This window comes from Erythrobacter sp. HA7-11 (assembly GCF_055693605.1).
Genome location: NZ_JBVFUF010000002.1, coordinates 336,930 through 562,772 on the forward strand (window position 1 = coordinate 336,930; position 225,843 = coordinate 562,772).

Annotated in this window: 213 protein-coding genes, 4 tRNA genes and 11 pseudogenes (2 of these 228 running past the window's edge); 138 read left to right on the forward strand and 90 right to left on the reverse strand. The window is 58.9% G+C overall.

Annotated features, from left to right (window positions below; genetic code table 11):
* On the reverse strand, positions 1-58 hold the start of the coding sequence (locus ACZ1GU_RS01840) for a hypothetical protein (protein WP_472646431.1). 392 nt of this gene lie to the left of the window's left edge; 58 of the gene's 450 nt are visible here — the first part of the coding sequence; the start codon lies at positions 56-58; its stop codon lies beyond the left edge, outside the window.
* 93 nt (positions 59-151) lie between these two features.
* Positions 152-412: a zinc-finger domain-containing protein gene (locus ACZ1GU_RS01845; protein WP_472646432.1), complete on the reverse strand. Its 261-nt coding sequence runs from the start codon at positions 410-412 to the stop codon at positions 152-154.
* Positions 413-509: 97 nt separating this feature from the next.
* Between ACZ1GU_RS01845 and ACZ1GU_RS01850 the strand changes: the two genes are divergently transcribed.
* The 14 genes and pseudogenes from ACZ1GU_RS01850 (at position 510) to ACZ1GU_RS01915 (ending at position 13,590) form a co-directional block, all read left to right on the forward strand.
* Positions 510-1,463, forward strand: a complete 954-nt coding sequence (locus ACZ1GU_RS01850) for an ABC transporter ATP-binding protein (protein WP_472648679.1) — start codon at positions 510-512, stop codon at positions 1,461-1,463.
* Between the two features lie 15 nt (positions 1,464-1,478).
* Positions 1,479-2,474: an MBL fold metallo-hydrolase gene (locus tag ACZ1GU_RS01855; RefSeq protein ID WP_472646433.1), complete on the forward strand. Its 996-nt coding sequence runs from the start codon at positions 1,479-1,481 to the stop codon at positions 2,472-2,474.
* Positions 2,475-2,845: 371 nt separating this feature from the next.
* Entirely contained in the window at positions 2,846-4,441 is a 1,596-nt protein-coding gene (gene nadB, locus ACZ1GU_RS01860; protein WP_472646434.1) for an L-aspartate oxidase, read from the forward strand.
* A gap of 47 nt (positions 4,442-4,488) precedes the next feature.
* Positions 4,489-5,202 (forward strand): hypothetical protein, encoded by a 714-nt coding sequence (locus tag ACZ1GU_RS01865; RefSeq protein ID WP_472646435.1) that lies wholly within the window; start codon positions 4,489-4,491, stop codon positions 5,200-5,202.
* A gap of 381 nt (positions 5,203-5,583) precedes the next feature.
* Positions 5,584-5,964: a hypothetical protein gene (locus ACZ1GU_RS01870; protein ID WP_472646436.1), complete on the forward strand. Its 381-nt coding sequence runs from the start codon at positions 5,584-5,586 to the stop codon at positions 5,962-5,964.
* Between the two features lie 153 nt (positions 5,965-6,117).
* Positions 6,118-7,032, forward strand: coding sequence for an alpha/beta fold hydrolase (locus tag ACZ1GU_RS01875; RefSeq protein WP_472646437.1), 915 nt, complete (start codon positions 6,118-6,120; stop codon positions 7,030-7,032).
* Positions 7,033-7,545: 513 nt separating this feature from the next.
* Positions 7,546-9,607: pseudogene (locus ACZ1GU_RS01880) on the forward strand (ribonucleoside-diphosphate reductase subunit alpha).
* Positions 9,608-9,700: 93 nt separating this feature from the next.
* Entirely contained in the window at positions 9,701-10,042 is a 342-nt protein-coding gene (locus tag ACZ1GU_RS01885; RefSeq protein ID WP_472646438.1) for a PilZ domain-containing protein, read from the forward strand.
* Between the two features lie 19 nt (positions 10,043-10,061).
* Positions 10,062-10,265 (forward strand): hypothetical protein, encoded by a 204-nt coding sequence (locus tag ACZ1GU_RS01890; protein WP_472646439.1) that lies wholly within the window; start codon positions 10,062-10,064, stop codon positions 10,263-10,265.
* A gap of 3 nt (positions 10,266-10,268) precedes the next feature.
* A complete protein-coding gene (locus tag ACZ1GU_RS01895; protein ID WP_472646440.1) occupies positions 10,269-10,454 on the forward strand; it encodes a hypothetical protein in 186 nt (61 codons plus the stop codon).
* Positions 10,455-10,600: 146 nt separating this feature from the next.
* Positions 10,601-10,924 carry a hypothetical protein gene (locus tag ACZ1GU_RS01900; RefSeq protein ID WP_472646441.1) on the forward strand — a complete coding sequence of 108 codons (324 nt, stop codon included), beginning with the start codon at positions 10,601-10,603 and terminating at the stop codon, positions 10,922-10,924.
* A gap of 300 nt (positions 10,925-11,224) precedes the next feature.
* Positions 11,225-12,280, forward strand: a complete 1,056-nt coding sequence (locus ACZ1GU_RS01905; protein ID WP_472646442.1) for a ribonucleotide-diphosphate reductase subunit beta — start codon at positions 11,225-11,227, stop codon at positions 12,278-12,280.
* A 37-nt stretch (positions 12,281-12,317) separates the two neighbouring features.
* Positions 12,318-12,740, forward strand: coding sequence for a hypothetical protein (locus tag ACZ1GU_RS01910; protein ID WP_472646443.1), 423 nt, complete (start codon positions 12,318-12,320; stop codon positions 12,738-12,740).
* A complete protein-coding gene (locus ACZ1GU_RS01915; RefSeq protein WP_472646444.1) occupies positions 12,700-13,590 on the forward strand; it encodes a hypothetical protein in 891 nt (296 codons plus the stop codon). The genes ACZ1GU_RS01910 and ACZ1GU_RS01915 overlap by 41 nt, the downstream gene beginning before the upstream one ends.
* Positions 13,591-13,718: 128 nt before the next feature.
* Here ACZ1GU_RS01915 and ACZ1GU_RS01920 read toward each other — a convergent pair whose 3' ends face one another.
* A complete protein-coding gene (locus ACZ1GU_RS01920) occupies positions 13,719-14,225 on the reverse strand; it encodes a hypothetical protein (protein ID WP_472646445.1) in 507 nt (168 codons plus the stop codon).
* 305 nt (positions 14,226-14,530) lie between these two features.
* Between ACZ1GU_RS01920 and ACZ1GU_RS01925 the strand changes: the two genes are divergently transcribed.
* Positions 14,531-14,830 (forward strand): hypothetical protein, encoded by a 300-nt coding sequence (locus ACZ1GU_RS01925; protein WP_472646446.1) that lies wholly within the window; start codon positions 14,531-14,533, stop codon positions 14,828-14,830.
* A 220-nt stretch (positions 14,831-15,050) separates the two neighbouring features.
* On the opposite strand, the gene ACZ1GU_RS01930 is transcribed toward ACZ1GU_RS01925, so the two are convergent.
* Positions 15,051-15,431 (reverse strand): hypothetical protein, encoded by a 381-nt coding sequence (locus ACZ1GU_RS01930; RefSeq protein WP_472646447.1) that lies wholly within the window; start codon positions 15,429-15,431, stop codon positions 15,051-15,053.
* A gap of 158 nt (positions 15,432-15,589) precedes the next feature.
* Between ACZ1GU_RS01930 and ACZ1GU_RS01935 the strand changes: the two genes are divergently transcribed.
* The 3 genes from ACZ1GU_RS01935 to ACZ1GU_RS01945 all read left to right on the forward strand — a co-directional run bounded on the left by ACZ1GU_RS01935 (position 15,590) and on the right by ACZ1GU_RS01945 (position 16,918).
* On the forward strand, positions 15,590-16,123 hold the full coding sequence (locus ACZ1GU_RS01935; RefSeq protein WP_472646448.1) for a nuclear transport factor 2 family protein: 534 nt from the start codon (positions 15,590-15,592) through the stop codon (positions 16,121-16,123).
* 126 nt (positions 16,124-16,249) lie between these two features.
* Entirely contained in the window at positions 16,250-16,504 is a 255-nt protein-coding gene (locus tag ACZ1GU_RS01940; RefSeq protein WP_472646449.1) for a YdcH family protein, read from the forward strand.
* A gap of 135 nt (positions 16,505-16,639) precedes the next feature.
* The gene (locus ACZ1GU_RS01945) at positions 16,640-16,918 is read left to right on the forward strand and encodes a hypothetical protein (RefSeq protein ID WP_472646450.1); all 279 of its coding nucleotides are present in this window, start codon (positions 16,640-16,642) and stop codon (positions 16,916-16,918) included.
* Between the two features lie 15 nt (positions 16,919-16,933).
* On the opposite strand, the gene ACZ1GU_RS01950 is transcribed toward ACZ1GU_RS01945, so the two are convergent.
* A complete protein-coding gene (locus ACZ1GU_RS01950) occupies positions 16,934-17,590 on the reverse strand; it encodes a hypothetical protein (RefSeq protein ID WP_472646451.1) in 657 nt (218 codons plus the stop codon).
* A gap of 88 nt (positions 17,591-17,678) precedes the next feature.
* Between ACZ1GU_RS01950 and ACZ1GU_RS01955 the strand changes: the two genes are divergently transcribed.
* Positions 17,679-18,209: a DsrE family protein gene (locus tag ACZ1GU_RS01955; RefSeq protein ID WP_472646452.1), complete on the forward strand. Its 531-nt coding sequence runs from the start codon at positions 17,679-17,681 to the stop codon at positions 18,207-18,209.
* A gap of 21 nt (positions 18,210-18,230) precedes the next feature.
* Positions 18,231-18,743, forward strand: a complete 513-nt coding sequence (locus tag ACZ1GU_RS01960; protein WP_472646453.1) for a hypothetical protein — start codon at positions 18,231-18,233, stop codon at positions 18,741-18,743.
* A 25-nt stretch (positions 18,744-18,768) separates the two neighbouring features.
* Here ACZ1GU_RS01960 and ACZ1GU_RS01965 read toward each other — a convergent pair whose 3' ends face one another.
* The 4 genes from ACZ1GU_RS01965 to ACZ1GU_RS01980 form a co-directional block, all read right to left on the reverse strand.
* The gene (locus ACZ1GU_RS01965) at positions 18,769-18,972 is read right to left on the reverse strand and encodes a DUF4870 family protein (RefSeq protein WP_472646454.1); all 204 of its coding nucleotides are present in this window, start codon (positions 18,970-18,972) and stop codon (positions 18,769-18,771) included.
* A gap of 275 nt (positions 18,973-19,247) precedes the next feature.
* Positions 19,248-19,793 carry a thermonuclease family protein gene (locus ACZ1GU_RS01970; protein WP_472646455.1) on the reverse strand — a complete coding sequence of 182 codons (546 nt, stop codon included), beginning with the start codon at positions 19,791-19,793 and terminating at the stop codon, positions 19,248-19,250.
* A 56-nt stretch (positions 19,794-19,849) separates the two neighbouring features.
* Positions 19,850-19,993, reverse strand: coding sequence for a hypothetical protein (locus ACZ1GU_RS01975; protein ID WP_472646456.1), 144 nt, complete (start codon positions 19,991-19,993; stop codon positions 19,850-19,852).
* Positions 19,994-20,158: 165 nt separating this feature from the next.
* Positions 20,159-20,479 carry a BufA1 family periplasmic bufferin-type metallophore gene (locus ACZ1GU_RS01980; RefSeq protein ID WP_472646457.1) on the reverse strand — a complete coding sequence of 107 codons (321 nt, stop codon included), beginning with the start codon at positions 20,477-20,479 and terminating at the stop codon, positions 20,159-20,161.
* A 217-nt stretch (positions 20,480-20,696) separates the two neighbouring features.
* On the opposite strand from ACZ1GU_RS01980, the gene argB reads away from it, so the two are divergent.
* The 5 genes and pseudogenes from argB to ACZ1GU_RS02005 all read left to right on the forward strand — a co-directional run bounded on the left by argB (position 20,697) and on the right by ACZ1GU_RS02005 (position 24,281).
* Positions 20,697-21,611 carry an acetylglutamate kinase gene (gene argB / locus ACZ1GU_RS01985; protein WP_472646458.1) on the forward strand — a complete coding sequence of 305 codons (915 nt, stop codon included), beginning with the start codon at positions 20,697-20,699 and terminating at the stop codon, positions 21,609-21,611.
* A 100-nt stretch (positions 21,612-21,711) separates the two neighbouring features.
* On the forward strand, positions 21,712-21,996 hold the full coding sequence (locus tag ACZ1GU_RS01990) for a YggT family protein (RefSeq protein ID WP_472646459.1): 285 nt from the start codon (positions 21,712-21,714) through the stop codon (positions 21,994-21,996).
* Positions 21,997-22,002: 6 nt separating this feature from the next.
* A complete protein-coding gene (gene folD / locus ACZ1GU_RS01995; protein WP_472646460.1) occupies positions 22,003-22,896 on the forward strand; it encodes a bifunctional methylenetetrahydrofolate dehydrogenase/methenyltetrahydrofolate cyclohydrolase FolD in 894 nt (297 codons plus the stop codon).
* Positions 22,893-23,651, forward strand: coding sequence for a hypothetical protein (locus ACZ1GU_RS02000; protein WP_472646461.1), 759 nt, complete (start codon positions 22,893-22,895; stop codon positions 23,649-23,651). Before folD ends, ACZ1GU_RS02000 begins: the two co-directional genes overlap by 4 nt.
* Positions 23,652-23,656: 5 nt before the next feature.
* Positions 23,657-24,281 (forward strand): annotated as a pseudogene (locus tag ACZ1GU_RS02005) (MarC family protein).
* 157 nt (positions 24,282-24,438) lie between these two features.
* Here the strand turns inward: ACZ1GU_RS02005 and ACZ1GU_RS02010 are convergent.
* Together ACZ1GU_RS02010 and ACZ1GU_RS02015 are read right to left on the reverse strand one after the other, a co-directional pair.
* Positions 24,439-24,870, reverse strand: coding sequence for an MAPEG family protein (locus ACZ1GU_RS02010; RefSeq protein ID WP_472646462.1), 432 nt, complete (start codon positions 24,868-24,870; stop codon positions 24,439-24,441).
* A 2-nt stretch (positions 24,871-24,872) separates the two neighbouring features.
* Positions 24,873-25,514, reverse strand: coding sequence for a TetR/AcrR family transcriptional regulator (locus tag ACZ1GU_RS02015; protein WP_472646463.1), 642 nt, complete (start codon positions 25,512-25,514; stop codon positions 24,873-24,875).
* A 159-nt stretch (positions 25,515-25,673) separates the two neighbouring features.
* Between ACZ1GU_RS02015 and ACZ1GU_RS02020 the strand changes: the two genes are divergently transcribed.
* Entirely contained in the window at positions 25,674-26,735 is a 1,062-nt protein-coding gene (locus tag ACZ1GU_RS02020; RefSeq protein ID WP_472646464.1) for a serine hydrolase domain-containing protein, read from the forward strand.
* A 17-nt stretch (positions 26,736-26,752) separates the two neighbouring features.
* On the opposite strand, the gene ACZ1GU_RS02025 is transcribed toward ACZ1GU_RS02020, so the two are convergent.
* Complete coding sequence (locus ACZ1GU_RS02025) at positions 26,753-27,358, reverse strand: LON peptidase substrate-binding domain-containing protein (protein WP_472646465.1); 606 nt, start codon at positions 27,356-27,358, stop codon at positions 26,753-26,755.
* Positions 27,359-27,363: 5 nt separating this feature from the next.
* The gene (locus tag ACZ1GU_RS02030) at positions 27,364-28,290 is read right to left on the reverse strand and encodes a tetratricopeptide repeat protein (RefSeq protein WP_472648680.1); all 927 of its coding nucleotides are present in this window, start codon (positions 28,288-28,290) and stop codon (positions 27,364-27,366) included.
* 212 nt (positions 28,291-28,502) lie between these two features.
* On the opposite strand from ACZ1GU_RS02030, the gene ACZ1GU_RS02035 reads away from it, so the two are divergent.
* From ACZ1GU_RS02035 to ACZ1GU_RS02045, 3 genes are all read left to right on the forward strand, one after another.
* A tRNA-Gly gene (locus ACZ1GU_RS02035) sits at positions 28,503-28,577 on the forward strand.
* Between the two features lie 107 nt (positions 28,578-28,684).
* Positions 28,685-29,434 carry a MauE/DoxX family redox-associated membrane protein gene (locus ACZ1GU_RS02040; RefSeq protein ID WP_472646466.1) on the forward strand — a complete coding sequence of 250 codons (750 nt, stop codon included), beginning with the start codon at positions 28,685-28,687 and terminating at the stop codon, positions 29,432-29,434.
* A 157-nt stretch (positions 29,435-29,591) separates the two neighbouring features.
* Positions 29,592-31,796 carry a TonB-dependent receptor gene (locus ACZ1GU_RS02045; RefSeq protein ID WP_472646467.1) on the forward strand — a complete coding sequence of 735 codons (2,205 nt, stop codon included), beginning with the start codon at positions 29,592-29,594 and terminating at the stop codon, positions 31,794-31,796.
* Positions 31,797-31,882: 86 nt separating this feature from the next.
* Here ACZ1GU_RS02045 and ACZ1GU_RS02050 read toward each other — a convergent pair whose 3' ends face one another.
* Together ACZ1GU_RS02050 and dcd are read right to left on the reverse strand one after the other, a co-directional pair.
* Positions 31,883-33,073: a saccharopine dehydrogenase family protein gene (locus ACZ1GU_RS02050; protein ID WP_472646468.1), complete on the reverse strand. Its 1,191-nt coding sequence runs from the start codon at positions 33,071-33,073 to the stop codon at positions 31,883-31,885.
* Between the two features lie 129 nt (positions 33,074-33,202).
* Entirely contained in the window at positions 33,203-33,757 is a 555-nt protein-coding gene (gene dcd / locus ACZ1GU_RS02055; RefSeq protein WP_472646469.1) for a dCTP deaminase, read from the reverse strand.
* A 154-nt stretch (positions 33,758-33,911) separates the two neighbouring features.
* Between dcd and ACZ1GU_RS02060 the strand changes: the two genes are divergently transcribed.
* A complete protein-coding gene (locus tag ACZ1GU_RS02060) occupies positions 33,912-34,559 on the forward strand; it encodes a hypothetical protein (protein WP_472646470.1) in 648 nt (215 codons plus the stop codon).
* Complete coding sequence (locus tag ACZ1GU_RS02065; protein WP_472646471.1) at positions 34,507-35,292, forward strand: right-handed parallel beta-helix repeat-containing protein; 786 nt, start codon at positions 34,507-34,509, stop codon at positions 35,290-35,292. The genes ACZ1GU_RS02060 and ACZ1GU_RS02065 overlap by 53 nt, the downstream gene beginning before the upstream one ends.
* Here ACZ1GU_RS02065 and ACZ1GU_RS02070 read toward each other — a convergent pair.
* Positions 35,285-35,812: a hypothetical protein gene (locus ACZ1GU_RS02070; protein WP_472646472.1), complete on the reverse strand. Its 528-nt coding sequence runs from the start codon at positions 35,810-35,812 to the stop codon at positions 35,285-35,287. The two genes, ACZ1GU_RS02065 and ACZ1GU_RS02070, sit on opposite strands and share 8 nt — an antisense overlap.
* A gap of 27 nt (positions 35,813-35,839) precedes the next feature.
* Positions 35,840-39,004 (reverse strand): bifunctional proline dehydrogenase/L-glutamate gamma-semialdehyde dehydrogenase PutA, encoded by a 3,165-nt coding sequence (gene putA / locus ACZ1GU_RS02075; protein WP_472646473.1) that lies wholly within the window; start codon positions 39,002-39,004, stop codon positions 35,840-35,842.
* A gap of 141 nt (positions 39,005-39,145) precedes the next feature.
* On the opposite strand from putA, the gene ACZ1GU_RS02080 reads away from it, so the two are divergent.
* On the forward strand, positions 39,146-39,460 hold the full coding sequence (locus ACZ1GU_RS02080; protein ID WP_472646474.1) for a YciI family protein: 315 nt from the start codon (positions 39,146-39,148) through the stop codon (positions 39,458-39,460).
* Here ACZ1GU_RS02080 and mtnP read toward each other — a convergent pair whose 3' ends face one another.
* On the reverse strand, positions 39,461-40,333 hold the full coding sequence (gene mtnP, locus ACZ1GU_RS02085; RefSeq protein WP_472646475.1) for an S-methyl-5'-thioadenosine phosphorylase: 873 nt from the start codon (positions 40,331-40,333) through the stop codon (positions 39,461-39,463). It lies immediately after the preceding gene.
* Positions 40,334-40,523: 190 nt separating this feature from the next.
* On the opposite strand from mtnP, the gene ACZ1GU_RS02090 reads away from it, so the two are divergent.
* Together ACZ1GU_RS02090 and ACZ1GU_RS02095 are read left to right on the forward strand one after the other, a co-directional pair.
* Positions 40,524-41,951 carry an aldehyde dehydrogenase family protein gene (locus ACZ1GU_RS02090; RefSeq protein ID WP_472646476.1) on the forward strand — a complete coding sequence of 476 codons (1,428 nt, stop codon included), beginning with the start codon at positions 40,524-40,526 and terminating at the stop codon, positions 41,949-41,951.
* A 53-nt stretch (positions 41,952-42,004) separates the two neighbouring features.
* The gene (locus tag ACZ1GU_RS02095) at positions 42,005-42,778 is read left to right on the forward strand and encodes a M48 family metallopeptidase (RefSeq protein WP_472646477.1); all 774 of its coding nucleotides are present in this window, start codon (positions 42,005-42,007) and stop codon (positions 42,776-42,778) included.
* Between the two features lie 167 nt (positions 42,779-42,945).
* Here the strand turns inward: ACZ1GU_RS02095 and ACZ1GU_RS02100 are convergent, their stop codons facing one another.
* Positions 42,946-44,292 carry an alpha/beta hydrolase family protein gene (locus ACZ1GU_RS02100; protein ID WP_472646478.1) on the reverse strand — a complete coding sequence of 449 codons (1,347 nt, stop codon included), beginning with the start codon at positions 44,290-44,292 and terminating at the stop codon, positions 42,946-42,948.
* 74 nt (positions 44,293-44,366) lie between these two features.
* Between ACZ1GU_RS02100 and ACZ1GU_RS02105 the strand changes: the two genes are divergently transcribed.
* The 3 genes from ACZ1GU_RS02105 to ACZ1GU_RS02115 all read left to right on the forward strand — a co-directional run bounded on the left by ACZ1GU_RS02105 (position 44,367) and on the right by ACZ1GU_RS02115 (position 50,900).
* A complete protein-coding gene (locus tag ACZ1GU_RS02105; protein WP_472646479.1) occupies positions 44,367-45,728 on the forward strand; it encodes a phosphotransferase in 1,362 nt (453 codons plus the stop codon).
* A 135-nt stretch (positions 45,729-45,863) separates the two neighbouring features.
* On the forward strand, positions 45,864-47,150 hold the full coding sequence (locus ACZ1GU_RS02110; RefSeq protein WP_472646480.1) for an acyl-CoA dehydrogenase family protein: 1,287 nt from the start codon (positions 45,864-45,866) through the stop codon (positions 47,148-47,150).
* Positions 47,151-47,576: 426 nt separating this feature from the next.
* Positions 47,577-50,900: an amidohydrolase family protein gene (locus tag ACZ1GU_RS02115; protein ID WP_472646481.1), complete on the forward strand. Its 3,324-nt coding sequence runs from the start codon at positions 47,577-47,579 to the stop codon at positions 50,898-50,900.
* Positions 50,901-50,903: 3 nt separating this feature from the next.
* Here ACZ1GU_RS02115 and ACZ1GU_RS02120 read toward each other — a convergent pair whose 3' ends face one another.
* The 6 genes from ACZ1GU_RS02120 to ACZ1GU_RS02145 form a co-directional block, all read right to left on the reverse strand.
* Entirely contained in the window at positions 50,904-51,626 is a 723-nt protein-coding gene (locus ACZ1GU_RS02120) for a sigma-70 family RNA polymerase sigma factor (RefSeq protein WP_472646482.1), read from the reverse strand.
* Positions 51,623-53,737 (reverse strand): flagellar biosynthesis protein FlhA, encoded by a 2,115-nt coding sequence (locus ACZ1GU_RS02125; RefSeq protein ID WP_472646483.1) that lies wholly within the window; start codon positions 53,735-53,737, stop codon positions 51,623-51,625. The genes ACZ1GU_RS02120 and ACZ1GU_RS02125 overlap by 4 nt, the downstream gene beginning before the upstream one ends.
* 11 nt (positions 53,738-53,748) lie before the next feature.
* Positions 53,749-54,657: a transglycosylase SLT domain-containing protein gene (locus ACZ1GU_RS02130; protein WP_472646484.1), complete on the reverse strand. Its 909-nt coding sequence runs from the start codon at positions 54,655-54,657 to the stop codon at positions 53,749-53,751.
* 118 nt (positions 54,658-54,775) lie between these two features.
* Positions 54,776-55,093, reverse strand: a complete 318-nt coding sequence (locus tag ACZ1GU_RS02135; protein ID WP_472648682.1) for a flagellar protein FlgN — start codon at positions 55,091-55,093, stop codon at positions 54,776-54,778.
* 5 nt (positions 55,094-55,098) lie between these two features.
* Positions 55,099-55,413, reverse strand: a complete 315-nt coding sequence (locus ACZ1GU_RS02140) for a flagellar biosynthesis anti-sigma factor FlgM (RefSeq protein ID WP_472646485.1) — start codon at positions 55,411-55,413, stop codon at positions 55,099-55,101.
* A gap of 89 nt (positions 55,414-55,502) precedes the next feature.
* Entirely contained in the window at positions 55,503-56,042 is a 540-nt protein-coding gene (locus ACZ1GU_RS02145; RefSeq protein WP_472646486.1) for a flagella basal body P-ring formation protein FlgA, read from the reverse strand.
* Between the two features lie 180 nt (positions 56,043-56,222).
* On the opposite strand from ACZ1GU_RS02145, the gene ACZ1GU_RS02150 reads away from it, so the two are divergent.
* Positions 56,223-57,320 (forward strand): GGDEF domain-containing protein, encoded by a 1,098-nt coding sequence (locus ACZ1GU_RS02150; RefSeq protein WP_472646487.1) that lies wholly within the window; start codon positions 56,223-56,225, stop codon positions 57,318-57,320.
* Between the two features lie 12 nt (positions 57,321-57,332).
* On the opposite strand, the gene ACZ1GU_RS02155 is transcribed toward ACZ1GU_RS02150, so the two are convergent.
* Complete coding sequence (locus ACZ1GU_RS02155; RefSeq protein WP_472646488.1) at positions 57,333-57,728, reverse strand: hypothetical protein; 396 nt, start codon at positions 57,726-57,728, stop codon at positions 57,333-57,335.
* Positions 57,725-58,393, reverse strand: a complete 669-nt coding sequence (locus ACZ1GU_RS02160; RefSeq protein WP_472646489.1) for a MotA/TolQ/ExbB proton channel family protein — start codon at positions 58,391-58,393, stop codon at positions 57,725-57,727. The genes ACZ1GU_RS02155 and ACZ1GU_RS02160 overlap by 4 nt, the downstream gene beginning before the upstream one ends.
* Before the next feature lie 257 nt (positions 58,394-58,650).
* On the opposite strand from ACZ1GU_RS02160, the gene flgB reads away from it, so the two are divergent.
* The 16 genes from flgB to ACZ1GU_RS02240 all read left to right on the forward strand — a co-directional run bounded on the left by flgB (position 58,651) and on the right by ACZ1GU_RS02240 (position 69,722).
* Positions 58,651-58,998, forward strand: a complete 348-nt coding sequence (gene flgB / locus ACZ1GU_RS02165; protein ID WP_472646490.1) for a flagellar basal body rod protein FlgB — start codon at positions 58,651-58,653, stop codon at positions 58,996-58,998.
* Between the two features lie 2 nt (positions 58,999-59,000).
* Entirely contained in the window at positions 59,001-59,411 is a 411-nt protein-coding gene (flgC, locus tag ACZ1GU_RS02170; protein WP_472646491.1) for a flagellar basal body rod protein FlgC, read from the forward strand.
* A 2-nt stretch (positions 59,412-59,413) separates the two neighbouring features.
* Positions 59,414-59,680 carry a flagellar hook capping FlgD N-terminal domain-containing protein gene (locus tag ACZ1GU_RS02175; RefSeq protein ID WP_472646492.1) on the forward strand — a complete coding sequence of 89 codons (267 nt, stop codon included), beginning with the start codon at positions 59,414-59,416 and terminating at the stop codon, positions 59,678-59,680.
* Positions 59,599-59,805 (forward strand): hypothetical protein, encoded by a 207-nt coding sequence (locus ACZ1GU_RS02180; protein ID WP_472648796.1) that lies wholly within the window; start codon positions 59,599-59,601, stop codon positions 59,803-59,805. Before ACZ1GU_RS02175 ends, ACZ1GU_RS02180 begins: the two co-directional genes overlap by 82 nt.
* 27 nt (positions 59,806-59,832) lie before the next feature.
* Positions 59,833-60,648, forward strand: a complete 816-nt coding sequence (locus ACZ1GU_RS02185; RefSeq protein ID WP_472646493.1) for a flagellar hook-basal body protein — start codon at positions 59,833-59,835, stop codon at positions 60,646-60,648.
* A gap of 14 nt (positions 60,649-60,662) precedes the next feature.
* Positions 60,663-61,403 carry a flagellar basal body rod protein FlgF gene (locus ACZ1GU_RS02190; RefSeq protein WP_472646494.1) on the forward strand — a complete coding sequence of 247 codons (741 nt, stop codon included), beginning with the start codon at positions 60,663-60,665 and terminating at the stop codon, positions 61,401-61,403.
* A gap of 27 nt (positions 61,404-61,430) precedes the next feature.
* On the forward strand, positions 61,431-62,219 hold the full coding sequence (gene flgG / locus ACZ1GU_RS02195; RefSeq protein ID WP_472646495.1) for a flagellar basal-body rod protein FlgG: 789 nt from the start codon (positions 61,431-61,433) through the stop codon (positions 62,217-62,219).
* Positions 62,220-62,224: 5 nt separating this feature from the next.
* Positions 62,225-62,899, forward strand: coding sequence for a flagellar basal body L-ring protein FlgH (locus ACZ1GU_RS02200; protein WP_472646496.1), 675 nt, complete (start codon positions 62,225-62,227; stop codon positions 62,897-62,899).
* Positions 62,900-62,913: 14 nt separating this feature from the next.
* Positions 62,914-64,023, forward strand: a complete 1,110-nt coding sequence (locus ACZ1GU_RS02205) for a flagellar basal body P-ring protein FlgI (protein ID WP_472646497.1) — start codon at positions 62,914-62,916, stop codon at positions 64,021-64,023.
* Positions 64,023-64,349 carry a rod-binding protein gene (locus ACZ1GU_RS02210; RefSeq protein WP_472646498.1) on the forward strand — a complete coding sequence of 109 codons (327 nt, stop codon included), beginning with the start codon at positions 64,023-64,025 and terminating at the stop codon, positions 64,347-64,349. Before ACZ1GU_RS02205 ends, ACZ1GU_RS02210 begins: the two co-directional genes overlap by 1 nt.
* Before the next feature lie 18 nt (positions 64,350-64,367).
* Entirely contained in the window at positions 64,368-65,687 is a 1,320-nt protein-coding gene (gene flgK / locus ACZ1GU_RS02215) for a flagellar hook-associated protein FlgK (protein ID WP_472648683.1), read from the forward strand.
* Positions 65,687-66,604 carry a flagellin N-terminal helical domain-containing protein gene (locus ACZ1GU_RS02220; RefSeq protein WP_472646499.1) on the forward strand — a complete coding sequence of 306 codons (918 nt, stop codon included), beginning with the start codon at positions 65,687-65,689 and terminating at the stop codon, positions 66,602-66,604. The genes flgK and ACZ1GU_RS02220 overlap by 1 nt, the downstream gene beginning before the upstream one ends.
* Positions 66,605-66,642: 38 nt before the next feature.
* Positions 66,643-67,506, forward strand: a complete 864-nt coding sequence (gene motA / locus ACZ1GU_RS02225) for a flagellar motor stator protein MotA (RefSeq protein WP_472646500.1) — start codon at positions 66,643-66,645, stop codon at positions 67,504-67,506.
* Position 67,507: 1 nt separating this feature from the next.
* Positions 67,508-68,437 carry a flagellar motor protein MotB gene (locus tag ACZ1GU_RS02230; RefSeq protein WP_472646501.1) on the forward strand — a complete coding sequence of 310 codons (930 nt, stop codon included), beginning with the start codon at positions 67,508-67,510 and terminating at the stop codon, positions 68,435-68,437.
* Positions 68,438-68,536: 99 nt separating this feature from the next.
* Complete coding sequence (locus tag ACZ1GU_RS02235; protein ID WP_472648684.1) at positions 68,537-69,088, forward strand: P-loop nucleotide/nucleoside kinase family protein; 552 nt, start codon at positions 68,537-68,539, stop codon at positions 69,086-69,088.
* 76 nt (positions 69,089-69,164) lie between these two features.
* Positions 69,165-69,722 (forward strand): nucleotidyltransferase family protein, encoded by a 558-nt coding sequence (locus ACZ1GU_RS02240; protein ID WP_472646502.1) that lies wholly within the window; start codon positions 69,165-69,167, stop codon positions 69,720-69,722.
* A 193-nt stretch (positions 69,723-69,915) separates the two neighbouring features.
* Here ACZ1GU_RS02240 and ACZ1GU_RS02245 read toward each other — a convergent pair whose 3' ends face one another.
* Positions 69,916-70,734, reverse strand: a complete 819-nt coding sequence (locus tag ACZ1GU_RS02245) for a flagellin N-terminal helical domain-containing protein (RefSeq protein WP_472646503.1) — start codon at positions 70,732-70,734, stop codon at positions 69,916-69,918.
* 327 nt (positions 70,735-71,061) lie between these two features.
* Here ACZ1GU_RS02245 and ACZ1GU_RS02250 point away from each other — a divergent pair, with 327 nt between their 5' ends.
* The 18 genes from ACZ1GU_RS02250 (at position 71,062) to ACZ1GU_RS02335 (ending at position 86,325) form a co-directional block, all read left to right on the forward strand.
* Positions 71,062-72,387 (forward strand): sigma-54 interaction domain-containing protein, encoded by a 1,326-nt coding sequence (locus ACZ1GU_RS02250; RefSeq protein ID WP_472646504.1) that lies wholly within the window; start codon positions 71,062-71,064, stop codon positions 72,385-72,387.
* The gene (fliE, locus tag ACZ1GU_RS02255) at positions 72,384-72,755 is read left to right on the forward strand and encodes a flagellar hook-basal body complex protein FliE (RefSeq protein WP_472646505.1); all 372 of its coding nucleotides are present in this window, start codon (positions 72,384-72,386) and stop codon (positions 72,753-72,755) included. The genes ACZ1GU_RS02250 and fliE overlap by 4 nt, the downstream gene beginning before the upstream one ends.
* A 102-nt stretch (positions 72,756-72,857) precedes the next feature.
* Positions 72,858-74,423 carry a flagellar basal-body MS-ring/collar protein FliF gene (fliF, locus tag ACZ1GU_RS02260; protein ID WP_472646506.1) on the forward strand — a complete coding sequence of 522 codons (1,566 nt, stop codon included), beginning with the start codon at positions 72,858-72,860 and terminating at the stop codon, positions 74,421-74,423.
* A complete protein-coding gene (fliG, locus tag ACZ1GU_RS02265) occupies positions 74,420-75,427 on the forward strand; it encodes a flagellar motor switch protein FliG (protein ID WP_472646507.1) in 1,008 nt (335 codons plus the stop codon). The genes fliF and fliG overlap by 4 nt, the downstream gene beginning before the upstream one ends.
* Positions 75,411-76,055 carry a FliH/SctL family protein gene (locus ACZ1GU_RS02270; RefSeq protein WP_472646508.1) on the forward strand — a complete coding sequence of 215 codons (645 nt, stop codon included), beginning with the start codon at positions 75,411-75,413 and terminating at the stop codon, positions 76,053-76,055. The genes fliG and ACZ1GU_RS02270 overlap by 17 nt, the downstream gene beginning before the upstream one ends.
* A 7-nt stretch (positions 76,056-76,062) precedes the next feature.
* Positions 76,063-77,397, forward strand: a complete 1,335-nt coding sequence (locus ACZ1GU_RS02275) for a FliI/YscN family ATPase (RefSeq protein WP_472648686.1) — start codon at positions 76,063-76,065, stop codon at positions 77,395-77,397.
* Positions 77,387-77,836, forward strand: a complete 450-nt coding sequence (locus ACZ1GU_RS02280; protein WP_472646509.1) for a hypothetical protein — start codon at positions 77,387-77,389, stop codon at positions 77,834-77,836. The genes ACZ1GU_RS02275 and ACZ1GU_RS02280 overlap by 11 nt, the downstream gene beginning before the upstream one ends.
* 23 nt (positions 77,837-77,859) lie before the next feature.
* Positions 77,860-79,287, forward strand: coding sequence for a hypothetical protein (locus ACZ1GU_RS02285; protein WP_472646510.1), 1,428 nt, complete (start codon positions 77,860-77,862; stop codon positions 79,285-79,287).
* 32 nt (positions 79,288-79,319) lie between these two features.
* Complete coding sequence (locus ACZ1GU_RS02290) at positions 79,320-79,901, forward strand: flagellar basal body-associated FliL family protein (RefSeq protein ID WP_472646511.1); 582 nt, start codon at positions 79,320-79,322, stop codon at positions 79,899-79,901.
* Positions 79,898-80,827 carry a FliM/FliN family flagellar motor switch protein gene (locus tag ACZ1GU_RS02295; protein WP_472646512.1) on the forward strand — a complete coding sequence of 310 codons (930 nt, stop codon included), beginning with the start codon at positions 79,898-79,900 and terminating at the stop codon, positions 80,825-80,827. Before ACZ1GU_RS02290 ends, ACZ1GU_RS02295 begins: the two co-directional genes overlap by 4 nt.
* Positions 80,824-81,156, forward strand: a complete 333-nt coding sequence (locus tag ACZ1GU_RS02300; protein WP_472646513.1) for a FliM/FliN family flagellar motor switch protein — start codon at positions 80,824-80,826, stop codon at positions 81,154-81,156. The genes ACZ1GU_RS02295 and ACZ1GU_RS02300 overlap by 4 nt, the downstream gene beginning before the upstream one ends.
* A complete protein-coding gene (locus tag ACZ1GU_RS02305) occupies positions 81,153-81,458 on the forward strand; it encodes a flagellar biosynthetic protein FliO (RefSeq protein ID WP_472646514.1) in 306 nt (101 codons plus the stop codon). Before ACZ1GU_RS02300 ends, ACZ1GU_RS02305 begins: the two co-directional genes overlap by 4 nt.
* A gap of 2 nt (positions 81,459-81,460) precedes the next feature.
* A complete protein-coding gene (gene fliP / locus ACZ1GU_RS02310) occupies positions 81,461-82,258 on the forward strand; it encodes a flagellar type III secretion system pore protein FliP (protein WP_472646515.1) in 798 nt (265 codons plus the stop codon).
* 8 nt (positions 82,259-82,266) lie between these two features.
* On the forward strand, positions 82,267-82,539 hold the full coding sequence (fliQ, locus tag ACZ1GU_RS02315; protein WP_472646516.1) for a flagellar biosynthesis protein FliQ: 273 nt from the start codon (positions 82,267-82,269) through the stop codon (positions 82,537-82,539).
* 10 nt (positions 82,540-82,549) lie between these two features.
* Positions 82,550-83,350, forward strand: a complete 801-nt coding sequence (locus ACZ1GU_RS02320) for a flagellar biosynthetic protein FliR (protein ID WP_472646517.1) — start codon at positions 82,550-82,552, stop codon at positions 83,348-83,350.
* Positions 83,347-84,492, forward strand: coding sequence for an EscU/YscU/HrcU family type III secretion system export apparatus switch protein (locus ACZ1GU_RS02325; protein ID WP_472646518.1), 1,146 nt, complete (start codon positions 83,347-83,349; stop codon positions 84,490-84,492). Before ACZ1GU_RS02320 ends, ACZ1GU_RS02325 begins: the two co-directional genes overlap by 4 nt.
* Positions 84,493-84,522: 30 nt before the next feature.
* A complete protein-coding gene (fliD, locus tag ACZ1GU_RS02330; RefSeq protein ID WP_472646519.1) occupies positions 84,523-85,956 on the forward strand; it encodes a flagellar filament capping protein FliD in 1,434 nt (477 codons plus the stop codon).
* A gap of 6 nt (positions 85,957-85,962) precedes the next feature.
* Positions 85,963-86,325: a hypothetical protein gene (locus ACZ1GU_RS02335; RefSeq protein WP_472646520.1), complete on the forward strand. Its 363-nt coding sequence runs from the start codon at positions 85,963-85,965 to the stop codon at positions 86,323-86,325.
* On the opposite strand, the gene ACZ1GU_RS02340 is transcribed toward ACZ1GU_RS02335, so the two are convergent.
* The 13 genes from ACZ1GU_RS02340 to ACZ1GU_RS02400 all read right to left on the reverse strand — a co-directional run bounded on the left by ACZ1GU_RS02340 (position 86,322) and on the right by ACZ1GU_RS02400 (position 101,116).
* Entirely contained in the window at positions 86,322-87,194 is an 873-nt protein-coding gene (locus ACZ1GU_RS02340; RefSeq protein ID WP_472646521.1) for an alpha/beta fold hydrolase, read from the reverse strand. The two genes, ACZ1GU_RS02335 and ACZ1GU_RS02340, sit on opposite strands and share 4 nt — an antisense overlap.
* Positions 87,195-87,217: 23 nt before the next feature.
* Positions 87,218-88,429, reverse strand: a complete 1,212-nt coding sequence (gene nhaA, locus ACZ1GU_RS02345; protein WP_472646522.1) for a Na+/H+ antiporter NhaA — start codon at positions 88,427-88,429, stop codon at positions 87,218-87,220.
* Positions 88,430-88,551: 122 nt separating this feature from the next.
* Complete coding sequence (locus ACZ1GU_RS02350; protein ID WP_472646523.1) at positions 88,552-89,226, reverse strand: cytochrome b/b6 domain-containing protein; 675 nt, start codon at positions 89,224-89,226, stop codon at positions 88,552-88,554.
* A 33-nt stretch (positions 89,227-89,259) separates the two neighbouring features.
* Positions 89,260-89,769, reverse strand: a complete 510-nt coding sequence (locus tag ACZ1GU_RS02355; protein WP_472646524.1) for a c-type cytochrome — start codon at positions 89,767-89,769, stop codon at positions 89,260-89,262.
* Between the two features lie 104 nt (positions 89,770-89,873).
* Complete coding sequence (locus ACZ1GU_RS02360) at positions 89,874-92,039, reverse strand: hypothetical protein (protein WP_472646525.1); 2,166 nt, start codon at positions 92,037-92,039, stop codon at positions 89,874-89,876.
* Positions 92,036-92,608 carry a hypothetical protein gene (locus ACZ1GU_RS02365; RefSeq protein WP_472646526.1) on the reverse strand — a complete coding sequence of 191 codons (573 nt, stop codon included), beginning with the start codon at positions 92,606-92,608 and terminating at the stop codon, positions 92,036-92,038. The genes ACZ1GU_RS02360 and ACZ1GU_RS02365 overlap by 4 nt, the downstream gene beginning before the upstream one ends.
* Complete coding sequence (locus ACZ1GU_RS02370) at positions 92,586-94,052, reverse strand: hypothetical protein (RefSeq protein ID WP_472646527.1); 1,467 nt, start codon at positions 94,050-94,052, stop codon at positions 92,586-92,588. The genes ACZ1GU_RS02365 and ACZ1GU_RS02370 overlap by 23 nt, the downstream gene beginning before the upstream one ends.
* Positions 94,049-94,324, reverse strand: a complete 276-nt coding sequence (locus tag ACZ1GU_RS02375; RefSeq protein ID WP_472646528.1) for a hypothetical protein — start codon at positions 94,322-94,324, stop codon at positions 94,049-94,051. The genes ACZ1GU_RS02370 and ACZ1GU_RS02375 overlap by 4 nt, the downstream gene beginning before the upstream one ends.
* Positions 94,325-94,604: 280 nt before the next feature.
* Positions 94,605-94,913: a hypothetical protein gene (locus ACZ1GU_RS02380; protein WP_472646529.1), complete on the reverse strand. Its 309-nt coding sequence runs from the start codon at positions 94,911-94,913 to the stop codon at positions 94,605-94,607.
* Positions 94,910-95,692 carry a hypothetical protein gene (locus tag ACZ1GU_RS02385; protein WP_472646530.1) on the reverse strand — a complete coding sequence of 261 codons (783 nt, stop codon included), beginning with the start codon at positions 95,690-95,692 and terminating at the stop codon, positions 94,910-94,912. Before ACZ1GU_RS02385 ends, ACZ1GU_RS02380 begins: the two co-directional genes overlap by 4 nt.
* On the reverse strand, positions 95,689-98,268 hold the full coding sequence (locus ACZ1GU_RS02390) for a poly-gamma-glutamate biosynthesis protein PgsC/CapC (protein ID WP_472646531.1): 2,580 nt from the start codon (positions 98,266-98,268) through the stop codon (positions 95,689-95,691). The genes ACZ1GU_RS02385 and ACZ1GU_RS02390 overlap by 4 nt, the downstream gene beginning before the upstream one ends.
* Positions 98,265-98,687 (reverse strand): response regulator transcription factor, encoded by a 423-nt coding sequence (locus ACZ1GU_RS02395; RefSeq protein ID WP_472646532.1) that lies wholly within the window; start codon positions 98,685-98,687, stop codon positions 98,265-98,267. The genes ACZ1GU_RS02390 and ACZ1GU_RS02395 overlap by 4 nt, the downstream gene beginning before the upstream one ends.
* Positions 98,687-101,116 (reverse strand): sensor histidine kinase, encoded by a 2,430-nt coding sequence (locus tag ACZ1GU_RS02400; protein ID WP_472646533.1) that lies wholly within the window; start codon positions 101,114-101,116, stop codon positions 98,687-98,689. The genes ACZ1GU_RS02395 and ACZ1GU_RS02400 overlap by 1 nt, the downstream gene beginning before the upstream one ends.
* Before the next feature lie 543 nt (positions 101,117-101,659).
* Here ACZ1GU_RS02400 and ACZ1GU_RS02405 point away from each other — a divergent pair.
* Together ACZ1GU_RS02405 and ACZ1GU_RS02410 are read left to right on the forward strand one after the other, a co-directional pair.
* Entirely contained in the window at positions 101,660-102,358 is a 699-nt protein-coding gene (locus ACZ1GU_RS02405; protein WP_472648687.1) for a response regulator, read from the forward strand.
* Complete coding sequence (locus ACZ1GU_RS02410; RefSeq protein WP_472646534.1) at positions 102,355-103,299, forward strand: hypothetical protein; 945 nt, start codon at positions 102,355-102,357, stop codon at positions 103,297-103,299. Before ACZ1GU_RS02405 ends, ACZ1GU_RS02410 begins: the two co-directional genes overlap by 4 nt.
* Before the next feature lie 296 nt (positions 103,300-103,595).
* Here ACZ1GU_RS02410 and ACZ1GU_RS02415 read toward each other — a convergent pair whose 3' ends face one another.
* The 11 genes from ACZ1GU_RS02415 to ACZ1GU_RS02465 all read right to left on the reverse strand — a co-directional run bounded on the left by ACZ1GU_RS02415 (position 103,596) and on the right by ACZ1GU_RS02465 (position 118,967).
* A complete protein-coding gene (locus ACZ1GU_RS02415; protein ID WP_472648688.1) occupies positions 103,596-105,845 on the reverse strand; it encodes a TonB-dependent receptor in 2,250 nt (749 codons plus the stop codon).
* Positions 105,766-106,128: a hypothetical protein gene (locus ACZ1GU_RS02420; protein ID WP_472646535.1), complete on the reverse strand. Its 363-nt coding sequence runs from the start codon at positions 106,126-106,128 to the stop codon at positions 105,766-105,768. Before ACZ1GU_RS02420 ends, ACZ1GU_RS02415 begins: the two co-directional genes overlap by 80 nt.
* Positions 106,091-106,639, reverse strand: coding sequence for a TonB-dependent receptor plug domain-containing protein (locus ACZ1GU_RS02425; protein WP_472646536.1), 549 nt, complete (start codon positions 106,637-106,639; stop codon positions 106,091-106,093). Before ACZ1GU_RS02425 ends, ACZ1GU_RS02420 begins: the two co-directional genes overlap by 38 nt.
* Positions 106,640-106,885: 246 nt before the next feature.
* Positions 106,886-107,917: a PfkB family carbohydrate kinase gene (locus ACZ1GU_RS02430; protein ID WP_472646537.1), complete on the reverse strand. Its 1,032-nt coding sequence runs from the start codon at positions 107,915-107,917 to the stop codon at positions 106,886-106,888.
* 30 nt (positions 107,918-107,947) lie between these two features.
* Entirely contained in the window at positions 107,948-108,700 is a 753-nt protein-coding gene (locus tag ACZ1GU_RS02435; RefSeq protein ID WP_472646538.1) for an SDR family NAD(P)-dependent oxidoreductase, read from the reverse strand.
* A 31-nt stretch (positions 108,701-108,731) separates the two neighbouring features.
* The gene (locus ACZ1GU_RS02440) at positions 108,732-110,033 is read right to left on the reverse strand and encodes an MFS transporter (RefSeq protein WP_472646539.1); all 1,302 of its coding nucleotides are present in this window, start codon (positions 110,031-110,033) and stop codon (positions 108,732-108,734) included.
* Positions 110,034-110,036: 3 nt separating this feature from the next.
* Positions 110,037-110,399 (reverse strand): cupin domain-containing protein, encoded by a 363-nt coding sequence (locus tag ACZ1GU_RS02445; protein ID WP_472646540.1) that lies wholly within the window; start codon positions 110,397-110,399, stop codon positions 110,037-110,039.
* A gap of 1 nt (position 110,400) precedes the next feature.
* Positions 110,401-112,596 carry an alginate lyase family protein gene (locus tag ACZ1GU_RS02450; RefSeq protein ID WP_472646541.1) on the reverse strand — a complete coding sequence of 732 codons (2,196 nt, stop codon included), beginning with the start codon at positions 112,594-112,596 and terminating at the stop codon, positions 110,401-110,403.
* On the reverse strand, positions 112,593-114,866 hold the full coding sequence (locus ACZ1GU_RS02455; RefSeq protein WP_472646542.1) for a polysaccharide lyase 6 family protein: 2,274 nt from the start codon (positions 114,864-114,866) through the stop codon (positions 112,593-112,595). The genes ACZ1GU_RS02450 and ACZ1GU_RS02455 overlap by 4 nt, the downstream gene beginning before the upstream one ends.
* 107 nt (positions 114,867-114,973) lie before the next feature.
* Entirely contained in the window at positions 114,974-115,714 is a 741-nt protein-coding gene (locus tag ACZ1GU_RS02460) for a FadR/GntR family transcriptional regulator (protein WP_472646543.1), read from the reverse strand.
* A 127-nt stretch (positions 115,715-115,841) separates the two neighbouring features.
* Positions 115,842-118,967, reverse strand: coding sequence for a TonB-dependent receptor (locus ACZ1GU_RS02465; protein ID WP_472646544.1), 3,126 nt, complete (start codon positions 118,965-118,967; stop codon positions 115,842-115,844).
* Between the two features lie 417 nt (positions 118,968-119,384).
* On the opposite strand from ACZ1GU_RS02465, the gene ACZ1GU_RS02470 reads away from it, so the two are divergent.
* Together ACZ1GU_RS02470 and ACZ1GU_RS02475 are read left to right on the forward strand one after the other, a co-directional pair.
* Positions 119,385-120,011, forward strand: a complete 627-nt coding sequence (locus ACZ1GU_RS02470; protein WP_472646545.1) for a polysaccharide lyase family 7 protein — start codon at positions 119,385-119,387, stop codon at positions 120,009-120,011.
* Positions 119,987-120,370 (forward strand): polysaccharide lyase family 7 protein, encoded by a 384-nt coding sequence (locus ACZ1GU_RS02475; RefSeq protein WP_472646546.1) that lies wholly within the window; start codon positions 119,987-119,989, stop codon positions 120,368-120,370. The genes ACZ1GU_RS02470 and ACZ1GU_RS02475 overlap by 25 nt, the downstream gene beginning before the upstream one ends.
* Positions 120,371-120,540: 170 nt before the next feature.
* Here the strand turns inward: ACZ1GU_RS02475 and ACZ1GU_RS02480 are convergent.
* The 3 genes and pseudogenes from ACZ1GU_RS02480 to ACZ1GU_RS02490 form a co-directional block, all read right to left on the reverse strand.
* Positions 120,541-120,627 (reverse strand) — tRNA-Leu (locus tag ACZ1GU_RS02480).
* Between the two features lie 115 nt (positions 120,628-120,742).
* Positions 120,743-121,660, reverse strand: coding sequence for a thioredoxin (locus ACZ1GU_RS02485; protein ID WP_472648797.1), 918 nt, complete (start codon positions 121,658-121,660; stop codon positions 120,743-120,745).
* Positions 121,661-121,667: 7 nt separating this feature from the next.
* A pseudogene (locus ACZ1GU_RS02490) lies at positions 121,668-121,724 on the reverse strand (MJ0042-type zinc finger domain-containing protein); the annotation flags it as partial.
* 154 nt (positions 121,725-121,878) lie between these two features.
* Between ACZ1GU_RS02490 and ftsE the strand changes: the two are divergent.
* The 4 genes from ftsE to ACZ1GU_RS02510 are packed head-to-tail and all read left to right on the forward strand — an operon-like array spanning position 121,879 to position 124,811.
* A complete protein-coding gene (ftsE, locus tag ACZ1GU_RS02495) occupies positions 121,879-122,625 on the forward strand; it encodes a cell division ATP-binding protein FtsE (RefSeq protein WP_472646547.1) in 747 nt (248 codons plus the stop codon).
* Positions 122,622-123,566: a cell division protein FtsX gene (locus ACZ1GU_RS02500; protein ID WP_472646548.1), complete on the forward strand. Its 945-nt coding sequence runs from the start codon at positions 122,622-122,624 to the stop codon at positions 123,564-123,566. The genes ftsE and ACZ1GU_RS02500 overlap by 4 nt, the downstream gene beginning before the upstream one ends.
* Positions 123,563-124,108: a YdcF family protein gene (locus ACZ1GU_RS02505; RefSeq protein WP_472646549.1), complete on the forward strand. Its 546-nt coding sequence runs from the start codon at positions 123,563-123,565 to the stop codon at positions 124,106-124,108. Before ACZ1GU_RS02500 ends, ACZ1GU_RS02505 begins: the two co-directional genes overlap by 4 nt.
* A gap of 7 nt (positions 124,109-124,115) precedes the next feature.
* Positions 124,116-124,811 carry a lysophospholipid acyltransferase family protein gene (locus tag ACZ1GU_RS02510; RefSeq protein ID WP_472646550.1) on the forward strand — a complete coding sequence of 232 codons (696 nt, stop codon included), beginning with the start codon at positions 124,116-124,118 and terminating at the stop codon, positions 124,809-124,811.
* A gap of 4 nt (positions 124,812-124,815) precedes the next feature.
* Here ACZ1GU_RS02510 and ACZ1GU_RS02515 read toward each other — a convergent pair.
* Positions 124,816-125,722, reverse strand: a pseudogene (locus tag ACZ1GU_RS02515) (prephenate/arogenate dehydrogenase family protein).
* Entirely contained in the window at positions 125,719-126,831 is a 1,113-nt protein-coding gene (gene hisC, locus ACZ1GU_RS02520; RefSeq protein WP_472646551.1) for a histidinol-phosphate transaminase, read from the reverse strand. The pseudogene ACZ1GU_RS02515 and the gene hisC overlap by 4 nt, the downstream one beginning before the upstream one ends.
* Before the next feature lie 94 nt (positions 126,832-126,925).
* On the opposite strand from hisC, the gene metX reads away from it, so the two are divergent.
* On the forward strand, positions 126,926-128,023 hold the full coding sequence (gene metX, locus ACZ1GU_RS02525) for a homoserine O-acetyltransferase MetX (protein ID WP_472646552.1): 1,098 nt from the start codon (positions 126,926-126,928) through the stop codon (positions 128,021-128,023).
* Positions 128,020-128,610 carry a methionine biosynthesis protein MetW gene (gene metW / locus ACZ1GU_RS02530; RefSeq protein ID WP_472646553.1) on the forward strand — a complete coding sequence of 197 codons (591 nt, stop codon included), beginning with the start codon at positions 128,020-128,022 and terminating at the stop codon, positions 128,608-128,610. Before metX ends, metW begins: the two co-directional genes overlap by 4 nt.
* 111 nt (positions 128,611-128,721) lie before the next feature.
* Here metW and ACZ1GU_RS02535 read toward each other — a convergent pair whose 3' ends face one another.
* Positions 128,722-129,111 carry a VOC family protein gene (locus ACZ1GU_RS02535; protein WP_472646554.1) on the reverse strand — a complete coding sequence of 130 codons (390 nt, stop codon included), beginning with the start codon at positions 129,109-129,111 and terminating at the stop codon, positions 128,722-128,724.
* Positions 129,112-129,188: 77 nt separating this feature from the next.
* Between ACZ1GU_RS02535 and ACZ1GU_RS02540 the strand changes: the two genes are divergently transcribed.
* The 6 genes and pseudogenes from ACZ1GU_RS02540 to ACZ1GU_RS02565 all read left to right on the forward strand — a co-directional run bounded on the left by ACZ1GU_RS02540 (position 129,189) and on the right by ACZ1GU_RS02565 (position 136,181).
* On the forward strand, positions 129,189-129,572 hold the full coding sequence (locus ACZ1GU_RS02540) for a hypothetical protein (RefSeq protein WP_472646555.1): 384 nt from the start codon (positions 129,189-129,191) through the stop codon (positions 129,570-129,572).
* An 82-nt stretch (positions 129,573-129,654) separates the two neighbouring features.
* A complete protein-coding gene (locus tag ACZ1GU_RS02545; RefSeq protein ID WP_472646556.1) occupies positions 129,655-130,095 on the forward strand; it encodes a hypothetical protein in 441 nt (146 codons plus the stop codon).
* A gap of 76 nt (positions 130,096-130,171) precedes the next feature.
* Positions 130,172-130,845: pseudogene (locus ACZ1GU_RS02550) on the forward strand (glutathione S-transferase family protein).
* Positions 130,846-131,080: 235 nt separating this feature from the next.
* Positions 131,081-133,303, forward strand: coding sequence for an SGNH/GDSL hydrolase family protein (locus tag ACZ1GU_RS02555; protein ID WP_472646557.1), 2,223 nt, complete (start codon positions 131,081-131,083; stop codon positions 133,301-133,303).
* 101 nt (positions 133,304-133,404) lie between these two features.
* Positions 133,405-133,812, forward strand: coding sequence for a peptide-methionine (R)-S-oxide reductase MsrB (gene msrB, locus ACZ1GU_RS02560; RefSeq protein ID WP_472646558.1), 408 nt, complete (start codon positions 133,405-133,407; stop codon positions 133,810-133,812).
* Between the two features lie 125 nt (positions 133,813-133,937).
* Positions 133,938-136,181 (forward strand): PBP1A family penicillin-binding protein, encoded by a 2,244-nt coding sequence (locus ACZ1GU_RS02565; RefSeq protein WP_472646559.1) that lies wholly within the window; start codon positions 133,938-133,940, stop codon positions 136,179-136,181.
* Positions 136,182-136,270: 89 nt separating this feature from the next.
* Here ACZ1GU_RS02565 and ACZ1GU_RS02570 read toward each other — a convergent pair whose 3' ends face one another.
* From ACZ1GU_RS02570 to hflK, 3 genes are all read right to left on the reverse strand, one after another.
* Entirely contained in the window at positions 136,271-137,806 is a 1,536-nt protein-coding gene (locus ACZ1GU_RS02570) for a Do family serine endopeptidase (protein ID WP_472646560.1), read from the reverse strand.
* Positions 137,807-138,008: 202 nt separating this feature from the next.
* On the reverse strand, positions 138,009-138,854 hold the full coding sequence (gene hflC, locus ACZ1GU_RS02575; RefSeq protein ID WP_472646561.1) for a protease modulator HflC: 846 nt from the start codon (positions 138,852-138,854) through the stop codon (positions 138,009-138,011).
* Between the two features lie 3 nt (positions 138,855-138,857).
* Positions 138,858-140,012: a protease modulator HflK gene (gene hflK, locus ACZ1GU_RS02580; protein ID WP_472646562.1), complete on the reverse strand. Its 1,155-nt coding sequence runs from the start codon at positions 140,010-140,012 to the stop codon at positions 138,858-138,860.
* Positions 140,013-140,242: 230 nt separating this feature from the next.
* Between hflK and ACZ1GU_RS02585 the strand changes: the two genes are divergently transcribed.
* From ACZ1GU_RS02585 to ACZ1GU_RS02600, 4 genes are all read left to right on the forward strand, one after another.
* Positions 140,243-141,118 carry an Mrp/NBP35 family ATP-binding protein gene (locus ACZ1GU_RS02585; protein WP_472646563.1) on the forward strand — a complete coding sequence of 292 codons (876 nt, stop codon included), beginning with the start codon at positions 140,243-140,245 and terminating at the stop codon, positions 141,116-141,118.
* Between the two features lie 3 nt (positions 141,119-141,121).
* Complete coding sequence (locus ACZ1GU_RS02590) at positions 141,122-143,413, forward strand: xanthine dehydrogenase family protein molybdopterin-binding subunit (RefSeq protein ID WP_472646564.1); 2,292 nt, start codon at positions 141,122-141,124, stop codon at positions 143,411-143,413.
* A 34-nt stretch (positions 143,414-143,447) separates the two neighbouring features.
* On the forward strand, positions 143,448-144,482 hold the full coding sequence (gene hemH, locus ACZ1GU_RS02595; protein WP_472646565.1) for a ferrochelatase: 1,035 nt from the start codon (positions 143,448-143,450) through the stop codon (positions 144,480-144,482).
* A gap of 93 nt (positions 144,483-144,575) precedes the next feature.
* Complete coding sequence (locus tag ACZ1GU_RS02600) at positions 144,576-145,991, forward strand: cytochrome P450 (protein ID WP_472646566.1); 1,416 nt, start codon at positions 144,576-144,578, stop codon at positions 145,989-145,991.
* Here ACZ1GU_RS02600 and ACZ1GU_RS02605 read toward each other — a convergent pair.
* Complete coding sequence (locus ACZ1GU_RS02605) at positions 145,988-146,158, reverse strand: DUF1674 domain-containing protein (protein ID WP_472646567.1); 171 nt, start codon at positions 146,156-146,158, stop codon at positions 145,988-145,990. The two genes, ACZ1GU_RS02600 and ACZ1GU_RS02605, sit on opposite strands and share 4 nt — an antisense overlap.
* Positions 146,159-146,219: 61 nt before the next feature.
* Between ACZ1GU_RS02605 and ACZ1GU_RS02610 the strand changes: the two genes are divergently transcribed.
* The gene (locus tag ACZ1GU_RS02610; protein WP_472646568.1) at positions 146,220-147,479 is read left to right on the forward strand and encodes an RsmB/NOP family class I SAM-dependent RNA methyltransferase; all 1,260 of its coding nucleotides are present in this window, start codon (positions 146,220-146,222) and stop codon (positions 147,477-147,479) included.
* On the opposite strand, the gene ACZ1GU_RS02615 is transcribed toward ACZ1GU_RS02610, so the two are convergent.
* Together ACZ1GU_RS02615 and msrA are read right to left on the reverse strand one after the other, a co-directional pair.
* A complete protein-coding gene (locus tag ACZ1GU_RS02615; protein WP_472646569.1) occupies positions 147,476-148,306 on the reverse strand; it encodes a hypothetical protein in 831 nt (276 codons plus the stop codon). The two genes, ACZ1GU_RS02610 and ACZ1GU_RS02615, sit on opposite strands and share 4 nt — an antisense overlap.
* Before the next feature lie 15 nt (positions 148,307-148,321).
* A complete protein-coding gene (gene msrA / locus ACZ1GU_RS02620) occupies positions 148,322-148,867 on the reverse strand; it encodes a peptide-methionine (S)-S-oxide reductase MsrA (protein WP_472646570.1) in 546 nt (181 codons plus the stop codon).
* A gap of 167 nt (positions 148,868-149,034) precedes the next feature.
* Between msrA and ACZ1GU_RS02625 the strand changes: the two genes are divergently transcribed.
* The 14 genes and pseudogenes from ACZ1GU_RS02625 (at position 149,035) to ACZ1GU_RS02690 (ending at position 162,332) form a co-directional block, all read left to right on the forward strand.
* Positions 149,035-149,844 carry a class I SAM-dependent methyltransferase gene (locus tag ACZ1GU_RS02625; RefSeq protein WP_472646571.1) on the forward strand — a complete coding sequence of 270 codons (810 nt, stop codon included), beginning with the start codon at positions 149,035-149,037 and terminating at the stop codon, positions 149,842-149,844.
* A gap of 18 nt (positions 149,845-149,862) precedes the next feature.
* Positions 149,863-150,724 (forward strand): annotated as a pseudogene (aguB, locus tag ACZ1GU_RS02630) (N-carbamoylputrescine amidase).
* A 35-nt stretch (positions 150,725-150,759) separates the two neighbouring features.
* Positions 150,760-151,215 (forward strand): 2-amino-4-hydroxy-6-hydroxymethyldihydropteridine diphosphokinase, encoded by a 456-nt coding sequence (gene folK / locus ACZ1GU_RS02635; RefSeq protein WP_472648689.1) that lies wholly within the window; start codon positions 150,760-150,762, stop codon positions 151,213-151,215.
* 43 nt (positions 151,216-151,258) lie between these two features.
* Positions 151,259-151,334, forward strand: a tRNA-Lys gene (locus tag ACZ1GU_RS02640).
* Between the two features lie 312 nt (positions 151,335-151,646).
* Positions 151,647-152,195 carry a hypothetical protein gene (locus ACZ1GU_RS02645; protein WP_472646572.1) on the forward strand — a complete coding sequence of 183 codons (549 nt, stop codon included), beginning with the start codon at positions 151,647-151,649 and terminating at the stop codon, positions 152,193-152,195.
* A 270-nt stretch (positions 152,196-152,465) separates the two neighbouring features.
* Entirely contained in the window at positions 152,466-152,993 is a 528-nt protein-coding gene (locus tag ACZ1GU_RS02650) for a hypothetical protein (protein WP_472646573.1), read from the forward strand.
* A 155-nt stretch (positions 152,994-153,148) separates the two neighbouring features.
* Positions 153,149-154,969 (forward strand): type I restriction-modification system subunit M, encoded by a 1,821-nt coding sequence (locus tag ACZ1GU_RS02655; protein ID WP_472646574.1) that lies wholly within the window; start codon positions 153,149-153,151, stop codon positions 154,967-154,969.
* Positions 154,966-155,334 carry a hypothetical protein gene (locus ACZ1GU_RS02660; protein ID WP_472646575.1) on the forward strand — a complete coding sequence of 123 codons (369 nt, stop codon included), beginning with the start codon at positions 154,966-154,968 and terminating at the stop codon, positions 155,332-155,334. Before ACZ1GU_RS02655 ends, ACZ1GU_RS02660 begins: the two co-directional genes overlap by 4 nt.
* Entirely contained in the window at positions 155,331-156,653 is a 1,323-nt protein-coding gene (locus tag ACZ1GU_RS02665) for a restriction endonuclease subunit S (protein WP_472646576.1), read from the forward strand. Before ACZ1GU_RS02660 ends, ACZ1GU_RS02665 begins: the two co-directional genes overlap by 4 nt.
* On the forward strand, positions 156,650-157,009 hold the full coding sequence (locus ACZ1GU_RS02670; protein WP_472646577.1) for a hypothetical protein: 360 nt from the start codon (positions 156,650-156,652) through the stop codon (positions 157,007-157,009). Before ACZ1GU_RS02665 ends, ACZ1GU_RS02670 begins: the two co-directional genes overlap by 4 nt.
* A gap of 90 nt (positions 157,010-157,099) precedes the next feature.
* Entirely contained in the window at positions 157,100-157,543 is a 444-nt protein-coding gene (locus tag ACZ1GU_RS02675; protein WP_472646578.1) for a winged helix-turn-helix domain-containing protein, read from the forward strand.
* Entirely contained in the window at positions 157,540-158,487 is a 948-nt protein-coding gene (locus ACZ1GU_RS02680) for a DUF4268 domain-containing protein (protein WP_472646579.1), read from the forward strand. The genes ACZ1GU_RS02675 and ACZ1GU_RS02680 overlap by 4 nt, the downstream gene beginning before the upstream one ends.
* On the forward strand, positions 158,484-161,579 hold the full coding sequence (locus ACZ1GU_RS02685) for a type I restriction endonuclease subunit R (protein WP_472646580.1): 3,096 nt from the start codon (positions 158,484-158,486) through the stop codon (positions 161,577-161,579). Before ACZ1GU_RS02680 ends, ACZ1GU_RS02685 begins: the two co-directional genes overlap by 4 nt.
* Before the next feature lie 189 nt (positions 161,580-161,768).
* Entirely contained in the window at positions 161,769-162,332 is a 564-nt protein-coding gene (locus ACZ1GU_RS02690) for a recombinase family protein (protein WP_472646581.1), read from the forward strand.
* A gap of 249 nt (positions 162,333-162,581) precedes the next feature.
* Here the strand turns inward: ACZ1GU_RS02690 and ACZ1GU_RS02695 are convergent, their stop codons facing one another.
* Positions 162,582-163,433 carry a site-specific integrase gene (locus ACZ1GU_RS02695; protein WP_472646582.1) on the reverse strand — a complete coding sequence of 284 codons (852 nt, stop codon included), beginning with the start codon at positions 163,431-163,433 and terminating at the stop codon, positions 162,582-162,584.
* Entirely contained in the window at positions 163,369-164,328 is a 960-nt protein-coding gene (locus ACZ1GU_RS02700; RefSeq protein WP_472646583.1) for a DUF6538 domain-containing protein, read from the reverse strand. The genes ACZ1GU_RS02695 and ACZ1GU_RS02700 overlap by 65 nt, the downstream gene beginning before the upstream one ends.
* A gap of 320 nt (positions 164,329-164,648) precedes the next feature.
* Here ACZ1GU_RS02700 and ACZ1GU_RS02705 point away from each other — a divergent pair, with 320 nt between their 5' ends.
* The 5 genes from ACZ1GU_RS02705 (at position 164,649) to ACZ1GU_RS02725 (ending at position 171,164) form a co-directional block, all read left to right on the forward strand.
* A complete protein-coding gene (locus tag ACZ1GU_RS02705; protein WP_472646584.1) occupies positions 164,649-165,935 on the forward strand; it encodes a Xaa-Pro dipeptidase in 1,287 nt (428 codons plus the stop codon).
* 215 nt (positions 165,936-166,150) lie between these two features.
* Positions 166,151-167,470 (forward strand): TonB-dependent receptor plug domain-containing protein, encoded by a 1,320-nt coding sequence (locus ACZ1GU_RS02710; RefSeq protein WP_472646585.1) that lies wholly within the window; start codon positions 166,151-166,153, stop codon positions 167,468-167,470.
* Positions 167,421-169,136, forward strand: a complete 1,716-nt coding sequence (locus ACZ1GU_RS02715; RefSeq protein WP_472646586.1) for a TonB-dependent receptor domain-containing protein — start codon at positions 167,421-167,423, stop codon at positions 169,134-169,136. The genes ACZ1GU_RS02710 and ACZ1GU_RS02715 overlap by 50 nt, the downstream gene beginning before the upstream one ends.
* A 22-nt stretch (positions 169,137-169,158) precedes the next feature.
* Positions 169,159-169,437 (forward strand): hypothetical protein, encoded by a 279-nt coding sequence (locus ACZ1GU_RS02720; RefSeq protein ID WP_472646587.1) that lies wholly within the window; start codon positions 169,159-169,161, stop codon positions 169,435-169,437.
* A gap of 95 nt (positions 169,438-169,532) precedes the next feature.
* Positions 169,533-171,164 carry an amidase gene (locus ACZ1GU_RS02725; RefSeq protein WP_472646588.1) on the forward strand — a complete coding sequence of 544 codons (1,632 nt, stop codon included), beginning with the start codon at positions 169,533-169,535 and terminating at the stop codon, positions 171,162-171,164.
* A 5-nt stretch (positions 171,165-171,169) separates the two neighbouring features.
* On the opposite strand, the gene ACZ1GU_RS02730 is transcribed toward ACZ1GU_RS02725, so the two are convergent.
* Positions 171,170-171,883 (reverse strand): queuosine precursor transporter, encoded by a 714-nt coding sequence (locus ACZ1GU_RS02730; RefSeq protein WP_472646589.1) that lies wholly within the window; start codon positions 171,881-171,883, stop codon positions 171,170-171,172.
* 183 nt (positions 171,884-172,066) lie between these two features.
* Here ACZ1GU_RS02730 and ACZ1GU_RS02735 point away from each other — a divergent pair.
* The 3 genes and pseudogenes from ACZ1GU_RS02735 (at position 172,067) to ACZ1GU_RS02745 (ending at position 178,062) form a co-directional block, all read left to right on the forward strand.
* A pseudogene (locus tag ACZ1GU_RS02735) lies at positions 172,067-173,321 on the forward strand (NupC/NupG family nucleoside CNT transporter).
* 41 nt (positions 173,322-173,362) lie between these two features.
* Positions 173,363-174,316, forward strand: coding sequence for an isopenicillin N synthase family dioxygenase (locus ACZ1GU_RS02740; RefSeq protein ID WP_472646590.1), 954 nt, complete (start codon positions 173,363-173,365; stop codon positions 174,314-174,316).
* 263 nt (positions 174,317-174,579) lie between these two features.
* Complete coding sequence (locus ACZ1GU_RS02745) at positions 174,580-178,062, forward strand: TonB-dependent receptor (protein ID WP_472646591.1); 3,483 nt, start codon at positions 174,580-174,582, stop codon at positions 178,060-178,062.
* Between the two features lie 258 nt (positions 178,063-178,320).
* Here ACZ1GU_RS02745 and ACZ1GU_RS02750 read toward each other — a convergent pair whose 3' ends face one another.
* Positions 178,321-181,317, reverse strand: coding sequence for an ATP-binding protein (locus tag ACZ1GU_RS02750; RefSeq protein ID WP_472646592.1), 2,997 nt, complete (start codon positions 181,315-181,317; stop codon positions 178,321-178,323).
* A 148-nt stretch (positions 181,318-181,465) separates the two neighbouring features.
* On the opposite strand from ACZ1GU_RS02750, the gene ACZ1GU_RS02755 reads away from it, so the two are divergent.
* From ACZ1GU_RS02755 to ACZ1GU_RS02765, 3 genes are all read left to right on the forward strand, one after another.
* Positions 181,466-182,131: a hypothetical protein gene (locus ACZ1GU_RS02755; protein WP_472646593.1), complete on the forward strand. Its 666-nt coding sequence runs from the start codon at positions 181,466-181,468 to the stop codon at positions 182,129-182,131.
* A 78-nt stretch (positions 182,132-182,209) separates the two neighbouring features.
* Positions 182,210-183,253 carry a mannose-1-phosphate guanylyltransferase gene (locus ACZ1GU_RS02760; RefSeq protein ID WP_472646594.1) on the forward strand — a complete coding sequence of 348 codons (1,044 nt, stop codon included), beginning with the start codon at positions 182,210-182,212 and terminating at the stop codon, positions 183,251-183,253.
* Positions 183,250-184,104, forward strand: a complete 855-nt coding sequence (locus ACZ1GU_RS02765; protein WP_472646595.1) for a class I mannose-6-phosphate isomerase — start codon at positions 183,250-183,252, stop codon at positions 184,102-184,104. Before ACZ1GU_RS02760 ends, ACZ1GU_RS02765 begins: the two co-directional genes overlap by 4 nt.
* A gap of 7 nt (positions 184,105-184,111) precedes the next feature.
* Here the strand turns inward: ACZ1GU_RS02765 and ACZ1GU_RS02770 are convergent, their stop codons facing one another.
* From ACZ1GU_RS02770 to ACZ1GU_RS02790, 5 genes are all read right to left on the reverse strand, one after another.
* The gene (locus ACZ1GU_RS02770; RefSeq protein ID WP_472646596.1) at positions 184,112-186,661 is read right to left on the reverse strand and encodes an HWE histidine kinase domain-containing protein; all 2,550 of its coding nucleotides are present in this window, start codon (positions 186,659-186,661) and stop codon (positions 184,112-184,114) included.
* A complete protein-coding gene (locus ACZ1GU_RS02775; RefSeq protein ID WP_472646597.1) occupies positions 186,658-187,314 on the reverse strand; it encodes a biliverdin-producing heme oxygenase in 657 nt (218 codons plus the stop codon). Before ACZ1GU_RS02775 ends, ACZ1GU_RS02770 begins: the two co-directional genes overlap by 4 nt.
* Positions 187,315-187,532: 218 nt before the next feature.
* On the reverse strand, positions 187,533-187,835 hold the full coding sequence (locus tag ACZ1GU_RS02780; RefSeq protein WP_472646598.1) for a polyhydroxyalkanoic acid system family protein: 303 nt from the start codon (positions 187,833-187,835) through the stop codon (positions 187,533-187,535).
* The gene (locus tag ACZ1GU_RS02785; protein WP_472646599.1) at positions 187,832-188,596 is read right to left on the reverse strand and encodes a hypothetical protein; all 765 of its coding nucleotides are present in this window, start codon (positions 188,594-188,596) and stop codon (positions 187,832-187,834) included. Before ACZ1GU_RS02785 ends, ACZ1GU_RS02780 begins: the two co-directional genes overlap by 4 nt.
* A 12-nt stretch (positions 188,597-188,608) precedes the next feature.
* Positions 188,609-189,829: a toxic anion resistance protein gene (locus ACZ1GU_RS02790; RefSeq protein ID WP_472646600.1), complete on the reverse strand. Its 1,221-nt coding sequence runs from the start codon at positions 189,827-189,829 to the stop codon at positions 188,609-188,611.
* A gap of 219 nt (positions 189,830-190,048) precedes the next feature.
* Here ACZ1GU_RS02790 and ACZ1GU_RS02795 point away from each other — a divergent pair, with 219 nt between their 5' ends.
* Positions 190,049-191,653, forward strand: coding sequence for a DUF389 domain-containing protein (locus ACZ1GU_RS02795; RefSeq protein ID WP_472646601.1), 1,605 nt, complete (start codon positions 190,049-190,051; stop codon positions 191,651-191,653).
* 120 nt (positions 191,654-191,773) lie between these two features.
* Here ACZ1GU_RS02795 and ACZ1GU_RS02800 read toward each other — a convergent pair.
* Positions 191,774-193,523: pseudogene (locus ACZ1GU_RS02800) on the reverse strand (fatty acyl-AMP ligase).
* 154 nt (positions 193,524-193,677) lie between these two features.
* Between ACZ1GU_RS02800 and ACZ1GU_RS02805 the strand changes: the two are divergent.
* From ACZ1GU_RS02805 to ACZ1GU_RS02820, 4 genes are all read left to right on the forward strand, one after another.
* Positions 193,678-194,304 (forward strand): regulatory protein RecX, encoded by a 627-nt coding sequence (locus ACZ1GU_RS02805; protein ID WP_472646602.1) that lies wholly within the window; start codon positions 193,678-193,680, stop codon positions 194,302-194,304.
* Entirely contained in the window at positions 194,298-194,822 is a 525-nt protein-coding gene (locus ACZ1GU_RS02810; protein ID WP_472646603.1) for a DUF192 domain-containing protein, read from the forward strand. Before ACZ1GU_RS02805 ends, ACZ1GU_RS02810 begins: the two co-directional genes overlap by 7 nt.
* A 168-nt stretch (positions 194,823-194,990) precedes the next feature.
* Entirely contained in the window at positions 194,991-195,413 is a 423-nt protein-coding gene (locus ACZ1GU_RS02815) for an NADH:ubiquinone oxidoreductase subunit NDUFA12 (RefSeq protein ID WP_472646604.1), read from the forward strand.
* A 4-nt stretch (positions 195,414-195,417) separates the two neighbouring features.
* Complete coding sequence (locus tag ACZ1GU_RS02820) at positions 195,418-195,903, forward strand: DUF2155 domain-containing protein (protein WP_472646605.1); 486 nt, start codon at positions 195,418-195,420, stop codon at positions 195,901-195,903.
* Here the strand turns inward: ACZ1GU_RS02820 and aat are convergent.
* Positions 195,852-196,559, reverse strand: a complete 708-nt coding sequence (gene aat / locus ACZ1GU_RS02825) for a leucyl/phenylalanyl-tRNA--protein transferase (RefSeq protein ID WP_472646606.1) — start codon at positions 196,557-196,559, stop codon at positions 195,852-195,854. The genes ACZ1GU_RS02820 and aat overlap by 52 nt on opposite strands.
* Before the next feature lie 129 nt (positions 196,560-196,688).
* Between aat and ACZ1GU_RS02830 the strand changes: the two genes are divergently transcribed.
* Both ACZ1GU_RS02830 and ACZ1GU_RS02835 read left to right on the forward strand, forming a co-directional pair.
* Positions 196,689-196,764: transfer RNA gene (locus tag ACZ1GU_RS02830), tRNA-Trp, on the forward strand.
* 334 nt (positions 196,765-197,098) lie between these two features.
* The gene (locus tag ACZ1GU_RS02835) at positions 197,099-197,248 is read left to right on the forward strand and encodes a hypothetical protein (protein WP_472646607.1); all 150 of its coding nucleotides are present in this window, start codon (positions 197,099-197,101) and stop codon (positions 197,246-197,248) included.
* Between the two features lie 126 nt (positions 197,249-197,374).
* On the opposite strand, the gene ACZ1GU_RS02840 is transcribed toward ACZ1GU_RS02835, so the two are convergent.
* Positions 197,375-198,922, reverse strand: a complete 1,548-nt coding sequence (locus tag ACZ1GU_RS02840) for an alanine/glycine:cation symporter family protein (protein WP_472646608.1) — start codon at positions 198,920-198,922, stop codon at positions 197,375-197,377.
* Positions 198,923-199,270: 348 nt separating this feature from the next.
* Between ACZ1GU_RS02840 and secE the strand changes: the two genes are divergently transcribed.
* From secE to rplA, 5 genes are all read left to right on the forward strand, one after another.
* Positions 199,271-199,480 (forward strand): preprotein translocase subunit SecE, encoded by a 210-nt coding sequence (gene secE / locus ACZ1GU_RS02845; protein ID WP_472646609.1) that lies wholly within the window; start codon positions 199,271-199,273, stop codon positions 199,478-199,480.
* 81 nt (positions 199,481-199,561) lie between these two features.
* Positions 199,562-200,098, forward strand: coding sequence for a transcription termination/antitermination protein NusG (gene nusG / locus ACZ1GU_RS02850; RefSeq protein WP_472646610.1), 537 nt, complete (start codon positions 199,562-199,564; stop codon positions 200,096-200,098).
* Positions 200,099-200,228: 130 nt separating this feature from the next.
* Positions 200,229-200,417: a hypothetical protein gene (locus ACZ1GU_RS02855; RefSeq protein ID WP_472646611.1), complete on the forward strand. Its 189-nt coding sequence runs from the start codon at positions 200,229-200,231 to the stop codon at positions 200,415-200,417.
* Between the two features lie 454 nt (positions 200,418-200,871).
* Complete coding sequence (gene rplK / locus ACZ1GU_RS02860) at positions 200,872-201,300, forward strand: 50S ribosomal protein L11 (protein WP_472646612.1); 429 nt, start codon at positions 200,872-200,874, stop codon at positions 201,298-201,300.
* A gap of 2 nt (positions 201,301-201,302) precedes the next feature.
* On the forward strand, positions 201,303-201,995 hold the full coding sequence (rplA, locus tag ACZ1GU_RS02865) for a 50S ribosomal protein L1 (RefSeq protein WP_472646613.1): 693 nt from the start codon (positions 201,303-201,305) through the stop codon (positions 201,993-201,995).
* Positions 201,996-202,059: 64 nt separating this feature from the next.
* On the opposite strand, the gene ACZ1GU_RS02870 is transcribed toward rplA, so the two are convergent.
* The 6 genes and pseudogenes from ACZ1GU_RS02870 to ACZ1GU_RS02895 form a co-directional block, all read right to left on the reverse strand.
* Entirely contained in the window at positions 202,060-202,986 is a 927-nt protein-coding gene (locus ACZ1GU_RS02870) for a GNAT family N-acetyltransferase (RefSeq protein WP_472646614.1), read from the reverse strand.
* Complete coding sequence (locus ACZ1GU_RS02875; protein WP_472646615.1) at positions 202,986-203,954, reverse strand: polysaccharide deacetylase family protein; 969 nt, start codon at positions 203,952-203,954, stop codon at positions 202,986-202,988. Before ACZ1GU_RS02875 ends, ACZ1GU_RS02870 begins: the two co-directional genes overlap by 1 nt.
* Before the next feature lie 63 nt (positions 203,955-204,017).
* Positions 204,018-204,347, reverse strand: a complete 330-nt coding sequence (locus tag ACZ1GU_RS02880; protein ID WP_472646616.1) for a GMC oxidoreductase — start codon at positions 204,345-204,347, stop codon at positions 204,018-204,020.
* A complete protein-coding gene (locus tag ACZ1GU_RS02885) occupies positions 204,304-206,163 on the reverse strand; it encodes a GMC family oxidoreductase N-terminal domain-containing protein (protein ID WP_472646617.1) in 1,860 nt (619 codons plus the stop codon). Before ACZ1GU_RS02885 ends, ACZ1GU_RS02880 begins: the two co-directional genes overlap by 44 nt.
* A gap of 114 nt (positions 206,164-206,277) precedes the next feature.
* A pseudogene (locus ACZ1GU_RS02890) lies at positions 206,278-207,037 on the reverse strand (competence/damage-inducible protein A).
* A 53-nt stretch (positions 207,038-207,090) separates the two neighbouring features.
* Positions 207,091-208,599 (reverse strand): flavin-containing monooxygenase, encoded by a 1,509-nt coding sequence (locus tag ACZ1GU_RS02895; RefSeq protein WP_472646618.1) that lies wholly within the window; start codon positions 208,597-208,599, stop codon positions 207,091-207,093.
* A gap of 113 nt (positions 208,600-208,712) precedes the next feature.
* Here ACZ1GU_RS02895 and ACZ1GU_RS02900 point away from each other — a divergent pair, with 113 nt between their 5' ends.
* The 3 genes from ACZ1GU_RS02900 (at position 208,713) to ACZ1GU_RS02910 (ending at position 213,523) form a co-directional block, all read left to right on the forward strand.
* The gene (locus ACZ1GU_RS02900) at positions 208,713-210,752 is read left to right on the forward strand and encodes a TonB-dependent receptor plug domain-containing protein (protein ID WP_472646619.1); all 2,040 of its coding nucleotides are present in this window, start codon (positions 208,713-208,715) and stop codon (positions 210,750-210,752) included.
* Between the two features lie 202 nt (positions 210,753-210,954).
* Positions 210,955-213,048, forward strand: a complete 2,094-nt coding sequence (locus ACZ1GU_RS02905) for a TonB-dependent receptor (protein WP_472646620.1) — start codon at positions 210,955-210,957, stop codon at positions 213,046-213,048.
* Positions 213,011-213,523: a hypothetical protein gene (locus ACZ1GU_RS02910; protein WP_472646621.1), complete on the forward strand. Its 513-nt coding sequence runs from the start codon at positions 213,011-213,013 to the stop codon at positions 213,521-213,523. Before ACZ1GU_RS02905 ends, ACZ1GU_RS02910 begins: the two co-directional genes overlap by 38 nt.
* Positions 213,524-213,629: 106 nt before the next feature.
* Here ACZ1GU_RS02910 and ACZ1GU_RS02915 read toward each other — a convergent pair whose 3' ends face one another.
* Together ACZ1GU_RS02915 and ACZ1GU_RS02920 are read right to left on the reverse strand one after the other, a co-directional pair.
* Entirely contained in the window at positions 213,630-214,793 is a 1,164-nt protein-coding gene (locus ACZ1GU_RS02915; protein WP_472646622.1) for an acyl-CoA dehydrogenase family protein, read from the reverse strand.
* A 1-nt stretch (position 214,794) separates the two neighbouring features.
* A pseudogene (locus ACZ1GU_RS02920) lies at positions 214,795-215,558 on the reverse strand (crotonase/enoyl-CoA hydratase family protein).
* A 106-nt stretch (positions 215,559-215,664) separates the two neighbouring features.
* Here ACZ1GU_RS02920 and ACZ1GU_RS02925 point away from each other — a divergent pair.
* Positions 215,665-216,933 (forward strand): acetyl-CoA C-acetyltransferase, encoded by a 1,269-nt coding sequence (locus ACZ1GU_RS02925; RefSeq protein ID WP_472646623.1) that lies wholly within the window; start codon positions 215,665-215,667, stop codon positions 216,931-216,933.
* A complete protein-coding gene (locus tag ACZ1GU_RS02930; RefSeq protein ID WP_472646624.1) occupies positions 216,923-218,470 on the forward strand; it encodes an acetyl-CoA acetyltransferase in 1,548 nt (515 codons plus the stop codon). Before ACZ1GU_RS02925 ends, ACZ1GU_RS02930 begins: the two co-directional genes overlap by 11 nt.
* Here ACZ1GU_RS02930 and ACZ1GU_RS02935 read toward each other — a convergent pair.
* Entirely contained in the window at positions 218,467-219,111 is a 645-nt protein-coding gene (locus ACZ1GU_RS02935; RefSeq protein ID WP_472646625.1) for a carboxymuconolactone decarboxylase family protein, read from the reverse strand. The two genes, ACZ1GU_RS02930 and ACZ1GU_RS02935, sit on opposite strands and share 4 nt — an antisense overlap.
* A 3-nt stretch (positions 219,112-219,114) precedes the next feature.
* Positions 219,115-219,648 carry a VOC family protein gene (locus ACZ1GU_RS02940; protein WP_472646626.1) on the reverse strand — a complete coding sequence of 178 codons (534 nt, stop codon included), beginning with the start codon at positions 219,646-219,648 and terminating at the stop codon, positions 219,115-219,117.
* A gap of 141 nt (positions 219,649-219,789) precedes the next feature.
* On the opposite strand from ACZ1GU_RS02940, the pseudogene hppD reads away from it, so the two are divergent.
* The 3 genes and pseudogenes from hppD (at position 219,790) to ACZ1GU_RS02955 (ending at position 223,502) form a co-directional block, all read left to right on the forward strand.
* Positions 219,790-220,915: pseudogene (gene hppD, locus ACZ1GU_RS02945) on the forward strand (4-hydroxyphenylpyruvate dioxygenase).
* Entirely contained in the window at positions 220,915-221,472 is a 558-nt protein-coding gene (locus ACZ1GU_RS02950; RefSeq protein WP_472646627.1) for a VOC family protein, read from the forward strand. Before hppD ends, ACZ1GU_RS02950 begins: the two are co-directional and overlap by 1 nt.
* A gap of 101 nt (positions 221,473-221,573) precedes the next feature.
* Entirely contained in the window at positions 221,574-223,502 is a 1,929-nt protein-coding gene (locus ACZ1GU_RS02955) for a putative bifunctional diguanylate cyclase/phosphodiesterase (protein ID WP_472646628.1), read from the forward strand.
* Positions 223,503-223,510: 8 nt separating this feature from the next.
* Here the strand turns inward: ACZ1GU_RS02955 and ACZ1GU_RS02960 are convergent, their stop codons facing one another.
* From ACZ1GU_RS02960 to ACZ1GU_RS02975, 4 genes are all read right to left on the reverse strand, one after another.
* The gene (locus ACZ1GU_RS02960) at positions 223,511-223,816 is read right to left on the reverse strand and encodes a kynureninase/PvdN C-terminal domain-containing protein (protein WP_472646629.1); all 306 of its coding nucleotides are present in this window, start codon (positions 223,814-223,816) and stop codon (positions 223,511-223,513) included.
* Positions 223,810-224,280, reverse strand: a complete 471-nt coding sequence (locus tag ACZ1GU_RS02965; protein WP_472646630.1) for an aminotransferase class V-fold PLP-dependent enzyme — start codon at positions 224,278-224,280, stop codon at positions 223,810-223,812. The genes ACZ1GU_RS02960 and ACZ1GU_RS02965 overlap by 7 nt, the downstream gene beginning before the upstream one ends.
* Positions 224,281-224,745: 465 nt before the next feature.
* A complete protein-coding gene (gene kynB / locus ACZ1GU_RS02970) occupies positions 224,746-225,378 on the reverse strand; it encodes an arylformamidase (RefSeq protein WP_472646631.1) in 633 nt (210 codons plus the stop codon).
* On the reverse strand, positions 225,375-225,843 hold the 3' portion of the coding sequence (locus ACZ1GU_RS02975; RefSeq protein WP_472646632.1) for a tryptophan 2,3-dioxygenase. 446 nt of this gene lie beyond the right edge of the window; the window shows 469 of its 915 coding nt (coding positions 447-915); the start codon falls outside the window, past its right edge; its stop codon occupies positions 225,375-225,377. Before ACZ1GU_RS02975 ends, kynB begins: the two co-directional genes overlap by 4 nt.

The following is a 225,843-nucleotide window of genomic DNA, read 5'->3' on the forward strand; positions in this document are numbered from 1 at the left end:
GCGCGAGGCCGGTTGCACCGGCAGCGGCGAGAGCGAGTGATTTAAGCGAGCGAACCATGAGGCAGTTCTCCTTTGGTAAGACCCTTCAAATGCACACTACGGGCGATGAAGTGAATAATCGCTGACTCAGCCGCTCATGCCGAACACGCGTTTAGCGATGGCCAGGATCGCCGCCTTCCGAAATATCGGGCAGGGTCGATTGATCGACGCCGTCGGCAGGCCCGCCCTTCAAGACAAAGCGCCGGTCGCAATAGCCGCAATCGACATATCCGTGCTCGTCAATCTCCAGATAGATGCGCGGATGGCCAAGCGCTGCGGGGCGATAGTTCTTGCCGCCACGAATATCGCTGGCGCCGTCACAGCTGACGCGGCGCGTTTCGACTAGCAGCACTTCGGGTGGAGCGATGTTCATGGCTTACGCCGATAATCGCGCAGCCACGCGAATTCAATCTCTGTTTGAACCGCTGCGCTCACTTGCGCACATCGCGCGCATCTCTATGGCGGAGCGCATGAGCACAGAGCCAGCAATCTCGATCCAGAGCCTTACGAAACGCTATGCCGCGCCCAAGGGTGCGAAGGGCGATGACGCTGAGGGTAAGCTGGCGTTGAACGATGTCAGCTTCGATGTGCCGCAAGGGTCGATCTTTGGCCTTCTCGGCCCCAATGGCGCGGGTAAATCGACGCTGATCAACATTCTTGCCGGGCTGGTCAACAAGACCGGCGGCACAGCCAATATCTGGGGCTTTGACATCGACCAGCAGCGCCGCAATGCGAGCCGCGCGATCGGGATCGTCCCGCAGGAGATCGTCTTCGATCCGTTCTTCACGCCTTATGAAGTGCTGGAAAACCAAGGCGGGTTTTACGGCATCGGCAAAGCCGACCGGCGCAGCGAAGAGCTGCTCGAAGCGGTGCGGCTGGCGGATAAGCGCGATGCCTATGCCCGGACGCTGTCGGGCGGGATGAAGCGCCGCTTGTTGGTTGCGAAGGCCATGGTGCATTCGCCGCCAATTCTCGTTCTGGATGAGCCGACGGCAGGCGTTGACGTCGAGCTGCGACGCCAGCTGTGGGAGCTCGTGACGCAGCTTAATAATGATGGCGTCACCGTGGTTCTGACCACGCATTATCTCGAAGAGGCCGAGGAGCTGTGCGACGAGATTGCGATCATCAATCACGGAGAGCTGATCGCGAAAAAACCGACGCGTGAGCTGATCGACATGGCGCGTGAAAAGATTGTCGCGGTCACGGTTGAAAATGATCTGACAGCCGCCCCTCAGCACGAAGCCTTCGCCAAGGTCGAACTGGCTGGCGAGCGCGGGGTCGAGGTGACCTATGACAAGGACAAGCTCAATGCAGGCCAAGTGCTCGCGATTTTGCAGGAGCAGGGACTGAAAATCGAAGATGTGACGACGCGCGAAGCGGACCTGGAAGATGTCTTCGTTTCGCTGACGGGGACCGGCAACTAAGCGAGGGGGAAAGAGATGCGCGCGATTTGGCTATTGGGCATTGCAATAGCGGGTTTGACTGCTTGCGGTTCCCTCGATGGGAATGCCGATGCAAATGCCTCGGCGCAAAACGCCGCACCTCAACATGACTTGCCGCGCGGCGAACAGCCTGCGGAGTGCCCCAGCGAAGGCGCAGCCTTGCAAGTGCTTGGATCAGGCGGACCGATCGCTGAAAATGACCGTGCAGGCACGAGCTATCTCCTATGGATAAACGGCGAAGCCAAGCTGCTGATCGATGCCGGACCGGGCGCATTTGTGCGCTTTGCCGAGGCGGGCGGGAAAGTCGCAACGCTCGATGCAATCGTCCTGACCCATCTCCATGGCGATCACGCGGGCGGACTGCCGGGCATTCTCAACACTGGCGGTTTCGAGGGCGGCACCGAGCCGCTGATGGTGGCTGGCCCTGACGGTGCCGAACGCTTCCCCGGCACTGGCGAGTTTTTGGATCGTCTGTTGAGCAAGCAAGGCGGCGCATTCGCGTATCTGGGCGGCTACGGCGATGGCAGCGAGGACAAACGCGAATTGCTTGTGACCGATGTGCCCACTGCTGGCGGCGAGGGCGCGCCGCTTGGCCTTGATGTCTCGAATGCCTTTTCGATCATCGCGCACCCCGTCAATCACGGGCCGGCTCCCGCGCTCGGCTATTCGGTTCAGGTTGGCGACGCGAGCTTCGTCATCACTGGCGATCAAAGCGGGTTTAGCGAGCGGTTCGCCAGCGATCTTGCTGGCGCAAAGCCGACCATCCTGTTTGCGCACCACGTCATCAATGGCGAGCAAGGCCAGCCGCGCGGCCTACACCGCACGCCTGCGCAGATTGGCGAGCTTGCCAGCGTGCTGGAGCCGGAGCGGGTGGTGCTGACGCATAATATGGAGCGCTCGTTAAGCCGGATCGACGACAGTCTGCGTGCGATTGGGGAGAGCTATTCCGGCACCGTTATGGTTGCCGACGATCTGGATTGCTTCGCTCTTTAGGACAGGCGGCGGGACCCCAGTTCATCGCCGCCATTGACGCTGCGCGTTGCGTTTGATTTCGGCACCGCACCTTCGACAATGACCGGTATAGCTTCGACCGTTCCAATGGACGCGAGTGGCCACTGGCCGGTGCAGACCTACCCAGCATAAAGCACGCAAAACCACGCTCATCAAACTTGCGCCCCCACCTTGCACGAATTGGATGATGTTATGCTGTTATTGTTTCATCCGCGGACCCATTCCCACCAAGATCGAAAAGGCTAAGAGCGGGCTATTGATTGAGCCAATTAAAATTGTGCAACGCGCCCGGCCAAGCGGTGCGATCTGAGCCAAGGCTTGCCCCTTCTTGCGTGCTTCGCCATGAGACTGCCATGACTGACGCAGCGCATTCCCCATACGACGTTATCATCATTGGCTCGGGCGCAGCCGGGCTGACAGCAGCTTTGGCGCTCGCCGAAACCAAGCGCGTGCTGGTGCTCGCCAAGGGAACGCTGACGGGCGGATCAACCGCTTGGGCGCAGGGCGGGATCGCCGCCGTGCTCGATGCGGGCGATACGTTTGAAAACCATGTGCGCGATACGATGGTCGCAGGCGCAGGCCTCAACGACCGCGAAACGGTTGAGTTCGTAATCGAGCGTGCGCCGGAGAGCATCGCTCGGCTGGTAGACCTCGGCGTGCCGTTCAACCAGGATTCGGGCGATTTGCACCTCACCCGCGAAGGCGGCCATTCGCACCGCCGGATCGTGCATGTGAACGATGCAACCGGTTGGGCGGTGCAAGAGGCTTTGCTCAACGCCGCAAACGCCAATCCCAATATTACCATGCTCGCAGGGCGCACGGCGATTGACTTCATCACCGATCGCCACCGCCAGACCTATTCCGGCGCAGGCCATGTCTGGGGCGTCTACGCGCTCAACGAGGAAACGGGCGAGGTCGAAAGCCATATCGCCCGCGCCACCGTTCTCGCAGCTGGCGGAGCGGGGCGCTGTTACCTGTTCTCGACCGCGCCGAGAGGTGCGACAGGTGATGGCATTGCGATGGCGTGGCGAGCGGGCGCGCGCGTCTCCAACATGGAGATGATGCAGTTCCACCCGACCTGCCTCTACAATCTGGAGGTCAAGAACTTCCTCATCACCGAGGCCGTGCGCGGCGAAGGCGGACACCTGCTTCACCCGGAAACCGGCCACCGCTTCATGGCGGATTACGATCCTGAGCGGATGGAGCTCGCCCCGCGCGATGTCGTCGCCCGCGCGATTGATGATCAGATCAAGCGCTATGGCCTCGACTACGTGCATCTCGATATCAGCCATCAGCCCGCCGATTTCGTGCGCGATCATTTTCCGACCATTGATGAAAAGCTTTCGGGCCTCGGCATCGATATGACCAAAGAGCCGATTCCGGTCGTGCCCGCGCAGCGTTACACCTGTGGCGGTGTAGTGGTGGACCTTGCCGCGCGCACCGATCTGCCCGGCCTGTGGGCGGCGGGCGAATGCACCGAAAGCGGCCTTCACGGCGCGAACCGGCTCGCGTCCAACTCGCTGCTCGAATGCTTTGTCTATGGCGAGGCGGCGGCGAGCGATATCCTCGCGCGTTGGGACGAACTGCCCGAACCGCCCGCGATCCGTGAATGGGACGCGACCCGCGTCTCTGATTCAGATGAGCAGGTTGTAATCAAGCAGAACTGGACCGAGATCCGCCGCTTCATGTGGAACTATGTCGGGATCGTGCGCACCACCAAGAGGTTGCAGCGCGCCGCCAACCGGATTGATCTGCTCAGCAAGGAGGTCGAGGATTACTACGGCAGCTTTGTCGTCACGACCGACCTTATTGAACTGCGCAATCTGCTGATGGCGGCGAAGCTGATCGTGAAAAGCGCGCTAGCGCGGCACGAAAGCCGCGGGCTGCACTACACGCTCGATTATCCCGAAATGGACGAGGTGCCGCAGGATACGGTGTTGGTGCCTTGAGCTTAATCCGTGCGTCAATAACGTTTGCAGCGTTGGCGACTGCTTGTTTGCCAATTGCCGCGCTTGCGACCCCGCCCGACGTCATCGACATTCGCGAAGAGCCTTTCGGGCTCAGCGAAACGCATCTGTTTGTGCTGCGCAGTTCGAGCGACAATCTCGGTCTTTATGAGAGCCTGCGATCCGAGACCTTCCTCGTGGCGATCAATGCCGAGACGGGTGAGGAAGAGCACTGGCTGATCGACCGCACGACCAGGTCCAGCCAATATAGCGACGATGGCGAGATGCTCGGCTATGCGGTCAAACGCGACGAGGGGTTCGACAGCATCAATCCCTTTGCGATCCTGAGTGAACGCAACGCCATGCCGTGGAGCGCGGTTTCGCAAACCGGCTGGTACGAAGTGAAGGCGGAGTTTGTGCGCGCGGCTCACGTTGGCTGGCGGGCGAGCTATCCCAGCGGGCAAGTTTTTGAAATCTCCGATGCGGCTATAACTCAGGCACTCGCCAAGCGACGCGTTTTCATGGCTGACAGCGTTGCCGATTATCCGCGCATGTCGATGATGAGCACGCGCCAATTGTTCGCCGAGCGAACTGTTCCGCTCGAAAGCTGCGCTCCAAGTGCAGTCTTCACGCATTATGCCTTGCGCAGGCCGGGTACGGAATTGCTGGTGCGGATGGATTGTTCGGACAGCGATGAGGTGGGTGTTACTTCAATTGCCGTGCGGATGACCGAAGTAGGCGGGCCCGATGTGTCTACAGACTAGCCGCTCGTCGAGCACCATTTGCAGTTTATCTGCTTCATGAGACGCCTTGGCGAAATTCCATGTCGCCGAGCGATCCTAGATTGGAATAATCCTACGTTCTGGCATTGTGCAACCAGATGCGAGGCTGCCCCCCTTTTTGAACAATAGCCCGCGTCTGATCGACCATAGATGCCGCTGCACGAGTGTTGGGACTGGTGCTCGCCGCATCCGGTTTGACGGTACCGATCATCCGATATCTTTGAAAGGATGATCCGATGAACACATTTGCAAAACTCACCTCCGGCGCAGCTTTGGCAGCCGCGCTCGTCCTGCCTCTCGCCACCCCGGTTGCGGCTGGCGAAAAATCTCAAGATCTGGTTGTGCGCCCTTCGAGCGCCATGGATGCATGGAAAGCGGAAGCCAACCGCGATCTCGACCGCACGCTCCAAACTCAGCCGCACTCGGGCAAATTTCAGATCGCCAGCGGGATCGTGCAAATCACTTTCACGCTGGGAGAGGACGTACCGAGCGGACAATATCAAGCTTCACAACAGCACGTCCAACTTCTGGGGCGAGCGGCTGGCGAGACGTGCCGTGCGCAAGCTCGACAATCTGGACGAGGTGCCGGTACGCAATCCCGCCAAGGCCAGGTTTATTGCGAACCTGATCTTCGCTGACGGCTATGCAAGCAAGGAAAAGCTGATGGCGGAGCTCGATAGAACAGAGGCCACTCGCCTCGCCTCGGCCAAGCCCGAAAGCCAGTATATCGCGCTGGGGATGTAGGCGCCGCCTACGGGGAGTCCCAGCACAAGCCGCGCTCGCCATTTGCTCCCCTGCAGATGGCGGGTTGCGGTGTGCGCTCGCTTGCGTCATTCATCGCGCTTGATCGCCGCGCCTGTGAGCGTGGCTGCGAATGCCAAGGAAAGAGCGCGAAACATGCCCACCGTCACAACACCCAACACCGGCCTCGAACTGTTTTACGACGAGCATGGCGATCCCTCGCATCCGCCGGTGCTGTTGGTGATGGGTCTGGGTGCGCAGATGACGCTCTGGCCGCAGGAGTTTGTCGAAGCGCTAGCGGGTAGGGGCTACCGCGTGATCCGCTTCGACAATCGCGACATCGGCCTCAGCCAAAAGTTCGATGGCGCGCGGGCTCCGGGCCTGAAATGGCAGGTGCTGCGCAAGGTCATCGGCTGGCCTGCAAAAGTGCCGTATACGCTCAAGGACATGGCCGATGATGGCGCCGGCGTGCTCGATGCGCTCGGCATTGAGCGGGCGCATGTTGTGGGCGCAAGCATGGGCGGCATGATCGCACAGCTGATGGCGATCCACCACAGCGACAGGCTTCACTCGCTCACTTCGATTTTTTCCACCACCGGCAATCCGAAACTGCCGCAGGCGGAAAAGCACGCGATTGAGGCGCTGACTGCCCCGATCCCCTCGATGGAGGAGGATGCCTTGCTCGAGCACGGGCTCAAGGTCATCAATGCGATTGGCTCACCCAGATATCGCCCAGATCCGGAGCGCGCGAAGGAACGCGTGCTCGTCGGGATTCGCCGCAGCGTCTATCCCGCTGGCCTGCCGCGCCAGCTCGCGGCGATCATCGACGATGGCGACCGCACCGGGCGGCTGGCCAAAGTAAAAACGCCAACGCTTGTTTTACACGGCGAAGATGATCCGCTGGTCAAACTCGACGGGGGCAAGGCGACCGCTGCCGCGATTCCCGGCGCAAGGCTGGTGACGATTCCCGGATGGGGTCACGATTTGCCAATGGAACTGGTCGATCCGATTGTCAGCGAGATTCACTCTCATGTCAGCGGCGTTGAAGCGAAAACGGTGGCAGCCGCGTAAGTTAAATCGCGGCTTTCCAGCGCGCACCTTGATTCAAAAATTGCGCAGCACGATTCGAAAGATTCACAAGCCGTTTTGACTCGTTTTGCCCGCAAAAATTTTTTCGCAGATTCATTTTAGGGCTTGCGCGATCCGCGACCCTAGGATTTCCCACGCGTCGCTGCGTTGCAGCAGCATAATACACCGGCTCAAAAAACCGAAACTTTCGTTAATTCGGTATTTACCCTCTTGCGTCTGATGCGTCTCTGATTCAGTATTTAGTGGTTCCTGACGCGGGGGCACCCACAAGACCTAGTTAATTCCGGGCGCAGACACCATATCTGCGAACAGGGGAAGAGTCGGTCTTTCAGCGGTGAAAAAGCGCCTAGGGACTGTGGGTAGCGGGGATAAGTAATCCGCGCAGGGGAGCCCATAAAATGCTAGGTGGGACCATCCCGCCGAGTCGAACACAGGTAGAACATCGCGCTGGCAAGGGTGGAGCGAGCGCACGGCAAAGACGGGGCTAAAAATATAATGGATTTTCGGAACGGAGATGACGCGGCCATGGGTCTCGATCAGCAGCAAGACACTGCCCTTGATGACAACCGCACTGAAGATGCGAAGCCGTCATCAGACACAAAAAAAGCGAAGCAGGCGATCAAAATGCAAGCAGACGATAGAGGGTCAGAAGAACTGGTCGCAGCCAAGGCCGGTGAAGCGCTCGCCAATGCTGTTGGCGAAGCGGCCAAAGCGGCTACCAAGACCGAAGAGAAGAAGGTCAATGATCGCCGTTTCGATGTGCAGATCGATGAAAGCCGCGATGCGAACCTGACCGAGTTCGGCAAGGAGACGCTGACCGATCGCTATCTGCTCCCCGGTGAAAAATATCAGGATCTGTTTGCGCGCGTCGCGGATGCCTATGCTGACGATGCCGAGCATGCGCAGCGTCTTTACGACTACATTTCGAACCTTTGGTTTATGCCGGCAACGCCAGTCCTCTCGAATGGCGGCACGTCGCGCGGCCTGCCGATCTCTTGCTACCTCAATTCGGTTTCCGACAGCCTCGATGGCATCGTCGGCACTTGGAACGAGAACGTATGGCTCGCGTCCAAAGGCGGCGGCATCGGCACCTATTGGGGCAATGTTCGCGGTATTGGCGAGCCGGTTGGCCTTAACGGCAAGACCAGCGGCATCATTCCATTCGTGCGCGTGATGGACTCGCTGACTCTGGCGATTTCGCAAGGTTCGCTGCGTCGTGGTTCGTACCGCATGCTATCTCGATGTCTCGCACCCCGAGATCGAAGAATTCCTCGAAATTCGTAAGCCATCGGGTGACTTCAACCGCAAGGCCTTGAACCTGCACCACGGCGTGCTGCTGACCGACGAGTTCATGGAAGCGGTCCGCAATGGCGACGAGTTTGAGCTGAAATCACCCAAGACCGGCGAAGTGCGCGGCAAGGTTGATGCGCGTTCGCTGTTCCAGAAGCTGGTCGAAACCCGCCTTGCAACGGGTGAGCCCTACATCGTGTTCAACGATACGGTGAACCGCATGATGCCAAAGCATCACCGCGATCTGGGCCTCAAGGTTTCGACCTCCAACCTATGCAGCGAAATCACCCTGCCGACCGGCATCGACCACCTGGGCAACGACCGCACGGCGGTGTGCTGCTTGTCTTCACTCAACCTTGAAAAGTGGGACGAGTGGAACGGTGACAAGCAGTTCATCGAAGATGTGATGCGCATGCTCGACAATGTGCTGCAGGATTACATCGACCGCGCGCCTGACGAGATGGCCCGCGCGAAATATTCCGCCGAGCGGGAACGTTCGGTTGGCCTGGGCGTGATGGGCTTCCACTCCTTCCTGCAGTCGAAGGGGCTGGGCTTTGAAAGCGCGATGGCGAAAGCGCTGAACCTCAAAATGTTCAAGCACATTCAGGCCAAGGCATCTGAAGCCAGCATGTTGCTCGCGCAAGAGCGCGGACCGTGCCCCGATGCCGCTGAAATGGGCGCGATGGAGCGCTTCAGCTGCAAGATGGCGATCGCGCCGACCGCGTCGATCTCGATCATTTGCGGCGGCACCAGCGCCTGCATCGAGCCGATCCCGGCCAACATCTACACGCACAAGACCCTGTCGGGCAGCTTCATCGTGAAGAACCCCTATCTGGAAGAAATCCTGCGCGAGAAATCGAAGGATTCGACCAATGTGTGGAACTCGATCCTTGAGCGTGGTGGCTCGGTCCAGCATCTCGACTTCCTGTCGGACGAAGAAAAGGCAGCGTTCAAGACCAGCTTTGAAATTGACCAGCGCTGGCTGCTCGAATTCGCGGCTGACCGCGCGCCTTACATTGATCAGGCGCAGTCGCTGAACCTGTTCATCCCGGTAGACGTCGATAAGTGGGACTTGATGATGCTGCACTTCCAGGCGTGGGAGAAAGGCATCAAGTCGCTCTACTATCTCCGCTCGAAATCGGTTCAGCGCGCAGGCTTTGCCGGCGGGGTCGAGGCGGACAATACCGCCGACGCTCCCGAGATCGAGCTGAAAGCCGAACTGGGCGAGCAGCAAACCGACTATGAGGAATGCCTCAGCTGTCAGTAAGTTGATGCGCAACGCAATCCGAATAGCCCCTGTAAGCGAAATGCTTGCGGGGGCTTTTCATTGCGCGAAAAGCATGGTTGATTGCGCAACGCTATGAAAGCACGCACAACTTCTCGTGTTCCGATCGACGCCACTGGCTCTTATCGCACGGGCCGTGGGATGCAGTGGGACATCAAACTCGCTGACCTGTCCGAAGGCGGTTGCCGCATTTTCGATCCGCGCGGACGGGTCGATGTCGGCGAATATCTGCGCGTCTATATCGCCGGGACCGGTCCGCATCTGGGCGAGGTTGCCTGGCGCCATGGCGATCACGCCGGCATAGCTTTTGCCCGGCCTTTGCCCGAGCGGGTATTTGCCTCGCTCGCCGCTGCGGATTGGAATGGCGCTGCCAGTGCTCTCAAGGAGACCGGCGGGACCATGCGCCGGTTCGTATGATCGCAAAAAGGGGGCAAACATGACATTAGAGATCGCCATCCCGCTGTTCTTCCTGATCGTTGCGACCGGCGAATTGTTCGTGTTTCGCATGCTTCGCGACAATGGCACGATCGCTCCGGCAGCGGCCAACACCATGATGATCGCCTCGTTCTCGCTTCCGATCATTTCCTATGTCATACTCGCCTTTATCGTGCCGGATGTCGGCGCGACGGAGGTGTTTTGAGATATGGCAGCGGAATATTGGATCGGCATTGGCGGCACGCTGTTCGCGCTGGCATTCATCTTCAATGGCTGGCGTGCGAGCCGCGGTGATGCATCGGGCCACGCCGCCAATGCAGGCCGATTGCACATCGTTATCGCCCTGATATTCCTGCCATTCCTGTGGGTCGCCGTGATCGCTGCGGCACAGTAAGACCGTCGAAAAATCTCTCAAACGCGATGCTCGCCAACAGTTGAGTTAACGCGCTTGCGCCCCGTATTTTTACGTGCCAACGCTCTCGCACCGGCGATCGGGCTCAGTGTCCGCGCCGGTTTTTCAATTAGGATGGGGTTATCACAATGAAGAAGTTTACTCTGGTTGCTGCGGCTAGCAGCGCTCTGCTTTTGGCTGCATGTGGCGGCGGCGCTGAAGAAGCGACGACCGAAGAAGTCGCTGCAACCACCGAAGAAGCAACCGAAGCGGCTTGCGACCAGGAAGGCATGATGGCCAAGGCGGAAGAACTCGCCACCAAGATGCAAGGCATGGCCAGCGATCCGGCAGCGATGCAGGAAATGGCTGCCAAGCTGACCGAGATTCAGGAAAAAGTCACCGCTGGCACAGCCGACGGCAGCTACTCGATCGCAGACGCATGCGCTGCTTATGACGAGCTGCTTGCCAGCTAAGCCTTTGCCGTGACCCTAACCGGGTCGGCGGACGAAACACGGTGAAGCCCCGGTGCCTTTTGCGGCGCTGGGGTTTTGTCATTTTTGATGTCTTTTGGGATGACCAATGCGGCGTGCTATCATCTCATTTGCGCGCGGCTCATCTTTGTATGTTGAGCCCCATGCAAGGGTGGTCCGATCACGCTCCATCCGACTCAAATTTTGCACGGTTTATCCCCGCCGAATCATACACTCTTGCCTGTCGCATCGTAGTTTGATTCCCTATATAGGTTAGCCAACACGCGAATAAGGAAACACAACATGTCGTTGCTCGAAGCCAGAAAGACCTACAAGCCCTTCGAATATCCGTGGGCCTATGATTTCTGGAAACGCCAGCAACAGATCCACTGGATGCCAGAGGAAGTGCCTTTGGGTGAGGATTGCCGCGACTGGGCGCAAAAAATCACCGAGCATGAGCGTAATCTGCTCACGCAAATCTTCCGCTTCTTCACCCAGGCCGATGTCGAAGTGCAGGATTGCTATCACGACAAATATGGCCGCGTGTTCAAGCCGACCGAGATCAAGATGATGCTCACCGCGTTTTCCAATATGGAGACGGTGCACATCGCGGCCTACAGCCACCTGCTCGACACGATCGGCATGCCCGAAAGCGAATACAGCGCCTTCCTGGAATATGAGGAAATGGCCGACAAGCACGATTACATGCAGCAATTCAGCGTCGACAATGACGAGGATATTGCCCGCACGCTCGCCATGTTCGGCGGCTTTACCGAAGGGCTACAGCTGTTCGCGAGCTTCGCCATGCTGATGAACTTCCCGCGCTTCAACAAGATGAAGGGCATGGGCCAGATCGTCAGCTGGTCGGTGCGCGATGAGAGCCTGCATTGCGAAGGCATCATCAAGATGTTCCACACCTTCTGTGAGGAACGCGACTGCCTGACCAAAGCGGTGAAGGAAGATATCATCGATATCTGCCAGAAGACCGTGCGGCTGGAAGACGCCTTTATCGATCTCGCCTTCGAGATGGGCCCGGTTAACGGGATGACGGCGAAGGAAATCAAGAAGTACATTCGTTACATCGCCGATTGGCGCCTCAACCAGCTGGGCCTGCAGCCGATCTATATGGTCGATGAGCACCCGCTGCCGTGGCTCGCGCCGCTGCTCAACGGGGTCGAGCACGCGAACTTCTTTGAAACCCGCGCGACCGAGTATTCGAAAGGCGCGACGACCGGCAATTGGAACGATGTCTGGTCGAGCTTTGACAAGCGCCAAAAGGCGAAGGCGGTCAACGAAGACGAAGCGGTCGACGGCGGCCCGGATATGTTCGGTGAAAGCGCGGTTGAGGCTGCGGAGTAGGGGGCATCGACGCTTGAAAAAGATGTTTGGCTAACTGATGTCACAAGTTTCTGTCGGTCGGGTTTTTGTTCCGGGTGGTATGCCCGATCTGACCTATGTCCCAAGAACTGAACGCCACTTAGAGGCTTCTCTTGCTGAGGTTCAGGACAACCTTTGCAAGCTTGTTGTCGTGACTGGTGCGACCAAGACAGGCAAGACCGTTTTGGTCAAGAAAGTATTGGAGGGGCAGGCAGGCGCGGTCTGGCTTGACGGCGGGAACATTCAATCCTTGGACGGTTTTTTAGACGACTGTCTACACAATCTCGGTGTAGATCTCGTCACCGAGCGGGAAGACACGCAGTCACACGGAACCACCGGCAAGAGTGGCGGAAATATTGGAGGGAAGCTCTTCGGCTTGGGCGCTGAAGCTAGCGCGGAGATTGGCGATTCGTACCGATCAGACGAAACGAATCCTTGTTAAGCCTTCCGGAACGAAACAGAGTCTTGTTCTTGATGCTCTAATGCAGACGCAAACCGTTCTGGTGATAGATGATTTTCACTACATAGAAAGAAATTTGCAAGGGCAGCTAGTGCGCGCTTTGAAAGGGCGCATTTTTGATGGGCTACCGGTCGTTTTGATTGCAATACCTCACCGGCGCTATGACGCAGTGCGCGTCGAGCGCGAAATGAATGGCCGAATTCATGGCATAAACGTTCCTGATTGGTCGGTCGAAGAGCTCAAGCAAATCGCATCAACAGGTTTTCCATTGCTTGACGTCGGCGTCTCGGACTCACTTACGGATCGGTTGGCTGAGGAAGCCTACGGAAGTCCCCATTTGATGCAGGAGTTCTGTCGGCTTCTTGCGAAAAATGCCGTTCGAGAAGGAATTGATGCCGATCAGGCATTCTCGGAGGATTTATTCAGACGGATCGCCACCGATACTGGAAAGGTGATTTTCGATAAGCTCGCATCTGGACCTCGCCAACGGTCTGATAGAAAGGCTAGGAGGCTTGTCGCGGGTGGGCGGGCAGACATCTATCGGGTTGTTTTGATGGCGCTTTCGAGGTTGGAACCTGGTATGCGTCGCGTTGACTATGAATCGTTGAGAGCTTCGCTTCGTGACGTCGTTGAACAAGAGGATATGCCTCAGGCAAACGAGGTAACGCGAGTTCTTGAAAAAATGGCTGAAATTGCCTCGAAGGAGGAAATGTCAGTAAAGGTGCTAGACTGGGACCGAGACGAGCAAGTGCTTCATGTCACTGATCCATTCTTCGCCTTCTTTCTGAAGTGGGCAAAAAACTACGTGGACGATTTAGCGCCGCCAGAGTGAGCTGTGGTGAGCGTCACCTCGCCTTTGATCCCGTCGCCCTACACTTGATGTAGGCCTAGGCTACCTTCTGTCCGACCTAGCCAATAGAAAGCCTTATTCTGGATCGGGGTCCGGGATGACGAAGACTTTCAGCGGGACCGCCGAGCGATCTCCCCCCACTCACAACAAAACCCCCGGCAGGCCCATCGCCACGAGCGTGACAACAGACCCGCCGGGGGCGAGAGGCTCCGGCAGAGTTCGAGCCGAGGGCCGTCGGGCTTGGCAACAACCTGCCAGTCATCCCGGTAGAGAATCTGGCCGGGATTGCGCGACTTGATCCGGTCGATCCGCACTCCGCAATCCTCGATCAAGCTGGCGAGGATATAGCCATGGCGCAGGACTTCGCCCGCGCCATCGCGGAACCAGCAGACCCCGTCGCTCCACCAGCGCCCCTTGGACTTAACGCCAAGGCGGCTTGGTGCGGGCAAGTTGGCGTTGAACCAATCCAGCTCGCGGCGGATGCCGATCAGGGCCGGGGTCAATTCGCCGCGCTGCCACCACAGATCATAGGCCGGGCCGAACAGACCCGGAGCGACGTTGGACCGCGTCACGGTGTAGCCTCCGGGCCTTGCCGGAGCGATGAAGCGCAAATACATTTTGCCTGTCCTTCAGGAATGGGCGCGGCGGCGCCCTCCCGATGGATCAGGCGCGCGGCGCGGATGAGAAAAGGGTGATGAGCGTCAGCGCGCGTTTCGCGCCAATAGTCTCGGGTCTGCCCGGGGGCAGCAATGTCGTAAACATACTCTGCCTCCTTAAGGCTCTTCGCAGCGGGCCGATCCCGGTGCGGGAGCGCGCCTCTAATACGGTGGAATGCAACGCGCAAGAGGGCATGCTCAATCTCCCCTCCTGGAACCCATCACCCATCCGCTTCGTTGATCCAGCAACACACAGGAGCGAACATATGAAAACCCGCACCCCAATCACCCGCCTGCCCGTCATCGCTGCCCTTGGCGCATCGCTCGCGCTCGCGGCGTGCTCCGGCGAAGCCGAAACCGGCGCGACGACCGAAGATGGCGAAAGCCTCGGCGAAATCGACGAAGCGATGATTGCCGACAACCCCGATGCCGTCAGCGGCGAGCAGATCGAAGAGGCCGTGCCCGGCGTTGAAGAGGCTGCCCCCGAAGGCGAAACCCCCAACACCGCAGACCTTGGCGAACAGGAAAACCTCGAAGTCACCGACGACGCCGACGGTTATGAGTAACGCAGGGCGAGTCTTGTTTTGCGCACGCTATCCAGCGTGCGACATCCTCGCTCCTTATCAGTCGCTGCGGGCGCCCGTGCGGGCTTGCGGACCCTTCGGGTCCGTGCTCCGCGACCCTTTATAAGAACTGTGTGCGCGTAGCCTTTAGACGGCTCCGAGCAGCACCTTCGAATAGACTTTGTGAAACGGCATGAACGCGCGGACGATCGCGCGATCCGGTCTAGCCGACCCAGCTTCCAAATAAGAGGCGCGTTTTGCTGTCGCTTATCGGCACGACCGAGAGCCAGCTCGCCGTTGCGCCCTGAAAATCGCGCAGGAGTATCTCGGTGGGAGAGCGCGAGACAATTGTCCACGCAGCAAATTCATCGATTTCGCCGCGCGCGAGCCGAGCCGCATCCTCGCTGCTTGCTCCGCGCCGGATCAGGCCCAGCGCCAATCGCTCGGGCCGGAACGCCCAGCTGCAATAGAACCGCTCGATAAAGTTCGGCAAACTGACCTCGCCCGCCACTTCGCGCGCAAAGCAATCGCGATAGTCGCTTTCGACCCCGAATTCCGCGAGCATGCTGCCCGCTGGCACATCGACTGGTTTCACGTCGCTCATATCAAGAGCTCCTTTGCGTGAGATCTATGCAACCTAGGCCGGTTGCATGCCCACGACCAACGCATTCCACACACCATGTGTTGCGCCCTCTTTCTCCTTGATCGGCTTACGACGCTGTGTATTATTCGCGTAATACACCATCGAAGGACACCTTCCCCATGTTCGCACCTCTCGCGCTATTGCTCGCTCAACCCGCCATTGCTGAAAACCCGGTGCCAATCCCGCCGCTCGAAGAGGCGCAAAAGCAGATTATCGCAAACGATGCGGCTTTGTTTTGGGCGGCGTTTGAGGGATGCGATCCGCAGGCGCTCGAGCCGCTGCTGACCGAGGATTTTCGCATGCTGCACGATCTCGGCGGATTGGCGTTAGACGGGCGCGAGGCGTTTATCGCCAGCATGGAAGAGCAGTGCGCAGCCCGCGGACCCGGCGGACAATATGAAGGGTACAAGAACCGCCGCCTATCCGTGCCGGGCAGCCGCACAGTGACGCCCTTGGGCGAGTGGGGCGTGCTGGAGCGCGGGATGCACACGTTCCATGAATGGCGCGGCGAGGAGCGCGGCTGGGAGCAGACCGGCGGCGCGCGCTACATCCATGTGTGGCAATGGATGCCGGACGAGGGTCGCTTTCGCCTGGACGAAAGCCTGAGCGTGGATCACGGCGCGGCAGTCGCCTATCCGCCCGGTCAGGATTGATTGCTGGCGCGGCGCAGCTCAATCCACAAAACGAAGCGAAAGCTGGCCCCTTTGACCCACATCAAAGCGCGCCTCGCAGTTCGCTCTAATGTCCCTCCATCACCCAAGAGAAGGAAGGGGCAATTCATGTCACAACACACACCCAACGAGCTGACCGAAATCTTCAAGCGCGACCGCGATCTGCTCACCCAGCTAAAGCGCGATGATGCGCATTTTGCGCGGCTTGCGCGGCAGTATCACACGGTCAATCGCGAAGTGCACCGGATCGAGGCGGAGACCGAAGCGGCCTCGGACGAGCGGTATGAAACGCTCAAGAAGCAGCGCCTTGCTCTGCTCGATGAGATTACGGGGATTGTGACCAGTCAGCGCGCGGCGGCCTGATCCGCATTGCGCTGGCCCGAGAGGCACGCGCGGTGAGCGGTCGGGCTGATCTCGCGTGCGTCTCAGCCGTCCACCTGTCGCGCGGCTCCATGCGCACTGTTAGGCTCCGCAATCGCAGCATTTGAGGAGTGGAACATGACTAAGACGCGGATCCTGATCCTGGCAATCGCGGCGCTGGCCCTGGCGGCCTGCGGCGGCGACACAGAGGATCGCAGCTATGACACGGACGTCGTCGACGAAGGCGGCGGGGAGTTGATCGTGAGCGAACCCGATCCCGATGCGGTGCCGGTTGACCTGCCCGAAACTCCGATGACGAATGTGCCGCCTGAAGGCTCCGCCGAAGCGGACTTGGCCATTCCTGACGAGGTCAAGGAGCAGGTCCAAGAGGGCGAACCGGTCGAACCAACCGAATAGGCTTGGTTTAGGGCGCTAGTCCCAGCCCCATGCGGGCGGGGGTGCCTCAACCTCTCGCGATAGGTCGAATTCGACGCGGAAGAAGCGATCCTCGGGCGCGCCGGCATCTTTTGTGCGTTGCAGCTGGTACACAAACGCGCCTTCCGGCGTGCCCTTTGGCGCGACTTCGACTGTCCAGACATTGGTGACCGATTCATTAAGCCCCTCGCGCTCGAACAGCGCGATGCTCTCAACATCGACCGGGAAAGCCTGCGCGCTCATTGAGCCTTCGTCCGCCGTATCGCCGCCATACATGGTGACCGCATCGCTCTCCCCATCCTTGTGGCGGTGATCGTGCTTGAGCCGCAATCCGCCCGCTTCGTTGCGGGTGATGAGCCAGGTACGCGAGCGGTCCCACTCGCCATCTTCGCCTTGCACGTGGAAGGGAATTGCGATCCGCTCATCTGAGCATTCGCGCACATGCATGAGCATGTCTCGTCCGGCGAAATCGGCATCGGCGGCGTCATCGCTCACCAGCTTTCCGGCATAGGCGCTGCCGCAATGCGTCGACAGCGCATCCCAGAATGCGCTTTGCGGGTCGCGCACGGCATCTGGTGTCGGATCAGAATTGAGGTTCGGCGCTTCGCAGGCGGTTAGCGAGAGGGCTAGCGCTAGAGTCATTGTGCGTGTCATGCTGCTTCGTATCAGCGCCGCGCGGCGCTGGCTATTGCCGTTCTGCGCGGCGCTTGGCACAGTCGCGGTCAAAGCAGGAGGACAGCCCATGACAACCCATTCAACATTCGCAGCGATTGTGCTTTCGATTGGCCTCGTAAGTATGCCACTCACACCCGCATTGGCCGACGACCACACCGGCGGGGACGAGGTCGAGATCACCAATCAGATGACCTTCCCCACCGATGCGGAGTGGAAGCACAGCTTTGACGCTTACAAAGGACAAGCGGGCGAAGTGAATGCGGCTCTGCGCCGTGCGCTTGCCTTCTCCAAGGCAATGGAGGCCGAGGGCGTTTCGCCTGACCGGGTAAAGATCGGTATCGTGGTGCACGGCCCATCGGTGTTCGATGTCGCGCGCGATGATCGCTATGGTGAGAAGTATTACGGGCTCGACAATCCCAACGCGGAAGTGGTGGCCGAGCTGGTCGAACGCGGGGCGGAAATCTGGGTCTGCGGCGTCGCGGCGAAGTATCACAAGGTCGGCAATGTGCACCTGCTCGACGGGGTGAAGATGGCACCAAGCGGAACAGTCGCGCATGCAGAGTTGCAACGGCGCGGATTTGGTATCAACGCCTATTGATAGAGGACTAAAAGGGGGGGCATGATGAAATTGGGATCGGCAAAGCGGCTCATGGGCCGCGTGAGCGGGCTACCTATTGCCGCAGCGATACTGGTGAGCGGGTGCTCGACCACCGGACAATCGGGAGAGACCGCTTCGGCATCCGACGCAGATATGTCTGCGATTTTGACGCAGATGATGGCGGGGGAATCGCAGATGCAGGGCGAGGAGTTGGACGCGCGCGTGCAAGAGGCTTCGGCGTCGCCTTTGGGTAGCGCGGAAAACCCTGTGCGTGCGCATATGCCGCCCGGCCAGCGCGCCTATCTCTCGCGGCTGCGCTGCGCTGACCTATCCCGCCCGGAGTTCTACCGAGCGGGCAGCGCGGGCATGTCGCCCTATGGCAATATCGTCGATGTCTACATCGTGACTTGCGCTGACAGCGAGCCTGCAAAGAGCGAAATTTACATCGACATGTACCACCGGGGCTATGTCGAGGAAGAGGCCGTACCAGGCTTTGGCATTGTTGGCGGCAAGACGGCTGGGCCAGCGCAATGACCCGAGCCGTTTACCGGGTGCACGCTTAAAAGGCGAGCGTTTCAGGGTCTGGCATAGGCTCGCGGCGCTGCGCCTTAAGAAGGCTCATCACGCTGCGAACGCCGACCCAAACGGCGGTTGCGAGCAGAATGGGAATTCCGATCAGCACGAAAGTGAGGATCGTGCCGATGATCGACACAACAAAGCCGATCCAGAAGGTGCGAATAAGATATGTGTAGTGCGAAGCCATCCATGGCTCTTGATCTTCGCCACTCCAGACATGTGCGAGCACAATGCCGACCAGTCCAGTGATTCCGGTTACGAAGCTGGCAAGATAGAGCAGGCTGATGACAGTCGTACCGGTTAGCGTCGAAGCCTTGGCCAGACTGAACAGGCTGGCGGTTGCCAGAACTCAGGTCGGTTTGGTTGGTAGTTTGTTTGTCGTCCATCGCTCGATCCCCTTCAGCGCGTATACGGGAAGTGTAACGCTCTGTGCATTTGATGCAACTTAGCTTTCCAGCAGGCTTACTCACACCAATCGCGAGCGCTAAAGCCCCAGCCGCTTTCCGCGCCCAGATCGGCCTCGATCATGCGGTCGGCCAGATATTCGTAGCGACCTCCGGATAGCGGGCGGCGCAGCGCGCGCAGCTCACGCCCGTATTGATCATAGGGTGGATCATCCGCCCCGCTCCACTCGATCCCGCCATGCGACATCCAGCTGTGCAGGGCATCGCGCGCCCGGATCGCCTGGGCGCTTTCAGCCTCGCACGCGCCCTTCAGCTCCGGCGCGTCAAAGCCAGTTATGCGAATGCGGCGGGCGTTGTCGCCAAATCCGATGGCGAGCGTATCGCCATCAATCACGCAGCCTTGAGTTGGCCTGCTGGAGCGCTCCCCGCAAACGCCAAAGCTCCGCTCGATAGGGGTCCAATCGTCGGGGTTAGGGGCCATGATCGACCGGAAACCGAACCACCACACCGCCATCACGGCCAAAGCGAACAGCGGCACGCGCCACATGAACAGCCATCGGGATAGCCCGCTGCGCTTGCGGTTCGGACGGCGACGCTTGAACATCGCCCCATTCTAGCAGGGCAAGGCGAGCTTGCTAGGCCTGCATGCTCACGTTCCTATCAGGATCGATCATCCTTGCGACGATCTTTGCCAGAGCGCCGGTCCCCTTTGCGGCGATCATCACCGTCGAACGGTTGGTCCTTTTCACGTCGATCACCCGAACGACGGCCATCTGCTGCCTTGTCTGGTTTGGTATCTGTCATGATTTGTGCCCTTCCAGTCCCCCGCTTGGGAGCATCAAACTCGTGCGTTATAGCACAGTGAGCCGCGGCTGCGATGTAAACTTCTGCATCCTCGGCGCTAAAAGAAAAGGCCGCCAGAAGCGTGTGCTCCCGACGGCCTTCAAAGCTGATGATCTGCTTAGCCGATCAGGCCTTTTTTTCCTCGAGCGAACCATTGCCGTTTGGCGTTTCGATAGTCTCGCAAGTGCCGGCATCGACATAGGTCCAGGCGTTGCCCTGATAGTCTTCGGTGCTGGTGCCGGCACAGCTGGTGCCTGGTCCGGCTGCACAATCATTCTCGCCAGCGAGTGAGACGCCGTAGCATTTCTCTTTCTCGCCGCCGCCTGCTGCTGCGAGTGCTTCTGATTCGGTGCCGCCCGCGCTTTCAGACGCGCCGCCCGAACACGCTGCCGCAAGACCTGCAGCAACAGCGAGAGTGAGTGAGCCTTTGATACCAGTGGTGTTCATATTGTCCTCCAATAAATCCGTTTCGTGGCAGCCAATGCATGCGCCACACATACGACGATTCGCTCCGGCCAAGTAAAAGGTTACGCGTGGATGAATTATTTTGGCAAGACTGCACAATTTGCATCATAACGGCTCATCACTCCTACGATGCTTCCCACCGGCTCGCTATGCCGCTAAGCGCTCGCTTTGCAGAACGCGATCAGAGAAGAACCCTGCCATGACTGCTCCTCCCAGCAATTCAAATCGCACGCATGATCTCGCCAAGGCCGAAGTCCTGATCGAGGCGCTGCCCTATTTTCAGCGCTATGCCGGGCGCACCTTCGTGGTGAAATATGGCGGGCATGCAATGGGCAACCCCCAGGCCGCGCGCGACTTTGCCGAAGATATTGTGCTGTTGAAAGCGGTTGGGATCAATCCGGTCGTGGTCCACGGGGGCGGCCCGCAAATCGGTGAGATGCTGGAAAAGCTCGGGGTGGAAAGCACATTCGTCGATGGCCTGCGCGTCACCGACGAAGCCACGGCCAAGGTCGCCGAGATGGTGCTGTCGGGTGCGATCAACAAACAATTGGTCGGCTGGATAAGCGAAGCGGGCGGCAAGGCGATCGGTATTTCGGGCAAAGATGGCGGGCTGGTGCGCGCGCGCAAGGTGGAGCGCACCACGCGCGATCCGGAAAGTCTGATTGAGCAAGCCCTGGACCTCGGCTTTGTCGGCGAACCGGCAGAGGTCGACACCAATGTGATCGACACGGCGGTCGCTGCGGGGATGATCCCGATCATCGCGCCGATCGCAGCGGGTGACGATGGCGCGACCTACAATATCAACGCCGACACGATGGCGGGCGCGATTGCCGCGGCATTGGGCGCGGCCCGGCTGTTCCTGCTGACCGATGTGGCGGGAGTGCTTGATGCCGACGGAGAGCTGCTCAGCGATTTAAGCCCTGCCGACATCGGCAAATTGCGCGAGAGCGGCGTGATCAAAGGCGGCATGGTGCCGAAGCTTGAAACCTGCGTCACGGCGGTGGAATCCGGCTGCGAGGCGGCGGTAGTGCTCGACGGGCGGGTGGCGCATGCGATGCTGCTCGAATTCTTCACAGCGCGCGGGGCAGGAACGCTGGTGCGGGCTGGGGCGTAGTGTTAGGACTGGAACGAGGCGTGTTACTCGTATAACACGGCAAACGGGACGGTAATCGCGGTGCTCGATTGGCGCTGCTAACCAATGGAATAGAAATACAATGAACGGACTTTTCGCGCTGCAACAGATCATAGGCCTGCTCGTGCAGGTGCTGGTCATGCTGATCATCATTCAGTTCGTGATCGGACTGCTTTTCGCTTTCAACGTGGTCAGCCCTTCGAACCAGTTCCTCACCGCGCTTTACAGCTCGATCAATAAGCTGCTCGATCCAGTGCTGCGCCCGATCAGGCGCTTTATGCCCGATACCGGCATGGTCGATTTCTCGCCGCTCGTGCTGATCCTGCTGCTGCAGATCGTGATGATTGTCATCGGAAGCATCGGATAAGCCAGCATGACCGCATCACGGATTGACGGAAAGGCGTTTGCCGCAAGGCTGCGAGAGCGCGTGGGTGAGGCGGCGCTTGGCTTTGCGGGTAAGGCCGGACGCAAGCCGGGCCTCGCGGTGGTGCTCGTTGGCGAAGACCCGGCCAGCAATGTCTATGTCCGTTCCAAAGGCAAGGCGACCGTCGCCGCCAATATGGAGAGCTTTGAGTATCGCTTGCCCGCTGACACCAGCGAGGCGGATCTGCTCGCACTCGTCGATCAGCTCAACAAAGATAACGCGGTCGATGGCATTCTCGTGCAATTGCCGCTGCCCGATCATCTGGACGAGCAATCGATCATCGCTTCGATCAGCCCGGATAAGGACGTCGATGGCTTTCACGTCATCAATGCCGGGCGCCTGAGCGTCGGGCAAAGCGGGTTTGTACCGTGCACGCCGCTTGGCTGTATGATGCTCCTGACCGACAGGCTGGGCGATCTGTCCGGTCTCGAAGCGGTCGTCATCGGACGGTCCAACATTGTAGGTAAACCGATGGCGCAATTGCTGCTCGATGCGAACGCGACCGTCACCATCGCGCACAGCCGTACCAAGGATCTCGCCAGCGTCGTTAAGCGCGCGGACATCGTGGTTGCCGCAGTTGGTCGGCCAGAGATGATCGGCAAGGACTGGCTGAAGGAAGGGGCGACCGTGATCGATGTAGGAATCAACCGCCTGCCGCCTGAACCGGGAGCGGACAAAGGAAAGCTAGTAGGCGATGTTGCGTTTGACGAAGCGAGCGAAGTCGCGGGCGCGATCACCCCTGTTCCCGGCGGCGTTGGTCCGATGACCATCGCGGTCCTGCTGCGCAACACACTGGTGGCGGCGTATCGCAACGCCGGTCTTGCCGCGCCGGAGGGGCTGTGAGGCTCGCCGCGATCGTTATTCTGGCAGGCGCTCTATCAGCGTGCGCTGCTCCGCAACGTGGTCCCTCGAACGATGTTATCGCGCGGGTACTGAAAGGTGCTCCGGGCGAAGCGCAGCCGAGTGTCATCGTCGCCAAAGAAATCGCTTTTTCGCGCACAGGCAAGGAACGCGGCCTGGCGGTTTCGATGCCCACTTTCGCCGCGCCCGGCGCACAGATTCATGTCGGCAATACCGTGATAGACGTCGACGGCTACGATTCCTTTTTCCGCGATCCGGCTGATGCTCCCGAAAAGGGCACGCGCAGCGTCTGGATGAGCTGCGATGGCGGTACGGCGGTCACGCAAGGGCGCTTTCGTGACAAGGATGACATCGTCGGTGATTATGTCATGGTGTGGGAGCGGCAGCCCGATCTCGACTATCGCTTCACTTTCTTGATGGCGGCGCCAGATAATCCGCAACCTCCCCCGCCCGAGGTTCCGGGCGAAAACGAGATCGTCGTTAGGGCGCTCGACGCGGTAAATGCAGACGTCGCCGACTGTGCGCGTCGCGGTGAGACTTTGCCGTCTCCTCCGGTTGCGCTGACTGTTCCGAATATCACCGAGGGTGGCGGGGTGTCGAAAGACCGCACCCTGACTTGGCGCTGGATTCAACAGGGCACAGGGCCTCGGCAGTTTTACGTCGACTATATCAGCAATGGCGCATGGAAGACGGCATATGACGAGTCTTTCGAGACGACGCTCGAGACGAGCGACTAGTCGCCATGCTTCCCGAGCTGTTCGTTTCTGCCTTTATCACTCTGTTCGTCGTGATCGATCCGCCCGGATGCGCACCGATCTATGCCGGCCTCACCAAAGGCGCGAGCCCCGCCCAGGCCCGCAATATGGCCTTGCGGGCGAGCGCGATTGCGTACCGTGATCCTCGTGATCTTTGCATTGTTTGGCGAGGGGCTGCTCGCCGCGCTTCATATTGAGCTCAACTCGTTTCGCATTGCGGGCGGGTTGATGCTGTTCTGGATCGCATTCGAAATGGTTTTCGAAAAGCGCACGCAGCGCCGGACCGAACGCGCGGATAAAGTCAGCGCCGCCGAGGTCGAGGACGTCTCGGTTTTCCCGATGGCGATGCCGATGCTCGCCGGACCCGGGGCCATCGCAGCGGTCATGCTGCTGATGAATGAAGCCGATGGGATGACGGAGTCGATTGAGGTGTTCGCCGCGCTCGGCCTCGTGCTGGTCATCACCGCGCTGGCTCTCGTCGCGGCTGGACCCTTGATGCGCATTTTTGGCGATAAGGTGGAGGCTGTGATCACCCGCCTCCTGGGTGTTTTGCTTGCCGCGCTTGCCGCGCAATACGTTATCGACGGACTGCGCGGCGCGTTTTCTGCTTAGCCTCAGGCGCCGACGCTCACATCCGTTCGCTTGGCTATCCTCGCTTACGCGATCATTTTTCGCCACACCGCTTCGCTACATGAGGGCGATGCTCGGGTCGCTGCGGGCGGCCACTTGGCCTTGCGGTCAGCTGCGCGACCGATATGAGCGCGGGGGCTTAGGCCATGGCAGGCAGGTTCGTGGCGATACCGTAGGCTGAGCCGAGCGCCGTTGCGAGTGTGCCGAAAGCGCCCAGAGCGCGCATTCCAGCAAACGCTTTTCGCGCGCCGGTCAGGTCTTCGCCATGCGATCCGGCGAGCGAAGCAAAGCCAAGCGCGTGCAGCACACGCGCGCCTGCAAACAGGAAGCACAGCACCATTACGAAGGTCGTCTGGCCGACAAGGATTTCGAACAGCGCGATCACCACCAAGAACAGCCCGGAGTTTTCAGCGAGGTTGCCATGACGGCGGACCTTGCGCTCCAAATGCTTGTCATCGCCAATGCCAAGGAACTGACCCTTGCTGCGATGCAGACCCACGCTGAGCATCAGTGCGACCTGAAGGACTATCAGAAATGCGCCGAGCGCTGCGGAGTAGATGGGAAGGTTCATAATCACTTTGTCTCCCGTTCAGTGATCGGTGTGTCTGGATATCCAATGAGCGTCAGGCAGGCTCGCCCGGCATCGAGCACCCGGCTTGGGTCGGCTGAAACTCGGGCCGAAGCGAAGGCGCCGTGGAGCAATTGCGTGAGCGTGCGCGCCAGGACGGCGGCGTCTCCAGAGGCCTTGCCCGCAGCAATTGCCTCTTGCGCGATCACCTGAAGGTGCGACTCAATCTGGTCGAAGATCTTCTGCGCTTCCTCGCGGATCTCGGGCATGTCCTGCCCAAGCTCCAGCGCGAGGCCGACGATCGGGCAGCCGTAAACGTCTGATTCTTCGTCCTGCGTGCTCACATGGACGCAATAGATGTGGTTGAAGATCGCTGCGAGCCGCGCGTCAGGGGAGTGATGCTGATTATAGATCGGCGCGAAAATGTTCTCGAGCGTCATTGCCCCGTGCTGGCGAACCACCGCTAGGGCGAGGTCGCGCTTGTCCGCGAAATAGCGATAGATCGTCGCCTTGTTGACCGCGGCTGCGGCAGCAACTTCGTCTACCGCAACGCCGTGGAAATTCCGCCGCCAGAACAGGCTGGCTGCAGTTTCGATGATGTGAGCGCGGGTTCGCTCTCCGCGCGTGGGGAAGGCCGGGACATTCATAACCAACTGGTTAGTTACATTTACGGTCTGCGCATAGCTCTATGCTGCGACGCAAGGTTGCATCATCGGTCGCGCGGCCTTTTGGGAGACTGTTATCGCGCGGTTAAGTCGGGCAAATCTAACTGTCGTTTCGGGCACGCGATAATAGGAGCGGAGCGAATGAGACAATCGCGCAAGATGGCGGCGGCTTTGCTCTTGGCATTATCGATGATGCTGTTCCAGACCGCTGCGGCTCAGTCCCCCGGCGATCCACTGCCTGAGCTGTCGCTCAGCGAGCTCGAAGCGCAGATTCAAGCGGGAGAACTTGGTAGGATCCGCGCGCTCGCGATCGAGCAGGGCGGCAAGACCATCTATCGCAAGCGCTTCGGCAAAGGCGAAATGGGCGATCGGGTCGATATCAAATCGGCTGGTAAATCGATTACGGCCATCGCGGTGGCTATGGCGATAGCCGACGGCGCGCTGGCAGGAACGGATGTGAAGGTCTGGCCCTATCTCGGGGCGGCACGCGGCGCGCCTTTCGATGACATCACAGTGCGCGATCTTCTCACCATGTCCTCTGCACTCGATTGCAACGACTGGGAGCCCAAATCTCCGGGGCAAGAAGAGAAGATGTACCGCAAGCGTGTTTGGCGCGACTTTGCGCTGGCGCTTCCCGCGCGCGCATATGAGCGCGACGAAGACGGGAGCGGTCCGTTCTCTTACTGCACGGCAGGGGTCTTCCTTCTGGGACAGGTTGTGCAACACGCGACAGGCGAGCGCTTCGATCACTATCTTCAGCGACGTTTGTTCGATCCGCTTGGGATTGAGGGGGCGGATTGGCGCCGTTCGCGCAGCGGTGAAGTCCAATCCGGCGGACAGCTCACCATATCGGACAGAGCTCTGCTCAAGATTGGCCGCATGGTTCTGAATCAAGGCCGATGGAATGGCGAGCAGGTCATCCCAGCTGAGCAGGTGAAGGACATGCTGACGCCGCGCCACCAGCTTGGCCAGCATGTTCACTATGCGCAGCTTTGGTGGCTGGAGCCGGTGCGCACTTGGCGCGGATATGAGGCTGCGTGGATGATGAAAGGCAATGGCGGCAATATGGTCGTGCTCGTGCCGACGCTTGATGCGGTGCTGGTGGTGCAAGCCGAGAATTACAACAAGCGTAAGGCGACATTTAATGCCCACACTGCGCTTAGGGCGATGACATTGAGCCTAGAGGTGCCGACGGACAATTAGCCTGTCGCGGACCAGACCTATTGCAAGGTCATGATCTCCTCGCCGCCATCGCCGCGGCCAAAGAACTGCATCAGCTGGATCAGCAATTCGCAGCGGGCGTGGATGTTCTCCGCCTCCAGCAAAGCCTGCTTTGAGGCCGGATCGAAGGGCGCGATCTGTGACACACCGTTGATCAGCGACAAGTCATCGAGCCGCTCGACCGAATCCCAATCGACGCTGTAGCCCTGCCGGTCGGCAAAACGGCGGGCTTCCTGTTCGAACCCGGCGCGTTCGACCGCAGCGAGCACGTCGTCCTCATCGTCTTCGATCAGCTCGCCTTCGACCTGACGGAAAGCGGTTGCGACATCGAGCTCGCGGATCAGGCGAAAGCGCGATTGCCCTTCAAGGATCAGATTGTAGCGGCCATCATCCATCGCCTCGACTTCGCCAATTCGTCCGACGCAGCCGACCGAGTAAAGCGGTGCGCCATCAATGGGCTTTTGCGGCTGGATCATCGCGATCTGACGGTCGCGCACCAACGCGTCACCGACGAGCGCGCGATAGCGCGGCTCAAACATGTGCAGCGGCAATTGCAGGCCGGGAAACAGGATCGCGCCGGGTAGGGGAAAGATCGAAAGCCGCATGTCCTTTAGCCGAACAAGATCTTTGACAGGCGGCGACGGGTCGCGACGACCCATTCGTCTTCTAGACCAATGGCTTCGAAGATCTGCAGCAGCTTCGCCTTGGCCGCGCCATCGTTCCATTCGCGGTCAGCGGTGATCATCGCAAGCAACGTGTCCGCAGCGCCATCGCGTTCACCGCCGGCAAAGGCAGCCTCGGCATAGGCGAATTGCGCATCCATATCATCTGGCGCAGCGGCGGCAGCCGATTTGAGGCTTGCCAGCTCGCTATCATCGACCTGCGTTCCGGCCAGCTCCAGCGCGCTTTTCGCGGCGGCGATGGCGGGATCCTTGGCGAGCGTTTCGTCCGCTTCGATGGCAGTGAGCACCTGGCCCGCTTCTTCGGTCTGCCCCATTTGCACGAGCGCCCGCACAAGCCCCGCATTGGCGGCAGGGTTCTTGGGATCGAATTCGGTGATCTGAGTGAAGATACCGGCGGCGCGCTGCGCATCGCCCTCGGTCAGCGCTTGCTCACCCAGCAAAACAAACTGTGCGATCTCTTCAGCCGATGGACCTTGCGGCGCGCCATCGGCTGCGCCCGCCTGAACCGGAAGCTGGCCGAGCAGTTGGTCGAGCGCGGCCTTAAGCTGCGATTCGCTGCGCGCGCTGGTGAGGTCAGCCACGGGCTGGCCTTGGAACATCGCATAGACAGTCGGGATCGACTTCACTTGAAACTGGCCGGCGATGAATTGCTCTTCATCGACATTGATCTTCGCTAGCACCACGCCCTTATCGGCATATTCAGTGGCGACTTTCTCCAGCACCGGGGTCAGCGCCTTGCACGGCCCGCACCATTCCGCCCAGAAATCGACGATGACCAGCTTCGTCTGCGAAGGTTCGACCACCGTGGTGCGGAACCGATCAACTGCCTTTTGTTCGTCGAGGTTGAGACCCATGCTGGCCAAGATGCTACTCCTGATTGATTGGTGGCCCGATGGCCGCTTGCGTGACTGCAATGTGGGGGCAGTAGACGCGCATGTGAAGGGTGCAATATTGCTGAAGGTTTGGCGAATGGGGCGCAAGTGATATTTAGGCTTGCGGGGACTCAGAACCGCTGCTAACTGCCCCGCTCCCCACCCGAACTGATGGTTCGGGCGAGCGTCAGTGAGCGGGCGTAGCTCAGGGGTAGAGCACAACCTTGCCAAGGTTGGGGTCGGGCGTTCGAATCGCCTCGCCCGCTCCATTTTCTCCATTCTGGTAAATGATTGCTTGGGCGCGTTCATGCGCTCGCGGCTGCCCTTCCCTACGCGCGGTATCGGAACGCAAAGACTGGCGAGCCATTAAATACATATGAAGCAGCCAAGAATCGCCAAGCTTTATCGGATGGTCATGGAGGACCACACCTGTCCATATGGAATCAAATCCAAATGGCTGTTGGAGCGGCGCGGCTACACGGTTGAGGATCATCATCTCACCACCCGCGAAGAAACCGACGCGTTCAAAGAAAAACACGGTGTGGAGACCACTCCGCAAACGTGGATCGGCGATGAGCGGATCGGCGGCTACACCGATCTCGCGGCGCATTTCGGCGCGCCGGTGAAGAAGGAAGGCACGAGCTACCAGCCGGTGGCCGCCTTGTTCGCGCTGATGGCGCTGATGGCGGTTGGCGCTTCCTATGTCGCAAATGGGCAGATAATTTCCGTGCTCTCCGCCGAATGGTTCGTAAACTTTTCGATGTGCGGCCTTGCCTATTTGAAGCTGCGCGATGTCGAAAGTTTCTCGACCATGTTTCTCAATTACGACCTGCTGGCGAAAAGGTGGGTGCCCTACGGCTATATCTACCCCTTTGCAGAGGGGCTCGCCGGCGTGTTGATGACCGCACACGTGCTAAACTTCATCTCGATTCCAATCGCGCTGTTCATTGGAACTATCGGGGCAGCAAGCGTCATCAAGGCTGTCTATATCGACAAGCGAGAGCTCAAATGCGCCTGCGTTGGCGGGGATAGCGACGTGCCGCTGGGCTTCATTTCACTGACCGAAAACCTCTTCATGGTCGGCATGGCGATCTGGATGCTGGTCAAACCGACGGTGATCGGCTGAGGCGGTCGCCCAGCGCGCCGGGCGCACCTGTCACTCATCGGTCATTCATCGCATTTCGTCGAACCAAGGCCTTTGACCCTTGCATGATCAGATTCATTCGCTAGGGAAATGATACGTTATTACATAATTCACAAATCCAGATCAAATCAGGGAAAGTATGGCACTCTACATTTCTCAGGGCGCGGCATCGCGCATGGCAATCGCCGCATCGCTCGCATTCGGTGTGGCGGCAGTTCCCGCCGCTGCTCAGGACCAGGCGGGTTCGGATACGAGCGGCGCTGGTCAGCAAGACCGCGTCGAAGACGATCTGCACTCGCGCCGGGTTGATACCGACGGGACGATTGTCGTCAGCGCAGCGGGTCTGAAGCAGCTCGACGTTCTCGCCGGTACATCGGTGTTTGAAGCCGAAGACATTCAGCGTAATCTAGATGGTCAGATCGGCGAGGTGCTCGCAAAATTGCCGGGAGTTTCTGCCACCAGCTTCTCTCCCGGTGCCTCGCGCCCGGTCTTGCGCGGTTTCCAAGGCGAGCGCGTCCGCGTGCTGATCGACGGTTTGAGCACTTCTGACGTTTCGAACACGTCGGTCGATCACGCGACCACGATTGACCCGCTGACTGCCGAGCGGATCGAAGTGCTGCGCGGCCCCGCCGTACTTCTCTACGGTAGCCAGGCGATTGGCGGCGCGGTCAATGTGATCGACAAGCGGATCCCGACCCGCATGCCCGACGAGACGATCCATTTGGATGCACTGGCGGCGTGGAATTCAGCCTATGATCTGCGCCAAGGCGGAGCCTCGCTTGATTTCGGCATTGGCGACAAGCTCGTCCTCCATGTCGATGGCTCCTACCGCGAAACCGATGATTTCGAGATCGGCGGGTTTCAGATTGCACCGGGCCTTCGCGCCGATATCCTCGAGCTTGCGGCTGAAGAAGAAGCAGAAGGCGAAGTCGAAGAGGCCGAAGAGCTGCGCGAAGCCGCTGAACAGCGCGGCGTGGTTCCGAACAGTGCAACGCAGACCTGGACGATCAACACCGGCTTCGGCGTGATCCTTGGCGACAGCACCTTTGGCGCGTCGGTCGGCTGGTATGACACCGAATATGGCGTCCCCGGTCGCCCCGGCACCGAGCACGCTCACGAAGAGGGTGAAGAAGGCGAAGGCGAAGAGGAAGAAGAGGGCGAAGAAATCGTCACCATCGGCCTTGAGCAATTCCGCGCCGATTTCCGCGGCGACATTGCGCTGGGCGACGGGTTTTTCCAACGCCTCAAGGTGCGGCTTGGCTATTCCGACTACACCCACACCGAGTTTGAAGGCGACGAGATCGGCACGACCTTCGACACCGAGGCTCTCGAAGCGCGCGTTGAACTGACGCAAAAGGAAACGGGCCCGCTGCGTGGTTCGCTCGGGCTACAATACACCTATCGCGACTTTTTCGCCGAGGGAGCCGAAGCCTACGTCCCGCCGAACGTGACCGACCAATTCGCCGTGTTCGCGCTGCAAGAATACGGCGCTGGCCCGATCCAGATCGAAGCGGCTGGACGGATCGAGTTCACCGACGTTGAATCGCAGGAGATTGGCATCGCCCGCGACTTCACGACCTTCTCCGGCGCGCTCGGCCTCGTGTGGGAAAGCGAGCAGGCGCTACGTGCCGGCGTCAACCTCTCGCGCGTTGAGCGTGCACCAAGCGCGGAAGAGCTGTTCTCCGACGGCCCGCATATCGCGACGCAAGCGTTCGAAATCGGTGATCCGACATTCGACACCGAAAGCGCATGGGGCGTCGAGGCGTTTGCTCGCGGCACCATCGGCACCGCGCAATTCAGCGTCGCCGTCTTCCAACAATGGTTCGACAATTACATCTTCCTCGAAGGCACCGCCGATGAAGAAGATGGTCTGCCGGTCTTCCTCTATCGCCAGGATGACGCGGATTACTTCGGTATCGAAGGCGAGGTGACCTTCCCGTTCTACAACGATGGCAACCTCACATTGCTGACCGATCTGCGTGGTTCTTACATCAATGCAGAGCTCGACGATGGTTCATCCATACCGCGCATTCCGCCGGTAGAATTGCTCGGCGCGATCGAAGCGCAAACGCCCGCCTTCGATGTGCGCGCAGAAGTGCAATGGTTCGGCGAGCAGGACGATGTCGCAGCCTTCGAGACCGAGACGGACTCGTTCACTCTGGTCAATGCTTCGGTCGCCTGGCGTCCGCTGCCAAGCCGTGAGAACGTGACGGTGCTTGTCGGTGTCGACAATATCTTCGACGTGGTCGTACCGCCGCCATGCGAGCTTTACCAAGGATTTTGTGCCGCTTGCCGGACGCAACGCGAAAGCCAGCGTCCGCGTGAGTTTCTAGACCCTCACTAGATCCTCATCGGGGCACAACAATAGGGCGGGGCTGGCATATGCCGACCCCGCCCCTTTTTTTACGCTTTGGTCCTATGGCTGGCTGCTCAGCTTTCGGCAGTGAAAGTCAGATCGGCGTGCTCTTCAAGCCGCTTGACCAAGTCCTCACCGAGGAATGAGCCGGGCGTGCCGATGCCGCCGGGCGCATCGCTTTCTGTGAGAGCAATGCCGGTTTCCGCGATCATGCGGCTGGTCGAGCCATAGCCGGGATCGTACTTGCCTTTAACGCCGTAGTGGAAGCTCTCGCCGTCTTCCATCTCGGCGACGAACAACACGTCGTAAAAGCCGTTCTCGCGCTCTTCTTTTGATGGACCTTCACCCGGCTTGGGCGGTTTGGCGCCGAACGGGTTCTTCATCATCTCGGTGGCGGCTTCGGCCATCTTCTTTCCGGCTTCGCCCGGGCTGGTGAGCATCATCTCGTCATAGACGAAGTCCTCGCCATAGGGATGGCCGAGCAGGAAGTTGGTGCGGTGCACGTTCTTGGTGTTGATCGGTGCCATCACGAACGGCGCGGCCCACTTATCGAGATCTTTCTCGTAGGACGGGATCATCCCCGAAGGCTGGCTTGGCCCCTCAAAGCCCGGTGTCAGCGCAAAGGGATCGCGCAGCACGCCAATGATCTTGGGGTTCTTGGCAGCGGCCTTCATCGTCGCCCCAAGGCTCGCAGCGGTTCCGCCGGAGAATGTGCCAGCCATCGCGCGAACACGGCCACGAATGCGCTGTGCTGGCTTGCCATAGCGTTCCTTCGCGGTCTTTTGCGCCATCAGCACGCCGAGGTCGAACGGGATGGAATCGAAGCCGCTGGAAAAGCAGATGCGTGCGCCCGATTTCTTGGCGTCTTCTTCGTGCTGGGCGATCTTCTCCGCCATCCATGCCGGTTCGCCGGAAAGGTCGGCATAGTCGGTGCCGGTTTTCACGCAGGCCGCGACCAGATTGTCGCCATAGAGCTGGTATGGGCCGACCGTGGTGATCACGACCTTTGTGCGGCGGCACATGGCTTCGAGATCGGCGGGGTCATCAGCATTGGCGACCACCAGCGGGGTTTCGGCAGGCGCGCCGATTTCATCACGCACGGCTTCGAGCTTTTCCAAGCTGCGTCCGGCCATCGCACATTTCGGGCCGTCGTCTCGGTCGCCATAATGCTGGTCGAGATATTCCGCGACAAGCCGCCCGGTATATCCGGTCGCGCCGAAGATGATGATGTCGAATTCGTGGTTTTCGTTTGTTGGGGCTGCCATTTTAAAACTCTCCTTTGGCGCGTGTGATGGGCGCGCACAGTCAGAGAGTCAAAGCCGTTACGTCAGGGGAAGTTCCCGGGCGCTGGATGGTCAGGGAAAGGCCAACCCGGACGGGATGGCCGCATCCCATCAAAGCCGGGGAAGCGTTACCCCCCGCTGGCCCATATATTTGCCCGCGCGGTCAGCATAGGTGACCTCGGGCCGCTCATTACCTTTCAGGAACAGGAACTGGCACGCGCCTTCATTAGCGTAAATCTTGGCGGGAAGCGGCGTGGTGTTGGAGAATTCCAGCGTGACGTGACCCTCCCAGCCCGGCTCTAGCGGGGTCACGTTCACGATGATCCCGCAGCGCGCATAGGTGCTTTTGCCAAGGCAGATGACCAGCACATCATCGGGAATGCGGAAATATTCGACCGTTCGTGCCAGCGCAAAGGAGTTGGGCGGGATGATGCAGACATCGGTTTCGCGGTCGACCAGACTGTCCGCGTCAAAACTCTTGGGATCGACGGTCGCTGAGTTCACATTGGTGAAAATCTTGAATTCGGGCGCGACGCGCGCGTCATAGCCGAAGGAAGATACACCGTAGGAAATCACCCCTTCGCGCCGCTGCGCCTCGACAAACGGCTCAATCATGCCGTTGGTCTGTGCTTGCTCGCGAATCCATTTGTCTGAAAGAATAGCCATGCGTCAGTGATTCCTGATGCAGCGCGCGGGGGCAAGCGGGCGGCGATTGTTTTCCGGATGACTCTCGTTCAGGCAACGGCCAATTTCCCTAGCTAAAGTCAACTTGCAAGGCTGGAAACAGCAAGACCACTGACGAAAGGAACAAGACGGCGCAATGCATTCCCGGCGCAGATTTTTGCAAGACGGCTTGTTCGGGTTTGGTGCGGTCCATTTCCTCAACGGTCCGCTGGTTGCGGCTTTGTTGGGCCGCGTTAGCGGCCAAGCGACTGTCGCATCGCGAGATGAGCTGGCTTTGGTCGATGTCGCCGTCACAAGCCGCGCGATACTCGCCGACGAGCAGATTGGCGGCCCCTTCGGATTCCGCAGCGGTGATTTCTCACGCGAAGTCGACAGCGACCCTGCGCGCGGAATCTTCGTCGCGCCTGCCAGCGACCCATCCGGCGCGAGCGGGGCTTGGGTGCGGGAATTGGATGGCGGCATCCTGCTGGAATGGTTCGACCAGAGCAAGGGGCGTGATTTTTCGCTGGCGTTTGATCATGCCGCCGCGCTTGGCATCATGTTGGAACGCGAAATTGAGCTGCGCGCCAGCATCTATCCGTTCAAAAAGAATGCTCAATGGCCAGCGGGCCTGACGGTGCGCGGGCTTGGCGAAAGATCCGTACTGCGCAGCGAAGGCGCACACTTCCTGCTCGCTTCTGGTATTTCGATCGTCGGTGCGACGTTCGATCTCAACAACCGAGCCGCGCCAGGTGATTGCCACCGGTGCCGAGAACATCCGCCTGATCGATTGTCAGGCCAATAGAGGCGAACACAACGGTTTCTTTTTCCAAAGCGGATGTCGCGATATCACATTCGAGCGATGCGTGGCAGCTGGCAACGCCAAAAGCGGCTTTGTTGTTGCAGGTGACGCGGAGCGCAATCCGCGAAACATTTTGATCCGCGAGTGCAAGGCGCATGGCAACAAACGTCATGGAATTAGCGTGAGCGGTATCGGAGAGACGGTTTCACGCGCCGCAAACTATGCGCGCGGCGTCAGGATCATCGCCAACCATTGTCATGACAACGGCAGCACAGCCTTCAGCGGCATTGTTTTCCCTTACTGCCGCGAAGCCTTTGTCGCTGACAATTTGTGTCATGATAACCGCGAACACGGCATCAGCTGTCAGGAAAGTTCGAATTTCACCATCACGCGCAACACCTGCCACGGCAATGGCGAGGCCGGTGTGAATATGCAATCGGGCTACCGCCCGTTCCGCCCGGCTGCCGAGGGCGTCGTACGTGACAACAGGCTCTATCAGAATAAGCAGGGCATCGCCCTGAAAGAGAATTGCCGCGATATCACGATCACCCGCAACAAGATCTCCGACAATTCCGAGTTCGGGATTGAGCTGATTGATCTGGGTGGCAGCCGCTTGAAATCGGACCGGATCGTGATCGAGGAAAACGACGTGAAGCGGTCTGGCTGGCGCGGCTTTGCCAATCGCAATCGCAGCACCAATGTGCGCTACAGCCGGGGTGCTGACGGCTCTACTTAATCGCCTTTGCTCCCAGGCTCGGGTTGAGGGCCGTCACATGGTTCAGCCACTTCTTCGGGCGGCGCAGCATGTTCTTAGGATACTCGACCTTAAGGCCAACGATCTGCGCCATCGCGCCGACAAAGTGGATACAATTGCGCGTGTCGAGGCTGTAATATTTGCCCGGGGCATCGCGCCATGCGACCACTTCGCGCTTGATCTGCGCATATTGCGCATCGGTCAGAACCACTGAAAAATGCCGGTTGGTCTTTTTTATCATCTTAGGCTTTTCAGCGAGGATCATGTGCTCGACCGGCCCGCTCAGAATCGCAGGCGTCACCTTGCGCGCGGAAAAACCGTAATTCTCGTTCACCGCGGTTCCGTTCGACAATGTGCCTTCCAGAACGATGAAGGTGTGCGGATATCGCCCCACCAGAACCGATCCGTTGAAGCTGTGAAAATGCATGGTAACCGCAGCGAAGGCGGGACCGCTCCAGACAATCGCGATCAGGGTCACGACGAGGGTAAGAACACGTTTCATGGGCGCGAGACTTATGGCAATTGCGCGTCAGTCTGCAAGCACTTGTCCGAGCAGGCTCGCATTCCCGCCAGCCGCTGTTGTATCGACGCACGTCACCCGCTCGGTCGCGAAGCGCGCGAGGTAGTGCGGTCCGCCTGCTTTGGGGCCAGTGCCCGAAAGACCTTCGCCGCCGAAGGGCTGGCTTTCGACCACCGCGCCGATCTGGTTGCGATTGACGTAGAAATTGCCGACCGTTGCGCGGCGCTCGACCAGTTCGCGGGTCGCGGCGATCCGGCTGTGAAGGCCGAGCGTCAGCCCGAACCCGGTCGCGTTGATGTCGTCGATCACTTGGGCGAGGTCGCTCGCCGCAAAGCGCGCGACATGCAGAACGGGTCCGAAATTCTCGCGCTTCAAATCAAGGATCGAGTCGACTTCGATAATGGTCGGCGCGACAAAACAGCCCTTTGCGGTGTCATCCGCGAGCTCGCTGCGCCGGACGCTGCGTCCGTTCTGCTCGCGGCGGGCCACGTGACGTTCGAGCGCGGCCTGCGCATCAGGGTCGATCACCGGGCCAACATCGGTCGAAAGCAGTGCCGGATCGCCGACGGAGAGCGCATCGAACGCGCCCTCGATCATCTCCAGCATCGTGTCGGCGATATCGTCCTGCAGATAGAGCACGCGCAAGGCGGAGCAGCGCTGACCCGCGCTCTGGAAGGCGCTGGCGACGACGTCGCGCACCACCTGTTCGGGTAGGGCGCTGGAATCGACGATCATTGCGTTCTGCCCGCCGGTCTCTGCGATTAGCGTTGCAATCGGTCCTTCGCGCGCGGCGAGCGCTTGGTTGATCGCGCGGGCAGTCTCGGTCGAACCGGTGAAGGCGACCCCGGCGATGCGCGGGTCGGAGGTTATCATCTGTCCAACATCACCTGCGCCAGGCAGCAATTGCAGCGCCTCTTGCGGGATACCCGCTTGGTGGCAAAGCCTGACCGCAAGCGCAGCGATCAGCGGGGTCTGCTCGGCCGGTTTGGCGATGACCGAATTGCCAGCGGCGAGCGCGGCAGAGGCCATGCCGATGAAGATGGCGAGCGGGAAGTTCCACGGCGATATGGTCGCGAACACTCCGCGTCCGTGCATCCGCAGTGTGTTCTCCTCGCCTGTCGGGCCGGGCAGGGTGATCGGCTCGCTGAACTGGCGGCGCGCTTCGGCGGCATAATAGCGCAGGAAGTCGACCGCTTCGCGCAGCTCCAGAACGCCGTCGAGCAGGGTCTTGCCCGCCTCGCGCTGGCACAGCGATAGGAATTCGGCGCTGTGCTGCTCAAACAGATTGGCCGCTTCTTCGAGCAGGAGCGCGCGCTTCTCACCGCCCAGCGCGTCCCAACCTGGCTGGATCGCGATGGCGGATGTGATGGCATGTTCGACTTCCTCGGCGGTCGAATCGCGGCGCGTGCCGACTTGGGCAGTGAGGTCGTGCGGCATGGTGATCGGTGCGATCTCGCCCGGCTCTGCGGCAGGGAAGGTCGGCTCGGCATGCCACTCGGCTGAAGCCAGCTCAGCAAGCTGATTTTGAAGCGGGCTAAGCACGCTAGGATCGGATAGGTCGATCCCGGCGCTGTTCTGCCGCTCTCCGAAAATGTCAGCGGGCAGCGGGATGGCCGGGTTGCGGTAGGGGGTGAGCGCGGCGAGGTCAGCCACCGGGTCGGTCGCCAGCTCCTCGGCGGGCACATCGGCATCGCCCATGCGGTTGACGAAGCTGGTGTTCGCGCCGTTTTCGAGCAGACGGCGCACGAGATAGGCGAGCAATTCCTTGTGCCCGCCAACAGGCGCATAGATGCGCACCGGCGTGCGGTTGTTGCCCTCGATTGTGCCGAGCGCGTCATAGACCTCTTCGCCCATGCCGTGGAGTCTTTGGAACTCGAACTTTCGATCTACCGCTTCGCTACTTGAGATCGAAAATTCATTGGCGAGAGCCTTGATCGCCGCAATCGTATAGGCGTTGTGCGTCGCGAAGGCCGGCCTGATCACATCGCTATGCTCGAACAGGCGCGCGGCGCAGGCGAGGTAGCTGACATCGGTGGCGAGCTTGCGGGTGAAGACCGGATAATCGCTGTAGCCGCCCACCTGCGACAACTTGATCTCGCTGTCCCAGTAAGCGCCCTTAACCAGCCGCACGAACAGTTTGCGCCCGTGCCGCCGCGCCAGTTTTGCCGCCCAATCGCAGAGCGGAACGCCGCGCTTCTGATAGGCCTGCAGCGCCAGACCAAAGCCTTGCCATTGCGTCCCGTCCGCGCGCAAAAACAGACTGTCATCGCTCACCAAAGCTTCGATAATGTCCATCGACAGCTCGAGCCGCTCGGCCTCTTCGGCATCGATGGTAAAGTGAATGTCGGCGTCGCGCGCTTTCTCTGCCAAGGCGCGCACGATCGGCACGATGTCTTCGCGGGCCTGCTCGGCGTGGAAGAAATCATATTTCGGATGCAGCGCGGAAAGCTTCACCGAAATGCCAGGCGACGGACCTACGCCGCCTTTCGCTTCTTGGGCGAGGCGATCGAGCGCGCCCTCATAGGCTTCGCGGTATCGCGCCGCGTCGGCATAGGTCATCGCCGCTTCGCCGAGCATGTCGAAGCTGTGGGTGAGGCCACGCGCGCGTTCCGGCTTCGCGCGGTCGAGCGCTTCGTCGATGCTGCGTCCGAATACAAACTGCCCGCCGAGAATACGCATGGCCTGCAAGGTTGCCTTGCGCACCACCGGCTCGCCAAGGCGGTTGACCGTGCGGCGCAGGGTGGAGCCCATGCCGCGCTGGTGCTCTTCGGGCGGGTCGATGACTTCGCCGGTCAGCATCAGCGAGAATGTCGCCGCATTGACGAAGGTGGAGGAGCTTTCGCCCAGATGCTCCGACCAGTCGATCGAGCCAATCTTGTCCTTGATCAGCGCATCGGCGGTTTCGGCATCGGGCACGCGCAGCAACGCCTCGGCCATGCACATCAGCGCAATGCCTTCCTCGGTGTCCAAGCCATATTGCTGCAGGAAGGCGTCGATCCCGCTCGCCTTTTGCTTACGCGCGCCTTCGATCAATTGCGTTGCCAGCGCGGCAGCGTCATCATGCAGCCGCGATGCGGGCGCCGCCTGTTCAAGCCGCTCTGCAATGCAGGCGTTCTCTTCCGCGCGATAGGCGCGGCGTAGTTCGGATCGGTCAAGCGGCAGGGTCGTGGTCAAAGCGGTCGATTCGCACTGGATTGTTGCAACTAGGAGCGCGGTCTGAACCCGGTTTCATTTGCAATCAAGTCTTGCGGCATTGCGAGGTTGAAGCGCGCCGCCTGCCCGCGCTATGCCATGGCCAATCATGGAGTTTCAAACATGCCGCTTTATGCCTTTTACTGCCGCGATGGAGAGAACAGCGAGAAGCTGCGTGAGGTCCATTTGGAAGCGCAGCGCGAATGGATGGCCGAGCATGATGAAAATTACCTCACCGCCGGACCGCTCCTGAACCGCAAGGGCGAATTTGTCGGGTCGCTGCTGATAATCGAGGCCGATGACGAAGCAACCGCGCGCGAGACAGTGAATGACGATCCCTACCTTGTGGGCGGGGTTTGGCAGTCGATCCGCGTCGACAAGTTCGAGCCGGTCAAAGGGCGCTGGAAAGACAACAGCCGCGACCAGCCAAACGACTGATCAGCCGCCTTCGAACAGGCGTCCCGCCACCGCATCGAGCTTCGCTATCAGCTCCGGGTCATGCTCATCGGGCGCGGTAATCACCGCATCATCCAGCGCGAAATCTATCGGCGAGGCCTCGCGCTTCTTGGGCAGCGCCTCAATGAATTTGACCACGGCATCGCGCGCCAACTCGCTGTTTTCCTGCATCTGCGCGACCACCTGGGCGACGTCGACTTCATCACCGTCGCGCCAGCAATCATAGTCGGTGACCATGCCGACCAGCGCGTAGGGCAGCTCGGCTTCGCGGGCGAGCTTTGCCTCTGGCATGGCAGTCATGCCGATCACATCCGCACCCCATTCGCGGTACATCCGACTTTCAGCGCGGGTGGAGAATTGCGGGCCTTCCATCGCGAGATACGTCGCGCCTTCGGCAATTTTGCCGCCTGCTGCGTTTACGGCGGCCTTGGCCATATCTGACAGGCGCGGGCAAACCGGATCGGCCATCGAGACATGGGTGACGAAGCCCGATCCGAAATAGGTCGAGCGGCGGCCCATCGTGCGGTCGATGAACTGATCGACCATGGCAAAGCGGCCCGGTTCGATCTCTTCGCGCAGACTACCGACCGCCGAAATTGCGAGGATATCGGTGCATCCAGCGCGCTTTAACGCATCCACATTGGCGCGCGAATTAAGGTCGCTGGGCGAGATCGGGTGGCCTCTGCCGTGGCGCGGCAAGAAACGCACGCGCACATCGCCGATCCGCCCGCACAGGATTGCGTCGGACGGATCGCCCCAAGGGGTTTCGATCGGAATCCACTGCTGCTCTTCCAACCCTTCGATCGCATACAGCCCTGATCCGCCGATAATGCCGATTGTCCAAGGGCTTGCCATTTGCTGTGTTCCTTACGCTCGAGACGATGTGTCGGTGTGTCGTCCAGCCGCCTAAGTCAGAATGCCACCTGCGGGCAAGGTCTCATGCGAGCGCTGCCGAGGGCCAAGGCCAATCTTCAATTGAAACTTTCCTCTCAAAGGTCCACCTTGCCCAGCAACAAAACCAAACAGATTCGAGAGAGGCAGTCCCATGGTCACCCAGTACAAAAATCTCATCAATGGCGAGCTGATTGAAACCGGCGAGTGGCTCGATGTGGTCAACCCCGCCAATGAAGAAGTGATCGGCCAGGTCCCGGCCTGCGGCAAGGAAGAGCTCGACACAGCTGTTGCCGCCGCGCGCGCCGCATTCAAAACCTGGAAGAAGACGCCGATTGAAGAGCGCCGCGCCGCGATCATGGCGATTTCCGGCGCAATCAAGGAAAACGCCGATGAGTTGTTCCGCCTGCTGACGAGTGAACAGGGCAAACCGCATCAGCAAGCCAAGGGCGAGATTTTCGGCGCGGCAGCGATTTCGGCGGCGCAATCGACGCTCGAACTCGAAGACGAGATCAACGAAGACTCCGATCAGCGGTTGAGTCGCACGCGCCGCGTGCCCGTCGGCGTGGTAGGCGGCATCGTACCGTGGAACTTCCCGGTCATGATGGCGATCCAGAAGATCGTGCCCGCCATGCTTTCGGGCTGCACCATCGTGCTTAAAACCTCGCCCTTCACCCCGCTCACCACGCTCCGCATTGCAGAGCTGATCGCGGACAAGGTGCCAGCGGGCGTCGTCAACATCATCACCGGCGACGATGCGCTCGGTCCGATGATCACGCAGCACCCGGATATCGACAAGATCACTTTCACCGGATCAACCGCCACGGGTAAGAAGATCATGGAAGGCGCGAGCGCGGACCTCAAACGCATCACGCTCGAACTGGGCGGCAATGATGCCTCAATCGTCATGCCGGATGCCGATCCGAAGAAGGTTGCCGAGCAGCTGTTCTGGTCTAGCTTTCAAAATGCAGGTCAGGTCTGCATAGCGGCGAAGCGCATCTACATCCACGAGGATATTTACGACGAGCTGTCCGCCGCGATTGCCGAATATGCCAAGCAGGTCAAAGTCGGCGATGGCGCGCAGCAGGGAACCGGCGTCGGTCCGATCCAGAACAAGAAGCAGTTCGACCGCGTCGTTGAGCTGATCGAGGATGCCAAGGACAATGGCTACAAATTCCTCGTCGGCGGCGAGACCGATCCATCCGGTTCAGGCTATTACGTGCCGATCACCATTCTCGACAATCCGCCGGAAGATGCGCGGATCGTCGCTGAAGAACAGTTCGGTCCGGTTATGCCGCTGATGAAGTTCTCAACCGAAGAAGAAGTGATCGAGCGCGCCAATAACTCCGAATATGGCCTTGCAGGTGCCGTGTGGACCTCCAACCCTGAAAAGGGTGTCGAGATTGCCGAACAGCTCGAAACAGGCACGGTTTGGGTCAATGAATTCATGCACTTGTCGCCATTCGCACCCTTTGGAGGCCACAAGCAATCGGGCTTTGGCGCCGAGTACGGCAAAGAAGGCCTCAAAGAATTTACCTATCCGCAGGTAATTACTGTAAAGAAAGACAATGTTCCGGCCTGATTCATCTCGGGCCGGTCACGTGAGTGTTTTTTACCGAAGAGCGGGGTCGAAATATGATGGGACTTAAATTCACCAAAGCGCGCGCAGCGATGCTCGCAGCTGTGGCCTGTGTTGCGGGCGGCGCGGTTGCCGTGCCGAGCTATGCGCAATTCAACGTCGGCAATGCGATCAAGTCGGCCAAGAAAGTCGCCGAAGCGGCAAGCTACACCGATGAGGAAATCGTTGTGTTCTTCAGCCAGATCTCGGCTGACATGGACAGCAAGAACCCGATCGCCACGATGGACGATCCCTATGGTCAGCGCCTTGCTGCCTTGACCGAAGGTCTCGACAATTACGACGGCCTCGACCTCGATATCAAAGCCTATCTCGTCAAGGACGTGAATGCATTTGCGATGGGTGACGGCACGGTGCGGATCATGGCTGGCCTGATGGACCAGTTCAACGATGACGAAGTGCGCTGTGTGATCGGCCACGAAATTGGCCACGTAAAGCTGGAGCATGGCAAGAAGCGCATGAAGCGCAGCCTGCAACAGGATGCGGCGCTGAGCGTGGCGAGCACCGCCAGCAGCGATGTTCGCCGTCTGGCGAATTCTGAATTGGGCAAACTGTTCGGTGATGTCGTCACCGCGCAGCACTCGCAAAAGGCCGAGCGCAAGTCAGACGATTACGCGATCGAGTTTATGAAGGCCAACAATTACAACCCTGAAGGCTGCGTGACCGCGATGGAAAAGCTCGCCACGTTGAGTTCTGGCGGCGGCATTGATCTGCTCAAGACGCATCCGAGCCCCGCGAGCCGGGCGAAGCGGATGAAGAAGCAGATCAGCTGATCGCGGAATAATTCTCGGACAACAAGACGACCGTTTGGGGAAACTCAGGCGGCCGTTTTTGTTGGGGCTGTGATGATCCGGCTTCAGCCCTCAATCAGCGAAGCGGTAAGGCAGAAAAGAGCAGGGTAGAGGGTGCGGGCTGGCATAGCTTCGATAACAACGCCCAACTACTCGCCCACCGCCTTCCGCTCCATCGTTAGGCCAGCCGCCCAGCGCTTTTGTAAACCGCGCCAATGGTCTGCTTCGTCGGGTCCGGCGAATTTGCCATTCAATTGCTCGCCAAAACCGGTCGGCCATTTGCCGTCATTGGAATTGGCGGCGGGCACATTGAGATAGCTCGACTTGTCCGCATCACCCTTCAAGTGAAGGTCGAGGAAAGCGGCAACGAAATGCTGGTTGATGCCGTTTATCCGGTCCTGCCGCCACACCGGTTCGGTGAGGAACTCAGCGACCTGAAACGGCGCATTTCCCGGCACATCGAAAGCATTGCCGACGATGTTGTGCCGTGCCTCGCGGAATGTCAGCATGTGGCGCGCAGTCCCGGTCAGTTGGTCGAATATCCAGCTCACCCCCTCAGCATGGTTGGAGACGTCATCCTCACCACCAGATACGAGCAGCACGGGCGCGGTGATTGTCGCGAGGCTCTCGCTGCTCCAAACGCGGTTGTCCGGCTGACCGCCCCACGGAGCGAACAACACCAGTGCATCGACGCCAGCATCCTGGCTAACGATGGTGCGCGTAATGTCGGAAGCCGCATCGGGCACGGTGTCGAACGTGCCGCTTTCATAATTGTAGTCGCCGCCTGCGGTCGCCAGCGCGCCATAGCCGCCCATCGAATAGCCGATCACCGCGACCTGCTCCGGGTCGATCAGCGAGTAGATCCCGTCCGCTCCGGCCTCACTGCCGCTGACCATTTCTGACAGGACAGCACGCTGATCGATGGTGCGGTTGGTCAGCACCAGACTGAACGAATGGACGAAATCTGTGACGCCCTCGATTGGCATATCGGCGTGGTCAATCGAGGCGACAACATAGCCGCGCGAAGCGATGTGTTCGGCAAGATTACTGAACTGCGTGCTCCATCCGTTGAACCCGTGGCTCATGATGACGAGCGGGAATTTCCCTTGGCCAAGAGCGGGCGCATCGGGATGTGCGCGCCCCTTGAATTCGAGCGTGAACGGCTCCTGCGCGGCCAGCGTGATCGTGTGCGTATAGGTGATGCGCGGCTCCACCGATCGCGCCTCCGCCGGATAGTAAACGCGCACTTGCAGGGCTGGCATTTCCTCTTCTTCGAAGATCTGCCCCGTCGCCATTCCGGCTTTCGAGAAACTCACCCGGTCGGGAATGCCGATCAGCAGCTCCTGCGTGCCGACCGAATACTCGCCATAGCGGCCCAGCTCGGGCGCCTCGCCCAGATTGCCTTCATGGATAGTCGGGCTGGCGACATAGGCGGCTGTTCCCGCTCCAACGGTAGCCAGAGCGAGACCGGCGAGGGCGATGTGGCGTTTCTTCATTGCGGGCATTCTCGTTTGTGACATTATGCGTGCGTGGGACCATTCATGGCAGCGAGTGGCAGCAAGGGGAAGGCATGACCGGACACGCGGACGAATTGATCGAGGGCTTGAGCCGCGTGATGGCGCGGGCAGGGCTTGATGCGCCCCGTGATCTGACGCGGCTGACTGGCGGCGCGACCATGGAGAGCTGGCGGTTCGCAGCTGGTGACGCGGAATATGTTCTGCGCCGCGCGCCTTCCAGCGAATTTATGAAGGACCGCCCGTTCGGACATGACATTGAAGCGGCGGTGATCCGCGCCGCAAAGGCTGCGGGTGTGACCGCGCCGGAAGTGATCGCCGAATTGCAGCCGGAGGACGGCATCGGATCAGGTTTTGTGATGGAGGCGCTGCCCGGCACGCCCAATCCCAAACAGATTCTCGAAACGGATGAAGCAGATCGTCTGGTTTCCGAATGCGCCGCGAACCTCGCCAGCATTCACACGCTGAGGCCCGGCGATCTGCCCGAAGCCGTGCCCGTGATGGATTATCGCGCGGCGATTGCGGACCTCAAGCAGCAATTTGAGGAAGCGGGCGGCGACCGCCCGATCATCGCGCTGGGCCTGAGATGGATGGAGGACAATTGTCCCGAGCCGCTCGAGCCGGTCCTCGTGCACGGCGATTACCGCATGGGTAACCTGCTGGTTACCGAGGATGGCTGGCTTACCGGGGTGCTCGATTGGGAGCTGGCGCATTTTGGTGATTACCATGAGGACTTGGCGTTTGGCTGCATGGCCGTGTGGCGGTTCCACCGATATGACCGACCCGCGCTTGGGTTGGGATCGCTGGAGGATTACTTCGCTGCCTACGAGGCCGCGGCGGATGTGAAAGTGGACCGCAAACGCTTCCGCTACTGGCTGATCCATCGCACGGTGTGGTGGGCGCTCGGCTGTCTGCGTATGGCGAAGATCTGGCGCAGCGGCGAGGATCGGATGCTGGAGCGGGTGGTGATCTCACGAAGGACGAGCGAGCAGGAACTCGACCTCTTGATGCTGCTGGAGGAGGATGCGCCCGAGGAGGAGCGGGTGCGGCCCGCAACAGATTGGGACTACTTTGACGAGGAGCAGGGAGGTGCATCAGGAGCGGAGCTCGCTCTGGCAATCTCTGAATGGCTATCGAGCATCAAATCGAAGCTCGAAGGACATGATCGGTTTCAGTTGGCAGTCGCTAGAAATGCCCTTGGCATGATAGCTCGTGAAGAACGGGCGGCATGGCCGATGGTCGGTCAAACCAAATTGACGGACGAGCTGCTCGGGGGTGAGAAGACTCTTGCTACCCTAGGGCTGCTTGCCAAACTTCGAGCGACGGCGCTTATCGAAGCTGACGTTAATTCCCCAAAGTATCCCGCACTGGCGTTTGCTCGTTCGATATGGCCCCTCAAGTATGATGACAATGAATGAGCTGTGTTTCTACTTTGATCCGGCTTGCTGCACCCGCAGCGAGCCCGCGCCCGCCCACCGCATGGCGGGTGCGCTTCGCTTCCCACCTGGGCGGGCGCTTTGAAATGAAGCACTGATACTGACGAGGACTGACTGATGGACTTCGCAATTCCCGCCGACTTGCAATCATATCTCGATGAGCTTGACGCCTTCATCGAGGCCGAGATCAAGCCGCTTGAAGAGCAGGACGACAATATCCGCTTCTTCGACCACCGGCGCGAATATGCGCGGACCGATTTCGAAGCGGGCGGTTTGCCGCGCGAGGAATGGGAAGACCTCCTCAAAGAAGCCACCCGCCGCGCTGACAAGGCTGGACACTGGCGTTTCTCCGCGCCCAAGCAATATGGCGGCAAAGACGGATCGAACCTCTGGATGGCGGTCATCCGCGAGCACTTTGCGCGGATGGGCCTTGGCCTCCACAACGACCTGCAGAACGAGCACTCCATCGTCGGCAATTTCCCCTTCGTCGCTATGTTCGATCAGTGGGGTACCGAAGAGCAGAAGCAGGAATTCATCACCGGCGGCTTCGAGCGCAAACGCCGCGTTGCTTTTGGCCTCACCGAACCTGATCACGGCTCTGACGCCACCCATATGGAAACTACAGCTGTCAAGCAGACCCGCGACGGCCAAGACGGCTGGCTGATCAATGGTGAGAAGATGTGGATCACCGGCATGCATGTCGCGACCCACTGCGCGATGTTTGCGCGCACCAGCGGCGAAGCGGGGGATGCGAGCGGGATCACCTGTTTCCTCGTCCCCAATCCCACCGAAGGCCTCGAAATCGAGGAGTGGATGTGGACCTTCAACATGCCCACCGACCACCCGCGCCTCAGCGTCAAGGACGTGTGGGTTCCCGATTCAGCGATCCTCGGTGTCGAAGGGCGCGGGCTCGCACTCGCGCAAAGCTTCGTCCACCAGAACCGCATCCGGCAGGCCGCATCCTCGCTCGGCGCGGCGCAATATTGCGTCGATGAGAGCGTGAAATATGCCCGCGCGCGCAAACCCTTTGGCGAGGCGCTCTCCAAAAACCAGGCGATCCAGTTCCCGCTGGTCGAGCTGGCGACCCAATGCGAGATGCTCCGCCTGCTGATCTTCAAGACCGCTTGGGAGATGGACAATATGCCGCATGAGGAGATTGAACGGACGATCTCCGACAAGGTCTCGATGTGCAATTACTGGGCGAACCGGCTGGTGTGCGAGGCCGCCGACCGGGCGATGCAGGTGCATGGCGGGATCGGCTATTCGCGCCACAAGCCGTTCGAGCATATCTATCGCCACCACCGCCGCTATCGCATCACCGAAGGCAGCGAGGAGATCCAGATGAGGAAGGTCGCGGCGTATCTGTTCGGATATCTGGGGCCGAAGAGGGGGACGATGGGTTGAGCGAGCCTTCCAAGAATACTCTTTGGCGACGGCATTGGTCGCTGACCGCGCTGCTTGTTATTTGGTTCTCAACTGCGTGGCTGCTGCAATCAATCAGACTGAGCTCGGCAGTTGGTTTCGGGATTGCAGCTGCCGCACTCGTAGGTCTTCACTACTGGAATCGGCATCAGCCACCTGATCGATTCTACGGCATGTCCGCACCAACCTCAATTCTCGCTGTAGTGTTTGGGCTGATGGCGTTGGCTGACGAAGGCACAGGTCCCGTTTTTGAAGGCCTCCGCGCCATTGGGGTCATTTGTCTCATCGGAGCGTTAGGATTTCTCCTTTGGCGCTACGTTCCGCTCGGGGGACCCCCTAAGACAGGCTAACCCCTAGCAATATCGTTGCGCGCCTCTATGACTCTCTTCCAACACAGGGAGAGACTTCATGCGCCGCTTCGCACCTCACTTCACTGCCACCCTTCTCGCAGGCTCCATGCTCGCCGCGCCCCACGCCGCCTTCGCGCAAGACGACAAGGAAGAGTGGAACGTCGAAGCACCGCGCGGTGCCAAGATCGAACAGGTGCCGATCGAGACCGACGAAGGCACCTGGATGGATGTCGATGTCTCGCCCGATGGCCGCACGCTCGCCTTCACCATGCTCGGCGACATCTACACCCTGCCAATCACCGGCGGCACGCCCAAGCGGATCGCCGAGGGGCTGAGCTGGGAAGTGCATCCGCGCTTTTCGCCCGATGGCACGCGCATCGCCTTCACGAGCGATCGGGGCGGGGGCAACAATATCTGGCTGATGAATGCCGATGGCTCTGACAAGCGGCAATTGACCAAGGAAGAGTTCCGCCTGCTCAACCAACCGGCATGGTCACCTGATGGCCAGTTCATCGCGGCCAAGAAGCATTTCACGACGCAGCGCTCGCTCGGCACGGGCGAGATCTGGATGTATCACGTGTCGGGCGGCGGCGGCGTCCAGGTGGTTGAGCGCGCCAATGAGGCTTTGCAGAAAGAGCTGGGCGAGCCGGTCTTCGCGCCCGATGGCAGCGCGATTTACTACACCCGCAACACGACGCCGGGGAACACCTTTATCTACGCGCAGGATTCCAATGCGGGGATCTTCGCAATTGAGCGGCACGACCTTGAGACGGGCGAGGTTACCACTGCGGTCGACGGCTATGGCGGGGCGGTGCGCCCAGCCCCTTCGCCTGACGGCAAAGAGATCGCCTTCGTTCGGCGGGACAAAGACACCTCGCAATTGTGGATCAAGGAGATCGCCAGCGGGCGCGAGCGGATGATCTATGACGCGCTTGATCTTGACGTGCAGGAGACCTGGGCGGTGACCGGGGTCTATCCCAATATGGATTGGACGCCGGACAGCGCCTCAATCGTGTTCTGGGCGGGCGGTAAGCTCAACCGCGTCAACCGTGACGGGTCGGGCCATGCGGTGATCCCGTTCCGGATCAGCGACACGCGCGGCATTGCCGATGCGCCGCATCCCGAAATCGAGGTGTCGCCCGATCGCTTTGCCACCAAGATGGCGAAGTTCGGCACACTTTCACCTGACGGAACGCAGCTGGTTTTTGAAAGCCTTGGGCGACTTTACACCAAGTCTGCGCGGGGCCGCGATGCGCCGCGCCCGCTGACCGAAGCGCCGAGCGGAACGGTCGAGGCCTATCCTTCGTTCAGCCGCGATGGCTCGCAAATCGCCTATGTCCAGTGGACCGATGAGGGGCTGGGCCGGATTTTGGTTTCTGACACGACCGGCGCAAACAACCGCGTCGCGCTGAGCGAGCCGGGGCACTACGCCAATCCGGTGTTCTCGCCCGATGGCACGAAAATCGTCTATGAGAAGCGCACGGGCGGCTATCTGACCGCGCCGGAGCATTCCGAAAACCCAGGCATTTACACGGTCGATGCGGCGGGTGGAGAGCCGGTCTTGGTCAGCCGCGAGGGCTCAAACCCTCAATTTGGCAGCGATAATGATCGTCTGTTCATGATCGGGCGCGATGGCAGCAAGCTGGCGCTAATGTCGTCTGACCTGGATGGCGAGAAGAAGCGCACCCATGCGACCGGAACCTTGGTGAATGACTTCCGCGTCTCGCCCGATGGCAAGACAATCGCGTTTCGCCAGAATTACGAAGTGTTCGCCATGCCGGTAATTCCGGGCGGCAAGCCGGTCGATGTGAACGAGGCCAAGGGGCCGGTTCCGATCACCAAAGTCTCCAGCGGAGGCGCGGATTACCTCGGCTGGGCGCGCGGGGGCGAGACGCTGTTCTGGTCGATCGGTCCGACGCTGAAGCAAGCGCAGGTGAGTGAGTTTTTCCGCAATGCGCCCAAGGGGAAGGGCAAGGATAAGGGCTTTGCCCCGCCGACCAGCGGAATCTCGATGGCGGTCACCGTCGATGCGCAAAAGCCGAGCGGCACGGTCGTCATCACCGGCGCGAAGCTGCTCACAATGGCGGCTGGGCTCGGCAGCGAAGACGCAGGCGTGATCGAGAACGGCGTGATCGTGATCGAAGGGGACCGGATCGCGGCGATTGGCGCGGCGGGTGACGTTAACGTGCCCAGCGGTGCGACCACGGTCGATGCCAGCGGGAAGGTCATCATGCCCGGTTTTGTCGACGCGCACCATCACGGGCCGCACGGCACGGGCGATCTCGTGCCGCAGCAGAACTGGAGCCTCGTGCAGGATCTCGCGCTCGGAACCACGACCACGCATAACCCGTCGAGCAATTCTAGCCTGATCTTCGCTTCGGCAGAGCGGCAGATGGCGGGCACTTTGCTCGCCCCGCGCATCTTCTCGACCGGAGAGATCATCTATGGGGCGAAGGCGCCGAGCGTCTACGCCCGGATCGACAGCTATGACGATGCGCTGGCGCATGTCCGCCGGATCAAGGCGCAGGGCGGGATTTCGGTCAAGAACTACAACCAGCCCCGGCGCGAACAACGCCAGATGGTGGCGCGCGCCGCGGCAGCGGAGAACATGCTCAACGTCGCCGAAGGCGGTTCGCTGTTCGGCATGGATATGAACCTGATCGCCGATGGCAATTCGACCATTGAGCACAATGTGCCCGGCGATGTGTTTTACGAGGACGTGCTGCAATTCTTCGGCCAGTCGAACTCGAACTACACACCGACGCTCAACGTGACCTATGGCGGGCTTGCCGGCGATCCGTATTGGCGTCAGGCGACCGACGTGTTCGACCATCCGCTGATGATCCACACTCCGCCCAAGGTGTTGCTCGCCGCAACGGCGCGGCGCACCAAGGCTCCTGAATGGGCCTTCGTCGATGACAATGCGGCGCGCGAGGCGAAGAAGATTGCGGACCGCGGCGTGAAGGTCTCGATCGGAGCGCACGGGCAGCAACCTGGCATTGGCGCGCACTGGGAAATCTGGACCTTTGCGCGCGGCGGGATGAGCCCGGTCGAAGCGCTCAAAACCGCGACGATCTGGCCGGCGGAATCGCTCGGAATGCAGAAAGATGTCGGCAGCCTTGAAGTCGGCAAGCTCGCTGATTTGCTGGTGCTGACCGCCGATCCGACCGCCAATATCCGCGACAGCGACAAGATCGAAAGTGTGATGATCGGTGGGCGGATGTATGACACCGCGACCATGCAGGAAGTCGCGACCGGCAATGGCGGACGGCGCGCCTATTGGTGGGAGAGCGGCCAAGGTGGCAATGCTGGCGGCTCCGAGGCGGCGACCCATGCGGGCGGCGGCCACAATCACGGCGATGGTGACGGAGGTCGTCAGTAACGCCTAGCCGGCTTCGATCAGCGCCCGCAAATCCTTCAGAGCCTTGGCGCGCAATTGATGGACACGCGGGACGCTGACTTCGAGCACTTCGGCGATTTCGGTGAGGTTCAACTCCTCAACGAAGAACAATTGCAGCACCAGTTTGAGGCGGTCGGGCAGCTGCGTCATCGCTGCGACCATCCGCTCGCGATCCTCCATGTCGGAAAGCACCTCGAACGGGTCAGGATCGTCGCTGGCAAAGGCGGTGCTGGTCTCGTCATATTCGTCGGCGATCGAGGTGAGCGTGATGTTTGAGGCTTCGATTTCGAGCAGCTCGGCATCGCTTATGCCCATGCGTGCGGCGATTTCCGTGCGGGCGGGATCACGGTGCAATTCCTCGCGCAATGCGCCCACGGCGGCTTCATAGGCGGCGCGCTTCTTGCGCGCGGTGCGGGTGTTATTGAGCTGTTTGCGCACTGCATCGAGCATCGCTCCACGCACGCGGATCTTGGCGTAGGCAGCAAAGCCATCTTCAGTCGGGCCGGAGTGTTTTTGCGCGCATTCGGTGAGCGCGATGACGCCGATGGAAATCAGGTCTTCGACCTCGATCCCATCGCGGCCCATGCCGTTGATGTGCCACGCCGCGCGGCGGACGAGCGGCATGAAGCGGCGGACGCGGTCGGCGACTTCATCGCGATTGGCTGCCCCATAACCGCTGGCGCTGAAGGGGGTTTGATCGTGCTTCATGCGGCGATGGCCTCAGTGGATGGGTCGTCAGGAAGCGCAGGCGCTGCGGCCTCTTCGCCGCCGATGACTTTGACGACCTCGACCGGCTGTGTTGCGGGCAATTCATTGATCGACAGGACGAGACAGCGCTGCACGCGCTGACGCAGCAGATTGGCAAGCGGGCGGCGCGCAGGCGGTTGAACGATGAGCGCAATCGGGCCATCCTCTGCCTCGATCGCGGCATTGAGGGCTGCGGTGATCATGCTGCCGCATTCCGGCTCCACCATTGGCTGACCGGTGCTGGGGTCCGGCACGCTGCCGAGGATCGAGGCTTCGAGATTGGCGTCGAGCGTTGCGACTTTCAGCCGCGCTCCCGGCTCGCAAATCCGCCCGATCAGCTTCGCGCCCATATCCGCGCGCACCGCATCGACCAATGCGTCAAATTCCTGCGTGCGTTGCAGCGCGAGGGCGAGGCTGGTGAGCACGGTTTGCGGGTGGCTAAGCCCGATCCCGTCCGCGATCAATGCGCGGAAAATCCGGGTGATCGCCGCAAGCGAAAGCGGTTCGGGGTGAACAGTTTCAACCAGGCTCGGCGCGCTTTCCTTGAGCGCATCGAGCAGCTCGCGCACTTCCTGCGGGCCGAGCAGGTCAGCGGCATGGGCTAGGAGCACCTGATTGGCGTGCGTCGCGATCACCGTACTCGGGTCAACCGCCAGAAACCCTTCGGCAATGGCATGATCGCGGTCGCGCGGAGCGATCCACAGAGCGGGACAGTCAAAGCTAGGATCGCGCGTTGCTTCACCCGTTAGAGTGTGCCCGGCCCGCACATCGCCCGCATCAATCGCCAGCAATTTGCCCGGCTGCACAGCCCCTTGCGCGAGCGTCACCCCGCCGAGCATAACGGCATAATCCTGAGCCTCGCGGTCGAGGGAATCCCGAATGCGGAATTGCGGCAGGACAAAGCCGAACTCGCGGCTAAGCTGCTTGCGAATGCCGGTGATGCGCGTGAGCAGCGGGGCATCTTTCGCCTTGTCGACCAGATGGACGAGGCCATAGCCAAGCTCGATGGTGACGAGCGTTTGGTCGCTGACATCTTCCATCGCGATGTGATCAGCCGGGGTCTCTTCGACCTTTACCTCTTCGATCACGGGCGCATTGGCTTTGCCGCGTAAATGCCACCAGATCGCGCCCGCTATTCCGGCGGCGGGGAGGAAAATCAACTGAGGCATCGCCGGGACCAGCCCAATCGCGCCGAGGATCAGCGCCACCGGCAACCACCCGCGCGGATCGGAAAACTGCCCGCCAATCTGTCCGGCGAGATCGCGCTTGTCGGAGACCCGCGTGACAATGGCGGCGGCGGCGATGGAGAGTAGCAGCGCTGGCACTTGCGCAACCAAAGCGTCTCCCACCGCGAGGGTGATGTAAAGCTCTCCCGCCTCGCCAGCGGACAGGCCATGGCTCACCATGCCCAGCGCGAACCCAGCGATGACATTGACGCCAAGGATCAGCAGCGCGGCAATCGCATCGCCTTTGACGAATTTCGATGCGCCATCCATTGAGCCGTAGAAATCGGCTTCGACAGTGACTTCGGCGCGGCGGGCCTTGGCCTCTTCTGAGGTGACAAGCCCAGCGGCGATATCGGCGTCAATCGCCATCTGTTTGCCGGGCAGGGCATCAAGCACAAAGCGCGCCGAGACTTCCGACACGCGGCCCGCGCCTTTAGTGATCACGATCATGTTGATGATCAGCAGGATGGTGAAGACGAACAGGCCGACTGCGAAATTGCCGCCGACCAGAAACTCGCCAAAGCTCTCGATAATCTCGCCTGCTGCTGCGCCGCCTTCATGCCCGTTGACCAGCACGATCCGGGTCGAAGCAACATTGAGCGCGAGCCGCAGCAAAGTCGCGAACAACAGAACGCTGGGGAACGAGGAGAAATCGAGCGGTTGGCGCGCGTTGAGCGCGACCATCAGCACCGCAACCGCAACCGCGATGTTGAGCACGAAAAACATGTCGAGCAGCATGGTCGGGATCGGCAGCACCATCAGCACGAACAGCGCGAAAATGCCGACCGGCAGCGCCATTGCGGCGGACATGCCGCCAATACGCGCTGCGAGCGGGGAGGAAGTCATGCCAGCGCCGCTCACAATCCGAACGCCTTCAACTGATCATAGGCACGTTTGACCTGAGCGCCGCTTTCGCCCGCCAAGCCAGGAGCGAAGGTTGATTGCAACACTTGCGACATGGGCATTGGCGCAGGCGGTGCAGGGCGCGATTCCGCCGCTGCGCCGTGCGACGAGTTGTACGTCAGCGCAGGCGGGCGCATCGGCCCGAAGGCGGCTTCATCCGCGATCAGATAGGGGGCAAACGGCGTGCTTTCGCGCATATGGCCGGGAACAGCTTCAAGCGCGCGCTCCATTCGCCCGCGGACGGTGTCCATCACCTCGCCAAGGCTGCGCGCGGACCCATTGCGCTCATAGAAGACCGGGCGGTTGGCGGCGGCTGGGCGCGGGAACAGCGCAGCGGCGGATTGATGGGGATCTTTTTGTAGGGCGGTGAGGAACTTCGATGCACCGCCCGCGCCAAGGAAGTGCGCGAGATATAGCTCGCTGTGGTCCGGCTCGCGGCCCAGCACGGGGAGCAGGCGTTCCCGATTGTCCTCGGCCAGGCTGGCAGCCATGTAGGATGCGATCTGCGGATCATTGCGAAGTGCGAGAATGGCATTGCGCTGCGCCGGATCGCTGACGAAGGCCGCGCCGCTGCGACCGACACCGATCTGCGCGGCAACGTCTCCGAGGCCGAAGCGCTCGCCGTGCTTTCTGACCGTCGCCAGCCAAGTGCTCTCGATGAACTGATAGAGACCGGTCGCGCTCGATGTGCGCGCTTTGGCACTCGGGTTCATCGAGGATTCGACCTGCGCCTGCGCCAGCAGATAGTCGAAATCGACCACGGAGCGCTCGGCGGCTCCAGCAATCGCCTGCTGCACATTGGGCCGCTGTGAGGAGACGGCGAGCGCACGCGCTCCGTTTGTTGGTGATGTGATGTCGTTCACGCCGATCTCGCTCTGGCCTCGCTGTTGCGCCCTTGATCCGATGGCGCGCAGAGCCAGTCCGCGCGCGGGTTCACAGCAAGGTCAGCAAGGCTCGTGCCAATTGCGCGGTCAGCGCGCCTTACGCATGGGCGGTGTTCGACGGAGTGTAGGTGGGTCGCGGGCCGCCCAGCGCATCGAGGCGCGCGGCGACATTGGCGGCGAGCAGGTTGCGCACCCGGCGGTTCACCTCGTTCAACTGGCTCGCCGTGGTGGCGAGCGCGCGTGTGTCAGGATCGAGCATGTCCGGCCCGACCGGGGCGAGCATATCGCACAATTGCTCTTTCTCGCGGGTCGAGGCGACCAGCTCGTCACGGTCGAGCGAGGCAAGCGCTTGCCGCTCGCGCTCCAGGACGGCAATCATCTGCCGTAGCGCATTGGTCAGTTCGCCAGCTTTCATGCCGCTCACGACTGCGAGCTTTGCGGGATGGACGGGCTGACGCGCGCAGCGATCATCGCATCGACGATTTTTGCGGGCACGAGCGGGTAGCTCCCATCGCGCAGCGCGTTGCGGATTTCGTTGACGCGCTCGCTATCAACCGGCGCATCGCTGGCCGCAGCGCTTTGGCTGACTTCGACCGAGATGCCCGATTTCGCCGCGCTCGGCGAAGCGGCGCTTTGCGTGTCATTGGCGCGCGCCTTCAGCAGCGAGCGGTCGCTTTCACTGAGCGCGCGAGCGGGGCTAACCCCTTGTAATTTGTTCAGTTCAAAAGACGGCATGGCTCCGTTCCTATTTATTTCTATGCCCTAAGGACGGTCGCAGGCGAGGCTATTTAAGCGCTGCCTTGCGATATCTTTATCGAGCGGATTTACTGCACTGGGATCACGGCAAAGCCGGGTCGGACAATACGCGCACGGATTGGTTCGCCCCGGCGCACCATGCGCACCGCAATCCAGTCGCCGACCGCACCGCTGTCCATCGCCTCGCCCGATTGCTGCACCGCAAAGCCGCGCCCGCGCACGGCCACGGTTACTGGATCGCCGCGTTTCACGACGTTTACCGGCTTGGCGGCTTTCGCTGCTTGCGGCGCGGCTCTGATCGCTACGAATATGCGCCAACCGTCCGCCTTAGGACATTCGACCCGCACTGTCTGGCCCGGTTGCCCGTGCCAACTGGTCATCAAAGGCGCGGGGCAATGGGCCAGCCTCAGCCGCCGGTCCGCCGGCATTCGCGCTCCGCCAATCATCCCGGTAGGTGCGCCGGTAAAGCGCATCACAGCGCGGTCGATTTCAGACGGGTCGGTAAAGGCTTGACGAAGCGGTGTCTGGCCGAAAACCGGCGACAAGACCGGCGTCAGCATAAGCAGAGCCGCCGGAGCGAAATACCAATAAGTTATTGTGGAGCGCATCCTGCGACCTCCCTTTCAAATGACAGTTTCACGAGGGATTGTAGCAAGGCCCGTGCCAATTGCTTACGTATTTGCGCGCAGGGGCGTTGCAGCGCAGAATACATCAAAGCTGCGTTATGCAGCCGACCATAGAACAGGCGCGCTTCACACTGATGAGGCGCGTGGAAAGCAAGGTCGTTTATGTCTTACCCCAATCCCTTTGGTCGCCGGAAAAGAGATCGCAAGGCAGCCGCAACAGAGCCTGCGGCAACCGAGAAGAAACTGACGCTTGCCGAAATTGCGCGGCGGGATCTGCTGACCGAGATCAGCGAGTTCATTATGCGCCACGATCTCGATGTGACGGGCGCAAATCTCAGCTTGATTTGCGCGGCATTGTCTGGCGCGAACCGGCGGCTGGCACAGGAGTTCGTCAAGCGTGAAACCCGCCGGGAGCCGATTGACCAACGTTATCTCGACACCATGATGCGTCTTAACCCGGGCACGCATGATCGCATCGCCGAGCTTGAGCGTCTGATGGACAAAATGGAATATTCGCTGATGCGGTTCGCTCAGACCGCGAGGTCGGCGCAGGATGAAAGTAGCCAGCACCGCGGCGCGATCGGTCGGCAGATTGAAGAAATGGAAAGCGATGCCGCCGCGCGAAGCGAGCAAATCCGGGTCGAGCGGGTTATCGAGCTTTCGCACTCAATGCTCGAACGGCTCGATATGGTCGAGCGCGCGATGGATCGCAGCCAGAACGAAACGCAGCAATTGCGCAGCTCGCTTGCGCAGGCCCGGCACGAGGCGGACGTCGATCATCTGACCCGTCTGCCCAATCGCCGCGCTTTCGAGAGACGGCTGAAGTCCGCCACCGATGAAGCAAAGGCAGACGGTGTGCCGCTGAGCATTGCGTTTTGCGATGTCGACCATTTCAAGCAGGTCAATGACACGCATGGGCACGAAGCGGGAGACCGCATCTTGTGTGCAATTGCCGACACGTTGAGTGCGATTGCCAATGATGAATGCTTTATCGCCCGCCACGGCGGCGAGGAATTTGTCATGCTGTTCTACGGTCTCGACAAGAATGACGCCTGGCGCGAGCTCGAACGCGTGCGGCGCATGATGGCGAGCAAGCAATTGATGAACCGGGAAACCGGTAAGCCGTTTGGCAAGATCACCTTTTCCGGCGGGATCGCCGAAGTGACCGAGACAGACGACCCCCGAAGCGCGCTCGAGCGCGCAGATGCAGCGCTCTATGAAGCCAAACAAGGCGGGCGCAACATGATCATCGCGAACTAGGCCGCGGGTCCTCTATCGCTGCGCGTCGAACGCGAGGCTCGCATAGAGGTCAGTGCTGTCCGCAGGGGTCATCACCACTCGCACCGGCACGCCGCGCGATCGTGCAGCATCGGCGAGCCGCCGCGCTTCGGCCCAGCTTTCGGCCTCGTCCTCCGCACGATAGCGCGCAAACACGCTCAAGGTTGCGCGCGGGTCAACTGCCTGATCATCAAGCCAGTCACCGATCTCCGGCACATTGTTCGAGGGGCGATAAAGCGCTTGAGCCGGCGCGACGGCGACAGAGGTGGGCGGCTCGGCGACAGGGTTTGCACTGCGCATTCCTGCCAGCGCGGCGAGCGAGACCAGAAACAGGATCAGCGCCAGATCAGCCAGGATCAGCTGCCACGGCATGGCTTGGCGGCTGGTCATGCGATGTCACGCAATTCAGTCGTCTGGGTAGATAGCGACTGCATCCGGCCAAGCTGATCTTCCAGCCATTCGATCAAGATATCGCGCTGCGTTTCTTCATATTCTCCTTCGCGCTCGATGGCGCGGGCGAGCGGGATCCACAGCATGTGAGCGGTCAGCACCCCGTACAAAGTCGACACGGCGGCGCTCGCTACGGACGCCATTGTGTCGTCGAGCGCGCCGGTGCTTCCCGGTGAAAGCTGAGTGATGGCGAATAAAGTACCCACCAGTCCGAAGACCGGGGCCAGTTCGCCAGCATGCTCCATCGTTCGCACCGCCTGCATGCGCGCGATGTCGCGCTTCGCCCGGCCCGCGCGGTGTGCGCTGTGCATGGCGGGGAGCGAGCGCTGGGTCAGATAGATATCGACCATCTTCGCGATCAGGCGATCAGGGGGATCAGAAGCATCCGCGCGATACGGACCGTCCCGCTTAATTGCGCTCACAATCCGAGCAAGCGCAGTGCGGTTGGCATCGACATCGAAGCTGTGGCGATGAAGACGGATGAGGCCGCGCATGGTCTCTTGCACATCGTGCCGACCGCTGCGCGCCGCTGTCGCGATTAATGTGCCGACAATCACGACGACGAGAGCAGCAGGATCGAACAGGATGGCAAGGTCATTCGGCATGGTCTTGCTGAGGACGGTCAGCGGACGCTTGGCTTAAGCGCTCTGGCGCTGCCCGCGTGCGAGCTGCGCTCTGCGTATTTCACCTGCAAACCTTTGGAAACCATGGCGGCTGCAAGTCGCTGCCAATCGGGCGGCAAGCGCTTGCCGAAATGCGGCTTATCCTGCGCAAAAGCGCGTATTTCCCGCCCCAAACGCGCTTTTGGCACGGACTCTGCAAAGTCCTTCGCACACTCATGTGAGCATTGCGGAGAGCAGATATGAACTCGCAGATTTTTGGCATTCACGGCGCTGCGCTGGAATTGCGTTCGCAGCGTATGGGAATGATCGCGTCGAACATCGCGAACGCGGCGACGCCCGGATACAAGGCGCGCGATATCGACTTTGCCGCCGCGCTTGATGATCGTCTCGGCGGGATCGGCGCGGATGCCAGCGCTTCTGCCAACACGATGTTCCGCCAGTCGGTCATGCCCTCGCTTGATGGCAATACGGTCGAGCTCGGCAATGAGCAGGTTGCCTTCACCGAAAACGCCGTAGCGTACAGCGCGACGCTGTCTTTTGTGCAGGGCAAGGTCAACACCATCACTCGCGCGCTGAAGGGTGAATAGGCATGGCTGACAACAACCGTCTCACCCTGTTTTCGATGACGCAAAAGGCGATGTCGGCCCAGATGGTGCGCATGAACGCAGCCACATCGAACCTTGCCAATGCAGGGTCGGTCGCGCGCAGCGAGGAGGAGGCCTATCGCCCGATCCGCCCGGTTTTCCAGACTGAGCTCGACCGCGCATCTGGCCTCGCCACCGTTCGCAATGAAGGCCTGATGCGTTCGGACGCCGCGCCGGCAAAACGCCACGACCCCAACCATCCGCTCGCCGATGATGACGGCAATGTCTGGGAAAGCCCGGTCGATGAGAGCGCCGAGATGATCGAGATCATGGAGAGCGCGCGCCAATACCAGAACATGGTTCAGGCGCTCCAGACCGCCAAGCAATTAATGCTCGAAACCCTGAGGAGCAATTGACGATGAACACCATTACGACACCATCCGCGCAGGACGCGATTGATCGCCTGAATGCGCCTTCGACGCTGCCCGCGCAAAATGCCTTTGCGAGCCTTGACCAAGGCGATTTCCTGCGCCTGCTCACGACGCAATTGACGCTGCAAGACCCGCTCGAGCCGGTACCGATAACGAAGAGATGCTGGCGCAGATGGCGCAGTTTTCCAGCCTTGCCGCGAGCACGGAATCGAGCAGCACTCTGGCTGAGATTTCGGCCAAGCTCGATGATCTGATCGCCGCTCAAACCGCCTCTGCCGAAGCAGCCAGCGCGGCTGCCAATGCAGCGCTGATCGCGGCGGAAGCTGCCAGCAATGCAGCCAATCGCCCCGCCACCGGCGGCGCGGCGATCACCCCCTGATTCTGACCCTTACCAAGGACCACCACCATGACTGCATTCTACACCTCGCTTAATGGCCTGCGAAACGCCGAGACCGACCTCGCCGTTATCGCCAACAATATCGCCAATGCCGAAACCGCTGGTTTCAAGAAATCCTCGGCGCAATTCGCCGATATTGTATCGAGCGGTTCGAGTGCCGATCCGCGCCTGACCATCGGCCTTGGCGCGACTGTTTCGGCGATCAATCAGGATTTCTCGCTCGGCTCTATTGAGCAAACCGGGCGCAGCCTGGACCTTGCGATTGATGGCGACGGGTTCTTCGCGATCCGCGATATCGAGACCAATGAGACGGTCTTTACCCGCAACGGCAACCTGCAGATTGATGGTGCCGGCAATATTCAGGATGCGCCGGGCAAGCGCGTGCAAGCCTTCCCGGTTGATGCCACGGGCACCCCGACCAGCACTGTGCCGATCGATGCCATCGCTCCGGTGACGAATGGGGGAGGCTTCGCGCTATCCAGCATTACGATCCAGAATAATGGCGTTATCCAGGCCTCTTACTCGGACGGTTCGACCGAGCCGGTCGGACGCCTGGCGCTGGCGACCTTCGCTGCGCCAGACGGGCTGCGCGCTATCGGCCAGACCAATTGGGAGGCGACCGGCATTTCCGGCGCGCCCGATTATGGCAATCCGGGGGCTGACAATCGCGGTGCTATCCTGAGCGGCGCGCTGGAACGCTCCAATGTCGATCTCGCTGAAGAAATGGTCGCGTTGATCACAGCGCAACGGAATTTCCAGGCGAATGCGCGGGCGATCGACACCTCCACCCAGATCACCCAGACCATCATCAACCTGCGTTCGTAAGCCGGTAAGCCGCTATGGACCGTCTGATCTACACCGCGCTCACCGGCATGAACGCTGCGATGGACCGTCAGCGGGTGGTGGCGAACAATCTCGCCAACGCCTCGACGCCCGGTTTTCGCCAAGAGGCGTTCGCCGTTACCCCCGCGACCTTGCGCAATGGCTCCGTGGAAGCGCGCGCCATGGCGCAAGGCGTGGTGCGCGGGGTCGACATGCAGCAGGGGCGGGTGATCCCGACCGGCAAAGCGCTCGACATCGCGGTGAAGGGCGAGGCGCTGATCGCCTATCAGGCGGCAGATGGTGGCGAGATCTACTCGCGCCGTGGCGATTTACGGGTCGCGCCCACAGGCGTGCTCGAAAATGGCGAAGGTCTGCCCGTGATGGGAGAGGCTGGCCCGATCACCATTCCGGCAGGCGGCACAATCGCGCTCGGCAGTGATGGCAGCGTGCTTCTGAACGATCCGGCCGATCCCGGCGCGCCGCCACAGGCTATCGCGCGGATCAAGCTCGTCTCACCCGAAGGCAGCGCGATTGCCAAAGGGATCGACAGTTTCCTCAAAGTCCCGGGCGGCGGTGTTCTTCCCGCTGATCCGACTGCAGAGATCACCACCGGCGCGCTCGAAGCGTCGAACGTCAACACCGCTGCCACTCTGGTCGACATGATCGAAGCGCAGCGCGCTTTTGAACAGCGCGCCAAGGTCATCTCCACCGCCGGCGAGCTTGATGAGGCCGGCTCGCGGCTGATGTCGCTGCGCTGATCCCGTTTCACGAAAAGGATGTAAATTATGCCCAGTTCCGCCCTTCACGTCGCCCGCACCGGGCTCGAAGCGCAAGATGCGCGGATGCGCGTGATCGCCAACAACCTCGCCAATGTCGGCACTACCGGGTTCAAGCGCGACCGCGCCGATTTCGCGACGCTCGCCTACCAGCAACAGCGGGTCGCAGGCCAGAACTCCAATGGCGATACGCAATACGCGATCGGCCTCAACCTCGGCACAGGGGTGCAGGTGGCCGGGACCAGCCGGATCGAGACGCAGGGCACGCTCAACACCACCGGCAACAGCCTCGATGTGGCGCTTGACGGGCCGGGCTTTTTCGAAGTGCAATTGCCCGGCGGGCAGCTCGGCTACACCCGCGCGGGATCCTTTTCGCTGACGGCTGATGGAGAGATCGTCACTGCGCAAGGATACACCGTGCAGCCGGGGCTGAGCGTGCCGCAAGGCGTCACCTCGATCAGCATAGCGCCTGATGGCACAGTCAGCGCCAGCACCGCCGATGGTGCCGCGCCGGCCGCTATCGGCCAGCTCAATATCGCAAGCTTCGTCAATCCCGCCGGGCTTGCCCCGCGCGGCGACAATTTCCTGACCGAGACCGCCGCGAGCGGCGCGGCTGAAATCGGTCCCGGCGGCGAAGAGGGCCGCGGGCAGGTGCGCCAGGGCATGCTCGAAGCCTCGAACGTCAATGTCGTTGAGGAGCTGGTCGAGATGATCGAGGCGCAGCGCGCCTATGAGATCAATTCCAAGATGGTGAGCGCGGTCGACGAGATGCTGCGCAACGCCAACCAAACGCTGTGATGATTATGCCTCGCCGCGCCCTCACCGCCAGCCTCGCGCTTGCGCTCTCCGCCTGTATGGGAGGAGGAGAACGTGCGCCCGGCTTCATCGCTCCGCCACCGCCTCCGGTCGCGCAGCCAATCTCCGGCAGCGATGCCGCGTCCAGCAGCGGCGCGATCTTCAACGCTGCGCAAGGCTATGCCGGGCTGCATGTCGGCACGCGCGCGCGCAGTCTTGGCGACATGGTCACCATCGTGCTGACCGAGAACACCCGCACATCGAAGAGCAGCAGCTCGGCAACCGATCGCGATGGCAGCTTCTCGCTCACCCCGCCCACTGCAGGGCCGCTCAGCCTTTTAAATCCGAACGCCCTTAATGCTGGCGGGCAGGGGTCGTTCTCAGGTTCGGGCAACGCTGCCCAGCAAAGCCAGCTCACCGGGGCCATCGCGGTCACAATTGCCGCGATCTACCCCAATGGAACCGCCGAAGTCGTCGGAGAGAAACAGATGTCGCTTAGTCAGGGGGAAGAGTGGATCCAGTTTGCTGGTCGTATCCGCCTGATCGATATTGACGCGCAAAACCGCTTGGCATCTTCGCAGGTCGCCAATGCCCGGATCATCTATTCGGGCAAAGGCTCGGTCCAGCGGGCGAGCAGGCCGGGCTGGCTGTCGCGCTTCTTCAGCATGATAACGCCGTTTTGAGGAGGATGGGTCTGATGCATATCTCCCCACCGAAATGGTTCGCGCTCATCCTCGCGCTATTCGCCGCGCTGCTGCCAGCGCACGCTTCGGCTGAGCGCATTCGCGATCTTGGCCAGTTTGACGGCCTGCGCGCCAACCAGATCACCGGATACGGAATTGTCGTCGGCCTGCCCGGTACGGGCGATGGCAATCTCGAATATCTGACTGAAGCAATGCGCGGCGTCTCGGGCCGCTTGGGCCTGCAATTGCCGCCTGGTGTGAACCCCACGCTCGACAATGCCGCTGCGGTTATCGTGACGGCAGAGCTGCCTGTGTTTGCCAAGCCGGGTCAGCGCATCGACATTACCGTTTCCACCATTGGCCGGGCGGAGAGCCTGCGCGGCGGCGCGCTGATCATGACGCCGCTCTATGGCGCGGACGGCCAGATTTACGCCATGGCGCAGGGCAATGTCGCGGTTGGTGGTCTCGGCGTCTCTGGCGCAGACGGATCGCAATTGCTGGTCAATGTGCCGACCGTGGGCCGGATCGCCGATGGAGCCACCGTCGAACGCGCGGTTGCCACCGGCTTCGAACGCGAAGACACCTTGCGGTTCAATCTGCATCAGGCCGATTTCCTCACCGCCGCCCGCGTGCGCGATGCAATCAACATGTATTATCCCGGTATTGCGCGGATTGCCGACGGAGTTAGCATCGAGCTGACCCTGCCATTCGGCAATGATGCGCGCGCCGCGATGCTCGCAAATATCGAAATGCTCGATGTGGAACCGGCGGAAACGCCTGCGCGCGTGATCGTCAACAGCCGCACCGGCACGGTCGTCATCAATCAGGCCGTGCGGCTCGCCCCGGCAGCGATCAGCCACGGAAAGCTGGTCATCCGGATTGATGAGAACCCGCAGATTGTCCAGCCGGAGCCGTTCGCGGGTGGCGAAACTGCATTGGAGCAGGCGACGGATATTTCGGTTGAGGAGCAGTCCTCGACCATCGCGACGGTCCCGCAGACCGCGACGCTGAATGAATTGGTCGATGCGCTCAACCTTTTGGGTGTGGGCGCAGCTGACCTTGTCGTGATCCTTGAGAGCCTCAAACAAGCGGGCGCTCTCAAGGCGGAAATGGTGGTGCTGTGATGGAGATGTTTCCTCTGCCGGTTTCCACGCAGCACCCCATTTCTGCAAAACCATCCGCCGCTGGCGAGCATGTCGATCCGGAGCGCGCGGCCCTGCGCGAAGCGGCGCAGGGGTTCGAGGCGATCATGGTGCGGCGCATGCTCGAAAGCGCGCGCGCCAGCAGCTTTGTCGAAGAAACGCCGCTGACCGGCGGCGGCCTCAATGAATTCCAGGCGATGCGCGACGAGCAGCTTGCCGAGATAACATCGCAAACCGGAACCTTAGGGTTAGCCCGTAGTATCGAAGCGCAGCTTTCTCAGCACCTGCCCGGTAAGGCGGACGGGTAATGTCCAGCGTTCTCATCAATATCGTACCGCAGCGGGGCGGCAGCTTCGCGCACCGCGCTGGAGCTGACGGCGCAGAACATCGCCAACGCCAATAACCCCGATTATGCCCGGCGCACTTTGGGTCAGACCGAGGTGGTGAGTACCGCGACCGTCGGCCTGTTTACCAGCACCGCGCTGAGCGGCGTGCGGCTCGATGGAGTGCGCCGTTCGGATAACCTCCTGTTGCAAACGCAGGCGCGCAATGCGGCGAGCGATCTGGCCCGCGCTGATGCCGAGATTTCCGGGCTTCGTTCAGCGGAAACGGCGGTCGAACAGGCGAGCATTTTTAGCAATATCGTCGAATTTGAAGCGAGCCTTGCGCGGCTGCAAAACGATCCAACCGATCCATCCTTGCGGGCGGTTGCGCTGGAAAGCGCGCGGGCGGTGGCGGGCAGCCTAAATCTGGCTGACACGGCGCTGGGTCAGGCGCGCGGCACTGTGCAGGTCGAAGCCAGCACCGGTGTCGATGTAATCAACGAACAGGCAGGCCTGCTAGCCAAGATTAACGCCGAAATCATCCGCGCGTTGCCGGGGACGGCAGGGCAAGCCGCCTTGTTCGACCAGCGCGACGCGGCGCTGGCTGACATTACCGAGCGCTTCGGAGCCTCGGTTGTTATCGAGCCGAACGGCGTCGCCAATGTGCGGCTGGGCGATGCCTCCGGGCCTGACCTGGTCGATGGCACAATTGCGCAATCGCTTGATCTGACATTTGCCGCCGATGGAACAGTGTCTTTTGCGGTGACCGGAACGGCAGTGTCCCCATCCAGCGGATCGCTGGCGGGCAATGCTGCGGCGCTCGAGGCGAAGCGCGACCTGCAAATCGAGCTTGATGATCTTGCCGCACTTACGATCACCATCGTCAATGATGCGCAAGCGAATGGCACGGCGCCCGACGGGACAGCGGGACAACCTTTGTTCTCCGGCACCAGTGCGGGCGATATCGGCATTGCGCTGGCGAGCGGCGCGGGGATTGCGACCGCGCCCGCTGGGTCTCCGCCGCAAAGCCGCGATATTGGCAACCTTACCGCCTTGCGCGATGCGTTGGCGAATAATGGCCCGGCGGCGCAAACCGATGCGTTACTGCTGGGTCTGTCGAGCCGCATTTCAGGGGAGGAAATCACCCGTACGGCGCTGTCGACCATCGCTGAAAGCGCGCAGACTTCGCTCGCAGCGGAAACGGGCGTTGATCTTGATGCAGAGGCGACCAATCTGATCCGATACCAGCAGGCATTTCAGGCCTCGGGCCGGATCATCCAAGTCGCCAACGATATCTTCAATTCGATTCTGGCGATCCGATAATGCCGACGCCAATCAACACCCAAAGCAGCTTTTACAACCGCTCGCTCGCGCAATTTGATGGCTTGCGAAGCCAGTTGAACACGCTGCAATCGCAGATCGCGACCGGCGTTAAATTTGAACGCTCGTCAGACGATCCGGCGGCAGCATCACGGCTGCGCATCCTGTCGCGCGAAGGGCGGCTGGAAGAGGTGTTCCGCGAAAATGCCGATCTGTTGGAGCTGGATCTGAGCTCTGCATCCGACGAACTCACCGGCATCAACAATCTGCTGATCCGGGCGCGCGAGCTGGCGCTGGCGGCGGGCAATGAAACGCTCGATGACACCGCGCGCGGAGCGATTGCGACCGAACTTGCCGAGCTGCGCGAAGAATTGTTCAACCGTGCCAATGCAACCGGTCTGGATGGCGAAGCGCTGTTTTCAGGCGAAGCCGGTGGGCCGGCGTATGTCCGCGATGCGGCTGGCAACATCAATTATGTCGGCAGCGCCCAGAGCGGATCGCTGATCGTCGGTGCGGGCGCAGAGATCGAGCGCGGGATCACCGGACCTGAATTCCTCCAGTTCGATACCGGCGCAGGGCCAACCGATGCCTTTGCCTTGATCGGCGGTCTGGTCACAGCACTGCAAGGCGGCTCGGCCGATCCGAGCGCCGCTGCGCGCGATGCTCTCGCCGGATTTGACGCTGCGCTTGATAGCGGCACGCGCGGGCAGACCATCCTTGGCGCTCGTCTCGCCTGGATTGACGGGCTGCAGCAATCGCAGCTCGAACGCTCGCTCAATCGCGCCGAGCAACAGGCCGGTGTTGGCGGGGTCGAGCTGACCGATGCGATCACGCAATTGCAACAGACATTGACCGTTCTCGAAGCCAGTCAGGCGAGCTTTGCCCGGCTTAGCTCACTGACCCTGTTCGACGCGATTTAACCCTCGCTTAAAGCACGCGATTAGAAGGATCAAAGACCATGTTTGCCGCCATCGGTATCGTCGTGCTGATCATCATGGTGTTTGGCGGCTATACGCTGGCAGGCGGCTCTATGGGGCCGATCCTCGCTGCGCTTCCGCTTGAAATGATGATGATCGGCGGGGCGGCCATCGGCGCGGTCCTGATCGGCAACACCATGCACGAGATCAAGCTGCTTGGCGGCGGCATCGGCAAGGTCTTCAAAGGACCGAAATACTCCGATCAGGATCATATTGACGCGATCGCGCTCAGCAGCAAGCTGATGAAATTGCTGCGCGCAGAAGGTGCAGTCGCGCTTGAAAGCCATGTGACCGAGCCGGAAAACTCACCGATCTTCGCCGAATACCCCAACCTTCTCAAAGACGATGCGGTGCGCAATATGATCTGCGATCCGCTCACCCTGATGGTCGTTTCCAGCGGCACGCTCGATACCCATGCGGTCGAGGATGTAATCGACAGCGCGATCAAGACCCAGCTGCACGAGCTTGAAGAGCCGCAGCACGCGATCCAGTCGCTCGCCGATGCCTTCCCCGCGCTCGGGATCGTCGCCGCCGTGCTTGGCGTGATCAAGACGATGGCCTCGATCGACCAGCCGCCCGAAATCCTCGGCAAGATGATCGGCGGCGCGCTGGTCGGAACGTTCCTCGGCGTGCTGCTCGCCTATGGTTTTGCCGGCCCGATGGCGACCCGGTTGAAGCAGGTCAACACGCACGACCAGACGATATTCTACTCGATCAAGCAGGTCATCATCGCCTCTCTGCATGGCTATCCGCAGCCCATGGTGCTTGAGGCTGCGCGCGCCGGCCTGCCGCCTGCCCACCGCCCGAAGCTCACCGATCTGCTCGACATGATGCGGGGCAGCTAAAATGGCGGAGGGTGACAGCAGCGCCGAACCTCTCGCGCCGATCATCGTCAAGAAGATCACGATTGAGGAAGGGGGGCACCACGGCGGCGCGTGGAAGGTCGCCTATGCCGATTTCGTCACCGCGATGATGGCGTTCTTCCTGCTGCTGTGGCTGCTCGGTGCAACGACCGAAGACCAACGCAAAGGCCTCGCCGATTACTTCACCCCGACGCTGGTCAAAATGAAGCAGGAAAGCGCCGGGGCTGACGGTTTGCTGGGCGGAAGCTCGCTGACCGATGTCGACAATTACCCGCACGCAATGGGGCAGACCGGCACGCAGGCAATCACCATTCCGCGCGATGCCGCTGGCGGCCCCATGGAGGCCTCCGGCTCGGAAAAGGCCGATGGTGACCGGATGCGTGCATTGCGCGAGGAGATCGAGCGGCGGCTTCAGGCCAAACGCAAGATCCGCCATCTGGCCAAGCAGGTGCGTGTCATGCGCTCGCCCGAAGGCATACGCATCGACCTGGTTGATGATGCCGATTTTTCGATGTTCGCGCTTGGCACAACTGTTTTGACCAATGACGCGCGCGAGCTGCTGGAGATCATCGCAGGGGCGCTGTCAGGCTATGACACGCTGCTGATCGTGCGCGGCCACACCGATGCGCTGCCCTGGCGCGCCGGGATCACCGCGAACAATTGGTCGCTGTCGACGGGACGGGCGGAGGCGACGCGGCAGGCCTTGATGCAAAAGGGTCTTGCCGAGAACAGCTTCGCCCGGATCGAGGGTGTTGCTGACCGCGAGCCTTTGATCGCGGACAATCCCGCCGATCCGCGCAATCGCCGGATTTCGGTGCTGCTGCTGGATGACAGAGCCGCGCCGCCTGTGCCACAGAGGTTTGCGAGTGCACCGGAAGCGTTGAGCTCTGAGGCAGAGGGTGAAGCGCCATAGGCACGAATCTTGCCGAGCAACGCCTACACGAAGCCGACATTCTGCAATCGACCCAATTGCGGCCTTCGCAAATGGACCTGCGTCGTCCATATCTATTCAATGAAGCCGAAAGGATTTGCGCTGGTCTCGGGCTTACCTGCATCAGGTAAGACAGCAATTGGTCGGAGGCTAGCCGAAGCACTCAGCTGGCCATTCCTAGACAAAGACGACTTTCTTGAAGCAGAGTTTCAGAAGTTTGACGAAATTGATATGGCTCGCAGGCAACATTTAAGCCGAAAGAGTGACCTAGAATTCGAACGGCACGCAAAAGCCCAATCATGCGGTGTGCTTGTCTCATTTTGGCGACCAACGGACCAGCAAGTCTCGTACGGGACTGCGACCAACTGGATTACCGAGTTGCAAGCCCCCGTCGTCGAGCTTCATTGCCGATGCGATCCTAAGGTGGCTCAAGAGAGGTTTTTGAGACGGAGACGGCATCCGGGCCACAACGATGCTTCAAGATTTGACAATCTGACGCAGCAGTTCAACGAGCTTACTTTTTTGGGACCACTTGGGACTTTGCCTTGTATCACTATAGAGACAAGCGACCTTACTGACATTGACGTTTTAGTCGAGCGAGCGGAAGAAGCAGTTCGACGGCTTTTCATTTAATGCGTGACTAGGGGGAGATCATCTTTCTCTCGACGCACTATGTATCAACACCGCACAATTCCAAGAGGCTCGTCTTATGGACCACGCCGATCAAGTTGCAACAATCCTTCGCGACGATGCACTTCGTTGGCGTTTGCTGGGAGTAGTTGCGGAGCTAGAGCTTCCTGACTGTTGGATTGCTGCTGGGTTTATCAGGAATGCAGTCTGGGATTCACTTCACGATCGCTCTGAAAGTCCACTGCGGGGCGATGTGGACGTGATCTGGTTCGATCGCAATTGTTCCGACTCTACTCTTGATCGAGCCATCGAACAAAGGCTCCGCATTACCGAACCGTCGATTGATTGGTCGGTGAAAAACCAGGCTAGAATGCACGTCCGCAACGGTGACGCACGCTACAAGTCTGCAACTGATGCAATGCGCCACTGGCCAGAGACGGCGACAGCAGTTGCGGCGAGACGCATCCTCCCAGACAAATGTGACATTGCTTCCCCACTGGGCCTAGACGACTTGCTCGGCTTAGTTCTTCGTCCAACCACAAAGTTCGCCATTCAAAAGCGATCCATATTTGAAGAAAGGATTAGCAACAAAGCATGGCTTCGGAATTGGCCGGAGCTGAGATGCTTAGCGTCGTAGGTCCGCTTTCACCCCCAATCTTGGTCATGAATCTAAGTGTCCTGCTGTCCCGAAACCGGACTGCCGAGCCAGTTTTTGTGGTAGCTTTGTGTCTATCACCCCAACCACACACCCCACAAAAATGCCCGAGGTCTTTCGACCCCGGGCTTTAGGTGCCGGGCCTCGATGAAAAGCCCGGAACTGCTGCGCTCTCTTATCGGAGCAGCGACAGAACGTTCTGCTGCGACTGGTTCGCCTGAGCCAGCATCGCGGTCGATGCCTGGCTGAGGATCTGTGCCTTCGCCAGCGCGGTCGATTCCGCTGCAAAATCTGTATCCATGATCCGCGAACGCGCATCGGTCAGGTTGGTGGCGTTGGTGGTCAGGTTGGCGATCGTCGATTCCAGACGGTTCTGACCTGCACCTAACGAGGCCCGCGTGCCGTTCACGTCGTTCAATGCGTTATCGACGTTGGTGATTGTGGTCGCGGCGAGCGCATCGGTGCTGACATCAAGTGCAGCGGCAGCGATATTGGTGCCGTCGATGGCCGAGCTTGTCAGCGTGACTGTTTGTGTCGCGTCAACCGCGATATCGACGGTCACGTCTGTGCCAGCCGTGGTCGAGAACAGGGTGACACCGTTAAAGTCTGTGTTGGTCAGGATGTCGTCGATCTGTTCTTGCAGCTCGGTTACCTCGGCGTCCATGAAGCCGCGGCTGTCCGCATCATAAGTGCCGCTGCGCGACTGTACGGCGAGTTCACGGACACGCTGGAGCATGTTAGACACTTCATCGAGCGCGCCTTCCGCAGTCTGAGCCAGCGCAATACCGTCATTGGCGTTACGAATACCCTGGTTGATACCGCGAATTTCAGCGGTGAAATTGGTCGAAATCGCGAGGCCTGCCGCATCGTCTTTCGCGCCATTTACGCGCTGACCGGTCGAAAGGCGCTCAAGCGACGTGTTGAGCATCTTATTGGCTTCCATGCTCGAATTCTGAGCCCGCAGAGCACCGATATTTGTATTGATTACAGACATTTATAAAACTCCTGGTTGTGCAGTTGAGGGCGAGAGTGTTCGCCGCTGCTGAGACTAAGAGCGGTCATGTCGTTTGGGGTTTAAGGGTGGGCTGCCAGATAATGATCGAGAGCCCGAAAGACCGAAGCGCTCGCTCGCTTGGCGAATAGCACCACTATTCTGCGGCGCTCGCTGTGCGTCCCGAACAATTCTGACCCAAGCCGTGCCTATCGCTTCAATGAGTTCGGGGCCTGCACTCTAGGTAGGAATACGAGGGCTTAAATTCGTTCTATGTTGGACGTCTGCGCGCCATTTGTCTGCCAACGAACAGGGGCAGGTATTTAACAAATGCGTTCAGTCAGCGATAATTTCAGCGTTTCGGAACAGAATACTGCAAGCGGGAATGGCAGCGACCCGGCGGTGCTGCGGCTGCATGCGGCATTGCTCGACCAGAGTTTGCCGTTGCTTGCGAAGAACTGGCAACAGGAACGCTTGCGGATAAGCGACGGGTGCTCATCGGATGGCCGCTTGGCGCAGCCGCGCGGGCGCAAGGCTGGCATGCTCGATCTGGTGCTGCGGCACAGCGAAGATGTGAGCGTGCGGCGGCTGGGCGAGACACGCTTTGCGCTTTCCTACAATGGCCGGGCTTTGGCGGGCGCGCGGGCGGCGGTGCTGGCGATTGCGGCCTATGGCGGTTTTCCGATTGCGGGCGATGAGCAGAGCCTTGCGCTGCTGACTTTGGCGGAGCGCGTGGCGCAGAGCGACATTCCCGTGCTGCTCGAAGGTCCGACCGGAACCGGCAAGGAAGTGCTGGCGCGGTTCGTCCATTCCTCTTCGGCGCGGCGCGATGGGCCGTTTGTGGCGGTGAATTGCGCGGCGATGCCCGAGTCGATGCTCGAAGGTCTGCTGTTCGGTCACCGCAAGGGCGCTTTTACCGGCGCTGGCGAAGCGCGCGAGGGGCTGTTCGCAGCCGCCGATGGCGGGACCTTGCTGCTAGACGAGATTGGCGAGCTGCCGCTGGCGCTTCAGGCGAAACTGCTGCGTGCGCTTCAGGAAGGCGAGGTATTGCCGCTTGGCGCGACGACCCCGCGCAAGGTCGATATTCGCGTGGTGGCTTGCACCAATCGGACTCTGGCTGCCGAGGTGGAGGCCGGGCGTTTCCGCGAGGACCTGCTTTACCGGCTTAATGTGTTTCCCTTGGCGCTGTCTGCTCTGCGCGAGCGGCGCGGCGATATAGCCCCGCTCGCCTTTGGCATGTTGCTGCGCCATGCGGGCGGCGAAGGCGAGGCGCGCTGGCTCACGGGTCAGGCGTTGGCGCTGCTCGAAGGGCATAGCTGGCCGGGCAATGTCCGCGAACTGGAAAATGTGATCCGCCGTGCGCTGCTGCTCGCTGGCGATGCTGCGCAGATCGGTTCTGAGCATATTGTGTTTGACCAGCCGGTGCGCTCTGTCGTGGATGCGCCCGCGCCGATAGCGCCGATACCGCAAAGCGACGGATCGCTGTCCGACATTGCTTTTGCCTCCGAAGCGCAGGCGATACTCGATGCGCTCGACCGCTGCGATGGCCACCGCGCCCGCACCGCGCGCAGCCTCGGCATATCGGAGCGCACCTTGCGTTACCGCCTCGCCTCGATGCGCGAATCCGGCCTTCTCGCTGCGGGAGCTGAAGCATGAACCCGATCCGCCCCGCCGCTGGCATTCAGGATATCATGGCGCTGCGTCAGGAAGTGCTCGCGCGCAGCCAGGCGCTCAAGGAAGTGCGCACCGCCTCGACCACGCCTAGCACCGCGCCGAGCCCGCCAGACACGACTAAACTGCCCGCGGGCGACTTTGCCGACACGCTCTCCGAAGCGCTGCAAAATGTCAGCGCCACCCAGCGCAGATCGAGCGATATGCAGGCCGCTTATGAGCGCGGCGAAATCACCGATATCGCGCAAGTCATGCTCGCGCGGCAGGAGGCGGGCGTTGCCTTCGAAGCCACTTTGCAGACCCGCAACCGGCTGATGACTGCCTATCAAGAAATCATGCGAATGGGGAATTGATAGGTGGCCGAAGCTACTCTCCCCCTGGCGCCTGAAGTGGCGCCCTCTGCGACGCTGCCGCCCCCCGTGGGCGGCAGCGATTGGCGTGCGCGCCTAACAAACATGATGCAGCAGCCCGCTTTGCGCCGCAGCCTGCCCGCGCTGATCGGCGTTGGCTCCATCGCTGCCATCGCCGCACTCTATCTTGCGATTGCCCAAGGCCCGCAGCGCGTCCTCTACAGCAACCTCACCGATGGCGAGCGCGCCCAAGTGGTCCAAACGCTCGAGCAAGGCGGCATTGCCTACAGCATCGACAGCGCCACCGGCATGCTCTCCGTCTCCGAAGACGATCTTTACCGCGCGCGCATGTTGGTCGCGAGCGACGCGGGTCTTGCCGCCCCGCAAAGCTCGGCTGAATTGCTCGATTCCATCCCACTTGGGTCCAGCCGCACGCTCGAAGGCGAACGGCTGAAGCTGGCGCGCGAGCGCGAGTTGACGCTCACCATTCAGGAAATTGACGGGATCGAAACCGCCCGCGTCCACCTCGCCACGCCTGAACGCTCGGTCTTTGTACGCGATACCAACGCGCCCAGCGCCTCGGTCATGGTCCGGCTCGCAGGCGGGCGCACATTGGCGCAAAGCCAGGTCGAGGCGATCGTCAATCTCGTCTCCGGCTCAGTCCCCGGCATGTCACCCGATGATGTGCGCGTTGCTGACCAAAACGGGCGGCTGCTTTCGACCGAACGGGACACAGCGCTCGACGGGCTGGTGCTCCAGCGCGAGTTTGAAAGCAAATTGCGCGAGCAAGTGAATGCGCTGCTGATGCCGCTGCTCGGCGATGGCAATTTTTCCGCTCAAGTGCAGGTCGAGCTCGATCAGAACGAGGTCACCTCGGCACGCGAAAGCTACGAGCCTGATGGCGTGATCCGCACCGAAAGCGAGAGCAATTCGGTCCGCACCGGCGGCGCGGGCGCGGGCGGCGTCCCAGGCGTGCTCGCCAACACCCCGCCACCGCCCACCGAAGTGGTTGAAGGTGCACCCGATCCGCAAGCCGCTGCCGAAGGCGCCGAAACGCCGCCGACAGATACCGAGAGCTCGGCCAGCCGCGCCTATGAAGTGGGCCGCGAAGTTGCCGTGACCAACACTCGTCCGGGCGGTTTGCTCAAACTCTCGGTCGCGGTCGCGGTCAGCGAAGAAGCGCTCGCTGCCGCCGCCCCGCTCACCGCTGAAGAGCTGGACAATCTCGTAACCGCAGCGGTGGGCGCGAGCGAGGACCGCGGCGATCAAGTCGCGGTGGTCGTGAGCAAGTTTGAAAGCACCGAAATAGAGCCGCTTGCTTTCTACGAAGCGCCGTGGTTCGCGACGATCGCACGGATCGTCGGTGCGCTGCTCGCGGTGCTGCTCGTTCTATTGATGGCCGTTCGCCCGATCCTCAAACGCATGCGCGGCGGCGATCACACCGCCAAAGGTGGCGCGGGTAGCGATGATGAAGAGCAGGAATCGGAGACGCAATCCGGTCCCGACAATACTGACGTCGGCAAAGCGGCTCTGCCCTCCCAATCAGACGCAGGCAGCGATCTGACGCAACAGGTTGAATTAGCGCGGCAATTGGCTGTCGACCAGCCTCAGCGCGCGGTCGCAACCCTGCAACGGATGCTGCAATCGCCCGATCAGGAAGGGGCGCGATGAACACGCCTGCCCAAACCATGAAACGCGCAGACCGAGCGGCGGTGTTTCTGACGCTGCTGGGCGATGAGGAAGCGGCCAAGCTGCTTGCACTGCTCGAGCCGGAGGATCTTGAGCAGCTGGGCAGCGCCATGTGCGCGCTGGGTGAAATTGGCCGTGAGGGTATCGCCGAAAGCCTTGCCGATTTCGTGACCGAGGCTGACCGCGAAGTGCTGCCAAAGCAAGATCGCAGCGCGCAGGTTCGCGAGCTTTTTGAACGCTCGCTTGGCCCGGTGAAGGCGCAAAGCATGATGCAGCGGATCGAACCGGAACAACGCCCGCGCAGCATCGAAATGGCGCGCTGGCTCGCTCCGCCGATTATCGTCAAACTGGTTGAGGGCGAACACCCGCAGGTGATCGCCGCGCTGCTGTTGATGCTGGAACCCGAGCCTGCAGCCCGTGTGCTGTCCGAATTGCCCGAAGAGATTCAGACCCCCGTCGTGACCCGCGTCGCCCGGATCGGCCCGATTTCCGATCATGCAGTTGATATGATTGACCGCTTGCTGACCCAGCAGATTGGCCAGAATTTCGGCCCGAGCGCGCTAAAATTGGGCGGTGCGCGCGAAGCGGCCAATCTGATCAACCTCGCCGCCGGCAATGTGTCGCAAACGGTCTTGCCTGCGATTGCCCTGGAAGATGCCGATCTCGCAGCCGCGATCGAAGAGCAGATGTTCACCTTTGAAATGCTGTTTGAACTCGATCCGCAAGGCATGGGCCGCCTGCTGCGTGATGTCGACAACGAAGCCCTGGTCGATGCGCTCAAGGGTCTGGACGAGGAAACCCGCGAGCTGTTCTTTGCCGGCATGTCGAGCCGCGCGGCGGACGGCGTCAAGGACGAGATCGAGCTGCGCGGACGCCTCTCAGTGGCCGAGGTCAGAGAGGCGCAGCGCAAGATCGTCGAAGTGGCGCGCGAGTTGAAGGAGCAGGGCGAAATCGTGCTGGGGGCCGACGATGGCGAATTCGTCTGACTGGATCGCTGCGGCCTCTGCTCTCGGTGATCCATCTCGATCAGGTCCGGCATGGCTGGATCAGTTGCGTGAGAAGACAGGCGATACCGGAGGGTTTGTCGAAGGCTTTCCGGGGCTGGGTGGCCACAATGTCGCTGTAACCCAAGCTGAAGCCAAGCCTGCCGATGACGACGCCGACCGCATCGCCGCAGCCTTTGCCGAAGGTGAGGCAGCTGGAAGAGCAGCCTTGCGGACCGAAATCGAGATTGCTGACGAACAGGCACGCAGCTTGAAACTGGCGTTTCGCACCCTCGACGCTGAAGCGCGCGATGCTTTGGCCAGCGAATTGTCGCACACGGTGCTCGCGCTGTGCGAACAGGTGTTGGGCGAGCATGCGGTCGACCGGAAGGCGCTGATCGAGCGTTGCGAAGGCGCGGCCCAGCGGATCGGACAGGCGGCAGGCGAACTGACGTTGAATCTGCATCCGGATGATCTGGCGCTGTTGGGCGCAGACTTTGCCGCTGACTGGAACTGTGAACCAGATGCGGACCTTGCGCGCGGGGATGTGCGACTGGTCGGAGAAGATGGCGCGGTCAGCGATGGCCCGCGCGAATGGCGCCGCGCTATCGCCGCAGCCTTGGCCGGGTGACGCGCAGATGCTGGCCGAAATGCAGATCGAGCTGAAGCGGATGCGCGAGGCGACGATTGACGCAGGGCCGGTGCTGACCGGGCGGGTCGTCGCGTGCGATGGCGGGTTGGTCGAGGTATCCGGCCTGCCGCTGCCGATCGGTTCGCTGGGTGCGATTGAAAGCGAGACCGACGGGGCTCGAAGCCTTGCCGAAGTGATCGGGTTTCGCGCGGGACATTCCCTGATGATGCTATTGGGCGATACGGTGTTGCTGCGCCCGAACGCCGCCGTGCGCGCGCTGGGTGCGCCGGGCAGCGTGCGAGTGGGTGAAGCTTTGTTGGGCCGCGCGGTCGACGGGCTTGGCGCGCCGATTGATGGCGGGCCGCCGCTCGATCTTAGGGCCCAATGGCCGCTTGCCGGGCAGCGCGAGGGCGCGTTGGAGCGTTCTCCCGTCGTTGAACCGTTCGATTGCGGTATTCGCGCGATCAACGCGCTGGCGACTATGGGCGTCGGGCAACGGTTGGGTGTGATCGCAGGCTCTGGCGTGGGCAAATCGGTGCTCATTGATATGATCGCTTCGAATGCGGTCGCGGATGTGACCGTCGTTGCGCTGATCGGGGAGCGGGCGCGCGAAGTTTCTGACTTTGTCGCGCGGCATATGTCGGGCGCGGCGCGGGGGCGGATCGTGGTGGTTGCAGTTCCTGCTGATCATGCGCCCAATTTGCGGCTGCGCGCGGCGCAATATGCGAGCGCAATTGCGGAGTATTTTCGCGGCCAAGGCAAGCGGGTGATGCTGATCCTCGATAGTCTGACGCGAATGGCGCATGCGGCACGCGAGCTGGCTCTGTTGCTCGGTGAGCCGGGGGCCGCGCGCGGCTATCCGCCTTCAGCTTTGGCGGCGGTGACCAAGTTGGTCGAGCGGGCGGGCAATTCCGCTTCGAGCGGCGGGGCGGTGACCGGGCTTTATACGGTGCTGGCAGACGGCGATGACGCCTCTGACCCGGTGGTGGATAGCGCGCGGGCGATCCTCGACGGGCACATCGTGCTGTCGCGCGATCTGGCGCAGCGCGGGCATTATCCGGCGATTGACGTGCCCGCTTCGTTGAGCCGCGTGATGGCTGATCTGGTCGATGCGGATCTGGCGGAATGGGCGCGGCGGCTGCGCGCTTTGGTCGCTGTGCGGGAGGACAACCGCGATCTGGTGATGATGGGGGCGTATCGGGCGGGCTCTGATGCGCGGCTGGATGAGGCTTTGGCGCGGGCAGGCGCGATAGATAATTTCCTACAACAGGGGCGGGGAGAGCGTGTGTCCTTGGCCGATGCCTTCGCGCAGCTCGATCTGCTTTTAAGCGATGGCGAATAAGTCAAAACGCCGCCGTTTTCTGGAGCTGCAAAAGCGCGTCGCCGAAGCACGCAAGCGCGAAACTCTGCAAGCTCTGGCCGAGGTGCAGGCAAACGAGAAACGCGCGCGGAATCTGGCTGATCGCACCAGCGCGATGGCGAGCGATTACTCGTCCGGCAGTGAGGCTGTTTCGGCCCTTGAGTTTCGCAATCGTGGGCGGTTCGCAGCCTCGCTCGCGGCGATAGCGGGCGATGCACGAGCGGCCATCAAGCGCTCCCAAGAAGAGCGCCAGATGGCTGGTGCCCAATTGGCTTCGCGCGATCAGCAGCTTGAACGGATCGAAGAGCACCTGCGTAGCGAAAAGCGTGAAGCGGATCGCAAGGCGCAGCTACGCGAGACTACTCAGAGCGCTGCACTGGCACGCAAATTGCTCAACCATCCGCGTAACCGATCACACTGATTCAGTCCTGAAAGTCTCTCACTATGAACTTGGCAACCAATCTGCCTGTATCAAACATTTCGTCTGATCCACTAGGTAAAGGCAGCGAGGCGACTGCAGTCGATCTCTCAGGAAGCAAATTGGCTCTTCCGGCCCCTGAAAACATCGATCAGTTTGCGCTGGCAGTGCAGCGTTTCTCCGATACGCTTTCCGGAAGCATTGCGCAGCTTTCGGCTGAGCCAAGCGGTCAGCCGGATGGCGAAACTGTGGCGAGCAATTCAGTCCTACAGGAACCAAGTCCCGAAGGATCGCCACAGGTCCAGCTAAGTGACGAAGGCCTCTTTGGGTCCGAAGCTATCTTCGGCAAAGTCCTGCCGGACGGCAAGGAATTGCCGCTTGTGGTCACATCGTCGCAGAGCCAAGCCGGTCCGCCGAAGCAACCAAGTGCAGAAGCTGCTCCAGTGGTGGCGACCCCAGTGAAGCCAACTGCTCTCCCACCTGGAGACGCCGTGTCACTTGCCCAAACGAGTGAAGCGCCGCAGCAAGCGAGCCCTTTGCACTCTTTGGCTGAGCCCGAGCCGGATCCAGCTCGGGCTGTTCCCTCAGTGCATTTGGTCGCCGCTACGCTTCGACTGACTGCGTCTGGCCCTGACCCGGCAAATCAACTCCCCGCGGGTGAACGCATCCAGATGAATGGTCCGATCCTGCCTCAGCACATCGAAACCTCTGCAGCGCAACCGCTTGTACCAAAAGTGGTAGCCGAGCCACAGTCACACCGGCAAGCCACAGGTGTGTCCGATCCAGTGTTGCGCATCGAAATGGTGCCAGCCGCGGCCAAGCTCTCTTCACCATCTTTTCTCGCGTCACCAAAGAAGGCCTCGCCTAGCGTAGAAAATGGCCCTTCATCGTTGTTGGCCTCTTCGATCCAAAGTGCCTCAACAGTCGCCGCGAATATCACTCAGCCCGCTCCAGCGACACAATCAGGAACGCTTCAAAGTGCGTTCGGCAGCCCTTCCATCGCAGGGATCGAGCAAGCGGTCGAGCATATCTCACAAGCCCGCGAAAGCGCCCGCACCGCGAGGCCCGAGGTGCTGCTAAAGCACGCTGAGTTTGGCCTTATTGCAATGCGTGTGGACGTGGCAGCGGGCGACATGAGAGCGACACTGTCAGCGCGAGATCCCGGTTTCGTGCCTGCGGTCCAAGCGATGCTTGCCGAACGCACTGTGGCACCTGTCGATGAGACTGCCAGCAATCCGCAGCGCGGCTCTGAGCAAAGCCAAAGTCAGTCATCACAGACCAATTCTCAAGCACAGAACAGCCATTCTCAAAACGGCCATACAAAACACGGCTTCAGCGATCTGCCACAGCCGTACAATCCAGAAAGAGCCGACGGACCTCGGCGCGAACAGGCCCTCACGGAGGACGGGTCGCGCCGCGCAGACATGGCGAACAATCCAGGGCTGTTCGCCTAACCACCTCTCTTGCATTCTGAAGGATTCATTCAATGAGCAAGAAAAAAGACGCCGATAGTGAGGCAAAACCCAAAGGCGGAATGATAAAGATCATTCTGGGTGCCGTGCTGCTCCTCGCCGCTGGTGCAGGCGGCGCCTATGGGGCTTTCGCAGCGGGGCTGTTCGGCACTGACGCTAGCGCAAACGAGCCGGACGTGCCCAAGATGGTGCGCAAAGGCACCGAAGATCCCTATGCGTTCATTCCGGATGGCAAAGATAACGCGATCACGGTGATCCACGGTGAAGGAGGCAGCGAGTACCGCACTGCCTATTACAGTTTCGAAGACACCTTTACCTCGAATCTCAGCAATTCTCCCGCCCTGATCCAAACCGATTTGGCGGTGTCCACGCAATATGATGGGCGCATCCTGCAATGGGTAAAGCAGCATGAATTGGCGATCCGTTCAGTCGTGTTGGCTGAGCTCGCCGCGACGCCGGAAGAAGACGTCTTTTCCGTCGACGGGAAAGAAAGACTCTCGAAACGCCTGACCGACGCGATCAATTCCGTGCTCGAGGAACAGGAAGGGTTTGGCGGTGTCGATGCTGTGCACTTCAGGGGGCTGCTGGTCCAATGAACATGCAGCAATCTTTTGCCCCGGAACGGGCTATCGCGCAGCATTGCGCCGAGCTGGCCGAACGCGGCCCCAGGCCAGAGGAGCGTGCAGCGTTACTTTCATTGTGGCGCCGCGAGGTTGCACGCCATGTCGAAGCAGACATAGCACCGCTCTTTCTAGGCGCGAAGCTCAAAGCCGCTGTAGGCGAACCGGAACGGATGCGAGCTAGCGCCGTATTCGACAAGATTGGCCCGATCGCTGTCAATTGCCTGCTGCGCTGCGGCCACGATGGCCAGACGGCGCTGTTGTCGCTCGATTTTGCTACGGCTTTGGCTTTGACGGACCGTTCATTCGGGGGAGAAGGTGCGGTCCCAGACAACCCTGATGACACATTGCCCAGCTCGGCTGGGATCCTGATCGATCGCTTCGCTCAAGCCATTGCCAACGCCGTGTCTCGCGCAAGCAATCGCGCGGCTTCCGAGGCTGCTTGTCGCCTTGGTGAAGTCGTCCAGATCAGCGAAAGCATCAGCCGCTTGAAACCCTTCGGATCGACGAGCGATTGCGTGGCGTTGAAGCTGTCAGTTGGCGAAGCAAGCGAGAAACAATGGTCAATGCTTCTCGTTTTGCTCGAAGATCAGCTCGATAACACGCTCTCGAGCCATGGTGTGGCAAAGGCAAGCGAGAGCACGCGGCAAGGCCTGGCTGATCCATTTGCGGCGCCGTTTGCCGACATGCCGATGCCGCTCGATGCGATCTTAACCGAAGTCGACTTGTCTCTGGATCGCCTCGAGGCACTCAAAGTGGGTGATGAAATCCCGCTAGCCATTCCGCGCGATGTGCCGCTGCGGATCGATGCGCGCGCCGTTGCGAGCGGATCATTGGGCGTGCTCGACGATCGCATGGCGGTGCGCATAACCCGCTTGCACCCTGGAGGGCTGAATTCATGACTGAGATGACCAATTCCTTGCGCCGCTTTGGCGAAGTAAAGGTGCGCCTGTCTGTCGAACTGGGACGGGCAGAACTGCCATTGCGCGATGTGCTGTCATTGGGCGAAGGTAGTGTGGTTGCGCTCAATCGTATGACCGATGAATTGCTGGACGTGACCGCCAACGGGCGCGAGATCGCCAAGGGCGAGGTGATTGCGCAAGATGGCAAGTTCGCATTGCGGATTGTCAGCCTTGCCGGCGACGAACCAAAGGCGCCCGCGATGGCGGGCGAAGGCGCAACAGCTGATGCTCCGGTGCCCGATGATACTTTGCCGGATGCCCCGTCATGATGGCCGAATATTTTCTGCGGCTGGCGCTGCTCCTACCGCTGCTCGCGCTTCTGATCTGGGGTAGCCTGAAGCTCAGCCGCTATCTGCAAAGTCGCCTCAACCATGCGGGCGGGCAGGGTCGAACAGTGCAACTGGTCGAAACCAGCTTGATAGCGCCGGGAATGCGGCTTGCCGTAGTGCGGTTCCGCGACCGTGAGGTGCTGATCGGATGCACGCGGCAAGGCATGGTCCGTCTTAGCGAAATGGATGGCGCCGCCCAGCATGATGATGGTCCCAGACCAGCAGAATTGGCGGCTAAATAGTCATGCCAAGGGTATTTTCTTTGATTTGGCCGCTCGCTTTGGGGCTAGCCGCTTTGCACGTGCCGATAGAGGCGCTTGCGGCGGCGACACCCAGCCTGCCGACGCCTGACACGCCCGGCCTCGGCACTGCGATTGAACGCGCATTGGATGGCGGTGAAAACAATCAGGACGAGCCGCTGAGCTTCTCGCTGCAATTGCTCATATTGATGAGCTTGCTCACGATCCTGCCAGCGCTGGTTTTGATGATGACGAGCTTTCTGCGGATCATGGTTGTGCTGGCCATTCTACGCCAGGCTTTGGGCCTCCAGGGGAGTCCGCCGACGCAGGTGCTGGTGGGTCTGTCGCTGTTTCTTTCCCTTTTCGTGATGGCTCCGACGCTGGACGTTGTGAACGCAACCGCGATTGAGCCTTATGCGGCAGGCACGCTCGGCGCGGATGCGGCGATCTCCGCTGCGGGGGAGGCGTTCCATGACTTCATGATGCGCCAAACGCGCGAGACCAATCTGGTGATGTTTGCCGACATCGCTGGTGTGCAGGCGTTCGAAAGCAGCGAAGACGTGCCGTTCTCGATCCTGCTTCCAGCCTTTGTAACGAGCGAGCTGGAGACTGCATTTCAGATAGGCTTTATGCTGTTTCTACCGTTTTTGGTCATCGATCTGGTGGTGGCCAGCGTGCTAATGAGCCTGGGCATGATGATGCTTTCACCCACGATTGTGTCACTGCCGTTCAAGCTGCTCTTGTTCGTGCTGGTGGATGGCTGGGCACTGTTGATGGGCAGCCTCGCCATGAGCTTCGGGTAGCAGCGAAGATGCAAGAAGATGCACAGCTGCTTTCGCTCGCCGATCAGACCCTCTGGGTGACCGCTCTGATCGCGGCGCCGGTTCTGATGGCTGCGCTCGCAGTCGGGCTGATCGTTGGCATAATTCAGGCTGCGACTTCGGTGAATGAGCAAACTCTGACATTCGTGCCCAAACTGGCGATTACGGCATTGGTTTTCGTATTTCTCGGCAGCACAATGATGGCTTTGCTGGGCGATTTCATGCGCGAAATTTTCGCTCAGATCGCAGTGATCGCGAGCTAGGCGGCGCGCCGTGCAAATACTCGATCCCGGGTTTGGCTCGCTCGAAGAGCAATTATGGGCGCTGTTGTTCCTTTCGATCCGCGTCGGAGCGGCCTTGCTGGCGGCGCCAATGGTCGGAGGCATCGCTGTGCCCACGCAGGTGCGGGTGATGCTGGCAATAGTCCTGGCGTTTTTTGTGGCCACGTGGGTCCCACTGCCTGCTCCCCCTGACATGCTCTCGTTTCAGGCTGTGCTCGCAATTTTGCAGGAAGTTCTGCTGGGCGTTGCCTTGGGCTTCGTTTTGCAGCTGGCTTTTGCCATACCACTGATCGCGGCAGAGCAAATCGCTGGCACAATGGGTCTGGCGATTGCGACCTCGATTGACCCGAGCAGCGGCGCGCAATCAGGCGCGCTGGGCCTCTATTTCATGTTGATTTTGAACTTGTTGTTCTTCGTGACCGGCGCGCATCTGCTGTGGTTCGAGTTGCTGATCGAAAGCTACCGCGTGTTGCCCGCAGGCGAGTTCGCGATTGGCGCGGCGAGCGACCGCGACATGGCGATGTTTGCAGGGTACGGCTTTGCCACCGCCGCGGCGATTGCTCTGCCTGTCGTGCTGGTGCTGTTGGTGGTGCAAATTGTCACCGGCGTCATTTCGCGCTCCGCCCCTTCGCTGAATCTCTTCGCGCTCGGCCTGCCGGCAGGCGTGCTCGCCGGGATCGCCGCGCTCATTATCGTCATGCCGATTGTGATCGAGCAGTTCACTAGTCTGCTTGATGTCTCGCTCGGCGAGGCATCGCAAATGGTCACAAGCTTGTCGCGTGACGTTCCATGAGCGAAGAGTCCTCCGGCGAGAAGCAGTTTGAGCCAACCGATAAGAAGAAGCGGGACGCTGCGCAAAAGGGCGACGTGCTTCGTTCCCGCGAAGTTGCGACTGCCGCTGGCGTGGCGGGCGGCGGGTTCACGCTTTTGCTTGTCGGCCCGTGGTTGCTCGACGGCCTCTATGCCGTCGCCCGCGCGGCATTTCGTTTCGATCACGGCACACTGGAGGCAGAGGCGCCGATTGCACTGATGAGCTTTGCACTGGGCCAGCTTTTGCCGCCGATTATCGTCATCGGGATCGTGGTGGTCGTCATCACCGCTGCCTCGCAGCTCTTGCTAGGCGATGGACGGTTTGTGGCCAAAAACATGACGTTCAAGGGATCACGCATCAATCCCCTGTCAGGACTGAAACGGATGTTTGGCACCCAGGGCCTGATCGAACTCGGCAAGAGTATCCTCAAGCTGGTGTTGCTGGTCGGGATCGCCTGGGTTTGGGTCAGCTCCAATCTGAGCAGCCTTCTGGGCTTGGGCCGAGGAGAGCTGGAAGCGCAGCTCGGCTATGCGTGGGACTCGATGGTCGTTATGCTCAGCCTGTTGGCGCTCGGGCTGCTGGTGATCGCTATGGTCGACTATCCGATCCAACTGGTTAGACGGCTGAGCAAGCTCAAGATGTCGCATAAGGAAATGCGCGATGAGACCAAGCAGGCGGAAGGCTCGCCTGAAATGCGCCAGGCGCGCAGGCAACGGCAACGTGATTTCGCTCGCGGAGGGGTCGCAAAAGCGATGGCCGACGCGCAATTTGTCATTGTCAATCCGCAGCACTTTTCTGTCGCGCTAACTTATGATCCGGCTCTCGCGCCTGCCCCAGTTGTGCTGGCCAAAGGGCGCGACGAGACGGCGCTGGCGATGCGAGACATAGCGGCTGAGCGCGACTTGCCGGTGCTGCACTATCCGCAGCTCGCCCGAGCGGTGTACTTCACCACCCGCGCCAATCAGATGGTTCGCGAAGAGCTCTACATCGCCATTGCCAGTCTGGTTGCGTTTGTGATGTCTCTGAAGCGCGGCGAGCAGCCCAAGCGACCCGACATTGAAGTCCCCAAAGACCTGCGATTTGATGCAGAAGGACGGGCAGAAAGACGCACGATCGGGGCTTAATGGTTTGCCGAACATGCCGTTCTTCAAGGCATGGAAAACCCCGGATCCTCAATCATCTCCGCGCTGGGCGTGGGCAATGGCATCAATTTTTCGCAGCTGGCTGGCAATTTGGCCGAAGCGAGCTTTGGCTTTCGCCGCGAGCAGCTAGAGGCGCGCAATGAGACGCTCGAAGCCCGCATTTCAGCCGCCTCTCTGCTGCGCAGCTCGCTCACCAACCTCGCAAGCTCGCTCGGCGATCGCATCCGCAATGGCGAGCTGGCGCCCAGATCACAAATCGGCAACAGCTCTGTCGCGGATGTGTCGATCCTGCCCGGCACCAATCCTGATGGCGCATATTCGCTTGAGGTAAGCCAGTTGGCGCGTGAGCAATTGCTGATCTCGCCAACCTATTCGAATTCCGATAATCTCGTCGGCGAAGGCACGTTCCGGGTCCGGTTCGGCACAGTCGATGGCGCGACTTTTGCGGAGGATACAGCGCGCGCGCCGCTCGAAATTGCTGTCGATGCGAGCGACACGCTGGAGACATTGGCCGCAAAGGTTTCGAGCGAGAGTGGAGGCTCGCTCGACGCCTATGTCGCGCAAGGCCAGAACGGTGCGCAGCTGGTGATCAAGGGGCAGGATGGCGCCGCCAATGGATTCGTGATCGAAGGCGAGAGCACGGCCGCCAGTCCCACCTCCGCTCCAGGCGATCTCAGCTATCTGTCCTGGCAACCGGCGACCAATAGCGGACAACTGCGTCAGACCTCACAAGATGCGGTGTTCGAGTTTGATACCGTCTCTTACACCAGCGCAAGCAACACGGTTTCTAACTTACCCGAAGGGATCACTCTCGACCTGAAGGCGACCAATGTCGGTGAGCCGACCCAGATCGGTTTTTCGAATGATACATCTTCAATTCGCGCGGTGATGGGTGACTTCGCTGCCGCCCTCAACGAAGTGGCAGCATTGCTCAACGAAAGCGCCAATGCGCTCAATGGCACGCTCGGTTCGGATAGCGGTGCGCGCGAGTTGAAACGCGACCTTGCCCGATTGACCAATGAGATTGTGATCCCGAACGCGGCGGGTAGTGAACCACGTACGCTCGCTGATCTTGGCCTTTCGTTCCGAACCGACGGGACCTTCAGCCTTGATAACGAACGATTGAATGCCACGCTCACCAACAATCCAGAGGCCGCTGCCGCAATGTTCACAACCGGGCCATTCGGGGTGTTTGCCACGATCGACAATCTGGCTCGTGAGAACACACGAATTGGCGATCCTGGCTCATTGGGCGGCTCAGTTGATCGGTATGAAAGCCAGATCGAGCGCAATGACGAACGGCTTGAGCGGATCGCCGATCAACAGGAGCGCCTGCGCGAGCGGCTCGCTGCAAGCCTGTTCGCCGCTGAACAGCGGGTTGCCAGTTCCCAATCCACCTTGAGCTTTTTGCAGGCTCAGGCGGACGCAAACAATGCTGGCGGGTAATGAATCATGTATCCGTTTTCCAACAATGCTTCTGCCGTTTATCGCCGGATTGATCTTGACGCGCGGATTGAAGCCTCTGGCGGCGAGGAATTGACACGCATTTGCCTGGAGGAAGCAGTAAGCGCGTTGCGTCGCGCCGAACGGATTGCCGATCTTGGCGGCGCCCGCGAACCGCTCTCACGGGCTCACGCAATCGCTCTTTGGCTCTGCCGCGGTGTTGATGAGAAAAATCCCCTGCGCGATGCCTTGATCAAGTTTTATGGCGGGCTCGCAGCAATTATCCGTCGCAACATGGCTCAGCCGAATATCCCGGAAATCGCTCAGGTTCGCGCGGACTTTGACGATTTGCTGCAAGCAGTTAGAGGTTAGTTTGCCATAGCCTCGCCAATAATCCGGGCGGCGTCATCCGGGTCTTCAAGAGGGTGAAAATGCGTGCGGTCGGGCCGATGCATATCGGTCGCGTTTGGCATTGTCTCGGCAAGCTCTGGCCAAGTCGGTGAGGACTTGAAATTTCCCGGGCCGATCTGTTTTGCTCGCACAATGAGAAGCGGAATGTCCAGGGCACCCGCTGCCCTCAAAATATTCTTATTGCTGCGGCTGCTGGCGTAAATGCCAGCTTCGAATTCCGGAGTGCACGCGAGCTGCATGCCTTGTCCGCTTGAAGCAGGGATCAGTCCATGCTCGCAGTAATCGGCGAAAACGCGGCGGTCGAAAAGGCTGTACGGTTCGCGGTCTTCAAACCGATCCATCATCTCTGCAACGGAGGCGAAGTGCCGCTTGCGCTTGATCGCGGGATGTGGGTTCTCAGCAGTGAATAGCGGCGCATCAGGCTCGTAGAACTCCGGCGCAAATATAGTCGGATCGAACAGGACCAACTGACGGAATATGCCAGTGTGATCATACGCAGCCTGGAGCAATGCGTGCGCGCCCATCGAATGACCGACACCGACAGCGTCAGCGACATTCAGATGCTTCAATAATGCGGCGATATCGACCGCGACGGTTGCCCAATTGGCAATCGGCTCCCCCGAGGAGAGTCCGTGCCCGCGAAGATCAAGCGCAATAACCCGATGGTCCGGGAAGTGTTCGATGATGGCATCGAAAACTCGTGCGTGGAATCCAGTTGCATGGGCAAAGACCATAGGCGGCATGGCTTTGCCCGAAGATGCGGGCCAATCCCAGAAGGAGAGGCTCGCCCCGTCGACCTCGATGCTGCTTTGGGTCGGTTTCTTTCGCATGCCGCCGATGTCGGGCAGTCTCGTCAGGAGGCAGCCGTTGCGGGTTCATTCGCAGAGCCGGCAGCTTGCTGAGGCAACGCGGCCTTGAGCATGAAGAACCCGGCCAGCGCGGATACGAGCGAGCCTGAGAGGACCCCGAGCTTAACAGCATCGACCTGCGCAGCGCTGTCTGGGAAAGCGAGATTCCCGATGAACAGGCTCATGGTGAAGCCGATCGCTGCGAGCAAGGAGAGGCCGTGGATTTGCCGCCAGTTGACCTCTTCGGGCAGTTTCGCAAACCCGGCTTTCACCGCAAGAAAAGCGAAACCGAAAATGCCAATCTGCTTTCCGATAAGGAGGCCGAGCGCGATGCCCAAAGGCAGCGGGGCTGCGAGGTCGGCGGGGGAGATACCCACCAGGCTAACGCCAGCGTTGGCAAAACCGAAGATCGGGATGATCAGGAAGGCGACCCATTTGTGCAGCGCGTGCTCCATATGTTCGAGCAAGCGCACTTCCCCGCGTGCGACAAGCGGAACGGTAACAGCCGCTGCAACGCCTGCCAAAGTTGCGTGCACGCCTGACTTCAGAACGAACACCCACATGATCACGGTCAGCAATACGTAAGGGATGGTCGAAGCCACGCGCATCCGATTGACAGCGACTAGGGCTACGAAAGCGAAAGCCGCGCCTACGAGCATATCCGTGTCGAGCTGACCGGAGTAAAACAGTGCGATAATCGCGATTGCACCAATGTCGTCGATCACTGCGACAGCGAGCAGCAGCGCTTTGAGCGCGACTGGCACGCGAGGTCCGAGCAGCGAGAGAATACCCAGCGCGAAGGCGATATCGGTTGCTGCTGGGATCGCCCAGCCTGCCTGATTGGCTGGCTCGCCTGAATTTATGCCGAGGAAGATCAGCGCAGGAATTGCCATGCCGCCAATTGCGGCGACGAGCGGCAGCGATGCTTTGTCCCAGCTCGACAGTTGGCCTTCGATGATCTCGCGCTTCACCTCGAGTCCAATAAGGAAGAAGAACACTGCCATCAGGCCATCATTGATCCACAGCAGCAGTGGCTTGTTGATCGCAAAGTCGCCGAAGGAGAGATTGAGATAGGTCCCTAGCGTCCCGAAATAGCCGCTCGCCAGCGGGCTGTTTGCCACCAGCAGGGCGAGGGCCGCCGCAAAAATCAGAACGATGCCTCCAGCGCTCTCCTGTTTGAGGAAATCGCGCAGGGCTAGGCTTACTTTATCGATCACGGGTCAGACTCTCACATGCAAAAAACGAAACTGGTTTCACATTCAACGAACAAGGGCGCTCGGGTTTCCCGAAAATCGGAGCGAAAGGATCGTATTTCTTCAAGCCACTGAATTTGCTAGTCTTAAGACAGCCATTGTGCGACCATCCCGCTGCCAATTAGGCCTGAGACACCGCCTGAAACGATAGCGCAAAAAAGCAAGGCCAAGATAGACCCGCCCCTATTTCCAGGCTTGGGAGCGTCAACCGGGCGCGACCCGGTAATCATCGGTTCGATCAGCTTTCGTCGGTCAACGAACTGATAATAGAGGACCGCCAACAAATGGAGCGCGATCAGCCCGACCAAAACCCAGAAGAACGTCTCATGCCATTCTGTGAGCATATCCGCCGTAAGCACCCCAACCGTTTCATTGAGCGGTCCGGTTGCACCGTCGAAAGGGTCGCCTGCGAACAGACCCATGACGGCTTGCACGAGCATGGCTGTGAGCAAGGCTAGGACGCTCCAGGCACCTGAGGGGCTGTGCCCGATTGCATCTCTGTTATTGTCGCTACGCCCCAGTAGGTGTGCCATGGCGACGAGAGGAGAGCGGACGAAGTTCCCAAACCGCGCGGTCTCACTTCCGAAAAGACCCCAGAAAATGCGGAACAGGACCAGCGCAAGCAGCACCAAGCCCAGGCGCATATGCCAACCCATCTCGCCGTTTTCAGCCGTCCACCACATGGCGGGAATGAGCAGCACAAAGCCCCAGTGGGTTAGCCGGACTGGCCAATCCCACACCGCGACTTTGTGTCCGCTCATCGGCTCAGTTCCAGCTGAAATAGATGCCTTCGATCAATCCTTGTCGAGGCGGAAATTGTCATGACAAGCTTTGCATGATCCGCCCATCGCTTTGACCGCTTCACCAACGGCTGCGGCATCACCGCTTCCCGCAACAGCTGCCAACGAGGCACTGGTGTCGACCAGTTTTTGCGCGGCGGCGGCAAATTCTTCCGGTTTTTCCCAGATCGTCTCAAGTGCCTCTGTGTCCGCACCAGAGTCAACGCCCGTTCCCTCGGGGAAATAGCCAGAAATTTTCTGCGCATTGGTGTTGATCGAATTGGCGCTCGCTTCAATTACACCAAAGTCGGCTTCGCTCGTTTCAAGTTGTCCGCGAATGGCTTTGAAATCATCACCGATTGACTCGAAATTGGCTTGCCGGGTTTCGATGACCGAGCCTTCTTCCGCTACTGTTTCTCCGCCGTTGGCTTCGTCCGCTGGAGCGTCTGCGCCGCCTCCGCAGGCGACAAGCGCGGTGGCCAATGCGAGGGGTAAAACTGGGCGAGTGTAGCGGGAATTGATCATGCAGCAGCTCCGTAGATTACGAGTAACGCGCTGCCCTGTAACACGATTTTGCTGAACTCGCTTGGGAATCTTTCGTCCCGAAGCCACTGTCTTACAGGCGAGCCTTAGGCAGCCTTGCGGAACGACAGCAGTTTCTCGCGGCGCTTCTTGAGCGATTTCGCCAGCCAACCGCCTTTCTGTCGTGAAGTGATCTCCTTCAATTCGGCCGCTGCCTTTTGCAGAGAAATTTGCTCCGCGATGAGCGCTTTGTAGATTTTGTCAGAGGTTGCCCGGCGGGTCATCGCATCGCTGGGATCGACAAAGCCCTCCGTTGCCGAAATTGCCGTGTCCGCCCAATTGGCAAGCCAGTTGTTCGTTTCAGATGTCGAAGCTTCACCCGAGTCCGACACATCCTGCGCTGCGATTTGCTGCGCAAGTCGCGCTTCGAGCGCATCGAGCTGCGCGCCGGAAATGGTCGGGATTTGCCGGAGCACTGCGCGCGCCGCAGCGACACTTTCACGCACCTCTTTATCGCTGAGAACACCGAACTCCTGAAAGCTGGCGAGCGCACGGTATCCGCGCTCGATCTCGACCGGATCATCGGAGCACAATTGTTGGCACGCCTTCCAAACGGTCTCCCACGCTTGCCAGCGATAGACCCAGTCGAGGCCCGTCCCCTTGATGTTCTGCATTCCCATGATGCGATTGGTTAGGCCGGGCGGGGTGCTGTCAGCCACTAGGCGAACAATCGTTTCACCCTTGGTGTAGACGTCCAGAACGGGCAGCAGTTTGGCCTTGAACGCTGAGCCAAGCAGATCGCGCATTTGGGTGTCGAGCGCGGCGTTATCGCCGCCGCTTGCGACCGCCTCGCGCAACTCGGTGTAAAGACGCATCGTCTCTGCTTTGGAGGCATAATATTCGACAATCGCCGCGCTATTCTCAACGTCAGCCTCTGCAAGCGCGCTGTCCAACTTGCCATCGTGTGCCGCATTGATCGCATCGCCTGCTGAAATCTTGTCTGCTTGTGGTTTCAGCATCGCGGCCAGCAAGCCGTCGAGGCTCTCCTGATCGAGCGTGATACGCTGATGCTTCGCCAGCTTCTCCAAAATGAGGAGCGGATCTTCACCATCCTCAAACAGGGTCAGGTTCGCCGCGTAGGCATCCCATTCTTCATTAATGAAGCCGATCAACCCCTCGACGTTCGATCCGATCAGTACGTGCCGGTCGGCTGCGACGTCGTGCACCAACATGCGCGCAAACACGCGGCTGCGCGGCACGCGGTCGGCGCGGTTGTTGACAACCGTGCTTACGAAGATCTCCGGGTCTTTGGACAGATCATGCTGGTCGAAGCCCATGCGGGTCCAATTGCCCATCGCGCCGAAGCGTTCATTGGCCGACATGCCCATCACGAATTCGAGCGTACGGCCATTGATCGTTGATCGCGGATAGGTCTTGAGCACGCCAAGGTCGGCGACCACGCGGTCAGACATCTCGCGCACGCAATAATCGTGATCCAGGCCGAGTTCATCGCCCATCGCTGTGACCAGAGCGATGTTGTAAGGGTGCTCCTCATAGGGGAAACGGTCGAGCAGGTCCTTGTGAATCAGGCCGGCTTCCTTCCAGCCAACCGTGCGCATTTCGGTCCGACCTTTTGCCGCCCCTTCTTGCAGGATGGGAAGCATTTCCTCTTCGGTGGTCAACAGCTGCGAACCATTCGGGATGAACTCGCACATGACCTCAGGGATATTGCGCCCGGCTGGCCCTTGTATGTCCTCATGGTCGGGATAGGTATTGGTGATCGTGCCGATGTCATCGCGCATCCAGTCCTGTTGGAGGACACGGACATATGCAGGGTTAAGCCCCATGCATTCCCATAGGAAGACACGGGTTTTCAGGCCCTTGGACGTCTTCATCAGGTTGAACTGTTCCCAGATAGTGGCCTTGTCGTATGGGCGGAACAGGAACATCTCGGTCAGCCCGCCAAACGGCGTGCCGATCAGGAACATCGCCTCGCAGCCGGTGGTTTTCGAGACGATTGAAGGGCCGACCGCGTTCATCAAGCCCGCTTTCAATCGCTCCGTGCCAGACTTGCCGCGTGTGCCCCATCCGCCGAGCACGAGCTTAAGAGATTTGCGCAGGCGCCGCGCGTACCAACCGAGGATCACGTGGCGGCCAAAGAACCAAATGCTGGCCAATGCCAGAAAGATCGCCAGCTCTATCAAGCTGTTTTGATACACCGAGGATGCGTAGGCCAGCGCCGTATCGGTGAGTTCGTTGAAGGAGGCGATCATGTCTCGTCCTCCGTCACGAATGTGGCGGCGATTTCAGGATTGGCCGGGTCGCATCCATCATATCCGCGGAAGCTGACTGCGATCCCTTGCGCTCGCAATGAAGCGAGAAATTCATCCGGTTCGCGATTGCGCAGACCAGCAAGCTCAGCGAAATTCCGCGAGATTTTCAGGAAAGCGCGCACGCGTTTCCAAGTGTCTGGCGGCGGCGCAATCTCGGTAATGCCAGCACTGGTGAACAGCTGGATCGAGCGGCCATGGTCAAGCGCCGAGAGCACCTGATCGATCAGCGGCAGGTAATTGCGCCAACCGCCTTCTTTGCTTTCGAACAGTGGTTCGCCCGGCACTTTAGTAGGGGCCAGTTCAGCCATACGCGCGCTAGGGGCCAACATAGTGCCGTGATAATGGCGACCCGTGGTGTGGGCATGGGCTTGGCGTTTGTCTGTCGCGGAATTGCGCCCTTCGAACAGGAAACGCCATAGTCGGCGTTTGATCCACTCGCCGCGCTGAATGCTCGGGCGGCGTCCCGACCGCAGCGAGAGACCAAAGTCATTTTGTGCCAGGACTGCCATAACGCGGCCAGACCTTTTCGCGATTGTCGGGAAGCCACGCCGCCAGCGCCTTTGCAGGGCGAATGTCCGCCTCAAACTGATCGTGCGTTATCTCGCGGAGCGTCGCGGCTATTTCCAGCGCTTCGTGGTCGGAAACCAGCCAAACGCGCTCGTTCGCCTCATCCGCCCAGCGCAGAAATTTAAGTGAAAGCTTGCGGGCTTTGAAGGTCCGGATTGATTCGGCGGTCTGATCAATAACCGGCTCGAATTCCGCTCCACCTTGGCGGCAGCACGCCGCAAGGCCGCAGGCCGCATCAAGCGCGATACGAAGCACGAATTCATCCTCGTCCTGTGACAAGATGTGGTCGAGGTGGCCGGCGAAGTCCCAAGGGGGAATGACTTCGAGGAAGCGCGGCACATCGGCGAAGATCGCAGCGCGCACTTGAGGATCGCTGTCATCGCGCAACGCGGCGATGCGCTCGGCGGCAATGGTCCGAGGCAACACCTTAACCACATCGGCGACAGACTGACGCACCGCACCATTATCATCGTCTGCGAGCGCCTTCAGAATGCCAGGGAAGCTATTGTCTCGGGACAGGTTTGCACTGATGAGACGCACCAAATGCCTGCGCAGGAACAATTCATTGTCCGCCACCTGCGGCTTCTTCTCAGCTATCGGCAGCTTGATGCGAGCGCGGGCAGCAGTGGCGATCGACTGAGGTGAAAGCGCCATCAGCGCATCAAAAGCCGCGCACTGCACCCAAACGTCTTCGCTTTCGTCAAGGCAAACACGGCGCGTGGCGCTGAGCACATCTTCAAACCAATAGCCGAACGGCCAATGGTCGATTTGTGCTGCAATATTGGCAAGACAGCTGTGTGTGGCGAGGCGGACGCGCGCATCACCGCGCCAATGGCGCATCCGGTTGAGCAAGCCGTCCGACAGATCGACGAAAAATGCGGTATCCGACATCATAGGATCGGTTGCTGCCGCGTCGGCGGCAATCAAACCGAGCCGCTCGATGGCATGGGCGAGCGCGCGTTCGCGTTCTCCGACCCGCTTCTGAAACCGCTCGACTATCGCATCAGCGTCAAACCATGCATCGAACGCCTTTCGGTCGCTTTGCAATTGTTTGCGATCAGCACCTAGCGCGCGCGCAAAGTCTAGAATGGCGGCTCGCTGTTCGGCTTGATCGACCGCGTTTGCATAGCGTGTTTGGAATTGCTGCTCGGCGACCGTAAGGCTCGCGATCAAATCGGCCTGATCGACGCAGAATTGCGCTAGGGTTTCCGCATGGCTGCGAGCGCTTGCGACCTGACCATGCGTATCAAGCGCGGCGAGGATTTCGGCGTGAATGTCCTCGAATACGGGCAGCATTTTGGGCGCCAAACCTTGTGCAAGACGCTCCGCAAGAGGGCGTTCGAGCGGCACTGCGACGCCGGTGTCGATCTTTGCGAGAACGCTCATGCTGCATTCTCCATCAGGCAAGCCGCGAATTTTGCACGCAAGTCGTGATCGCTAATCAATTTTGCGCGTAGATGGGCTGCTATTTCGATATGGGCAAATCCATCGAAGCCCGCGTGGTTCAGCAATTGACCTTGCGCATTGGTGAGGGCGCCAAGTTCATCAGTGTCTCCGGGATAAAGGAGAACAGGTGTGGGCGCGAAAGCAAGACTGAGGCAATCAGTGAGGTCGAGCAGTTTCGCACTGGGATTTTCCGTCCCGTTGCTGACGATCATACCTGCTTCTTGCGCCTCTAGCGTTTTGCGCCGCTCACGATCGAAGCCGTGTAATTGCACCACCAGTCCAGTCGGCTGCGCTTCGGCAAAGGCCAGGGTGAACGCGCTAAACAGATGGTCTCTCTCGCGAGCCAGATCGATCCCGTGCTCGCATTGCGGGGTGGGCCGGCGCGGCGCCGAATTCCACGCGGCTGCGTGCGCAGCAGTCTCTTCGAAAAGCGCAGCGGCAAGCTGGCCGGTATACCGGTCTGAGCCCCGGTGAGGCGCTGTGATTGCAAGCTTATTGGAAGCGCCCTTGCGCAGCCAATAGACACCGCGTCCCGAACAATGACCGGTACGTTTCTCTCAGCAGAACGGTGTGCTGCGAACCGTCAATCGGGCTGGAGGTGAAGCCAATTTGCTCCAGCGCACCAAGCCTGTTCGAAGGATCTCGCATAATTGCTTCAAACGCGCTTTTGCCAACGGAAAATTCCTCGCTTGATGGCAAGGCGATCTGCTCTGTCTCCCCGAACCGGGGGAACAGCTGCGAAGCACCAGCCAAGACGACCGCAGCAGCCCCGCCGACCAATATGGGCCTGGCGCGCGTCATTGAGTTTCACCCGCTTCTTCGGCGAGAACGTCTTCTCGCAAGGCCTCGTAAAGCACAAGCATTGTGAAATCGCGCCCATCAAGGCCGAGAGGCCCAACCGCGCGCCAATGATTGCGGCCCAGCTCACTCTTTTCTTGCAGCGTCAACATGTCTGCGGGAAATGCATTTGCTGCCGACATCCGCATCTTCGCGTCTTCGCTCAGACGGCGATAGGCGGCCAGAGACTGATTGCCCAAATACACTCGCTGCTCGAAAACCCGAACATCAACACCGACTATCCCGCGGTCAATGTCAAAGACCTCCAGCTCAAGCCTTGAGGCGGGCGACGGGCTTTCGATCAACAATTGATCCTGCTCTGCTACCAATTCGGGCCGGGTGCGGAAGAACCGAAAAACCTGACCTGAAGAGAACACTTCATCGGGCGAGTCTGCTTGCAGATAGGCGTCGTGAACTGAAAGAACGTTCCCGCCAGCGTCACGCCACCTCACCCGAATGCCATAGACAAAGCCTTGTTCGCGCCCGCGAACCTCCTCGCGCACGGATGGATGGACGAGCACCTTTGCTTTGGTGACCGGTTGAGAGAAAACGAACGTCATCCCTTTGTTCCCAGGGATCCGATAGGCGATTGACCGCTTTGAAATGCGGGCATCGCGCGCGGTGATATCGCGAACGTCGGTCAGATAGGAGGCGAGCGGAATGGCATACTCGCGTCCGGCCCAACCAGAAGCGAGCGCAAGCAAAGCGAACATTGCGGTTTTGACCATGAATGAGAGGCTCATTTGGCAGCCTCCGTCTCGGCAGCAGCCTGTTCACCGAGCCCTTCGAACATCAGCCAGCCAAAGGCATAGCGCCGCTCACCCATGCCATCGAGAAAGCGCATGGACATGCCCGGGCGAGCTTCCATTCCGGCTTGCTCATACGAATTGGTCACAGTCTCGGCCCGCAATCCCGCCTGACGGAGTGAGGAGATCAGTTCGCCAAATTCCTCCCGTTCAGGCCCGATACGATCTTTCGCGACCAACACGTCGACGCCATCGCGATATCCCTTCGCTTCGCGCGGTCGCGCTCTCAGTTGGAAGATGACCGGATTGTCGAGTCCCCTTTGACTTCGCACCCATTCCTGCCAAGTGACATCAAAGATTGTGTTAGGGTCGCGCAAAAAGCTGTCACTGCGCGTGGCCACGAACAAGCCATTGGATCCCCATTTGCCGTGGACTGCTGCACCAATTTTCGCCGGCAGCGCACCGCGCGCATTTTCGAACGTCAGAACGGTTTTTTGCGGCGCTTCGCCTTCGACCAGGAATATGTTGCCCTCGTCGCGCTGCGACGAAGAAAGGCTCCAATGCGCCTTTGAACCGAAGCGACACCGGCGCACCTCCATCCCCGCGAGCTGGGCAGATGCGCCGGCGGTGTATGGCACGTCTGCGGCGCGAACGCCTTCGACAAATGGCGCTGCGATTTCGAACCGGGCAAATGCCAGTTGCCGCAGACTATCCCAGCGACCTGTGCGTTCAGAGTGGCGCGCCAAACCGCATGCGCCAGGGCTGATCAATCCAGAAAAGCGTGCAGTACGATTGGCGATTTGCTTGATGGAATTGGCACTCAATGCGAGCTTAGCCGTCGCTCCGCGCCCGCTTATCACTTCATTTGAAAGGCTTACCGAAAGGTCGGAAACGAGTTCGCGCAGCAATCGAACATCAATCGCAGACGCAGCTGTTCCCGATGCAGCCAGGCCGGAATTCGTGTCCCGAGCCGCCGCCGAGACAATGACGTGAGCTGTCTCGGTCGCGTTGATGAAGGTGTCAGCCACATCATCTTCGGCAACGCGTGAGTCGGGCTTGGGCGAACCGAAGACCAGCCATCGAGCTCTCTGATTCTGGTGAATGGCAAGTGCGGCGTTGGCAAGACCGGGAAGCACTGTGGGATCGGGCAGGATAACGGCTTCATCGCGCGTGGCGCTTGGGTCGAAAACGAGCAGCTCGGCGCCTTTGTCATCATCGCGAATGATCGCAAGACGACCCTGCTCGATCTGCCGCACGCGCCAGCCATTGGCTTGTTGGTCAAAGCCTTGAACAGCGGAAGGCACGCCTTCTTCCAACAGCTCAACAAGGCGCGCCAAGGCCGTGCGGCTTTCCGCTGACATTGATTGTTCGGTGCCGCGCATCTTGCGGACATGAGCATCGCCCACTGCGTCGACGATCAGGCCATTTAGCTGCGGTGTATTTTTCGACGCTGAATTGTCCGATTGAGCATTGCTGGCGTTCCAAGGCGCTCTTGCGGTCGCCGCGGACAGGCTAAAGCCGACAAAGTTGCCCAGAACCGCACCGGCCAGACTGACCTGCAAAGTTGAACGGGCGACGCGTGGGAAAATGTCTTTATCGTGCGCCTTGATAGCGATTAGCGTCGAAAGCAAATAGCCAAAGCCGAAGAAATCAGTCGTCTTTACATCCACCCCCTGCCAGATGATGAACCACCCTAGGGCCATCTTCCAGGCAAAGCTGATATTGAAAAAGAGCAGCAATTTGCGCCCGCCTTCGAGCGTGACGTTGGCCATGAATGGCAATTTCAGGATGAGGCGCGCCGCGCAGTAAATGATGATCGCTTCACCGAAAGAGGTGAGGATCTTGGTCGGCTGATACCATTGCAAAGCGATCAATGCCGGGATTAAAATCCCAGAGAAATCCCAACCGTATTTGACGTTGTAATGGCTCGCGATCAGCGCCGTCAGCGTTAGGATAATATAGGCTTTGGGGCTGGCGAGGATTGAGCTTGATAGCCCTTCATAAAGGTGGTGGACCCCAGACATTCTGAAATTGGTGAGCTCCATCAGACCAAACCGGATGATCAGATATGTGAGGCCAATCGTGACGGCTGCCATCACGATCCCTCGGCCCAGACCAGGCTTCCAAAACTGGTTTGCCATTAGGGAAATGACCACCAATCCAAAGCTCTGCAAATTGCTTTCCCAGTCGATCCGGCGATCAAAATTGTCTTCGAGCCAGACCGAAAACTCGGGCAATAAATAGCCGTCGAATGCGAGCCGCACTGCGATGCTTGCCAAGATCAATCCCATGAACCGGTCGCGTCCGAACAGGCTGGGAAAGCGCCCTGGTGCGAGCTTTTCCGAGAACAGGTAGACAATCAGATAGGCCAGCACCGCCTCTACACTGATGACCAATGCGGCAAATGGCTTCACGATCAGTAATGGCACGAGATAGCCCGGCACAACCAATCCCGACAGCACCCAGCCAAATCGCAAATTGAAGAAGCACATTACGAACACGCCGATCCACACCGTCGTGATGATCGAGCCTGCCAGGCCTTCCGGGAATATGGTGAGCGGGAGAAAGGTCACGGATGTGAGCTCTGCCCCGCTGCATTTGTGGCTGGAGTTGCCATCGTGCTTGCGCCCTTGGCCAAGGCACGGGATGCGCGAGCGACCAGCTCATCCGGCTCGACCGGCTTGCGCGCGATGTCAACGACGCCCAATGCGCGATGCTGGTCAGTCAGTTCTTCGTTGATCGCCGATGACACGATCATCACTGGCGGGCGGGCGTCACCCTTTTCGGCGAGTAGTCGCAGAAACTTTATCCCGTCGATCTTGGGCATGACAAGGTCGAGCAGGATCAAGTCAAAATGTTCAGAATTGACCAAATCCAGCCCTGCTGCACCATCTTCGGCGGTGGCCACTTGATGCCCATCAAGCTCGAGCGTGAGCTGGAGTAGCCCGGCCAGAATGGGGTCATCGTCGATTATGAGAATGCGGGAGCCCATCAGCCAATCCCCCTAAGATCAATGTTGAAGCCAAATCCATTCGCCTCGCTACCCCAGTAGGAGACGCTCGCCGACCAGCGCGTAACTTTGGACATGCCTTCTCCGATCACGCGATATTCGCCGACGGCGCCTTCTTCGTAATTGGCGATCAGCCAGAGCAAGCGATCGAATCCGATCCCAAACCCGCCAGAAATGCGGATCAAGGTGCGCCCCTGAAGCTCTTGCAGTTTGAGCGAAACCTCGCCGCCATGAGGCGTGTCAGCAATCACCACGCGCAGCATTGCGACGAGCATTTCGGTAAGCGCGACGGGTTCGGCGAGGGTGAAGCCGCTCACCCCAGGATGCTCGGCGGCTATGGAAACGCCCAATTCTTCAGCCAGCCCTGAAGCGCGGGCAACCGCGTCCTTGACCACTGCCGTCGCATCGACAGGGTAGCACGCTTCGGCAAGGTCGCTTGAGTCGGAGCGGACGAGGCTGGCAACTTCATCAAGTCGGCCCGTTGCTCGGCGAGCTGTTTCGCCTATCCGGTCGACAACTCCGCGCAGTTGATCGTCACCCAACCTTGGATTGTTTGCCAATTGAGCGCCGAGCAGGATTGCCTCGAAGTCATTGCGCAGTTGCAGGTCGATGAACTTGGCAACGGCCTTTCGCAGGTCGGCAGCGCGATTGGCGTCAGCCATATCAATTGCCTCTAGGACAAGCACACGGTCTGCACCGTTGGCGTTGCGAGCCGGAGCTGCCACTCGCAACATGCGCTCGTTTTTGCGCTCCTGATCTCCCAAGTCGCGCATCGGCAGCCGCATCTCGGAGCCGTTGAGCATCAAATCTTCGATCAATGCTTGAACGCGGTTCGGTCCAAGGTGCGTTAGCGCGAGCAAAACATCCGAAAGCGATGTGTCATATAGGTTCAATCCAGCTTCGTCATAGATCGCGTGCATCGCTTCGTTTGCATGCAGAGGTGAACCGATTAGGTGAAAAATGACAACCGCTGTATCGATCGTGTCAAACCCGCGGCGAACTTGCTCAGATTCGTTGGCGACTAGTGAAATGGCGCTCGCGACACGATCATCGATAGGCTGATTGCGATTTTCATGGCTCCCGCGCGCGTTGAGATCGCTGCGCCAGCGGAACAGTTCACGAAAACTCGTAGCAATCGCGCGGACCAGATGTGCTGACTTACCCGGTGTGGCTGTCGTAGGGCGAGTGTGCAGCCAATACATTTGCTGATTGCCAGCGCCTACCCAGCCAATGCGCGCTTCGCCTGGCCAATTCGGCACTATTTCGGAGGCATCACGAACGCCAAAGCTATCGCGAACATCCTTGAGTAAGGTCTGCAGGCGCTTTGGCTCGATTTGAATGTCGTCAATTGTCGCATTGTTCGCTGCGACAGCTTCGATTTCACCACCGGCGTTCATCTCCACCAGCAGGCTTTTTTCGACCCCCGCATACTCAGCTGCTGAGCCGAGGAATTGCGGCAATCTAGCGCCTTCGCGCAAAGGAGAGCGGTTGAAAGAGGTCTGGACGGCGCGTGATGCCGTGCGCTCCAATCGACGGTCTTGCGAAGTTTCGCGTTCGATCACTCGTTGAAACGTGATGATCCACGGCGCCAGCAAGAGCGCCGAGACGGGGAGGAGTTTCCCTGTGAATAGCAAAACGGCCCAGCAGGCCGATAGGATCAACAGGCTGAAACTTAGCGGGATTATGATCGCAAGCCGCTTTGGATCGGTTTCCCTGTACAGCAACGCGAGGATCGCACCCAAGGCAATGAGCAAGACCCACACTTCCCAGGCCTTGGCCTTGTAGCTGAATTGTCCCGAGCGAAGCGCGTTGACAGCATGCGCCCTGAACATCGCTTCGCTGGTGGTCTGTTGGTGCGGGTTAAGCGGCGTCGTCAGGCTGGCCTGCATGGCTTCCGGGCGAACCACCATCGCAACCAAGCCCTCTAGCTCGCCGGCGCGAAATTGCTGATCAAGCAATTGACTGGCTCTGAGGACTGGAATGCTCTGGCGGCGAGACATCGGGATCAAGAATTCGCCGTCTTTTGGGTAAACATCGGCCAAGGCGGCGTCGAAGACGGGTATCGGTGTTGCATCTGCGGCCAAGGCTGCGGACTGGCTCCGATTGATCCCGTATTCCGGGCCAGCGATCCATCTCGCTGCCAGAATTGCCTCGCTGCCCGAGGGTGGCTCGTTTTTGAATGTCCAGCGCTGGTTCGCCGGTAAAGCCTGGACCGGAAGGCCCACTACAATCGGAATGGCTGACTTGGCTGGCAGTGGGCGCGTTCCGTCCAGATAACCAATCCGCTCGGCGCCCATTTGGGCCAAAGCGTTGTCGAGCCGCTGAAACTTGGTCTCTTCACCCGCCTCAAACGCAGCGTCGCGCTCAATCAGCACAACGGTGGGTGCATTCGCGGATTGATTGACGGTCACCTCATCAAAAAAGCGGTACCGTCGCTTTGGGCGAAAACTCCGAGCGCATGAGCGATCGCCAAAGTGGCCACGATCAATAGCGGTCCAAGCCAATGGGCTAGCAACTCGCGGCGCACCGCTCTCGTGCGGGCGCTTGTACGCGTGCGAGCGCGCGCGGGTGCTGCATCAGCCGGCCTAGTTTCTGTGAGCGCAGTCACGACGTTCTTGGGTTTGGTACGGAGCGCTTTGGCTGGCTGTCGCTGATGATCACGGAAAACCGTGTCTTCATTTGCCGAAGCCAAATTCTTAATTGCACGCCGATCTTTCCCGACCCCCTGTTTTGCCGAAACTGGCAAAAGACCTAGGTAATTAACCCTAATTATCGGTTAAGAATTGCGGGCTTGCAGAGCGCTTTCACACGATTGTTAATGCCATGCCACCGCGCTCTAAGGGCATGTCGTTAGCTTGGAATTAATCATATTCTCACATAGCGGCGCGGTGAAAGAGGCACCAAACACCCAATTCGAAGCAGCCATTACCGGAGCGTCAGCTTCCGGACTTCGTGTGTTGCTGGCGGAAGACACGCCCATCAACGCTGAGGCGATGAGGGCGATGGCCGCGCATTTGTCAGTCGAGATGGACGTTGTCTCCAATGGGCTTGATGCCATCGAAATGATCGAAGCGGCGGCGGCGAAAGACCGCCCGTATTCCTTGCTGCTCGTAGACGTCATGATGCCAATTCTGGACGGGATCGAGACGACCAAACGTCTGCGCGAAAGAGGTTTCGCTGCTAGGCAATTGCCAATTGTCGCGGTGACAGCAGCGACGAGTTTCGACGAAATTCGGACTTATAAGGCGTGCGGCATGCAAGCCTTCATAGCCAAGCCAGTGGCGCTTGCGGATCTGCGCGCCACTTTTGATGCCTGGGGCCACGAGAGCCAATCTAAGAGGGGCAAACGCAGCTCGAGGATTGAGCCCGCCCTCATGGACGCGCTGACGCAGCAATTTCTGGACCGCAACAAGCGTACTTTTGTACTCATCGAAGATGCGTTGGCAAGCAAGACGATAAACCCTGACGCTGTCGAAGAAATACGCCACCTGCTCCATCAGATCGCTGGTACCGCCTCGACGTTTGGCGACGCGAAATTGAGCGAAGCTGCCAAGGCTCTCGAAACTTCTTTGATTGAAGCGGAAGCGTGCGACGACGATGTGCGTCCAATTCTGGAAGAAGCGGCCACCATTCTCAAGAAGAGGATCAAATGACGATGTTTTCTCTATCCTCCCTCGTGCCGAAACGGATGAGGTGGCTGGCTCCCACGATCGCGTTGGCTGCCTTTGGTAGTCCGACGCTGGCGCAGGAAGAAACACCAGACCGCCTTCAATTCGATGGCCTGGTGGAGATCCGGGGCGTAGAATCCGACCTTGATTTCGATCAGGGCGAGGGGATCGACAGCTCAGGCGTAGGCGCTCGCGCACGCATTGGCGTCAACTACGACTTAAGTGCCAAAACGACTGTCCGTTCTGAGGCGGAGACGCGCATTTTCGAGTTCCGAGATGACAATCGAGACGGGCTCGAGACCTTCGTTGGCCGCTTGCATGTGACGCATCAGGTCTCCGATAAGATCCAGGTTCGCGCGCATGCCCGCCGTTTCGAGAATATTGCGGTGCTCGAGGCTTTTAGCGCCGATCAAACCAGTCTTGGTGCGCGCCTCCAATGGCAGCGCGGAAATGACCGCGTCCGAGTGACAGGTGAGTATCGCGAGCGCGATTATGACACGACCTTGGCCGGGAACAGCGACGGGTTCAGCGCAAGTGTGCAATACAATCGCCGGCTGGGATCCTACCACTGGGTTCGCTTCGACCTTCGCGCGGATCAGAACAACAGCGCGGATGAACCGCGGCGTAGCTATGATCGCCGTGTGGCCCGCGTCAAATATAGTGTGCCCATTGCTAAACGGCTGCGGTTCCGCCCTTCACTCGAATATCGCGAATGGGACTATGATGCGCGGGTTGCGCGCGGTGACCCGAATGGCGATTTGCGTCGGGACAGCTTTGTAGTACCTGCAGTTGAACTGGCTTGGGGGCGCTCAAACCGGGGATTGTATGCTACTGCCAGCGCGCAATATCGCTTCAAAACATCGAATGATGAGCGGTTCGATGATGATGCGTTCAGAGTCGGCGTCAGAATTGGCTACCGGTTCTGATCAAACCGGGCGTAATTGCAATAACGGGCAGCGGGTATTCAGCTGCCAGCAGCATCATACCGGCACTTCTGCGAGAAAGTCCCAACCAGCACGGCCCTCTTGTGGGTGCTTGCCTGACTTGATTGCTCACGCTCGCCGTTCGCACAACTCACGGGCCTGGCCACATCTCCTGCAAGCGTGCCGCACTCAAACACCGACACGTCAAAATGACAAAAAGCCCGCCGGTTCAGGGAGAGATCCAGAACCGACGGGCCCAGCGTTAGACTACGCGGGACGATTGAACCCGCGCCTGTCCGTCACATCTTCAAAGTAGCGCCAAATGTGATCCTGCGATCTGGCAAACCTTGGAAGCAGAACAGCGCGCCTTCGTTCACACACGATTGCGTGATGTCCGATTTGGTAAGGTTTACGCCCTCGACACCCACCACAAGGTAGTCAGTCACATCATAAGTGACACTCGCATTCAGCTGCCCCCGAGCTTCGGTCACGACCGGGAAGCCAAAGGTACTGTTGAGCGACGCGCCGCCTGCCGTATCGAGCGTACGGAAGGCATCCCGCCAAGTGTAGCGCGCACGTGCCGACAGGCCATACTTCTCGTAGAAAAGCGTGACGTTGTACGAATGCGGCGAGAAGTCGAGCAGACCCTGAACCCTCGTGACCGGCACGAAGTTTGCATCGTCATATATGCCATTGATGGCGTTGAAGACATCCGTACCGCGCGATGCTGAGGTCTGGACTGCCTCGCCCCCTCCAAAGTCCTGGAAGGTGTAGTTGGCGAGAATGCCAAAGCCCGATGCGAAGCCGAGCGTGTCTTCGAACTGCGAGAGGTCATACTGGAAGGCAACCTCAACGCCGGTCTGGGTTGTGCTCGCGCTGTCATTGATGGTCGTAACAACATCAACGCAAATACCATCGCCCGGAATGTTCGAAGAGATATTGCGATCCGCAATCGGGTTGAAGATGCCACCACCTTCACAAGGCGGCGTGATATCACCGAAACCGTTGCCATCGCGGAAAGCTTCTTCAAGCTGTGCGACGAATAGGTTGCTGCGGTCCTTATGGAAGAAGGCTACGCTGAGAAGCGCCGATGGGGCAAAATACCAATCAAGCGATACGTCGTAAGACTGGACCGTTTCCGGTGCGAGATTGGGGTTGCCGACCGCCACCGAAGCCTGCGAACTCGTGCCAAAAACAATCGACGTCGACAGAGTGTTGAAGTCGGGCCGGTTGATGTCTTCGGTGTAGCTCGCCCGAAGAATCAGATCGTCGGTCAAGTTCGCAGCCAAGTTCACCCTTGGCAGCCACTCTCTGTATGCACCTTTGGTCGTAGTCTGCGTCACATCAGCGCCAGTGACGCTGTTACCAATCGACTCAATGACGGTGTCGACATAACGCAATCCTGCATTTCCGCGGACTGGCCCGAATTCGAAGCTCACCTGTCCATAGGCAGCGATCGTCTTCTCGGTGATGTCGTAGAAGCCCAAGGGATTTGGTGTTGGATCACTGATCGTGCGCATTCCGGGCACAGTCAGCAGTGCAGCCTGCAGGATATCCAAGGTGCCTTCTGGATCATTGAAGGCACGGTCAGGATCAGTCAGCAGGAAGTTCGCAAAGAACAACTCGCGTCCATCGCCATCTCCATAATTGTCCGGACCTGGAACAAGAAGATCTGCAAACACTGTTCCACGAGGACTGTCGTCGAGCGCGCTCAGGCCGAGATTGGAGCCAATATCTTGAAACTCACTCGAGCGAACATTGTATCTGACGCCTGCATCGATCGAGGTGATGAATGATGGCAGGCCGTCATCCTCGTAAGACAGATCAAGGCGCACCGCGTCTTCAGAGTTCTTGGTCTCATCCGCCCCGACCCGAATGGCATCAAGCACAACGTTGGCCGGATCGAGCAATTGCTCAACAGTAGGCGCAAAAGGCGAATTAAAGTCGATGCCAAAGGCCAGACCGTCACTCAAATCATAACGGAACGGCACCGCGTTATCGTTGCCGCCCCCGCCATCAAGCGGGGTGTTTGGGTTAATGAAGTTGAGTGTAGTGCTCAGCTCTGGATTGACGGTGTCTGCGCTCGTCGTCGAAGCCTCAAAGCGGATAGACATACCGCCAAGCTGCCACTCGGTTCCAAGCCGGTATAACTGACTTTCCGTGACACGCGCACCAGTATCGCTTGAGAAACGGAGGTTTGGATCGTCGTCGTCGTTTGCAAGGAACGGCTGGATCGTACCAGTGAGAGCCGCCTCAATGCTTCCCAATTCAACGCCATTGAGTGAGCCGAAATTGACGGTTTCGAATGTCTCTGGGACGTTGAAATCGCGAACCGAACTCACGCCTGAGCCTTGGACGCGGGAGCTATCCTGCCGCCGTTCTTGGTCGTTGTAGAAGGCGTCGAAATAGAACTTCAGATTGTCACTTGGTGCCCATTCGAGGGAGCCAGCGAAATTGATGGTCTGAAATTCAAAGTTTTCGAGCTCCTGGTTGAGGAACTGAATGCCAAGGAAGTCGAATGCTTGCGCAGCCGGTACGGGCCGCTGGATCCTGAAGGTTTCCGTTGCGAATGACCTGTGCGTTTACATTCTCAACAAGACCACCGTCGCGATCGACACGTGGTCGGAACGAAGTGGCTTCTTGTTCGGTGTAGCTGCCGGCAAGAACGATGCCGATCTCACCCATTTCGGTTGACCAGTTGTTGCCAAAACTCGCCGCGATCCGCGGTGTGACGCTGTCGGAAAGCTCGCTGTATTCGCCTTGTACGCGAAGTGTCGCAATGCGCTCGGTGAGATCAAGCGGTACGAATGGTGCGCAGATTGATTGTGCCACCCACAGAACCTTCGATCGTATTGGCTTCCGGCGCCTTGATAACCTCCACCGACGCAATAATTGCCGCGTTGACGTCTTCAAAACTAATACCGCCACGGCCACGGCCGGAGGCGACAGTGCCAACGCCGTTGATCTCGGTGCGATTATCGTTGGTGCCGCGGATCTGCACCCCGGTTCCGACGCCTGCGGTCCGCGTAATCTGCACGCCAGGGATATTTTCAAGCACCTCAGCGAGGTTCTGGTCGGGAAGCTTACCGATGTCTTCCGCCTGGATCACTTCGATAAGGCTGTCAGCGTTGCGCTCTTCATTGAGCGCGCTTTGAAGCGCGCCACGGATGCCCGAGACGACAATCACATTGCCATCATCAGCCGGCTCGGCGACTTCTTCCTCAGCATCTTGCGCTAGTGCAGCGCTTGGCAATGCAAGTGCAGTTAGAGCGGCGCCTGCAAGCAGACCTGCGGCCCGATTTCGTCTGCTCGAAGCCCTCCTGGCAATCTCAATATGTCTCATCGTTATCTCCTTCCCAAGTTTTTCTCTTATATTCTGACGCACGCGGGGGCAGCGAAGCACCCTGGATTAACTGCCGAGCAAACCAAGCGACCTCTGATGTGAGGACACGCTTGGATATTCCAGCTGCCGAAGGCGCAAAAGACCGTCCCGTTCACTCCATAATTACCTCTAAGGTAACCGGTATCATTTTCCAGTGAGTAAAATCAATCTTCAGCGAAAAATACTGGCGCCGACCCTTCATGCCGGTCATCTTTGCACGCGGCCTGAGCCGTCACCGGACATGAGTTTCTCGACCTCTGGCACGGTGACGCGGTTGAAGTCGCCCATGATCGTGTGCTTGAGCGCGCTGGCAGCAACCGCGAACTCGAGGCTCTGCTGTCGATCCTCGTAAGCGTTGAGGCCGTAGATCAGCGCCGAGGCAAAGCTGTCGCCGCCGCCGACGCGGTCAACGATATCGGTCAGTTCGTACTTCTTCGACAGCATAAAACCGTCGTCTCTTGTGCGCAGGCAGGCCGACCAGTTGTTGCGGTCCGCGCTCAGGCTTTCGCGCAAAGTGATCGCGATGGTGTGCATGTCGGGATAGATGTCGAGCACCTTCTGGCCGAGTGCCTCATACTTCTTCGTGTCGAGCTCACCGCTTTCAACATCGACATCAACCGATATATCGAGCGACTTCTGGCAGTCTTCCTCGTTCGCAATGCCGACATCGACATATTTCACCAGCTCGCGCATGACCTCGGGCGCGCTCTTGCCGTATTTCCACAGCTTGCCGCGGAAGTTGAAGTCGCAAGAGACAGTCAGCCCTGCTTCCTTCGCCGCCTTCACGCAGGCCATCGACAGGTCCGCTGCCGACTGGCTCAGCGCTGGCGTAATTCCGGTGATGTGCAGCCATTTGGCTCCGGCAAAGATCGCCGGCCAGTCAAACTCGTCCAGCTGCGCATTGCAGATCGAGGAGTTCGCGCGGTCATAGACGACTTTGGAGGGCCGCTGGTTTGAGCCGGTTTCCAGAAAGTAGATACCCACGCGCTCACCCGAGCGGCTGATATGCGCGGTATCGACCCCGAACTTGCGCAGCTCCATAATCGCGTTTTCGCCGATGTCGTTATCCGGAAGCGCGGTCACAAAGCCTGCATCCAGCCCGTAATTGCTGAGCGCAACTGCGACATTGGCCTCGCCCCCGCCAAAGGTCGCCTCAAACGAAGGCGACTGGAAAAAGCGCTCATGCCCAGGCGTCTTCAGCCGCAACATGATCTCACCAAACGAAAGAAACTGGGTCACTGAGAAAGAATCTCCGAAAAGCTGTTGGCCCTATGAAAAGGCGAGGCCGCCATTGATGTCGATATTGGTTCCGGTAAGGTACGAAGCTTCATCTGACGCTAGAAAGGCAACCAGATCGGCGGTCTCTTCGGCGCGACCCTGACGCTTCAGTGCCGTGGCATTCGCGACATTTTCGCGCGCTGCATCCGGCGTGAAGGTGTCATGAAACGTGGTGGCGATCATCCCAGGGCACAATGCGTTGACGCGGATACCCTTAGGTCCCAATTCCTTTGCAAGGCCCCGCGTCATCGTCATCACCGCGCCCTTTGACGTTGCATAGGCGATTGCTCCGCCACCGCCGCCATCGCGGCCTGCGAGAGAAGCAAGGTTCACGATCGCAGAACCTTCTCCCATGAACGGCACTGCCGCTTTGCAGGCAAGAAAGGTCGACGTGGCGTTAAGCTGCATGACAAAGTTGAAGAACTCTTCATCCATCTCAAGCAGTGTCTTGCGCGCGACAAGGCCGCCCGCATTATTGACGAGGACGTGAATTTCGTCCCCGAATGCTTCGCGGGTTGACGCAACAAGAGCCTCGACTTCGGCAGGTTTGGTCACGTCTGCTTTGACCTTGATCGCTTTGCCGCCCGCTGCCTCGACTGCCGCAACGGTGGCATCGGCATCGCTTTCGTTGCTGTTGTAATTCACAACAACGCTCGCGCCCTCACTGCCGAGCTTCACGCACACGGCCCGTCCGATGTCTCGGCTGCCGCCGGTTACGACCGCTACCTTACCTGCAAATTTCATACTTTAGTCCCCTCTAGGAATGCGATTGGCCTCAGGCCGATTTCGGTCTCAACGGCTTGATCTCGCCACAAAGCAGCCAGACGCTTGCGATGGCTGTCAGCGCCAAAGCGGCACCAAGCACGAAGACCGAATAGTAATTCGCGCCCATCGTCATGATTGGAACGAGATAAGTGAGGGCCGCCGCGCTCAGCTTTGCTGCCATTCCGGCAATCCCGGACAAAGTCCCTACGGTCCCTTTGCCGAACAAATCACTTGGCAAAGTCTGCACGTTACCAATCGCGGTTTGAAAGCCGAACAGGATGGTGAACATCAGCCACAGAGCGGTCCATGGCGTTGTTGCAGCCGACAATGCGATGAGGGCGGGCAGCATGATAATGCAACCAAGGGTGATCGTGAGCTTGCGCGTCGCGTTAACGCTCCACCCCGCCTTCAAACGGTTTTGCGCCAGCAGTCCGCCGAACCATGCGCCAAACATCGCGCCAACAAACGGCAGCCAGCCGGACGCAGCCACATCCTTTACATTGAAGTTGTGAACTTCGACCAGATAGGTCGGGATCCAGACGATGAAGAGCCACCAGATCGGATCGATGGCAGCTGATGCAATTATGACGCCCCAGCTTTCCTTGCGTTTCAAGAGCTCTGACGTCGAAGGATTGTAGCCATCGTCATCGTCACTTGCAGCATCGGGAGCCTTCTGCCCCGTGAGGATGTATTCGCGCTCCTCATCGCTCAGCCAGTCATGGGTTTGAGGTGGAGCCTTTACGATGAACCACCAAGGGACAAGCCAGATAAGCCCAACCAGTCCGACAAGGACAAAGATGATTTTCCAGTCCATGAACACGGCCATATAGCCGATGAGGGGGATCGAGATGATGCCGCCGATGGCCGCACCAGAGTTAAAGATGCCCTGCGCAAGGGCGCGCTCTTTAGTCGGAAACCATTCCGCATTTGCCTTGGTTGCGCCAGGCCAGTTTCCGGCCTCGGCCACACCTAGGATCGCGCGAAATATGCTGAAACTCAAAATGCCTTGAGCAAGCGCATGAGCTGCGGTCGCGAGCGACCAAACACCGATGGAAAGCACGAAGCCGAGCCGCGTGCCGATCCAGTCGAAAACCTTGCCAAAAATTGCCTGACCAGCGGCGTAGGCGAAAATGAACACCGTGCTAATGACACCAAGGATGTACTTGTGTCCGTCTGCATCCATATCGGGGAACAGATCGGGTGCGATATTTTCCGGCCAGAGAACGTTGATCGTTTGCCGGTCGATATAGTTTATGATGGTCGCAATTGCGACGAGGCAGACTACCCACCAGCGGAGACCTTGCATCTTCATCGCTCAGTTCCCCTCGCCCAGAAAGTCTTCGCGAAGCGGGCTGAACGTGTCGATTAATACGCCCGTTTCGAGGCAAACAGCGCCATGCTCCACATGTGGCGGGACGTAGAAGCTGTCACCTGCTTGCAGGATCCGCTTTTCGCCATCGATGAAAACCTCAAAACTGCCACTCTCGACATAAGCGCACTGGGTGTGGCGATGCGAATGCACCTGCCCGACAGCCCCTTTTTCAAACCAGACCCGAACGATCATAATTTCAGGGCCGTATCCGAGGATCTGGCGCGAGATACCATCGCCCATATCCTCTTTCTCGATATCCTTTGCCACCACGAAGGGCGCGCTTGAAGCATTTGCCAGCGTTGCCATTTTATTCTTCTCCTCCCGTGAGAGCGACCACGCTGGCAAACCCTGTCCAGGTGATGCTTTCACCATCAAGCGTCACGTTGTGCGCTTGGTTTGCATCGGGGTTGTGCGACACAGCGATCGCAAAGCGCTGCCCGTTCTTAAGGGTCAGACGCACGATGTCCTTATTGTCGGTATTGATGTGCGATAGGTCCGCGATATGGCTGCTGCTGGCGACGGTCTGCTCTGCCGCTCCGTCATACTTGCCATGCGCCTCTAAAAGGGTTGCAAAATGCGCTGCGCCTTGCCGGTCTGCGCGCAGGATCATCAAAGGCTCGCGGCGCAGATTAAAGTTCGGATCGCTCGCTCCGGTTTCACCCAGGATGACATCGAGCGCACCATTCCCGTCAAACCGGAAGGTGTAGAAGCGCCCATCTAGGATCGCGGTAAGGGCGCCTTTGCCGTCCGCCCCATTGGCAACAGCATCGACCCAGATGTGCTGATATCCATTGTTGTCGCCCAGAACAGGCCGAGCGCCAGTATTCACAGCCGCAGCGAAGTCAATTTCGATGATGTGACCATTATAGTGGAGCGGCAGATCGTACCGGTGCGGTTGCTCAGAGCGGGCGGTTACAAGATCGAGAACAAGCGGGGCCTCGAGACCTTCGATCTCAGGCATCACGAGCGTACGCGTGATCTCGACCCCTGGATATGCGCTATCGATCCGGCTGCTGGACACTTGCAGGCCCTCTTCAGGCGAGAAGTAAAGCTGCTCAGGCCAGCTGTCGCTTGCCCGCCGCACGTCAGCGTCGAAGTGGCTTTTCTCGTCCACGACGAGCGTGTTGTGCGCGATGGACGATTTGGCCCAGGTCGTGTTTTCGGGAAGGTAACGCCCGCCTTCCTTTGCCTCGATATTAAGGAAGCGCGCAGCGCCATAATCGCGCACGATCTCATTTCCATTGTCGTAGAGCTGCCACGCGAGCTTGTCGAAATGCCCGTGCCCCATGCCTTGCGATGAGTTCTTCGCCACGAGCACAGTCGATTGCTCGCCAAAGGTGTTGGTCGCGCCCTGCCGCAGGATAGCAACTGCCCCCTGATCACCATCTGGCCCATCACTGAGCAAGACTGACCGGAACGGGAAGCCAGTGGCCTTCCCGTCGGCCAAATCGGTCGCAACCAGTAATCCGTTCGCGTCGAGAACAGTCCGCCCTTGGAATTCGGCAACGGAAAGAAGCGAAGGATCGCGGGTTTGCGCATAGGCGATGGCGACGCCTTCATAGAGCTCGGACGTGCGCAGCGTCTTGTCGCGAATGGCATCGTTGAACGGGAAGAAGTAGCCTCTGTAAGACAGTTGAACCGTCGTGCGCAGCGCCTTCAGCAAAATTCCGTCGCGAAACTCAAAGATCCGCCGATCCGGATCGTTCTGCTCTATCGCTTTGGCGAAGACCAAAAACGGTAAGAGAGCGAACCGCTGATAATAGGGCCCTTCGGTGTAGTAGCCGTCAGGTGAAAACAGCAGTTCCGCCTGCCTCAGAAAACCGGCCTTTCCGCTCTTGTCGGAACCCTTCAAGGCACGCTCGACCATGTCGGCGTCGCCGAGCAGATAGCCGGTCATCCCGACGCCTGCGGTCGCCCACGTCGCATGGTTGTGAATGCGGTCGAATGTCGGTTGGGAATCGACCGAAAGGAATTTGGCTGCCGGGCGGAAGACATTGTTATCGATCCGCTGAGTATCTTCGGCTGACAAGGTGTCGCGAATATCGGCATATCCCTGCACCGAGTGGACAAGCCACATGGCGTCATTCAGGACTTGCCAAAACAGCCGTCCGACGTTCTGGTTCGCCTTGGCTGGATGATCGCCAAGGGTCGGATAAAGCTCCGCATAGGCGAGCAGCACGTCGCGCACGAAATCGCGATATCGCGTGTCACCGGTTACCCTAAAAAGTTGCCCACCAAGGTGGATTGCGCGGAAATTGCGCTTGTGCTGTTCGTGCGTGTAGCCGCCACCTGGGTCTTTCGGCACCGGAACGACCACTCCATCGGCCATCATGCCGTCGACGAAGCTTTTGGCATGCTGTAGCTCGGCGGCATAGAGAGGCGGAAACTGCGTCTCGCCGATCGTAACAGGCGCCGTTTCAACGCTTTGGGATGCAGATGCTTCGGCAGTCAGCGGAGAGACGCCTGCCGCAAGACCAATCGCGAGAGCCTGTAAACGGTTCATTCTTTATCATCCGAAGCGAAAGTATTGCCGGAAATGTTCGCGCGATGCTCACCATCGTAATTCAGCTCTTTCAGCAACAAAGTGGGTGTACCGGCAAAACTGTTTGCTGTGATTGCAGTGTCCGGCGTGCCCACTGTGTGAACCACACGGAACGACGCGGAATCGGAAACTGCGTTTCGATCGAGTCGCGCCTTCTGGACCCCGTGCAAGTTTACCGAGGCATTTGTGCCGTTTGTGGAAGCGAGCCCAACATTCGCAAGCGAATTGCCTGTGAAGGTGACAATTGGCCCAAATGTGCTCTCGTCGCGGCCACCGCGATAAATGTTCAGGATAGGACCGCCGACATTTGCAAATTCGTTGTCGAGGACATCGAGATATTCGACATTGTACTGGCCGAAATCTTCGGTCTCGGCAGCGGCCGAGACAACGGCGCCCGTGATGTCCTCGAACCGGCTGTTTCGAATGACCACCCGGTCCGCCAGAGTGCTCTTGCCGAGCGTCAGGACATTGAACGACCTGTTCACGACCAGCCCGCGAATGGTGACCGAATCCATCTCAACAATCATGTTCGACTTGATCGGAAAAGTGGTCGTACGGATAGCCGAGTTGCCGACTGAGTCTGGCGCCAGAGCGCCGTCAATGACGAGATTGGCCAATTGAAGATGGCCACCCTCTTCGAGGACGATCAGCGAAGGTCTTGTGAATTTGATGACGGGCTTGCTGGCAGTCTCGTTCTCGGCCCCCTTTATCGTCAGAGCCTTGTCGAGCGGAATGGCGCGGTTGGCGACATATTCTCCGGCCTCGAGCAAAAGCACGTCGCCGCTCCGTGCAGAAAGAACGGCATCGACCAGAGTATCCTCACCTGGTTCCACTTTGGTCACAGAGCCAGATGAGCCAAATGCGCTTTCATCACTCGGTTTGGCATACCAGTCGACACCAACCTGATCGAGCGAGACAGGATCAAGATCGCGTGGTGCACCGACCATCGATAGCGCGGTGTCGGTTGGATAGAGCAGGCCATTCTCGGCACGCTCGAAAACTAAAGTGGCCGAGGTCAGCTTGCCTGCGAGACCGGGCTCGATAGTCCCTAGCCCTGCCACATTGCCTGCAAATTGAATGCCGGAAATATCGTCATAGGCCTCCAAAAAGGACTCGCCTTCGAGACCGCTGAGCAGATTGCTAGTAAAAGTGGAATTGCTTGGAGCTGCCGATCGCTCTTCGTCCGCACCCACGTTGAAAGCAACGCGCAAACTGTCAACGATGGTGTTGTTTTCGATTGTTGCGCCTTCAACCTCGACATAGCGATTGACGGGGGAATTCGGCACGCCGTTCATCACCGCCAAAGCGCTGGAGAAGTCAAATCCGCGCAATCCTTCCATGTAGTTGCCACGCACCGTTTGGCCGCGGTTGATTACACGAATGCCGCCCGTGAAATCCTTTCCGCCGCCGAGAAAGACATTGCGCTCGACAAGATTGTCATCGCCATGCCGAAGTGTCAGCGTGCCGCGCGAGCGCAGGAAAACATTCCCGCGAAAGACATTACCTCCGGATTTCGAAGATATGATTTCGACTTCGCCATCCGTGCGGTCAAAAATGTTGTTTTCGACGATCGTCTCAGACCGAAACATCGAATAGCGGCTTGTACCGATTCTGAGAGTTTCGCCGCCGTTAGAACCAAGTACCGGTCGCGGTCCGAAGTAGTTGTGATCAATCCGGTGCCCGTTTTGTCTGCTTTCCTCGCTATCGAGGCGAACAGCAAGCGTGACACCCTTATTGGTTTTGCCGACCAAATGGTTGTGATCAAACCGATTGTTTTTTCCATAGATGCCAACCCAGTAATCGCTTTCGTAGCGGTCGGGTTTGCTGAAATTATCGATCACAATCTGAGTGACGCGGGAATTCTTCGCGACGTCCTGCTTTGATCGGCGAAAAGAAATCACTTCGCCGCGCGGGCTAAAGCCGTCTTTGAACACCAGGCCGCTGACAATGATGTGCTCGCCGCCGATGCGGAGGCTGGATTGCCCTGTGAGCAAGACCTTCCCGGGATCCTGCGATGTCACAGTGATAGGGCTGTTCGCCCGGCCCATGCCAGTGATCACCAGCTCAAAATCGCGCCATTCGCCATTCGCAAGGACGATTGTGTCCCCTGCTTCAACATCTTCAGCCGCTGTTTGGTATTCGGATTGATTTGAAACCAGAATGCGTTCTGCGAGCGCAGGAGAGGCGCTGAGAATTGCACCGAGTAAAATCAGGCAGCGGCTCGCCAGCATTTCCACAATCCCCTCATCCCGTCTGAGTGTACCAAACTATAAGGGCGCACGCAGCCTGTCAATCAATCTGGCATATTATTATGTCAGTTTTGGTATGGCTTAATTGTCTAACCAATTTTGGCAGAAGCGGTGAAGCGCTTGCGGCTTTGAGACACTTTTTCCTGCACTTCCTCAAGGGCCATACGCTCCGTAGCATCAAGCATCGCTTCGATAAGGCGCTGGAAATGTTCGCGCATAGCGCTTCGAGCGGCTGCCGGATCACGATTTCGCAGCGCAAAGAAGATCGCTTCGTGTTCCGCCGTTCGCGACGCTGCATCGTGAACACAGACAGCCTCGTAGGTCGACTTCACCTCGGGTAATTCTTGGCGCATCCGCCACAGCGTCGTGACCGTATGGATCATCGCTGCATTGTTCGACGCCTCTGCTATCGTACGGTGGAACAGCTCGTCAGCTTCATTCGCCAGCTCTTCATCACCAGTGCGCATGTGCTCAACCAATTCTTCGAGCTTAGCGATACCTTCATCGGTGATGTTGTGCGCGGCGAGAGCTGCCGCCTCCGACTCCACCAAAAGGCGCGCCTCGGTCACTTCAAAGGCACTGGCGTTTGGCAATGCGCCAAGTGCCTCAGGCTGCTTCTCGCTCACATAAACACCGGATCCGGTCTTAATCTCAAGGCAGCCGATTGCCTGGAGCGCAATCTCAGCCTCTCGAATGGTGACCCGACTTACTCCAAGGCGTTCCGCCAATTCGCGCTCTCCAGGCAAACGGGTTCCAGGAGGGAAAGCACCTTCGTTGATCAGATCCTTGATCTGTTCCGCTACAGACTGGAAAAGTCGCTTACCGTTCATTCCTTACCTCTGCTGCCATGACCGATCTACCAATTCGCTAGCCACCCACATAATTGCGGCGCGTTATACAGTCAAAGCGGATGGCTGCTCTCGCGATCCCCCGAAGGCGAGAGCAGCCAAACTCAACTCAGAACTTGACGCGAGCCCCCACGAAGTAGCGCGGGCCATAGACCTGGATTGCACCAAAATCGTCTGGAGCGCCGCGGAAGTTGGTCCGCGGCTCATTAAACAAGTTGATGCCTTCCGCCGTGATGCGCACATTTTCGTTCAATTGGAACGAAACGCGGGCCTCAAAAACGTTTACGTCGTCGACATATCGAATACGCCCAGGCGTCGAAACGAACTGTTGGAAGTAGTTGCTGCGATATTTGTAAACGCCCTGGAAATCGAACGGGCCGATTTCGTAATAGGCCTGAGCCGAAAGCACGTGCTCTGAAAAACCAAACAGGTTTGACGGAACAATCAGACCGTTGCTGGTTGATGTGGTGCCATCATCGTTGACCGTGGTAATTGCGCCAAGCGTGTCATCTTCGAACTCGAAGTCCGAGTCTGCGTAGTTATAGCTGAGCTTGAATCCCAACCCATCGAGTGGCGCCGGCAAATAGCTGAAGCGGTGGGCTGCAGTGATTTCAAACCCGACAATCTTGCTTGAGTCTTCATTGGTCTGCACCTGGTTCACAAGCAGGTCGACCGATTGACCACCGATTATGAATTCTTCCAGCTGTCCAACTGTCTCAAAGCCGCCGCTGAAGCTTTTGTAGTATGCGTTGACGGCAAGAATAGTGTCGTCATTGGGGTACCATTCGAGCCCAGCATCAACATTCCAAGACAAGAGCGGTTCGGTCGCCGGATTGCCAGTGGCCGTAACCTGGTCGATGCCTCCTGAAAGAGCCTCAATCGGGGTTGCAAACTCATCGTTGTTAGTGCTGAAAAATCTGCCGTTGCCTAGGCTCGACGGATCAGGCCGCGAAAGCGCGCGATACACTGCCAGGCGTCCTTGAATGTCGTCCGTGAATTCGGCGACAAGGTTCACGCTCGGAAGGAACTCAGTATACGAGCTTTCGAACACGTTCGAAACCAGCGTCGAATTGTCCTGCACTAGAACAAATTCACCGGTGTCGGCGGGGTCAAGGGGGTCACCCGGTGTAAACTCTACATCGAGCGCCGCCCGGAAACCGCGCGAGATAACAGCGGTATCGACGACGCGTACGCCTAGATTGCCACGTATCGGAAGCGCACCAAGATTGCCCTCAAAGTCCGCCTGAACATAACCGGCCCAAGAGCGTTCGGTCACATCAGTGTTCTGGATCGAATCAAATTCTCCGGTCGGAAAGATGATGTTTCCGTCTGCATCGAATTCAAGGCCTGACGGATCCTCGCGCTCCAAAACGCGTGCGATACACAAGGCATCAAATGTCGCGAATGTATTGGAGGTCCCTACAACAGCACCGCTCGAGTCCACGCGAGTGAAGAGCGGATTGCCGCCCGAAATGGACGACAGGAAGCCCGACGTGGGGAAATTGGTCCGGCATTCCTGGTTCGCCTGAGCCAAGGCGCCTGTCGTTGATGTATCGTTGTAGGTGTTCTGAAACCGGCTCGTGCCGTTTTGCGCACCCGGAACGTCACGGTATCGCAACTGCTGATAACGCGTACCGACTTGGAAGAGCTTGAAAAACCCGTCAGCTTCGTAGGCGAGATCGCCGCGCATAGCCCAGATGCTATTGAAACGGTCTTGCTCTAGATCGGCACGCAAGCGCGGATCATTCGCGAACAAAGTGTAGTCGTTCACGTCGAAATCCTGCACCACAAAATTCAGACCCTGGGAGCCATTCTGTCTGATCTGGATAACGTTTTCGACCCGGTCATCCTGAGTGCTACCGTCATTCTCGACGCTCGGTGTGAAGGCACCGGTGTTGCCGAAAATGTCTTCATCATCCTCGGTGCGAAAGCGGATCTGCACTGCTTCTTCGACGCGCTGGGTCTGCGAATAAGACGCATCAAGCGAAAGCGACAAGCGATCGCTCAGATTGACATCAAGCGATAGCCCGCCGCCGTAGTATTCTTCGTCGCGCTCGAGATACTCGCTCGTTGCCTCGATCCGCTGTTCACTGGTGAATTGGCGAAGCGCGCCTGTTTCGGTGAAGATAAGATCAAACCCTGGGATCGAGTTGGCTGCGCCCTGTTCGTCAATCCGGCGGCCTTCGACAAATCCGAGGTCAGACCGCTGCTCGCGGAAGAGGCGCTTCGAATATTGGAAATCCGCGTTGATATCGACATCCGGCGAAGGTTTGAACTGCACTGCAGCAAAGACTGCGTCGCGCGTGTCGTCAGTGATATTCGAACGAAGGCTATAGCTATTGCGCGCAATTACGAAGGGCAAATTCACGCTGCCGTCACGCAAGCCAGCTATTGTGCTTCCGCTCGTGTCGCAGTTGCCATCGTCGAAAACGCCATCGCTGGTCGTACTCGGATCGACGACGCACGCCCGAATGGTGTTCGAGACGTTCGCCTCCTGCTCCGGGTTGGTTGTGCTGTTCCGCTGATACCCGATTGAAATACCGAGTTCGCCATCACCGACATTGAACTGATCAATATAGCTGATCGTGCCGCGATAACCGATGTCCTGGAAGCGCTGATCATCATCAATATCGAGATTGTCAGGGTTGATTGCCGCTTTTAACTCACCCTGGATGCGTCTCTTGCCGTAATCGATTGGGCGCACGGTCTCGAGTACGATCTGACCAGCTACGCCGCCCTCGACGTAACTGGCGGCCTGTGTCTTGTAGATGCCCACCTTCTGGAAGAGTTCTGAAGGAAACTGGCTGAAGTTGACCGAACGGTCGCCACTGCCATTGGTTGCGACCCGACCGTTAATGACAGTCGAGCTAAGAAATGGACCAAGGCCGCGAATCGAGATTTCGGTCGCACCACCTTGCTCGCGGTGGGAGCCGGCGCCGGTTAGCGTTTCCAGAGCCTCACCAATCGAGAGCGCTGGAATATCTCCGACCTCGTCAGCGGTAAGTGCATCAAACACTTCGGTAGACTGACGCTTTTCCTCAATCGAATTCTGAATAACGCCGCGGAAGCCGGTGACGACGATCTCGTTACCCTGTTCGTCTTGCGCAACGGTTGTTTCTTCTTCCTCAGCATCCTGCGCAGCTGCTGGCGTCGCGATGCAGGCCACGCCTGCGAGTAATGTGGCCATCTTTGAAATGCGTGCGAGTGAATTCCCACGCGAAGCGATCGAAGTCATAGTTCCCTCCCTCGAGTTCTGTTTTGCCCGAACTTGTTCGGCAAGCGTCGGTTTGTCAACCAATATAGCATGCCAATCAGGGATTCATAATTATACCAAATGCTCATACAACTTAGGATTGGACGCAAAACCTCTCAGACAGCGCTCTGAGCTGGAGGAAGGGGCGGATTTGGAGTATTGATTATTCGGTATACATATTGGTATGATAGAAATTGGGCGGCAAATGTTTGATTTGGCCCGCACAATGCACTGTCTCTGCCCGCCGGGCCGGCGTTCAGGCTGCATTGTAGGTTCAGACCACAAAGCGTGCATGATTTGCGAAGGAGGCACTAGAGAATGGGAAGAGCGCAGGTTTGGAAGCGCAATGGAGCGATAGGGCTCGTCACGATTCTTGCCGCCGCCACGACGACCATCTCGGTGGTTGCGAAGGAAAATGCTGTCCTTCCCTCGAGCGAGTTCGATTTGAGCCATTGGAAGATTACGCTTCCGACCGACCGAAACAGTGACAAGAAGCCTGACGAGGTCTCTGTCCGGGAGCTTCAAAAGTTTTCCGACCCCGACTTTTTCTATCTCGATGAAGAGGGGCGTCTGGTTTTTGCAGCACCGAACGCAGCCCCGACTACGGCCAATTCGACCAATACGCGAAGCGAACTGCGCCAGATGCTGAGAGGCACGAACAGGGAAATTGGCACACACGATCCTGGTAACAACTTTGCTGTCGAGGCGCGCAAAGGCTCGGATCAATTCGGTTCAGTAGGCGGGAGGCTGGAGGCTACCCTGCGGGTTGACCACGTATCACTTAATGCCGGCGACCCGACAAAGCGCCCAGCCTATTCAGCGGTCGTTGGTCAAATCCACGCGACGAAATATGACAACACCAGTAGCGGTTTTGGCTACGGAAACGAACCGATCAAAATTTATTATAAAAAGTTTCCTGACCACCAATCCGGATCAGTTTTTGGACTTATGAGCGCAATCTGGCGAAAGACGATCCCAATCGGACCGACCTGGCCGTCCCTGTGTTTGGCTACGATTGGGAGATGACTGATGATCCTGGTGAAGCAGGAATAAAGCTTGGCGAAGATTTCAGCTATTCGATCAACGTTCATCGCAATACGATGTACCTCACCTTCCACAACGAACGTCTCGGAACGGTTCGGCAATCACGTAGTCTAGTTCGAGGTGCTGATGCTAAGGATAATCCGCTTTCTTACGGCGGGGACACACTCTACTTCAAGGCAGGCATTTACAACCAATGCAGCACCCGAACGGGCAAATCAGATTGGTACGCAGGCTGTCCTGGAACGGGGCATTGGGAAACTGACAAAGCAAACGGCAATTACGCGAAGGCCAGTTTTTCAAGACTCGTTGTTGGCCCGTCAATCGATCCAAGCACAGAATAGTCAATCGACGCATGAGCCAAATCGCAGTCGATCAAGAGAAAAAGTAAAAGGGGCGAGCAAGCCAAGGATAAAGCGCTCTGTTTGCAACAGGAATGACGCTGGGCGCCGCGCGCGCTTCGTGGACGCAAGGCACGCCAAGGCGCGCTTTTTCCGGCTTGTTGGAAACTGTTTGGTGCGGTCGAGAAGACTCGAACTTCCACGGGCGTTAGCCCACAACGACCTCAACGTTGCGCGTCTACCAGTTCCGCCACGACCGCACACAGTCTGCAAGACAAGCGCTGCTCGTCTTCGGTAGGAGCGCGCCACTAGCAAGGGGTGTTGGACACCGCAAGCACTTTACAGTGTCTGGCAGTCACGAATTTTTCGGCGAGCTCAGTTCGGCGACCAGCCTATCTCTGCAAACCGCGCCGAACGGGGGATATCGGTCTTCGCCTCGGTGATATTCATGCTTTCGCCCGGGGCGAGAGTCGATTGCGGAGGAGTCACGATCCAGTCGAACACGATCCGCTCACGCTCGTCTTTCAGAACAATGCGTAGTGGAGGGACGGTCGCGGTCTCTCGTCCCTGATTCGTGACGGTGCCCCGCGCCCTGAAAATCTCGGTCCCGCTAGGCAGAGTTTCGGTACGTTGCTGATCTTCAGGAAAATCAAGCACGAGGTCCGACTGGCCGATCCCGAACACAGGTTGGCTGAACGGCGCCCAAGCCGGCAGGCGCACAAGGTTGAAGTTGATTGCGGCGATGGTTCCGACAGCGAGCAGGGCAAAAATAGCTGCTGCCGCCGTCCACATTTTTAGCGGGTTGCGGCGACCTGTGAACGGTGGACGATAACCGAAGCGCGACGTTTTGTCTTCATCATAGCTATCATCATAGTCATCATCGTAGTCGTCAGCATGGTCTTCGACATATGGTCCGGAGTCGTCTTCCTGACTGTCATCATGCTGGTTTTCATCGAAGCCGGTGACCGGGCCGGTGTCGGCATCTTCCGCAGGCTGGCTTGCGGTACCTCCGCTGACCGGCTCCTGCTCTTGTTCGGAAACAGCGGCACGAACCCGACGCTTTGGATTGATCTCCGGTTCGCCAGCGGTTGATCGAGGGTCCGTCGGTCTCTTCTTGCACCTTTGCGGCGGGTGAAGGCGTTGGCTCAGGCTCAGGCGACGGCGCTGCTCGTGGCGCTTCCGTAGCCTTCCCTGGGTCACCCTTCGCCGATGGCTCATCGCGCGGCGGCAGATCGAACTCTGGTTCCTGAAACCAGCTATGCTTGCATTTCGCGCAGCGAACCGTGCGGCCATTATCGCCAATGGCATTCTCCGGCACGACATAGCGCGTGTTGCAGGCGGGGCAGGCGATGATCATCGTTAATCAGGCATTACGCGCCCGCATCCTATGCACAAGTGTGACACGCTGCAAACGGCCCGATTGTTGGCTTTTTTCCACATTGGAGAGCTTGTCTGCGCCTTAGCGCACTCTTGGGCTTTTCCCTCTTGCATGCTTGGGATAGGGCCGCGCCATGACCGAACGGGTGGGTGACATCGTTAATTTCGACAATGTCGGGCTGCGCTATGGCACCGAGCCTGAGGTGCTGAGCGACCTCAGCTTCACCCTTTTTCCCGGAAGCTTCTACTTCCTCACCGGCGCAAGCGGCGCAGGAAAAACGAGCCTGTTAAAGCTGCTCTATCTCGCGCAGCGGCCATCTCGCGGTGCGATCCGCATGTTTGGAAAGGACATGATCACTCTCCCGCGTGAGGATCTGCCCAATTATCGGCGCCGTTTGGGCGTCGTCTTTCAGGACTTCCGATTGGTGAAGCACCTTACCGCGTTCGACAATGTTGCGCTTCCACTGCGGCTTGCGGGCGTAAAAGAGGCAAATTTGCATAAGCCGGTTGCTGACATGCTTGAGTGGGTCGGCTTGAGCGAACGTGCCGAAGCACGTCCCGCCACAATGTCGGGTGGTGAACAGCAGCGTGTTGCGATTGCCCGCGCGGTTATCGGACGGCCAGACATGCTGATCGCGGATGAGCCGACGGGCAATGTTGACCCTGAAATGGCGCTTAAATTGCTGCGCCTGTTCGAAGCGCTCAACCGCCTGGGCACGACGGTTGTCGTCGCGACCCACGATGTGCATTTGCTCAAGAAAGTCCCGGATTCGTTAATAATGCGCCTCAACAAAGGGCACTTACATGACCCGACCGGCGCGCTGAAATTCCCGCCGAGACCGTCAGGTTCTCAGGCGAGCGGTAGGGGCGCTTCATCATGAGCAAGCCGCCGCTGACAAAACGCCTAGCTGAACGCGAATCTGGAAGTGCGCCGGGTCACTTGCAGGGGCAGATCGCGACCGCACTTGTCCCACAAACGCGCTTTTCTGGGCCAATACCCTGGGTCATCGCAATCATGATCGCGCTGGTCGTGATTGCGGCTGCGGGAGGTCTTGCGCTCAGCAATATGGCCGAAAATGCGCGTGCTGATTTGTCGGGGGCGGTGACCGTTCAGATTGTAGAAGCCGATCCCGAAGCGCGCGCTCAAAAGGCGCAGGACGCTGCCGAAGTTCTCGCCAATCACAGCCTTGTGTCCTCTCTGCGCGTCGTGCCTGACGAAGAGCTGGGTGCGATGCTGGAGCCTTGGTTGGGGACAGGTGCGGGCAGTGAAGACTTGCCGATTCCTGCGTTGATCGACGTGCAGTTGAAGGGCGCAAGCGGTGAGGCTGAATTGTCCCAATTGCAGGCTGATCTTGATGCGGCGGTCTCCGGGAGCCGCGTCGACGCACAATCAGAGTGGCTCCAACCGGTTTACACGGCGCTGACCTCGCTCCAATTTCTTGCGATCGCGCTAATTGTTTTGCTCGGTTTCGCTTGCGCTGCAGCGGTCTGGCTCGCCTCGCGCAGTGCCTTTGCGAACCACCGCGATACTGTTGAGATCATTCATCTGCTTGGAGGCACGGACGCCCAAGTCACGCGCATCTTCCAGCGGTCGGTAGTTCGCGATGCGGCTTTCGGTGGAATCGTTGGATTGGTGATTGGTGTTGCGGTCGTTTGGGTCATCGGCAGCCAGTTTGCAGCGCTCGACAGCGGCATGGTGTCGGGCGGTGGGCTCGCCTTGAGCGACTGGGCGATTATCGCGCTTATTCCGTTGGTTTGCGTCGGCTTGGCGCTCTTTACCGACCGTATCACAATCCTCTCTGCATTGCGGAAAATGCTATGATCCGGCGTTTCCTTGCGGGTTTGGTGCTCTTGTGGGCGGTCGGGTTCCTAGCTTTCTCAGTGGCCTTGCCGCAGCCACTTTCCCTCCAGGGAGAGGGTATTAGCACAACCGATGCTGTCATTGTGCCTACCGGCGGTCCGGGCAGGATTGCGCGAGGATTGGCAGTGCTTGATGCAGGGGCGTCGCGCCAGATGCTGGTTTCAGGTGTCGACCGAGAGGTAAAGCCTGCCGAATTCGCTGCTCAATTCGAGGTGCCAGAACAGCAAATGGAATGCTGCATTGAGCTTGGCTTTGCGGCTGTTGATACCCGCAGCAACGCTGCTGAAATCGCGCAATGGGTCGAGGACAACGAGATCACATCGATCAGGCTGGTAACGACCGATTGGCACATGCGACGCGTTGCAGGTGAACTGGACCGTAAACTTCCCGATGATGTGACGGTTGTACGGGATGCCGTTCCCTCAGAGCCGAGCCTGTCGAGCCTGTTTCTGGAGTATCACAAGCTTATCGCTAGCTGGATCGCTGGCTTGATCGGGTATTGAGCGGGCAATGTTTGCAACGCTCCTCAGTTCGCTCAGAAGCCTGATCTTCTACCCCATTTTCTACATGGTCAGCGCGTGTCTGGTGATCTGTTCGGTCATATCGCTCGCGATCGGGCGCCAAGCGCTACGCAGCGTAGTTGGCTGGTGGACCGACTGGCATCGCTGGTGCTTGCGCGTGATCATCGGCATTCGGGTCGAGCTGGAGGGCGAACTGGCTAGCGAGCCGGTGCTTTATGTGATCAAGCATGAGAGCTTTTTCGAAGCAATCGATACACCCACTTTGCTGCGTTGGCCGGCGGTTTTTACAAAGCGGGAGCTTTTCAGCATTCCCGGCTGGGGGCAGGCGGCCCGCATCTATGGCCTGATCCCGGTCTCGCGCGATGGCGGAGCGGGTGCGCTGCGCCACATGCTGAAAGCGGCCAAGCAAATGATCGAGGATGGTCGCCCGCTGGTGATTTTTCCCGAGGGGACCCGCGTCCCTCATGGTAAATCGCCGCCCATGCGCGCAGGCTTTGCCGGTGTCTACAAATTGCTGAAATTGCCGGTTGTACCCATCGCGGTAGACAGCGGGCCGCTTTATCATGGCTGGATCAAACGTCCGGGAACGATCACTTACAAGGTCGGCGAAAAGATACCGTCGGGCTTGCCACGTGAGGAAGCCGAAAGGCGGGTTCACGCGGCCATCAACGCGCTAAACCCCTAGTCGCTCAGTGATCCTCGCGGTAGAAGTCCGGTACGCTCATCATCCTGACCTTCTTCGATGATCTTGCGGCGAATCGTGCGCGTGCGGCTGAACAGGTCTTCCAATGTCTCACCATCGCCGGAACGGATAGCGCGCTGAAGGGCAGTGAGGTCCTCGGTAAAGCGGCCCAGCATCTCCAGCACGGCGGACTTATTGTTCAGGAAGACATCGCGCCACATTACAGGATCAGACGCCGCGATCCGGGTGAAGTCGCGAAAGCCACCGGCGGAATATTTGATGACTTCCCCGCGTGTGACCTCTTCAAGATCGCTGGCGGTCCCGACAATCGTGAAGGCGATAAGGTGCGGGATGTGGCTGGTTACAGCCAGCACCAGGTCATGATGTTCGGGATCCATGATCTCGATCCGCGCGCCGAGTTGCTCCCAGAATTCTGATAAGCCTTTAACAGCGGCGGTGTTGGTGCTGTCGCGCGGTGTCAGAATACACCAGCGATTGGTGAAGAGTGTCGCAAAGCCAGCATCGGGTCCGCTTTGCTCGGTGCCAGCAACCGGGTGCGCCGGGATGATTGTGTGACCCGGCAGCGCCGCGGTCAGGTCGGCGAGTACGCTGGCCTTGGACGAGCCAACATCGCTGATGATTGCCCCAGGCTTGAGCTCATTGGAAATCTCGCTAGCGGCATCAGCCATCGCGCCAACGGGGACGCACAGGATGACCAGATCTGCATCGCGGACAGCGTCCGTTGCGCTCTCGCAAACTTTCTGAACCAATCCGCGTTCGCGCGCTTTTTTGCGCACCGATGGATCAGCGTCATAACCGAAGGTCGCAATGTGCGGAGCACGGTCCTGCACCGCCAAACCAATCGAGCCGCCGAGCAGACCAAGACCGATGATCGCGACTGATTGCACGCTCACGCATCTTCTCCGCACAGGGTGCGCAGGGTTGCAATGACGCGGGTCATATCATCGCTCTTGCCGATCGTAATGCGAAGCGCGTTCGGTAACCCTTGGCCTGGCAAATGACGCACGGCGTAACCGGCTTCACCCAAAACCTCTAGCCCGGTCTTGGCGGTAACTTGCCCTTCGAATAGCACGAGGAGGAAGTTCGCCTCGCTCGGAACAGCGGTGAGACCGTGATTGCCGAGGCTTGCAACAGCGTCCGCGAGGCGCGCGCGCTCAGCGGCATTGTGCTCGCGGCTGCGGCGCACAAAGTCCTGATCTCCAATCGCGGCAATCGCAGCAGCTTGTCCGCTGGATGTGACGTTGAAGGGCCCGCGAATTCGGTTGAGCGTGTCGATCAGATGCGGTGCACCGGTTGCCCAGCCAATGCGCTCGCCAGCCAAACCGTAAATCTTCGAGAAGGTCCGCGTGACCAGCACATTGTCGTGCTTTTCGGCGAGTTCCACCCCGCCATCATCTTCACCATCTGCGAGATACTCGCCATAGGCTTGATCGATCACGAGCAGGACGTCGGCAGATAGGCCGGTATGGAGCCGTTCGACCTCTGAGCGCGGAAGATAGGTGCCGGTCGGGTTATTGGGATTGGCCAAGAAGACCACTCGCGTGCGATCCGTCACCGCGCAGAGTAAGGCGTCAACATCGGCGGTGTAGTTAACGTCCGGCGCTTCAACCGGCGTCGCGCCGCAACGCCTCGCGGCAATGTCATAGACAGAAAAACTGAAGCGGCTGAATAGCACTTCATCGCCTTGTCCAGCAAAGCCCTGCGCAGCCAGGTTCAGAAGCTCGTCTGATCCAGTTCCGCATACGATCCGGGCAGGATTAATGCCTTGGAGATTGCCGATCGCAGCGCGTAACTCTTTCGCGTCAGGATCAGGGTAGGACGCCGTCCCGAGCTCGGTATCGAATGCTACTGCGCGGGCGTTCAGCGCCGCTTCGCTCGTGCCCAGCGGGTTTTCGTTCGCGGACAGCTTGACCAATGGACGGCCATCGCCCGAAGTCGCCTTGCCGGGAATGTAGGCGTGGATCGCGTTGATCCAGGGTTTTGGGGTCGGGCGTTGGGCCATAGCGGCGCAGCGCATAACGCATCCGGCCTGGAAATACAGCACAATTGACGCCCCGTTGACACTTGCGGCGCGCTCGCCCAATCCCCGCAGCCCGATGAATAGCTCCGCCGCCTCTCAGGCCTATGAACTTGCGCAGGATTTGCCGCTCGACAGCGGGCGAGCGCTTAGCGACGTGCAAATCGCATATGAGAGCTATGGCGAACTGGCCGCGGACAAGTCGAATGTGATCCTTGTCTGCCATGCGCTGACGGGGGACCAGTATGTTGCCAGCACGCATCCTGTCACAGGCAAGCCGGGTTGGTGGGAAAGAATGGTTGGTCCGGGCAAGCCGATCGACACCGATCGTTTTCATGTCATTTGCGCCAATGTGATCGGCAGCTGCATGGGCTCGACAGGACCGCAGAGCGAGGCGAGTGATGGCAAGCCTTATGGCATGCGCTTTCCGGTCATTACCATCCGCGACATGGTTCGAGGGCTGGTGGCGTTGCTCGATGGGTTGGGAATTGAGCGGCTGCACACTGTGGTCGGCGGGTCGATGGGCGGGATGCAGGCGCTGAGTCTTGCAGCTAATTGGCCGGACCGGGCTGAGCGTGTGCTCGTGATCGCCTCGACAGCGCGGCATTCTGCGCAGAATATCGCCTTTCACGAGGTTGGCCGGCAGGCAATCATGGCTGACCCGGCTTGGAAGGGTGGCGAATATTACGCGAGCGGCACTTCCCCCGATAACGGCTTGGCGGTGGCCCGTATGGCTGCTCACATCACCTATCTTTCAGAGGAAGGGCTGACCGAAAAGTTTGGTCGGCGATTGCAGGATCGGACATCCAAGAGCTTTGGCTTCGATGCCGACTTTCAGGTGGAGAGCTATCTGCGTTATCAGGGCAGCGGCTTTACGCAGCGCTTTGATGCCAATTCCTATCTCTATATCACTCGGGCGATGGATTATTTCGACCTTGCAGAGGAGCATGGCGGCAAACTGGCCGATGCTTTCGCGGGAACGCAATCTCGTTTTTGCCTTGTGAGCTTCGACACGGATTGGCTCTATCGGACAGCGGAGAGCCGCCACATCGTTCATGCGCTCAACGCGGCGGGAGCAAAAGTCAGCTTCGTCGAGCTATCTGCGCCCAATGGCCATGATAGCTTCCTGTTGGAGCACGCGCAGCTTAATCGGGTTGTGAGGGGATTTGTCGAATGACCTTGCGCCCTGACCTTGCAGCGATTGCAGCGCATGTAGAATCGGGCAGCCGTGTTCTTGACATAGGCTGCGGCGACGGCGCGTTGATGGCCGAGTTAGAGTTCAAGTCGGGCGTGGATGCGCGCGGTCTGGAACTCAACGCGGAACTGGTCGAACGCTGTGTCGCGCGCGGTCTTTCTGTTGTGCAGGGCGACGCCGATGGCGACCTTGCCAATTACCCGGACAAAGCGTTCGATTACGCCATTCTGAGCCAGACCTTGCAGACCGCCGCGCGTCCGGACTTGCTGCTCGATGAATTGCTGCGCGTGGGCAAAAAGGCCTTTGTCAGTTTTCCGAACTTTGCCCATTGGCGAACGCGCACGGCATTGATGCTGGGTGGGCGGATGCCGGTCACACGGGCGTTGCCGGTGAGTTGGTATGAAACGCAGAATATCCATCATGTGACAGTGGACGACTTCCGTGAGCTTGCTCGCGTGAAGGGCGCACAGATTGAGCGCAGCTGGTTTTTTGCGCGCGAAAAGGAAATCGGCGCGACAGCAGCTAACTGGCGCGCCGAATTCGCTGTGTTTCAATTGAGGCGTCTCTAGCTGTTTGCCGTAGCCACCCGCTCCCTCCGCCCTTCCACCCGGATTATCACATCGGGTTACGATCCGGGTGGAAGGGCGGAGGGAGCGGGTGGCACGGTCAATCTAATTCAATCAAGGCCGATGGATGCCGCAAACCTTGTGGCCGTCAGGATCCGTGAAATAGCACAGGTTCATCACTCCCATGCTGCCTTCGCGCGGGCCAGGAGGGTCTTCAATTGACGTGCCGCCATTGGCGACAGCGACATCATGCAATTCCTGAACCTGCTCCATCGAATTGCATTTGAAGCCGATAGTGAAGCCGTTGGAGGGAAGCGCTGGCTCGCCATTGATCGGCTCACTGATGGAGAAGGTGTCGCCGTCATGGATGTAGAATAGGCGTGTCTGCCCGGTATCGTTGACATGCGCCATCGGCTCGCCTGCGCCCAGCACGCCGAGCACAGCGTTGTAAAACTTCTTGGAACGCTCAATGTCGTTCGAACCGATCATGATATGGTTCAGCATTTCTAGGGGTATCTCCTCTTCCAGAATGTGCCTGCGTGGTAGCATGGCGTTCAGATTGATTGCTATAGGCAACCGACATGATCTCATTTTCGTTCCTGGCCGCGCTCGCTCTTGCCCAAGGCGCCACTGCTGACACCGTTGCGACTTCTCCGGAGCAAAACGCTGCTGATGTCACATTGAGCAGCCAAAATCGCGCAGTTCTGCGCTGCTCAGCGGCTTTTGCAATGGTGGCGCATGGCCAGGCAAACGGGAACGCCGAGGCAAGGAAGTGGCCAGAGCTTGGGACGAGAGGCCGCGAATTCTTCGTTCGTTCCCTCGCAGGGCTGATGGACGACACTGGCCTAAACCGCGACGGTGTGTCGCAACTTGTCTCCACCGAGGCACAAAGGCTTTGGGATGCCGGGGAAGTGGGCAAAGTCATGCCCGCTTGCCTGCTGATGCTGGAAACTTCGGGCATTTGAGTGTCCAGCGGCCCTTATTCAGCTTCGGGTCATTGAAGGTGAACTAAATCAGCACCAACCCAAAAATCTGAAAGGATCAGCTATGCGTGCTCTCTCCGTTGTTGCCGCTGCGTCACTGGCGCTCGTCTCACCCTCTATCGCATTGGCGCAGGACGCGGAGCCAGAGCCAGCCGAGTCCTCGCTGTCAGAAATGACCGAGAAACTGTCCGATCCGCTGTTTCAAGACCAGGCCGCGACAATGGCAGCGGCCTTGATGGGAGCATTTCTAGAACTCCCAATCGGCCCGATGGTGGAAGCGCTCGATCAGGCGAGTGGCGGCGAAGGTCCGGACATTGATCCCGATGCGCGCATTGTCGATCTCGCGCCTGAGGCCGAAGACTTGCCTGCCGAAGTCTCAGAGCGCTTGCCCGAGGCAATGAGCGCGATGAGCAGCATGGCGCAAGGGTTTGAGGCGATGCTGCCGGCTCTGCGTGAAATGGCCGATCGGATGAAGGCTGCGGTCGAGCAATCCGAGCTGCGCTAGCGCGCGTAAAAATTCACAAACCAACGCTCAATCTGTGTAGACGCAGACGCGCCGGTCAGGCATGGATCGAGACACGATGTTTCGCCTCCACCAATTCCCGCTGTGCCCCTTTAGCCGCAAGATACGGTTGCTCATGGGCGAGAAGAATATCGCCTATGAATTGGTGCGCGAAGACCCTTGGGCAGCATCGGATATGTTCTTCAACCTCAATCCGGTACGGACGAACGCCAGTGTTGGTGAATGAAGAGCGCGAGATTGTCATTTCGGATAGCCGCGCGATCGCGGAATATTTCGAAGAGACTGTCGACACCTCTCCGATGATCAACGGCACGGCAACGGGCCGTGCGGAGATCCGTCGCCTGGTCGCTCTGTTCGACGAGAACTTTTACACTGACGTTACAGCTCCGCTGCTCAATGAGCGTATGAAGAAGCGGATAATCCTGCGCCAGCCACCCGATAGCAAAGTGCTGCGCCAGGCCATGAAGATGGCGCATGGCCACCTCGACTACATGGACTGGCTGATCGACAATCGCCCATGGCTCGCCGGATCGACCATGAGCATGGCTGACCTGGCTGCGGCTCGCGCAAATATCCGTCGCTGACTATCTCGGCGGGATCGATTGGAATGGGCATGAGCAGACACGCGGCTGGTATGCTGTCTTCAAAAGCCGCCCAAGTTTCCGCCCACTCCTCACAGAGCGCATGGACGTGATCAAGCCGCCTGCGCATTATGCGCTGGTCGATGGCTGAGCACGGTCTGCCTTGATTTCGGGCTAAGGCGAAGAAATCGTTATTAACAGCCTTGTCAGTTAACATGTGATTGCGTAGCTCGTTGTTTACGCGACATTTCGTTGCGCATTTGGAGGGAAGCATCGGGCCTCTGCTCAGGCTCGACTGGTCAAGGCGGTGTCTGCTCATTTGTGCATACGAATGCACGCGCATCTTTGCCATCTAGCTTGACCAGCTACTTTGGAGGGAGTGAGCGATGGGAAATAGAGGGCAAAACTACAACCGGATCGTGTCTTCAGGAGCGCTTGCAGTCGCGCTTGCATTAGGGGCTGCGGGTGCAGCCACCGCTCAAGACGATGATAGCTTTGAGCCTACCGGGAACGAAGATCTCTATGTGTTTGGCGATAGTCTGTCGGATGCCGGGAATGTTCTTGGTGTCGCGAGTAGCATCGACAATGGTTTGTCGGTTTTCAACTTGTCGCTCGAGCAAGTGCTTGGATTCGTGGGGGGCGGCGAAGGCAAGAACATTGCACCCAGCAATTACTTCAAAGACCGTTTCAGTAATGGCTACATCTGGACGGACTATATCAACGCCTACATCAAAGGCGGGACACAAAAATCGAACCGCTTGCTTTTCGGCCCGTTCAGCGTTTCGGGAGATGGCTATAACCTGGCCCACGGGGGCGCGATCGTAAATGCGAGCACATTGCTGAATTCTGGCGATGTGACCTTTGGAACAGTAGCTCCAACACTGATCGGTGCGTTGCAACTGGACGACCAGTCCCGGCATTTCCGCAATCACAAGGTGCTCCGCCGCGAGGGATGGTTCAGATGGCGCTGGAGAAATGCGTTCGACGTCCGGTCCGGCGACTTCGCATCGATTTCGATCGGCGGAAATGACTATCGTTCGGGCGTTACCGACGTGAACGGGTTGGTGTTTGGAACGATCAGCGCTCTCAATGACATCAGAGATCGCGGCGTGCGTCAGCTATTTGTGCTTGCGGTCCCTGATATCACGTTGACCCCGCTCATCCGGTCCAGCCTGGCAGAAGGTGAATTGAACGGCCAGGCGTTCGGGCAGATTCAATTCAATGCGCTTTCCGCGCGGATTGGCCGACATAACGATTTGCTGAAAGCGAGCCTCGATAACTTTGCCCAGGATCGCAATGCAGAGGTCTACTTCGTGCGGGCCGACCGTCTGTTTAAGCAAGCCATCGATAACCCCGGAGCGTTCGGATTCCAGAATGTCACCACCGCCTGTTTGACAGACGGCCTAGTGCTCAACGCGTGCCCAAGCACGACGCTGTTTTACGATCCGTTCCATCCAACCCGCAACGCTCACCGAATGCTCGGTGATCTTGCGATTGTGACTATGATCGATGTGAAGCAAGGCAACGTCTCGGCATTTGCCCGCACCAGCGCACTGGGCGAGCAGGCACTGGCGAACAATCAATTGCTGCGCTTGCGCGTATCGCGCTTTCAAAATGCGTCACCATCCACATCCGGTCTTGGCGATGCAAACAGCCTCGCTCTCTCGATTAACGGCCAGCATTCGGGCCTGGGCTATCGCGACACCGGATTGCAGTTTGGCAACGGCCTTTCGCTCTCGGCTTTCAGCTACATTGATGGTCAGATCAATGGACTCCGCGGGCAAAGCTCGGTCGTCGGGTTGGACACCACTCCTGTTGGCGAGACGCTCGATTTCCAGCAGGGTGAATGGATCGCCACGGTCGGCACTGACCTTCAAATTGGCGAGAGCTTTATGGCTGGCGCTCTGATGTCCAAGGCCCGCAAGCGTGATGACCTGTTTGCTACGAGCCGTGACAACGATCTGGAAAACATCTCGATCTATGGCGCGATGCGAAACGGAAATCTCGTCACGTCTCTTGCTTTGCACGAGCAGACTGCGGATCAGCGGACCAGCAGGTTCTCAGGTGCGAGTTTCATCGGAACGGTGGAGTCCAATGCGAAGTCGAAGGCGCGAACCGTAAGGCTCGACAACACGATCGAGCTGCCCGTTGGCGGTTTCGATACGTCAGTTGTGACCAAAATGGCCTATTCACGTCAGCATCACGATGGCTTTGTATCAGGCACAGCCAATGGGCTTATCGAGAACACCATACCCGATCGGTCCTATGACGGGTTCTCGGGCTATGTCGGCGGCGTCGTATCGAAGTCAGCAAAACTCAGTGAGAAGTTGAATGCTGTGTTCTCTGTGGAGGCCGGCGCGGTTGCGACCAGCACATCCGACATCGGTTTTGTCCCGATCATGGATGATACGCTGGGCGTCGATCCGGAGCTTAATCCTGTGGGGTTTGCCGATCCGCTAGCCGGTCTCAGCGATATGGGAATGTATTCCTCTCTGAAAGCGCAACTGCACTCGGGCGAGGCTTTCTCGTTCTCGGCAGAACTCAACACTCTGTCGACATCGCGCGGTGACCAGCAGGTTGCGCGTGTCCAGGCAAGATACGCCTTCTGAAATTGGAGGCGGCATCGGATTAAGCCATTGGACGATGCCGCCTCTCCCCTTGCGGATCAGCACTTTCGTTTCGATATCAATGATTGAACGGAGACTAGACAATGGCCGATGATCCGAAGACTTTGAGTGATACAGAATGGCGCGAGAAGCTGACGCCCGAACAATTCCATGTGCTGCGCGAAGCAGGCACAGAGCGCGCCTTCACCGGAAAATACGACAAGCACTTTGAAGAGGGTAAGTACACCTGCGCTGGGTGCGGAACGGTGCTGTTTTCGAGCGATGCGAAGTACAATTCGGGTTGCGGCTGGCCTGCCTTTACGAAGCCAGCAAACGGCGAAATGGTTGAGGAAAAGCGCGACACCTCACACGGCATGATCCGCACGGAGGTGCTGTGTTCTGCTTGCGGCGGACATTTGGGGCATGTCTTTCCTGATGGTCCGCCGGAAGCCGGCGGCATGCGCTATTGCATCAACTCCGCCAGTCTCGATTTTGCTCGCGACGACGAATAACTCCAATCCACAGGCAATCCGTTGCGGCGATTGTTCACGCCGGGTTAGAACTCGCCTATGCAGGGCACAGGCGTGAACTTTCGCAAATGATGCTGATGCTACAACGGGGATAATTCGAGCCATTCATGTCGAGACGCGGCGACAATCTGCAGAACAAAGGTAAGCGTGGCAGCCGCCGGGCTGCGAGCGAACGCGCCGCTGCTTCGTCCAAGAAGCGCAAGCCTGCGAAGCGCAAAGCAGCAGACCCCAGCAAGCCCCGCTCCCGGTTTTGGCTCTGGACGAAGCGCCTTATGTTGTGGGGCGGCGGCGCAGCAGTGCTTGGCGTCTTGTTCCTCACAGTCGCGGTTGGCATGGCGGCGCGGGAGATGCCGAGCTTTTACCAGCTGAAAGCGACGCAGAACGCCCAGACCATACTGGTCCGCGCGCGTGATGGCAGCGAGATCGTAGAGCTGGGCCCAAGTTTCGGCGAGTGGCTCGCTTATGAAGACATTCCCGAAAATATGAAGAATGCGATGATCGCGGTCGAAGACCGGCGCTATTATTCGCATTACGGGATTGATCCGATCCGCCTGACTGGCGCAATCGTTGAGGGGATTACCGGTTCTCGCGCGCGGGTCGGCGGCACATCGACGATAACTCAGCAGTTGGCGCGGAACATTTTCCTCAATTCCAATCGAACCGTTGACCGCAAGGCGCGTGAAGCCGTGCTGGCGATGGCGTTGGAATGGAATTTCTCCAAGGAGCAGATCTTGGAGCTGTACCTCAACAAGGTCTATTTCGGCGGCGGCGCTTACGGCATCGACAGTGCAAGCCGCAAATTCTTCAGCCATCCGGCAACGGAATTGAGTGTCGCAGAGGCTTCGATTATCGCAGGCCTCGTCAAAGCGCCGAGCCGCTATTCGCCGACCGCTGATACGCAGGCCGCGGTGGACCGCGCGCAAACCGTGCTCCGCTTGATGAATGAGCAGGGCTTTATTTCGCGCGCGGAGGCCTCAGTCGATGTCAGTGCGGTCAATTTGCGCGAGCAAAGCGGACAGAACTCGGTGCGCTATTTCACCGATTGGGCGCTGCCGCAGCTTGACATTTTGCTACCAGAAACCAACGCGCCGATTGAGGTATGGACCACGCTTGATGTGGGTATGCAGCGCGCTGCGACGGCCTCAATCGAGGCGAATTCGCCAGAAGGCGCCCAGGGCGCTTTGGTGAGCCTTGACCGCGATGGCGCGGTGCTCGCAATGGTTGGTGGCAAGGATTACGTCGAGACCAATTACAACCGCGCAACCAATGCCATGCGGCAGCCTGGATCATCGTGGAAACTGTTCGTCTATCTTGCCGCACTGGAAGCGGGATACACACCCGATGACGGCGTGAAAGACGTGCCGGTAACTATCGACGGGTGGAGCCCGCGCAACTCCAATGGCCGCAATGTTGGCGATACGACTTTGCGGGCGAGCTTTGCCTATTCGATCAACACAGTCGCTGCGCAATTGGGCAACGAGGTCGGGTTCGGGACGGTCGCCTCAATGGCCCGCCGCTTTGGCATCACGACACCAATCTCGACCTTCCCTTCAATGGTGCTTGGTTCATCAGAAGTGCGTCTGATCGATATGACCCGTGCCTTCGCGGTCGTTTCCGCGCGCGGCAAGGCTGTCGAACCTTATGGGATCACAAAGGTCGTCACCGCCAACGGCGAGACGATCTACACCCATCAGAAGCCGCGCGATACGATGCTAGTGCCCGACTACGTAGCAGCTGGCATAACCGATCTGCTGCAAACGGCGGTCGCAACAGGCACGGGCCGCGCAGCGCAGATTGGGCGCCCGGTTGCCGGTAAGACCGGCACAACCAGCTCCAACAAGGATGGGTATTTCATCGGCTTCTCATCTGGTATTACCACGGGGGTATGGATGGGCCGCGACGATGCGAAGCGCGTGAGCGGCCTGCAAGGTGGTCGAGCCCCGGCGCAAGCCTTCGCTGCCTATATGCGCTATGCCGTAAAAGATCGCCCGATCGAGAAGTTCGACACCGAATTAAACCTGCCTGAATGGCAGCTCGAGCCGGATGACGAATTCCTGTTCGGTGATCCCGATGACTATTACTTCATCGATGAGCAAGGCAATCTGGTCGAGCCAGGGCGACGCGATCCGAATGAAGAAAGTCCATTTGGGGTTGATGGTGAGACTCCACCAGCAGGGTCAGGTCAGGAACCGCCAGCAGCGGCCAGCGACGACTTCCTTGAGCAAGCGACCGGGCAGGACTTGCCACCAGATCCTGCGCCACAAAGGCGACCGCAGAGACCGTCACAGGATGCACCACCGCCTCCTCGGCAAGATCCCGGTGTGCGCGAGATCTCGAACGGATTGGATTAGCGTCCCAGTTGACCAGACATGAGTTGAGCTAGCCAAAAAAAGGGCGCCGCGATTACGTCGCAGCGCCCATTTTTTTGCCTGTATTGAGGTCAGCGCAGCCGCACTGGAATATAGCGCGGTGGCTGACCGCGGCGTTGGATGCGCAGCAGAAGTGCATCGCGGCCTTCCGCCTCAGCTGCGGCGATCCGCGTCTGAAGGTCGGCGATAGAGGCAATCTCTTGGTAGTTGGCTGACAAGATGATGTCGCCCCGACGAAGCCCCTTGCGGCCAGCATCGGAATTGGGATCAACCACACCGATAACCACGCCGCTCGTATCAGGATCAGCGCCCAATTGGCGGGCAATGCGATCATTGAGCTCCAAGACCTGGACACCCAGTTTCTCTTCGATGATGCCGTCAGATTCCTGCGGCGCCATCTCTTCCTCAGAGTCTGGGGCGAACATTTGCTCTTGGCGCAGTTCTTCAGCGCTCGGTCGTTTGCCAACGGTCGCATTGACCGTACGACGCTCGCCATCGCGCAACAATTCGATCGGAATGCGCGTGCCCGGTGCGATATTGGCGACCAGGAAAGATAGAGTTTGGTCGCTCGTCACATCCTTACCGTCAATCTTGGTGACGATATCGCCAGGCCGGATACCTGCCTGATCGGCTGCCCGACCGTCCTGCACGCTCTGAACAAACTCGCCGCGATTGCGCGGCAGGCCGAGTGAGTCGGCAAGATCGTCATTGATCGGTTGAATGCTCACGCCAAGGAAACCGCGCTCAATTTCCTGACCAGCCCTCAATTGCTCAACAATCGGGGCTGCGATTTCTGCAGGGATGGCAAAACCAATGCCGACACTGCCGCCCGATGGCGAGAAGATCGCATTGTTCACGCCAATCACATTGCCTTGCATGTCAAACAATGGCCCGCCCGAATTGCCGCGGTTGATACTGGCATCAGTCTGGATGAAGCGATCATAGGCACCGCCTTGACCGGTGTTCCGAAGTACGGTCGAAACGATGCCGCTGGTGACCGTTCCGCCAAGGCCAAAGGGGTTGCCGATGGCAACAACCCAGTCACCCACGCGAGCTTCGCTTGAGTCGCCGAATTTCACGAAGGGGAATTCATTGTTCGACTGAATTTTGAGCACTGCGAGGTCTGAATCGGCGTCTGCACCGACCAGCTCAGCCTCGTATTCTGTGCCATCCGGCATGGTGATAGTGATTTCTTCCAGCGTCGCGCGGTCATTAGGCGCGACGACATGGTTATTGGTCACCACAAATCCGTCTGACGATATGATAAAGCCCGATCCTAGCGATTGAGCCTCGCGTGTCTGTGGCTGTGCAGGGCTGCCACCACGGCGACGGTTGAACAGATCAGCGAATGGTGTGCCCTGAAAGGGGTTTCTCGTTTGCACTTCAACCCGCTGACGCGTGGCGATGTTGACCACGGCAGGCTGCAACTGGGCCGTCAGATCTGCGAAGCTGGCTGGAGCGCCAGCGCGCGGAACCACGCGGCTCATCACACTGTCATCGTTCTGTGCGACCTGCGCGCCAGCAGGCTGGCCGGTCACCAAAGATACCGTTGCACCGCCAACCAGCAGTGCGCTTGTCAGTCCATAAACGTACCGCACTTTGTTCACGTCCTCTCGTTCCTTACTCTAATTTGCGCTCAGCCGCCCAACGTCTGGTTCGGGCAAACGGTCCAAGCAGTTACGCCTGTATCTTGGGCCGAGACGCACTGAACGCAGTTTGAACGACAAATGTAGTCGGTCAGACCGCATTGGCGCTTCGTCGGAAGCGTATTTTAATTCAGCGACTTAACCGCGCTGAAAATCCGCTTTGTCATCGCGTCCCGCGAAACTGCCGGAAATACTCGTTGTCTTCCGACAGGACCATCGAGCTTTCGCCATCGCCTTGGAGGAAGGTCTGACGATAGCTCTGCATCCCGCGATAAAAGTCATAAAACTCCGGGTCTTTGCCATAGGCTTCGGCATAGATACGCGCTGCTTCTGCCTGAGCTTCTGCACGAATGATCTGCGCGTCGCGTTGGCCTGCGGCACGGATGGTCGCTGCTTCTTCCTGACGGTCGGTTTCCATCCTCGTGAAGGCAGCATCGAGCGGACGGCCTTCGGGAAGGTCAGCCGCTTTGATCCGCACGTCGAGCACCTGCACACCATATTGACGGGTTTGCGCATCGAACGTCCGCGTGATGTTGGTCATCGCAGTGCCGCGCTCTGCATTGATCAGCGAAGCGAATGGGCGGCGACCCAGTTCCTGACGAAGGACCGAGGTCAGGATCGGCAGCAATTGAGTCTCAAGCTGCTCTTCGGTCCCTGCGCTCTCCACCATCTGCACGGGATCGATAATCCGGTAACGCGCATACGCATCGACCTGGAGCCGCTGCTGATCGTTCGACAACACCTGAGTGCGCTCCATGTCGAGATCGAGTACGCGGCGGTCGACCATCTGCACGGTTTCGACAAACGGAATGCGCAGTTCGATACCAGCACCTGTCTGTCCAAATGGCACATCTGGTTTGAACGCGTTGATTTTCCGCACCGGTTCACCCGTGCGGATCACGACAGCCTGATGCGTTTCCGGCACAATGATCACGCTGCTCAGCACGCCGACGATTGCAATGCCAAGCGCTATGAAAGCGAGTTTGTAGTTTTCCCAGAGATTTTCCATGGCTTACTGCCCTCCCCGCTGAGCCGGCGCTGGCGTTGCAGCCGGTGGTTGCGCCTGTCGGCGTTGCAGTTCGTTGAGCGGCAGGTAAGGCTGAACGCCGTCTGCGCCGATGATGGTCTTATCAGTTTTCGAAAGCACGCTTTCCATTGTCTCGTAATAGAGCCGGCGACGCGTAACCTCCGGCGCGAGGCGATATTGTTCATAAATATTATTGAACTCGGCAGCGTCACCCTGTGCACGGGCAAGCGCCTGCTCGGCGACTGCGCGCGCGCGGTTCATCGCGGCATCAGCGTCCTGTTGCGCCGAGGAAACGTCCTTGAACGCTTCTTCAACGCGGCTTGGCGGATCCGTCTTGTCGATTTCGATACCCTGCACCGCAATGCCTGATCTGTAGGCATCGAGCCGGGCTTGCATCCGCGCACGAACGTCTTGCTCGATCTCGGCTCGTCCAGCACCTGTCAAAACCGTGTCGAGATCTTGCTTGGCAACCGCAGCCCGCATCGCTGACTCGCCCACTTCTAGTAGGGTGTCACGCGGGTCTTCGAGCTGGTAATTGAACAGAGCGAGGTTCGAGATATTCCACCGAATGACGTAAGACAGATCGACAAGGTTTTGGTCGCCGGTCAAAATCAACTTTTCTCCGCTTCCATCCGGCACAGTTTCCGAACGGATCTGGCTCACATTCTCAACCTCGACCTGCTGGATCGGCCACGGAAGTGAAAAGCCCGTTCCGGGATTGAGCGTGTCAGAGTATTTTGCTCCGAACCAACTCACAATTCCTTGCTCGCGTGGTTGCACGAAGTGAACACTCGTAAGGCCGAGCCAGAGCAGGACGACGCCGCCAATAATGACCGGCATCCAGCTTTTGCCTCCGGGACGCTCGGGCAAACGAAGGCCGGGGCCGCCCGGGCCGCCGCCGCTGCGGCGCGGACCTTCGGGACCACGGTTTCTGAAGATGTCCTCGATGCTGGCCGAACGGCGCTTGTCGTCGCCTCCACCCCCGCCTGGGAGCCAAGGGTTACGCGGACCGGATTCCTTTCCGCCGTCACCGTCTCCGGTTGGCTTTCCACCGCCATTACCCCAAGGGTTCTTTTTACCCGCCATCGCAAGTGCGCCAGCGGAGCCGAAACGTTGTCTCAAACCGTCAAAAAGTCTCATGTGTCTTTTATAGGGTGCCGTTCCGCGAAAAACAGACCCCAAACCGCTGTAATTGAAAAACAGGGATTACGAGGGCGATTTTGATGCTAGAGGCGCTTGCCAATGGTTGAGGAAAAGGCAACTCCCGACGACGAAGCGCGTTTGATGGCCGCGCTACGCGAAAGCGTAGGCGAAAACATTGCTGCGCGTGTGACATCCGCTCGCATGGTTGCCGGTACCGCGCGGTCGTGGTGGTCGAAGCGACCGGCCTGTCCGCTGGCGAGCGAGCCGATGCTGAAGATAAGATCGACGGCGCTCTAAGCCCCCTTGACGGCGTCAGCGAGGTCCGCACCGCCTTCATGGGAGAGCGGGTGAAGCGCAAGGTCATCGCGATCGGTTCAGGCAAAGGCGGGGTCGGCAAATCCACCCTGACGACCAATCTTGCGATTGCGCTCGCGCGCCTTGGCCGCAAGGTTGGCGTTGTCGACGCAGATATTTACGGTCCTTCACAGCAGAAATTGCTCGCAACCGAGGGGAAGAAGCCGGTTGCGCGAGATGACAAGCTGATCCCGTTGGAAAGTCCACATGGCGTTAAGATGCTCTCGATGGGCAACCTTGCCAAACCTGCGCAGGCGCTTGCGTGGCGCGGGCCAATGGCGGGCGGTGCGCTGTCGCAACTCGTCGAGGGCGATTGGGGCGATACTGAGCTGCTGCTGATTGATTTGCCGCCGGGCACAGGCGATGTGCAAATCTCCATGTTGCAAAAGCACAAGCCCGATGGCGCGGTTCTGGTCTCGACACCGCAGGATCTTGCGCTGATCGATGCGGCGCGCGCCGGCCAGTTGTTTGAAACCGGCAAGGTGCCGATCATCGGTCTGGTAGAAAATATGGCGGGCTATGCATGCCCGCATTGCGGCGAAGTGAGCGATCCGTTCGGTAAGGGCGGATTTGAGCAGCTTGCCGAGCGGCTCGACATTCCGTTTCTTGGCCGCATTCCTCTGAGCATGCCAATCCGCGAGGCGGGCGATGCGGGTAATCCTGTTGCGACGCAGGAAGGTCCTGACGGCGAAGCCTTTCGCACCGTGGCCAAAAAGCTTGCTGTCTGGCTTGAGAACGAGGCTGGCTAGCTCATGACTTCGCCGCCCACCGCCATCTCTCGCAGGGGCTTGCTCGCAGGCGCGGCTGTCGGCGGCGGACTGGTTGCAGCGTGGTGGCTGTTCCCGCGCACGTTTCCCAATCCGCTGACCGCAGCGAAGGGTGAGCATGTTTTCGATGCTTGGCTCAAAATAGCCGAAGATGGGGTTGTTACCGTTGCCGTCCCTCAGCTTGAAATGGGGCAGGGGGTCACGACTTTGCTGCCGCAAATAATCGCTCAGGAATTGGGCGCAGACTGGCGGCAAATTGCGGTTGAACCCGCACCGGTAAGCGGCGCTTATGCCAATGTCCCATTAGCGCGCGATTGGGCGGCGCTTTGGGGCGGGTTTGGCCAAGGTTTTGCCGAAAGCAGCGACGAACTGCTCGCCACCCGCTTTGCTCAGGACAGCCGCTTTTCGATCACTGCTGACGGGACTGCGGTCGAAGCGTTTGAAGATCCGTGCCGGTTTGCCGCTGCATCAGTTCGTTCGATGTTGGCACAGGCGGCTGCCGCACGGTGGGATGTTGCATGGGAGCAATGCGAGGTCGACAGCGGCTTCGTGCGCTATGGCGACAAACGCTTCTCCTTCGGCGAACTGGCTTCCGACGCGGTCGAGCTCGATCCGGTCGATCCGCCGCCACTGCTGCCGCAAAAACCGGGTGAGCGCCCGCTTCCGGGTGAAGGTGATGCGCCGCTCGGATATCCGCGCCTTGATCTGCCTTCCAAAGTCGATGGGAGCTATCAGTTCGCTGGTGATGTGCGTCTGCCGGGCCTTGCCTATGCCGCGATCCGGCATGGACCGGTCGACAACTCAACCCTGACTGGATTTGAGCGAGGCCGCCCGCGCGGAGCGCTCAGCGTGATCGAAGGCAAGCGCTGGATTGCTGCTATCGCTGAAAACTGGTGGCAGGCAGAGCGGGCTCTGTCCGCGTTGCGCCCGCAATTCAAAACCCAGCCGCCCGTCGATAGCGACGACATTGATGCGCGGCTCAGCACCATGGCCGACGGGGGCGATTTCTTCCGTGTTGCGGAGACGGGCTTTGGCGCAGAAGCGTTCGATCGGGTCGATATTGCGCGCCGTTATGAAGTTGAACCAGCCCAGCCAGCTCCGATCGAAACTGCCTGTGCAACCGCTCGGTTCGAGGACGGTCGGTTGGAGCTTTGGATAGCCTGTCAGGCACCCGAGCGGGCAAGACTCGCCGCGGCAAAGGCCATCGATGTCGATCCAGAAGACGTGGTGCTTTATCCGATGCCAGCAGGTGGCAGTTTTGACCGGCGGCTAGAGAAAGATCATGCGATTGAAGCGGCGCTGATCGCGCGCGAATTTGCCGAAAGCCACAAGCGGCCCGTGCAGCTTATCTGGTCGCGCCGCGAAGAGATGCTCCAGTCGCGTCCGCGTACGCCAGCCTATGTGCTTATCGGAGCAAAGCTCTCTACCGATGGCGAAGGGCGGATTGATGCGCTGCGCAGCCGCATTGCGTGCCCGCCAGCCAATATCGAATTCGGTAAACGCCTGTTCGACAATCTGACGCCCAATGCCGCGATCCGCGAAAGCAACGGGGAAAAGGACGAAATGGCCTGTGTAGGCGCGGTTCCAGCCTATGCCATTCCTAGCGTGGTGGTTGACCACGTGCCGGTTGAGATCGGGCTTCCGGTTGGGCGAATGCGCGGAAACGCCCACAGTTACACCGCATTCGCAACAGAAAGCCTGATTGACGAAATCGCCGCCGAAAACTCGCGTGAGCCATTGTCTTTCCGGATGGCAATGCTGGGCGATGATGTGCGCCTTGCAGCATGCCTGCAACTCGCGGCGCAAATGGCTGAGTGGGGCGGAGGTCTCGACCAAAGTGGACAAGGCCTCGCTTGCCACCGGATTGGCGATGCGGCGACTGGCGGACGGATCGCCTGTGTGGCCACCGCCCGCCAAAGCGAGGGCGGAGTGCGCGTCACCAAACTCTCTGCCGCTGTCGACATCGGGCGGATCATCAATGTCGACATTGCCCGCCAGCAAATCGAAGGCGGCCTCGTTTTCGGGCTAAGCCTCGCGCTGGGCAATGCGGTCCGTTACCGGGGTGGCTTGCCAACCGCGCTGGATTACAGCGAGCTTGGGCTGCCGAGCTTGTCAGATTGTCCCGAGATCGAGGTTGAATTCATCGCTAATGAAGCGGCCCATGCCGACCCGGGTGAATTAGGCGTGGCGGTTGCCGCTCCCGCAATCGCCAATGCCTTATATTCCGCCACAGGCTTGAGACTGCGCCGCCTGCCCCTACTTTCAGGGGGATTATGATGGACCTTTCCCCTCTCGCGGTCGTTGAGCGGCCATGACTTGGCAAAAACAGCTCTTGCCCAACGATCATCCGCCGGTTGCGAGCGGATCGATCGGGGTGTTGCTGGTCAATCTCGGCACGCCCGATGCGCCGACGCCCGGAGCGGTTAGGACGTATCTGAAGCAGTTTCTGTCCGATCCCCGCGTCATTGAGATACCAAAGCTGATCTGGCAGCCATTGTTGCGCGGCGTCATTCTGAATACGCGGCCCAAGAAGAGCGCCGAGGCCTATTCGAAGGTCTGGACCGAACGTGGATCACCCTTGGCCGATATTACCGCTCGCCAGGCAGAGGCGATCGGCGGCGAAATGGGCGAGAATGTCGTTGTCGACTATGCGATGCGATATGGCTCTCCATCGATCGAGGAGCGCCTGACCAAGCTCACCGAAGCGGGCTGCGACCGCATTCTCATCGCGCCGCTCTATCCGCAATATTGCGCGGCCACGACGGCGACGGTGTTTGATGAAGTCGCTCGAGTGATGGGCCAGATGCGCTGGCAACCGGCTCTGCGTTTCCTGCCGCCTTACCATGACAATGCTGCCTATCTCGATGCGCTGGCGAGCGATATTTCGCGCCAGATCGATACGCTGAGTTTCAAGCCGGAATTGCTGCTGCTGTCCTTCCACGGAATGCCGCAGCGCACGCTGGAGCTAGGCGATCCCTATCACTGCCATTGTCACAAGACCGCGCGTCTGCTGCGCGAGCGGCTCGAAATCTTGCCGCAATTTGAGGGCATGCGCTTTGAAACAAGCTTTCAGTCGCGCTTTGGCCCCGCTCAATGGCTTGAGCCAGCAACCGACGACACGCTGACCAAAGAGGGCCAATCGGGCACAAAGAAGGTTGCAGTGGTGGCGCCAGGCTTCTCCGCAGATTGTGTTGAAACACTCGAAGAACTGGCGCTTGAGGGTGCGGAAATCTTCGAAGAGGCAGGCGGAACCGAGTATGCGGTGCTCGATTGTCTCAACGTAAGCGATGCGGGTGTCCAATTGCTCGAAAACCTGATCGGTCAGGAACTTTCCGGCTGGGTTTAGGGCCAAGTGTGGTTTCACACTGGATTTGGTAACCTCTGCTGCTTACAGTGATGTCAGTTGTTATTTCGAACCTGATTTGAGGTGCTAATCCCCATGGCGAGTGTCGCTACACCCACGCACGCAGCGTCTAATTCAGAACCAACGCCGCCGACCCATTGGACGGAAGGCAACCCCACACCGGCTGATCTGGCTCACATCCCCGGCGAAGGCGGCTGGCCGGTTGTTGGCAACACTTTCAAGATGCTGGCTGATCCTCACGCTTTTACCAAGCGCATGGTTGAGACCTATGGCCGGGTCTACAAGACAAAAGCCTTTGGCGGATGGAATGTCGCCATGATCGGGGCCGAAGCTAATGAGCTGGTGCTGTTCAACAAGGACAAGATCTTTTCCAGCGAGCAAGGCTGGGGCCCGGTGCTCGATCAATTGTTCCCGCGCGGGTTGATGTTGATGGATTTCGATCATCATCGGATTGACCGCCGTGCGCTCTCGATCGCGTTCAAGCCCGGGCCTATGCGGCACTATTCTGGTGCTCTCAATCGCGGCATCGCCAAAGAAGTCGCCGGTTGGGAAGGCGGGATGAAGTTTTATCCAGCGATCAAGCAGCTCACCCTCGATCTGGCTGCTGACAGCTTTATCGGCATTCCGTGGGGCTCGGAGGCGGATAAGATCAACGAAGCCTTTGTCGATATGGTGCAGGCTTCAGTCGCTCCGGTTCGCAAGCCGCTGCCCTTTACGCAGATGAAGAAGGGCGTAGATGGCCGCGCTTTTCTGGTCGACTATTTTACTGCCGAGACCCATAAGCGCCGCGAGCAAGGCGGCGGGCAGGACATGTTCAGTCAGTTCGCGACAGCGACCCGCGAGGACGGTTCGCTATTGCCGGTCGATCAAGTGGTCGACCACATGAACTTCCTGATGATGGCGGCGCACGACACGATCACCTCGAGCGCGACCTCGCTCATCTACCTGCTCGCCAAGCATCCCGAATGGCAAACCAAGATCCGCGAAGAGATTATGGCAGTGACGGGCGGTCCGGATGGCGATGGCCAGCCCCGTCCGCTTGAGTATGACGATATGGGCAAGCTTGAGCTCACTGAAATGGCGTTCAAGGAATCGCTGCGGATGGTCCCGCCTGTGCCTTCAATGCCGCGCCGCGCTCTGAAGAGCTTCGAGTTTGGCGGCTATCACATTCCGGCTGGCACGCCGTGCGGTATCAATATATATTGGACGCACCATTCAGAGGACTATTGGGATGATCCCTTCACCTTCGATCCAATGCGCTTCACGCCTGACAGGGTAAAAGCGCGCCACAAGTATGCCTGGGTGCCATTTGGCGGCGGCGCGCACATGTGCCTAGGCCTGCACTTTGCGTACATGCAGGTGAAGGTGCTGATGGCGCAGCTCCTGCAGCGCTACGAGATTGTGGTCGACGAGGGATATGATCCGGATTGGCAGGCATGGCCTATTCCGCAGCCCAAGGATGGGCTGAAGGTGAAATTCAAAGCCCTCTAGAAATCCCAGGCGATGCCTTTGCCTTCCCAGTCGCCATAGCGGGTGGGAGAGAGCTCGCGCGGCTCATCCTTGAGCGGATCGACCGCTTTCGGCTTTGGCGCTGGCTCATTCGTCCAGTGCGCAGGCTTCTGGAAATTTTTGGCGGCATCGGATTTTTGTTTTGTCATCGTGCAATAGAAATGCGCAAGCTGGCGCTTGGTTTCCAGCCGGGCTAGAGGCGCGCGAATAATGGCAGGAATTTCAGGACTTCCCGCGCGCCGTGCCGCGCTGCAAATGCTCGATGCGGTCATGCGCCGGGGCGAGACGCTTGAGCAGGTGGAAGGTGCCGCGACCCGGAAGCTTCACACAGGTGAGGACAAGGCGCTCGCTCGCGCCATAGTCAGCGAGGCCTTGCGCTGGCTTACGGATATCGATGCGCTGATCGACAGTACGACCAAAAAACGCCTGCCTGACGATGCGAAGGCGCGCAGCGTCCTGCGCCTCATGCTGGCGCAGGCTGTGCGGCTGGGCACGCCTCCGCATGCGGTAATCGCGACGGGCTTGCCGCTCCTTTCAGGAGGACCGCGTAGGCTGGCGCATGGCGTGTTTTCGGCGCTTACGAAGGGTGAGCCCACTTTTCCGGATGCACCGACGCTTCCTGAGCGCGCGGTGGAGCGATGGGGTGAAAGGGCTAAAGCCATTGCTGCTGGCTTGGCCGATCCGCCCGAACTCGATCTGCGTTTAAAGGACCCCGTAAAAACTGCGGAGCAGGCGGTGGCGCTCGGCGGCGTTTCACTCGCATCGGGTCACGTGCGCCTGCCACGCGGAACGCGGCCTGATAGGCTGGCAGGCTTTGAGGAAGGCGATTGGTGGGTGCAGGACCTCGCTGCGCAATTGCCGGCTGCGTTGCTTGGCAAGGACGAGGACGGGTGCGAAGGCAAGCACGCGCTCGATCTGTGCGCGGCGCCCGGTGGCAAAACGATGCAATTAGCCGCGACAGGCTGGAATGTGACTGCGCTCGATCTCAGCAAGAGACGACTCGGCTTGCTCAAAGAGAATTTGAAGCGGACGGGGCTAAAGGCCTCACCGGTGCGCTCAGATGCGATGACGTGGGAGCCGAAACATCAGTTTGATGCAATTCTGCTCGACGCTCCCTGCACCGCGACGGGCACCTGCCGCCGCCATCCCGATGTGCTGCACCGGATCGGCGCACGGCAAATTGCCGAGATGGTGGATTTGCAGCGCGCGTTGGTTGAGCGCGCGAGTGCATGGCTGAAACCTGGTGGAACGCTCCTCTACGCTGTGTGTTCGCTCGAACGCGAAGAGGGTGAAGATCAGGCCGCCTGGATCAACAAAGCGCTCGATGTGAAGCCAATGCCGATTACCGCATCGGAATTACCATCAGGCCTTGAACCAACAACGGAAGGATGGGTTCGTACGCATCCGGGAATGCTGGCCGATGAAGGTGGACTCGATGGTTTCTTCATCGCCCGCTGGATGAGAAACTAGGTTTCAATCCAGCGCATAGTGATCGTCGCGCAGGATCGGTCGAGCTGGCTTATGGCTAGCCGCACTTCATCATCCCGCGTTCGGTCGATCGCAATGGAGATGGGACTGCCCAGCTCGATGTAGCGGTGCATATCCATCTCGCCGTGGACAACCTGCAATTCCGCGCCCTCGCGCAGCAGACTGACCGTTTGGCGGCCCAATTCAGCAAGATGCGGCGCATTTACATGGTCGCCCGATCCGCTGAAATAGGGGTGACCCGGCACCAAGCCATTCTCTTTCGTTACGAGCGCACGTGTCGAAAGCTGTCCATCCACTTCGCGAAGCGGCGCGATCAGTGGCGGCTCTTTGTTGGAAAGCCCTAGCAGTTCGCGCGGCGCGTATTCAAAGGCTTCGGTGGGCTCGCTTTGCTGCTTCGCGTCGGACTTCGAGCCCTCGCGCCACTTCTCAAAATTGCGCGTGCGGAAGACGACACCTTTGCCTTTGATCGATGCAATCAACCGATCCTCGGAATCGAATAACTCTGTTGCGAAGGCAAGTTCGTCATCATCGCCAGAGTGGGAAAAGATGCCGTGCGTGGCCTGCCCGGCATTGTCATCGCCAAGCGTCCAATCGGTCCATGTCAACGCGCTCCATTTATCGTCATCCCGGCTGCCCAAGGCCTGCGTTGCGCCGACGCTGGTCCAGAAATTCTGCGTCTGGATTGTGAGCGGGTGCTGCGCAGGCAAGGCCAGCCACGGCCATTCAGAAACATCGCTCGAGCAGCGAAACGCCACCGAGCCATCGTTCTTGATATCGTGGTGTGACGTATAGAAGCGGGAAAGTTTCACCGTCTGGCGCTGGCCTTAGGCCTTCACTTTGTTCTGGAAGCTCTTGCGCAGCTTCATCAGCTTGGGCGGAATTGTCGCAAGGCAATAGGGATTGCGCTGGCCTTCGCCTTCCCAATATTCTTGATGATAGTCTTCGGCAGGATACCATTCAGCGGTTTGGTTCTCGCCATCGAAGCCTTCGATAGTCGTCACGGCCATCTTGCCATTTTCAGCGTTCCAGCGCCCAATCGCGGCCTCGGCTTCTTCCCGCTGCGATGCGTCGAGCGGAAAGATCGCGCTACGATATTGGGTGCCGACATCATTGCCCTGACGATTGAGCTGGGTTGGATCGTGCGTTCCGAGGAACACGTCGTAGACTTCCGGCAGGCTGATCGTGTCGGGATCGAACGTGACGCGAATGCCCTCAGCATGGCCTGTGGTCCCGGTGCAAACCTCTTTGTAGGTCGGGTTGGACTTCGTCCCGCCAATATAGCCGCTTTCCACCTCGCTCACGCCAACAACGTCGCGGAACACCGCCTCGGTGCACCAGAAGCACCCACCTGCAATAATCGCCTGTTCCATCGCTCGAATCTCCTTGCTTGCACTGGCAGATAGGAAGGCGTTTGTGGTTTGTCATCGGCCCATTGTCGAAGGCTTGCTTGTCAACTTGGCCACCTTGGTTCAGGAAGCGCGCCAGAAAACCCTGAATGAGAGGATCCTCCCGATGAAATCCCTATTCCTAGCACCCCTTGCCGCCATCGCTCTTGCCGTTCCAGCGGTACGCAGACGATCACACGCCAAGCCTTGCAGAGGTGCTCGCCGATGAGCGCCGCGATGATGACCGCGCGCGCGACCAATACCGCAACCCTGCTGAAACGCTTTCATTCTTTGGCGTCGAGCCGACCATGACGGTGGCCGAATATGGTCCAGGCGGCGGATGGTATACCCGTGTGCTCGCGCCCTATTTGATGCCTGCTGGCAAATATATCGCCTTTAATCAGGACAGCGATGGCCGCCAATATAACAGCCGGGCGCAAGAAGCCCGCAGCAAAGGCTGGACCGAGCAATTTAAATCCGGCCTTGCGACTGCAATGGGCGTCGAAGCCGACGCAGTGACGGCATTTGAGACCGACGAAATGCCTGAGGACCTGGCCGGGACCGTCGATCGTGTGCTGATCTTCCGCTCAATGCACGGTCTCAACATCGGCAACCGGGCTGACGATGTGCTCAAGGCCGCGCGAATGATGTTGAAGGATGACGGCATGGTCGGTGTGGTTCAACACCGCGCCCCAGAAGGCGCAAGCTATGACGACTACGGCGCTCGCCAACGTGGCTATATGCGCAAGTCAGACGTGATCGCGATTTTCGAAGCGAATGGTTTTGAGTTGGCCGGCGAGAGCGAGATCAACGCCAACCCGAACGACCCGGCCAATTGGGAGCGCGGTGTCTGGACGCTTCCTCCAGTGCTTGCGACCGGAGCGGATGATCCGCGCCGCAGCGACTACCTCTCGATCGGTGAGAGCGACCGCATGACTTTGCTGTTCAAGAAAGCCGAATAAGCGACTAAAGGGCGGCGCATGACACAGATCACGGTCGCCGCCCTCCAGCTTGCGCTCGCACGCGAAGAAGAAGCGGACAATATTGCGGCCGTCGCCGCTCTGGTTGAAGAAGCGGCAGACGAGGGTGCGCAGCTCATCTTGCCGCCGGAATTGTTCTCCGGACCCTATTTCTGTCGCGAAGAGGATGAGGCGCTCTTTGCTCTCGCTCGTCCGACGCTGGAACATCCGAGCGTCATCGCCATGCGCGAGCTTGCAAAGGCTCTGAAAGTCACAATCCCGACCAGCTTCTTCGAGCGCGACGGCCATCACTATTACAATACGCTCGCCATGATCGGACCCGATGGAGAGGTGATGGGGACGTATCGCAAAAGCCACATTCCCGATGGGCCGGGCTATGAGGAAAAGTTCTACTTCCGCCCAGGCAATGATGGTTTCAAGATCTGGGATGTGGGTGCCGCGACAATAGGCGTCGGTATCTGTTGGGACCAATGGTATCCAGAGGCGGCGCGCGTCATGGCGCTGAAAGGGGCAGAGGTGCTGCTCTATCCGACTGCAATCGGCTCGGAACCCTATGATGCCGACCTTGATACTAGCCGGATCTGGCGGCGCGCGATGATCGGCCACGCTGTTTCCAATTGCATGCCGGTTGTGGCCAGCAACCGCATCGGGGCTGAAGGTCCGGATCGTGCGCAGAGCTTTTACGGCCACTCCTTCATTTGCGACGAATGGGGCGATATGGTTGAGGAGTTCGGGTCGAACGAGGAGGGCGTCCTCGTCACCACGCTTGATTTGTCGAGAGCTGCCAAGCATCGCGCGGGAATGGGCTTCTTTCGCGACCGCCGCCCGCAGCTTTACGTACCGCATCGCAGAAGACATTTGAGCGACCAAACCTATCTGATCGCGCTCGGCAGCAACATGCGTGTGCCGGGCATTGGCACGCCGCGCGAGGTTGTCGCTACGGCCTTTGCGGCGCTCGCTGAGCTGAGTGGGCTGCGCGCGATCTCGCCGATTCTCTCCAGCGATCCTGTGGGCCCATCGCAGCGCAAATACGCCAATGCCGCAGCTGTACTGGCCAGTCATGTTGACCCGCCAGCCATGATGCGCGCGCTTCTCGATATTGAGCGCGAGTTTGGCCGCAAACGCGCTGGTCAACGATGGCGCTCGCGCCCGCTCGACCTCGATATCGTACTTTGGAGCGGCGGAATCTGGGCGAGCGAGCGCCTTTCCATCCCGCATCCGCGCTTTCGCGAGCGCGTCTTTGTTTTGGGTCCGGCAAGCGCAATTGCGGGTGAATGGCGCGATCCGATCAGCGGCTTTACGCTGCGACAGCTCAATGCACGCTTGACCCGCCCGCGCACGCTGACTAGGTGAGCGCTCCGTCCGGCAGATACCGATATCGCCCGACACCCCGTGGGGGCCCTTAGCTCAGTCGGTAGAGCAACTGACTTTTAATCAGTAGGTCGCTGGTTCGAACCCAGCAGGGCTCACCACCTCTTTATTTTTCAATGCGTTATGTCTAGTGTGAGACGCGAAATCTCACACGACTGTCTCACACCCGCATGATTGCCCAACCGAATCGAAAAATCGGACATCGAAAGCGGCGTTCGCGCGAAGCAAAGCGCTTGGTCCGTGATCGAAGAATCTTCGCAAAACTGCGGGCTCTGGCTGCCGAGGGTGAGCGCCGGCATGAGCAATTCGACGAGCTGATCGAGCCCCTATCAGTATACTATGGGAAGCAAGACAAACCGGCCTCATGGGAACTCTCTCCATTCCCAATGGGAAAACAAGACAACGGGAAGCCCATGCCGCAATGGGAAGACCTGTCTCAGTGGATGAAGGTGAACATGGGCACCATTGTTTGCTTTGAGTGGGACTTGCTCACATTCAACATCAACCTCCACCCAGACCTTGAAGCGAGGCTGGCGGCTCGTGGCAATGTGCGTCTAGAGCTAATGGAGCGCGTGCGTAGCCATGTGCGAAGGTGTCTCGGAGACAACCGCGAATACTTCTTCGTGATCGAAGGACATCAGAAGGGCACTGGAGCGCGAACTCACCTTCACATGCACGGAGCCATCGCAAGTAACAGTGAGAAAGAACGGGAAGCCTTGAAGGTTGCTCTCGGCAAAGCTGCTGGCCAAGGCTTGAGGAAAGCGAAACGTGTTCCGAGGTCCGTGCACTCCCGTTGGTTCACGATTATCCAAGCCGCATACGGAAACTACCTGTTCAAATTCACCCGTCGCGACGATCCTCGGCTCGATGACCGGCGGCTGGTTATGTCGCAGCCGATGACACAGGCAGCGAAGATGTTCTGGAACAACATTGCCCGCCCTGATCGCATCGAATTCGAGTAGGTAGCACGGGGCAAGTGGACAATAGTTGTCCATTTGTTGACGACTTCGGCCACATTTTCGGAGCAGACGCCGTCCTGCCCTTCATCGAGCGTTGGCAGCGAGCGCGCAATTCTGCGGCTTTGAGGCAAAAGTAAAATGACATGCCCCGTTGACGCGTCAACAAGTCTCGCTGGGCGCACTTCCCATCACCGCCACAGCATTGCCCACCCGCATCCATCGAAACGCGCAGATACTCATCGAGCATCACCAACAACATAAGGTAATGCTCAAATGAAATTTCAGCTGTTTCGCGTCACGATCTCTCGTGCTCACCGGCGGGTAACTGGCTTCGTGCTGGCATCCGACCCAAAGCGGGCCGAGGAAATCGTCATCGCCAACGAAATCGAACTGAACCAAGAGAACCAAGGTTTTACCGTCGAGCGGGTGGACGATACCCTGCCCGACGACCAACGGCTGGGCCTCGACGCTATGCTCGAATGTGCTCCCGCGGGCTTCGCCAGCTTCAACCCGCAAGTCGGCTGGATCGCCCATGCTCTACCAGCACCGAAACTGCACCTCTATCGGATCGAAGAAGCTTCCGGGGACGAGCATTTCATCATCGCCCCCACGATGGACGTAGCAATCGCTGTCTATTGCGAATGTAATGAATTGGAAGACGGCGAAGAATCTCTGTTCAGCATTCATGACGGGACATTCGGCCTGAAGAACGAGGCGCTGCGTGGTCTACCTGCGCTGCTGGAGTTCGGCCCCGTCGGCCTCGCGGTGTTCACTGAAGGCAGTTGGTCGCTTAAGGACTAGCTGCATATTACTGAATCGAGCTTGTCGTGTTTTGGTGTTTCATTTCACGGCAAGCTTTTCTTCGTCGTTTCTCCCAGTAACGCGGCGGCTCGCACCGAATACTGCCTTGCCGATGACTTCGCAGTGCGGCAGTAACCCCTGCAAAGGGGGAATCAGTGAATCATCAATCGCTTTCGGCGTTTATCTGGTCGGTCGCGGACCTTCTGCGCGGCGACTACAAGCAATCGGAATACGGGCGGGTTATCCTGCCCTTCACCGTGCTCCGGCGTCTCGACTGCGTGCTCGCTCCGACAAAGAAGGCGGTGCTCGAAGCGGCTGGTAAGGGCCACCCTGACCCCATGCTGCTGCGGGCTTCTGGCACGACTTTCTTCAACCGCAGCCCGCTCGACCTCGTGAAGCTCGTCGGCGATCAGGACAACATCGCCACCAACCTCTTGAGCTACGTGCAGGGCTTCTCGCCGGAGGTGCGCGACATCTTCGAGCAGTTCGAGTTCGCCGCACAGATCGACAGGCTCGCCAAGAACGGCCTGCTCTATCAGGTCACCGAGCGCTTCGCTGGCATCAACCTCCATCCCAGCACCGTCGATAACAACCAGATGGGGCTCGTCTTCGAGGAGCTGATCCGGCGCTTCGCGGAAATCTCGAACGAGACGGCTGGTGAGCACTTCACGCCGCGCGAGGTCATCCGACTGATGGTCAACCTCATCTTCGTCGAGGATGACGACGTGCTGTCGAAGCCCAGCGTCGTTCGCACCATCTACGATCCCACGGCGGGGACTGGCGGCATGCTCTCGATCGCAGGCGAATACCTGCACGAGCATAACCCGCAAGCGCACCTCACCATGTCGGGGCAGGAACTGAACCCCGAATCCTACGCGATCTGCAAGGCCGACATGCTCATCAAGGGGCAGGACATCACAAAGATCGTGCAGGGCAATACGCTCTCTGATGACGGTCACCCCGGCCAGACCTTCGATTACATGCTCTCCAACCCACCCTTCGGCGTGGAATGGAAGAAGGTGCAGAAGGAGGTGAAGGAAGAGCACCAGCGGCTGGGCCACGCTGGGCGCTTTGGCCCCGGCCTGCCGCGTGTTTCCGATGGCTCACTGCTGTTTCTGATGCATTTGCTCTCAAAGATGCGTCCCAAGACTGAAGGCGGCTGCCGCTTTGGCATCGTGCTCAATGGCTCACCGTTGTTCACCGGCGCGGCTGGTAGTGGGGAGAGCGAGATCAGGCGCTACGTGCTGGAGAATGACCTGGTCGAGGCGATCATCGCGCTGCCGACCGACATGTTCTACAACACTGGCATCTCCACCTATGTCTGGATTCTGTCGAACAAGAAGCCCGTGGAGCGTCAGGGCAAGGTGCAGCTGATCGACGCCAGCAGCTTCTGGCAGCGCATGCGCAAAGCCCTCGGCAGCAAGCGCAAGCAGATGAGCGACGAACAGATCGACGAGGTGACGCAGCTGTTCGGCGCGTTTGTCGAGGCGGAACTGGCGACGGTGCTGGACGCAGAGGGCAAAGAGGTTGTGCGGCAGATCGTGCGGGAGGACGAAACTGCACCGACCGCGCCGGAAGGCGGCAAGGTGAAGCTGGCACCTCTCTCTCGTATCTTCGACAACACAAACTTCGGCTACCAGACCATCACCGTCGAACGCCCGCAACTGGACGAGGATGGCAAACCAGTGCTGGGCCAGCGTGGTAAAGCCAAAGGCAAGCCTGTCGCTGACACCAGCCTGCGCGACACCGAGAACGTGCCGCTAATCCAGGACGTGGACGCATACTTCGAGCGCGAGGTGAAGCCGCACGCCCCTGACGCTTGGATCGACAAGTCGAAAACCAAGGTGGGCTACGAAATCCCGTTCAACCGGCATTTCTACGTCTTTGAGCCGCCTCGTCCACTCGAAGAAATCGACACAGAATTAGGCGAGGTTTCTGACCGCATTCGCGCGCTATTGAAGGATATAGCTGCGTGACGAACAGACTTCTTGTTGACGCAGTTGTCGCTCTTATCGAGTCGCATCCGAACGTCCGGCAGTCAGGCGAGAGACACCCGGCCCATTGCAATCTCTATGTCACCAAGACTGGCATTCCAATTGCAACCGAACCACAGCGCTCAAGAGTGGCCAACATCTGGGTGCGTGCCGACAGCGTAGATCGGTCCGTGTTGAGTGATTGTCCGCACAAATTCTTTGACCATACCGGGTTCGACCGCAGCAAGCCGAACCACAACCTGTTCAGAGCACCGGGCTTCAAAAACACCGACCTCATCAAGTATCAACCGACCGATCTCGTCCAGGCAATGAAGGTGCTTTCGGAAGTCGCAGGGGAAACCCCATGAGCTTCCCTGCCTACCCCAAATACAAGGAAAGCGGCGCGCCATGGCTTGCGCAGGTGCCAGCGCACTGGGAGCTGTCGCGCATTGGCGCACGCTTCGCCGAGCGCCGCCAGAAGGTGAGTGATGCAGACTATCCCCCGCTCTCCGTAACCAAGAATGGCATTGTCCCGCAGCTCGAAACCGCCGCGAAGACGGACGACAACGACAACAGGAAGTGCGTGCTCGCGGGCGACTTCGTGATCAATAGCCGTTCTGATCGCAAGGGATCTTCAGGTCTTTCCTCGCTCGACGGATCGGTTTCGCTCATCAACACGGTGATCGAACCCGACGCGACGATGCATGGTCTTTTCGTGCATCACTTGTTTCGCTCGGTGGCCTTCCAAGAGGAATACTACCGATATGGCAAAGGCATAGTCGCCGACCTATGGAGCACCAACTACGGCCAGATGAAGGCGATCACGCTCGCGGTGCCTCCCATGGAAGAGCAGCAGGCCATTGCCGCTTTCCTCGACAACGAGACGGCGAAGATCGATGCGCTGGTGGCGGAGCAGGAGCAGCTTATCGCGCTGCTGAAGGAGAAACGGCAGGCGGTCATATCCCACGCCGTCACCAAGGGTCTCGACCCCGACGCCCCTATGAAAGACAGCGGCATCAAATGGCTCGGCGAGATCCCCGCGCATTGGGATGTAGCTCGGTTGAAATTTGTCGCCACGGTGCAGACGGGATTAGCAAAAGGCAAAGACTACGGCGAAGCGGAAACCCTGACCGTCCCTTATCTTCGGGTGGCGAACGTGCAGGATGGCTATCTAGCTCTTGGAGACGTCGCCGAGATCGAGGTGCTTGCAAAGGACGTCGATCGATACCGACTGAAGCAAGGCGATGTCCTAATGAACGAGGGCGGGGATTACGATAAGCTGGGACGCGGGCACATCTGGAACGGCGAAATCGACGTTTGCCTCCATCAGAACCATGTATTCGCCGTTCGTCCTCATGGCGTTTCTTCAGCGTGGCTCAATAGGTTGACTGGCTCCGACTATGCCCAACAGTTCTTTGTGCTGCGCTCGAAGCAGACGACAAACCTTGCCTCGATTTCCTCAACAAACTTGATGGAGCTCCCAATCATCCTGCCACCTCTTGAGGAGCAGGAGAGGATCGAAAACGAGGTCAAAGCAACCAACCTGAAAACTGCCGAGCTGGTCTCGAATGCCGAACAGGCCATAACCTTGGTGAAAGAGCGCCGTGCCGCGCTGATCTCCGCCGCTGTCACCGGCAAGATCGACGTGCGCGGGCAGCTCGAAAAACGCGAAATGGAGGCTGCATGAGCGAAGCAGAGAGTGCGACCAGTCCTGATGAAACGCGGGATAAAGGTGGCAAAGCCAAGTGGTGGCTGATTGGCACAGGAGCGGTTCTGGCGCTGTTCTACGCCTTCTGCGGTTTCTACACCGTGCAGCCCATCGGCGCGCTCCCAGACGGTGCCACAGCCATCGTATGGCGTGATAGCGGCGAACCCTTCTTCAACTCGGCTGACGCGCTGTGCCTAGAGCGCACAGGTGGTGTGTCATTGATGTGTCGTGGGATGGCCATGGGACAGGCTCCGACCGAGCGCATCATCCTGCGGCTGCCCTACATACACTTCGCCTACACAATGAGCACCGACGGGAAGGAGTTCGACCGATGACAGGAAGTCTCAACCAGATGCTTGCGACCTTGCCGAACAGGACGCCTGAAGAACGCAAAAAAATGCGCGAGCGGGCGCTGCGCCAGATGGGTGGTTGCAACCAAGCGGTACGCACAAGCTGCCAGCCAGTTGGTCAAGGCAATCGACGAATTGGAGCAGCGTCTCCGCGATGAGTTAATGGGTGAGCTGAAGGGCATGACCGCCGCGGAGCGGGTCGTCCGTGCATTCACGGTCGAGCCCATGAGCGAAACCGAGGCGAAGATCATGCAGGTGCTGCTCGACAATCCCGGTAGCACCAACCGCGAGCTATCACGAAAGCTTGGCTGGAACGACAACGGTTTCGATTTGCATTTCGGGATGATGTGCAGGGACCGGTCAGTGTATCTGTGGCCTGCACCTGATGCCGAGAAACGGGATGGAAAGTTCTATTCGGGTATCCTTGCCGAGTATAACGAAGATGGAAGCAGCTTCACGATGAAACCGGAAGTTGCGGCTGCGTTCGCGAAGCTGGGGCTGAAGGGGAAGGCCAAATGACTGGCGCGATCGAACGGCTAACCCGCGTCCCGTTGCGCGAAGTCTGGCCGCATGAGGCATACGACTTCACGACGTGGCTTCAGGCGAACATCGAAATCCTCGATGAGGCGCTGGGCCTAACACTGGAAAACGCCGAACGCGAACAGGCCGCAGGCTCATTCAACGTCGATCTCGTCGCCGAGGATGAGTCCGGCGCGAAGGTGATTGTCGAAAACCAGCTAGGAAAGAGCGACCACGACCACCTGGGCAAGGTGCTGACCTACCTGGCAGCCATGAATGCGCGTGCGGCCGTCTGGATCGTGGCTGAACCTCGCCCAGAGCACGTAGCGGCGGTTGCTTGGCTCAATGACAGCAGCAGCGCGGACTTTTACCTAGTGAAGGTCGAGGCAGTTCGCATCGGTGACAGCGATCCGGCACCGCTGCTGACACGAATAGTCGGCCCTTCCGAAGAGACAGCGACCGTCTCAAAGGCGAACCGGGAATTTGCCCAGCGCTACGACCTGCGCATGAAATTCTGGTCCGAGCTGGTCGCCCGACCAGACGCCAAGCACCACAGCCATATTACGCCCGGCATCTATTCGTGGATTGGTGTATCGACCGGGGTGCGCGGGATAGGGCTGAATCTGGCGACGCGGAAGCTCGACTGTCAGGCCGAAATCTACATCGATCGCGGAAAGGACTGTGGTGACGAGAACCTCGAAATCTTCGACCAGCTTTACGCCCATCGCGAGGCAATCGACACCGCATTTGGTGGCGAGTTGCGCTGGCAGCGGCTGGAGAACTCGCGCGCCTGCCGCATTGCAGCCCCATGCCCCGGTGGCTGGCAATCGCCTGAAGAAGAATGGGAGGACATTCACACGCAGCTACTTGCTACCTGCGACCGCTTGCATGATGCGATTTCGCCTTATCTGAAGCGCCTGACCATTGGCGGTAAGCCGGTATGAGCCTGCACAAGGAAATCAGCTTCGAGGACGAAATCTGCAACCATCTGGATGCGGCTGGATGGATTTTCGAGGAAGGCGCTGCGGCGCGCTATGACCGCGAGCGTGCGCTCTTTGCCGAAGACCTTCGAGACTGGTTGCAGGAGACGCAGCCAAAGGTCTGGGAAGCGCTTGAGAAAGCACATGGCGCAGCGGCGCTCGCTGTCCTCGGCGACCGTCTCCGCAAGCAACTCGACGACCGCGGCACACTGGATGTTCTGCGCCATGGCCTCGAACTGATCGGAGTGCGTGGCCTTGTGAGCCTCGCGCAGTTCGCTCCTGCGTCAGGCATGAACCCCGACATCGTAGCTCGCTATGAGGCGAACAAGCTGCGGGTCGTGCGCCAGCTGCGTTACTCCCGCTCGAACGAGAATAGCATCGATATTGGTCTCTTCCTCAACGGCATTCCCGTTGCCACCACTGAGCTGAAGACCGACTTCACGCAAAGCATCGGCGACGCGATCGACCAGTATAAATTCGACCGCAACCCGAAGAACGAGCCCCTGCTGACTTTCGCTCGCGGTGCTCTCGTTCACTTCGCCGTGTCCAACCGCGAAGTGATGATGACTACCAAGCTGGAAGGCGGGAAGACACGCTTCCTGCCCTTCAACAAGGGCAACCATGGCGGCGCGGGAAACGCCGCCGATGGTCCCGGCCACCCGACAGCCTACCTGTGGGAAGAGGTCTGGCAGCGCGACAGCTGGCTCGAACTGATTGGCCGCTACGTGATCGCGAAGCGCGACAAGAAGAAGCAGATCACCACCGTGATCTTTCCGCGCTATCATCAGCTCGACGCGACGAGGAAGCTGCGTGAGCAGGTGCGTGCAGAAGGGGCCGGTGGGCGTTTCCTGATCCAGCACAGCGCTGGATCGGGCAAGACCAACTCGATTGCCTGGTCAGCCCACTTCCTTGCCGACCTGCATGACGAGAACGATCAAAAGGTGTTTGCGAGCGTGATCGTGGTCTCTGACCGCAACGTGATCGACGCACAGCTGCAAGAAGCGCTGTTCGAGTTCGAGCGCACCAAAGGTGTCGTCGCGACCATCACGAGCGACAGTGGTAGCAAGAGCGCTGCGCTGGCTGATGCTCTCGATGCGGGCAAGAAGATCATCGTCTGCACCATGCAAACATTCCCCTTTGCATTGGAGGCTGTGCGTGAACGCGCAGCGACCGATGGCAAGAAGTTCGCCGTGATCGCCGACGAGGCACACAGCAGCCAAGCAGGCGAGACCGCTGCGAAGCTCAAGGCTGTGCTTTCACCCGAAGAGATCGAGGAGCTAGGCGATGGGGGCGAGGTAAGCGCGGAAGACGTTCTCGCCGCACAAATGGCCGCGCGTGCAGCCGAGGATGGGGTGACCTACGTTGCGTTCACAGCGACGCCCAAGACGAAGACAATGGAGCTGTTTGGGCGCAGGCCGAACCCTGACGCACCGGCGAGCGACGACAACAAGCCAAAGCCATTCCACGTCTACTCAATGCGGCAGGCGATTGAGGAAGGCTTCATCCTCAACGTCCTGAAGAATTACACGCCTTACAAGCTCGCCTTCAAACTCGCCAGCGGCGGGCAGGAATGGGACGAGATGGAAGTCGAGAAGAGCGCAGCCATGAAAGGCATCATGCGCTGGGTTCGGCTGCACCCTTACAACATCTCGCAGAAGGTCCAGATCGTGGTCGAGCACTTCCGCGAGAATGTCGCGCCCCTGCTGGACGGCAAGGCGAAGGCGATGGTTGTGCTTGGAAGTCGTCTGGAGGCTGTCAGGTGGCAATTGGCGATCGAAGCCTACATCAAGTCACAAGGCTATCGCATGCGCACCCTCGTGGCGTTTTCTGGCGAGGTGAACGATCCAGATAACAAGAGCGAGAGCTTCACGGAGACAAGCGCGAAACTGAATCCCGGTCTGCGTGGCCGAGACATTCGCGATGCTTTCAACGACGAAGAATGCAAGCTGCTGCTCGTCGCGAACAAGTTCCAGACCGGCTTCGACCAGCCGCTTCTGTGCGGCATGTATATCGATCGACGGCTGGCGGGTATTCAGGCCGTGCAGACATTGTCGCGGTTGAACCGCTCACATCCCGGTAAGGACACCACATACATCCTCGACTTCGTGAACAGCTCCGAGGAAGTGCTGGCGGCCTTCAGGCAGTATTATGAGACCGCAGAGATTGAGGCCGAGACCGACCCGAACCTTATCTTCGATCTGCGCCAGAAGCTGGATGCTTCGGGTTTCTATGACCAGTTCGAGATCGAGCGGCTGGTAGCAGTCGAACTTGATCCCACTGCGACACAGGGACAGCTGATCGCCGCGATTGAACCCGTCGCGCAGCGCATGCTGACGCAGTTCAGTGAGGCCAAGGATCGATACAGGACCGCCATCGACGCAAAGGACAAGTCTGCCGCGAGCGAGGCCAAGGAAGAGATGGACGTGCTTCTTCAGGTGCGCGGCGACATGGCCGCCTTCACACGCGTCTATGCCTTCCTATCCCAGATATTCGACTACGGCAGCACCGAGATCGAGAAGCGCTACATATTCTACAAGCGCCTTACCCCATTGTTGCAGTTCGGACGTGAGCGAGATGGCGTAGACCTGTCGGGAGTTCGGCTTACGCATCACAACCTCAAGGACGAGGGTGCGCGCACGCTACAGGTCGGTGATGATCGTCCCGCGCTTCCACCGATCACCGGGGTTGGCTCTGGAGCAGTGCAGGAGAAGGAAAAGGCGCTCCTCGCGGAGATCATCGCCAAGGTGAATGACTTGTTCGACGGTGACCTTACTGATGGTGACAAGCTCAACTACGTATTGGGGAGCATACGCGGGAAGCTATTGGAGTCGGATGAATTGACGTCGCAGGCGATGAACAACAGCCATGCGCAATTTGCTTCTTCACCTACGTTGATGCCGGAGCTAATCAACGCCCTCATCAATGCCAAGGGTGCATACGATGAATTGAGTTCACAGGCCCTGGCGTCTGACAAGGTGCGAGCAGGGATCCTGGAGATACTGCTTGGACCGGGGCAGCTCTACGAGGAGCTGCGGAAGGACAGCGAGCAGGAGTAAGACCGCTTGCTGCGGAACAGTCTCTTGCAGCACCCATTTCTGTTTGCGCTCGTCTCGGTGTCGCCCTGAAGTATACCCATCCGAGGCGTCTCAGGCCGTCCACGCAGCGTCTCAATAGAGTTCGTTCCCGGCTGTGAGACGCTAATCTGCGCTCACTCTAGAACCTATTGAGGCAGTGAGAAGCATCACATGAGTATCGTCGGTTACGCGCGCGTCAGCAGCAGTTCGCAGAATCTCGACCTCCAGCTTGAGCAGCTGAACGACTCGGGGTGCGAAAAGGTCTTCGCGGAGAAGATCACCGGGACTTCTCGTAACGATCGGCAAGCGCTCGCAGAATGTCTCGAATGGGTGCGAGAAGGTGACACGCTCGTCGTGACACGCCTAGACCGCCTCGCTCGATCTGGTCGCGACCTGCATGACATCATCGCGCAGTTGTCAGAGAAGAAGGTCGGCTTCCGGTGTGTGCAGCAAGGCGCAGTCGACACGACAACCAGTATGGGGAAGCTGATCCTCGGCATTCTCGGAGCGGTCGCCGAGTTCGAAACTGACATCCGCAAGGAACGCCAGCGAGAGGGCATCGAGCGCGCGAAGGCGGCTGGTATCTACAAGGGACGCAAACGCAGCGTAGACGTCGAACAGGTGCGCTCTCTGCGTAATAAGGGGCTTGGTGCAACAGAGATCGCCAAGAAGCTGGGGATCGCGCGAGCGAGCGTTTATCGCGCTCTTAGACCTGCCCGGATCACGCCGACCTAGCAGCTACATCGTCTTGAAGAGAAGTCCTAGGGGATCGTTCGATACCTCACCCGGATGCTGCCATTCAGGCACGCTTTGGGCCTAGACACCCATCCACCGCCTCATCGCGCGCCATTTCATTAGGTTGACGTTGGTTGCTGTCTTTTTGACGGATTTGACCGGCTCGAGTTTGCCATTCACCGGCTGCGACGAAAATCTCCGAAAAACAGAGATTTGCTGACTGAGGGTTTTTCGGACCTAGTTGACGGGTCAACCTGAAGGTACAGCTGGCGGTGAGGGCAGGTTCAGCCCTTGATATGAGCAGCCCCGGATCGCCGGGTAGGTCTCAGCTAGAGGAATGCTCTGCACGTATCGCTTGTCCAGAGCGCTCTTCGCGTGACCGATCACCTCGTGCTTGTAGTTGTCCGGCAAGCCGTATTCCGACCTGCCGAGCAGTGTCTTGAAGGCTCCTCTGAAGCTGTGAAACGTCACCTCCTGCCGCGCGCCATCCATGAGGATCGAAGCGAGCTGTTGAGGGACCACTGTTCGATTGAAGGATCGTATCAGGCTTGCGTTGGACCACGCCGTCGCACCAGCTTCGACCCGACCGGCCGGTGCCTTCCAATCGAAGAACAGGCGATCGTGGCCGGCCTTGGCGACATGCTCGACATAGCTCCCAAAGCCTAGGTCGATCAGAACGTCGAGCAGGAGAACGTTTCGAGCGTAGGACCCTTTTGTGGTTCGATACATATTGTCGCGAACGATGATGTGCGGATAGACGTCGTCGAGCCTGACTTCGCTGACCCGCAGGCCGCCGAGCTCGCCTGCGCGGCAGCCCGTATGCATTGCGAGGATTGGCACCCAGTAGTGCATGCCGCTCAAGCGGAAGTCGCCCGGCTCGTGTGTCTGTAACGGGCCTGCACATCCGGTGAACCACGGATGATTGACGAGTAGCTGTAGCTCGTGGACTGTAAAGGGGCGCTTATCTGGCATCAGCGCCTTCGGCACCGGCTTCGTAAAATGCCGCACGTCGATCTTCGCAGCTGGATTATCTCCCTCATACAGCTCGACTTGAATGGCATGATTGATCGCGGAGCGCAGCAAGCCGATCTTCTTCTTCAACGTAGCTGGAGACATCGGTACGGGTAATGCTGCCGCTCGTTTTGCCACCGATCGTGCGAGCGCCTTCGACTTTGCAGAATTCGAGGACGTCGGAGCGTGTGATTTCATCGAGGGGAAGATCGCCGATCATTCTGATGAATGAGGAGATGGATTCCTTCGCTTCTCGAATAGTTCTCGGTGCGCGAAGCTGACCCACATATGCGTCGAGCACTTCCGACATCTTCGGAGCGCGGCGCTCCCGCGCGCTCGGCCGCTGTCGAGGGATAGCAGAGGTGTTGCCCGCAAGCATTTCGTCGATCTCGCGCTGACCGCGCAGATGCCCTTCGCGAATGGCTCGAATGACAATCGCTCGCATATCGCTTCCCGCAGGAGCATCGAGACGTTCGTCTGCAACGAGCCTCTCCGCTTCCTCGGCGATATTCGGCATGCGTGGGTCGTCGGCCACGGCACGATCGAGAAGTATCGCTCGCAAGTCTTCGGCGTCCCATTCACGCTCTTCGACCACTCGCTCAAGCTCGGCGCGTCCGTCGGCCCCAAACTCTGCCAACACTAATCGGCGACGCCATGGAGCGACGATGCGCTCTCGTGTGTCATCGGTAATTTTGTCCAGACGCAGTCGTGTCACCCGACGGGTGGCATTGTCCGATACATCGATGGGAGTCTGATGCCCACCGAGCACTTCAGCCAGTCTGCGCTCGAAATCGTCATGCACCGGCTGACTTGCGGCGAGCGCTTCTGACTGGTTTCTGGTCCTTAGTGACTGACGAAAGAGTGCCTTCCCTCCGAACAGCGCGTCCCATCTGGTCGGATGGCTGCGGACCGCCGTGGGCAGTCGGCGCTCATAGTAATACATCCCGTTGGCGCGCCTACGGATGTAGCGCACATGGTTCGCCATTTCATTGTCCTTGTCTCACAGCGTTGTCTCGCACTGCGAGACATAAAATCACTGTCTTTCCAGTAGGCTAGGGGATCAGTGCAGTCAAACACTCGTGGTGACGAACCCAGCAGGGCTCACCACCTCATTCTCTCTTTCGCATCGACCCAAGCCTCGCGATACGTGGCAACAACACCGGCGCAAGCGTAGCCTTCTCAGGGGAGTTCTAGAGAGTAAAGAGCCGGGGGTGTAAAGGCTTTGGCACCGCCCACAGTAAGCCTTCCCCTTGTTGCGCTGTGAAAACGTGATAGCGTCCGTTGCTCCGCAACAGGGGACATGCCGTGAGATTTTCCGCTTTCGCTTTAACCACCAGCCTGCTCGCCAGCGCCACCGCGCTTCAGGCTGAGACAATCATTTTGACGGCTGATGCGATGGTCGACGTCGAAAGTGGCCGATTGGTCGATGATCCGGTCGTCACCATCGTCGATGGAGAGATTACAGCAGTCTCCAGCGGACCGGCGACTGCCACAGGCGAAGTGGATCGGGTTATTGATCTTGATGGGATGACGATCCTGCCCGGTCTTATCGACATGCATGTTCATCTGACGGGCAAGGCGACGGATCAGGGCTATCGCCGCTTGAAGATCTCGCACGAGCGCGCAGCAATAACGGGCGTTTTGAACGCTAAGAAAACGCTGATGGCGGGCTTCACCACCGTGCGCAACGTCGGTGCACCAAGTTTCTCCGACGTCGCCTTGCGCGATGCCATTGCCGAGGGTGATATACCCGGCCCGCGGCTGTTCGTGTCGGGACCATCGATTGGGATTACGGGCGGGCATTGCTCTGACAACAATCTTCTCCCGGAAGAATATGGACTGGTCGGAGAAGGCGTTGCCGATGGCCCTTGGGCCGTACGCGCCAAGGTGCGCCGCAATATCAAATACGATGTCGACCTCATCAAGACTTGCTCGACGGGCGGTGTCCTGTCCAAAGGCACGAAGGTCGGCGCGCCGCAATACACTTTGGAAGAACTGACAGCTCTTGTGGAAGAAGCGCACAGTCATGGACGCAGAGTCGCGAGCCACGCGCATGGCACCGAGGGTATTCTCAATGCAATCAAGGCAGGTGCCGACACAATTGAGCACTCCAGCTTCATCGATGATGAAGGTATCCGTCTTGCCAAGGAGAAGGGCACGTTCCTCTCCATGGACATCTACAACACCGAATACATTCTCGGTGAGGGCGAGAAAGCGGGCATCTTGCAAGAAAGCCTCGACAAGGAACGCGTCGTGGGCGCGCGCCAACGAGACAGCTTTCGCAGGGCTCACAAAGCAGGCGTAAAGATGGTGTTTGGGAGCGATGCGGGTGTCTATCCGCATGGCGACAACGCCAACCAGCTGTCACGTATGGTGCGTTTCGGCATGACGCCGGCAGAAGCGTTGCGTGCCGCGACAGTGAACGCGGCGGATGCTCTTGGGCAGGAAGGGAATGTCGGCGTGATCGCACCTGGCGCGTCAGCTGACATAATTGCGGTTGCTGGCAATCCGCTGGCCGACATTTCGCTGCTAGAAAGCGTCGGCTTCGTAATGAAGGCAGGCGAAGTCTTTAAGGGCGATTTGAGCGAATAAGCTCCCGGTCCTGTGTGCTGGCTTTGCGATAGCAGGCGCATGTAAGAAAGCAGTGGTGCGTTCGCGCGTCACACCAATGCTGACAAAATTGCAACAATCCGCCTGTAGGCCCCGATCAATCCTGTCTGTTTAATGAACTGACCTTGACACAATGTTGCGGTGCAGCAAGGTTTCCGTCGCAATAGGAATAATAACTCCATCATACAGGGAAGATTATGAAACGGATTACGCACTCGGGCCACGCGCTCCTTCTCGCCGCTACCAGCATGGTGCCTTTCGCCGCGCACGCGCAGACTGCGCCTGACGAAGAGGCCGTTGAGGAAGAGCAGGCGATTGTTGTCACGGGTTCGCGGATTGCACGCGATCCGAACATTGGTTCTCCCGCGCCTATCCTGTCGCTCGGCGCAGAGGAACTCACCGAAACCGGTTCGTCCGACGTAGTCGATGCACTGCGGGATATTCCGGCGCTCTCGACTTCGACAACTTCCGAAGGCTCGATTGACGGCGTCTTCTCATTCGCGGTCGGTCAATCCACGCTGAACCTTCGCGGTCTTGGAGCTGGTCGGACACTCGTTTTGGTCAATGGTCGTCGCCATGTTTCCGGTGTTGCCGGCGCTCAGGTGGTCGATGTCAACTCGATCCCTACAGCTTTGATTGAGCGGGTGGAAACGCTGACTGGCGGCGCATCTTCGGTCTACGGCGCCGATGCTGTGACCGGTGTGGTGAACTTCATACTGCGCGATGATTTCGAAGGGCTGGAAGGAAACATCCAAGGCGGCATCGCATCGCGTGGTGACACGTGGCGGATCAACGGTGACCTTACCTGGGGCACGAACTTCGCCGATGGTCGTGGCAACTTCGTGGTTTCGGCAGAATATGCGCGCAGCGATGAGCTCTTGTTCGGCGACCGCTCCTTCTCCCGCAACAATGGCATTTTCGACGATCTTGCCAACCCGGCTCTGCGGTTCCAAACTGGTGAGCTGAGCGCGACCGACACACCCAACTTCATTGCCAATGGGTCCGTGATCGGCGGTTTGATCCCGACCGACGCAACCGGCTTTACGCCGACTGCGGCTGAGCAAGCTTTGATCGAGCGTTCGGTCAACGCACCGCGCCGCTTCATTGCGACTGATCCGCGCTTCTCGCTTTCATCGGCGGGTGGCATCGTTGCGCCGGGTGATATCGGCCTTAGCGATGGTCCTGACATCAACAACAATGGCATTGCCGACTGTCTTGAATCCGCAGTTGGTTTCAACTCGACCTTCAATCCAGGGGCATTTGGATTGGCTGGCGGTTGTGCTGTGATCAACCCGAATGGCAGCCTTTCGGTCTATCAGGACGGCGCGATCGCCGGTTTGTTCAACCAGTTTGGCGGCGATGGGATCCAGAACAATTTCAACGAGAACTCGTTGATTCCAGAAACCGAGCGGTGGTCGGTCAACGCCAATCTCTCGTTCGAGATTTCATCCGAGGCCGAACTGTTTTTTGAAGGAAAATACGTCTCGAATTCAGTACGAATTCCAGGCTCAGCCTAACACCTTCTACGACTTGCTGACGATCCGGGATGACAACCCGTTTATCACTCCAGAACTGGAGCAATTCGTCGCTCCGTTGTTCTTTGGAAACGGTACGGATGAAGGCCTGTATATCACTCGCGACCCCACCGATCTCGGACCAAACCGGGATCGCAACGAATTTGAGACCTGGCGTTTCGTTGCCGGTATTCGCGGCGATATCACCGATCATTTTGCATATGAGATCGCTGCAAACTACGGCACTTTCCAGCAGCGCACCTTCGATAACAACCGCGTGATCCTTGATCGCTTTTACGCAGCGATTGACGTGACGACCGATGTAAATGGTAACGCGATTTGCCGGTCAGATATCGATCCGACCGCACCTGCAACTACACCGTTTGGAATTCCAGCTGGCGATCCCGGCTTCTTCACCTTCAACCCTGGCGATGGTCAGTGCCGCCCGGCGAATATCCTCGGCGGTGTCGGTGCGATCAGCCAAGATGCGATCGACTTCATCACCGCTACGACAGTCAACGAATTCGAGCTTGAGCAGCTGGTTGTAAGTGCGATTTTCAACGGCGACACCGGGGCATTCTTTGAGCTGCCCGGCGGACCCATCGGGTTTGCGGGCGGTTTTGAATTCCGTGAAGAGGTCAGCCGATCAACATTCGATCCGCTTATCCTTGGCATCGTTCCGGTGACGACACCTGATGCCAATCAAGGAGACCTGCTTCGTGACCTTCCGAATTCGCAAAACTCCTTGGTGTTCGACCCTGCGTCGGTAATCAACAATGCAGGCGGCGAATTCTCGGTCTACGAATTGTTCGGAGAACTGCGTCTTCCAATTTTGTCGGGCGTTTCATTTGCTGAGACGCTCGAGTTGAGCGGTGCTGTTCGCTACGCAGATTATTCGACTGTCGGCGAAACCTTCACTTGGAATGTCAGCGGCCTGTACGCGCCTACAGAAGACATCCTGTTCCGCGCGACATATGCGGAGGCAGTGCGTGCACCGAACATCAACGAGCTGTTCAACCCGGCTCAGGGCGCGTTCTTCCGTCCTGATGATCCTTGCGACGCCGGCAACCTGGTAACGGCGGCTGACCCGGCGCTGCGGCAGGCGAACTGCACGGCCTTCTTCAATGCTATCGGGTTCGACCCGACCTTTGGTACGGGCACCTACAGCTATGTCGATCCGTTGACAGCGCGTTTCTCGGGATCGATCAGCGGCAACCCTGATTTGCAGGAAGAAACAGCGACAACCTGGACCGTCGGAACACAGATCACACCGCGCTTCTTGCCCGGTCTGGTCCTGAGCGTCGACTATTACAACATCGAGATCGAGGACGCGATCAACGCCGTTGCGTCGCAGGATATCGTTGACAATTGCGTAGACAGTGCAAGCATCGACAACCCGTTCTGCACGCTCTTTACGCGTAGTTCGTCAACCGGTGGCTTCACCTTCTTGCGTCAGAGTTCCCTGAACTTTGCCCGTCAGGAAACAGCTGGCGTGGAAGCAGCGTTGCAATACCGCTTCGATCTTGGCGACCACACATTCACGTTCAACAGTTCTGCAACATGGGTCGATAAGCTCAATAACTTCTTTGACCCAAGCGATCTCACACTGGTCGATCCAGAGCTGGGCGAATTGCAGCGTCCAGAGTGGGCCGGTACGTGCGTCGCTTAGCTGGGACTGGTCGCGTCTATCCGTGACATGGTCGACCACTTATCTCGACAGTCAAGGTCTTCGCGCGGTTGAGATCGAGACCGTCGGCAACACCGGCACGGATACATACACGCCTGAAAATGGACTCTCGAGCGATGCCTTCATCCACGACATCTCGTTCAACTACGATCTGAGCGAAGTGGTCGACGTCTATGGCGGGGTGAACAACATCTTTGATCGCAAACCGTTCGTGACCGAGCAGGCCTTCCCTGTCAGCCCGGTCGGCACCTTCCTCTTTATGGGTGTTCGTGCACGGTTCTGATACTCAGCGACATAGTCAGTGACAGAAAAGGGCGGGGCAGTTACCAAACTGCTCCGCCTTTTTTTGGGGCGCGCGAGGCAAGGGAACGATTAACAATGCGGCGTAAAATGATCCTATGCGCAACGGCGTGTTTGGCGCTGACCGGATGCGAAGCTCTAAGCGGGACTCTTGTCGGCGCTTGCGTTGTTCCCTCGTTCGAACAGGCGCAAGCGAATCTCGGTAATATAGAGGATTATTCGCTCGCTGAGCTGGCCGAAGCGATGGGAAAGGGCACTCTATCAAGCGAGGCCATCACCAAAGCCTATCTCGACCGGATCGCCGAATTGGATGATGCCGATGGCGGGCCGCAACTAAACGCCGTTCTCTCAATCATCCCGGATGCTCTGGATCAGGCGCGCGCGCGCGATCAGGAACGCTGCGATGGCAGCGAACTTGGCGCACTGCATGGCATTCCAATATTGGTGAAGGACAATATCGAAGTCGATGGACCCGTGCCGACCACCGCTGGCTCGACCGCGCTCAACGATAACGTCACAGATCGCGACGCGCCTCTCATCCAGCGGTTGGAAGACGCCGGCGCGATCATCATCGGCAAAACGAACCTTTCGCAATGGGCCAATTTCCGCTCGAACAATTCGACCAGCGGGTGGAGCGCCGTCGCCGGACTGGTCAAAAACCCCCACCGGCTCCCTTACAATTCCTGTGGCTCATCAAGCGGCAGCGGCGCTGCTATGGCGGCCAGCTTTGCCGCAGGCACCGTTGGAACCGAAACAGATGGGTCGATAATGTGCCCGTCTTCGATCAACGGCGTTGTGGGGCTAAAGCCGACCGTTGGCCTGGTCTCGCGCACGCATGTCATCCCGATCAGCCATACGCAGGATACTGCTGGGCCAATGACCCGAACCGTGCGCGATGCGGCGATGATGCTGAGCGCGATGGCGGGCAGCGATCCGGCGGACGCGGCTACGGCTGAGGCGGATGCGAACAAGGCGGACTACGCCGCGGCGCTCTCGACCGACGCACTCAAAGGTATGCGGATCGGCGTGATGCGCGATCAGGTCGGCAGCAATCCGGCCATTATCGAGCGCTTCAACGCGGCGCTTAAAGTGATGAAAGAACAGGGCGCAGAATTGGTCGAGATCGAGGATCGCGGGATCAGCGAGGCCGACCAAGAGGCTTTAGGCGAGGCCGAGTTCCTGATCCTGCTTGCCGAATTCAAGGCTGATCTCAATGCCTATCTGGCCACCACACCTGATACGGTGAGAACCCGCACGCTCGCAGATCTCATCGCTTACAATGAGGCGAACAAAGAGGTTGAAATGCCGCATTTTGGGCAAGAGCTGTTTATCCAGGCTCAGGCGCAGAAGGACCTGACAGATCCGGCCTATCTCGAGGCGCTGAAGACCACGAAGCGGATTGCGGGCGAGCAAGGGATCGACCGCCTCCTGCGCGAGAACGATGTGCAAGTGCTGGTTTCACCAACGCTTGGCCCAGCCTGGCTCTCAACCTTGGGGGATGGCGATACGTTCGAGGGACCGAGCGCGAGCTGGCTGCCCGCAACCTCGGGCTATCCGCATCTGACCGTTCCGATGGGAGCAATCGATGATCGGCCAGTTGGTATCAGTTTCTACGCGGGCAAATGGTCAGAGAGTCTGCTGCTGTCAGCGGGCTATGCTTACGAGCAAGCCTCCAATATGCGAGTGACGCCCAAGTTTCTCGCTGAGTAGGCCAATCAGTCCGCTTTGCTGTCCAGCCAGCGGGCGAGCTTTACTCCTCCCGTGATCAGAAACGGCACGAGGACGATTGAAAGCACGACCTTCGCGATGACTTGTCCGATCAACAGGTCGGTAATGTCAAACTGGCCGTAGAATGCGGCGGTGACGAAGATGACCGAATCCAGCGCTTGACTTAGTGCGGAGGCAATCGCGCCTCTAACCATCAGCGACAAGCTGCCGCCTTCGCCTTCGCCGCGCAGCTTCGAGAATATCCAGACGTTCAGCAGCAGCGAGACGATATAGGCGAGCGGCCCTGCCAGCATAATGCGCGGGGTCTGGCCTAAGACAGTCTCAAACGCAGCCAAGTCAGCGGCGCGAAACTCCAGCATCTCCGGCGAGGCGGGCAATCGCAATACGAACGCGATCAGCGCTGCCGAAATCGCCAAAGGCACAAACCCCCACCATACGATCCGCTTGGCACGGTCTTCGCCATAGAGCTGAGCAATCGTGCTGGAGATCACCACCAGGATCAAGAACGCGAAAATGCCCGCTTCTACCGCAAGATCGGTGGGCCAAAGCTGCACCTGCTTGAAGGCGAGGAAACCGGCGAGCACCGTCATGCCGCCATAGAGAAGCGTGAAAACGAACAGGCCGCGCGGCATGTTGATTGCGGAGCGTTGAGAGGCTGTGCTCGCGGCGGCGGGAGTTGCGGTATCGGCTGTGTCACTCATGTGCGCATGACTATGGCGCTCGCTCAGAAAAGGGAAGCCGCGTGCAATCTCGCCTGTGGGTTGCTGTGCGAGAGAAACGCATCAGGGTTTGACTGTTGGCTCGCTTGCGGCAAGGTGCGCGCGAAATGGCGCGCTGAGATCGCGCCCCAAGCCAACGCGCAACAGGGGGAGCTCGCGCCCAAGATGCCGCCATTTGTTTATAGCCTCGCCGGGATCGCTGCGATCCTCGCCATCGCATTCCTGCTGTCCAACGGCAAAAAACGGATCAACTTCCGCGTGGTCGGCGCGGCATTCGCGCTGCAGGCCTTGATGGCAGTGCTGGTGCTGCGGACGGACTTTGGCGTCAGAGTGATCCAGTTCCTGTCCGACGGCGTGATCGCGCTGCTGAGCTATTCGGTTCAGGGCATTGAAACTCTCTTCGGTCCGATGGATAGCAATCCGTTCGCCAATACATTCCTGATTGCAGCATTGCCGGTGATTGTCTTCTTCGCTGCATTGGTTTCGATACTCTACTATCTCGGGGTGATGCAGCGGCTGGTGCGATGGCTGGGCGGTGCGATTGGCTGGATCACAGGGATCAGCAAGGTTGAGGCGCTGGGAAGTGCGGCGAACATCTTCGTTGGGCAATCTGAGAGCCCGCTGGTCGTGCGACCCTATCTTGAAGCGCTGCCTCCGTCGCGCCTGTTCACACTGATGTGTGTTGGCATGGCGGGCGTGGCAGGGACGATCCTCGCGGCTTACGCAGCATTTCTGGGCGATGATGCGGTGCCGTATCTGTTGGCGGCGGCCTTTATGTCCGCACCTGGAGGTATTCTGATGGCGAAGATCATCATGCCCGACGATCCGGAAGAGGCGGCTGCGCACGACGCAGCATTGGCAGACGTTAGCGTGTCCGAGACGTTTGAGGACGGACACAACCCTGCCAATATCATCGAGGCGGCTCGCGCAAGGCACGCAAACCGGCGTAAAGCTCGCTGTCGCGGTGGGCGCTATGGTGATGGTGTTTGTTGCGCTGGTGGCTCTCGCAAACGGCCTGCTCGGCGGGATCGGTGGATGGTTTGGCTATCCCGACATCTCATTCCAGCAGATCCTCGGCTATGTCTTTGCGCCTGTCATGTTCCTGATCGGCATTCCCGACTGGCAGCAGGCGCAAGTCGCTGGCGGATTGTTCGGCACCAAGATTGTGCTCAACGAATTCGTCGCATTTATTGAGCTCGGATCTATCGAGGCGCTGACCGAGCGCAGTCGCGCAATCGTCACCTTTGCGCTGTGCGGTTTTGCCAATTTCTCCTCAATCGCAATCCAGATGGCGGTGACAGGCGGGCTTGCCCCCAACCAGCGCCCGGTGATCGCGCGTCTGGGATTGAAGGCGCTCGCCGCGGGCAGCCTCGCAAATTTGATGAGCGCCGCGCTCGCGGGACTGTTACTGCCGGTCTGAATCTGTTGGCAGGATGCGCCCGCGCGTATTAGATAGCTCTCATGACTGACGCTTCGACCACCGCCGAACCCGACATTGCCTCTGTTTCGCTGGATCAACCGCTGGCGAATATTTCCGACGAGCTGGGCCGCAGCTTTGCCGAATATGGCTTTGCTGTCGTGCGCGATCACGGCATCCCGCAGGAGTTGATCGAGCGCGCAGAGGAGCTGTCAAAAGCCTTTTTCGCGCTGCCCGACGAGGTCAAAAAGAGCTATAAAATCGAAGGCGGCGGCGGCGCGCGCGGATACACGCCGTTCGGAACAGAAAAGGCGAAAGACGCCGACATTTTCGACCTCAAAGAGTTCTGGCATGTCGGTCGCGGACTGCCGAGCGACCACCCGCTAAGCGAGTTTATGGCGCCCAACATCTGGCCGAAGGAAGTGGTAGGCTTCGAAGAGACGTTTGAGGCGCTTTATGCCGCTTTTGAAGAGGCGGGCGGGCGCGTTTTGGAAGCGATCGCGCTGCATCTCGAATTACCACAGGACTTCTTCGCCAAAACGGTCGAGGATGGCAATTCGGTGATGCGCCTGCTCCATTATCCGCCGCTTGGTCCAGATGCGCCCGAGGGCGCGATCCGCGCAGCTGCCCATGGCGATATCAACACGATTACTTTGCTGCTCGGCGCGGAAGAAGCGGGGCTTGAGCTGCTGACGCAGGCGGGCGAGTGGAAAGCGATTGACGTCCCCGAAGGCGCGCTGGTCATCAATGTCGGGGACATGCTCGAGCGGCTGACCAATGGAAAGCTGCGTTCGACCACGCACCGTGTGGTCAACCCGCGCGGACCTGCCGCGCTGCGTTCGCGCTATTCGATGCCGTTTTTCTTGCACTTCCGGCCTGACTACTTGATCGAACCGCTCGCAAGCTGCGTGGATGCAGATAGCGAATCGAGTCCGCCAGAGCCGATTTCAGCGCATGATTTCCTGATGCAGCGGCTTCGCGAGATTAATCTCGCCTGATCTGTGCCTTGGCGCGGTGGTGCCCTCTGGAAAACTCCAAAAAGAACATTCATGTTGCGACGCAGCAACACCTGCGCTGAGTCCCGCAGAAAACCGCGGTTCTTGGCAATGTTTTGGCGCATCTGGGCAAACGTCGTCATCTTATCGCCACAAAGTTTCATGCGTTCGTCACAAATGAGACTTCTTGGGGAAAGGCAACACGCCTAATGGGGCGTGCAGGAACACGCGAATCCTCTCTTTTTAGGTCATCAGGGGCTTATTCAATGAAACTCAAATATCTCCTCGCAGCGAGTGTCGTGTCACTCTCCGCTGCTGCAACCGTCGCGACCCCAGTGGCCGCACAAAGCATCACTTCAGGCATCGAAGGTGAAGTCGTTGATACCAGCGGCAATGCGCTGCCGGGTGCAACCGTCACAATCACCGACACGCGCACCGGCGCCGTTCGTGACGTAACCGCAACAGATGGCGACTTCCGCATCGGTTCGCTGCCTCCTGGCGGCCCATACACCGTCACCGCAACCGCTCCTGGCTACGAAGGCCAGACGGTTGAAGATGTGTTCGTCAACATTTCGGGCAACACCGGCTTCCGCTTCACGCTCGCAGCATCGACTGCGGGTTCGGACAATGTGATCATCGTGACCGGCGCACGTGCCGGCGTGACGCAGCTCGCTGTTGGTCCAGGCACGGCGTTCGATTCGCAAACACTGGAAAACTTCCCATCGATCACCCGCGACGTTCGCGATATAATTCGCATCGACCCGCGTGTCAGCCTTGAGCAGAGCAACGATGTTGATCGTATCTCCTGCCTTGGCGGTAACGACCGCGGCAACACCTTCACGGTTGACGGCATCATCCAGTCGGACGTGTTCGGCCTGAACGGCACGCCGTTTGCAGCGCGTAACTCACTGCCGTTGCCATTCGACGTGGTAGAGCAAACCTCGGTCGAATTCGCTCCGTTCGATGTTGAGTATTCGGACTTCACCGGCTGTCTCGTCAACGTGGTGACCAAAGCCGGTTCGAACGAATTCAGCGGCTCTGCATTCTATACCTATTTCGACGAGGGCCTTCAGGCTGACAGCGTGACTTTCGCCGATGGTGAAGTGCAAGACGTCAACGCTGGCCGCGAAGAGCGCTGGGGTGCGACCCTTTCCGGTCCAATCATTCCCGATCGCCTGTTCTTCTCGCTCGGATATGAAGAAGTGAAGATCGCCGACGGCTATAACGATGGGCCGATCGGTTCGGGTGCTGCCAACGAAGTTCCTTTCGCAACGCAAGCGCAGTTCGATGAATTCGCTCGCATCGCCCGTGACGTTTACGGCCAGGATGTGGGCGGACTGCCGACCACGCTTCCAGAAGGAAACGTGCGTTACTTCGGTCGTCTCGACGCGATCATCAACGAAAACCACCGTCTTGAGGCGACCTACCAGCGTCTCGAAGAAACCAACGTCGAATTTGACGGCGGCGGCAACACCTTGACCGGCATTAATTCGTTCGAAGACGAAGGTACGGTTTCGGACTATTACTCTGTCCGTCTCTACTCCGACTGGAGCGACAAGATTTCGACCGAAATCCGGTTGAGCCGCGCAGACGTAGCCGATGTTCAGGGTCCGGTTGGTTTCAACGAAGCACAAACCGATGACCCAACAGTTCGTCTTGTTGTTGGTCTTCCGAACGCGACAAACCCTGATGTAATCGCTGCCGTCGGTGCAGACGAAGCTGACAATGGCGGTTTCGCAACTGGCCCGGGTATCTTCCGTTCAGCCAACGCGCTCAACACCCGTATCGATCAGGCACGCTTTGTTTTGAACTACGACGCGGGCGATCACTTCTTTAAGTTTGGCGCGGAAGTGAACGATCTGGAAGTGTTCAACCTGTTTGCGATCAACGCGACCGGCACCTTGTTCTTCAATGGTCTTGAGGATTTCGAAGCTGGCTTGCTTGCACTTGGCACTGGCGGCGATTTCGACGGGCCAGATGAAGTTGTTGAAGACGGTGCAGGAGGCGGCACGATCCGCACAGGTATCGACGGCGACATCAACAACGCTGCAGCTGAATTTGGCCGCACAGTCTATTCCGTGTTCGCTCAGGATGAATGGCAGGCGACTGACCAGTTGAGCGTGACTGCGGGTGTTCGTGTCCAGCTCTATGACGGTGACGCACCGCGCGCCAACCCAGGGTTCCAGCAGCGTTTTGGTTTCAGCAACCGCGTATCGTTCGGTTCTATCGAGCCAGTTGTGCTGCCGCGGATTTCGGCAACCTACAACTTCGACAACGAAGGCTTCTTTTCTAACAGCAGCCTGACCGGCGGCGTCGGCATCTTTGCTGGTGGTGACCCGGTCGTGTTCTTCTCGAACGCGTTCTCGAACGACGGCTTCGCTTCGGTAAACGGCAACACCGGCGACTGCGACGCAGCCGACCTGACGACCGATGCCGGCACCGGCCAGATTTCAGTCGTTTCCGGCGGAACCTTCACCGGCTTCCCGCAGTGTGCGATTGATGCTGGTGCTGCGGGTGCTGCCGCTGGCGGCGGTGAAGTCCAGAACATCGATCCGGACTTCGACATCCCAACCGCGATGCGTGCAAACATCGGTTTTGCCACCGAGTTGGGAACCGAGACCGGTTTCTTCTCGAACTGGAACCTCAACGTCGATTACATCTACACCCGTTTCAATGACACTCTGGCGATCCGCGACCTTCTGCAGGTTGTCGATCCATCGGAAGGTCTCAACGGCTTTACCGTCGATGGCCGTCCGATCATCCGTGCGATCGATCCGCTAGTGGCGGGTTGTAATGCGACGTTTGATCGTGATGCCGGAACATTTGTTGGCGTAACAGACCCTTGCTTCTCGACCGGTCTTGATGAGTTCCTGCAACTCACCAACGGTCCAAGCTTCGACAGCCACAACCTGTCGTTCATCCTGACCAAGCGTTTCAGCGAAGGCATCTTCACTGAAAACGGCAGCGTGAACATCAACCTCGGCTATGCGTTCAACGACAGTGAGCAAACCATCAACTCGCGTTCGGCAACCGCCGGTTCGCAGTTTGACGGAACCGCCGTGTTTGATCCGCAAAACCCGGCGGTCTCGCAGTCTGGCTTTGAAACGCGTCACAACATCACTCTGTCGATGTTCTTCCGCGAAGAATTCTTCGAAGGGTATGACACGGGTCTGGGCATCTTCTTCCGTGCTTCGGAAGGCCGCCCTTACAGCTTGACCTTCGACGACGGTTTCCCGGACTTCCGCGACAGCGGTTCGGCTGAAGAAAACATCCTTGCTTACATCCCGACCGGGATCGACGATCCGAACCTGTCACCATTGAGCGACTTTGGTGACGTTGCGCTGTTCCTTGATGCCATCAACGGCGGCGACAGCATCGTCAGCAACCTGAACTGCGAGTTCACGCCAGGTCAAACGATCCGTCGTAACACCTGCCGTAACCCATGGTTCTTCGATCTCGACTTCCGTCTGACCCAGGAACTGCCGTTCATCGGCAGTCTGACCGGGATCAAGGAAGACCGTATCGAGATTTTCGCTGACTTTTCGAACTTCCTGAACCTGCTCGACAGCGACTGGAATGTTCGTCGTTCGCTGGGTGACTTCGACGGCCGTGTTGCTCTCCTGACCGGTGAGTACGACGATCAAGGTCGCTATGTCCTCGAAGACTTCCGTGCTTTCGAAGGTGAAGCGTTCACTTCGATCAACAGCAGCATCTGGCGCATTCAGGTTGGTGCGCGTTACGAATTCTAATTCGTAGCTACACTATCAGCCAAACAAGCGGCGGGGCCTTAGCGGGCTCCGCCGTTTTGTTTTCTAGCAAGCTGTGTGGCACAACTTCGTCAGGCGCGTGGCGCATGAATGGGGGCTGCTGGGCGCTATATTCTGGCAGTACCGCTCTTTTTCCAACCCGCACCGCGTTCATTCGCCAGTTCGAGCAACTCTTCGCCCATTCGCTTCAGACTTAGCTGGTCAACGCCGTCGCGCAGACCGCGCTCGAGCTCGCTTGCCTTATCGCCCAGATCTTCTTCGCCAAAGATTCCGGTACGTCCCTGCAAGTTTGTGAAGCTGTCGCATCAGCCTTTTTCCGAGCTCGCCTTCGATAATGCCCATTGCGATTCCTTCGCGCAGGGTTTCGAGGGCTTCCTCGCGGCGTTCTTCCCAACGCTTGATCAAAGCGGGCGAATGCATCGCCCGAGGCTGCTGTTCTCCGTTCACCGGGAAATCGATGACCCGGCGAGATGGCGAGGCGGACCCGTCGTCCTTACTGGAACCACTGTCGCCCTGGTGATGAGCAGTGCCCCGTTTATGCTGCTTGCGCATCGCGTCTTGCACACGCGCGTCAATCTCATCGCCTTCGCGGACTGTTGCAGCTTCCTCCGAAGCAGAACCTGAGCCCTGATCTGCCGTGCTCTTCGGACTTCTGCCGGTGTGATCTTCGATGATGCGGGTTGGAAGCCAACGTTGCAGCGCGCGGGCTAGGTGGGCGAACTCCAGCGGCTTGGCGAGATGGCCTTGCATCCCGGCTTTGCGCGCAGCGATGATATCTTCCGGGAAAGCATTCGCGGTCAACGCGACAATAGGCAGTTGGTTGCTGCATATCCCTTCGCCGCGAATGGCCCGGGTGGCCTCATAGCCATCGCAGCCCGGCATCTGAACGTCCATCAACACCAAGTCATAGGGGTCGCCGCGCAAGAAGGCGTCGAGCACCATCGCGATGGCTTCATTTCCGTCATGCGCAATGTAGACATCCTGGCCGCAGCGTTCGAGCATTTCGGTAGCCAGAATGCGGTTCACATCGTGATCTTCCGCCAGCAATATGCGCGATCCGTTGGGCAAACGGGCATTCGCCGCGCCGACCAATTTGGCGGCGTCAGGGGTTGCGTCGTCGCCGTAGACAGGGAGCAACGGCTCGAGCGTTGGATCGCTGACCGGCGTGGCATCTTGGGTCTGGGGCTTTGCCTTTGTGAAAGGCAGGGTCAATCGGAAGCAGGAACCCACCCCGACTTCGCTTTCCACCTCGAGGTATCCACCCAACATTTCGGCGAGTTGCCGGCTGATCGAGAGTCCAAGGCCTGTTCCACCGAACCGGCGGGCAGTGTCGCTTTCGCCTTGAGTGAACGGGTCGAAAATTCGCTTGGCTCGTTTTTGACTGATGCCAATGCCGGTGTCGATGACCTCGACGACGATCTCTTGCGCGAAAATTCGGCACGAAACGGTAATGCCGCCTCGTTCGGTGAATTTCACCGCATTGCCGACCAGGTTGAGAACAATCTGCCGGACCCGCAGGCCGTCTGTCATGACCCAAGGTTGATCGGCTTGGTTTTCGTAGACCAGCTTCAGCCCTTTTTGTTCTGCAGTGGAGCGGTGCAGGGCGGTGCATTCGTCAATCGTCGCATCCAGATCGACCGGGTGCCGATCTATCGATATTTGTCCTGCTTCGATCTTCGACAGGTCGAGAGTGTCGTTAAGCAACATCATCATTGATCGGCCCGATTGCACGATCAACTCGACATTTTTTCGCTGGGTTTCGTCCAATTCTGTTTGCAGCATCAATTCGGCGAAGCCCAAGACGCCGTTCATCGGTGTTCGGATCTCATGGCTCATATTGGCGAGAAATTCCGACTTTGCTCGGGCTGCGTGCTCTGCCTTGCGTCTTGCTCTGGTCAAAAGAAGTTCCAGCTCGACTCGCTCGGTTACGTCGCGCAGTGAAACGACAATGCCCTGGCGGTTTCCCGTTTCAGGATGTCTAGCGATGGCGCAGTCGGCTTCCAGAAAAACCGGCGTGCCATGTTGGCTGTCATTGAAACGGCGGAAAGTGAACCGTTCTTTTTCACTGACTCCAGCTAGCAATCGGGTTTCGGCCCGCGCGATTCGATCTTGCGCATCCTTGTGCATTCTGTCCGATGCGCGTTTCCCCAAGAATATCTCGCTTGGCTCTCCCATTACTTCGATCACGGACGGGGAGACATAGGTGCACTTCCCGGTCAGGTCATAGTACATGAGCGTGTCGGTTGTGTTCTCGGTCAGCAACCGCAACTCTCTGCTACGCGCCGCCAGCTCCTGCGTCATCTGGTCGCGGTAGTGCAAGATTGCGGCAATAGGCAGGCCGGTGAGGAAATTGGCCGCGATGAAAGCCAGCGCGACCTGCATCTGCTCTTGTGCAGAAACATCGACCATGGCGATCGGCCCATACCCCATAAGCGTCATCACCATGGCCAAAATGGCAACCGCGAGCGTGAAGATCGCTGTTCCAGCGCTGCCCAAACGGAAGGCGCAAAGCAAAGTCAGCGGCGGCACAAGGAAGAGCAAGGGATAGCTCTGCTGGTTGAAGACCAAAAACGTGCTGCCGAGACCGACAGCCAATACCCACGAATGCTGGATTATGATTGCCTTCGAGAAACGTGGCTTTTGCTGGGCTACGTCCGAAACGAGCAGCATTGCCGGGGCGATCAACACCATGCTGAGCGCATGTGTGATCATCCATCCAGCCATCGTGCTGAGCATGTCTGCACCAGCAATCGCCATCGCAATCGCCGCGATCGCTGCCGACACGCCGGGCGCAACCAAACCCGCAACCCAGACAAAGCGGGCGAGATGCTCGATATCGTGCATGTCGGGGCGCGGCCCGCATGACCGCCTTATGAGCGAAACAACAAGTGCAACTTCAACGAGATTGGCGAAGCCAAAAGCCATCGCAATCGGGAGCGCGAAACCGGCGATGAGGTTGGCTGCGGCAATACCCGCCCACATTCCGGTCAGGAACGGAACCTCGTTTTTGAAGCTCATTCGAAGCAGGACCACAGCAGCGACCGCCGCTGGCAGCCAGATCGTGGCGAGTGTCTCTCCGAAACGGCTAACCTCAATGCTGAGTTTGGCCAGCAAGAAGCTGCCAGTAACGGCGCCCAGACAGGCGATCCAACTGCGCGAATCGATCCGGTCGAGGGCGAGAAGTGCCCATCTTGTGGGCGGATTAGGGGGCATTGATTGTTGGACGAGGCGCTCCATCGCTAACCCCCTCAAATGGTCTATAGAGCATTCAGAAGGGTGTCTGACGAGATGCGGATGACTACGCATGAGGGGAGAAACGCAGGTGGCTAAAGGAGGCTACACAAGGCAGAGAAAACGACCCAGCGTTCCTTTGCTAATCGGCATTGTGTTGTTGCACATTGCCGCATTGTACGGGTTGGCGCGTGCTTTCGCTCCTGACCTGACGGCTTCGGTAGAGCGCAGCGTGATCTCGAGCTTTACGGTAACGGTCACAAGCCCGCCCGAGCCACCGCCGCCGGAAAACCAGCCCGAACCTGACGAGGGGTCGCAGGGCGAGCCCGGCAAAGAGGCAGTGCCCAAACCTGTTACGGCACAGCCGCCGCCCAAACCTCTGGCAAAACCCTCGCCTGCGCCGCGCGCATCGTCCACCGGAACGGCCAACAATTCCGGGGCACGCGAGGCCGGCGATGGCACGGGCGCCGCGGGCAGCGGGCTTGGCACTGGTAGCGGCAATCGCGGCAGCGGGCAGGGCGGCATTGCGGTCAGCAAACCCAGCGTGCGTTCGGGTGAACTCAACACCGCGAGCGACTTTCCTGTGCCTGAAGGAGGGCGCCGCTCCCGGTTCGGCAAATCGGTCACCGTCGTATTCACTGTGACCACCGATGGCAGGGCGAGAAATTGTTCTGTCGCTAGGTCTGACGTCGATGCACAGACGACCGGCCTTGTCTGCGGTCTTGTAGCGCAGAAAATCCGATTCAACCCGGCGCGCGATGCCAATGGCAATCCGGTTGAGGCGCGCTACGGCTATCGGGTGGATTTCAGGGGTCGGTGATCGACTTTTTGTCTAGAAATCAATGAGCGTGGCAGGGTTAGCCTGTTTTAACCCCTTGTCTGCTATGCCGGTGCAATCATGAGCGCGATCCGCACCATCCATCCTGTGATCCTCTGCGGCGGCAGCGGCACGCGGCTGTGGCCCGTGAGCCGCAAGGCGCGTCCGAAGCCGTTCTTACCGCTGATTGGTGATCAGACGCTGTTCCAGCAAGCGGTTGGCCGGGTCAGCGAGCCTGCGCAATTCGCTGCGCCCATTGTAGTCGCCGGTGCGGATCACGCCGAATGGATTGCTGCCCAATTGCCCAAAGATAGCGACGCGTCGCTCATCATTGAACCGGTCGCGCGCAACACCGCACCCGCAATCGCTCTGGCCGCCGCCCGGCTAGATCCGCAAGCCATCATGCTGGTGTGTCCAAGCGATCACTACATCGCCGATCAAGCCGCTTTTCGCGCCGCTGCGGCGTCGGCTGCCGAACTTGCGGCACAGGATTACCTGGTGTCTTTTGGCATCACCGCTGACCGACCTGAGACCGGCTATGGCTATATCAAGCGCGGCGAACCCTTGGGTGACGGCTTCGCTGTCGATGCATTCGTTGAGAAGCCCGATAAAGAGCGCGCCCAAACCTATCTGGAAAGCGGGCAATACAGCTGGAATGGCGGTATCTTTTCGTTTCGGGCGGGAGCGTTTTTGGCAGAACTGACGGCGCATCGTCCGGACATGGCTGCGCAGGTATCCGAGGCGATCGAGAATGGCCACGTTGAAGGAGTGTCTTTCCATCCCGATCCTGCCGCATTTGAGGCGATCAGCGGGGAATCGGTCGATTATGCGCTGATGGAAAACACAGACCGAGCGGCGATGGTCCCTGCCAATATGGGCTGGTCCGATATCGGCAATTGGGCCGCTCTGCAGGATGCTTTAACACCGGACACCAATGGCAATGTCGCCGCATCAAACAGCGATCTGGTCGATTGTGCCAATGTTCTCACCATCAGTGATGGCCCACGCATTTCCGCTATCGGCCTCAGCGATGTCTGCATAATCGTCAATGGCGATGAGGTGCTCGTCACGACGCGTGAAGGTGCGCAATTGGTGGGTAAATTACCGGGGGCAGGCGAGCAATGAACGCGCCGCATTCCCGATCTTTTGCTGAAGACCGCTCGGGCCATTTCGCCCGCAAGCTGCATACGCGAGAAGTCGAGAAGGTCTGGGGTCGCGACGTTCTGCCGTCTCCTTTCGAAGCGGCTGGCAACGCTCGCATCGGCGAAATCTGGTTCGAACCGCCGGCTGAGCTCAATTCGCTGCTGGTAAAGTACCTTTTCACCAGCGAGAAACTCTCGGTGCAAGTGCATCCCAGTTCCTCACAGGCGCGCGCGGGCGAGGCGGGCAAGGAAGAATGCTGGCTGGTGCTCGATGCCCAACCGGGCGCAAAGCTGGCGATCGGATTCGACAATCCGATCACACCTGATGCAATGGCCGAAGCAGCGCGCGACGGCACGATCGAAGACTTGCTCACATGGCACGAAGCGCAAGCGGGCGACGTGTTCTACCTGCCGGCGGGGACGGTCCATGCAATTGGGCCGGGCCTATCCTTGGTCGAAGTCCAGCAGAACAGCGACACTACGTTTCGTCTTTATGACTATGGTCGCCCGCGAAAGCTGCATCTCGATCGCGCCATCGCAGTGGCTGATGGCTCATCCTATCCGTCGCGGCTGCGCAGCAATGTCAATCAGCGCGGGCAGACTTTGATCGATGCGCCGTGCTTCCGCATAGATCGCATCGAGGGCGCGCCGGATGCGTCGACTGTCGCCAGCTTTGCTGAACCGATGCTCGCGCTCCCGTTAGAGGGGAACCTCAGATTCGAGGGCCCCGGACGCTCTGTCTACGTGGCGGCTGGAGAGTGCGTGTTTGCAAGCGATATTGAAGCGCTGAATTTCACTGACGCGCAAGTGACTTTGCTGGTCAAGCCGCAATAGCAGATCCTTACTCGCCCACGCCCAAAATGCTGCTGATCTCGCTGCGGCCATACGGTTTGCGCAGCAATGCCCGCGCACCGATCTCGTCAAGCTGGTTCTCCATGTCGCCATATCCTGTGGCCAAGACAAAAGGCACGCCAGCTTCGCTCAGTGCGCTCGCGACCGGCACACTCGATTCCGCCCCAAGGTTGAAATCGAGGATGGCGAAATCGGGCTGGTCCGTCTTTATCGCTTCCAATGCCCCGGCGACGCTGCTGGCGACGCTCACCTTGTGAACGCCCAGCCGCTTTAAGCTGTCTTCGGTGTCGAGCGCGATGATCATACTGTCTTCGACCACCAGCACATGTTCGGGGAGCTGCTCTGTTTGTGCGGCTAGTTCTGCGGAATCTTCATCGCTCGACGGTTTACGCGTTCCGTCAAGCTCGTCAGGATCTGCGATATACCGCGCAGGAATCATGAAGTTCGCTTCCAGGCCTGCCAACTTGAACTCTAGTTCTGCCTCTCCCTTGAGCTCGTGCGGGATTGAGCGCTCAATGATTGTCGAGCCGAAACCGCGCCTTTTCGGTGGCATAACCGGAGGGCCGCCGCGCTCCTTCCATTTGATTTCCAGGTTGCCATCCGGCGTGCGCTCGACATTGATCTCCAGCGAGCCATGACCGTCACACAGGCTTCCATACTTTGCCGAGTTGGTTACGAGCTCGTGCACTACCAAGGCCATCACCGTGTACGCCTCTGGCCGGATCAGCACTTCGATTCCGTTGAGCGACATGCGCTGCTTCTTCTCGTGCAGGTAGGCTTCGAGTTCGGTTTCGAAGAGAGCGGACAAAGGTGCTGGCGCCCAGTTTTCTCGCGTGATGTTGTCATGCGCGCAGGCAAGCGCGCTGATCCGTCCTCCGATGATTTTGCTAAAGTCGACCACATCAGTGGCATCGTGCTGCGACTGGTTCACCAGACCGCGGATCAGATTAAGGATGTTGCGAACGCGGTGGTTCAATTCCGCGATCAGCAATTCCTGCTGCTCCTGGGCCCTGCTGCGCTCGCGCGCGACCTCATCGGTCATACGCAACACCACCTCTAGCAGGGTGATCCGCAGATTCTCGGCAATCTGCTGTTCTTCAGCGCTCCAATCCGTGCTGCGTCCTTGCACCGTTTCACGCCATGCATCAAAGCTGCCGCGCGGGGTAAGCCTTTCACCTTCTTGCGCCTTGGCTGCGTTGGGGTCTCCCGCCCAAGTCACTGTTTGGGTTAACGGCTTGCGCCAGAGCACCAGAAAATCGCGTTGGCTACGCGAGATCGGCAAGATCATGGCGCCGGCGACTTTATCAGCGAAGGCTTGAGCGCCTGGAACATGATCCGCCAGCATGTGGGTCGCGATGATCGTGCTGACAGGCGCGCTGTTGAGCGCCGGTAAGATCGCCTTGAATTCCTCCTCGCTCGGTGCTGTGCCGCGTGAACGATACGTCCCGTCGATCCATACCGAGGACCCTTCATGGGGAATGACATCGGCCAACATTTGATCAAGCAAAGGTAGGCTGTTGCTCAGCGATGTCCCTCCAGCCAGCCTCACCATGAGCTGGTCATGCAAGGCCCGGCCCCGCTCGCGCACGTGCTCCGACTGCTCGATCAGTAAGCGGTTGAGCATGAGCGAAAACATGAGCGAGAAGGTCTCGGCCACAGTGCGCAAGGAATAGGGCGGCAGCTTGGGCGAATAGTGATGACACGATATCATGCCCCAAAGCCGATCTTGCACCACGATTGCGATCGCCAGTGACGCGTGCACGCCCATATTGCGCATATATTCGAGGTGCATTTGCGAATGGGCTCGAAGTCCGCTCATCGAGAGGTCGAGCGGCTTTCCATCCATTCCGTGCGCCGGCTCCACAGGCACTGGTTCGGCGCCCATATCGCTGATGACGCGCACCTTGTTACGCCGGAAGAGCTCGCGCGCCTGCTGCGGGATGTCTGCCTGCGGGTAGCGAAGACCAAGATAAGGCTCCAGATCCTCGCGGCGGTCCTCGGCAATCACCTCGCCGCTTTGATCGGGGTGAAAGCGATAGACCATCGCACGATCGTAACCCAGCAATTGCCGCGCGATCACGGCAGCCTGTGCGCTCATCGTTTCGAGGTCCTTATGACCTTCAAGCCGCGAGAGCGCCGGCCCGATCATTGAAAGATGGTTCGAATAATCTTTCTCCGCATGTGGCTCAAACTCGATGATGATTGAGCCGCCAATGGTATGCACCGCCACATCGAACAGATCACCACCCTGTGTCAGGCGCAGACCGAAGAGGCGCTCCACCTGGTCGATCTGCACCATTCTTTCGAGCGCCTCGCGCAGAGTCTCCAAAGCATGGGGCTGCAGGTAGGCTGAGATTTCCTGACCGATTTCCGGATTGTTATCGAGACCGAGCAGTTCGGCGCAATTGAGCGAACGATGCGAAACAAACCAATCCGCATTGATCGCGATCAATCCGCCAAAAGGCTGGACCGCCGCGATGTTGTGAATTTTCTCGCGGTCGCACTCGGTCATTTCGGGCTTGGCTGGTGAAAGACTCATGCTCGTATTCTCTTGATGGCGCGCAGCGGCTTGTCGTCAGGCCTATCGATTGGCTCGCTGAGATGATGGTGTTGATTTGTGAGCGGCGCATCGACGATCGGGATATCAGCCGCGTTGTCATCGCCGGCAATGGCCAGGAAGTGGTCGAAAGTGGCACGCGCAGCCTGAGCGACGACTTTGAGTGTTTCGTCATCGACGGGTTTTTCGATCAGCGGTCGCAACCGGTTCCAGAACACGACCATTTCCGGATCGCCGAGAAAGGAATGCGGCCACTCCGCAAAGCCTTTTCGCCTGAGGTCGTGCAGGATTGCGCGATTGCCTAGGGACGATCCGGCAAGAACCCACCCGATGCCGAGCACCGCCATGTCTATTGGCGAGCCGGCATCCATGCCGAATGCGAAGTTTGGAATGTCAGCGGGAAGGTGCCTGCCGAGCTGCTCGAGGTCACGCGCAATGAGGGGGCATTGGGCAGGCGGCAATTGATCATCGGCGGCATGCCGTTCTAGCCATGTCTCTATGCTGGCCCGGGCTTTGTATTGCAGCGAAAGGAACCGGCTATACTGGTCCGCATCGGTCCAGCCGGCAACAGCGCGCATGGATTCATCCAGTTGGTCATGCAGTTGTGCGGTCGCATCGCGCAATGCGATGCGCAAAGTTGCAGGTCTTGCTGCGTGTCCGATGCGTCCACTCCCTTACCGGCCAGATAGTTAAGCCCAGTTCAGGTCTCTTCTGCTTTCAATGGCTTACCGTCAAGTTTGCTTTGCAGAAAAAGTGTCAAGACATTCATCCATATCGGATCAATCTTGGGTGGAATAACGCTTTGATTTGGCAGCAACTCGCACAAATGCGCTGACTTTGGACACCGAAAAAATCAGTGCTTTTCGAGCAGTTTGCCGCCTTCTTTGCGGATCGCGCGTTCGATCAATGGCCGCGCCATGCCCAGAATTGCGGGTAGATCAAAGTCGATGATGACCTGATTGTCTTCGATTTCGACAAACCCTTCGACCCTTTGACCCCAGGCGTTAACCAGCAGATCCATCCTGTCTTCGCTGGGCCACATGGTCTCAACCCGCGCAGTGCCCTCGGGGAAATAGCTGCCTATCTTGTCGGAATGTTCGTGCATCCGGCGGCGCACTTCCTCGCGGCCAAGGTCGTGGGGGAGCGCGACCCTCATGCACCCTTGTCCGATTTGCTCGTATCGGAGAGCGCCTCATCGCCGCCATAGCGGTATTCGAGGTAGCGATCCTTGATCGCGAGATCGTCTAGCGCGCCTTCGGCCAGACGGCGCGTGACGCGGTCGATCTCTCCGCTGATCTTGCCGAGGCTGTCGGCCAGGCGGTCATCGGCAGATTTGCCGACATGTTGCTCGGCGCGCAAATGCGCAGGGATTTTGCGGTAATTGTCGATCGTCTCGGGGATGTATTCGCCCACTAGCTCGCGCACTTCGGCGACGCTGGGGTGAGACTGATCGACCGTCTCCAATTGCAGGCCGAGCGCATCCAGTTGCACGCCGATCTGGTCGACGACTTTTACCGCTGGCGCGGGCAGGGCAGGACGCTGCGCTTCGAGCCAAAGCTCGGTGCGCGCAACCATCTGCTTGGGCTCACCTTGCTTCAGTTCGGTGCGCTTGGGAATTTTGACCTTAGGATAGTTGGCAAAAAACACGCCGGCCATCACCACTGCGAAGAACGCTGAGACGATTCCCCAGAACCCAATCCCGCCGATAATTCCGCCGATGACGCTCATCGCGATGAAGATTGCGAGCACCGCCGCGCCGAAATAGCCTGCTCGTTTGAGCATGGATTGGAATTTCAGGCCCGCAGAACCCTTGCCAATGCTCTCGCCCGGGCGGTGCGTGCCGCCTGAGCGCTGCACCGCCAGGCTCTTGCCCGCAGCGGCGAGGATCTGATCGGATTGCTTGGTGGAATCGACCATCTATGCGCCCGCTCAGTTATCCAGCGCCAGCAGCGATGGCTCAGACGCGACCTTGCTTTCGGCCTGCGCCTGACCTTCTGCCCGTGCGATATAGCCTTTCGACTTCTCGACCTCTTCGGACAGAACGGTGACGGTCTGCTTCATGTTCTGCAGTGCGCGCACCTTGAACTCGTCGACCTCGTCCATCGTGTCGTAAATGTTCTGGAAGGCGCGTTGCAGGGTCTCAAGCGGGATTGTGCTGGAGGCGGCCTGTTCGTGGATTTTGCCGGTCTGTTCGCGCAGCAATGTGCTGGTGGAATCGATGATCCCACTGGTCGTCTCGTTGAGCGCGGTGATCTGGCCCAGCACCAGTCGCTGGTTGGTCATCGCCTGAGCCACTGTTACCGCCGTGCGCAAAGCCCCAACGGTAGTGGTGCTGGCGCGGTCGACGCCTTTGACCAGCTCGACATTGTTCTTTTTCACGAGATCAAGCGAGAGATAACCCTGCACGCTCACCGCCATCTGCGTCAGCAAATCCTGCGTGCGTTGACGAACATAGAACAGCGCGCTTTCGCGGATTGCCTTGGCCTTCGCCGGATCGGTAGCGTCGAGCTCATTGGCCTTTTCCTCAAGCCGCTCATCCAGCCGCTTGGCAATGTGGATCATCTGCTCCAATTCGCCCATCGCGGCCCACAATTTCTGCCGCTCGACATCAATCGCGGCGTTGTCTTCGTGCAATTCCTTCTTGCCCGAAGCCAGCCGCTCAAGGATCGATTGGATGTGGCCCTGCGAAGAGGTGTAGCTGTCAAAATAGTTTTGCAGCTTGTTGCCGAATGGTATGATGCCGAACAGCTTGCGCCCACGCAGCTTGCCCTTGCGGCCCGGGTCGAGGTCTTCGACCGTGCGGCGCAATTCAGCAAGGTCAGCGCCGACCGAGCCATCGCCGTCCATTGAGCGGACCGGACGGTCCAAGAAGCGGTTCGACATGGCTGCCGCCGCGCGGATCTGTTCCTGACCCATGCGGGTGATCTGATCGACCTTCTCGCCGAATGCCGGCGAATTCGCATCTTCGGACACCAGATCGGTGACGAAGCCTTCGACCTTTTCGTCGAGCTTGCTCTTTTTCTCCTGATCGACCGGAACGAGGCCAGCAGCTTTCTCAGGCGCGACCGCAGGCACCGGATCGGGTGGCGTTAGCTCAAAATCGGTTGCGGTCTTCGTCGTCGTTTGCGTCGAATTCGTCGGTGTGTTCATCGGGCTTCTTCAACTCCCTGAAAGCCAGCTATGTCGCGACAATCGTGATAAAATGCCATTTCTCATAACTGTATTAGTGATCTAAGACACATTGTTCAAGATAGTGCCCGAACACGGGCCATGCGTCCATCACAAAGCGGACCGCGCAATCGCGCGCTTCCGTTTGCTACCAATTGCGACTAATCGGGCAACCTGATCGACCAAGGACAAGCGAATTTCATGTCAAATCAGGCAGAAGATGAAAATTCTGGCGAAGCATCTGCCGGCGAGCACCCACAAAGCGCCGCGTCCAAAGCCACAGGCCACCCTGATCCTGCGCCAGCAGCCGGAGCAATAACCAGCGATTCCACCTTTTCTCGTGTGCTCTTCAGCGTGCGGCGCTGGTGGCTTCAGGACGTCGTGGGGACGGTCAACCAGACCAGCGTGATCGAGAAACGGCGCGAGGACTGCGCTTTGTCCGAACGCTACCTTTTCATGACTGCGATGAGCGGCGGTATCGCCATCCTCGGTATGCTTTTGTCGTCGCCAGCCGTCGTTATCGGCGCGATGCTTTTGTCACCTTTGATGGGGCCGATCATGGGCCTTGGCTTTGCCTTGGCGATTGGTGACTATCCTTGGCTGAAGCAATCTGCGCGCAGCCTTGCCTGGGGCACAGTGATGGCCGTGGCGCTCTGTTCACTTCTGGTCTTTCTGTCACCGATCCAGACGATTACGCCTGAGATCGCGGCGCGCACCCGGCCTAATCTTTTCGATCTGATGGTTGCGCTGTTTTCCGCGCTTGCAGGTGCCTATGCGATGATCAGAGGGCGCGAAGGCACAATCGTTGGCGTGGCGATTGCTACCGCCTTGATGCCGCCTCTGGCAGCAGTAGGATTTGGACTGGCGACGTGGAACTGGACAGTCTTTTCCGGCGCGCTCCTGCTTTACGTGACCAACTTGCTGACCATTGCGCTGACCGCGTGGGGCATGGCGCGCCTCTATGGGTTCCGCACGACGTTGAGCGAGCGCAACACGCTGTTTCAAAACGTAGCGGTGGCCGGTGTCTTTCTGGGCCTTGCCATCCCGCTGGCATTCTCGTTGCAACAGATTGCGTGGGAAACCAATGCCCAGCGGATCGTGCGCAGCGAGATTACCGAGAGTTTTGATGAGCGCTCGCGGGTCAGCGATCTCGAAATCGAATTCGGGACAAGACCAATCACGGTTTCCGCAACCGTTTTTACTGCGCAATTGAGGCCCGAGGCGGAAGCTAGCACTGAGCGTGCCCTTGTCGCTAGATTGGGAAAGCCGGTGGAATTGACCCTCATCCAGTCGCAAGCGGCGAGCGCCGCAGCGGCCGAGCAGGCCGAATTGTCGGCCTCGCGCGCTCAGGAAGAGGCTGCGGCTTCAGCGCGTGCCCAAGCTTTGGCTCAGCGGCTTGCACTGGTCGCAGGAGTAGATGATGCCAATGTCTTGGTTGACCGCACCCGTCGCAAAGCGCTTGTGCGTGCAAAACCGCTGGATGGCGCATCGCTCGTTGCATATCGCACCTTGGAACAGCGCATTGCCGCGACCGAGCCGGAATGGACGGTTGAATTGCTTCCACCAAAGGGCGCTTTACCAAGCCTTGTCGAGTTCACCGGCGAAGGAGAGCCGAATGTGGCCGGGACGCAGGCGCTGTTGACGATCGCCTGGGCGCGGCAACGCCTGGATATGCCGGTTGAGCTGACAGGAGATCCAGACAATGCTGCGCGCGCGGCAGAGATCCTCGCCGAGCGCGGGGCTGAAGTAACGGTCGTGCCGGGGCGCGGAGAAGTGCGCGCGCGATGGGCAGATCCGGTAGAATAGGTGTTTATGAGTGCTGTTTTGGTAGCATCGCAGCCGCAAGCGCGACTGCGCGTCCGCAGCGATGTGATCTTTGATCGCGATGAGCGAGGAAATCGCACGCCGGATGGCGTGCGCGAATAACTAAGCCGCCAGATCTAACGGTACGATTTCACCAGCCAGATACAGCTTCTTCGCTTTTGCGCGGCTTAGCTTGCCAGAGCTGGTGCGAGGCAATGTGCGCGGCGGGACCAGCTCGACAACGCAGCTCATTCCAGTGACCGAGCGGACCTTGTCTGCGATCTGCTCGCGCAACTTCACCCGCTCAACCGGATCAGAGACGCGGCAATGGACCAGCACGGCGGGCGCTTCCTCACCATTGTCAGTTTCCACCGCAAAAGCTGCGATGTCGCCGTGGTTGAAGCCGGGCAGTTGCTCAACCGCCCATTCAATATCCTGCGGCCAATGGTTCTTGCCGTTGATTATGATCATGTCCTTGGCGCGGTACGACGATGAAGAGATAGCCATCGGCGAGATAGCCCATATCGCCAGTATCAAGCCAGGCGTTGCCATCCTCATCATGGACCAGGCAGTCATCGGTAGCTTCTTGATTGCGGAAGTATGAGTGCATGACGCTTGGGCCGGCGCACCAGACTTTGCCGATCTGGTGATCGCCCTTCGCGCGTCCATCTTCGCCGCGAATTTCGACTTCCATGTCGGGCAGCGTCTTGCCGCAATTGACGATCGCGCGGTAGCGGGCCGGGCGCGAGATATCGCGCGGTGTGCCTGACAGGCGCTCTTCTTCGACCAGCTCGACGCGGATCCCTTCGCCTGGCGGCATGACAGTGACTGCAAGCACCGCTTCGGCAAGGCCATAGGAAGGTGTAAAGGCGCTCGCTTTGAAGCCCGCTTCAGCAAAGGCGTTGACGAAGCTTTGCATGACATCGGGCCGGATCATGTCCGCGCCGTTGCCAGCGACCCGCCAGCGCGACAGGTCAAAGCGTTCGGCCACATGGCTTTGGCTGGAAATCCGGCGCGCGCAAATGTCATAGCCGAAGGTCGGCGAATAAGAGAGCGTTGTGCCCTCATTGCGGCTGATCATGTCGAGCCATGCGAGCGGGCGGCGGGCAAAAGCATCGGGTTTCAGATAATCGCCGGACACCTGGTTGGCGATCAGCGACAGGAAGCAGCCGACCAGACCCATGTCATGATACCATGGCAGCCAGCTGATGCAGCGATCATTGTCGCGCAGCTGCATGCTGGTCGAATGGCCGTAGAGGTTATGCAGCAGCGCGCGGTGCGTCACCGCAACGCCGGTCGGGAAGCGGGTCGAACCGGAGGAATATTGCAGATAGCAAATGTCTTCCGGGTCAGCTTTGGGCAGCTCGCATTCAGGCGCTTCACGCTTCTCAAATTCTTGCCAGCTTTCGCCCTTGCATCCCTGCTTGTCGGCGGCGGCCTTTGCCATCTCGCCGATTTCTTCTGGGTAGATCAGAACCGCTGGATCGCTGCTCTGCAATTGGACCGCGAGCTGATCAATGTAGCTTTCCTTGCCGCCAAAAGTGGTTGGCAATGGCAGCGGAACGGGCCAAGCGCCAACATAGACGCAGGCGCAGAATAGCGCGGCAAAATCTGGTCCGGTCTCGGCGATCAGCGCGACGCGATCTTCCTTGCTAATCCCGAAAGCGGTGAGGCGGCGGGCCATCACCAGCGCGTCTTCGCGCATCTCTGAATAGGGGTAAACGCGCTCTAATTGTCCACGCATATCGTGGAAGTTGAGCCCTTTTTGGCTCTTCGCGGCGTAGTCAATCGCGTCACAAAAGGTGTCAAATTCAGCCCTGATGCGCTGCAGGTCGCAATCATTCGGCGTCGGCGTCAATACGGCGTCGGTCATAATTGTCTAGCGATACCCGTATGTTACGGCGCAAGTGAACGCGCCTGATCCCTCATTCCACCACGCTGGACTTTATGTCCAGCAAGTTCCAAGGTCACGTCTTGATAAGGACTGTGGCACGAATAAGGCGAAAATGGTTTCAAAGGAAACGAAATTGTCATCGTCCGAGCGCGGCAAGGGCGATCGCCCCCGTCGTCGCAAACCGCGTGTCCGCAAGCCTCTCGATCAAATATCCTTGCGCGATTTGGCGCTATCCTATGTTGCAAGATTTGCGACAAGCGGGGCGAAACTTGAGGCTTATCTGGCGCGCAAAATCCGTGAGCGCGGCGTTGCGGGTGAAGATCAGGATAATCCCGATGAAGAGCCACGCCTCGACGTTCGCGGCCTTGTCGCGCAGATGATCGAGCTCGGCTATGTCGATGATGAAGCCTATGCCCGCGCCAAAAGCCGCGATCTTATGGCGCGCGGTTTCGGAGCGCGGCGGGTCAACCAGGCGCTTTATGCCGCCGGGATCGACGAAGCGACACGCGATGATCAAACACCCAGTGAGGCAGAGTCGCGTCGCGCGGTCATCCTGCTGGCACGCAAGCGCGGCTTTGGCCCGTTCAGCCGAAAGGAACTGGACCCAAAACTCAGGGAAAAGCAAATTGCCGCCATGCTCAGGGCTGGCCACGATTTCACCAAGGCGCGCTTCATTATTGATACAGAAACGACTGGCGAAATAGATAACTGGCTGGCAGAGGCCGAAGAGGAAGAGGCAGGAGAAACGGGACTATGGTGAGAATTGCGCGCTTTGTTGCTTTGGCGGCGGCATTCTCGCTGAGCGCATGTTCCGCTGCCGAAGCCGAGCCGGAGGTGCGCAATAGCGAATCGCAGACCGCCGACGCCAATGGCAGCGCCGAAAATATTCATCCCGTATCTGGCCTTCGCTTGATCGAAGTGACGGTCGATGATGGCACTCAAGAGATTGTCTTCACCACCGAATTGGCGGACACGCCGGCTGCTCAGGCACAAGGGCTGATGTTCCGCACCGAGCTCGCCGATGATGAAGCAATGCTCTTTCCCTCCCATCCACCCGCGCCGCGTAGTTTCTGGATGAAGAATACGCCGATCCCGCTCGACATCATCTTTGTTGGCACCGATGGGCGGATTACCAATATCGCGGCGCAAACCGTGCCGTATTCGCTCGATTCTGTCGCTTCTGATGGCATTGCGAGCGCCGTGCTGGAGATTCGCGGGGGACTTGCCGCGGAAGTAGGTATCGAGCCGGGTGATATCGTCGAATACGAGTTGCCGTAGAACACGGTCTCGGCTTGGTCGCGGAGCTCGGCTCGCGCAGCGAGCCGCAAGGGCGCACGCCCGCCCGCAGGCCGGTTAGGGCCGAGGAAATCGCATGCCGAATGGCATGCGGATACTAAACACTCTCTCGCTTGAAGCGCGATCAAAACCGCTCTAAACGCAGCGCCCATGGGATTCCTCGGAAAAATCTTCACTTGGTGGGATGGTGCAACCATCGGCACGCATCTGTGGTCGAGCCGCAATGGCGAGCAAGTCGGCACCGATGCGCAGGGCAACAAATATTATCGCCAGCGCAAAAAGGGCAGCGATGACAAGCCCGACGGCTCTTATGTCAGCCGAGAGCGTCGCTGGGTGATTTACGAAGGCGCCAATGATGCGAGCCGCGTGCCGAGCGAATGGCATGGCTGGCTGCACGGCGCGTTCGACGACGTACCGGAAAGCAATCTGCCTCCAGCAAAAATCTGGGAAGCGGACTACACGCCAAATGCGACCGGCACCGCCGACGCCTATCGTCCGCAAGGCGCGCTCGAAAAAGGCGGCAAGCGCGCGCGGGCCGTCGGCGATTACGAGGCCTGGACCCCCGAGGGGTAATTTTATGCGCGCTTCGCTTGCGACCGGATTGGCTTTGTTCCTTGCTGCCTGCGGCAGCGAGGCAGGCGATCCCGCTCCCCGCGCTCAGGAAACAGAGGTGCCCGAGGCGATCGCCGCTGCGCAGGGGCCCGATATCGAAGTCGAGGAAGTCGAAGGCGCGACCCCGATGACCGAGCGGGTTGCGACCATTGGTCTGCTCAACAAGCGCAACAATGTCAGCCAGGACTTTGAAATGAGCCCCGGTGAAACCCGCCGGGCTGGCCCCGTCATCATCCGCTTGTCTGCATGCGAGCGCACCGCGCCGTGGGAAATGCCTCAGGAAACCGGCGCCTTTGTGCAGGTGCTCGTTCAGGAGCGCGGATCGGCAGATTTCACCGGCGTCTTTTCCGGCTGGCTGTTCAAGAACTCGCCGAGCCTCAACGTGGTTGAGCACCCGATCTACGATGTCTGGGTGAAAGACTGCGCGATGGAGTTTCCGGGCGAGGAGTGATCGTCGCTCGTGAAAGCGCGATAGGCCTGATTTAGGCTAAGCCTCGGCGGAGCCTCGCGCGCCTCGGCCATCAATTTCAGATAGTCTGCCTGCGGTATCTCGACCGCGCCGAGCCTGGCCAGATGATCGGTCATAAACTGGCAGTCTAGCAAAGTGTATCCGGCATGCCGCATCAGCGCGACCAGCCAAGTGAGCGCAACCTTGCTGGCATTGTCAGACCGCGAAAACATGCTCTCTCCGCAGAACACCCGGTCGAAGGACACGCCATAAAGCCCTCCGACTAGCTGACGTTTGCCTGCATCGTCTCTCAGCCAGCATTCGATCGAATGGGCCGAGCCATGGGCGTGCAGCTGGCGATAGCTGGCGATAATCCGCTCGCTGATCCAGGTTTCGGGATGGTCAGGGCGCGGCTGTGCGCAGGCGGAGATGACGGCGGCAAAATCCTGATTGAGGGTCACTTCAAATCGATCCTGGCGCACCACTTTTCTGAGTGACTTCGAAAGGCGAAACTCGTTGAGTGGTATTATCGCGCGCTCGCGCGGCTCGACCCAAAATACCTCGGGGTCATCATGCCGGTCGGACATCGGAAAAATGCCGCTTTGATAAGCGAGCAGCAGCATGTCCGGCGGGATCAGAGCGGGGTGGGGCGAGTGCATTGTCGATATATTGTAGCAGCTTCGGGCCGGGCTTGGCTAAAGCAAATTGCATCCGGTCAAATTGCAATTGTGGTGTTCATTGATGTTGCCATGCGCCACGCTTGGCGATAGAGGCCTTCGCTCCCATGCAGGGGTGTAGCTCAGTTGGTAGAGCATCGGTCTCCAAAACCGAGGGCCACGGGTTCGAATCCTGTCACCCCTGCCATTTCCCACCAGCGTTGAAATCTGATTGCGTTGCGGGCGCTTAACATCGCGCGCCTGTTGTCGGTCGCGGACGAGCGGGCTGGGTGTAAACACGTAAGCCCGTGGTCGGTTTTTCTCTATCTGAACGCGGCACATAGGCGCTCGTCTCGCTACCCCAGACACCAAGTGGGCCGGTCACCTCCTGGCGGGCCGGCCCGCAAAGTTTATCCGACATTGGCCGCGAGCGAGCCAACGCAGCTGAAGAACGAACTATCTCACGCGATGCGGGAACCACCTGCGCGATAGGGGGTTATTCTGAGTAATCGTCTCAGATTTAGTACAAGGAGATCAAAGCTTTGACTTCTGCCCCCATCCATACAACCGGCTCTGACAGCTGGCTTGACCCTAAGCCGCATTCGGACCCCTCCCTGCGTCAACTCAAGCATGGCAAGATCCGCCCGATGGAAGAGCCGGGTCTGCTCGAACGCTGGTTTGGCGACCGTTAAAAACGACTTCAGTTTCGTGTTCGGCTCGCCTCTTGGACCCAGGCTGAGCTGAACGCAACAAAGGCCGGCCTTGCGCGTTTCGCAGGGCCGGCCTTCTTAGCTCAGGGGCGCCGTGTTGCGCCTGGATCAGTATTCGTTCGGTTCTTCCTTGGTGTCGACATGGTGATCGGTACCAGCCGTCTTGTCGCCCTTCGCCAGCTTGAACACCACACCTGACAAGAGTGCCAGCGCCAGCAGGTTGGGCAGTGCCATTGCGGCGTTGGAGATATCGCCGAGGCGCCAGACCAGCTGAGACGGCTGTGTCGCTCCGATGAAGATCGCGATGCACCAGATCACCCGCCATATGATGTGCAAGATCTTCTCCCCGCCGCGCGTCGATCCCGGCACGCGGTCATAGATGAAGGTGATCGCCCGCTCGCCATAATAACTCCAGGTAAGGAGGGTAGTGAACACGAACAGGATAAGTGCCACGCTGACCACCAAAGTGCCCAATGGGATGTCAAAGATTGGCGTCGGGAAGGCGGCGCTGTAGGCGGCAATGGTTGTCGCAACGCCTGCGGTTTCCACGGTGCTGAGATCAGACTGCCAGACATGATCGACCGCCTGTCCAGCGCCTGTGAAGTCACCTTGAACAGTCAGGATCACGAGTGCGGTCATGGTGCAGATTACAATCGTGTCGATAAAGGTGCCGAGCATCGCCATGCGGCCCTGTTGTTCAGGATCGTTGGTCTGAGCGACAGCGTGTGCAATCGGGGTCGAACCTTGCCCAGCCTCGTTCGAGAACAGGCCCCGCGCGACACCGGCGCGGATCGCAATGATGATCGCCGCACCGACAAAGCCACCTTCGGCTGCCTGGTTATTGAACGCACCAGCAAAGATGCGGCTGAACGTTTCAGGCAGGTCGCCAGCGTTCAGGGTAAGCGCAATAATCGCGAGCACGATGTAAGCGCCAGCCATGAACGGCACGACCTTTTCCGCGACATTACCGATCGATTTAATTCCGCCGATAATCACGATGAACACCGCGACAGCCACGATCAGTCCGCCTACCCAACGCTCGATACCGAACAGTTCATTGAGCCCAGTGGCCACTTCGTTCGACTGGATCGAGTTGCCGGTGACCAGCGCAGAAAACAGCGTACCGAGACAGAAGATGATCGCAAGCCAGGTGTATTTCGGACCCAGGCCCATCATGATGTAGCTCATCGGGCCGCCGCGTTTCGTTCCGTCACTGGTCGTTTCGCGGTAACGGATCGCGAGCGAGCCTTCGGCAAAGGCAAGCGCCATGCCAATCAAAGCCGTTACCCACATCCAGAAGACTGCGCCCGGTCCGCCCCAGGCAATCGCAAAGGCCACGCCTGCAAGGTTGCCCGTGCCAACCTGGCCGGAAAGGGCAGTCGAAAGCGCGGCGAAGGGAGAGATTTCCCCGTCGCCCTGGCCCTCTCGGCCCTTGAACAGTCCGGCAAAGGCGCTGAACAGATTTCGGATCGGATAGAAACGCAGACCGATCATGATCCATAGGCCAATGCCGAGCAGGATGATGGTCATTGGCGGAACGGGAATGCCAGCGATCTGGAGGAGTTGTTCTCCGCGCCATTCCCCGCCCCAGATAAAGTCGGATACGTTTACGACTTCGTCGACGATGGTCGTCGATCCCGCTGGTGCTGCTGACATATGTGTTGGATCCCTGAAGTTGTACCTTGCGTTCTGGCTCGTCCATTTCCCCGTGACGGCCAGATTGAGCGCGCACGCTAGAGCGATGGCTTCGCCTTGACCAGCCCCTTAAGAATTTGAAGCAATCGAGTCGGAGCCCGGCGCGCCAACCGCGCACGCCAGCCGCTCATGGCTCGATTTCGGAGGGCTTGCATTCGGCAAGACTCGCGCGTAGTGGCGAAAGCGTCTTTCCGACATCGACAATCAGCTTCGCCCCTCCCGGACTTGTTCGGGGCGGCGCGAAACCCTACCTGAAAGCAATGGCGGCAAGACCCGCGTCAAGTTTGTAAGGACAGTAAGGCTCGCATCATGGCCGAAGAGAAAAAGCGCAAGACGTCTCCTGCGGAATTCGTCAATCAGGTTCGCACTGAAACCAGCAAGGTTGTGTGGCCGACCCGTGAAGAGACGATCCGCACCGCGATCTTCGTCTTCATCATGATGGTGATCCTGTCGCTGTTCTTCCTCGGGATCGACACCGTTTTCAGCTCGATCGTGTCCTGGTTACTGACGCTCGCATAAAAGGTTTTGGCAGGGCAGGGTTTCGCTACTCTTGCCCGCGCATTTTTAGCCCGACTGGGCATTTGGTTTTGAGGATTTTCGATGGCTCGCTGGTACATCATCCACGCTTATTCCGGATTTGAAAACAAGGTCAAAGAGGCGATCATCTCTGAAGCAGAGCGGCTCGGCCTGTCCGAAGGCGTTGAGGAAATCGAAGTTCCGACCGAAACCGTGACCGAGGTAAAGCGCGGCAAGAAGGTTCAGGTCGAGCGCAAGTTTATGCCCGGCTACGTCCTCGCCAAGCTGCGGATGAACGACGACATCTATCACCTGGTGAAGAACACGCCGAAAGTCACCGGCTTCCTCGGCAATAATAACAAGCCGCAGGCAATCAGCGAAAAAGAAGCTGCGCGCTATTTCGGCGGTGTGGAAGAAGCCAAGTCTGCACCCAAGAAAGACATCAGCGTCGATTACGAGATTGGCGATTCTGTCAAAGTGCTCGACGGTCCATTCGCGAGCTTCAACGGCATTGTCGAGGAGCTCGATTTCGACAAGGCGAAGGTCAAGGTTTCGGTCTCGATCTTTGGCCGCGCTACTCCGGTCGAGCTCGAGTTTGAGCAGGTCGAACTGGTTAAGTAGTGGTTTTTGTTGCGCACCCCATCCGGGGTGCGATTTCCTCGTTCACGCGGCCTGAGCGCCGCATCGCTGAGGGCGCCCGGTCGGGCTTGCGGTCGCTCCGCGACCGTTATGGTTCGTAACTGAGGCTCTTATGAAAACCCGCCCGGCCATCTGCAATCGCAAGCGCAATTACGCGACCCGCGACGAAGCGGAATGCGTCGCTGCGAGCGCGCCCTTCAAGCTGCGCGCCTACTCCTGCGAGCTATGCCGCCGGTTCCACCTCACTAGCCGCACTAAGGGCATGAAGACGCCTAGGTATGAAATCGAAAGCAGCGGGTAGGGCAGAGCCGTTCGAGAAATTTTCCTACCTTAGTAGAGCGACGTTAAGGGTTGGGGGTGATTTATTGCCCTTCGTCCCCTCACCTGAATGATCGCTTTTCTCGATTAGTGCCGCATCGTGTGATCGAAGCGAATTTAGACCCAGGACCGTGTAACATGCGGTCCATGTGTGCTTTAGGAGCGACGAACTGCACCACCCGCGCCCTCCACCCTTCCAACCGGAACCTACCGGGACATTATACGGGTGGAAGGGTGGAGGGCGTGGGCGGCACGGCACGCAAACCACCCCCCCCCCCCCGAATCGCTTGCAAAACGGGGCAGACACGCTATGTGCGCCGCTTCCCAAGTTCAGACTTGGGGTTCCGCGCGGGAGGAGAGGTGATGCTCTCCGTTGGACCGCTTAACATGACCTCGGATCGAAAGAACCGGGGGACAGTGAGAAAAGGAGGCCTCTCATGGCCAAGAAGATTGAGGGCTACATCAAGCTCCAGGTGCCCGCTGGTACCGCAAACCCGTCACCACCAATCGGCCCGGCATTGGGTCAGCGCGGCGTGAACATCATGGAATTCTGCAAGGCGTTCAATGCCGCGACGCAGGACCTTGAAAAGAACGCTCCGATCCCAACGACGATCACCGTCTATGCGGACCGTTCGTTCAGCTTCACGACCAAGACCCCGCCTGCGTCCTACTACCTGAAGAAGGCCGCCAAGGTGAAGAAGGGTTCGGGTGAGCCGAACAAGGACAAGGTCGGCAAGGTTACCCGCAGCCAGCTCAAGGAAATCGCAGAGGCCAAGATGAAGGACCTCAACGCGAACGATATCGACCAGGCAATGAAGATCATCGAAGGCTCGGCACAGTCGATGGGCCTCGAGGTGGAGGGCTGACCATGGCTAAACTGACAAAGAAGCAGAAGGTCCGCGCAGAGCTGGACGGCGAGAAGCTCTACACGGTCGACGAGGCAATCGCGACCTTGCGTGAGCACAAAGCGAAGTTCGACGAAACCGTCGAGCTGGCGATGAACCTGGGTGTTGACCCGCGTCACGCAGACCAGCAGGTCCGCGGCATGGTCTCGCTGCCATCTGGCACGGGCAAGGACGTGAAGGTTGCTGTGTTCGCGCGCGGCGACAACGCTGACAAGGCGACCGCTGCTGGCGCTGACAAGGTTGGCGCAGAAGACCTGATGGAAGACATGCAGGCCGGCAATCTCGACTATGACCGGATCATCGCGACGCCCGACATGATGGGTGTGGTCGGGCGCCTCGGTAAGGTGCTCGGTCCGAAGGGCCTGATGCCAAACCCGAAGCTGGGCACGGTTACGCCTAATGTTGAGCAAGCCGTCAAGGACGCCAAGGGCGGCCAGGTCGAGTTCCGCGTTGAGAAGCAGGGCATTATCCACTCCGGCATCGGCAAGCTGTCGTTCAAGGACGCGGATCTGAAAGCCAACTTCGAAGCGCTGACGCAAGCGATTGTGAAAGCCAAGCCATCAGGCGCGAAGGGCAAGTACGTGAAGAAGGTCGCTTTGACCTCGACCATGGGCCCCGGTCTGAAGATCGACGTTGCCGAGATCGAAGGCGCGTAACGCTTTCTTACTCGATTGAGACATGTAAAGGGGCTGGGAGCACATCGCTTCCGGCCCCTTTCGCTTATGCGCGCAACAGGCTACGCACTTTGCCCAAGGCTCCCGAGCGTTCTGCCAGGCTCTTCGACTTTGTGACAATCTGATCGAAGCCCTTGCGCGAGCCGAGCAAGACGCGATTGGCGATTGTCGGTTTGAGCAGCGAGAAGCTTAGGCAATCGACGCTGTCGGTTGCGAACATCGCTTTATGTGCGCCTTCGCCCTCGGTGAAGTCGAAGTAGTCGAAGCTCTGATCGGCGAACAGGCGTTCAAGCGCCTCCATCTGTAAGACCGTGCCGGGTGATAGACGCGACCAATCTGGATCATACCCCAGATGCGCATAAACCAGCGTCTTGCCGACTATCGGAAGCGAGAGGTATGCGATTGCCTCTTCGTTTACGTGCAGCAGATAGCAACGCATAGCGCCTGCTTCGGCCTGCTCCAGCATTGTGCGGCGCGCCTCTGGCGTATCAGGAAGGCCAGCATTGAGCAGCCGCGCCTGGTAGGTCTTGGCCGACAGGGGGAGCGCGGCATCAAGAAACGCCTCAACTTCGGCGGGAGTGCGGTGCTCGGTAACGGCAAAGCTACCGCCTACCTCTTTCGCGAGTTTGCGCTGCTTGCGCCTCAGGGTTGATCGCGTCTTGCCAGAAAAGCGCGCGAGATAATCGTCATAGCTCGCGCATATCTCGGGACGCATGTTGATGTAGTGCCTTCTGTAGCATTGCTCACCGCCAATCAAATGATCCGGAAAATGCGCGCGGATGGCTGGCAGCGAAGATTGGGGCGCAGATAGCACGCGTAACCCGTCCGACCCCGATTGCGGCGGGGCAAAAATCTTGTCCGAGCCGTGAAGGATATCCTCCAAGCTGAAGCTCCACGTGGAAAGCTCACGACCAACCGCGAGCAAGCGTCGCGATCCAATGGTGAAGTCAATTGTGGTGGCTGCGCTCGCCATCAGAGCGCTCCATACAGTTTGTTGGACGCGAATTGTTCAACCATGCGCCAGCCAGTCCGCAGCGGATTGGCGGGCAAGGCGGCGGCTGATCCTGCGCTCGTTAATCCCGCATGCAAAGGCGGGTTGTCGCGATAATTGCCGGTCACCACTCCGTCCATTTCGGCGATCGCTTTGCAGAGCCCATCGAAGCGCCTTTTTACGATTGCGTTGGCGAGCTGCGTGGTCCGATTAAGCAGCTCAAACGAATGCGTAACGATGGTGAAGCTTTGCTGTCCGGTATCCCGCGCATGGCGCAAGGCGGTCGTCATCTCGCCGAGCGACAAGGCGGTGATCTGCGCATGACGCAGTCCGCCCGTGACCGTACCGATCGCGCCTATTGGCACCTCGATCACGCCTTTAAACAGCATGGGCGAGAGGTCTTGGCCCGTTAAGCTGATCGCGCACGGTCCGACGTCGACTAGTCCTGGGCAATGGCTGCTATCGTAGCGAATGCCGAGCGCTGCCAGGGCGCGTAGCGTGTCGTCATTTGCGCCATAATTGCCCGCCCGGAACGCGACCGGCTTGGGCGCACCCGCCGCCACCAGCGTGTCTCGCGCATAGCTGATCAATTCGCATTGCTCATCAAAGGTAAAGTCTTGGATATCTTTGCCAGCCTGTCCCTTTAGGGCGGCGTCGGGACCGGCGATCTCGAGCCATTCGGTGTGGCAGTGCAATTGCACATCCTGACCAGCCTCGATGATTGGGCCGACGATGTCTTCGATCGCGGCGATACCCCAGACCATCGCGGGCATCGGATCGACGAAAAACACCGCTTTCAACCCGTGTTCGGCAAAGCGCTCCAGCTTGTAAGGAACGCCAACAGGACCATCGGGCGTGATGCAGGCAATCGAGCGCGCGAAATTGTCCGCACGATCCGCAGCATTTCTGCCCTTGAAGAGGCCCGAGGAATACTCGGTATCTATGGTCAAATATGCCTGCACCACAATGCGCATGGACTAGCGCAAAAGTGTTAAAACGTGGTGAGACCTACCTCAAGCGAAGGCTGCGTGTGCTATCGCCATAGTGAACATTTGCGCGTTGATGCGGATCGAAGAGGGAAAGACGCTGGCGTCGGCAACATACAGGTTACCGGTTCCATGCACCTTCAGATCCGCCCCGACGACCGACCGATGCGGGTTCGAGCCCATCACATTGCCGCCTTGCGGGTGCGAAGTGCTGACGATGAAGTCGTGACCTTCTCTAAGATGCTGGTCGACAATCTGCCGCACATTGTCACCGGGGCGCACAGTCACACTGTCAGATGTCGGCAGATAGACTTCAATCGCGCCGCCCGCGAAGTGCATGTTGATGGTATCGATCACGAACTCGCGTAATCGCTGGCGGTGGTGGCTTTTCAATTCGACGCGGAACCGGTACGTTCTTCACTTCGCCCATGTCGCTAACCGGCATCAGAATGCCGAGACATACAAGATTGGAGTAGGATTCCATCCGGCGGACGTATTCCTGGAACCATCCGCCTACTGATGCGGCGAAAGTCGCTGGCGGGTGGAACCAGCTTTCAATCAAATGGTCGCCACGATCGACATAGGTGCCCATCTGCACCCCGTCCCAGGAATTCACGGCATGCGCCATTTTTGCGATCACGGGGCACGCCAGGTTGCACGCGATTTGCTCGCCGACATGCGCGAAGTTCATCGTCCGCTGGATTAGCGCTGACGATGCGCCGGTGCCTGCAGCGACGATCGCGCCTTTTGACGGGCGAATGCGAACGTGGCGCCCGTTCTGGTGCGCTTCGACCGATTTCACCGGCTTATTATGCAAGCGCAGATCGACATTCAGGCGGAAGGCGGCGGTATTTTCTGCGATACGGGCGCCGCCAGCTTGAGCGTCCGCGAGCAAGGTCTGAACCACAGAGCTCTTGCGATCATAGGGACAGCCCGAATTGCAATAGCCGCAGCCCCAGCACTCACGTGACGTGCCCTGCGTGCCATAGTTCTTCTCAAACAATTTGGCGGTCACACCCGCATCGTCGGGGCGTCCTTGGCCCGCGGCGAGGAACGCTTGCCATGCGGTTTGCAAATGCGCTCCGTTTGCTCCCGCCTGGCTCTGGGTGATTTGAGCAATACCCATGCGCTGCCATAGATGATCGAATGCCGCTGTGAGCTTGCCATTCGGATGCGCGGCATCAACCGGATTCACATCGACGCCGAATTGCGATCGCCAATGCTGAACCACGTCTTGTGTTCGCGGGTGTGGGTTGGCGGCGTCGGGCCGAAAGCAGATGCCGTTATTGACCAATGAAGATCCGCCAACGCATTCCGCCTGCAAAATGGCAATTTCGCGGTTGCTTGACGTCATCAAGCCGCCGCCATTGTATAGCCCGGCATATTGCTCGGCATCGCGGTGGCGCAGATCGGCGGTCGACCAATAATTGCCCTTTTCGATGATGATCACATCTTCGCCCTTGGCGGTGAGCGCAGCCGCCGCCGCAGCACCGCCAGCGCCCGATCCGATCACCACCCAGTCGCAACTCTCAGATCCTGATAGCTGGACGGGTGTAAGATCGTCTTTGGTCGAGAAAGCGGGCGCACCCGCACGCGATTGCGGGGCAACGAAACCAATCCCGTTCCAGCTTGCTGGGAGTTGGTAATAGGCGGAGTAAAACACCGTGCGCAGCCGCCCCAAAGCGCGGATTATATCGAGGCTGGACGATGCAATGCGGTTTTCGAGCCGCTGTTGGCGGGCATCAACCGGAAGCGTGTCGAAATCGCGGCTCAGAAGCAGTTCGAGGAAAAAAAGCCCGACCTTGACCTCGCGCCGAGTAACGGTCGGCAGAATTTCGATCCATCGCATTGCGTTTTCGACAATGTCGTCAATCGTGCCTTGCGGCGGCGGGCCGCCAAACAATGCCTCGACGAATGCGTGCTCAAAACTGGCGCGGCGCTGGGCGATGACGGTGATCATCGCATCATCAACTGTGACTTCATTGGCGCGAGAGCGATCCACCGCCTCGCCGTCCAGCGTCATCGCCCCATTGCCAGTTATGACGTAGTCTGCTGTCTGGCCGTCATCGTCGATGTCGACCTGCACGACCGGGTGGTTGGTATGGGTCTTGCCCAATGGGCGCACATTGCTAGGCGCCAAGGCAGTTAGAACTGCGGTTGAAACTTGCGGCATTCGACTAACTCCCACCCTAGTCTTAGAGCTGAGAGAATGCCTGAAAACTGCCGCTTCGCAAGACGCAATCGGCCGGATTCCTTGTAGGAATTCGCCAATTATTGAGCGGTTGGTCTAAATCCCACCAGGCGTGAAGTCATAACCGCTTGTTGCGAGGCCATCGGTAAGGCTGTCGATGCATGATTTTAGTTCACCTGCATTAGTCGATCTGACGACGAAATTTGCGCCGACCCTGCCTTCGCGAAAGAAGGGGTAGGAGCCGATCTGGCAGTTCTCATGCGCTTGCTCGACTTCGCGCAGCAGACCAGCGACTTCGCTTTCGGCAATCCAGCACCCGATGGTTTCGCTGATCAGTGGCGCGCCGCCTTCCAGTTCTCCGGTGAGGGCATCAAGCATTCCAGCGGTGATGTGCGGGACGCCCGCCATCACAAAGATATTGCCAAGGCGGATGCCCGGTGCGCCAGACATGCGATTTGGGATCAGCTCTGCCCCTTCAGGCACGCGCGCCATCCGCAAACGCCCTTCGTTTATACCGCCTTTGTCAGCATAATAGCGTTCGAGCAGCGCGCGCGCATCGGGATGAATAACCACCGGAACGCCGAGCGCCTCTGCCACCGCATCGACGGTGATGTCGTCATGGGTCGGACCAATGCCGCCCGTTGTGAAGAGATAGTCGTTGTCCGCACGCAGTGCATTCACCGCGTCGACGATCTGTTCCTGAATGTCCGCGACCACGCGCACCTCGGAAAGCCGGATCCCTTGGACCTGCAGCCAACTGGCGATCTGTGAGATGTTTTTGTCCTGCGTGCGGTACGGACAGGATCTCATCGCCGATAATGACGAGCCCTGCAGTCCAGATCTTTTCGGTGGTCATGCCCGGCTATCTAAGTCAATCGCGCGGCGATTGCCACAAAGCTTTCGGCGATTTTACTCAGCCGCCTCAAGCTGTTCGTCGGTGTCGGCATCCGCGCTGCTGGCCTTCTTGAACGTCAGCAGGCCATCATCCACCGGATCGCGCTTCATAAGCTTGCGGTCGTAGACATATTCCTGGTTAAGACGCCAAGGATAACTGATCGCATTGCGCGGCATGATGTGCTTTCCGCGTTGGATGTAGCCGCTTGAAAAGTCGAACACGTCATCCTCTTCGAGATTTGCTGCTGCCGCGGGCGTGAGCACGGGGGTCACAATTTGCGTGCCGGTCGCGCGCATATGGTTCAGCACTCGGCAGACATAATCTGAGTTGATGTCGGCGCGAAGCGTCCAACTCGCATTCAAATACCCAAACACGACCGCCAAATTAGGCAGGTTCGAGAACATGCAGCCCTTGTAATAAAAGCGCTTATTGAACTCCACTGGTTCGCCATTGTGGCTGATGGCGATCTTGCCGGCGATGGCCAGTTTGAGGCCGGTGGCGGTGACGATGATATCGGCCTCGAGAAAATCTCCGGATTTGAGCCGCACGCCGCCTTTCTCAAATTTGGCAATTTGCCCGGTCACAACCGAAGCCTTGCTCGACTTCATTGCCTCAAACAGATCATCGTCTGGGACTAGGCAAAGGCGTTGATCCCACGGATCGTAGGGAGGCGTGAAAGTCGCCCGATCATAGTCTTTACCGAGCGACTTTTCGATGCCCTTGTACAGCGCATCTTTGACCTTTTGCGGCTTGTTGCGCGCTGTCTTGAACGCGAGATCCTGCATCTTGATGTTTTTGAAGCGGGTGATCCGATAGGCGAGACTTTCCGGCAGGATCTTGCGCAGAGTGTTGGCGATCCAGTCTTTCGCGGGACGCGCAAACATCCAGGTCGGCGTTCGCTGCAGCATCGTCACATGCGCCGCTTTGTCTGCCATAGACGGGACGATAGTCACCGCGGTCGCGCCCGATCCGATCACGACGACGTTCTTGCCAGCATAGTCGAGATCGTCCGGCCAGAATTGCGGATGCAAAACCTGCCCGTCAAATTCGCCAAAATCAAAGCCGGCGTCGAAAGGCTCGTCGTAGTCGTAATAGCCCGAGCCAAGATACAGGAAGTTGGCGGTAAGCTGAGTGCGTAGGCCGTTATCCAGTTCCATCTCGACATGCCAGCGCGCTTCGTCATCACGAAAATCGGTCGAGATCACCTTGTGGCCAAAGCGGATGTGCCGACGAATATCTCGCTCATCGACGATTGTGTTGAGATAATCGAGAATGGCCGGAGCATCGGCGATCGACTTTTCGTGCCGCCACGGCTCGAAGTCGAAGCCGAGTGTGTGCATGTCGCTATCCGAGCGAATGCCGGGATAGCGGAATAGGTCCCATGTCCCGCCCAGATTTTCGCGCTGTTCGACAATGGCATAACTGTGTCCTGCGGATTTCATTTGCATGTGCGCAGCCATGCCGATGCCGGAAATCCCGGCGCCAACGATCAGCACATCAAAATCTGTTGTGTTCTCGGCCATTGTCGATCTTCTCTCCTCGGATCAATGATGAAAGCACACAGATCGATCAAAAGCGAGTCTTCATTGCAAATTGAAACTGACTAGCGCGATACCTTGGTCTAAGGCCCGCCGCTATGTCCCTGATTCTTCGCTCAGCGCTTGTATCCAGTGCCGCCGCCCTCAATTTCCCTGCCTCAGCTCAAGATCAAACCGGTGATCGCGAAGCGGCCCAAGAACCCAACGCCAATGTAATTGTTGTTACCGGGCAAGGGCTCGATGATGCGCCGTCAACGGGCGCGTATGCATCAAGCGTATTAGATCGCGAGACGATCGTCGCCAGCGCTTCTGGGCGGATTGAAGATGTGCTGGAGAACGTGGCGGGTTTCCAGCAATTTCGTCGGTCGGACAGCCGCTCCTCCAATCCTAGCGCACAGGGCGTCACGTTGAGAGCGCTTGGCGGCAATGCCACGAGCCGTGCGCTGGTGGTGCTTGACGGCGTACCGCTGTCCGATCCCTTTTTCGGTTACGTGCCGCTGAGCGCAATCGCGCCGGAGCGGATCAGCACAATCAGAGTGACGCGTGGCGGTGGCTCAGGCCCGTTCGGTGCGGGCGCGCTCGCTGGAACGATTGAGTTGGAGAGTGCGGACGCAGACACGCTTGGCCCAGTTGCGGCGAGCCTGCTCGTCAATGATCGCGAAGAGACCGAAGCAAGCGGCAGCGTTGCCGCCAATTTGGGCGCGGGTTTTGCGGTGGTCAGCGGGCGCTGGGATCGCGGGCAGGGCTTCTTCACCGCGCCTGATGATCAGCGCGTCCCTGCATCTGCGCGTGCGGCGTTCGACAGCTGGTCTGTCGGTGTGCGGGCGGTTGCTCCGCTGTCGGACACAGTTGAGCTGCAAGCGCGCGGCTTGGTGTTCGATGATCAGCGCACGTTGCGGTTTGATGGCGCGGATTCCAGCAGCGAGGGACAGGACGCCAGCATCCGCATCGTTGGTCGCGGCGACTGGCAGTTTGATGCGCTTGCCTATGTCCAGGCGCGCAATTTCTCGAACATTGTGATCAGCTCAACCCGTTTTGTGCGTGTGCTCGATCAGCGTAACACGCCTTCGACCGGGCTAGGGGGAAAGCTCGAAATTCGCCCACCCGTTGGCGGCGGCCACACCGTCAGGCTCGGCGTGGACTATCGCCAATCGAAGGGCGAATTGCAGGAGGAGGCATTTAGCGCCTTCACCGGGAACTTGCGTGAACGCCGCCGCGCTGGCGGCACGAATAGCGACCTTGGCCTGTTCGTTGAGAATGACTGGCAGATCGGCCCGCTTCTTTTGACCGGTGGTCTGCGCGCTGATCGTACCAGCATCTCTGATGGTTTCTTCCGCGCAGTCGACGCAGCTGGCAATGTCGTGAGCGAGACAGTCGCGCTCGATCGCAGCGATTGGTCACTTTCATGGCGCGCAGGCGCTTCCTTTGATGCGGGCGAGGGCATCAGGCTGCGTGGGGCGGCCTACACTGGTCTCAGGCTGCCGACCCTCAACGAACTTTACAGACCTTTCGTTGTGTTCCCCGTCGTCACGCAGGCCAATGCGGCGCTTGAGAACGAGCGGCTTGAAGGCTTTGAGATCGGCCTCGACTGGTCGCCCAGCGACAGTGTTAGCTTCGCTTTGACCGCTTTCGACAACGAGGTTGAGAATGCGATTGCCAATGTCACGCTGACTTCGACCTTGCGCCAGCGGCAGAACCTTCCTGCGATTGACGCGCAGGGAATAGAGGCAGCGCTGAACCTCACATTCGGGGCTGTGAGTTTCGACGGATCGCTCGCTTACACCGATGCGGAGATAGACGGGTCTGGCGCTTCGATAGCGCTCGATGGCAACCGGCCACCGCAAACACCTGAGTTCTCCTTCTCGGCAACCTTGGCATGGCAACCGGCTGAGGGTTGGCGCCTCGCCGGGACAGTCAGGCATCTCGGCGCTCAGTTTGAGGATGATCAGGAAACCGCAGTGCTTCCTGCTGCAACGACGCTCGATGCGTTTTTGCAATTGCCGATTGCAGGCAAATTCTCTGGTGTTCTGCGCGGCGAGAACCTGCTCGAAGAGACAATCGTGACTCGCAATTCAGGCGGTGCTATTGACCTGGGCGTGCCGCGGACGGTCTGGTTCGGCATCCGTTACGGGTTTTAGGCCAGCGCACCTAAGCCTGCTTGAGTCGCAAGGATATTTCTCCAACACAGCTCGAAAAGTGGTTTTGCTGCGCTGCAGCGTAGATTGTGGCATTTTTGCATCAATTTGTGAGAACCATCGTCGCACTCTTGCGAATTGAATCCGCGCGTGACTAGTCTGTCTCCCACAAAAACAAGACATCGGTTTGTTGGAGAGGAAACCTATGACGAAGAAGCTCGCAGTCTACGCGGCTGGCCTGATGGCAAGCACAGCGTTTGCACAACCAGTTCTGGCGCAAAACGCTGAAACAGATGCCGAAGCGGAAGCACCCGATAACACAATTATCGTGACCGCAACGCGCCGTGCAGAAGATGTGCAAGATATTCCGATCGCTGTGACCGCTGTCGGCCCTGCTCAGCTTGAGCGGCAAGGTGTGACGGAAATCCGTGATGTGGCTGCTGTTGCTCCAAGCTTCTCAAGCACCACCGCGCAGACTGCAGCAGGCTCGGTTGTGCTGCGGATCCGCGGCGTCGGTACAACTTCTAACAATATCGGTTTTGAAAGCGCCGTTGGCATTTTCATTGATGGTGCGTATCAATCGCGGCCTGGTGTCGCTTTGGGCGAATTCGTCGATATTGAGCGGGTCGAGGTTCTGCGCGGTCCGCAAGGCACTCTTTTTGGCCGAAACACCTCGGCTGGTGCGCTTAACATCACGAACAAGCGCCCTGACTTGAGCGAGTTTGGCGGGTTTGCCAACGCTACCTATGGCCGCTTCGATGAAATCAGCCTTCAAGGCGCAGTCAACGTGCCGATTGTTCAAGACACTTTGGCGCTACGCCTGACCGGTGCCTATCGCCAGCGTGATGGCGCCGTTACTGTAGTTGACGCCACCGGCAATCGGATTGGCGACACCAATGACATTGATCGGTACCTGGTGCGCGGACAGGTGGGCTGGGAAACCGATAGCGGTTTCAGAGGCCGGATCGTCGGTGACTTCGCGAAGAACGAATCCAGCTCCGGCGTCGCGGTTCAAGTGTACGAGACGCCGTTAGCGCCGTTTTTCCCGGCTGTGGGACTTGGCCCAACCGGTGGTCAGCCGACAGGCAATTTTGCAACGTCCCCGTTCGATCAAGCTGGGTTCGATGAAGCTGCACAAGGCCGCACGGTCGCAGCCAATTTTGCCCCTGTCGCTGACGTTGAAAACTGGGGCGTCGTGGCCGAAATCGAGCATCCTCTCGGCGACAATGCAGACGTGATCTTCATTGGTTCGTATCGTGAGTATTCAGCAGTTGAATTCTACGACTCCGACTTCTCGGCAATCGATTCCTTTAACGTGAATCTCAACACTCAGATCGATACCTTCTCTGCTGAATTGCGGGTGCAGGGGGACGCTTTCGATGGACGTTTGAGCTGGCTGATCGGCGGTTACTACTCAGACGAACAGATTGAGGCCAACAACCGCTTCTCGCTGGCAGCGGACTTCGGCGAGCAGGTTGGTTTCTTGTTTGCCGGCCTGTCTGGCGGAGCAACTCTTGGAACTCTCGGGGCCAACCCGCTGTCGGCCTTGACCGGCGGTCTCGATCCGGCTGGTTCGACCAGTCTCAACCGCTTCACGCAAAGCGCGGAAAGCTGGTCTATCTTTACGCACAACACGTTCGACATAACCGATCGCCTTAGCTTCACAATTGGCGCCCGCTACTATGATGAAAGCAAGTCTGGCGGATTTGACCAGATCGAGAACGTAAATTCGGTCTGCCCTACATTCGCGGGCGCGCTTCTTGGCGGGGCGCTTCCGCCGCTCGGAGCGCTGGAACCGTTGGCAATTCTAACAGCGTGTTTCGGCTTTACTGCGCCAGCTGATTTGCCTGCCGCTTCGGTGTTGCCTCTGCCGCAGACATTCCAGGACTCATTCTCAGATGAAGAGCTCATCTACACCTTGAATCTGGGATATGAGATCAACCCGGATGTCAGCATCTACGGTAGCTTTACTCACGGCATCAAGGCAGGCGGTATCAACCTTGATACAACAGCTGGTGTGTTTGGTGCGGATCCGACCTTTGAATCCGAAGAAGTCGACGCCTACGAGATCGGCCTTAAATCGCGTTTGCTCGACGATGCTGTGACCTTGAACATCGCGGCATTCCATCAGGAATTCTCGAACTTCCAGGTGCTTGAATTCACCGGCGCGGCATTCCAGTCCTTCAACGTGCCACGCGCATTGACGACCGGCGTGGAGATCGAAAGCGTAATCCGGTACGAACCCGAATTGGACCTTCAATTTGGCGACCACGATCCTCGATGCACGCTATCCAGATGATTGTGCAGGAGATCTGACCAGTGTGACGGTGCTATCTCTTTGCGGTAACGACTTGACCAACGCTGCGAATGTTACGGCAATCGCAGGCGTGCTCTATGAAAACGAATTGACCAACAACATCGACTTCTTCGCTGCTGGCCAGATTCGAATGGTGTCGGACGAGCGCACGTCGACTCAGGCGATTGTGCCGCCTTCACAAGGCGCGACGGTGGCCGAAACGCAGGCTGCGATTGATGCAGCTCCATTGATTGTCGGCGATATTCAGGACAGCAACTTCAAGATCAATCTGCGGGCTGGTATTCGCTCCGCCGACGAGACTTGGACGGTTGAGGCATTTGTCCTCAACGCAACCAATGAAGTGACCCGCGGCGTTACCTTCAACAACGTTTTGCGCGGTGTTGGCGCGGTCAACGCGCGCTCAAGCTTCATTCTTGAGCCTCGGACGTATGGCGTGACGGTGAGAACGCAGTTCTAATCTGAGCTCACAAAAGCTTTGCCTTTGGGAGAGGGCATAGAGAAGGGGCGGCTCGCATAATGCGGACCGCCCCTTTTTGATTGCGTAGTTCGGATATTGGCGCGTCCTACATCGAACGCGCGATCAGCATCTTCATGATCTCGTTCGAACCGCCATAGATGCGTGCGATGCGCGTATCGCGGTACATGCGAGCGATCGGGTAGTCGTTGATGTAGCCCGCACCGCCATGGAATTGCAGGCACTTGTCAACGACCTCGCTTTGCAGCTCGGTCACCCAGTATTTCGCCATAGCAGCAGTTTCTACGTCGAGCTTTCCTTCGAGCAGCTTGGCGATGCAATCATTGACGAACACCCGGGCAGCCGTGCCGCGCGCCTTCAAGTCGGCGAGGGTGAACTGCGTGTTTTGGAAGTCCCAAATCGTCTTGCCGAAAGCCTTGCGGTTCTTGACGTATTCTACCGTCACTTCGAGCGCCTTCTCGATGCCTGTCATCGCGCCCATTGCGATCACGAGACGTTCTTGCGCAAGCTCGCCCATCAGCTGATAGAAGCCCTTACCCTCGACCCCGCCGAGCACGTTGTCGCCTGGAATGAAGACATCGTCGAAAAACAGTTCTGAGGTGTCCTGCGCATCGAGCCCCACCTTGTCGAGCTTCTTACCGCGCTGGAAGCCATCGGCGCCCTCGGTTTCGAGAAGCATTAGCGAGATGCCTTTGGCACCCTCGCTCGGGTCGGTCTTGGCGACGACGATCATAAAGTCAGCGGTCTGACCGTTGGAGATCCAGGTCTTCGAGCCGTTGAGGCGATAGCCATTCCCGTCTTTCAGCGCGGTCGTCGTGATGCTCTGCAAGTCAGAGCCAGCATCCGGCTCGCTCATCGCGATCGCGCTGACCAACTCGCCGGTGACCAGCTTGGGCAGATATTTCTTCTTTTGCTCTTCAGTGCCGTGGCGCACCAGGTAAGGCAGGATAATGGTGTTGTGCAGGCTGGCCGCGAAACCTTCGACGCCGTGCTTAGACTGCTGGTCGATAACCACCATATCGTGACGGAAATCGCCGCCATGTCCGCCGTACTCTTCGGGCACGGATACGCCGAGCAGGCCAGCAGCGCCTGCCTCGTTCCAAAACTCACGCTCAACCTGGCCGTCTTCGCGCCATTTGAGGATGCGCTTTTCGGGAGCGTGTTGCTGGTAAAACTTGCCCACTGCATCGGCGAAGATCGAAATCTCTTCGTCTTCCATGAAGGCGGGCTGGGGGACGTCGATGACAGGCATGTTATTTCCCTTTCCAGTTTGGCGCGCGCTTCTCGGCAAAGGCCGCTGCGCCTTCGCGGGCGTCCTCCGAGACAAAGACCGGTGCGATCAGCTGCGCCTGCTTCTCATAGCGCTCATCCATCGCCCAAGAGCGCGATTCCTTGATGATCTGCTTGGACACCTTGACCGCGAGCGGGCCGTTGGCTGCAATCTTTGCCGCCAGTGCTTTTGCAGCGTCAAGCGCAGCGCCATCGGTCACTTCGTTGATGAGGCCGATCTGGCTGGCACGCGCCGTGTCCATGAAGTCGCCGGTCAACGCCATCTCCATCGCTACACGCTCTGGGATCTGGTCGGGCAGCATCATAACGCCGCCGGTACGCAGCAACGAGGCCGCGCTTCACTTCGGGAATGCCGAATTTCGCACTTGAATTGGCGACCACCAAGTCGCACGCGATCATTAACTCGAGCCCGCCGGCCAACGCATAGCCTTCGACTGCAGCAATCAGCGGTTTCGCTGGAGGTGCTTGCACCACGCCGCCAAAACCTCGCCCTTCCACCACCGGACTTTCACCGCGAAGGAAGCCTTTGAGGTCCATGCCCGAACAGAATGTGCCGCCTGCACCGGTAAGGATGCCGACCCGCAAATCATCTTCGCTGTCGAGCCGGTCCATTGCCGCAGCAATCCCTTCGTACCGCAGCCTTGGTCATCGCGTTTTTCGCTTCAGGGCGGTTGATCGTGACGATCAGCACGCCGTCTTCGACTTGGGTGAGGACTTCCTCGGACATGGCTTCTCTCTCCAATTGCAAACTGAAACTTGTCTTGCGCCCTTGCTGGCCAAGGTTTACGCAAACGTCAACCAGGATTCGAGAATCATCGCTGAAAGGATGAGCAATGGGCGAGGCATATATTATCGACGCGGTTCGCACACCGCGCGGGATCGGCAAGCAAGGCAAGGGCGCGCTTGCAGCAGAACATCCGCAGCATCTGGCGGCGACTGTCTTGAAGGCCATCGCAGAACGCAACGGCCTCGACACCAGCACTGTCGACGATGTGATCTGGTCGGTCAGCACCCAAGACGGAACGCAGGCGGGCGACCTTGGCCGCATGGCCGCGCTCGATGCGGGCTATGACATCACTTCAAGCGGGACCACGCTTGATCGGTTCTGCGGCGGCGGGATCACCTCTGTAAGTCTCGCGGCAGCTCAAGTGATGAGCGGCATGGAAGATTGCGTTGTTGCTGGCGGCACGGAAATGATGAGCCTCACCGCTGCTATGATGAAGGAAAAGATGCAGGCCGGGATCAAGCCACCAATGATGGGCAGCTACAATGAGCGGCTGCAGGCGACCCATCCGCAATCACACCAGGGGATTTGCGGCGATGCGATCGCGACGATGGAAGGCTTTTCCCGCGAAGAGCTGGACGAGGTAGGTTATCGCTCTCAGCAGCGCGCGGCAGCTGCGATCGCAGCGGGCAAGTTCGACAAATCGGTTGTTCCTGTGGTCGATGATGAAGGCAATGTGATCCTCGACAAGGAAGAGTATCCGCGCCCACAAACTACACTCGAAGGTTTGGCTGAGCTTGAGCCAGCTTTTGCCAAGATGGCGAACGTTCCGCTCGATGCCAATGGGACGACTTTTGCCGGCCTCATCAATCAGAAATACCCTGACCTCGAGATCCAGCACTTCCACCATGCGGGCAATTCGTCCGGTGTGGTTGATGGCGCGGCAGCGGTGCTTGTCTGCTCGAAGGAATATGCCGAGAAGCATGGCCTCAAACCGCGCGCCCGGATCGTTGCAACCGCCAATATGGGCGATGATCCAACCCTGATGCTGAACGCTCCTGTGCCAGCGGCCAAGAAGGTTCTGGAAAAGGCTGGCCTCAGCAATGACGACATCGACCTTTACGAAATCAACGAGGCTTTCGCCGTTGTCGCCGCGAAATTCGTGCGCGACCTTGAGCTCGACTGGGATAAGGTCAACGTCAATGGCGGCTCCATCGCGCTTGGCCACCCGATTGGCGCAACCGGATCAATCCTAATCGGCACAATGGTCGATGAGCTGGAGCAGCAGGACAAGCGCTATGGTCTCGTCACGATGTGCGCAGCGGGCGGTATGGCGCCTGCCATCATTGTCGAGCGCGTGACCGATTTTGTCGACTGAGCCGGCGCCGGTGATCGCCGACAAAACGCCCGTCATCATCGGTGTAGGGCAGTATTCCGAGCGCGTGGATCATCCCGGCTATGAAGGTCTGTCATATATGGATCTGGGTGGACGCGCGCTCGCAGCGGCCATAGCGGACAGCGCGGCAAGCGCTTCTGTTGCGGAGGCGATTGATACGCTCGCAGCGATCCGCGCGTTTGAGATGTCGCGGCCTGATAAAGTCCCTCCATTCGGCACTTCGGACAACATCCCGCGCAGTTTTGCCAAGCGCGTCGATGCGAACCCGGAGCGTGCGATCCTCTCGACCACGGGCGGGCAATACAATCAGAAGCTGGTGGGCGAATTCGCCGAAGCCATCGCAGCCGGGCATAGTCAATGCGCCGCGATTGTGGGTTCGGAGGCGATCTCTACCGCCCTAGCGCTTGCCGCGAAGGGTCAAAAGCCCGATTGGTCGGAGGAAGTCGGCGGCGAATTGGAAGATCGTGGCTATGGGTTGGAAGGGCTGCTCGAACCTAGCCTCTTTGCGCACGGCGCGACGGGAGCGATCTCGCTCTATGCACTCGCCGAGAATGCGCGGCGGGCGAAACTTGGCATGGACCTTGAAGAATACCGCCTTGCCATTGGGGAGCTGTTTGCGCCTTTCACAAAGGTCGCGGCGAGCAATCCACACGCGGCGGCTCCTGTCGAACGCAGCGCTGAAGAGCTGGCTACGATCACGGATCGCAACCGGATCGTAGCCGAACCCTATGCGAGGATGACAGTCGCTCGCGATCAGGTAAACCAAGCGGCGGCTATCATTATGGCGAGCGCGGGCAAGGCGCGCGAATTGGGTGTGCCGGAAAATAAGTGGGTGCATATTCATGCGGTCACATCGGCGACCGAATTGGAATTGTCACAGCGGCCCGACCTGGCGGCCAATCCTGCCTCTATTGCAAGTGTTGAGGCGGCCTTGGAGCGTGCGGGTATTGCCATGCCTGACATCCGCTTTCTCGATTTCTATTCCTGCTTTGCGATCCCCGTCTTCAATCAATGCGACCACTTCGGCATCGCGACTGATGATGCGCGCGGCTTGACGCTGACCGGTGGACTTCCTTTCTTTGGCGGGGCGGGAAACAATTACTCGGCGCATGCGATCTGTGAGGCCGTGCAGCGAGTGCGCGGCGCGCGCGGGCAGTTCGCACTGGTCGGCGCGAATGGCGGCTGGATGAGCAAATATGCAACCGGTATCTACTCGACCGAGCCAGCAGACTGGTTCGGAAATGATCGGGTGCGCGCTTTACCCATGGCGCAGGACGCTATGCCGCGCGGCGAGGGTATTTTCGGAAGTGCGACGGTCGAAACCTACACAATCAATCACGCCAAAGGACGAAGTGTCGCAGTCTGGATCGGTCGCGATCCCGGTGGCAAGCGGGTTTTCGGAAATGCCGATCTTAGCGATGAACCCACGCGCGCCGCATTCCAAGGCGGTCAGCCCTTCGGTGCCAAGCTGACCGTCAAGCAGAATGAAAACGGTCGCAATATCGGTCGCGTCGCCTAGTCTTTGTTCCTTTCGCCACCGAGGAAATCGAGCGCGTCAAACCCTTCTGGCGCGGGCACTTCGGTGATCGGATCGTCGCGATCGTCGAATTCGGTCCGCAGGGCGCGGCTCATCACCGCATGCATCAGATACATACAGGTCGTGTAGGTCAGCTCTAGGATCTCTTCGTCGGAGAACTGCTCTTTGAGCGCATCGAACAAAGCGTCCGGCACCCGCCCCTGATGCGTCACCAACCTGTCGGCATAGGCGAGCACAAGGCGCTCTCTCGCATCGTAACAGCTCGCCGTTTGCCAAGTGGGCAGCGCTTCGATCTTCTCTTCGGGATAGGCGAGGCCGCGTAAGCTCTTACAGTGCTGGGAGAAGACAAACTGGCTACCCGTCGCCCAGCCCGCCCACGTTTGCCCAAGTTCGCGCAGCACCGGATCGAGCTTGCGCGCAGGATCGCGATAATAGGCAAAGCCCTGCGCCGCGTGCTTCAGGGTTGCAGGTGAGTTGGCAAACACCGTCCACCAATCACCTGGCGTGCCGGTCGCAGTCCCTGGTTCGGCTACTGGATCACGCCCGCCAAAAAGCATGGCGTACAGTGGCAGAACGACCTTTTCGTCCGCTTCATCCTTAGGCACTTCTTTTAGTCGCGGCATGGATCAGGCCTCCGTTTGCATGGCGGCGGTCGCGGGCTCATGCGCGATATCGTCAGGGCCGAAGCTCTTCGTCGTCGCGGCGAATTCCAGCATGATGCCATTGGGGTCGGTGAAATAGACCGAGCGGACGAACACGCCTTCATGCAGCTCTTTCGACATGCCTGCTGGACTGTCATCATGATTGACGACCCTATGCGTGTGCTCGACGCCGGTCTCCTGCAACCGGTCGAGCGCCGCCTCCAGCTCCTCTTCCGCCATGTCGAAAGCCAGATGGTTCATCGAGCCCACCGCGGTTTTGGCGTCGAAAGGGAATTTCTTCACCGAGGCGATGCCAGGTGCAGCGGGCGGACCGTCCTCCCACCAGAAAAACGCGACCGCATTCCCGCCGCCGCAATCGAAGAAAAAGTGCTGACCGCCACCTGGCAGCTCCACCGTCTTGAACAGGGGCATGTTGAGGATTTTCGTGTAGAATTCGACCGTCTCTTTCATGTCGCGACACACCAGCGCGACGTGATTGATCCCCTTGGTCTTGATCATGCGGCTCTCCTTGCTCAGCAGGATGCACGGATCGACTGGCACTTTCAATCGCCGTCCGCGTTGCCGCTTTTGACAAAATGGCGGGAATCGCGTATTTAGTTTCAAACGTAACCAAATTCAGACAAGTGAGTGAACACACCCATGACCAAGCATCCCGGTGATCTGTTTGACAATCCTGCTGGCCTTGACGGATTCGAATTCGTCGAATTCTGCGCTCCGAAAAAAGGTATGCTTGAGCCCGTGTTTGAGACAATGGGCTTTACCCATGTGGCCAATCACCGCTCGAAAGATGTCCAGCTCTGGCGTCAGGGCGGCATCAATCTCGTAGTGAATTATGAGCCTCGCTCAGCCGCTTGGTATTTCGCCCAAGAGCATGGTCCCGGCGCCTGCGGCATGGGCTTCCGCGTGCGCAATGCTGCCGCCGCTTATGAGCATGTGCTCGAGCAGGGCGCGGAGCCAGTCGCCAATGCGCCTGGTCCGATGGAATTGAGCATTCCCGCCATTCGCGGCATTGGTGGATCGATCCTCTATCTGATTGATCGCTATGCTGATGAACAGGGTGAAGGGCTTTCGATCTACGATATCGACTTTGAATATCTGCCCGGCGTCGACAAGTACCCGGAAGGGGCCGGTTTTCAGCTGATCGATCACCTTACTCACAATGTCTATGGCGGTACGCATGGCCTATTGGGCTGATTTCTATGAGAAACTCTTCAACTTTAAAGAGATCCGCTATTTCGACATCAAGGGCGAGTATACCGGCCTGACTTCAAAGGCTCTCACTGCACCCGATGGGAAAATCCGCATTCCGCTCAATGAAGAAGGTGAGAATGGCAAAGGCCAGATCGAGGAATATCTGCGCGAGTATAACGGCGAGGGCATTCAGCACATCGCGCTGATCTGCGATGATCTGGTGGCGTGCTGGGATCGGCTGAAAGCGCTTGATGTGCCTTTCATGACGGCCCCGCCAGAAACCTATTATCAGATGCTGTCAGAGCGCCTTCCTGGCCATGGCCAAGACGAAGATGCGCTCAAAAATCGCGGAATCTTGCTCGATGGCACCACCGAAGGCGGCAGCCCGCGTCTGCTGCTGCAGATTTTTGCCGAGCCGCGCATTGGGCCTGTGTTCTTTGAGTTCATCCAGCGCGTAGGTGACTACAAGGACGGTTTTGGCGAAGGTAACTTCAAGGCGCTATTCGAAAGCATTGAGCGCGATCAGATTGCTCGCGGTGTGCTCGAAACGGCTGACAAGGAGCCTGCAGAATAATGGCTGCGGTCAAACCTTCGGGCATCCACCACGCCGCCTATCGTTGCAAGGACGCGAAGGAAACAGTCGAGTGGTATGGCCGCGTGCTCGGCATGGAATACACCACCGCCTTCGCGGAGGATCACGTGCCTTCGACCGGCGATTATGACCCGTACATGCACGTCTTTTTGGATGCGGGGAATGGCAATATCCTCGCATTCTTCGAGCTACCCAATCAGCCTGACATGGGCCGCGATGAAAACACGCCGGCATGGGTGCAGCACCTCGCGTTTCGCGTCGGATCCGAAGAAGAATTGATAGCAGCGAAAGCCCACATTCAGGGCGAGGGAATTGATGTCCTAGGCCCAACCCACCACGGCATTTTCAAGTCGATCTATTTCTTCGACCCGAACGGCCACCGGGTGGAGCTCGCCGCCGACATTGGCACGGAAGATCAATACGCGGAGCTCAAACGCGTTGCACCGCTTATGCTCGATGAATGGTCGGAAACGAAGAAAGCGCCTCGGCATGCTGATTGGCTGCATGAGATTGCTCGCAAAGAGCACGGCGCGAATTAGGGCGTCGGTCCGCGCTAACCCCCTATTAATCAACGCTATCTCACCTTGTCTTAACCTCTGAGCACTATGTGTTTTCCACTAAGTGTGGGGTAATTAGCGCAATGGGTGCAGTCCCAACAGCAATGGAGGCGAAAACTGCGGCGGCGGTGCAGGCGATTTATCGCCCGATCATTCGCGGCTATTTCGCTGTGTTTTCAGCCTATTACCTCATTCTTCTGCCGACGACGTTCTATTACTACGAAGGTTTGGACTTAGCGATTGTGGTCGCAGTCTCGCTGATCACCTCGAGCCTCGGTATCTTCGGTTATTTCCACTTGCGAAAACCGGCTCTAACCAAGCGGGTAGAGCAGCTACTCGTAGTCTTGAACTTTATGGTTGTCGTGAATGTTGTCATCGCGCTCAGCATTCAGTTCGCCCCAGAAAAGCTCTCGTATTTCGTGATCCTTGTCATGCTTTTTGCATTGGCGAGCATCACAGTTCGTCAGTCCGTTTGTTCGATCATATTCGCGACCCTTGCCTTCATGACGTTTGTGCCGAGGCTCGGCGAGGCCGATGCTGCGATTTACGGATTTCTAGTATTTGGAGCAGTTATCGCCTCCCTTTCGATTGCCTATTACCTGCGCAAAGCGATTAGCTTTATCGCTCAGGCCAAGCTTGAGGCAGAAGGACAACTTAAAGAGGCCCGCGTGGTCGGCGAGAATATGCGCCGAAAGTCCCTCTCAGACAGCCTGACCGGATTGCCAAATCGCCGCGCATTTTTTGAGGCTTTACGCAAGGCGACTGCCGAGATCACCGCTGATAGCGCGTCGGAAGAAAATCTCTGGCTTTTCTTGGTTGATCTAGATGGATTCAAAGCGGTGAATGATGTTCACGGACATTTGGTGGGCGATCTGTTGCTCAAGGAAGTTTCGGACCGCCTAAAAACGCATTGCCATGAAACGGCACATGTCAGCCGTATGGGCGGAGATGAATTCAATATCATCCTGGTCTCCCCTTGTGAGGAGGAACAGATCAAGGCGTGGTCCGATCGCCTGCTTGAATCGCTTGCAAAGCCATACGTGATCGAAGGCCGCTATGTGCGGGTGTCGGGTTCGATGGGTTGTCGCATGATGGATCTGACGGAAGCCGCGCGTCCGCAAATCAATGAAGCCGATTACGCCCTGATGGCAGCCAAGAAGCAGGGCAAGAACCGCTCGGTCATCTTCAACGAGACGCACGCGAAACAGGCGGCGGAGCGGCACTTGGTCGAACAAGCGCTGCGGTTTGCCAACCTCAAAAACGAGATCGAACTGCTTTTCCAGCCTCAGATTGATTTGCGCCGAAACCAAGTTGTCCGTGCCGAGGCGCTTGCTCGCTGGACCAGCCCGATGGTTGGATTGGTCGAGCCCAATCGCTTTATCAAAGTCGCCGAAGAGAGCGGCCTTATCACCGACATAACGCTCACGGTCGTGTCGAAGGCCTTCCGGGTGATCAACGGCCTTTCGTGGCGGGTGCCATTGGCGATCAACCTGTCGAGCCACGATGTCATCACTGACCCAGTGATCGACCAAATCATCGCATTGGCCGAGGAATTCGAGATCGATCCCAAGATGGTCGAATTCGAGGTTACCGAAACAGCGATGATGGCCGATCTCGATAAGGCAACTGCAAATCTGCAGCGCCTTTCAGAACTCGGTTTCTCGATCGCTCTTGATGACTTTGGCACCGGCTATTCGAACTTTAGCTATTTGCGCAGACTACCGATTGAAAAGCTCAAAGTGGATCGCTCTTTTCTAGAAAACACTGGCGATCCGATGACCGAGAAAGTGCTGTTTTCACTCGCCGGGATGGCTCGCACACTCGGTGTGCAATGCCTGCTCGAGGGAATTGAGAGCGAGGTTGACTTGCTAATGGCGAAGCGCGTTGGAGTGGATGCGGTCCAAGGCTTCCTGTTAGGCAAGCCTATGCGTCCGGAAGCGCTCGAACAATTGTTTCTCGAATACGAGGCGAAGCGAGACCTGAGCGAATGGAGCGGCCAAGCCAGTGCGTAGCCGCAGCGCTAAGTTACGGCCGCCCGGGTCTTATACTCCGCGTTATCCCAGCTCCTGTCGGCGCATACCTGCTCAAGCCGCGCAACCGCTTCAATGATGTCGCTATAGCTCAAATAAAGCGGTGTGAGGCCCAGCCGCAGCACGTCCGGCGTGCGGAAATCGGCGATCACATCATGCTCGCGCAGTGCTTGAACCATTGCATAGGCCTCAGGGTGCGCAAAGCCGACATGGCTACCGCGTTTGCTTGCGTCATCGGGACTGGCGAGCTTGAACCCATAGCGTTCGCATAGCGGCTTCATTGCTTCGATCAGCAAATCGCCCAGAAGCTCTGATTTTTCCGGACTTGCGCCATCTCGGCCTCAAGCATCAGCTCGACGCCCTCTTCTAGTGCGGCCAGACCAAGGACATAGGGCGTTCCGCAAAGGAACCTCTCGATTCCGTCGGCGGGGCGATATCCTTCTTCGAAGTCGAAGGGTTTCGCATGTCCGAACCAGCCAGACAGCACGGCTTGCGCGTGCTGATTGCGTTTCGCTGCGTAAAGGAATGCTGGCGCGCCTGGTCCGCCATTCAGAAATTTATACCCACAGCCGACTGCGAAATCGACGTTGGCCCCTGTCAAGTCGAGCTCGACCGCGCCGGTGCTGTGGCTCAGATCCCAGATGGCAAGCGCGCACTTCGCCTGAATGACCCGCGTGGTCTTGGCGATATCGCGCATCAGCGCTGATTTGTAATGGACCTGCGTTAGCAAGACGAGCCGCCGTTGTCTCATCGACCGCATCGAGCACAGATTCGGGCTCGACCATGCGCACCGTGATCCGACCGCCTGTGAACGCTTCGATCCCCTGCATCATATAGGTATCGGTCGGGAAGTTGCCGGTCTCGGTCAGGATCGTCGTGCGATCGGGGTGCAGTGAGAGCGCTGCAGTCAGCGCCTTGAAGATATTGATCGAGGTCGAGTCCGCGGCGATGACCTCGCCGGCATTCGCACCGATCAATTTGGCAATCTTGTCGCCAATCCTGGCAGGTGCAGTCGACCATTCGGCGTCCAGCCACGATGTGATCAGCCCTTCGCCCCACTCACGCTTAAGCGTGTCTGCCATGCGGGCGGACGTGGTCTTGGGCAGGCATCCCAGCGAGTTGCCGTCGAGGTAGATCAGGCCTTCGCGGATGCAAAACCTCTCGCGGAAACTGGCCAGCGGGTCATTGTGATCAAGCTCACGCGCTTTGTCGCCTAGGTCGTGCATCATGCGAACTCCCGCAGGATCGCTCGTACCGGGCTCGCGTCTGCCCCGGCAATCTTCAGGGGCAGGGCGATTAGCTCGTATTCGCCAGGTGGCACGTCATCGAGCACCAGCCCCTCAAGGATTCGCATATCGACGGCGAGCACCTGGTGATGGGCGTCCATCGTCTTCGACCTTTCGGGATCGAGCGAGGGCGCGTCCACGCCGATGAGAACGACACCTGCCTCGCCCAATCGTGCAATGACTTTCGGGGAGATCGCCTTGAAGCAACTATCCCACTGTTCATGCGGAAAGCTGGTATAGCTGCGCATTAGAACCCGTGTGTGGCCCGCAACCGCATCCCAATCCACGTCGTTGATTTCGATGCGCTCGCCGGCCTGTCTCACGTCAATCACGACGCAGCGTCCAATATAGGGCTCCAAATCACAATCCGCAGAAGCCGCGCCATCATTGGCATAATGACGCGGTGCGTCGGCATGGGTGCCAGCGTGCAAGCCGGTACTCATCCCGCCGACATTGACCGGGCAGTCCTCGGAGATCTTTGCATGGCTGTTGAGAGTGAAGGGTGGTTCGCCCGGCCAGACTGGCAAGTCCTTGCGCAAGGTTTGCGAGATGTCCCAAATCCGGCCCATCATCGGCCCTTACGGAGCGGGCAGCCGCCGTCATCCGATCCAGCGCTTGGGCTGATGCGTGAACGCATCGAGAGCAGTTCAGGGAAAAAGGTGAGGTCAAGCGTGCGCGCAAGATAATCGGCCCCCGCCGAACCTCCGGTACCCGACTTTTGCCCAATCACGCGCGCGATCGTCTTCATGTGTTTGAAACGCCATTCCTGGAAGTAATATTCGAGCGCGCTTAGCCGTTCACCCAGGCGGAACAGCTCCCAGTGTGTGTCCGGATCGCGGTAAATGGTGAGCCATAGATCTTCCACTTCGGCAGTTGGCGAATACGGCTCAGCGAAGTCGCGCTTCAGCGTATTGGCAGGAATCGCGTGGCCCTTGCGCGCGATCAATCGCAGGACTTCATCATAGACCGACGGTTCGGCCATGGCCGCTTTCAATGCTGCGCTGGCGGCTTTGTCGTGCTCATGTATCACCAGCATG

Coding starts and splice junctions, on each gene's coding strand:
- ACZ1GU_RS01845 (WP_472646432.1), bottom strand. CDS start 412: ATGAACATCGCTCCACCCGAAGTGCTGCTAGTCGAAACGCGCCGCGTC.
- ACZ1GU_RS01850 (WP_472648679.1), top strand. CDS start 510: ATGAGCACAGAGCCAGCAATCTCGATCCAGAGCCTTACGAAACGCTAT.
- ACZ1GU_RS01855 (WP_472646433.1), top strand. CDS start 1,479: ATGCGCGCGATTTGGCTATTGGGCATTGCAATAGCGGGTTTGACTGCT.
- nadB (WP_472646434.1), top strand. CDS start 2,846: ATGACTGACGCAGCGCATTCCCCATACGACGTTATCATCATTGGCTCG.
- ACZ1GU_RS01870 (WP_472646436.1), top strand. CDS start 5,584: ATGCATGGAAAGCGGAAGCCAACCGCGATCTCGACCGCACGCTCCAAA.
- ACZ1GU_RS01875 (WP_472646437.1), top strand. CDS start 6,118: ATGCCCACCGTCACAACACCCAACACCGGCCTCGAACTGTTTTACGAC.
- ACZ1GU_RS01885 (WP_472646438.1), top strand. CDS start 9,701: ATGAAAGCACGCACAACTTCTCGTGTTCCGATCGACGCCACTGGCTCT.
- ACZ1GU_RS01890 (WP_472646439.1), top strand. CDS start 10,062: ATGACATTAGAGATCGCCATCCCGCTGTTCTTCCTGATCGTTGCGACC.
- ACZ1GU_RS01895 (WP_472646440.1), top strand. CDS start 10,269: ATGGCAGCGGAATATTGGATCGGCATTGGCGGCACGCTGTTCGCGCTG.
- ACZ1GU_RS01900 (WP_472646441.1), top strand. CDS start 10,601: ATGAAGAAGTTTACTCTGGTTGCTGCGGCTAGCAGCGCTCTGCTTTTG.
- ACZ1GU_RS01905 (WP_472646442.1), top strand. CDS start 11,225: ATGTCGTTGCTCGAAGCCAGAAAGACCTACAAGCCCTTCGAATATCCG.
- ACZ1GU_RS01910 (WP_472646443.1), top strand. CDS start 12,318: ATGTCACAAGTTTCTGTCGGTCGGGTTTTTGTTCCGGGTGGTATGCCC.
- ACZ1GU_RS01920 (WP_472646445.1), bottom strand. CDS start 14,225: ATGTATTTGCGCTTCATCGCTCCGGCAAGGCCCGGAGGCTACACCGTG.
- ACZ1GU_RS01925 (WP_472646446.1), top strand. CDS start 14,531: ATGAAAACCCGCACCCCAATCACCCGCCTGCCCGTCATCGCTGCCCTT.
- ACZ1GU_RS01930 (WP_472646447.1), bottom strand. CDS start 15,431: ATGAGCGACGTGAAACCAGTCGATGTGCCAGCGGGCAGCATGCTCGCG.
- ACZ1GU_RS01935 (WP_472646448.1), top strand. CDS start 15,590: ATGTTCGCACCTCTCGCGCTATTGCTCGCTCAACCCGCCATTGCTGAA.
- ACZ1GU_RS01940 (WP_472646449.1), top strand. CDS start 16,250: ATGTCACAACACACACCCAACGAGCTGACCGAAATCTTCAAGCGCGAC.
- ACZ1GU_RS01945 (WP_472646450.1), top strand. CDS start 16,640: ATGACTAAGACGCGGATCCTGATCCTGGCAATCGCGGCGCTGGCCCTG.
- ACZ1GU_RS01950 (WP_472646451.1), bottom strand. CDS start 17,590: ATGACACGCACAATGACTCTAGCGCTAGCCCTCTCGCTAACCGCCTGC.
- ACZ1GU_RS01955 (WP_472646452.1), top strand. CDS start 17,679: ATGACAACCCATTCAACATTCGCAGCGATTGTGCTTTCGATTGGCCTC.
- ACZ1GU_RS01960 (WP_472646453.1), top strand. CDS start 18,231: ATGATGAAATTGGGATCGGCAAAGCGGCTCATGGGCCGCGTGAGCGGG.
- ACZ1GU_RS01965 (WP_472646454.1), bottom strand. CDS start 18,972: ATGGCTTCGCACTACACATATCTTATTCGCACCTTCTGGATCGGCTTT.
- ACZ1GU_RS01970 (WP_472646455.1), bottom strand. CDS start 19,793: ATGTTCAAGCGTCGCCGTCCGAACCGCAAGCGCAGCGGGCTATCCCGA.
- ACZ1GU_RS01975 (WP_472646456.1), bottom strand. CDS start 19,993: ATGACAGATACCAAACCAGACAAGGCAGCAGATGGCCGTCGTTCGGGT.
- ACZ1GU_RS01980 (WP_472646457.1), bottom strand. CDS start 20,479: ATGAACACCACTGGTATCAAAGGCTCACTCACTCTCGCTGTTGCTGCA.
- argB (WP_472646458.1), top strand. CDS start 20,697: ATGACTGCTCCTCCCAGCAATTCAAATCGCACGCATGATCTCGCCAAG.
- ACZ1GU_RS01990 (WP_472646459.1), top strand. CDS start 21,712: ATGAACGGACTTTTCGCGCTGCAACAGATCATAGGCCTGCTCGTGCAG.
- folD (WP_472646460.1), top strand. CDS start 22,003: ATGACCGCATCACGGATTGACGGAAAGGCGTTTGCCGCAAGGCTGCGA.
- ACZ1GU_RS02010 (WP_472646462.1), bottom strand. CDS start 24,870: ATGAACCTTCCCATCTACTCCGCAGCGCTCGGCGCATTTCTGATAGTC.
- ACZ1GU_RS02015 (WP_472646463.1), bottom strand. CDS start 25,514: ATGAATGTCCCGGCCTTCCCCACGCGCGGAGAGCGAACCCGCGCTCAC.
- ACZ1GU_RS02020 (WP_472646464.1), top strand. CDS start 25,674: ATGAGACAATCGCGCAAGATGGCGGCGGCTTTGCTCTTGGCATTATCG.
- ACZ1GU_RS02025 (WP_472646465.1), bottom strand. CDS start 27,358: ATGCGGCTTTCGATCTTTCCCCTACCCGGCGCGATCCTGTTTCCCGGC.
- ACZ1GU_RS02030 (WP_472648680.1), bottom strand. CDS start 28,290: ATGGGTCTCAACCTCGACGAACAAAAGGCAGTTGATCGGTTCCGCACC.
- ACZ1GU_RS02040 (WP_472646466.1), top strand. CDS start 28,685: ATGAAGCAGCCAAGAATCGCCAAGCTTTATCGGATGGTCATGGAGGAC.
- ACZ1GU_RS02045 (WP_472646467.1), top strand. CDS start 29,592: ATGGCACTCTACATTTCTCAGGGCGCGGCATCGCGCATGGCAATCGCC.
- ACZ1GU_RS02050 (WP_472646468.1), bottom strand. CDS start 33,073: ATGGCAGCCCCAACAAACGAAAACCACGAATTCGACATCATCATCTTC.
- dcd (WP_472646469.1), bottom strand. CDS start 33,757: ATGGCTATTCTTTCAGACAAATGGATTCGCGAGCAAGCACAGACCAAC.
- ACZ1GU_RS02060 (WP_472646470.1), top strand. CDS start 33,912: ATGCATTCCCGGCGCAGATTTTTGCAAGACGGCTTGTTCGGGTTTGGT.
- ACZ1GU_RS02070 (WP_472646472.1), bottom strand. CDS start 35,812: ATGAAACGTGTTCTTACCCTCGTCGTGACCCTGATCGCGATTGTCTGG.
- ACZ1GU_RS02080 (WP_472646474.1), top strand. CDS start 39,146: ATGCCGCTTTATGCCTTTTACTGCCGCGATGGAGAGAACAGCGAGAAG.
- mtnP (WP_472646475.1), bottom strand. CDS start 40,333: ATGGCAAGCCCTTGGACAATCGGCATTATCGGCGGATCAGGGCTGTAT.
- ACZ1GU_RS02090 (WP_472646476.1), top strand. CDS start 40,524: ATGGTCACCCAGTACAAAAATCTCATCAATGGCGAGCTGATTGAAACC.
- ACZ1GU_RS02095 (WP_472646477.1), top strand. CDS start 42,005: ATGATGGGACTTAAATTCACCAAAGCGCGCGCAGCGATGCTCGCAGCT.
- ACZ1GU_RS02100 (WP_472646478.1), bottom strand. CDS start 44,292: ATGAAGAAACGCCACATCGCCCTCGCCGGTCTCGCTCTGGCTACCGTT.
- ACZ1GU_RS02105 (WP_472646479.1), top strand. CDS start 44,367: ATGACCGGACACGCGGACGAATTGATCGAGGGCTTGAGCCGCGTGATG.
- ACZ1GU_RS02110 (WP_472646480.1), top strand. CDS start 45,864: ATGGACTTCGCAATTCCCGCCGACTTGCAATCATATCTCGATGAGCTT.
- ACZ1GU_RS02115 (WP_472646481.1), top strand. CDS start 47,577: ATGCGCCGCTTCGCACCTCACTTCACTGCCACCCTTCTCGCAGGCTCC.
- ACZ1GU_RS02120 (WP_472646482.1), bottom strand. CDS start 51,626: ATGAAGCACGATCAAACCCCCTTCAGCGCCAGCGGTTATGGGGCAGCC.
- ACZ1GU_RS02125 (WP_472646483.1), bottom strand. CDS start 53,737: ATGACTTCCTCCCCGCTCGCAGCGCGTATTGGCGGCATGTCCGCCGCA.
- ACZ1GU_RS02135 (WP_472648682.1), bottom strand. CDS start 55,093: ATGAAAGCTGGCGAACTGACCAATGCGCTACGGCAGATGATTGCCGTC.
- ACZ1GU_RS02140 (WP_472646485.1), bottom strand. CDS start 55,413: ATGCCGTCTTTTGAACTGAACAAATTACAAGGGGTTAGCCCCGCTCGC.
- ACZ1GU_RS02145 (WP_472646486.1), bottom strand. CDS start 56,042: ATGCGCTCCACAATAACTTATTGGTATTTCGCTCCGGCGGCTCTGCTT.
- ACZ1GU_RS02150 (WP_472646487.1), top strand. CDS start 56,223: ATGTCTTACCCCAATCCCTTTGGTCGCCGGAAAAGAGATCGCAAGGCA.
- ACZ1GU_RS02155 (WP_472646488.1), bottom strand. CDS start 57,728: ATGACCAGCCGCCAAGCCATGCCGTGGCAGCTGATCCTGGCTGATCTG.
- ACZ1GU_RS02160 (WP_472646489.1), bottom strand. CDS start 58,393: ATGCCGAATGACCTTGCCATCCTGTTCGATCCTGCTGCTCTCGTCGTC.
- flgB (WP_472646490.1), top strand. CDS start 58,651: ATGAACTCGCAGATTTTTGGCATTCACGGCGCTGCGCTGGAATTGCGT.
- flgC (WP_472646491.1), top strand. CDS start 59,001: ATGGCTGACAACAACCGTCTCACCCTGTTTTCGATGACGCAAAAGGCG.
- ACZ1GU_RS02175 (WP_472646492.1), top strand. CDS start 59,414: ATGAACACCATTACGACACCATCCGCGCAGGACGCGATTGATCGCCTG.
- ACZ1GU_RS02180 (WP_472648796.1), top strand. CDS start 59,599: ATGGCGCAGTTTTCCAGCCTTGCCGCGAGCACGGAATCGAGCAGCACT.
- ACZ1GU_RS02185 (WP_472646493.1), top strand. CDS start 59,833: ATGACTGCATTCTACACCTCGCTTAATGGCCTGCGAAACGCCGAGACC.
- ACZ1GU_RS02190 (WP_472646494.1), top strand. CDS start 60,663: ATGGACCGTCTGATCTACACCGCGCTCACCGGCATGAACGCTGCGATG.
- flgG (WP_472646495.1), top strand. CDS start 61,431: ATGCCCAGTTCCGCCCTTCACGTCGCCCGCACCGGGCTCGAAGCGCAA.
- ACZ1GU_RS02200 (WP_472646496.1), top strand. CDS start 62,225: ATGCCTCGCCGCGCCCTCACCGCCAGCCTCGCGCTTGCGCTCTCCGCC.
- ACZ1GU_RS02205 (WP_472646497.1), top strand. CDS start 62,914: ATGCATATCTCCCCACCGAAATGGTTCGCGCTCATCCTCGCGCTATTC.
- ACZ1GU_RS02210 (WP_472646498.1), top strand. CDS start 64,023: ATGGAGATGTTTCCTCTGCCGGTTTCCACGCAGCACCCCATTTCTGCA.
- ACZ1GU_RS02220 (WP_472646499.1), top strand. CDS start 65,687: ATGCCGACGCCAATCAACACCCAAAGCAGCTTTTACAACCGCTCGCTC.
- motA (WP_472646500.1), top strand. CDS start 66,643: ATGTTTGCCGCCATCGGTATCGTCGTGCTGATCATCATGGTGTTTGGC.
- ACZ1GU_RS02230 (WP_472646501.1), top strand. CDS start 67,508: ATGGCGGAGGGTGACAGCAGCGCCGAACCTCTCGCGCCGATCATCGTC.
- ACZ1GU_RS02235 (WP_472648684.1), top strand. CDS start 68,537: ATGAAGCCGAAAGGATTTGCGCTGGTCTCGGGCTTACCTGCATCAGGT.
- ACZ1GU_RS02240 (WP_472646502.1), top strand. CDS start 69,165: ATGGACCACGCCGATCAAGTTGCAACAATCCTTCGCGACGATGCACTT.
- ACZ1GU_RS02245 (WP_472646503.1), bottom strand. CDS start 70,734: ATGTCTGTAATCAATACAAATATCGGTGCTCTGCGGGCTCAGAATTCG.
- ACZ1GU_RS02250 (WP_472646504.1), top strand. CDS start 71,062: ATGCGTTCAGTCAGCGATAATTTCAGCGTTTCGGAACAGAATACTGCA.
- fliE (WP_472646505.1), top strand. CDS start 72,384: ATGAACCCGATCCGCCCCGCCGCTGGCATTCAGGATATCATGGCGCTG.
- fliF (WP_472646506.1), top strand. CDS start 72,858: ATGATGCAGCAGCCCGCTTTGCGCCGCAGCCTGCCCGCGCTGATCGGC.
- fliG (WP_472646507.1), top strand. CDS start 74,420: ATGAACACGCCTGCCCAAACCATGAAACGCGCAGACCGAGCGGCGGTG.
- ACZ1GU_RS02270 (WP_472646508.1), top strand. CDS start 75,411: ATGGCGAATTCGTCTGACTGGATCGCTGCGGCCTCTGCTCTCGGTGAT.
- ACZ1GU_RS02275 (WP_472648686.1), top strand. CDS start 76,063: ATGCTGGCCGAAATGCAGATCGAGCTGAAGCGGATGCGCGAGGCGACG.
- ACZ1GU_RS02280 (WP_472646509.1), top strand. CDS start 77,387: ATGGCGAATAAGTCAAAACGCCGCCGTTTTCTGGAGCTGCAAAAGCGC.
- ACZ1GU_RS02285 (WP_472646510.1), top strand. CDS start 77,860: ATGAACTTGGCAACCAATCTGCCTGTATCAAACATTTCGTCTGATCCA.
- ACZ1GU_RS02290 (WP_472646511.1), top strand. CDS start 79,320: ATGAGCAAGAAAAAAGACGCCGATAGTGAGGCAAAACCCAAAGGCGGA.
- ACZ1GU_RS02295 (WP_472646512.1), top strand. CDS start 79,898: ATGAACATGCAGCAATCTTTTGCCCCGGAACGGGCTATCGCGCAGCAT.
- ACZ1GU_RS02300 (WP_472646513.1), top strand. CDS start 80,824: ATGACTGAGATGACCAATTCCTTGCGCCGCTTTGGCGAAGTAAAGGTG.
- ACZ1GU_RS02305 (WP_472646514.1), top strand. CDS start 81,153: ATGATGGCCGAATATTTTCTGCGGCTGGCGCTGCTCCTACCGCTGCTC.
- fliP (WP_472646515.1), top strand. CDS start 81,461: ATGCCAAGGGTATTTTCTTTGATTTGGCCGCTCGCTTTGGGGCTAGCC.
- fliQ (WP_472646516.1), top strand. CDS start 82,267: ATGCAAGAAGATGCACAGCTGCTTTCGCTCGCCGATCAGACCCTCTGG.
- ACZ1GU_RS02325 (WP_472646518.1), top strand. CDS start 83,347: ATGAGCGAAGAGTCCTCCGGCGAGAAGCAGTTTGAGCCAACCGATAAG.
- fliD (WP_472646519.1), top strand. CDS start 84,523: ATGGAAAACCCCGGATCCTCAATCATCTCCGCGCTGGGCGTGGGCAAT.
- ACZ1GU_RS02335 (WP_472646520.1), top strand. CDS start 85,963: ATGTATCCGTTTTCCAACAATGCTTCTGCCGTTTATCGCCGGATTGAT.
- ACZ1GU_RS02340 (WP_472646521.1), bottom strand. CDS start 87,194: ATGCGAAAGAAACCGACCCAAAGCAGCATCGAGGTCGACGGGGCGAGC.
- ACZ1GU_RS02350 (WP_472646523.1), bottom strand. CDS start 89,226: ATGAGCGGACACAAAGTCGCGGTGTGGGATTGGCCAGTCCGGCTAACC.
- ACZ1GU_RS02355 (WP_472646524.1), bottom strand. CDS start 89,769: ATGATCAATTCCCGCTACACTCGCCCAGTTTTACCCCTCGCATTGGCC.
- ACZ1GU_RS02360 (WP_472646525.1), bottom strand. CDS start 92,039: ATGATCGCCTCCTTCAACGAACTCACCGATACGGCGCTGGCCTACGCA.
- ACZ1GU_RS02365 (WP_472646526.1), bottom strand. CDS start 92,608: ATGGCAGTCCTGGCACAAAATGACTTTGGTCTCTCGCTGCGGTCGGGA.
- ACZ1GU_RS02370 (WP_472646527.1), bottom strand. CDS start 94,052: ATGAGCGTTCTCGCAAAGATCGACACCGGCGTCGCAGTGCCGCTCGAA.
- ACZ1GU_RS02375 (WP_472646528.1), bottom strand. CDS start 94,324: ATGATCGTCAGCAACGGGACGGAAAATCCCAGTGCGAAACTGCTCGAC.
- ACZ1GU_RS02380 (WP_472646529.1), bottom strand. CDS start 94,913: ATGACGCGCGCCAGGCCCATATTGGTCGGCGGGGCTGCTGCGGTCGTC.
- ACZ1GU_RS02385 (WP_472646530.1), bottom strand. CDS start 95,692: ATGAGCCTCTCATTCATGGTCAAAACCGCAATGTTCGCTTTGCTTGCG.
- ACZ1GU_RS02395 (WP_472646532.1), bottom strand. CDS start 98,687: ATGGGCTCCCGCATTCTCATAATCGACGATGACCCCATTCTGGCCGGG.
- ACZ1GU_RS02410 (WP_472646534.1), top strand. CDS start 102,355: ATGACGATGTTTTCTCTATCCTCCCTCGTGCCGAAACGGATGAGGTGG.
- ACZ1GU_RS02425 (WP_472646536.1), bottom strand. CDS start 106,639: ATGAGACATATTGAGATTGCCAGGAGGGCTTCGAGCAGACGAAATCGG.
- ACZ1GU_RS02435 (WP_472646538.1), bottom strand. CDS start 108,700: ATGAAATTTGCAGGTAAGGTAGCGGTCGTAACCGGCGGCAGCCGAGAC.
- ACZ1GU_RS02440 (WP_472646539.1), bottom strand. CDS start 110,033: ATGAAGATGCAAGGTCTCCGCTGGTGGGTAGTCTGCCTCGTCGCAATT.
- ACZ1GU_RS02445 (WP_472646540.1), bottom strand. CDS start 110,399: ATGGCAACGCTGGCAAATGCTTCAAGCGCGCCCTTCGTGGTGGCAAAG.
- ACZ1GU_RS02450 (WP_472646541.1), bottom strand. CDS start 112,596: ATGAACCGTTTACAGGCTCTCGCGATTGGTCTTGCGGCAGGCGTCTCT.
- ACZ1GU_RS02455 (WP_472646542.1), bottom strand. CDS start 114,866: ATGCTGGCGAGCCGCTGCCTGATTTTACTCGGTGCAATTCTCAGCGCC.
- ACZ1GU_RS02460 (WP_472646543.1), bottom strand. CDS start 115,714: ATGAACGGTAAGCGACTTTTCCAGTCTGTAGCGGAACAGATCAAGGAT.
- ACZ1GU_RS02465 (WP_472646544.1), bottom strand. CDS start 118,967: ATGACTTCGATCGCTTCGCGTGGGAATTCACTCGCACGCATTTCAAAG.
- ACZ1GU_RS02485 (WP_472648797.1), bottom strand. CDS start 121,660: ATGGCCGCACGGTTCGCTGCGCGAAATGCAAGCATAGCTGGTTTCAGG.
- ftsE (WP_472646547.1), top strand. CDS start 121,879: ATGACCGAACGGGTGGGTGACATCGTTAATTTCGACAATGTCGGGCTG.
- ACZ1GU_RS02500 (WP_472646548.1), top strand. CDS start 122,622: ATGAGCAAGCCGCCGCTGACAAAACGCCTAGCTGAACGCGAATCTGGA.
- ACZ1GU_RS02505 (WP_472646549.1), top strand. CDS start 123,563: ATGATCCGGCGTTTCCTTGCGGGTTTGGTGCTCTTGTGGGCGGTCGGG.
- ACZ1GU_RS02510 (WP_472646550.1), top strand. CDS start 124,116: ATGTTTGCAACGCTCCTCAGTTCGCTCAGAAGCCTGATCTTCTACCCC.
- hisC (WP_472646551.1), bottom strand. CDS start 126,831: ATGGCCCAACGCCCGACCCCAAAACCCTGGATCAACGCGATCCACGCC.
- metX (WP_472646552.1), top strand. CDS start 126,926: ATGAATAGCTCCGCCGCCTCTCAGGCCTATGAACTTGCGCAGGATTTG.
- metW (WP_472646553.1), top strand. CDS start 128,020: ATGACCTTGCGCCCTGACCTTGCAGCGATTGCAGCGCATGTAGAATCG.
- ACZ1GU_RS02535 (WP_472646554.1), bottom strand. CDS start 129,111: ATGCTGAACCATATCATGATCGGTTCGAACGACATTGAGCGTTCCAAG.
- ACZ1GU_RS02540 (WP_472646555.1), top strand. CDS start 129,189: ATGATCTCATTTTCGTTCCTGGCCGCGCTCGCTCTTGCCCAAGGCGCC.
- ACZ1GU_RS02545 (WP_472646556.1), top strand. CDS start 129,655: ATGCGTGCTCTCTCCGTTGTTGCCGCTGCGTCACTGGCGCTCGTCTCA.
- ACZ1GU_RS02555 (WP_472646557.1), top strand. CDS start 131,081: ATGGGAAATAGAGGGCAAAACTACAACCGGATCGTGTCTTCAGGAGCG.
- msrB (WP_472646558.1), top strand. CDS start 133,405: ATGGCCGATGATCCGAAGACTTTGAGTGATACAGAATGGCGCGAGAAG.
- ACZ1GU_RS02565 (WP_472646559.1), top strand. CDS start 133,938: ATGTCGAGACGCGGCGACAATCTGCAGAACAAAGGTAAGCGTGGCAGC.
- hflC (WP_472646561.1), bottom strand. CDS start 138,854: ATGGAAAATCTCTGGGAAAACTACAAACTCGCTTTCATAGCGCTTGGC.
- hflK (WP_472646562.1), bottom strand. CDS start 140,012: ATGAGACTTTTTGACGGTTTGAGACAACGTTTCGGCTCCGCTGGCGCA.
- ACZ1GU_RS02590 (WP_472646564.1), top strand. CDS start 141,122: ATGACTTCGCCGCCCACCGCCATCTCTCGCAGGGGCTTGCTCGCAGGC.
- hemH (WP_472646565.1), top strand. CDS start 143,448: ATGACTTGGCAAAAACAGCTCTTGCCCAACGATCATCCGCCGGTTGCG.
- ACZ1GU_RS02600 (WP_472646566.1), top strand. CDS start 144,576: ATGGCGAGTGTCGCTACACCCACGCACGCAGCGTCTAATTCAGAACCA.
- ACZ1GU_RS02605 (WP_472646567.1), bottom strand. CDS start 146,158: ATGACAAAACAAAAATCCGATGCCGCCAAAAATTTCCAGAAGCCTGCG.
- ACZ1GU_RS02610 (WP_472646568.1), top strand. CDS start 146,220: ATGGCAGGAATTTCAGGACTTCCCGCGCGCCGTGCCGCGCTGCAAATG.
- msrA (WP_472646570.1), bottom strand. CDS start 148,867: ATGGAACAGGCGATTATTGCAGGTGGGTGCTTCTGGTGCACCGAGGCG.
- folK (WP_472648689.1), top strand. CDS start 150,760: ATGCGTGTGCCGGGCATTGGCACGCCGCGCGAGGTTGTCGCTACGGCC.
- ACZ1GU_RS02645 (WP_472646572.1), top strand. CDS start 151,647: ATGCCGCAATGGGAAGACCTGTCTCAGTGGATGAAGGTGAACATGGGC.
- ACZ1GU_RS02650 (WP_472646573.1), top strand. CDS start 152,466: ATGAAATTTCAGCTGTTTCGCGTCACGATCTCTCGTGCTCACCGGCGG.
- ACZ1GU_RS02665 (WP_472646576.1), top strand. CDS start 155,331: ATGAGCTTCCCTGCCTACCCCAAATACAAGGAAAGCGGCGCGCCATGG.
- ACZ1GU_RS02670 (WP_472646577.1), top strand. CDS start 156,650: ATGAGCGAAGCAGAGAGTGCGACCAGTCCTGATGAAACGCGGGATAAA.
- ACZ1GU_RS02680 (WP_472646579.1), top strand. CDS start 157,540: ATGACTGGCGCGATCGAACGGCTAACCCGCGTCCCGTTGCGCGAAGTC.
- ACZ1GU_RS02685 (WP_472646580.1), top strand. CDS start 158,484: ATGAGCCTGCACAAGGAAATCAGCTTCGAGGACGAAATCTGCAACCAT.
- ACZ1GU_RS02690 (WP_472646581.1), top strand. CDS start 161,769: ATGAGTATCGTCGGTTACGCGCGCGTCAGCAGCAGTTCGCAGAATCTC.
- ACZ1GU_RS02700 (WP_472646583.1), bottom strand. CDS start 164,328: ATGGCGAACCATGTGCGCTACATCCGTAGGCGCGCCAACGGGATGTAT.
- ACZ1GU_RS02710 (WP_472646585.1), top strand. CDS start 166,151: ATGAAACGGATTACGCACTCGGGCCACGCGCTCCTTCTCGCCGCTACC.
- ACZ1GU_RS02725 (WP_472646588.1), top strand. CDS start 169,533: ATGCGGCGTAAAATGATCCTATGCGCAACGGCGTGTTTGGCGCTGACC.
- ACZ1GU_RS02730 (WP_472646589.1), bottom strand. CDS start 171,883: ATGAGTGACACAGCCGATACCGCAACTCCCGCCGCCGCGAGCACAGCC.
- ACZ1GU_RS02740 (WP_472646590.1), top strand. CDS start 173,363: ATGACTGACGCTTCGACCACCGCCGAACCCGACATTGCCTCTGTTTCG.
- ACZ1GU_RS02745 (WP_472646591.1), top strand. CDS start 174,580: ATGAAACTCAAATATCTCCTCGCAGCGAGTGTCGTGTCACTCTCCGCT.
- ACZ1GU_RS02750 (WP_472646592.1), bottom strand. CDS start 181,317: ATGGAGCGCCTCGTCCAACAATCAATGCCCCCTAATCCGCCCACAAGA.
- ACZ1GU_RS02760 (WP_472646594.1), top strand. CDS start 182,210: ATGAGCGCGATCCGCACCATCCATCCTGTGATCCTCTGCGGCGGCAGC.
- ACZ1GU_RS02765 (WP_472646595.1), top strand. CDS start 183,250: ATGAACGCGCCGCATTCCCGATCTTTTGCTGAAGACCGCTCGGGCCAT.
- ACZ1GU_RS02770 (WP_472646596.1), bottom strand. CDS start 186,661: ATGAGTCTTTCACCAGCCAAGCCCGAAATGACCGAGTGCGACCGCGAG.
- ACZ1GU_RS02780 (WP_472646598.1), bottom strand. CDS start 187,835: ATGAGGGTCGCGCTCCCCCACGACCTTGGCCGCGAGGAAGTGCGCCGC.
- ACZ1GU_RS02785 (WP_472646599.1), bottom strand. CDS start 188,596: ATGGTCGATTCCACCAAGCAATCCGATCAGATCCTCGCCGCTGCGGGC.
- ACZ1GU_RS02790 (WP_472646600.1), bottom strand. CDS start 189,829: ATGAACACACCGACGAATTCGACGCAAACGACGACGAAGACCGCAACC.
- ACZ1GU_RS02795 (WP_472646601.1), top strand. CDS start 190,049: ATGTCAAATCAGGCAGAAGATGAAAATTCTGGCGAAGCATCTGCCGGC.
- ACZ1GU_RS02810 (WP_472646603.1), top strand. CDS start 194,298: ATGGTGAGAATTGCGCGCTTTGTTGCTTTGGCGGCGGCATTCTCGCTG.
- ACZ1GU_RS02815 (WP_472646604.1), top strand. CDS start 194,991: ATGGGATTCCTCGGAAAAATCTTCACTTGGTGGGATGGTGCAACCATC.
- ACZ1GU_RS02820 (WP_472646605.1), top strand. CDS start 195,418: ATGCGCGCTTCGCTTGCGACCGGATTGGCTTTGTTCCTTGCTGCCTGC.
- aat (WP_472646606.1), bottom strand. CDS start 196,559: ATGCACTCGCCCCACCCCGCTCTGATCCCGCCGGACATGCTGCTGCTC.
- ACZ1GU_RS02840 (WP_472646608.1), bottom strand. CDS start 198,922: ATGTCAGCAGCACCAGCGGGATCGACGACCATCGTCGACGAAGTCGTA.
- secE (WP_472646609.1), top strand. CDS start 199,271: ATGGCCGAAGAGAAAAAGCGCAAGACGTCTCCTGCGGAATTCGTCAAT.
- nusG (WP_472646610.1), top strand. CDS start 199,562: ATGGCTCGCTGGTACATCATCCACGCTTATTCCGGATTTGAAAACAAG.
- ACZ1GU_RS02855 (WP_472646611.1), top strand. CDS start 200,229: ATGAAAACCCGCCCGGCCATCTGCAATCGCAAGCGCAATTACGCGACC.
- rplK (WP_472646612.1), top strand. CDS start 200,872: ATGGCCAAGAAGATTGAGGGCTACATCAAGCTCCAGGTGCCCGCTGGT.
- rplA (WP_472646613.1), top strand. CDS start 201,303: ATGGCTAAACTGACAAAGAAGCAGAAGGTCCGCGCAGAGCTGGACGGC.
- ACZ1GU_RS02870 (WP_472646614.1), bottom strand. CDS start 202,986: ATGGCGAGCGCAGCCACCACAATTGACTTCACCATTGGATCGCGACGC.
- ACZ1GU_RS02885 (WP_472646617.1), bottom strand. CDS start 206,163: ATGCCGCAAGTTTCAACCGCAGTTCTAACTGCCTTGGCGCCTAGCAAT.
- ACZ1GU_RS02895 (WP_472646618.1), bottom strand. CDS start 208,599: ATGGCCGAGAACACAACAGATTTTGATGTGCTGATCGTTGGCGCCGGG.
- ACZ1GU_RS02900 (WP_472646619.1), top strand. CDS start 208,713: ATGTCCCTGATTCTTCGCTCAGCGCTTGTATCCAGTGCCGCCGCCCTC.
- ACZ1GU_RS02905 (WP_472646620.1), top strand. CDS start 210,955: ATGACGAAGAAGCTCGCAGTCTACGCGGCTGGCCTGATGGCAAGCACA.
- ACZ1GU_RS02915 (WP_472646622.1), bottom strand. CDS start 214,793: ATGCCTGTCATCGACGTCCCCCAGCCCGCCTTCATGGAAGACGAAGAG.
- ACZ1GU_RS02925 (WP_472646623.1), top strand. CDS start 215,665: ATGGGCGAGGCATATATTATCGACGCGGTTCGCACACCGCGCGGGATC.
- ACZ1GU_RS02935 (WP_472646625.1), bottom strand. CDS start 219,111: ATGCCGCGACTAAAAGAAGTGCCTAAGGATGAAGCGGACGAAAAGGTC.
- ACZ1GU_RS02940 (WP_472646626.1), bottom strand. CDS start 219,648: ATGATCAAGACCAAGGGGATCAATCACGTCGCGCTGGTGTGTCGCGAC.
- ACZ1GU_RS02950 (WP_472646627.1), top strand. CDS start 220,915: ATGGCTGCGGTCAAACCTTCGGGCATCCACCACGCCGCCTATCGTTGC.
- ACZ1GU_RS02955 (WP_472646628.1), top strand. CDS start 221,574: ATGGGTGCAGTCCCAACAGCAATGGAGGCGAAAACTGCGGCGGCGGTG.
- ACZ1GU_RS02965 (WP_472646630.1), bottom strand. CDS start 224,280: ATGCGGTCGATGAGACAACGGCGGCTCGTCTTGCTAACGCAGGTCCAT.
- kynB (WP_472646631.1), bottom strand. CDS start 225,378: ATGATGGGCCGGATTTGGGACATCTCGCAAACCTTGCGCAAGGACTTG.